Origin of the sequence: Pseudomonas frederiksbergensis (assembly GCF_003732705.1) — a bacterium.
Classification (GTDB): domain Bacteria; phylum Pseudomonadota; class Gammaproteobacteria; order Pseudomonadales; family Pseudomonadaceae; genus Aquipseudomonas; species Aquipseudomonas frederiksbergensis_F.
Genome location: NZ_MOBR01000008.1, coordinates 113,659 through 342,812 on the forward strand (window position 1 = coordinate 113,659; position 229,154 = coordinate 342,812).

At 59.4% G+C, this 229,154-nt stretch carries 207 protein-coding genes and 2 pseudogenes (2 of these 209 only partly in view); 83 read left to right on the plus strand and 126 right to left on the minus strand.

The window, feature by feature from the left end; all coding sequences use genetic code 11:
- A protein-coding gene (gene glpT / locus BK667_RS09620; protein ID WP_123509723.1) for a glycerol-3-phosphate transporter crosses the window boundary here: on the plus strand, window positions 1–884 show its 3' portion. It extends 469 nt beyond the left edge of the window; 884 of the gene's 1,353 nt are visible here — the last part of the coding sequence; its start codon lies beyond the left edge, outside the window; it ends in the stop codon at window positions 882–884.
- Here glpT and BK667_RS09625 read toward each other — a convergent pair.
- The 11 genes from BK667_RS09625 to BK667_RS09670 all read right to left on the minus strand — a co-directional run bounded on the left by BK667_RS09625 (window position 857) and on the right by BK667_RS09670 (window position 12,913).
- A complete protein-coding gene (locus tag BK667_RS09625; RefSeq protein WP_123509722.1) occupies window positions 857–1,528 on the minus strand; it encodes a gamma-glutamylcyclotransferase in 672 nt (223 codons plus the stop codon). The two genes, glpT and BK667_RS09625, sit on opposite strands and share 28 nt — an antisense overlap.
- 196 nt (window positions 1,529–1,724) lie before the next feature.
- Window positions 1,725–2,693 carry a CDP-6-deoxy-delta-3,4-glucoseen reductase gene (locus BK667_RS09630; protein WP_123509721.1) on the minus strand — a complete coding sequence of 323 codons (969 nt, stop codon included), beginning with the start codon at window positions 2,691–2,693 and terminating at the stop codon, window positions 1,725–1,727.
- A complete protein-coding gene (gene ubiD, locus BK667_RS09635) occupies window positions 2,693–4,159 on the minus strand; it encodes a 4-hydroxy-3-polyprenylbenzoate decarboxylase (protein WP_123403932.1) in 1,467 nt (488 codons plus the stop codon). The genes BK667_RS09630 and ubiD overlap by 1 nt, the downstream gene beginning before the upstream one ends.
- A gap of 69 nt (window positions 4,160–4,228) precedes the next feature.
- Window positions 4,229–6,232, minus strand: a complete 2,004-nt coding sequence (locus tag BK667_RS09640; protein ID WP_123597465.1) for an acyltransferase family protein — start codon at window positions 6,230–6,232, stop codon at window positions 4,229–4,231.
- 150 nt (window positions 6,233–6,382) lie between these two features.
- Window positions 6,383–6,526 (minus strand): hypothetical protein, encoded by a 144-nt coding sequence (locus tag BK667_RS33240; RefSeq protein WP_185058193.1) that lies wholly within the window; start codon window positions 6,524–6,526, stop codon window positions 6,383–6,385.
- Between the two features lie 28 nt (window positions 6,527–6,554).
- Window positions 6,555–7,076 (minus strand): Tli1a family immunity protein, encoded by a 522-nt coding sequence (tli1a, locus tag BK667_RS09645; RefSeq protein ID WP_185058194.1) that lies wholly within the window; start codon window positions 7,074–7,076, stop codon window positions 6,555–6,557.
- A 37-nt stretch (window positions 7,077–7,113) separates the two neighbouring features.
- A complete protein-coding gene (locus BK667_RS09650; protein ID WP_123597466.1) occupies window positions 7,114–9,432 on the minus strand; it encodes a Tle1 family T6SS lipase effector in 2,319 nt (772 codons plus the stop codon).
- Window positions 9,420–9,932: a Tli1a family immunity protein gene (gene tli1a, locus BK667_RS09655; protein ID WP_123597467.1), complete on the minus strand. Its 513-nt coding sequence runs from the start codon at window positions 9,930–9,932 to the stop codon at window positions 9,420–9,422. Before tli1a (BK667_RS09655) ends, BK667_RS09650 begins: the two co-directional genes overlap by 13 nt.
- A 320-nt stretch (window positions 9,933–10,252) precedes the next feature.
- Entirely contained in the window at window positions 10,253–11,512 is a 1,260-nt protein-coding gene (gene rho / locus BK667_RS09660; protein WP_007942421.1) for a transcription termination factor Rho, read from the minus strand.
- Window positions 11,513–11,755: 243 nt separating this feature from the next.
- Complete coding sequence (gene trxA, locus BK667_RS09665) at window positions 11,756–12,085, minus strand: thioredoxin TrxA (protein WP_003177349.1); 330 nt, start codon at window positions 12,083–12,085, stop codon at window positions 11,756–11,758.
- A 120-nt stretch (window positions 12,086–12,205) separates the two neighbouring features.
- Window positions 12,206–12,913, minus strand: a complete 708-nt coding sequence (locus BK667_RS09670) for a FadR/GntR family transcriptional regulator (RefSeq protein ID WP_123597468.1) — start codon at window positions 12,911–12,913, stop codon at window positions 12,206–12,208.
- Between the two features lie 255 nt (window positions 12,914–13,168).
- Here BK667_RS09670 and BK667_RS09680 point away from each other — a divergent pair, with 255 nt between their 5' ends.
- The 5 genes from BK667_RS09680 to ppx all read left to right on the plus strand — a co-directional run bounded on the left by BK667_RS09680 (window position 13,169) and on the right by ppx (window position 17,738).
- Window positions 13,169–13,954 carry a transporter substrate-binding domain-containing protein gene (locus BK667_RS09680; RefSeq protein ID WP_123597470.1) on the plus strand — a complete coding sequence of 262 codons (786 nt, stop codon included), beginning with the start codon at window positions 13,169–13,171 and terminating at the stop codon, window positions 13,952–13,954.
- A 22-nt stretch (window positions 13,955–13,976) separates the two neighbouring features.
- Window positions 13,977–14,645 carry an amino acid ABC transporter permease gene (locus BK667_RS09685; RefSeq protein ID WP_123597471.1) on the plus strand — a complete coding sequence of 223 codons (669 nt, stop codon included), beginning with the start codon at window positions 13,977–13,979 and terminating at the stop codon, window positions 14,643–14,645.
- Window positions 14,642–15,292, plus strand: a complete 651-nt coding sequence (locus tag BK667_RS09690; protein WP_123597472.1) for an amino acid ABC transporter permease — start codon at window positions 14,642–14,644, stop codon at window positions 15,290–15,292. The genes BK667_RS09685 and BK667_RS09690 overlap by 4 nt, the downstream gene beginning before the upstream one ends.
- Window positions 15,279–16,016 carry an amino acid ABC transporter ATP-binding protein gene (locus tag BK667_RS09695; RefSeq protein WP_123597473.1) on the plus strand — a complete coding sequence of 246 codons (738 nt, stop codon included), beginning with the start codon at window positions 15,279–15,281 and terminating at the stop codon, window positions 16,014–16,016. The genes BK667_RS09690 and BK667_RS09695 overlap by 14 nt, the downstream gene beginning before the upstream one ends.
- A 219-nt stretch (window positions 16,017–16,235) precedes the next feature.
- Complete coding sequence (gene ppx, locus BK667_RS09700; protein ID WP_123509714.1) at window positions 16,236–17,738, plus strand: exopolyphosphatase; 1,503 nt, start codon at window positions 16,236–16,238, stop codon at window positions 17,736–17,738.
- Between the two features lie 202 nt (window positions 17,739–17,940).
- On the opposite strand, the gene ppk1 is transcribed toward ppx, so the two are convergent.
- Window positions 17,941–20,163 (minus strand): polyphosphate kinase 1, encoded by a 2,223-nt coding sequence (ppk1, locus tag BK667_RS09705; protein WP_123509713.1) that lies wholly within the window; start codon window positions 20,161–20,163, stop codon window positions 17,941–17,943.
- An 18-nt stretch (window positions 20,164–20,181) separates the two neighbouring features.
- Window positions 20,182–21,195 (minus strand): porphobilinogen synthase, encoded by a 1,014-nt coding sequence (gene hemB, locus BK667_RS09710; RefSeq protein ID WP_123597474.1) that lies wholly within the window; start codon window positions 21,193–21,195, stop codon window positions 20,182–20,184.
- Window positions 21,196–21,402: 207 nt separating this feature from the next.
- On the opposite strand from hemB, the gene BK667_RS09715 reads away from it, so the two are divergent.
- Window positions 21,403–22,035 carry a DedA family protein gene (locus BK667_RS09715; protein WP_123509711.1) on the plus strand — a complete coding sequence of 211 codons (633 nt, stop codon included), beginning with the start codon at window positions 21,403–21,405 and terminating at the stop codon, window positions 22,033–22,035.
- On the opposite strand, the gene BK667_RS09720 is transcribed toward BK667_RS09715, so the two are convergent.
- The gene (locus tag BK667_RS09720) at window positions 22,016–23,251 is read right to left on the minus strand and encodes a sterol desaturase family protein (protein ID WP_123597475.1); all 1,236 of its coding nucleotides are present in this window, start codon (window positions 23,249–23,251) and stop codon (window positions 22,016–22,018) included. The genes BK667_RS09715 and BK667_RS09720 overlap by 20 nt on opposite strands.
- A 115-nt stretch (window positions 23,252–23,366) precedes the next feature.
- Between BK667_RS09720 and elbB the strand changes: the two genes are divergently transcribed.
- Window positions 23,367–24,035, plus strand: a complete 669-nt coding sequence (elbB, locus tag BK667_RS09725) for an isoprenoid biosynthesis glyoxalase ElbB (RefSeq protein WP_123597476.1) — start codon at window positions 23,367–23,369, stop codon at window positions 24,033–24,035.
- Between the two features lie 129 nt (window positions 24,036–24,164).
- On the opposite strand, the gene BK667_RS09730 is transcribed toward elbB, so the two are convergent.
- Together BK667_RS09730 and BK667_RS09735 are read right to left on the minus strand one after the other, a co-directional pair.
- Window positions 24,165–24,620 carry a YaiI/YqxD family protein gene (locus BK667_RS09730; protein WP_123509708.1) on the minus strand — a complete coding sequence of 152 codons (456 nt, stop codon included), beginning with the start codon at window positions 24,618–24,620 and terminating at the stop codon, window positions 24,165–24,167.
- Window positions 24,621–24,732: 112 nt separating this feature from the next.
- On the minus strand, window positions 24,733–26,631 hold the full coding sequence (locus tag BK667_RS09735) for an FTR1 family protein (protein WP_123509707.1): 1,899 nt from the start codon (window positions 26,629–26,631) through the stop codon (window positions 24,733–24,735).
- Between the two features lie 153 nt (window positions 26,632–26,784).
- Here BK667_RS09735 and BK667_RS09740 point away from each other — a divergent pair, with 153 nt between their 5' ends.
- The 5 genes from BK667_RS09740 to BK667_RS09760 all read left to right on the plus strand — a co-directional run bounded on the left by BK667_RS09740 (window position 26,785) and on the right by BK667_RS09760 (window position 31,539).
- Window positions 26,785–28,182, plus strand: coding sequence for a COG3014 family protein (locus BK667_RS09740; RefSeq protein ID WP_123597477.1), 1,398 nt, complete (start codon window positions 26,785–26,787; stop codon window positions 28,180–28,182).
- Between the two features lie 204 nt (window positions 28,183–28,386).
- Entirely contained in the window at window positions 28,387–29,781 is a 1,395-nt protein-coding gene (locus tag BK667_RS09745) for a COG3014 family protein (protein WP_123509705.1), read from the plus strand.
- 15 nt (window positions 29,782–29,796) lie between these two features.
- Window positions 29,797–30,168: a YcfL family putative periplasmic lipoprotein gene (locus BK667_RS09750; RefSeq protein WP_123403897.1), complete on the plus strand. Its 372-nt coding sequence runs from the start codon at window positions 29,797–29,799 to the stop codon at window positions 30,166–30,168.
- Window positions 30,169–30,204: 36 nt separating this feature from the next.
- Complete coding sequence (lpoB, locus tag BK667_RS09755) at window positions 30,205–30,792, plus strand: penicillin-binding protein activator LpoB (RefSeq protein WP_123403895.1); 588 nt, start codon at window positions 30,205–30,207, stop codon at window positions 30,790–30,792.
- A gap of 3 nt (window positions 30,793–30,795) precedes the next feature.
- Entirely contained in the window at window positions 30,796–31,539 is a 744-nt protein-coding gene (locus tag BK667_RS09760; RefSeq protein ID WP_123597478.1) for a penicillin-binding protein activator LpoB, read from the plus strand.
- 159 nt (window positions 31,540–31,698) lie between these two features.
- On the opposite strand, the gene BK667_RS09765 is transcribed toward BK667_RS09760, so the two are convergent.
- The 5 genes from BK667_RS09765 to BK667_RS09785 all read right to left on the minus strand — a co-directional run bounded on the left by BK667_RS09765 (window position 31,699) and on the right by BK667_RS09785 (window position 36,746).
- Window positions 31,699–32,331, minus strand: coding sequence for a LysE family transporter (locus BK667_RS09765; protein ID WP_123403890.1), 633 nt, complete (start codon window positions 32,329–32,331; stop codon window positions 31,699–31,701).
- Between the two features lie 70 nt (window positions 32,332–32,401).
- The gene (locus BK667_RS09770) at window positions 32,402–33,061 is read right to left on the minus strand and encodes a DUF4276 family protein (RefSeq protein WP_123597479.1); all 660 of its coding nucleotides are present in this window, start codon (window positions 33,059–33,061) and stop codon (window positions 32,402–32,404) included.
- A complete protein-coding gene (locus BK667_RS09775) occupies window positions 33,058–34,158 on the minus strand; it encodes an AAA family ATPase (protein ID WP_123597480.1) in 1,101 nt (366 codons plus the stop codon). The genes BK667_RS09770 and BK667_RS09775 overlap by 4 nt, the downstream gene beginning before the upstream one ends.
- A gap of 132 nt (window positions 34,159–34,290) precedes the next feature.
- On the minus strand, window positions 34,291–34,836 hold the full coding sequence (locus tag BK667_RS09780) for a mechanosensitive ion channel family protein (protein ID WP_123597481.1): 546 nt from the start codon (window positions 34,834–34,836) through the stop codon (window positions 34,291–34,293).
- Window positions 34,836–36,746 (minus strand): ATP-binding cassette domain-containing protein, encoded by a 1,911-nt coding sequence (locus BK667_RS09785; RefSeq protein ID WP_123597482.1) that lies wholly within the window; start codon window positions 36,744–36,746, stop codon window positions 34,836–34,838. The genes BK667_RS09780 and BK667_RS09785 overlap by 1 nt, the downstream gene beginning before the upstream one ends.
- Before the next feature lie 50 nt (window positions 36,747–36,796).
- Between BK667_RS09785 and BK667_RS09790 the strand changes: the two genes are divergently transcribed.
- On the plus strand, window positions 36,797–37,261 hold the full coding sequence (locus tag BK667_RS09790) for a TIGR02444 family protein (RefSeq protein ID WP_123597483.1): 465 nt from the start codon (window positions 36,797–36,799) through the stop codon (window positions 37,259–37,261).
- Here the strand turns inward: BK667_RS09790 and BK667_RS09795 are convergent.
- On the minus strand, window positions 37,258–38,445 hold the full coding sequence (locus tag BK667_RS09795; RefSeq protein WP_123597484.1) for an AlgP family protein: 1,188 nt from the start codon (window positions 38,443–38,445) through the stop codon (window positions 37,258–37,260). The genes BK667_RS09790 and BK667_RS09795 overlap by 4 nt on opposite strands.
- Before the next feature lie 192 nt (window positions 38,446–38,637).
- Here BK667_RS09795 and BK667_RS09800 point away from each other — a divergent pair, with 192 nt between their 5' ends.
- Window positions 38,638–39,303 carry an FKBP-type peptidyl-prolyl cis-trans isomerase gene (locus BK667_RS09800; RefSeq protein ID WP_123597485.1) on the plus strand — a complete coding sequence of 222 codons (666 nt, stop codon included), beginning with the start codon at window positions 38,638–38,640 and terminating at the stop codon, window positions 39,301–39,303.
- A gap of 62 nt (window positions 39,304–39,365) precedes the next feature.
- Here the strand turns inward: BK667_RS09800 and rsd are convergent, their stop codons facing one another.
- The 7 genes from rsd to BK667_RS09840 form a co-directional block, all read right to left on the minus strand.
- Complete coding sequence (gene rsd / locus BK667_RS09805) at window positions 39,366–39,824, minus strand: sigma D regulator (RefSeq protein WP_123509698.1); 459 nt, start codon at window positions 39,822–39,824, stop codon at window positions 39,366–39,368.
- A gap of 177 nt (window positions 39,825–40,001) precedes the next feature.
- Window positions 40,002–40,553: a disulfide bond formation protein B gene (locus BK667_RS09810; RefSeq protein WP_123509697.1), complete on the minus strand. Its 552-nt coding sequence runs from the start codon at window positions 40,551–40,553 to the stop codon at window positions 40,002–40,004.
- A gap of 347 nt (window positions 40,554–40,900) precedes the next feature.
- Complete coding sequence (locus BK667_RS09820) at window positions 40,901–42,139, minus strand: heme biosynthesis protein HemY (protein WP_123509696.1); 1,239 nt, start codon at window positions 42,137–42,139, stop codon at window positions 40,901–40,903.
- Entirely contained in the window at window positions 42,136–43,278 is a 1,143-nt protein-coding gene (locus BK667_RS09825) for a uroporphyrinogen-III C-methyltransferase (RefSeq protein WP_123597486.1), read from the minus strand. Before BK667_RS09825 ends, BK667_RS09820 begins: the two co-directional genes overlap by 4 nt.
- A gap of 16 nt (window positions 43,279–43,294) precedes the next feature.
- Window positions 43,295–44,062 (minus strand): uroporphyrinogen-III synthase, encoded by a 768-nt coding sequence (locus BK667_RS09830; protein WP_123597487.1) that lies wholly within the window; start codon window positions 44,060–44,062, stop codon window positions 43,295–43,297.
- On the minus strand, window positions 44,059–45,000 hold the full coding sequence (gene hemC / locus BK667_RS09835) for a hydroxymethylbilane synthase (RefSeq protein WP_123597488.1): 942 nt from the start codon (window positions 44,998–45,000) through the stop codon (window positions 44,059–44,061). Before hemC ends, BK667_RS09830 begins: the two co-directional genes overlap by 4 nt.
- A gap of 138 nt (window positions 45,001–45,138) precedes the next feature.
- The gene (locus BK667_RS09840) at window positions 45,139–45,885 is read right to left on the minus strand and encodes a LytR/AlgR family response regulator transcription factor (RefSeq protein WP_123509692.1); all 747 of its coding nucleotides are present in this window, start codon (window positions 45,883–45,885) and stop codon (window positions 45,139–45,141) included.
- 460 nt (window positions 45,886–46,345) lie between these two features.
- Between BK667_RS09840 and argH the strand changes: the two genes are divergently transcribed.
- The gene (gene argH / locus BK667_RS09845; RefSeq protein WP_123597670.1) at window positions 46,346–47,740 is read left to right on the plus strand and encodes an argininosuccinate lyase; all 1,395 of its coding nucleotides are present in this window, start codon (window positions 46,346–46,348) and stop codon (window positions 47,738–47,740) included.
- Between the two features lie 119 nt (window positions 47,741–47,859).
- Here the strand turns inward: argH and BK667_RS09850 are convergent, their stop codons facing one another.
- The gene (locus tag BK667_RS09850) at window positions 47,860–48,519 is read right to left on the minus strand and encodes a glutathione S-transferase family protein (protein ID WP_123509690.1); all 660 of its coding nucleotides are present in this window, start codon (window positions 48,517–48,519) and stop codon (window positions 47,860–47,862) included.
- Between the two features lie 124 nt (window positions 48,520–48,643).
- On the opposite strand from BK667_RS09850, the gene BK667_RS09855 reads away from it, so the two are divergent.
- From BK667_RS09855 to BK667_RS09865, 3 genes are all read left to right on the plus strand, one after another.
- The gene (locus BK667_RS09855) at window positions 48,644–48,928 is read left to right on the plus strand and encodes a hypothetical protein (protein ID WP_007894899.1); all 285 of its coding nucleotides are present in this window, start codon (window positions 48,644–48,646) and stop codon (window positions 48,926–48,928) included.
- A 226-nt stretch (window positions 48,929–49,154) separates the two neighbouring features.
- Window positions 49,155–49,400 carry a TIGR02647 family protein gene (locus BK667_RS09860; protein WP_094470036.1) on the plus strand — a complete coding sequence of 82 codons (246 nt, stop codon included), beginning with the start codon at window positions 49,155–49,157 and terminating at the stop codon, window positions 49,398–49,400.
- A 179-nt stretch (window positions 49,401–49,579) separates the two neighbouring features.
- Entirely contained in the window at window positions 49,580–52,426 is a 2,847-nt protein-coding gene (locus BK667_RS09865) for a class I adenylate cyclase (RefSeq protein ID WP_123597489.1), read from the plus strand.
- 6 nt (window positions 52,427–52,432) lie between these two features.
- On the opposite strand, the gene rnk is transcribed toward BK667_RS09865, so the two are convergent.
- The 3 genes from rnk to cyaY form a co-directional block, all read right to left on the minus strand.
- Window positions 52,433–52,843 carry a nucleoside diphosphate kinase regulator gene (gene rnk, locus BK667_RS09870; RefSeq protein WP_123509687.1) on the minus strand — a complete coding sequence of 137 codons (411 nt, stop codon included), beginning with the start codon at window positions 52,841–52,843 and terminating at the stop codon, window positions 52,433–52,435.
- Window positions 52,844–53,126: 283 nt separating this feature from the next.
- Window positions 53,127–53,345: a DUF1289 domain-containing protein gene (locus tag BK667_RS09880; protein ID WP_123597490.1), complete on the minus strand. Its 219-nt coding sequence runs from the start codon at window positions 53,343–53,345 to the stop codon at window positions 53,127–53,129.
- A gap of 4 nt (window positions 53,346–53,349) precedes the next feature.
- Window positions 53,350–53,682: an iron donor protein CyaY gene (cyaY, locus tag BK667_RS09885; RefSeq protein WP_123509684.1), complete on the minus strand. Its 333-nt coding sequence runs from the start codon at window positions 53,680–53,682 to the stop codon at window positions 53,350–53,352.
- Window positions 53,683–53,996: 314 nt separating this feature from the next.
- Here cyaY and lptM point away from each other — a divergent pair, with 314 nt between their 5' ends.
- From lptM to BK667_RS09920, 6 genes are read left to right on the plus strand one after another with little or no spacing between them, the layout of a single operon-like run.
- Window positions 53,997–54,173: an LPS translocon maturation chaperone LptM gene (gene lptM, locus BK667_RS09895; protein WP_123509683.1), complete on the plus strand. Its 177-nt coding sequence runs from the start codon at window positions 53,997–53,999 to the stop codon at window positions 54,171–54,173.
- Between the two features lie 12 nt (window positions 54,174–54,185).
- Window positions 54,186–55,433, plus strand: coding sequence for a diaminopimelate decarboxylase (lysA, locus tag BK667_RS09900; protein ID WP_123509682.1), 1,248 nt, complete (start codon window positions 54,186–54,188; stop codon window positions 55,431–55,433).
- 4 nt (window positions 55,434–55,437) lie between these two features.
- Window positions 55,438–56,268 carry a diaminopimelate epimerase gene (gene dapF / locus BK667_RS09905; protein WP_123509681.1) on the plus strand — a complete coding sequence of 277 codons (831 nt, stop codon included), beginning with the start codon at window positions 55,438–55,440 and terminating at the stop codon, window positions 56,266–56,268.
- A 13-nt stretch (window positions 56,269–56,281) separates the two neighbouring features.
- The gene (locus BK667_RS09910; RefSeq protein WP_123509680.1) at window positions 56,282–57,007 is read left to right on the plus strand and encodes a DUF484 family protein; all 726 of its coding nucleotides are present in this window, start codon (window positions 56,282–56,284) and stop codon (window positions 57,005–57,007) included.
- Between the two features lie 2 nt (window positions 57,008–57,009).
- On the plus strand, window positions 57,010–57,909 hold the full coding sequence (gene xerC, locus BK667_RS09915; RefSeq protein WP_123403846.1) for a tyrosine recombinase XerC: 900 nt from the start codon (window positions 57,010–57,012) through the stop codon (window positions 57,907–57,909).
- A complete protein-coding gene (locus tag BK667_RS09920; protein WP_123597491.1) occupies window positions 57,906–58,613 on the plus strand; it encodes an HAD family hydrolase in 708 nt (235 codons plus the stop codon). The genes xerC and BK667_RS09920 overlap by 4 nt, the downstream gene beginning before the upstream one ends.
- Window positions 58,614–58,928: 315 nt before the next feature.
- Here BK667_RS09920 and sutA read toward each other — a convergent pair whose 3' ends face one another.
- The 4 genes from sutA to glnK form a co-directional block, all read right to left on the minus strand.
- Window positions 58,929–59,252: a dormancy-specific transcriptional regulator SutA gene (gene sutA, locus BK667_RS09925; protein ID WP_054617023.1), complete on the minus strand. Its 324-nt coding sequence runs from the start codon at window positions 59,250–59,252 to the stop codon at window positions 58,929–58,931.
- Between the two features lie 102 nt (window positions 59,253–59,354).
- Window positions 59,355–59,780, minus strand: a complete 426-nt coding sequence (locus BK667_RS09930; protein ID WP_033060691.1) for a secondary thiamine-phosphate synthase enzyme YjbQ — start codon at window positions 59,778–59,780, stop codon at window positions 59,355–59,357.
- A 214-nt stretch (window positions 59,781–59,994) separates the two neighbouring features.
- The gene (locus BK667_RS09935; protein WP_123597492.1) at window positions 59,995–61,332 is read right to left on the minus strand and encodes an ammonium transporter; all 1,338 of its coding nucleotides are present in this window, start codon (window positions 61,330–61,332) and stop codon (window positions 59,995–59,997) included.
- 35 nt (window positions 61,333–61,367) lie between these two features.
- Window positions 61,368–61,706 (minus strand): P-II family nitrogen regulator, encoded by a 339-nt coding sequence (gene glnK / locus BK667_RS09940; protein ID WP_002555808.1) that lies wholly within the window; start codon window positions 61,704–61,706, stop codon window positions 61,368–61,370.
- Between the two features lie 415 nt (window positions 61,707–62,121).
- On the opposite strand from glnK, the gene BK667_RS09945 reads away from it, so the two are divergent.
- Both BK667_RS09945 and BK667_RS09950 read left to right on the plus strand, forming a co-directional pair.
- On the plus strand, window positions 62,122–62,388 hold the full coding sequence (locus BK667_RS09945; RefSeq protein WP_123597493.1) for an accessory factor UbiK family protein: 267 nt from the start codon (window positions 62,122–62,124) through the stop codon (window positions 62,386–62,388).
- Between the two features lie 417 nt (window positions 62,389–62,805).
- On the plus strand, window positions 62,806–63,327 hold the full coding sequence (locus tag BK667_RS09950; protein WP_123597494.1) for a BRO-N domain-containing protein: 522 nt from the start codon (window positions 62,806–62,808) through the stop codon (window positions 63,325–63,327).
- A gap of 55 nt (window positions 63,328–63,382) precedes the next feature.
- Here the strand turns inward: BK667_RS09950 and BK667_RS09955 are convergent, their stop codons facing one another.
- Entirely contained in the window at window positions 63,383–63,688 is a 306-nt protein-coding gene (locus BK667_RS09955) for a HigA family addiction module antitoxin (RefSeq protein ID WP_123597495.1), read from the minus strand.
- A 1,173-nt stretch (window positions 63,689–64,861) separates the two neighbouring features.
- On the opposite strand from BK667_RS09955, the gene BK667_RS09965 reads away from it, so the two are divergent.
- Entirely contained in the window at window positions 64,862–66,355 is a 1,494-nt protein-coding gene (locus BK667_RS09965) for a YifB family Mg chelatase-like AAA ATPase (RefSeq protein WP_123597497.1), read from the plus strand.
- 6 nt (window positions 66,356–66,361) lie between these two features.
- Here the strand turns inward: BK667_RS09965 and BK667_RS09970 are convergent, their stop codons facing one another.
- The 3 genes from BK667_RS09970 to BK667_RS09985 form a co-directional block, all read right to left on the minus strand.
- Entirely contained in the window at window positions 66,362–67,576 is a 1,215-nt protein-coding gene (locus tag BK667_RS09970; protein WP_123597498.1) for an aldose 1-epimerase family protein, read from the minus strand.
- 250 nt (window positions 67,577–67,826) lie between these two features.
- The gene (locus BK667_RS09975) at window positions 67,827–69,803 is read right to left on the minus strand and encodes a methyl-accepting chemotaxis protein (RefSeq protein ID WP_123509673.1); all 1,977 of its coding nucleotides are present in this window, start codon (window positions 69,801–69,803) and stop codon (window positions 67,827–67,829) included.
- 170 nt (window positions 69,804–69,973) lie between these two features.
- Window positions 69,974–70,894 carry a LysR substrate-binding domain-containing protein gene (locus BK667_RS09985; RefSeq protein ID WP_123509672.1) on the minus strand — a complete coding sequence of 307 codons (921 nt, stop codon included), beginning with the start codon at window positions 70,892–70,894 and terminating at the stop codon, window positions 69,974–69,976.
- 158 nt (window positions 70,895–71,052) lie between these two features.
- On the opposite strand from BK667_RS09985, the gene BK667_RS09990 reads away from it, so the two are divergent.
- Window positions 71,053–72,450: a NorM family multidrug efflux MATE transporter gene (locus tag BK667_RS09990; protein ID WP_123597671.1), complete on the plus strand. Its 1,398-nt coding sequence runs from the start codon at window positions 71,053–71,055 to the stop codon at window positions 72,448–72,450.
- A gap of 108 nt (window positions 72,451–72,558) precedes the next feature.
- Here BK667_RS09990 and BK667_RS09995 read toward each other — a convergent pair whose 3' ends face one another.
- Window positions 72,559–74,232 carry a putative bifunctional diguanylate cyclase/phosphodiesterase gene (locus BK667_RS09995; protein ID WP_123515814.1) on the minus strand — a complete coding sequence of 558 codons (1,674 nt, stop codon included), beginning with the start codon at window positions 74,230–74,232 and terminating at the stop codon, window positions 72,559–72,561.
- A gap of 263 nt (window positions 74,233–74,495) precedes the next feature.
- Here BK667_RS09995 and rep point away from each other — a divergent pair, with 263 nt between their 5' ends.
- Both rep and BK667_RS10005 read left to right on the plus strand, forming a co-directional pair.
- Entirely contained in the window at window positions 74,496–76,505 is a 2,010-nt protein-coding gene (rep, locus tag BK667_RS10000) for a DNA helicase Rep (protein ID WP_092276241.1), read from the plus strand.
- Between the two features lie 56 nt (window positions 76,506–76,561).
- Entirely contained in the window at window positions 76,562–77,134 is a 573-nt protein-coding gene (locus BK667_RS10005) for a xanthine phosphoribosyltransferase (protein ID WP_054048490.1), read from the plus strand.
- 123 nt (window positions 77,135–77,257) lie between these two features.
- Here BK667_RS10005 and BK667_RS10010 read toward each other — a convergent pair whose 3' ends face one another.
- From BK667_RS10010 to dadA, 6 genes are all read right to left on the minus strand, one after another.
- Window positions 77,258–79,183 (minus strand): acetyl-CoA hydrolase/transferase C-terminal domain-containing protein, encoded by a 1,926-nt coding sequence (locus BK667_RS10010; RefSeq protein WP_123597499.1) that lies wholly within the window; start codon window positions 79,181–79,183, stop codon window positions 77,258–77,260.
- A 275-nt stretch (window positions 79,184–79,458) separates the two neighbouring features.
- Window positions 79,459–79,875, minus strand: coding sequence for a c-type cytochrome (locus BK667_RS10015; RefSeq protein ID WP_123515808.1), 417 nt, complete (start codon window positions 79,873–79,875; stop codon window positions 79,459–79,461).
- Window positions 79,876–80,056: 181 nt separating this feature from the next.
- A complete protein-coding gene (locus tag BK667_RS10020; protein ID WP_047226150.1) occupies window positions 80,057–80,605 on the minus strand; it encodes a cupin domain-containing protein in 549 nt (182 codons plus the stop codon).
- A 128-nt stretch (window positions 80,606–80,733) separates the two neighbouring features.
- Window positions 80,734–81,810 carry an alanine racemase gene (alr, locus tag BK667_RS10025; protein ID WP_123597500.1) on the minus strand — a complete coding sequence of 359 codons (1,077 nt, stop codon included), beginning with the start codon at window positions 81,808–81,810 and terminating at the stop codon, window positions 80,734–80,736.
- A 96-nt stretch (window positions 81,811–81,906) separates the two neighbouring features.
- Entirely contained in the window at window positions 81,907–82,260 is a 354-nt protein-coding gene (locus tag BK667_RS10030; protein WP_123597501.1) for a RidA family protein, read from the minus strand.
- Complete coding sequence (gene dadA / locus BK667_RS10035; RefSeq protein WP_123515843.1) at window positions 82,232–83,536, minus strand: D-amino acid dehydrogenase; 1,305 nt, start codon at window positions 83,534–83,536, stop codon at window positions 82,232–82,234. The genes BK667_RS10030 and dadA overlap by 29 nt, the downstream gene beginning before the upstream one ends.
- Window positions 83,537–83,692: 156 nt before the next feature.
- Between dadA and BK667_RS10040 the strand changes: the two genes are divergently transcribed.
- A complete protein-coding gene (locus BK667_RS10040) occupies window positions 83,693–84,181 on the plus strand; it encodes an Lrp/AsnC ligand binding domain-containing protein (protein ID WP_123515802.1) in 489 nt (162 codons plus the stop codon).
- Window positions 84,182–84,310: 129 nt separating this feature from the next.
- On the opposite strand, the gene BK667_RS10050 is transcribed toward BK667_RS10040, so the two are convergent.
- On the minus strand, window positions 84,311–84,664 hold the full coding sequence (locus tag BK667_RS10050) for a YkgJ family cysteine cluster protein (protein WP_007947437.1): 354 nt from the start codon (window positions 84,662–84,664) through the stop codon (window positions 84,311–84,313).
- Window positions 84,665–84,810: 146 nt separating this feature from the next.
- Between BK667_RS10050 and BK667_RS10055 the strand changes: the two genes are divergently transcribed.
- The gene (locus BK667_RS10055; protein WP_123597503.1) at window positions 84,811–86,124 is read left to right on the plus strand and encodes an NAD(P)/FAD-dependent oxidoreductase; all 1,314 of its coding nucleotides are present in this window, start codon (window positions 84,811–84,813) and stop codon (window positions 86,122–86,124) included.
- A 126-nt stretch (window positions 86,125–86,250) separates the two neighbouring features.
- On the opposite strand, the gene BK667_RS10060 is transcribed toward BK667_RS10055, so the two are convergent.
- Window positions 86,251–86,496 carry a DUF1127 domain-containing protein gene (locus tag BK667_RS10060; protein ID WP_123515798.1) on the minus strand — a complete coding sequence of 82 codons (246 nt, stop codon included), beginning with the start codon at window positions 86,494–86,496 and terminating at the stop codon, window positions 86,251–86,253.
- Between the two features lie 179 nt (window positions 86,497–86,675).
- On the opposite strand from BK667_RS10060, the gene BK667_RS10065 reads away from it, so the two are divergent.
- Entirely contained in the window at window positions 86,676–88,097 is a 1,422-nt protein-coding gene (locus BK667_RS10065; RefSeq protein WP_123597504.1) for an aminotransferase-like domain-containing protein, read from the plus strand.
- Here the strand turns inward: BK667_RS10065 and BK667_RS10070 are convergent.
- From BK667_RS10070 to BK667_RS10085, 4 genes are all read right to left on the minus strand, one after another.
- Window positions 88,094–88,597 (minus strand): DUF1120 domain-containing protein, encoded by a 504-nt coding sequence (locus BK667_RS10070; protein ID WP_148060130.1) that lies wholly within the window; start codon window positions 88,595–88,597, stop codon window positions 88,094–88,096. The two genes, BK667_RS10065 and BK667_RS10070, sit on opposite strands and share 4 nt — an antisense overlap.
- 37 nt (window positions 88,598–88,634) lie before the next feature.
- Window positions 88,635–91,070, minus strand: coding sequence for a fimbria/pilus outer membrane usher protein (locus BK667_RS10075; RefSeq protein WP_259697984.1), 2,436 nt, complete (start codon window positions 91,068–91,070; stop codon window positions 88,635–88,637).
- Window positions 91,067–91,783, minus strand: a complete 717-nt coding sequence (locus BK667_RS10080; protein ID WP_259697985.1) for a fimbria/pilus chaperone family protein — start codon at window positions 91,781–91,783, stop codon at window positions 91,067–91,069. Before BK667_RS10080 ends, BK667_RS10075 begins: the two co-directional genes overlap by 4 nt.
- A gap of 106 nt (window positions 91,784–91,889) precedes the next feature.
- Complete coding sequence (locus BK667_RS10085) at window positions 91,890–92,540, minus strand: DUF1120 domain-containing protein (protein WP_123515793.1); 651 nt, start codon at window positions 92,538–92,540, stop codon at window positions 91,890–91,892.
- A gap of 307 nt (window positions 92,541–92,847) precedes the next feature.
- Between BK667_RS10085 and BK667_RS10090 the strand changes: the two genes are divergently transcribed.
- Window positions 92,848–94,398 carry a phospholipase D family protein gene (locus BK667_RS10090; protein WP_375539168.1) on the plus strand — a complete coding sequence of 517 codons (1,551 nt, stop codon included), beginning with the start codon at window positions 92,848–92,850 and terminating at the stop codon, window positions 94,396–94,398.
- 134 nt (window positions 94,399–94,532) lie between these two features.
- On the opposite strand, the gene BK667_RS10095 is transcribed toward BK667_RS10090, so the two are convergent.
- Together BK667_RS10095 and BK667_RS10105 are read right to left on the minus strand one after the other, a co-directional pair.
- Window positions 94,533–95,678, minus strand: coding sequence for an MFS transporter (locus tag BK667_RS10095; protein ID WP_123597507.1), 1,146 nt, complete (start codon window positions 95,676–95,678; stop codon window positions 94,533–94,535).
- Window positions 95,679–95,864: 186 nt separating this feature from the next.
- Window positions 95,865–97,358: an aldehyde dehydrogenase gene (locus tag BK667_RS10105; RefSeq protein WP_123515787.1), complete on the minus strand. Its 1,494-nt coding sequence runs from the start codon at window positions 97,356–97,358 to the stop codon at window positions 95,865–95,867.
- Window positions 97,359–97,594: 236 nt separating this feature from the next.
- Between BK667_RS10105 and BK667_RS10110 the strand changes: the two genes are divergently transcribed.
- Entirely contained in the window at window positions 97,595–97,957 is a 363-nt protein-coding gene (locus tag BK667_RS10110; RefSeq protein WP_123597508.1) for a cupin domain-containing protein, read from the plus strand.
- 181 nt (window positions 97,958–98,138) lie between these two features.
- Here the strand turns inward: BK667_RS10110 and rpmG are convergent, their stop codons facing one another.
- On the minus strand, window positions 98,139–98,294 hold the full coding sequence (gene rpmG / locus BK667_RS10115; RefSeq protein WP_045059185.1) for a 50S ribosomal protein L33: 156 nt from the start codon (window positions 98,292–98,294) through the stop codon (window positions 98,139–98,141).
- 12 nt (window positions 98,295–98,306) lie between these two features.
- Window positions 98,307–98,540 carry a 50S ribosomal protein L28 gene (rpmB, locus tag BK667_RS10120; RefSeq protein WP_007894701.1) on the minus strand — a complete coding sequence of 78 codons (234 nt, stop codon included), beginning with the start codon at window positions 98,538–98,540 and terminating at the stop codon, window positions 98,307–98,309.
- Between the two features lie 445 nt (window positions 98,541–98,985).
- Between rpmB and BK667_RS10125 the strand changes: the two genes are divergently transcribed.
- Window positions 98,986–100,572, plus strand: coding sequence for an ABC transporter substrate-binding protein (locus BK667_RS10125; RefSeq protein WP_123597509.1), 1,587 nt, complete (start codon window positions 98,986–98,988; stop codon window positions 100,570–100,572).
- A 133-nt stretch (window positions 100,573–100,705) separates the two neighbouring features.
- On the opposite strand, the gene radC is transcribed toward BK667_RS10125, so the two are convergent.
- The gene (gene radC, locus BK667_RS10130) at window positions 100,706–101,380 is read right to left on the minus strand and encodes a RadC family protein (protein ID WP_123597510.1); all 675 of its coding nucleotides are present in this window, start codon (window positions 101,378–101,380) and stop codon (window positions 100,706–100,708) included.
- Between the two features lie 135 nt (window positions 101,381–101,515).
- Here radC and coaBC point away from each other — a divergent pair, with 135 nt between their 5' ends.
- The 4 genes and pseudogenes from coaBC (at window position 101,516) to argB (ending at window position 105,833) form a co-directional block, all read left to right on the plus strand.
- Window positions 101,516–102,724, plus strand: coding sequence for a bifunctional phosphopantothenoylcysteine decarboxylase/phosphopantothenate--cysteine ligase CoaBC (gene coaBC, locus BK667_RS10135; protein WP_123515779.1), 1,209 nt, complete (start codon window positions 101,516–101,518; stop codon window positions 102,722–102,724).
- Between the two features lie 5 nt (window positions 102,725–102,729).
- Entirely contained in the window at window positions 102,730–103,185 is a 456-nt protein-coding gene (dut, locus tag BK667_RS10140; RefSeq protein WP_123403789.1) for a dUTP diphosphatase, read from the plus strand.
- Between the two features lie 340 nt (window positions 103,186–103,525).
- Window positions 103,526–104,902 (plus strand): annotated as a pseudogene (locus tag BK667_RS10155) (phosphomannomutase/phosphoglucomutase); the annotation flags it as partial.
- Between the two features lie 25 nt (window positions 104,903–104,927).
- Window positions 104,928–105,833, plus strand: coding sequence for an acetylglutamate kinase (gene argB / locus BK667_RS10160; RefSeq protein ID WP_123403785.1), 906 nt, complete (start codon window positions 104,928–104,930; stop codon window positions 105,831–105,833).
- A 161-nt stretch (window positions 105,834–105,994) separates the two neighbouring features.
- Here the strand turns inward: argB and pyrE are convergent, their stop codons facing one another.
- Window positions 105,995–106,639: an orotate phosphoribosyltransferase gene (pyrE, locus tag BK667_RS10165; RefSeq protein ID WP_123597513.1), complete on the minus strand. Its 645-nt coding sequence runs from the start codon at window positions 106,637–106,639 to the stop codon at window positions 105,995–105,997.
- 82 nt (window positions 106,640–106,721) lie between these two features.
- Between pyrE and crc the strand changes: the two genes are divergently transcribed.
- Window positions 106,722–107,501 carry a catabolite repression control protein Crc gene (gene crc, locus BK667_RS10170; protein ID WP_007934608.1) on the plus strand — a complete coding sequence of 260 codons (780 nt, stop codon included), beginning with the start codon at window positions 106,722–106,724 and terminating at the stop codon, window positions 107,499–107,501.
- Window positions 107,502–107,580: 79 nt separating this feature from the next.
- Here crc and gltS read toward each other — a convergent pair whose 3' ends face one another.
- The 3 genes from gltS to rph form a co-directional block, all read right to left on the minus strand.
- Window positions 107,581–108,786, minus strand: a complete 1,206-nt coding sequence (gene gltS / locus BK667_RS10175; RefSeq protein WP_123597514.1) for a sodium/glutamate symporter — start codon at window positions 108,784–108,786, stop codon at window positions 107,581–107,583.
- A 371-nt stretch (window positions 108,787–109,157) separates the two neighbouring features.
- On the minus strand, window positions 109,158–109,526 hold the full coding sequence (locus BK667_RS10180) for a DUF4870 domain-containing protein (protein WP_123515769.1): 369 nt from the start codon (window positions 109,524–109,526) through the stop codon (window positions 109,158–109,160).
- Between the two features lie 29 nt (window positions 109,527–109,555).
- Window positions 109,556–110,278 (minus strand): ribonuclease PH, encoded by a 723-nt coding sequence (gene rph, locus BK667_RS10185; protein ID WP_046030686.1) that lies wholly within the window; start codon window positions 110,276–110,278, stop codon window positions 109,556–109,558.
- Between the two features lie 270 nt (window positions 110,279–110,548).
- Between rph and BK667_RS10190 the strand changes: the two genes are divergently transcribed.
- From BK667_RS10190 to BK667_RS10215, 6 genes are all read left to right on the plus strand, one after another.
- Window positions 110,549–111,412 carry a YicC/YloC family endoribonuclease gene (locus BK667_RS10190; RefSeq protein ID WP_123597515.1) on the plus strand — a complete coding sequence of 288 codons (864 nt, stop codon included), beginning with the start codon at window positions 110,549–110,551 and terminating at the stop codon, window positions 111,410–111,412.
- Window positions 111,413–111,424: 12 nt separating this feature from the next.
- Window positions 111,425–112,045, plus strand: coding sequence for a guanylate kinase (gene gmk / locus BK667_RS10195; protein ID WP_123403775.1), 621 nt, complete (start codon window positions 111,425–111,427; stop codon window positions 112,043–112,045).
- A 167-nt stretch (window positions 112,046–112,212) separates the two neighbouring features.
- On the plus strand, window positions 112,213–112,476 hold the full coding sequence (rpoZ, locus tag BK667_RS10200) for a DNA-directed RNA polymerase subunit omega (RefSeq protein ID WP_007894670.1): 264 nt from the start codon (window positions 112,213–112,215) through the stop codon (window positions 112,474–112,476).
- Between the two features lie 57 nt (window positions 112,477–112,533).
- Window positions 112,534–114,639, plus strand: a complete 2,106-nt coding sequence (gene spoT, locus BK667_RS10205) for a bifunctional GTP diphosphokinase/guanosine-3',5'-bis pyrophosphate 3'-pyrophosphohydrolase (protein ID WP_123403773.1) — start codon at window positions 112,534–112,536, stop codon at window positions 114,637–114,639.
- 24 nt (window positions 114,640–114,663) lie between these two features.
- A complete protein-coding gene (gene ridA / locus BK667_RS10210; protein WP_003229509.1) occupies window positions 114,664–115,044 on the plus strand; it encodes a deaminase RidA in 381 nt (126 codons plus the stop codon).
- A gap of 55 nt (window positions 115,045–115,099) precedes the next feature.
- Window positions 115,100–115,840, plus strand: coding sequence for a putative periplasmic lipoprotein (locus tag BK667_RS10215; protein WP_123597516.1), 741 nt, complete (start codon window positions 115,100–115,102; stop codon window positions 115,838–115,840).
- Between the two features lie 143 nt (window positions 115,841–115,983).
- On the opposite strand, the gene BK667_RS10220 is transcribed toward BK667_RS10215, so the two are convergent.
- Window positions 115,984–116,841, minus strand: a complete 858-nt coding sequence (locus BK667_RS10220; RefSeq protein ID WP_123515763.1) for an SDR family oxidoreductase — start codon at window positions 116,839–116,841, stop codon at window positions 115,984–115,986.
- A 189-nt stretch (window positions 116,842–117,030) separates the two neighbouring features.
- On the opposite strand from BK667_RS10220, the gene exbB reads away from it, so the two are divergent.
- The 6 genes from exbB to BK667_RS10250 all read left to right on the plus strand — a co-directional run bounded on the left by exbB (window position 117,031) and on the right by BK667_RS10250 (window position 123,945).
- Window positions 117,031–118,005 carry a tonB-system energizer ExbB gene (gene exbB / locus BK667_RS10225; protein WP_123597517.1) on the plus strand — a complete coding sequence of 325 codons (975 nt, stop codon included), beginning with the start codon at window positions 117,031–117,033 and terminating at the stop codon, window positions 118,003–118,005.
- A gap of 6 nt (window positions 118,006–118,011) precedes the next feature.
- A complete protein-coding gene (gene exbD / locus BK667_RS10230) occupies window positions 118,012–118,440 on the plus strand; it encodes a TonB system transport protein ExbD (RefSeq protein ID WP_008150131.1) in 429 nt (142 codons plus the stop codon).
- A complete protein-coding gene (locus BK667_RS10235) occupies window positions 118,437–119,183 on the plus strand; it encodes an energy transducer TonB family protein (protein ID WP_123515759.1) in 747 nt (248 codons plus the stop codon). The genes exbD and BK667_RS10235 overlap by 4 nt, the downstream gene beginning before the upstream one ends.
- A 267-nt stretch (window positions 119,184–119,450) precedes the next feature.
- The gene (locus tag BK667_RS10240) at window positions 119,451–120,380 is read left to right on the plus strand and encodes a hydrogen peroxide-inducible genes activator (RefSeq protein WP_123408680.1); all 930 of its coding nucleotides are present in this window, start codon (window positions 119,451–119,453) and stop codon (window positions 120,378–120,380) included.
- A 9-nt stretch (window positions 120,381–120,389) separates the two neighbouring features.
- Window positions 120,390–122,465, plus strand: coding sequence for an ATP-dependent DNA helicase RecG (gene recG, locus BK667_RS10245; RefSeq protein WP_123597518.1), 2,076 nt, complete (start codon window positions 120,390–120,392; stop codon window positions 122,463–122,465).
- 79 nt (window positions 122,466–122,544) lie between these two features.
- Complete coding sequence (locus BK667_RS10250; protein WP_123515756.1) at window positions 122,545–123,945, plus strand: aminoacyl-tRNA deacylase and HDOD domain-containing protein; 1,401 nt, start codon at window positions 122,545–122,547, stop codon at window positions 123,943–123,945.
- A gap of 146 nt (window positions 123,946–124,091) precedes the next feature.
- On the opposite strand, the gene BK667_RS10255 is transcribed toward BK667_RS10250, so the two are convergent.
- The 3 genes from BK667_RS10255 to BK667_RS10265 form a co-directional block, all read right to left on the minus strand.
- The gene (locus tag BK667_RS10255; protein ID WP_123408677.1) at window positions 124,092–124,475 is read right to left on the minus strand and encodes a helicase; all 384 of its coding nucleotides are present in this window, start codon (window positions 124,473–124,475) and stop codon (window positions 124,092–124,094) included.
- A 194-nt stretch (window positions 124,476–124,669) separates the two neighbouring features.
- Window positions 124,670–125,425 carry a lysozyme inhibitor LprI family protein gene (locus BK667_RS33520; protein ID WP_259697987.1) on the minus strand — a complete coding sequence of 252 codons (756 nt, stop codon included), beginning with the start codon at window positions 125,423–125,425 and terminating at the stop codon, window positions 124,670–124,672.
- Window positions 125,426–125,448: 23 nt separating this feature from the next.
- Complete coding sequence (locus BK667_RS10265) at window positions 125,449–125,916, minus strand: cell division protein (protein WP_123597519.1); 468 nt, start codon at window positions 125,914–125,916, stop codon at window positions 125,449–125,451.
- Window positions 125,917–126,386: 470 nt separating this feature from the next.
- Here BK667_RS10265 and BK667_RS10270 point away from each other — a divergent pair, with 470 nt between their 5' ends.
- Window positions 126,387–126,770: a DUF6124 family protein gene (locus tag BK667_RS10270; protein WP_123597520.1), complete on the plus strand. Its 384-nt coding sequence runs from the start codon at window positions 126,387–126,389 to the stop codon at window positions 126,768–126,770.
- A gap of 424 nt (window positions 126,771–127,194) precedes the next feature.
- Here BK667_RS10270 and BK667_RS10275 read toward each other — a convergent pair whose 3' ends face one another.
- The 33 genes and pseudogenes from BK667_RS10275 to BK667_RS10425 form a co-directional block, all read right to left on the minus strand.
- Window positions 127,195–127,695, minus strand: a complete 501-nt coding sequence (locus tag BK667_RS10275; protein WP_123597521.1) for a hypothetical protein — start codon at window positions 127,693–127,695, stop codon at window positions 127,195–127,197.
- A 52-nt stretch (window positions 127,696–127,747) separates the two neighbouring features.
- Window positions 127,748–128,281, minus strand: a complete 534-nt coding sequence (locus BK667_RS10280; protein WP_123597522.1) for a glycoside hydrolase family 19 protein — start codon at window positions 128,279–128,281, stop codon at window positions 127,748–127,750.
- A gap of 53 nt (window positions 128,282–128,334) precedes the next feature.
- Entirely contained in the window at window positions 128,335–129,039 is a 705-nt protein-coding gene (locus BK667_RS10285) for an EF-hand domain-containing protein (protein WP_259697988.1), read from the minus strand.
- Window positions 129,040–129,069: 30 nt separating this feature from the next.
- Entirely contained in the window at window positions 129,070–129,801 is a 732-nt protein-coding gene (locus BK667_RS33035) for a hypothetical protein (protein WP_148060131.1), read from the minus strand.
- Complete coding sequence (locus BK667_RS10290; RefSeq protein WP_123597523.1) at window positions 129,801–130,256, minus strand: N-acetylmuramidase domain-containing protein; 456 nt, start codon at window positions 130,254–130,256, stop codon at window positions 129,801–129,803. The genes BK667_RS33035 and BK667_RS10290 overlap by 1 nt, the downstream gene beginning before the upstream one ends.
- Window positions 130,257–130,262: 6 nt before the next feature.
- Complete coding sequence (locus BK667_RS10295; protein WP_123597524.1) at window positions 130,263–131,114, minus strand: tetratricopeptide repeat protein; 852 nt, start codon at window positions 131,112–131,114, stop codon at window positions 130,263–130,265.
- Between the two features lie 197 nt (window positions 131,115–131,311).
- Window positions 131,312–131,818, minus strand: coding sequence for a hypothetical protein (locus BK667_RS10300; RefSeq protein ID WP_259697989.1), 507 nt, complete (start codon window positions 131,816–131,818; stop codon window positions 131,312–131,314).
- Between the two features lie 2 nt (window positions 131,819–131,820).
- Window positions 131,821–133,542 (minus strand): peptidoglycan-binding domain-containing protein, encoded by a 1,722-nt coding sequence (locus BK667_RS10305; protein WP_123597525.1) that lies wholly within the window; start codon window positions 133,540–133,542, stop codon window positions 131,821–131,823.
- 11 nt (window positions 133,543–133,553) lie between these two features.
- Window positions 133,554–133,952: a peptidoglycan-binding domain-containing protein gene (locus BK667_RS33940; RefSeq protein WP_375539169.1), complete on the minus strand. Its 399-nt coding sequence runs from the start codon at window positions 133,950–133,952 to the stop codon at window positions 133,554–133,556.
- 30 nt (window positions 133,953–133,982) lie between these two features.
- Window positions 133,983–135,989 (minus strand): annotated as a pseudogene (locus BK667_RS10310) (type VI secretion system Vgr family protein); the annotation flags it as partial.
- Window positions 135,990–136,017: 28 nt separating this feature from the next.
- The gene (locus tag BK667_RS10315; protein ID WP_185058195.1) at window positions 136,018–137,019 is read right to left on the minus strand and encodes a serine/threonine-protein kinase; all 1,002 of its coding nucleotides are present in this window, start codon (window positions 137,017–137,019) and stop codon (window positions 136,018–136,020) included.
- Window positions 137,016–137,744 carry a PP2C family protein-serine/threonine phosphatase gene (locus tag BK667_RS10320; protein WP_123597527.1) on the minus strand — a complete coding sequence of 243 codons (729 nt, stop codon included), beginning with the start codon at window positions 137,742–137,744 and terminating at the stop codon, window positions 137,016–137,018. The genes BK667_RS10315 and BK667_RS10320 overlap by 4 nt, the downstream gene beginning before the upstream one ends.
- Window positions 137,744–141,283, minus strand: a complete 3,540-nt coding sequence (gene tssM / locus BK667_RS10325; RefSeq protein WP_123597528.1) for a type VI secretion system membrane subunit TssM — start codon at window positions 141,281–141,283, stop codon at window positions 137,744–137,746. Before tssM ends, BK667_RS10320 begins: the two co-directional genes overlap by 1 nt.
- A gap of 13 nt (window positions 141,284–141,296) precedes the next feature.
- Window positions 141,297–142,172 carry a type IVB secretion system protein IcmH/DotU gene (icmH, locus tag BK667_RS10330; protein WP_123515720.1) on the minus strand — a complete coding sequence of 292 codons (876 nt, stop codon included), beginning with the start codon at window positions 142,170–142,172 and terminating at the stop codon, window positions 141,297–141,299.
- Window positions 142,173–142,177: 5 nt separating this feature from the next.
- Window positions 142,178–143,509 carry a type VI secretion system baseplate subunit TssK gene (gene tssK, locus BK667_RS10335; RefSeq protein ID WP_123515718.1) on the minus strand — a complete coding sequence of 444 codons (1,332 nt, stop codon included), beginning with the start codon at window positions 143,507–143,509 and terminating at the stop codon, window positions 142,178–142,180.
- 2 nt (window positions 143,510–143,511) lie between these two features.
- On the minus strand, window positions 143,512–144,012 hold the full coding sequence (tssJ, locus tag BK667_RS10340) for a type VI secretion system lipoprotein TssJ (RefSeq protein ID WP_054048380.1): 501 nt from the start codon (window positions 144,010–144,012) through the stop codon (window positions 143,512–143,514).
- Between the two features lie 5 nt (window positions 144,013–144,017).
- Entirely contained in the window at window positions 144,018–145,214 is a 1,197-nt protein-coding gene (gene tagH / locus BK667_RS10345) for a type VI secretion system-associated FHA domain protein TagH (protein WP_123597529.1), read from the minus strand.
- A 17-nt stretch (window positions 145,215–145,231) separates the two neighbouring features.
- Entirely contained in the window at window positions 145,232–145,372 is a 141-nt protein-coding gene (locus BK667_RS10350; RefSeq protein ID WP_008030659.1) for a hypothetical protein, read from the minus strand.
- 93 nt (window positions 145,373–145,465) lie between these two features.
- Window positions 145,466–146,986 (minus strand): sigma-54 interaction domain-containing protein, encoded by a 1,521-nt coding sequence (locus BK667_RS10355; RefSeq protein ID WP_123597530.1) that lies wholly within the window; start codon window positions 146,984–146,986, stop codon window positions 145,466–145,468.
- A 10-nt stretch (window positions 146,987–146,996) separates the two neighbouring features.
- Window positions 146,997–149,651: a type VI secretion system ATPase TssH gene (gene tssH / locus BK667_RS10360; RefSeq protein WP_123597531.1), complete on the minus strand. Its 2,655-nt coding sequence runs from the start codon at window positions 149,649–149,651 to the stop codon at window positions 146,997–146,999.
- Window positions 149,652–149,665: 14 nt separating this feature from the next.
- Entirely contained in the window at window positions 149,666–150,673 is a 1,008-nt protein-coding gene (tssG, locus tag BK667_RS10365) for a type VI secretion system baseplate subunit TssG (protein ID WP_123515710.1), read from the minus strand.
- Entirely contained in the window at window positions 150,637–152,424 is a 1,788-nt protein-coding gene (gene tssF / locus BK667_RS10370) for a type VI secretion system baseplate subunit TssF (protein ID WP_123515708.1), read from the minus strand. The genes tssG and tssF overlap by 37 nt, the downstream gene beginning before the upstream one ends.
- Window positions 152,425–152,533: 109 nt before the next feature.
- Window positions 152,534–153,058: a hypothetical protein gene (locus BK667_RS10375; RefSeq protein WP_148060132.1), complete on the minus strand. Its 525-nt coding sequence runs from the start codon at window positions 153,056–153,058 to the stop codon at window positions 152,534–152,536.
- Window positions 153,055–153,387: a hypothetical protein gene (locus tag BK667_RS10380; protein WP_259697990.1), complete on the minus strand. Its 333-nt coding sequence runs from the start codon at window positions 153,385–153,387 to the stop codon at window positions 153,055–153,057. The genes BK667_RS10375 and BK667_RS10380 overlap by 4 nt, the downstream gene beginning before the upstream one ends.
- Before the next feature lies 1 nt (window position 153,388).
- Window positions 153,389–154,213, minus strand: coding sequence for a hypothetical protein (locus BK667_RS10385; protein WP_259697991.1), 825 nt, complete (start codon window positions 154,211–154,213; stop codon window positions 153,389–153,391).
- A 14-nt stretch (window positions 154,214–154,227) separates the two neighbouring features.
- A complete protein-coding gene (locus tag BK667_RS10390) occupies window positions 154,228–154,728 on the minus strand; it encodes a PAAR domain-containing protein (protein ID WP_123597534.1) in 501 nt (166 codons plus the stop codon).
- An 11-nt stretch (window positions 154,729–154,739) separates the two neighbouring features.
- On the minus strand, window positions 154,740–155,147 hold the full coding sequence (tssE, locus tag BK667_RS10395; RefSeq protein WP_123515700.1) for a type VI secretion system baseplate subunit TssE: 408 nt from the start codon (window positions 155,145–155,147) through the stop codon (window positions 154,740–154,742).
- Window positions 155,148–155,160: 13 nt separating this feature from the next.
- Window positions 155,161–156,636, minus strand: a complete 1,476-nt coding sequence (tssC, locus tag BK667_RS10400; protein ID WP_123515698.1) for a type VI secretion system contractile sheath large subunit — start codon at window positions 156,634–156,636, stop codon at window positions 155,161–155,163.
- Between the two features lie 28 nt (window positions 156,637–156,664).
- Window positions 156,665–157,168, minus strand: a complete 504-nt coding sequence (tssB, locus tag BK667_RS10405; RefSeq protein WP_123515696.1) for a type VI secretion system contractile sheath small subunit — start codon at window positions 157,166–157,168, stop codon at window positions 156,665–156,667.
- Window positions 157,169–157,200: 32 nt separating this feature from the next.
- Entirely contained in the window at window positions 157,201–158,757 is a 1,557-nt protein-coding gene (tssA, locus tag BK667_RS10410) for a type VI secretion system protein TssA (RefSeq protein ID WP_123597535.1), read from the minus strand.
- A gap of 653 nt (window positions 158,758–159,410) precedes the next feature.
- Window positions 159,411–159,686, minus strand: a complete 276-nt coding sequence (locus BK667_RS10415) for an HU family DNA-binding protein (RefSeq protein ID WP_003213368.1) — start codon at window positions 159,684–159,686, stop codon at window positions 159,411–159,413.
- Window positions 159,687–159,878: 192 nt separating this feature from the next.
- A complete protein-coding gene (locus BK667_RS10420; protein WP_123515692.1) occupies window positions 159,879–161,027 on the minus strand; it encodes an NAD(P)/FAD-dependent oxidoreductase in 1,149 nt (382 codons plus the stop codon).
- Between the two features lie 22 nt (window positions 161,028–161,049).
- Window positions 161,050–161,220, minus strand: coding sequence for a rubredoxin (locus BK667_RS10425; RefSeq protein WP_123408650.1), 171 nt, complete (start codon window positions 161,218–161,220; stop codon window positions 161,050–161,052).
- Between the two features lie 199 nt (window positions 161,221–161,419).
- Between BK667_RS10425 and BK667_RS10430 the strand changes: the two genes are divergently transcribed.
- Window positions 161,420–161,971: a chorismate--pyruvate lyase family protein gene (locus tag BK667_RS10430; protein ID WP_123597536.1), complete on the plus strand. Its 552-nt coding sequence runs from the start codon at window positions 161,420–161,422 to the stop codon at window positions 161,969–161,971.
- Entirely contained in the window at window positions 161,971–162,861 is an 891-nt protein-coding gene (ubiA, locus tag BK667_RS10435; protein ID WP_123515688.1) for a 4-hydroxybenzoate octaprenyltransferase, read from the plus strand. The genes BK667_RS10430 and ubiA overlap by 1 nt, the downstream gene beginning before the upstream one ends.
- Before the next feature lie 98 nt (window positions 162,862–162,959).
- Here the strand turns inward: ubiA and BK667_RS10440 are convergent, their stop codons facing one another.
- Window positions 162,960–163,337 (minus strand): COG4315 family predicted lipoprotein, encoded by a 378-nt coding sequence (locus BK667_RS10440; protein WP_123515686.1) that lies wholly within the window; start codon window positions 163,335–163,337, stop codon window positions 162,960–162,962.
- 152 nt (window positions 163,338–163,489) lie between these two features.
- On the opposite strand from BK667_RS10440, the gene phoB reads away from it, so the two are divergent.
- The 3 genes from phoB to BK667_RS10455 all read left to right on the plus strand — a co-directional run bounded on the left by phoB (window position 163,490) and on the right by BK667_RS10455 (window position 167,065).
- Window positions 163,490–164,179 carry a phosphate regulon transcriptional regulator PhoB gene (gene phoB, locus BK667_RS10445; RefSeq protein WP_008150066.1) on the plus strand — a complete coding sequence of 230 codons (690 nt, stop codon included), beginning with the start codon at window positions 163,490–163,492 and terminating at the stop codon, window positions 164,177–164,179.
- Window positions 164,180–164,314: 135 nt separating this feature from the next.
- Entirely contained in the window at window positions 164,315–165,601 is a 1,287-nt protein-coding gene (gene phoR, locus BK667_RS10450; RefSeq protein WP_259698005.1) for a phosphate regulon sensor histidine kinase PhoR, read from the plus strand.
- A 123-nt stretch (window positions 165,602–165,724) separates the two neighbouring features.
- Window positions 165,725–167,065: a hemolysin family protein gene (locus BK667_RS10455; RefSeq protein WP_054048336.1), complete on the plus strand. Its 1,341-nt coding sequence runs from the start codon at window positions 165,725–165,727 to the stop codon at window positions 167,063–167,065.
- A 117-nt stretch (window positions 167,066–167,182) separates the two neighbouring features.
- On the opposite strand, the gene BK667_RS10460 is transcribed toward BK667_RS10455, so the two are convergent.
- From BK667_RS10460 to BK667_RS10495, 8 genes are all read right to left on the minus strand, one after another.
- Window positions 167,183–168,079, minus strand: coding sequence for a peptidoglycan DD-metalloendopeptidase family protein (locus tag BK667_RS10460; RefSeq protein ID WP_123515682.1), 897 nt, complete (start codon window positions 168,077–168,079; stop codon window positions 167,183–167,185).
- 315 nt (window positions 168,080–168,394) lie between these two features.
- Window positions 168,395–169,342, minus strand: coding sequence for a response regulator (locus tag BK667_RS10465; RefSeq protein WP_123597537.1), 948 nt, complete (start codon window positions 169,340–169,342; stop codon window positions 168,395–168,397).
- 167 nt (window positions 169,343–169,509) lie between these two features.
- Window positions 169,510–170,271, minus strand: a complete 762-nt coding sequence (phoU, locus tag BK667_RS10470) for a phosphate signaling complex protein PhoU (RefSeq protein WP_008150055.1) — start codon at window positions 170,269–170,271, stop codon at window positions 169,510–169,512.
- A gap of 120 nt (window positions 170,272–170,391) precedes the next feature.
- Window positions 170,392–171,225: a phosphate ABC transporter ATP-binding protein PstB gene (gene pstB / locus BK667_RS10475; protein WP_027926300.1), complete on the minus strand. Its 834-nt coding sequence runs from the start codon at window positions 171,223–171,225 to the stop codon at window positions 170,392–170,394.
- 146 nt (window positions 171,226–171,371) lie between these two features.
- A complete protein-coding gene (gene pstA, locus BK667_RS10480; protein WP_123515674.1) occupies window positions 171,372–173,042 on the minus strand; it encodes a phosphate ABC transporter permease PstA in 1,671 nt (556 codons plus the stop codon).
- Window positions 173,043–173,057: 15 nt separating this feature from the next.
- On the minus strand, window positions 173,058–175,091 hold the full coding sequence (locus tag BK667_RS10485; protein WP_185058203.1) for an ABC transporter permease family protein: 2,034 nt from the start codon (window positions 175,089–175,091) through the stop codon (window positions 173,058–173,060).
- A gap of 502 nt (window positions 175,092–175,593) precedes the next feature.
- A complete protein-coding gene (locus BK667_RS10490) occupies window positions 175,594–176,595 on the minus strand; it encodes a phosphate ABC transporter substrate-binding protein PstS (protein WP_123515670.1) in 1,002 nt (333 codons plus the stop codon).
- A 234-nt stretch (window positions 176,596–176,829) separates the two neighbouring features.
- Entirely contained in the window at window positions 176,830–178,128 is a 1,299-nt protein-coding gene (locus BK667_RS10495; protein WP_123597539.1) for an MFS transporter, read from the minus strand.
- 365 nt (window positions 178,129–178,493) lie between these two features.
- Between BK667_RS10495 and BK667_RS10500 the strand changes: the two genes are divergently transcribed.
- Complete coding sequence (locus tag BK667_RS10500; protein WP_007896491.1) at window positions 178,494–178,898, plus strand: acyl-CoA thioesterase; 405 nt, start codon at window positions 178,494–178,496, stop codon at window positions 178,896–178,898.
- A 58-nt stretch (window positions 178,899–178,956) separates the two neighbouring features.
- Window positions 178,957–179,856 (plus strand): D-hexose-6-phosphate mutarotase, encoded by a 900-nt coding sequence (locus BK667_RS10505; protein ID WP_123597540.1) that lies wholly within the window; start codon window positions 178,957–178,959, stop codon window positions 179,854–179,856.
- 128 nt (window positions 179,857–179,984) lie between these two features.
- Here the strand turns inward: BK667_RS10505 and BK667_RS10510 are convergent, their stop codons facing one another.
- From BK667_RS10510 to BK667_RS10530, 5 genes are all read right to left on the minus strand, one after another.
- On the minus strand, window positions 179,985–180,521 hold the full coding sequence (locus BK667_RS10510; protein WP_123597676.1) for a DUF3299 domain-containing protein: 537 nt from the start codon (window positions 180,519–180,521) through the stop codon (window positions 179,985–179,987).
- 88 nt (window positions 180,522–180,609) lie between these two features.
- Complete coding sequence (locus BK667_RS10515; RefSeq protein WP_123515664.1) at window positions 180,610–180,855, minus strand: GlsB/YeaQ/YmgE family stress response membrane protein; 246 nt, start codon at window positions 180,853–180,855, stop codon at window positions 180,610–180,612.
- A 149-nt stretch (window positions 180,856–181,004) separates the two neighbouring features.
- Window positions 181,005–182,087, minus strand: coding sequence for a 5-(carboxyamino)imidazole ribonucleotide synthase (locus tag BK667_RS10520; RefSeq protein WP_123515662.1), 1,083 nt, complete (start codon window positions 182,085–182,087; stop codon window positions 181,005–181,007).
- An 11-nt stretch (window positions 182,088–182,098) separates the two neighbouring features.
- Window positions 182,099–182,590 (minus strand): 5-(carboxyamino)imidazole ribonucleotide mutase, encoded by a 492-nt coding sequence (gene purE, locus BK667_RS10525; RefSeq protein WP_019694319.1) that lies wholly within the window; start codon window positions 182,588–182,590, stop codon window positions 182,099–182,101.
- Window positions 182,591–182,931: 341 nt separating this feature from the next.
- Window positions 182,932–183,840, minus strand: coding sequence for a LysR substrate-binding domain-containing protein (locus BK667_RS10530; protein WP_123515660.1), 909 nt, complete (start codon window positions 183,838–183,840; stop codon window positions 182,932–182,934).
- A 180-nt stretch (window positions 183,841–184,020) separates the two neighbouring features.
- On the opposite strand from BK667_RS10530, the gene aspA reads away from it, so the two are divergent.
- The 7 genes from aspA (at window position 184,021) to BK667_RS10570 (ending at window position 196,799) form a co-directional block, all read left to right on the plus strand.
- The gene (gene aspA / locus BK667_RS10535; RefSeq protein ID WP_123515658.1) at window positions 184,021–185,445 is read left to right on the plus strand and encodes an aspartate ammonia-lyase; all 1,425 of its coding nucleotides are present in this window, start codon (window positions 184,021–184,023) and stop codon (window positions 185,443–185,445) included.
- A gap of 466 nt (window positions 185,446–185,911) precedes the next feature.
- Entirely contained in the window at window positions 185,912–187,363 is a 1,452-nt protein-coding gene (locus tag BK667_RS10540; RefSeq protein ID WP_123597541.1) for an alanine/glycine:cation symporter family protein, read from the plus strand.
- A gap of 143 nt (window positions 187,364–187,506) precedes the next feature.
- On the plus strand, window positions 187,507–188,511 hold the full coding sequence (locus BK667_RS10545; protein WP_123597542.1) for an asparaginase: 1,005 nt from the start codon (window positions 187,507–187,509) through the stop codon (window positions 188,509–188,511).
- Window positions 188,512–188,693: 182 nt separating this feature from the next.
- The gene (locus tag BK667_RS10550; RefSeq protein WP_123597543.1) at window positions 188,694–189,686 is read left to right on the plus strand and encodes an AraC family transcriptional regulator; all 993 of its coding nucleotides are present in this window, start codon (window positions 188,694–188,696) and stop codon (window positions 189,684–189,686) included.
- A gap of 274 nt (window positions 189,687–189,960) precedes the next feature.
- Window positions 189,961–190,992, plus strand: a complete 1,032-nt coding sequence (locus tag BK667_RS10560) for a histone deacetylase family protein (protein WP_123597544.1) — start codon at window positions 189,961–189,963, stop codon at window positions 190,990–190,992.
- 12 nt (window positions 190,993–191,004) lie between these two features.
- On the plus strand, window positions 191,005–192,105 hold the full coding sequence (locus tag BK667_RS10565) for a polyamine ABC transporter substrate-binding protein (protein ID WP_123515646.1): 1,101 nt from the start codon (window positions 191,005–191,007) through the stop codon (window positions 192,103–192,105).
- Between the two features lie 125 nt (window positions 192,106–192,230).
- Complete coding sequence (locus BK667_RS10570; RefSeq protein WP_123597545.1) at window positions 192,231–196,799, plus strand: dermonecrotic toxin domain-containing protein; 4,569 nt, start codon at window positions 192,231–192,233, stop codon at window positions 196,797–196,799.
- On the opposite strand, the gene pdxR is transcribed toward BK667_RS10570, so the two are convergent.
- Window positions 196,796–198,346, minus strand: a complete 1,551-nt coding sequence (pdxR, locus tag BK667_RS10575) for a MocR-like pyridoxine biosynthesis transcription factor PdxR (protein WP_123597546.1) — start codon at window positions 198,344–198,346, stop codon at window positions 196,796–196,798. The two genes, BK667_RS10570 and pdxR, sit on opposite strands and share 4 nt — an antisense overlap.
- A 104-nt stretch (window positions 198,347–198,450) precedes the next feature.
- Here pdxR and BK667_RS10580 point away from each other — a divergent pair, with 104 nt between their 5' ends.
- The 3 genes from BK667_RS10580 to BK667_RS10590 are packed head-to-tail and all read left to right on the plus strand — an operon-like array spanning window position 198,451 to window position 200,219.
- Window positions 198,451–199,074, plus strand: coding sequence for an FMN-binding negative transcriptional regulator (locus tag BK667_RS10580; protein WP_123597547.1), 624 nt, complete (start codon window positions 198,451–198,453; stop codon window positions 199,072–199,074).
- A 9-nt stretch (window positions 199,075–199,083) separates the two neighbouring features.
- Complete coding sequence (locus BK667_RS10585) at window positions 199,084–199,530, plus strand: GNAT family N-acetyltransferase (RefSeq protein ID WP_123597548.1); 447 nt, start codon at window positions 199,084–199,086, stop codon at window positions 199,528–199,530.
- Between the two features lie 17 nt (window positions 199,531–199,547).
- Window positions 199,548–200,219 (plus strand): GNAT family N-acetyltransferase, encoded by a 672-nt coding sequence (locus tag BK667_RS10590; RefSeq protein WP_123597549.1) that lies wholly within the window; start codon window positions 199,548–199,550, stop codon window positions 200,217–200,219.
- 162 nt (window positions 200,220–200,381) lie between these two features.
- On the opposite strand, the gene BK667_RS10595 is transcribed toward BK667_RS10590, so the two are convergent.
- Window positions 200,382–201,281, minus strand: coding sequence for a homocysteine S-methyltransferase family protein (locus BK667_RS10595; protein ID WP_123597550.1), 900 nt, complete (start codon window positions 201,279–201,281; stop codon window positions 200,382–200,384).
- A 111-nt stretch (window positions 201,282–201,392) separates the two neighbouring features.
- Here BK667_RS10595 and BK667_RS10600 point away from each other — a divergent pair, with 111 nt between their 5' ends.
- Both BK667_RS10600 and BK667_RS10605 read left to right on the plus strand, forming a co-directional pair.
- Complete coding sequence (locus tag BK667_RS10600) at window positions 201,393–202,214, plus strand: ABC transporter substrate-binding protein (protein ID WP_123515633.1); 822 nt, start codon at window positions 201,393–201,395, stop codon at window positions 202,212–202,214.
- Window positions 202,211–203,047 carry an amino acid ABC transporter permease gene (locus BK667_RS10605; protein ID WP_123597551.1) on the plus strand — a complete coding sequence of 279 codons (837 nt, stop codon included), beginning with the start codon at window positions 202,211–202,213 and terminating at the stop codon, window positions 203,045–203,047. Before BK667_RS10600 ends, BK667_RS10605 begins: the two co-directional genes overlap by 4 nt.
- A 117-nt stretch (window positions 203,048–203,164) precedes the next feature.
- On the opposite strand, the gene BK667_RS10610 is transcribed toward BK667_RS10605, so the two are convergent.
- Together BK667_RS10610 and BK667_RS10615 are read right to left on the minus strand one after the other, a co-directional pair.
- Window positions 203,165–203,443, minus strand: coding sequence for a helix-turn-helix domain-containing protein (locus BK667_RS10610; RefSeq protein ID WP_123597552.1), 279 nt, complete (start codon window positions 203,441–203,443; stop codon window positions 203,165–203,167).
- The gene (locus BK667_RS10615; RefSeq protein WP_123597553.1) at window positions 203,440–204,765 is read right to left on the minus strand and encodes a HipA domain-containing protein; all 1,326 of its coding nucleotides are present in this window, start codon (window positions 204,763–204,765) and stop codon (window positions 203,440–203,442) included. The genes BK667_RS10610 and BK667_RS10615 overlap by 4 nt, the downstream gene beginning before the upstream one ends.
- A 233-nt stretch (window positions 204,766–204,998) precedes the next feature.
- Between BK667_RS10615 and BK667_RS10620 the strand changes: the two genes are divergently transcribed.
- Window positions 204,999–207,956 carry an autotransporter outer membrane beta-barrel domain-containing protein gene (locus BK667_RS10620; RefSeq protein ID WP_123597554.1) on the plus strand — a complete coding sequence of 986 codons (2,958 nt, stop codon included), beginning with the start codon at window positions 204,999–205,001 and terminating at the stop codon, window positions 207,954–207,956.
- 200 nt (window positions 207,957–208,156) lie between these two features.
- Entirely contained in the window at window positions 208,157–210,925 is a 2,769-nt protein-coding gene (locus BK667_RS10625; protein ID WP_259697996.1) for an autotransporter outer membrane beta-barrel domain-containing protein, read from the plus strand.
- Window positions 210,926–211,116: 191 nt separating this feature from the next.
- Here the strand turns inward: BK667_RS10625 and oadA are convergent, their stop codons facing one another.
- Together oadA and BK667_RS10635 are read right to left on the minus strand one after the other, a co-directional pair.
- Complete coding sequence (gene oadA / locus BK667_RS10630) at window positions 211,117–212,925, minus strand: sodium-extruding oxaloacetate decarboxylase subunit alpha (protein WP_123597555.1); 1,809 nt, start codon at window positions 212,923–212,925, stop codon at window positions 211,117–211,119.
- A gap of 102 nt (window positions 212,926–213,027) precedes the next feature.
- A complete protein-coding gene (locus tag BK667_RS10635; protein WP_123515623.1) occupies window positions 213,028–214,443 on the minus strand; it encodes an acetyl-CoA carboxylase biotin carboxylase subunit in 1,416 nt (471 codons plus the stop codon).
- A 206-nt stretch (window positions 214,444–214,649) separates the two neighbouring features.
- Between BK667_RS10635 and BK667_RS10640 the strand changes: the two genes are divergently transcribed.
- Entirely contained in the window at window positions 214,650–215,597 is a 948-nt protein-coding gene (locus BK667_RS10640; RefSeq protein WP_185058196.1) for a LysR family transcriptional regulator, read from the plus strand.
- Here the strand turns inward: BK667_RS10640 and BK667_RS10645 are convergent.
- The 3 genes from BK667_RS10645 to BK667_RS10655 form a co-directional block, all read right to left on the minus strand.
- The gene (locus tag BK667_RS10645; RefSeq protein ID WP_123515619.1) at window positions 215,539–215,751 is read right to left on the minus strand and encodes a PA3496 family putative envelope integrity protein; all 213 of its coding nucleotides are present in this window, start codon (window positions 215,749–215,751) and stop codon (window positions 215,539–215,541) included. The genes BK667_RS10640 and BK667_RS10645 overlap by 59 nt on opposite strands.
- A 207-nt stretch (window positions 215,752–215,958) precedes the next feature.
- Window positions 215,959–216,825, minus strand: a complete 867-nt coding sequence (gene hexR, locus BK667_RS10650) for a transcriptional regulator HexR (RefSeq protein WP_008027445.1) — start codon at window positions 216,823–216,825, stop codon at window positions 215,959–215,961.
- 135 nt (window positions 216,826–216,960) lie between these two features.
- Window positions 216,961–219,834 (minus strand): EAL domain-containing protein, encoded by a 2,874-nt coding sequence (locus tag BK667_RS10655; RefSeq protein WP_123597556.1) that lies wholly within the window; start codon window positions 219,832–219,834, stop codon window positions 216,961–216,963.
- 257 nt (window positions 219,835–220,091) lie between these two features.
- Here BK667_RS10655 and uvrD point away from each other — a divergent pair, with 257 nt between their 5' ends.
- The 4 genes from uvrD to BK667_RS10675 all read left to right on the plus strand — a co-directional run bounded on the left by uvrD (window position 220,092) and on the right by BK667_RS10675 (window position 224,475).
- The gene (gene uvrD, locus BK667_RS10660) at window positions 220,092–222,275 is read left to right on the plus strand and encodes a DNA helicase II (RefSeq protein WP_054048276.1); all 2,184 of its coding nucleotides are present in this window, start codon (window positions 220,092–220,094) and stop codon (window positions 222,273–222,275) included.
- A gap of 154 nt (window positions 222,276–222,429) precedes the next feature.
- Window positions 222,430–222,870 carry an EamA family transporter gene (locus tag BK667_RS10665; RefSeq protein ID WP_123515615.1) on the plus strand — a complete coding sequence of 147 codons (441 nt, stop codon included), beginning with the start codon at window positions 222,430–222,432 and terminating at the stop codon, window positions 222,868–222,870.
- Between the two features lie 179 nt (window positions 222,871–223,049).
- Entirely contained in the window at window positions 223,050–223,919 is an 870-nt protein-coding gene (locus BK667_RS10670) for a Tim44 domain-containing protein (RefSeq protein WP_123597557.1), read from the plus strand.
- A 148-nt stretch (window positions 223,920–224,067) separates the two neighbouring features.
- A complete protein-coding gene (locus tag BK667_RS10675) occupies window positions 224,068–224,475 on the plus strand; it encodes an SMI1/KNR4 family protein (RefSeq protein WP_007943369.1) in 408 nt (135 codons plus the stop codon).
- A gap of 23 nt (window positions 224,476–224,498) precedes the next feature.
- Here BK667_RS10675 and BK667_RS10680 read toward each other — a convergent pair whose 3' ends face one another.
- Window positions 224,499–226,262, minus strand: a complete 1,764-nt coding sequence (locus tag BK667_RS10680; protein ID WP_123597558.1) for a cation:proton antiporter — start codon at window positions 226,260–226,262, stop codon at window positions 224,499–224,501.
- Window positions 226,263–226,463: 201 nt separating this feature from the next.
- Here BK667_RS10680 and BK667_RS10685 point away from each other — a divergent pair, with 201 nt between their 5' ends.
- Window positions 226,464–226,946: an acyl-CoA thioesterase gene (locus BK667_RS10685; protein WP_094469908.1), complete on the plus strand. Its 483-nt coding sequence runs from the start codon at window positions 226,464–226,466 to the stop codon at window positions 226,944–226,946.
- A gap of 115 nt (window positions 226,947–227,061) precedes the next feature.
- On the opposite strand, the gene pdxY is transcribed toward BK667_RS10685, so the two are convergent.
- Entirely contained in the window at window positions 227,062–227,934 is an 873-nt protein-coding gene (gene pdxY / locus BK667_RS10690) for a pyridoxal kinase PdxY (RefSeq protein ID WP_123515609.1), read from the minus strand.
- 120 nt (window positions 227,935–228,054) lie between these two features.
- Between pdxY and BK667_RS10695 the strand changes: the two genes are divergently transcribed.
- On the plus strand, window positions 228,055–228,468 hold the full coding sequence (locus BK667_RS10695) for a DUF3301 domain-containing protein (RefSeq protein WP_123515607.1): 414 nt from the start codon (window positions 228,055–228,057) through the stop codon (window positions 228,466–228,468).
- A 125-nt stretch (window positions 228,469–228,593) separates the two neighbouring features.
- Here the strand turns inward: BK667_RS10695 and BK667_RS10700 are convergent, their stop codons facing one another.
- On the minus strand, window positions 228,594–229,154 hold the 3' portion of the coding sequence (locus BK667_RS10700) for a CobW family GTP-binding protein (protein ID WP_123597559.1). 414 nt of this gene lie beyond the right edge of the window; 561 of the gene's 975 nt are visible here — the last part of the coding sequence; the start codon falls outside the window, past its right edge — the gene reads right to left on this strand; its stop codon occupies window positions 228,594–228,596.

The following is a 229,154-nucleotide window of genomic DNA, read 5'->3' on the forward strand; positions in this document are numbered from 1 at the left end:
TGGTCTCGGTCTGGAACACCGCGCATAACGTCGGCGGCGGCTTGATTGGTCCGCTGGCGATCCTCGGCATGGGCTGGTTCAACGATTGGCACAGCAAGTTCTACGTCCCGGCCGCCGTGGCGCTGCTGGTCGCCGTATTTGCTTTCATTGTGATGCGCGATACGCCGCAATCGACCGGCCTGCCGCCGATCGAGAAGTACAAGAACGATTACCCGGAAGGCTACGACGCCAGCCACGAAGAAGAATTCAGCGCCAAGGACATCTTCGTCAAATACGTGCTGCGCAACAAAATGCTCTGGTTCATCGCCCTGGCCAACGTTTTCGTCTACTTGCTGCGCTACGGCATCCTGGACTGGGCGCCGACTTATCTCAAAGAGGTCAAGCACTTCGACTTCGACAAGACGTCGTGGGCGTATTTCCTCTACGAGTGGGCGGGCATTCCGGGCACGCTGCTGTGCGGCTGGATGTCGGACAAGGTCTTCCGTGGCAATCGTGGCCTGACCGGCATGGTGTTCATGGCATTGGTGACCGTGGCGACGATCGTGTATTGGCTGAACCCGCCGGGCAACCCGATGATCGACATGATCTCGCTGTTCGCGATCGGCTTCCTGATCTACGGTCCGGTGATGCTGGTGGGTTTGCAAGCGCTGGAACTTGTGCCGAAAAAAGCCGCCGGTACCGCCGCTGGTTTTACCGGCCTGTTCGGTTACTTGGGTGGGTCAGTCGCGGCCAGTGCGCTGATGGGCTACACCGTGGACTATTTCGGCTGGGATGGCGGCTTCATCCTGCTGGTAGCCGCCTGCTTGCTGGCGATGGCCTTCCTGGCTCCCACGCTGGGGCACAAACAAAGCGCCAGTCAGACCCGCGAAGAAGCGATCGCCTGATCAGACTTTGATTTGCAGCGCTTGAGCCGCGCCTCCAGATTCCGGTCTGGCATGGCGTGGCTACGCAGGGCGTTGGCGGTCTGCTCGACATAATCGCGAGTGGTGCCGTAACGCCCGCAAGCGCTTTCGAATACCTGGCTCAGCACGTGATCCGGCAAGTTGCCGGCATAGCTGGGCAGGTGCCGCTCCAACACGAATCCCAATGCCTGAACCTGGCTTCCGTCTTCAAGACGGCAGTTGAGCCAGTGCGGGCGATAGGACGGAAACGGCATTTCACGCTGCCACAAGGCATAGAGCGAGGCTTCAAGTTGTTCTTCGGGAAGGCGATAGGCAAAGCCGCTGCAAGAACCACCGCGATCCAGACCAAACACCAGGCCCGGCACTTCCGGCGTGCCGCGATGTTCGTGGGACCACAGGTACAAGCCGCGATGGTAGCCGTGGACTCGGCCGCGCACGCGTTCCACCGCCGCGCATTCCGGGCGCCAGATCAGCGAACCGTACGCAAACAGCCAGACCGGCCCACCCTTGTGGCGCGCCATGGTTGCCTGCATCGAGCTGAGCAATTGTTCGTGCGTAAGCTGCGGCCCAAGATCGAGCCGCGGAGGGTAAGCCAGGTTCAAAAATGCAGATTCAATGGCGCTCATGGCGAATAGCGTTCCGCTCCCCGCGAATAAAGAATTACTTAATAGAACGCACCGCTGTAACAATAAGGCACATATGTTTTAAGGCAATTTAAGTGCCATGGCACAGTTCTTAAATAATTGCCCATATGGCATATAACCTACCGGCATTTATATAAATCTATAAATACCGATCGGCTATATAGGGAGTTATAACGATTTAAGACCGCGGAGCATAAGCAAATACATCAGCACGCATCTGATGAGCATCCATCCCCGCTTCAACCAAGGCATCCAGCGTGCCGTAGACCATCGCCGGAGAGCCGCTGGCGTAGACATGCAGCGCCTTCAGATCCGGGAAATCCTCGCACACCGCCTCATGCAACATGCCGCAGCGCCCTTCCCAGCCGCACTGATCGCTGACAACTTTATGCAGGAACAGATTGGGCAGTTTCAGCCATTCGTCCCAATGTTCGATCTCATAAAAATCTTCAGGACGACGCACGCCCCAGTACAGGTGCACTGGATGCTTGAACCCGGTGGCGCGGCAATGTTCGATCAGGCTGTGGATCTGGCCCATGCCGGTGCCGGCGGCAATCAGCACCAATGGCCCGTCGGGCAATTCAGCCAGATGGGTATCGCCGAAGGGCATTTCGATGCGCACCATGGCGTTGCGTTGCAGCTGTTCGATCAGGCTCAGCGCACTGGATTCGCGCGCCAGCACATGGATTTCCAGGTCACGCCCGGCATGCGGTGCGGAAGCCAGGGAGAATGCGGATTTTTCACCGTTCTCGCGCTCGATCATCAAATACTGGCCGGCGTGATAGCGCGGTGGCTTACCGGCCGGCGCCCGCAGGTGAACCCGAAAGGTATCCCCGCCGACATCCCTGCATTCAATGACCTGACACGACAAGCTGCGCACCGGCAGTTCTCCCAGCGCGAGCACGCCATCCCACAGCACGATGCAGTCTTCCAGCGGCTCAGCTATGCAAGTGTAGAACTCGCCGTGATCACGCACATTGCCGGCCTGTTCAACCCGGCCTTCCACCAGCAACGCCGCGCAGACGTGGCAATTGCCGTTGCGGCAGCTTTGCGGGCATTCATAGCCCAAGCGCCGCGCGCCATCGAGAATCCGCTCGCCGGGCAATATCTCAAGCACTGCTCCGGAGGGCTGCAAGGTTACACGCATCAATCTATTCCTAACTGATTCCAGATGGCATCGATCCGTTTTGTCACGGCTTCATCCTTGACGATTACCCGGCCCCACTCGCGAGTGGTTTCGCCCGGCCATTTATGCGTGGCATCGAGCCCCATCTTCGACCCCAGGCCGGACACCGGCGAGGCGAAGTCGAGGTAGTCGATCGGCGTGTTATCGATCATCACCGTGTCGCGCTTGGGGTCCATGCGCGTGGTGATGGCCCAGACCACGTCGTTCCAGTCTCGCGCGTTGATATCGTCGTCAGTGACGATAACGAACTTGGTGTACATGAACTGTCGCAAAAACGACCAGACACCGAGCATTACCCGCTTGGCATGACCGGGATACGACTTCTTCATGGTCACGATGGCCATGCGGTACGAGCAGCCTTCGGGCGGCAGGTAGAAGTCGGTGATTTCCGGGAACTGCTTCTGCAGGATCGGCACGAACACTTCGTTTAGCGCCACACCGAGAATCGCCGGCTCATCCGGTGGACGGCCGGTGTAGGTGCTGTGGTAGATCGGTTTGATCCGGTGGGTAATGCGTTCGACGGTGAACACCGGGAAGCTGTCGACTTCGTTGTAGTAACCAGTGTGGTCGCCGTACGGACCTTCATCGGCCATTTCGCCCGGATGGATCACGCCTTCGAGGATGATTTCAGCGGTGGCCGGTACTTGCAGGTCATTGCCACGGCACTTCACCAACTCGGTGCGATTGCCACGCAGCAGACCGGCGAAGGCGTATTCGGAGAGGCTGTCCGGCACCGGCGTCACGGCACCAAGGATGGTCGCCGGGTCAGCGCCCAGGGCTACGGACACCGGGAACGGCTGGCCGGGATGCTTCTCGCACCACTCGCGGTAATCCAGCGCACCGCCACGGTGGCTCAACCAACGCATGATGACCTTGTTGCGGCCAATCACTTGCTGGCGGTAGATGCCGAGGTTCTGCCGGTCCTTGTTCGGACCTTTGGTGACGGTCAGGCCCCAAGTGATCAGCGGGCCGACGTCGCCGGGCCAGCAGGTCTGCACCGGCAGCATCGCCAGGTCGACGTCGTCGCCTTCGATGACCACTTCCTGGCACACCGCGTCTTTGACGACTTTCGGCGCCATGGCGATGATCTTGCGGAAGATCGGCAGCTTGGACCAGGCATCCTTCAAGCCCTTCGGCGGCTCGGGTTCCTTGAGGAACGCCAGCAACTTGCCGATTTCACGCAGCTCGCTGACCGCCTCGGCGCCCATGCCCATGGCCACCCGCTCGGGGGTACCGAACAGGTTGCCGAGTACCGGGATGTCGTAGCCGGTTGGGTTCTCGAACAGCAGCGCCGGGCCTTTGGCCCGTAGCGTGCGATCACAGACTTCGGTCATCTCCAGCACAGGAGAGACCGGAATCTGAATGCGTTTCAACTCTCCGCGCTGCTCAAGCTGCTGCACGAAATCCCGAAGGTCCTTGAATTTCATTGATGATGGCACCCGTAAAATAGGCGTACATCCTACCTGCTCTGCCGGCCGCTGGCAGCTTATCGCTGCTTACTTGGCCGCATTCACGTTGCCATTGCCGAGTGCGGCTTGGGCCTGCATGCGCTTGAACAGCGGCTCAAGCACCGGCGCCACGAAGCGTGCACCAATCTCCGACAGGTGATTGTCGTCGGTATACAGCGAATGACCGTTGAGCTCGACACGGCACAGGCCCGATGAATCACACAGCCGAGGTGCAGGGTCCACCACCGCCACCCCGGAGTCGCTGGCAGCGATTTGCGCGAACAACTGGCTGATAAACGCCTGGCGCTTGAGGTGGACAGCCACGTCCATGCCCACATCCGCCGTCGGACGGTGCAACATCGCCAATCGACTGAGGCGGTACGGCGGACTGAACGGTTGCAATGGCACCTCCTTGATCAGCCAGACGCGATGCCCGCCAGCGCGCAACTGCTGGACCCTGGCGCGTAATCCATCCGCCAGTTGTTGTTCGGCAACCGTGCGGTCATAGCGGCCGCCGGGCTTTTTCAAGGCATGGCCCAGATCACCTTTCACATCGCCGTAGAGGTACAGACTCCAGCGCGCGACCAGCACCACATCGCCCACCGACTGCGGTTTCAAGGCTTGCTCGACCCGCCGATTAAAACGCGCGCAGGTCTGGTCATACTCCAGGCCCGCAACCGGCAGGCAACCGGGAGAACTCGCCAACATCACACTGACGCCATGCTTTCGCGCTCCATCGTCAAAGATTGGAATCAGCGCGGTGGCGTGACTGTCGCCCCAGACCAGCGTCTTGCTGGACGCAATCGCGGGGTCGCCATAGCGGCAAAAGAGTTTGTCATCAGGCGTTTTGTCGTCCACCAGGCACTTCATCAGTTCCGGGCGCCATTCCTTGCCTTTTGCATACTGCAAAGCCTCATCAGACAAGCGTGAGGGCAAGCCATCGGTCCAGCGCAATGCCTGACCGGCAAGGCCGAGCACCAGCACACCGAAGCCGGCCGCAACCAGGATCTGCCGACGTCCCGCCAGCAGCCGACGCTCGCGGAACGGCGTCTCGACGAAGCGCCACGACAGGTAACCGAGCATCAGTGTGAGCAGGATCAATCCCGCGACTTCAACCGGCCCGGACTCTTCGACACTGGCATAGCTGGCGAAGACAAACACCGGCCAATGCCACAGGTACCAGGAATAGGAAATCAACCCGAGCCCCACCAACATGCGACTGGCCAGCAGACCGCCGACCAACGTCTGCCGATGCCCGTTGGCCCAGATCAGCGCGATCACGCCGAAGGTCGGCAACAGCGCCGCGACGCCGGGGAATGGCGTGCTTTTGTCGTAGGCAAACACCGCCAGCAGAATAAGACCGAAGCCGAACAGGCTGACGGCTTGAGCGCCGGTCGTGGTGAGGCGCCAGTGACCGCGTGGCGCGACCGCCAGCATCGCGCCAGCCAATAGCTCCCAGGCACGCATCGGCAACAGGAAAAAGGCTTTCTCGGGATGATGCGCCACGGCCCAGACGCTGAGCCCGAACGACAGCAGCAACACACCGAACAACGCCAGCCGCCAATGCTTAAGGCGACTCGACAGCAGCGTCAGCAATAACGGGAAGACAATGTAGAACTGCTCTTCAACCGCCAGCGACCAGGTGTGCAGCATCGGTTTGAGATCGGAAGCCACATCAAAATAGCCGTCCTGGCGCATGAACAGAATGTTGGAGACGAACATCACCTGGTAGCGCACCGAGCGCCCCAGTTCCTCGTAGTCCTTGGGCGCCAGCAGGAACCAGCCCACCGCCAGCACCGCGAGAATCATCACAAACAGCGCCGGCAGGATCCGCCGGGCACGACGGGCCCAGAAATCGACAAAGCTGAAACGCCCGGCCTGACGCTGGTTCCAGATGATCGAAGTGATCAGGTAACCGGAAATCACGAAGAAGATGTCAACACCGACAAAGCCGCCGGTAAATCCAGGAACGCCAAAATGGAACAACACGACCGCGATCACGGCGATTGCCCGCAAGCCGTCGATATCCCTTCGATAAGCCAGTGTGCTCATAAACAGAAAATGCCAGTCAGATTAAAGTTCTGGGTTCGTCGACCCACTTCGTTTCTGTACTGACCAACCCTAGTCGTAAACCTTCCTTTTTTTTTTGCAAAAAAAAATGGCGCCCCGAAGGACGCCATTCTTAGCGGTTGGAAAACCGTCTTACTTACGCTTCATCGACAAGAAGAACTCGTCGTTGGTCTTGGTCGTTTTCAGCTTGATCAACATCTTGGTTTGCGCAGCCCTACGGGGCACCTTGCCGACGCCATCATTTGGCGTGTTGCTTTGGTGTACCAGCGGTTTCATCGATTCATCGCCCACCCTACTGCGTCGCTTATTTCGGACATGACTGAGGTTCCGGCAGGTGCAGCGGGGTTTTGATCGGGTATTCAGGGCTGCCGTAGGCGTAGCAGGAGGTGGTGACCTGGAGCTCATCGCAGGGCAGGAAATGCACGGTGAGGCCACAGATTTTTTGGCCGGTGTAGTCGGGGACGGGGATGACTTTGCTCAGTTGGCGTTTTTGCGCATTTACCTTTCCTTTCCAAGCCAAATATCTTGGCCAATCCCCAAAACCCGGAAAGTCATCGGAGTAAGCCACTCCTGTTTCCCAATCTACACGCACCGTCATCCCCGGCTGCCAATGCGACGAAACAACATAACAGCAGCCTCCTCCGCCACCCCGATACGGACCAATGATGTCGACTCCCGAACGCCCATCGACACTGAAACGATTGATCGCCCAATGGGTGTGATTAATGGCTTCAAGGGTGCTCGCCTGAGCACTTTGCATAAGCACGGCCCCAACCACGCCGCAGAGCGCCGCCACTAACACACGGCGCGCAATGGGGGTGACCATGGTTTTTCTTCCTGCAACTGGGCGACGAAAAACAGGATCAGGTCGACGCATCGTTCACCTCGCCAACCTGGGCGTAAAACGCGTCCCAATGTGCCTCGATGGCCTGCTGGGCCTCGGCCATCCGTTGCGCATCCATGACCGGCGGTTGAGCCGCAACGACCGATTCAGAAACTGGCAACTGGATGCCCGCCGCGAGCAGCGCCGCTTTGGTTTCATGATTCAGTGCCAGCTCCCGTCGGCTGGCTTCGCCGAAGAACACCATGCGTTCACGGAAATAGCTGCCCATGGGCTCACGCCCGAATTTGTAGAGGAACCAGGCGCGGGAATCGTGGACCTGGTCATCGAACAGCGCGCGCAACAGTCCCGCCGGCTGCGTGGCGTTGACGGTTTCGTCGACGGGGCCACGGGTCTTGTCGTCGGGATGATTGGTGTAACCAGGCGGCGGCGGGAACAGTTGGCGGACCCTGGCCCGCCCCGCCGCTTTCATCTGTCGGCACTCGACGCGAGCGTCGGCGGTGATGATGCGCAGAACTACCACTGTTCCCGCGTTCGCCGGTAACACCCGGCTCAGGCTGGAGGCCAAGTGGTCAGGGTCGCGGTACGCCGCAGCGAATTCTTCGGCGGTTTCGCGCAGCTGGGTTTGCGCCATGTCCGCGTCGAAATCCTTGACGCCGGGTTGCAGCGGATTTTTAGGTAGGCGGCTATTGCGTTCGTGGGCCAGCTGCTCTCGACGACTTTTTTCGACCGCTTTCTGTGCTTTGTCGCGTGTGTCTTTGGCTTCTTCGCGCACAGTCGCGTCGGCCTGGGTATCGGTTGCCTGATGGTAGAACGCGGTCTGCTTTAGGCTGGCGAAAGCGTAACGGTCGATGCGCCAGGCAGTGATCCAACCCAACTGCGCGCGAACTGCGTGTTCCAGCGTTGTGGTGGATGTGAGGGGTTGGTAGCGCTCTATCTTTTCAGCAGGTAATGGCTGTAAGACAGGAGGAAGGCCCAACGTCATCTGCCGCCAAGCATTGAAGCGGTTGACTAAAGTTGGTGCAGCTTCAAACCCTTGTGCGACATCATCTTCCATCGCTCGCCACATCTCATGCCGCAATCCTATTGGTAAAGAATCTTTCGGAACCTTGAGGGGCGCGCCGTGAGCGAAGGCATCAGCGTACAGGTCGTTCAGGGCAATCTGTGATAGCAGAAGTGCGTCCCCTACCCGAACATCTTTACTTAATGCCTTCCCCTGATCCCCCGGCAGATACCCGCCACCCAAATCCGAATGCACTCCCGGGTAGATCACTTCCACACTATTCACCGGATAACCGCCACTCTCGCGACGAATCGACTCCAGCGGAAAACACAGACGCTGCTCAAAACTCGCCGCCAGGTGCAGGCAACGCTTGACCAGCCCGCCACCGGGCAATTCCTGGTTGCCGTCGGCCCAGGCCATATGACCGTCCGCCCCCGGAAGGATGTCGGCGATGCCTACCGAGGCCACGGTGTCCAGCAACCCCAGGTACTCCACGCTCAGGGGAAGTTCCAGATCGCCCAGCTTCAGGAACGAGCGGTAACGCATCAGCTCATTCAACCAGCTCACAAAGGCTCTCGCCGCTGCCGCGCCACGGGAAAATCCATAGACATACAGCTTAATGCCCAAGAGTTTCGAGGTACCGGGATTGGGTTGTGCCAGCGCGAGGCTCAACGGTTTTTCGATGGCCTTGAGTTGCTTGCGAAACTCAACGCTACGGTTCGACCGCCCCATGGCCCACTCCGTCCCCACCACTGTGCCCATGGCCCCAACCGCCGCCTTCAGGCTCGCGTTGTCCAGCCTCGGCAGACCCAACGTACGCCGCAGGGCGTCAATGAGCATCAACAGGCCCCAGTTGATCCGCTCCTCTCCGAACCAGGCGCCAGCCAGCCCGCTGATGGTGTAATCCAGGTCGCCGACTTCCGCAAACGGCGTGCCGACGCCGGGCATGTAGTACTTGAAGTACTGGCCATTGCCGGTGCCTGCTGCATCAGTCAAACGCGAGGCTCCTTCGCTGTGCGTGGTTCCACCGGCATGCCCGTCACCGACCGTGGCACGAAACAACCGGGCGATATTGGTCGGGTGCGGCGTATCGGATTTATACAAATCGTCGTTCAGGTTATTGCCGGTGCCGTCGAAGAACAGGCTGATGTGCAAGGTCTTGCAACACGGTGGCGTAACCCGGTAACCAGCCGCCAGGCACAAAGCATCCTGATAACCCCGCTCTTGTTCGCACTGGCGCAGGATGTTCTGTTGAACCTGCTCGACGCGACGAGGCAATCGGCCTTGCAATGGAAACGGCGGGGGAAGCCAGACACTGGAGTGTTTCATTGCAGACATGACTGAGGCTCCGGCAGGTGCAGCGGGGATTTGATCGGGTACTCGGGGCTGCCGTAGGCGTAGCAGGAGGTGGTGACCTGGAGATCATCGCAGGGCAGGAAATGCACGGTGAGGCCGCAGACTTTTTGGCCGGTGTAGTCGGGGACGGAGACTACTTTGCTGTGCCTTCGCTTTTGAGAATCAATTTTTTCAATCCAGGCATAGTATTTTTCCCGGTCTGCAAAACCGGGAAAGCCCGCTGAACTACCCGTTCCTGTTTCCCAATCCACACGCACCGTCATCCCCCGCTGCCAGCGCGACGGCACGACGTAACAGCAACCTCCCCCACCCCCCTGGTACGGGCCAATGATGTCGATTCCCGAACGCCCATCGACACTGAAGCGGTTGATCGCCCAGTGGGTGTGATTGATCGCTTCCAGAGTGCTCGCCTGGGCGCCTTGAGTTAACAAGGCCCCCATGAGCGTTGCGACAAAGCGCCTGGCCGTCGAAAACGTGGGCATGAAGTCAATTTCCTTTTCATTGAAGTCCTGTCATTTAAAAACCAGACAATTCGCCGAGCGCGGGGGCCTCGCGCTCGAGAAACGGCAACGTCTGGAAGACAAATGATGCAGTGGACGGTCAACTACTGCCGCCTCAATGACAGGGTCATCGGGACGAATAGGAAATTTCCATCAAGGGGGATATTCGTTTTCCTACGCTTTGTGGGTGTCGGTTCAGGTAGGAGAAGTCAGATGGTGTAAACCCTTATTCAGGACGGAACACGCGCACAAAAAAAGGGCGCCCTGTCAGGGGCGCCCTTTTTTGTGAAGCGTACTTCGTCTTACTTACGCTTCATCGACAAGAAGAACTCGTCGTTGGTCTTGGTCGTTTTCAGCTTGTCGACCAGGAACTCGATGGCAGCGATTTCGTCCATCGGGTGCAGCAGCTTGCGCAGGATCCACATACGCTGCAACTCGTCGTCGGCGGTCAGCAACTCTTCGCGGCGGGTGCCGGAACGGTTGATGTTGATAGCCGGGAACACGCGTTTTTCAGCGATGCGGCGATCCAGAGGCAGTTCCATGTTGCCAGTGCCTTTGAATTCCTCGTAGATCACTTCGTCCATTTTCGAGCCGGTTTCAACCAGCGCGGTGGCGATGATGGTCAGCGAGCCGCCTTCTTCGATGTTCCGCGCGGCGCCGAAGAAACGTTTCGGTTTCTCCAGGGCGTGGGCATCGACACCACCGGTGAGCACTTTGCCGGAGCTCGGGATCACGGTGTTGTAGGCGCGAGCCAGACGGGTGATGGAGTCGAGCAGGATCACCACGTCTTTCTTGTGTTCGACCAGGCGCTTGGCCTTCTCGATCACCATTTCGGCAACCTGCACGTGGCGGGTTGGCGGCTCATCGAACGTCGAGGCAACCACTTCGCCGCGCACGGTGCGCTGCATTTCGGTGACTTCTTCCGGACGCTCATCGATCAGCAACACGATCAGGTGAACTTCAGGATTATTACGTGCGATGTTCGCTGCGATGTTCTGCAACATGATCGTTTTACCGGCTTTCGGCGGTGCAACGATCAGACCGCGCTGGCCTTTGCCGATCGGGGCGCACAGGTCGATGACACGACCGGTCAAATCTTCGGTGGAACCGTTGCCGGCTTCCATCTTCATGCGCACGGTCGGGAACAGCGGGGTCAGGTTCTCGAAGAGAATCTTGTTTTTCGCGTTCTCGGGACGATCGTAGTTGATCGTATCGACCTTGAGCAGAGCGAAATAACGCTCGCCTTCCTTTGGAGGGCGGATCTTGCCAACGATGGTGTCACCGGTGCGCAAGTTGAAGCGACGGATCTGGCTCGGCGAGACGTAGATATCGTCTGGGCCGGCGAGATAGGAAGCGTCAGCGGAGCGGAGGAAGCCGAAGCCGTCCTGGAGAATCTCCAGCACGCCATCACCGGAGATTTCCTCGCCGCTTTTCGCGTGCTTTTTGAGCAGGGAGAAAATCACGTCCTGCTTGCGCGAACGGGCCATATTTTCTATGCCCATCTGTTCGGCCAATTCGAGCAGTTCGGTAATCGGCTTTTGCTTGAGTTCAGTCAGATTCATATAGGAATGACGTAATCATTTATGGAGGGGGGGAAATTAAGCTTTTGGCTTAATGAGGCCGCGCCGCAGAGAAGGCGACAGGATCGCGTACTTATTCGAAAAGGAGTGCGTCGGCGACGGCTAGCAGGGGGCAGTGGAGAAACCAGTGCGGGGCCGAATGTACCACCTGAGTTTCAGAGCGTCTAGCCCTGAATACGCAAAAAGCCCCGCAATATGCGGGGCTTTTTTTACAACGTCGCCGACTTAGATGTTGGCGTCGAGGAATGCAGCCAGTTGCGACTTGGACAGCGCGCCAACCTTGGTCGCTTCCACGTTGCCGTTCTTGAACAGCATCAGGGTAGGGATACCACGCACGCCGTGCTTGGCCGGGGTTTCCTGGTTTTCGTCGATGTTCAGTTTGGCGATGGTCAGCTTGCCTTTGTAAGTCTCAGCAATTTCGTCCAGAACAGGAGCGATCATTTTGCAAGGGCCGCACCATTCAGCCCAGTAGTCGACCAGTACAGCGCCTTCGGCCTTGAGTACGTCGGCCTCGAAGCTAGCGTCGCTAACGTGTTTGATAAGATCGCTGCTCATGGAAGTCTCCAGGTTGTAAGCAAAAAAACGTGGCCCATCATAGCCGCCCTTCCCTCGTTCAGGAAGGTGCAGATGATTGAGTCTCGCTATGGTGGTCCATGAGTTTGGGTATAGCTCAAGTCAAGACGTGGCGGGAGCGACGAAGGCAATTCCGGTGCGCAGTGCCGCATTGCGCACATGCTCCTGCATCGCTTTCTGCGCCGCGACAGACCCCCGGCGCGCCAGTGCGCGGAGGATTTTGCGGTGTTCCTGCCAGGTTTCCATGGCGCGCTCGGCCCGGATGAACGGTAGCTTCTGGCTCTCCAGAAAGATGTCGGCGCTGGCGGTCAGGATGCTCAGCATCGCCTGATTACCGCTGGCCAGCAGGATGCGCCGGTGAAATTCAAAGTCCAGCCGCGCCGCGGCATCGAAGTCGCCGGCCTTCAGTTCGTTGCGCATGGCGGCGACGTTGTCTTCCAGGGCATCGAGTTCAAAAGTACTCAACGTCACGGCCGCCAACCCCGCCGCAAAGCCTTCCAGGGCATAGCGCAACTGAAAGATATCCAGTGGCGACGCCTGGGCCGCAAACGGCCAGCTCGCCGCTGCATCACCTCGGGGCACATCCACCGCAGACTGCACAAAAACACCTTTGCCCGGCTGGATAGTGATCACGCCCAGCGCGCTCAGGGACGACAACGCCTCACGCAATGACGCCCGACTGACCCCCAATTGCACCGCCAAGTCCCGTTGCGAAGGCAACGCATCCCCCGGCCCGAAGCCCTGTTCGGTAATCAGTTTGCGGATGGCTTGCAGCGCCACTTCGGGTACGGCGCGAGAGATCGAATTCATGGTTTTTCAGACGAACCAGGCCAATGAGCGGCTAGTTGTAAAGCTATTCGAGGCGCCCGGCAAGTCGTGCCCCACCGGGGTTCGATGCGCCAGAGCGATGCGCTATCGGGGTGCGAAATGCGCCCTGACTGTTCAGACCAGTAAGACCGAAAAAACCCAGTAAAACCGCGGCCTGCCACCCGCAATTCCCGATGTTGGCATGCCCCGTGCTCTGTCGAATCGCAGAAATCACTTCCGCCGATTCGGAGATTTGCCATGACCCAGCGTTACAGCGCCCTCCTCGCCGCCCTGTTTGCCAGCCTGATGCTGAGCCAGGCGCCCGCCCACGCCGACGGTCTGGAGGATGTGGTCAAGCGCGGCACCCTCAAGGTCGCCGTGCCCCAGGACTTCCCGCCGTTCGGCTCGGTCGGCCCGGACATGAAACCCCGTGGCCTGGACATCGACACCGCCAAACTGCTGGCCGACCAGCTCAAGGTCAAACTCGAACTGACCCCGGTCAACAGCACCAACCGCATTCCGTTCCTGACCACCGGCAAGGTCGATCTTGTGATTTCCAGCCTCGGCAAGAACCCTGAGCGCGAGAAAGTCATCGATTTCTCCCACGCCTACGCGCCGTTCTACCTCGCCGTGTTCGGTCCGCCAGACGCCGCCATCAAAAGCCTGGATGACCTCAAGGGCAAAACCATCAGCGTTACCCGTGGCGCCATCGAAGACATCGAGTTGACCAAAGTCGCCCCTGAAGGCGTGACCATCAAACGCTTCGAAGACAACAACTCGACCATCGCCGCCTACATCGCCGGCCAGGTTGACCTGATCGCCAGCGGCAACGTGGTGATGGTGGCGATCAGCGAGAAAAACCCGAAACGCATTCCAGCGTTGAAAGTGAAGCTCAAGGATTCGCCGGTCTACGTCGGGGTGAACAAGAACGAAACGGCGCTGCTGGACAAGGTCAATCAGATCCTCGCCACCGCCAAGACCGACGGTTCGCTGGAGAAAAACTCCCAGACCTGGCTGAAAGAGCCACTGCCGGCTGATCTCTGATCGCCGCAGGGGGGGACTGTCCATGGCTTACCAGTTCGATTTTCTACCGGTGGTGCAAAACACCGACCTGTTACTGCGCGGTGCGCTGTTCACCCTGGAACTGACGGCCGTCGGCGCGGTGTTCGGCGTGGGTCTGGGCATCGTCGGGGCGCTGGTGCGGGCGTGGAACATCCGTCCGTTCTCGGCGATTTTCGGCGTCTACGTCGAGTTGATCCGCAACACACCATTTCTGGTGCAGTTGTTTTTCATCTTCTTCGGCCTGCCGTCCCTGGGTGTACAGATTTCCGAATGGCAGGCGGCGGTGCTGGCGATGGTGATCAACCTCGGGGCGTATTCGACCGAGATCATTCGCGCCGGCATTCAAGCGATCCCTCGCGGCCAACTGGAAGCCGCCGCCGCGTTGGCGATGAGCCGCTTCGAAGCCTTTCGCCACGTGGTGTTGCTGCCGGCGCTGGGCAAGGTCTGGCCGGCACTGAGCAGCCAGATCATCATCGTCATGCTCGGTTCGGCGGTGTGTTCGCAGATCGCTACCGAAGAGCTGAGCTTCGCCGCCAACTTCATTCAGTCTCGCAACTTCCGCGCCTTTGAAACCTACGCCCTGACCACGCTGATCTACCTGTGCATGGCGTTGCTGATCCGCCAACTGCTGAACTGGATCGGCCGCCGCTACATATCGCGGAGCAGCCAATGAGCGATTTCACCTTCTGGGACATCGTGCGCAACCTGCTCACCGGCCTGCAATGGACGTTGGCACTGTCGCTGGTGGCGTTTATCGGCGGCGGTTTGATCGGTTTACTGATCATGGTCATGCGCATTTCGAAAAAGACCTTCCCCCGCAGCTTCGCCCGCACCTACATCGAACTGTTCCAGGGCACGCCGCTGCTGATGCAGTTGTTTCTGGTGTTCTTCGGCGTGGCATTGGCCGGAGTGGAGATTTCACCGTGGATGGCCGCTGCGGTGGCGCTGACGCTGTTCACCAGCGCTTACCTGGCGGAGATCTGGCGCGGCTGCGTCGATTCGATTCCCAACGGCCAGTGGGAAGCTTCGTCGAGCCTGGCGCTGAATCCGCTGGAGCAATTGCGCTACGTGATCCTGCCCCAGGCCCTGCGCATCGCCGTGGCGCCGACCGTGGGTTTCTCGGTGCAAGTGGTCAAAGGCACCGCCGTCACCTCGATCATCGGCTTTACCGAACTGACCAAGACCGGCGGCATGCTCGCCAACGCCACGTTCGAACCGTTCATGGTCTACGGCCTGGTCGCCCTTGGTTACTTTTTGCTCTGCTACCCCTTGTCCCTCAGTGCGCGCTACCTGGAAAGGAGACTGCATGCCTCTGCTTAGAATTTCGGCCCTGCATAAATATTACGGCGACCACCATGTGCTCAAAGGCATCGACCTGAGCGTCGAGGAAGGCCAGGTGGTGGCGATCATCGGCCGCAGCGGCTCGGGCAAATCCACTTTGCTCCGGACCTTGAACGGTTTGGAGTCGATCAACGACGGCGTGATCGAAGTCGATGGCGAATACCTCGACGCCGCTCGCGCTGACCTGCGCAGTTTGCGGCAGAAGGTCGGGATGGTGTTCCAGCAGTTCAACCTGTTTCCGCACCTGACCGTGGGCGAGAACGTGATGCTGGCGCCGCAAGTGGTGCAGAAAGTACCCAAGGCGAAAGCTGCGGAACTGGCGCGACAGATGCTGGAGCGGGTCGGGCTCGGGGAGAAATTTGATGCGTTCCCTGATCGCTTGTCCGGCGGCCAACAGCAACGCGTGGCGATTGCCCGGGCTTTGGCGATGTCGCCCAAGGTATTGCTGTGCGACGAGATCACCTCGGCGCTGGACCCGGAACTGGTCAATGAAGTGCTAAGCGTGGTCCGGCAACTGGCCAAGGAAGGCATGACCCTGATCATGGTCACCCACGAAATGCGCTTTGCCCGGGAGGTTGGGGATAAGTTGGTGTTCATGCACCAGGGCAAGGTGCATGAGGTGGGGGATCCGAAGGTGTTGTTTGCCAATCCGCAGACGGCGGAGTTGGCGAATTTCATCGGCACCGTTGAGGCGGCGGGCTGAAAGATTTGCGGTTGATGATCGTTCCCACGCTCCGCGTGGGAATGCCTCAAAGGACGCTCTGCGTTCCAATGGGACGCGGAGCGTCCCGGGCTGCATTCCTTTGCTGCGCGTGGGAACGATCGGGCTGAGTGCTCTAGATCAAGGCTTTGCGCCGTACGCGTTGGCGCCAGCGTTTGATCGTGGCACGATGTCGGGGTTATCGACCGAGACCCCCTGACCATGCCGCAATCCCAAGCCAAGAATCTGTCCCTGATCGCCGCAATCGACCTGGGCTCCAACAGCTTTCACATGGTCGTGGCCAAGGCCCAGAACGGCGAGATCCGTATTCTTGAGCGCCTCGGCGAAAAGGTCCAACTGGCCGCCGGCATCGACGATGAGCGCCAGCTCAACGAAGAATCCATGCAGCGCGGGCTCGATTGCCTGAAGCGCTTTGCCCAACTGATCAACGGTATGCCCCCCGGCGCCGTGCGGATCGTTGGCACCAACGCCCTGCGCGAAGCCCGCAACCGTGCCGAATTCATCCGCCGCGCCGAAGAAATCCTCGGCCACCCGGTGGAAGTCATCTCCGGCCGTGAAGAGGCGCGCCTGATCTACCTCGGCGTCTCCCACACCCTCGCCGACACTCCGGGCAAACGCCTGGTGGCCGACATCGGCGGCGGCAGTACTGAATTCATCATCGGCCAGCGCTTCGAGCCGCTGTTGCGCGAAAGCCTGCAAATGGGCTGCGTCAGCTACACCCAGCGTTATTTCAAGGACGGCAAGGTCACCCCGGCCCGTTACGCCCAGGCGTATACAGCGGCACGGCTGGAGATCATGAGCATCGAGCACGCCCTGCATCGCCTGACCTGGGATGAAGCCATCGGCTCCTCGGGCACCATCCGCGCCATCGGCCTGGCGCTGAAGGCTGGCGGGCATGGCACCGGCGAGGTGAATGCTGAAGGCTTGGCGTGGCTCAAGCGCAAACTGTTCAAACTCGGCGATGTCGAGAAGATCGACTTCGAAGGCATCAAACCTGATCGCCGCGCGATTTTCCCCGCCGGCCTGGCGATTCTCGAAGCGATCTTCGACGCCCTCGAACTGCAACGCATGGACCACTGTGAAGGCGCCCTGCGTGAAGGCGTGCTCTACGATCTATTGGGTCGTCATCATCACGAAGACGTCCGTGAGCGCACCCTCAGTTCGCTGATGGAGCGTTACCACGTCGATCTGGAACAAGCGGCACGGGTTGAACGCAAAGCCCTGCATGCCTTCGATCAAGTGGCCGAGGACTGGGACCTGGACGACGGTGTCTGGCGCGAACTGCTGGGCTGGGCCGCCAAGGTCCATGAAGTGGGCCTGGACATCGCCCACTATCACTACCACAAGCACGGCGCCTACCTGATCGAGCACTCGGACCTGGCCGGGTTCTCCCGGGAAGACCAGCAAATGCTCGCGCTACTGGTGCGCGGTCACCGCCGCAACATTCCCCGGGACAAGTTTGCCGAATTCGGCAGTGATGGCAGCAAGCTGATTCGCCTGTGCGTGCTGTTGCGCTTTGCGATCCTGTTCCACCACATCCGCGGCACCCAGGAAATGCCCCAGGTCGTACTGCGCGCCAACGGCGACAGCCTGGATGTGTTGTTCCCGACCAACTGGCTGGACGAAAACCAACTGACCCAGGCCGACTTCGCCCTGGAGGCGGAATGGCTGACGCGGGTGGGGTTCACCCTGAACGTTCGCTGAGACCCGCCGAACACGGTCCTGTAGGAGCAAGGCTTGCCCGCGATGGCGATCTTGTGGGCGCTATCGCCGTAGGAGCAAAGCTTGCTCGCGATGGCGATCTTGCAGGCGCTATCGCGAGCAAGCTTTGCTCCTACAGGGCGGAAGCGGAAACAAAAATGGCGATCCGCAGGGATCGCCATTTTTTATTGCCCGACGTTCGCTTTTAGCGAACGGCCAGAATCGGACTACCCAACCGCTCCAGCAAGGTCGCCTGGGCGCTGCGTGGGTTCTGGTTGCCGGTCGGGGTGTTGCGGATGTAACGACCATCCGACTGCAGGCTCCAGCTGTGGGTGTTATCGGTCAGATACAGCTCCAGCTCTTTCTTGACCCGCATGATCAGCTTCTTGCCTTCCACCGGGAAGCAAGTCTCGACGCGCTTGTCGAGGTTGCGCTCCATCCAGTCGGCGCTGGAGAGGAACATCTGCTCTTCGCCGCCATTGAGGAAGTAGAAAACCCGGGTGTGTTCCAGGAAGCGACCGATGATCGAGCGCACGTGGATGTTGTGCGAGACCCCGGCGATGCCCGGACGCAAGCAGCACATGCCGCGCACTACCAGATCGATACGTACCCCGGACTGACTGGCCTTGTACAACGCGCGGATGATCTTCGGATCAGTCAGCGAGTTGAACTTGGCGATGATGTGCGCCGGTTTGCCGTCGAGGGCGAACTGCGTCTCCCGGGCAATCATGTCGAGCATGCCCTTCTTCAGCGTAAACGGCGCGTGCAGCAGCTTCTTCATGCGCAAGGTCTTGCCCATGCCGATCAACTGACTGAACAGTTTGCCGACGTCTTCACACAACGCGTCATCCGAGGTCAGCAGGCTGTAGTCGGTGTACAGACGGGCGTTGGCCGCGTGATAGTTGCCGGTGCCCAAGTGCGCGTAACGCACGATTTCACCGGCCTCGCGGCGCAGGATCAGCATCATCTTGGCGTGGGTCTTGAAGCCGACCACGCCATAAATCACCACCGCACCGGCCGCTTGCAGACGGCTGGCCAGTTGCAGGTTGGATTCTTCGTCGAAGCGCGCGCGCAATTCGATCACCGCGGTGACTTCCTTGCCGTTACGCGCCGCGTCTACCAGCGCATCAACGATTTCCGAGTTGGCGCCGGAGCGGTACAACGTCTGGCGGACCGCCAATACATGCGGGTCCTTGGCGGCCTGACGCAGCAGATCGACCACAGGGGTGAACGATTCGAACGGGTGCAGCAGCAGGATGTCCTGCTTGCTGATCACGCTGAAAATGTTCTCGCTGTTCTGCAGCAGTTTCGGGATCTGCGGCGTGAACGGCAGGTATTGCAGCGCACGCTGGCTGTCCAGGCCGGTGATGCTGAACAGGCGAGTCAGGTTGACCGGACCGTTGACCTGATACAACTCGGTCTCGTGCAGGTTGAACTGCTTGAGCAAGTAGTCGGACAGGTGTTTCGGGCAGGTGTCGGCGACTTCCAGACGCACCGCATCGCCGTAGCGACGGGAGAACAACTCGCCGCGCAGGGCGCGAGCCAGGTCTTCCACGTCTTCGGTATCGACTGCCAGGTCGGCGTTTCGGGTCAGGCGGAACTGGTAGCAGCCCTTGACCTTCATGCCCTGGAACAGGTCATCGGCGTGGGCGTGGATCATCGACGACAGGAACACGTAGTTGTCGCCAGGACCGCCAACTTCTTCCGGAACCTTGATCACCCGTGGCAGCAAACGCGGCGCCGGGATGATCGCCAGGCCGGAGTCGCGACCGAAGGCGTCGATGCCTTCGAGTTCGACGATGAAGTTCAGGCTCTTGTTCACCAGCAACGGGAACGGGTGCGTCGGGTCAAGGCCGATCGGTGTGATGATCGGCGCGATCTCGTCGCGGAAATAGCGGCGCACCCAGGTTTTGATCTTGGTCGTCCAGTGACGACGACGGATGAAGCGGACCTGATGTTTCTCCAGTTCCGGCAACAGAATGTCGTTGAGGATCGCGTACTGGCGGTCAACATAACCGTGCACCAGCTCACTGATTCGGGCCAGGGCCTGGTGCGGTTGCAGGCCATCGGCGCCAGCCTGTTCACGGGCGAAGGTGATCTGCTTCTTCAGACCGGCCACGCGAATCTCGAAGAACTCGTCCAGGTTGCTGGAGAAAATCAGCAGGAACTTCAGCCGTTCCAACAACGGATAGGACTCATCCAGCGCCTGTTCCAGCACGCGGATGTTGAACTGCAGTTGCGAGAGCTCGCGATGGATGTAAAGGCTACTGTCATCCAGGCCGGGAATGGCAATCGCCGGGGCTGCGGGCGCAACCTCGACCACCACCGCGGGTGGAGTAGGCTCCAGCTCCGGCGGGGTTTCGGCGATTTGCTCTACCACGGCTTGAGCTTCCTTTACTGCAACTTCAGAGAGTCCTTCGGTATTCATCGAATGTTCCTGGGAGGGCTATTTTTGCTCTCGTAACAATTGGGCAGCGCGCACGGCAAAATAAGTCAGGATGCCATCTGCGCCTGCACGTTTAAAAGCGGTCAGGGATTCGAGGATAACCCCTTCGCTCAACCAGCCATTCTGGATCGCCGCCATGTGCATGGCGTATTCGCCGCTGACTTGGTAAACAAACGTCGGCACTTTGAATTCTTCTTTAACCCGGTAAAGGATGTCCAGATACGGCATGCCTGGCTTGACCATGACCATGTCTGCGCCTTCTGACAAGTCCGCCGCCACTTCGTGCAGGGCTTCGTTGCCGTTGGCCGGGTCCATCTGATAGGAGGCCTTGTTGGCCTTGCCCAGGTTCAGCGCCGAACCCACCGCATCGCGGAACGGGCCGTAATAGGCGCTGGCGTATTTGGCCGAGTAAGCCATGATCCGCACATTCACGTGATCGGCCAGCTCAAGGGCTTCGCGGATCGCCTGGATGCGACCGTCCATCATGTCCGACGGGGCCACCACCTGAGCGCCGGCGGCGGCGTGAGACAGGGCCTGCTTGACCAGTGCATCGACGGTAATGTCGTTCTGCACGTAGCCTTCTTCGTCGAGGATACCGTCCTGGCCGTGGGTGGTGAACGGGTCCAGGGCGACGTCGGTGATCACACCCAACTCAGGGAATCGATCACGCAACGCACGGGTGGCGCGCTGGGCAATGCCGTCCGGGTTCCAGGCTTCAGCGGCATCCAGCGACTTGAGTTCCGGCGGCGTCACCGGGAACAGCGCGACTGCCGGAATCCCCAGCTCGACCCACTTGGCCGCCTCGATCAGCAACAGATCGATGGTCAGGCGTTCCACGCCCGGCATCGACGCCACCGCTTCGCGACGGTTTTCACCGTCCAGCACAAACACCGGCAAGATCAGGTCATCGACGGTCAGAACGTTTTCACGGACCAGTCGACGCGAGAATTCATCACGGCGGTTGCGACGCAGGCGGGTTGCAGGAAACAAACGGTTGGCGGGGGTAAAGCTCACGGCAGACTCCTGAGCCCGCGCTGGCGGGCGAGCGTGACAGTTATAAGCGGCCATTATGACGAACACATGACACTTATGTGCGACCTGCGTCACGTAGCCGCATTCCATTGTCCTTGTAGGAATTGTTCACGTCGAGACACATTTGGACACTTTCATGAATGTGCACGAAGGGTTAGGCTGCGCGTTCATTTCGCCAGCACCCAGACAATGCTCCAACAATTTCTGCATGACTTCGGCTACTTTGCCCTTTTTCTCGGCACGTTCTTCGAAGGCGAAACCATCCTGGTGCTCGCGGGCTTCCTCGCGTTTCGCGGATACATGGACATCAACCTGGTCGTCGTCGTGGCGTTCTTCGGCAGTTACGCCGGTGATCAGCTGTGGTACTTCCTGGGGCGCAAGCACGGCCGCAAATTACTGGCGCGCAAACCGCGCTGGCAGATGATGGGCGACCGCGCGCTGGAACATATCCGCAAGCACCCGGACATCTGGGTCCTGAGCTTCCGCTTTGTCTATGGTTTGCGCACGGTGATGCCGGTAGCGATCGGCCTGTCGGGTTATCCGCCGGGACGCTACCTGCTGCTGAACGGGATTGGCGCCGCGATCTGGGCCAGCGCCCTGGCAGCGGCGGCCTATCACTTCGGTGCGGTGCTTGAGGGCTTGCTGGGCAGCGTCAAGAAGTACGAGCTATGGGTGCTCGGCGCCCTGCTGGTATTGGGCCTGATACTGTGGCTGCGCCGGCGCTTCAAGAATGCTCGCCTGGCGAAGAAGATCTACGCCGACGAGCAGGCCCTGAAGGCCGAACAAGCGCGGATCAGCGAACCTAAGACGCCAGTCGAGTAAAACGGTCTCTGCAGCAGTAGAGACCGATCCCGCTGAGCAGGCTGTAACTGAACAGCCCGACCCAGCCCGCCGCGCTGGCCGGCCACAGCCCGACCATTGGCGCCAGCCACACCAGCGGCAGGTTCGACGCCAGCCGCAAAAGCTCCAGCTTCAACGTCCACGGACGATTCTCCAGGGCCACGCCCAACGTAAACAAACCCAGCGCCACCGCACTCCAGCCGAGCACCAGCGCGGCGGTCGGCAGACTCGGCTCCAGGTTCATCAAGTAGCTGCCCAAGGCGATGTAGACGCAAAACTGCAACGCCACATACAACTGCTGACGTCCGTCCAATGGCACTTCGAATTTGCGGAACTGGCTCAGATCGGGCTTGCTCATCGGGTAGTTGGCCGCCACGTCCGCCGGGCGCCAACCGGTGCGCATGAACCAGATGCGCAGCTTGTCCCACTTGCTCTGCGCCCGCTTCGCGTCATCCCACAATTGCGCATAGAACTGCACGTTGGCCCACAGCGGATTCCAGCTCGCCAGCGGCGTGGTCACGCCGAATATCACCGGTTCGTTGTCATCCTCTTCCTGGAACGAGCCAAATAGACGGTCCCAAATAATGAACACCCCACCGTAGTTGCGATCCATGTAGAGAGCGTTCTGCGCATGGTGGGCCCGATGATTGGATGGCGTGACGAAGAACCACTCGAACCAGCCGAGCTTGGGAATGTGTTTGGTGTGCACCCAGAATTGATACAGCAGGTTCAACGCCGCCACGCTGACAAACACCAGCAGCGGCACGCCGAGCACCGCCATGGGCAGGTAGAAAATCCAGCTCAACAGAAACCCGGTGCTGGTCTGACGCAGGGCCGTGGAGAGGTTGTAGTCCTCGCTCTGGTGATGCACCGAATGCGCGGCCCAGAGGATGTTGCGCTCGTGGCCCATGCGGTGCAGCCAGTAGTAGCAGAAGTCGTAGAGCACGAAGGCAAACACCCAGACCCAGACGCTGTCGCCCGAGAGCTTGAACAACGCCAGATGCTCGAGGGCAAACGCATACGTCAGCAGCCCCACACCCTTGGTCAACAGGCCCGTGGTGGTGGACAACACGCCGGTACTGATGCTGTTGATCGCGTCGGCCAGCCGATAATTGCGCACCCCGCGCCAACGATCGGCCAGCAGTTCGACAGCAATCAGCACGAAGAAAAACGGCACCGCATACAGAATGAAATTCATGACGCGACCTGATGGCAATGGTGATGACTAATCCTAGGCCTCGCCGCGAATTAACCCTATGGCAACCCGCGACAAATTAGTGGACATTTAGCGCCATGAACCTGGAGAAAAGCCCATGAGCAAAAAAATTGCAGTGATCCTTTCCGGCTGTGGCGTGTACGACGGCGCCGAGATCCACGAAAGCGTGATTACCTTGCTGCGCCTGGACCAGCGCGGTGCCCAGGTGCAGTGCTTTGCACCGAACATTGCGCAGTTGCATGTGATCAACCACCTGACCGGCGAAGAAATGCCCGAGTCACGCAACGTTCTGGTGGAATCGGCGCGCATCGCCCGGGGCAACATCAAGGATCTGCGCGAGGCCAGCGTCGAAGACTTCGATGCGCTGATCGTGCCGGGCGGTTTTGGCGCAGCCAAGAACCTTTCCAACTTCGCGGTCGAAGGCGCCGGCTGCACGGTGCAACCGGAAGTCCTGGCGTTGGCCGAGGCCTTTGCCGAAGCGGGGAAACCGGTGGGGCTGATCTGCATCTCGCCGGCACTGGCGGCGAAAATCTACGGCCCGGGCGTGACCTGCACCATCGGTAACGATGCCGAGACGGCGGCAGCCATGAACAAAATGGGCGCCACCCATGCCGATTGCGCGGTGGGGGATATTGTTGAGGACAAGGCGCGCAAGTTGGTGAGTACACCGGCGTATATGCTGGCCCAGACGATCAGCGAGGCGGCTTCGGGGATTAATAAGCTGGTGGATCGCGTTCTCGAACTGACCCACGAAAACGACGCCTGACCTGGCTCACTGAAAGGCTTGATCGTTCCCACGCTCTGCGTGGGAATGCCTCAACGGACGCTCCGCGTTCGGCTCTAGATGGGACGCGGAGCGTCCCGGGCTGCATTCCCACGCGGAGCGTGGGAACGATCATTGTGCCCGGGTCAGCCGAGTGAGGATCCGGTCCAGCGCATTGGCAAACGCCTGCTTCTCCCGCTCGCCAAATGGCGCGGGCCCGCCGCTCATCTGACCTTGCTCGCGTAAATCGGTAAACAGGTTCCGCACCGCCAACCGATCCCCCATGTTCTGCGCATCAAATTCTTTGCCCCGCGGGTCGAGCGCCGAAACGCCCTTCTTCACCAAACGATCCGCCAGGGGCACATCGCTGCAAATCACCAGCTCGCCGGGCACTGCGTGTTCCACCAGGTAATCGTCGGCCGCATCCGGGCCGCTGGGCACCACGATCAGCTTCACCAAGGCCAGGCCTGGTTTGATCTGTGGCTGACCGGCCACCAGCACCACTTCGAACTGGCGCTTGAGTGCAAACTTCACCACCAGATCCTTGGCCGCCCGTGGGCAGGCGTCGGCGTCGATCCAGACACGCATTGTGTTTCCTCTTAAAAGCATCGCGGGCAAGCCTTGCTCCTACAGGTTATACGCAACCGGCGCATGAATCCCGTAGGAGCGAGGCTTGCCCGCGAATGGGGGCGACGCGGACTTAAGACGTTTGCACCCGCCGCTTCTCGACCATGCGACTGCGGCTATACAGCACGACAATCGCAATGATCGCCACCGCCTGCGCACTCAGCGAATACGCATCGGCATGGATCCCCAGCCAGTCGAAGTCAAAGAACGGCACCGGCCGGGTGCCGAAGATCCCGGCTTCCTGCAACGCCTTCACGCCATGCCCGGCGAACACCACCGACAACGCGCACAGCAACCCGGCGTTGATCCCGAAGAACAGCGCCAGCGGCAATTTCGCCGAACCGCGCAGGATCACCCAGGCCAGCCCCACCAACAGCACCAGCGCCGTGGCGCCACCCGCCAATACCGCGTTATGCCCGGCGGGACCGGCCTGCAACCACAGGGTTTCGTAGAACAGGATCACTTCGAACAGTTCGCGGTACACCGAGAAGAACGCCAGGATCGCAAAACCGAATCGCCCGCCGCCGCCCACCAGGCTGCTCTTGATGTAATCCTGCCAGGCCGCCGCATGGCGACGGTCGTGCATCCACACGCCAAGCCATAGCACCATGACGCTGGCAAACAGCGCGGTGCAGCCTTCCAGCAATTCACGCTGGGCACCGCTGACATCAATCACATACGCCGCCAGCGCCCAGGTCGCCAAACCGGCCACCAGCGCCAAACCCCAACCGACGTTGACGCTGCGCACCGCCGATTGCTGGCCGGTGTTGCGCAGGAACGCGAGGATCGCCGCCAGCACCAGAATCGCTTCCAGACCTTCGCGCAGCAGAATCAACAGGCCGGAGATGTAGCTCAGGGACCAGCTCAAACCATCGCTGCCCAACAGGCCGGCGGATTCCTTCAGCTTGGACTTGGCGGCGTCCAGGCGCTGCTCAACCTGGGCCACCGGCAAGCCGTCCTGCAATGACTGACGGTAGGCCATCAGGGATTTTTCGGTGTCTTTGCGCACGTTGGCGTCGACGTTATCCAGGGAGCTTTCGACCAGTTCGAAGCCTTCCAGGTACGCCGCCACCGACAGGTCGTAGGCCTGATCGTGTTCGCCGGCACGGTAAGCGGCGATGCTCTTGTCCAGAGTGGCTGCGGTGTAGTCCAGCAATTGCCCCGGGCCGCGCTTGACCTGCGGCGGCTGCGCCCGTTGTGCGCGGAACGTCGCCACAGCTTGCGGGCCTTCAGCGGCCAGTACTTCGGCTGGCGTCTGACGGGCCAGGTCGGCAATGTTGTAGGTCTTTTCGGATTTCGCTGCAGCCGGATCGGCGCTGAAGCCCGCGATATAGGTCGCCAGGTCCCAGCGCTGACGATCATCCAGTTGATCGGCGAAGGACGGCATGTCGGTGCCTTCGACGCCTTGGCCCAGGGTGTTGTAGATCCCGTAGAGGCTCAGGCGATCCAGTCGCGCCGCATCGCGCAGATTGGCCGGTGGCGGCGTCATGCCCACGCCGGCCGGGCCATCGCCGGCGCCCGCATCACCGTGGCACACCGAGCATTGCTGGGCATACAGCGGCGCACCGCGAGTCGGGTCTGGAGTAATGACCGGAGCCTGGCTGACTTCATAGGCCACCGCCAGTTTCGCACCGAGTTGGCGGGCCTGACGGACGACATCAGCGCCATCCTTGCGTGCCGCGATTGCCGCGCCCAGGCTGCTGACACCCTGCTCCAGTTCGGCCTGCTCAGGCTTGGCCGGCAATTCAGCGATCAAACCTTTCAGAACACCGAGGAATTCCTGCTGTTCACGGTATTCAGACTCATCAATAACCTTGCCGCCCTCGACCGTCGCCGGGTAATCCGCGCCAATGTAGTCAAGCAAATGCAGCGCTTTAGGCGCGCCTTCGGCGGTGTCAGCCAGCGCATTGAGGCTGCAGAACGCAATCACCGGCAGCACTAGCCACGCCAGAAAACGGGAAGAGGCAGTCATGAATGAATCTCAAAGGGAAATACGAAGTAACACATTGTTCACTTCCAATGACTTTCACTCAAGCTTTGTTGGTATTTCCTGCATGGCTGCGTATAAATTCAGCGGCGAATCGCCCTCTCTTCGCGATATCCGTTCAGGGAAGAATCATCGTCCATGCGCCCACCCCTGTTTTTCTCGCTGCTGCTCAGCCTTATCCTGCAGATGAGTGGATGTGCCGCGTACCGCAATTACGATCAGGAAATGCAACAGACTAACGACCAGCTCTTGGTGGGCAACCTCCAAGGGGCGCTGGACCTGGTGGAATTGCACAATCCCTGGGATGACAAGGATCTGCTCTATTACTTCGAGAAGGGCGCCATCCTCAGTGTCGCCAGCATGCTGCCGCAGAGCCAGAAGGCTTGGCGCAGCGCCGACCAGATGGTGTTCCAGCGCGAAGAAGCGGTGCCCTCCGGCGCCATGAAACTGCTCACCCGTTTCGGCAGCGAAATGGGCACGATGCTGGTGAACGACAAACTGCGTCGCTACGAAGGCTACGACTACGAAAAAGTCATGTTGACCACGCAAATGGCCCTCAACCAATTGGCGGCGAATGACTTCGATGGCGCCCGCGCCGACATCAAGAAAACCCACGAACGCGAAGCGCTGATTGCCCGCCAACGCGAGAAACAGTACGAAGAACTCGAGGAGCAGGCCAAGGCCCAGGGCATTTCGGTGCACTACAAGGATCTGCAGGGTTATCCGGTGACCACCCTCGATGCGCCCGCCGTCATCGAACTGAAGAACGGCTACCAGAGCGCCTTCAGTCATTACCTGGCAGGCTTCACCTACGAAGCCCTCGGCGAACGGGATCTCGCCGCGCCGGGTTATCGCCAGGCCATCGAACTGCGCCCGAACCTGGCGTTTCTCGAGCAGGCGCTGCGCAATCTCGACAAACCGCTGGCAAAAGCCGATGAGAGTGATGTGCTGATCATCGTCCAAAGCGGTCTGGCGCCGGCACGCAGTTCGGTGCGCGTGCCGATTCCGGTGCAGCTCAACGAAAATCTGGTGATCGTTGCGCCGATTTCTTTCCCGGTAATGATTCCGGACACCATCACGCCCACGTTCGACCACATCATCGTCGATGGTCGCAAACGGCCGCTGACCGCACTTAACAGCGTCACCGACATGGCTTTGCGCACCTTGCGTGACGACATGCCTGCCATCATTTCGCGAGCGATGTTCCGCGCCAACATGGCGGCGATCATCCAAGCCCAGGAAAACCAACGCAACCCGGCCAAGGCCTCGTTGGTGGTCACCGCCGAAGACCCGTTCGAGGAGGCTGATACCCGCGTATGGCGCACCCTGCCGGACAAAACCCTGGTCGCGCGTCTGCGGCTGAAAAAAGGTGATCACCTGTTTACCGCCCCGAACGCGCCCGGCACCGCGCCGGTGACCATCCGTATCGACCACGACTTTCAAGTGATCAACCTGCGCACCCTGAACACCGTGGCCTTCGTCGTCGGCAAGACGTCCGTGCAGTCCTGGCCGGCGCCGGTATCAAGCCAGAAATAAGTAGTGGCACGTTGTGAAAAAATGTAATTAAAAAGCCATTACATAGCCAGCATCCGAGCTTATAATGCCGCGCCCCTGCCTAGGCGGTACGGCATTTAAGCTCCTCTTTATGAGGAATTGGCAGGACGCCAGTCTCCTGCCGATAGGTCCCAACAGCCCGACCAGCAAGCGCGGCTGCTTCTACTCAGGGAAGAAGTACCCCCTATGGCCTCTCGCGCCCTTACCTCGATCGCACTCAGCGCGGTCACTTTACTCTCCGGCTGTTCCGCCTTTCGCAACTACGACTCCGAACTCGCGCAAACCAACCAGCAACTGGCCGCCGGCAACGTCGATGCCGCGTTGACCCTGCTGGAAAAGAACAACACCGGCCCGGACAAAGACCTGCTTTATTACTTCGAGAAGGGTGAACTGCTGCGCGCCAAGGGCGACCTGTCCGGCAGCCAGAACGCCTGGACCAGCGCCGATCAGGTGGTGGGCAAGTGGGAAGACTCGGTCAAGCTCGATACCGACAAGTACCTGGCACAGTTCGGCAGCTTCCTGGTCAACGACAAAGTCCGTCGCTACGAAGGTTATGACTATGAAAAAGTCATGCTGACCACGCAGATGGCGCTGAACCTGTTGGCAGTGAACGACTTCGACGGCGCGCGCATGTCGATCAAGAAGACCCACGAGCGTGAGGCGGTAATCGCCGATCTGCGGGACAAGGAATACCTCAAGAGCGAAGACGAGGCCGAGAAAGAAGGCATCAAGACCCAGTACAAAGACCTGCAGGGTTACCCGGTCGCCAGCCTCGACGCACCGGACGTGGTCAGCCTGAAAAACAGCTACCAGAGTGCGTTCAGCCATTACCTGGCCGGTTTCGTCTACGAAGCCCTGGGTGAAAAAGACCTCGCTGCGCCGGGTTATCGCAAGGCCGCCGAACTGCGCCCGAACACGCCGCTGCTGGAACAGGCACTGGTCAACCTCGACAAACCGGCCAAGACTGACGACAGCGACATTCTGATTGTGGTGCAAAGCGGCCTGGCGCCGTCCCGGGATTCGATCCGCATTCCGTTGCCTTTGCCGATCAGCAACCAGCTCGTAATCACCCCGCTGTCGTTCCCGATCATCAAGCCCGACACCTCCACCGCCCCCTTCGCCCAGATCGGCGTGGACGGTCAGCAGTTGAACCTGACCCAGCTCAACAGCACCACCGCCATGTCCCGCCGCGCGCTGCGTGACGACATGCCGGGCATCATCCTGCGCACCACCGTGCGCGCCGTGACCAAAGGCGTGGCCCAGAAGAAGATCAACGAAACCAACCCGCTGGCCGGTCTGGCGGTGGGTATTTCTTCAGCTGTGCTCGAAGGTGCCGATACCCGTACATGGCGCACCCTGCCGGACAACACCCAAGTGGTGCGTCTGCGCTTGAAGAAAGGCGAACACCAAGTCACCCTGCCGAGCGCCGTGGGCGGTTCGGTGGTCAAGGTGACGGTGGATCAGCGTTATCAGGTCATCACCTTGCGCGCCGTGGGTAGTCAGGTATTCGCCAGCGGCCTGGCCGCACACGTGATCACCAGTGCCAACCCGACCGCCGTGGCCAGCTTCAAACAACCTTAAGAACGGAGTCTTTGCATGCGCTTCAAACTCATCGCTGTTGTCGCCCTGGCCTTGCTGGCCGGGTGCGCCACCCCGCCACCACCGGAGCCGGGCAGCGCCGCCAGTAAAGTCGTGGCCATGGGCAAGCTCAAGAACATCGTGGTCGGCGCCATGCGCGTCGCCCGGGAAAACGGCTTCCAGACGGTCAATGTGCAGTTGAGCAATACCAGCTTCAACAACAAGACCTTCTACTACCGTTTTGCCTGGCTCGGCCCTGAGGGCTTCCCGGTCGCGGAAGAGGAAACCTGGAAAAGCCAAATGATGTACGGCGAACAGACCAGTTTCATCCAGGCCATCGCGCCGACCGCCAAAGCCGTGGATTTCCGTCTCGAAATCAAGACACCTTAAGCCCGACACCCTATTTCAGTTCTAGAGAGCATTCCCATGTTTGCACGCTTTTCGTTTATCGCCGTCATCGCCCTCCTGGCCAGCGGTTGCGCCAACACTTCGCCGACCCTGGGCAGCAAGAACATCAGCTACGGTGACACCAAGGCTGTGGAAACCGTGACCAACGAGTTCGGTTCCACCGACCTGCAGATGATCGCCGAGTCCATGACCCGCTCCTTGGCCCAGTCCGGCATCCTGCAGAATCGCCCGGTGGTTCAGGTCTACGACGTGAAGAACAAGACCAGCGAGTACATCGATACCCGCGAAATCACCACCAGCATCAAGACCCAGCTGATGAAGACCGGCACCGCCCGCTTCGCCAGCGACAACACCGCGATGCAGAGCCAGGTTGACCAGCTCAAGCTGCAAAACCAGAGCGGCCTGTACAAGAAAGCCACGGTGGCCAAGACCGGCAACATGATCGCCGCCAAGTATCGTCTTGAAGGTTCGATCAGCTCGATCGTCAAACGCAGCAGCGACTACAAGGACGTCTTCTACAAATTCAGCCTGCAACTGATCGACGTCGAAAGCGGTCTGGCCGAGTGGATGGACGAAAAAGAGATTCGCAAAACCACGGAGCGTTAATCGATGCGCACATGGATTGGCATGATGGCCCTGGCTTGCGCGTTCAGCGTGCAAGCGGCCCCGAAAGTTGCAGTCACGGATCTGGCGTATCAGGAGCGGGTGGAGCAATACATCCACACCATTTCGGCCCAGAGCAATCACCGTGAGGGTTACTACAGCGCCAGCGGTTCTTCGAGCTACAACGAGTACGAAGCCACGACCAGCTACATCGAACAGACCGAACTGCGCAAATTCACCGGCGACATCAAGGGTGAAATCCTGCGCACCGGCATGTTCCAACTGGTCCAGGGCACGCCTTACACGGCTGCGTCCAAGGGTGACATCTACGATGTGATCAAGCGGATCAAGGCCGGTAACTTCAAGGGCGCGGACTATGTGCTGTTCGGCACCGTGTCGGACATCGACTTCACCCAGGACATCAACGAGCTGGCCAACACCGACAGTTATTCAGCGGTGCTGGCGTTGACCCTGGTGGCGGATTTCAGTCTGATCAACACCAAGACCTACGAAATCACCTCGGCCTTCACGGCGATGGGTGAAGGCCAGGACACCAAATTGGTGAACAACCGGGACATCAAAATCTCGCTGAACCGCCCACGGGTGGTGCGCGATGTGTCCAAGGCCTTGGGCGAGGACGTGGCCGGGCAACTGAGCCAACAACTGGGTGGGCCTAGCTATGAACAGCCTCGCGAGCCGGCTCAACGCAACAATCTGCCGCGCGATACTGCACCGGTAATTTTGCGCTGAGTCTGACGCTGATCGTTCCCACGCTCTGCGTGGGAATGCAGCCCGGGACGCTCCGCGTCCCAAAATGCCGAACGCGGAGCGTCCGTTGAGGCATTCCCACGCGGAGCGTGGGAACGATAAGGCGACCTGAAAAGGTCGCCTTTTTTGTGCCCGGCAGTTTTACACCACCGCTTTGCGCAACGTCGCCATGAACGCCGCAGCGCCAATGAACAACCCGGCAAACGTGCGGTTCATGCGTTTTTGCTGTTGGGGCGTACGCAACATCCGCAACACTTTGGCCGCCAGCCCGGTGTAACCGGCCATGACGATCAGATCGACGCAGACCATGGTGACGCCGATGATCAGGTATTGAGCCAGCAGCGGCGCGTGGGGATCAATGAACTGCGGCAGCACCGCCAGCATGAACACCAGTGCCTTCGGGTTGCTGATGTTCACCAGGAAACCCCGGAACATCAGGGCCAGCGGCTTGCCAATCTGCCGCACTGCCGTGTCGTCGCTCATGTCGCTGGGCAGTGCACGCCACTGCTTGACCGCGAGGTAAACCAGGTATGCCACGCCGAACCATTTGATCGCATAAAAAGCCGTCGCCGATGCCGTGAGAATCGCGCCAACCCCCGCGCCGACAATCGCAATCTGCACCGCCAGGCCCAGTTGCAGGCCCAGGGCGTTCCAGTAGCCACGCCAGAAACCGTAACGCAGACCGCTGGACATCGACGCAATCGCGCCGGCACCGGGAGACAAACTGATCACCCAGCAGGCGGCAAAAAACGCCAGCCATGTTTGAAGCACCATCGCACACCTCGACTCAGACTCGTGACAGACGTCTAAGCTAATGCGGCTTTGGGACAAACGCCATGATTTTCTAGACCAACACCAGTGCTTCCAGCTTCTGCAACCACTGATTGAAATGGGGACATTTTTCACGCATGGCATCTAGCCCTATCTCACAAGCAATCAGTGGCCCATGAAAGGTTTTCTGATAGCCAGGCATCGCAGCTTCTATGCGTTTAGACGGCGCGGTGCGAGGACTATTATTAATATCTTCAGGAGTCGCATATGGAGCCGCAGCCGCCTTCAGCCTTACGAGTGTTGCAGGATCGTCGGTCCACTCCCCGAACCTATCCACCCCTGCAAAAAGGAGAGCCTCAAATTCATGCACCATCAAATTGGGTATGAAATTGCGCTCAGCAATATCAATCGCCAATTGTGCCTCCAGGAAGTCAGCCTTTTCGTGCCCTGTACCAGCGATGGGGAAAGCTGGCAAATCGATGCCCGGAAAATCATTGGGCAGCGCATAAAGATCAAACATCGTAGTCACGTGAGCGGCGTGATGCTCCCGACATAATCGGGTTAACTGGGATTTGACCTTGCCGTAGCTCACTACGCCACCTTTGTATCCTGGCCGGGTACTTACAATAATGGGCGTGAGAAACACACCCTGGCTTGCATAGTGGGGTGTCAGTAGCTCACCGACGAAAGCTTCTTCAGTTTGGCCCTCAACGAGCAGAACGATTCGGCTCATCGGCTAGGCCTCCCGCCTAATACATTCTTCTTCCAAAGTTCTCCTAAACTGAACTCGCCCAGCCACTTGGCCAGAGGCGTGGAATCCAAACGTTTAAATGTGGAGGTGCCACCCACCTTATCCACCACAATAAGATCTTCGGCATCAAACTGATCAACAAGCTCAACTGACTGTGTTGAAAGGATCAGTTGATGCTTCTGCGAAACCGACTTCATCAATCCGCCAAGCGCGACGATAGCAAAGGGATGCAACCCCAGTTCTGGCTCATCGATAAGAATTGCCGAAGGCATAAACTCTTCGGGTTGAAGCAAGACCGTAGCAAGGCAAATAAACCGCAGAGTACCGTCTGATAAGGCTGCGGCAGTAAAAGGAACATCGTGTCCCGCCTCAGTCCACTCAAGCTGGATTTTTTCCTTGTTATCGACCGTTGCACGCAGATGGAAGTCGCCAAAAAATGGGGCCACCATCTGAATCGCCTTTACGATGCGTTTGTAGTGAGTTTCATGATGATTTTTCAAACGATACAAAAACGCTGCCAGATTACGAGCGTCGTCGCGCAGGTATTCATTGTCGTTGATGCCATGGATTTGTTTGACCAATGCACTGGCACCCGTATCGTGGAAATGATAGATGCGCCAACTGCGAATGGCAGGTACAACATGTTTGTAAATTAGCGTTTTAGTCTTCTGCTCTGCAGCGTACGACTCAAAATGACCTGACTTGGCGCGCCAATCACCGCTTTGGTTCCACCAGAGCGCCTCATGAGCAAACATCATTCGATTGTCTAAAGTGGGCTTAAGCTTGAATTTGTAGCCGTTATTACCGAAGTAGAGTTCAGCACAAAGTTCTTCAGTTTTCTTACGACCAAAATGAAGCAAGGCGTCAGGGCCTCCAGCGGCTCCGACTGAGAGCTGTAATTGCTCGTCCAATATGCGATTGATCAGGCGGAAAAAGCCGATGAAATTTGACTTGCCTGCACCGTTTGCGCCGATAAGGACATTGAGCTTCCCCAACTCGATGTCACATTCGGCAATCGATTTGTAGCCGCGCAGGGTCAGCCTCGATAGCTGATCCGAATCGTCAACTTTCTTAACCATCTGAGTCTCCCGATAGCGGTTCATTTCGACTGACGAAACGTACCAGTTCAAATTCAACAAACAGTAGCAAATGTCCGGTGCCTGCCCTGCACTCTATGCAGCAACGGGCCTAGCGATGCCAACTAGAACACATCACTGCCACCGTCGAACCGAGCGCTGGAAGAACAGGCTGTTCGGCACTTGCACCATGGCGCTGCCAGTCCCCGCCTCTTCGGCTTCGATCAACGTGGTAAACAGCAGATTGATCGCCACCACCCGGCCTTTGACGCCAGGCTTGTCGAGGGTGTCCACCAACTCGACTACGTCACCGATGCGGAACGGGCCGACGGTGAAGATCAGGATCGCGCACAGCAGGTTGGAGAGTACGCTCCACATGGCGAAGAACGCCACCGCGGCCACCGCCACGAACCCGGACAACGCGGTCCAGAGCACCGTGGCCGAAACGCCAAGGCGTTCCAGCACGAAGATCAATGCGCTGCCCATGATCAGCCAACGCAGACCACCGCGCAGCGGCATCAGCAGTTGCGGCGGGAACGGGTAGCGCTCGCCCAGGCGCGTCAGGCCTTTGGCGACGAAGCGCTGGGCGAAGTAACCGGCCAGCAGGATCAGCAGGATTTGCACAACAAGCCAGATCGGCTCGACCCACACTGCCGGCAGCGACAATTTGAAGGCGTCCATCAGGACAGCGCCTCCAACTCCGCCTGCATGCTTTCCAGCAGTTCCAGGGCTTCCATCCAGGACTCTTCCAGTTCGGCTTCACGGACCTTCAGCTTGGCCTGTTCGGCCAGCAGATCACGCAATTCGTTCTTGCGCATCGGTTCGTAGATATCGCTGTCGCCGAGGCTGGCGTCGATCTTTGCCAGTTTCTCGTGCAGCTTGCCCAGCTCGGTTTCGAGCTTGTCGGCTTCACGCTTGTGCGGTGCCAGTTGCTGACGCAACGCAGAAGCGGCCTGACGCTGGGCCTTTTTGTCGGTCTTGTCCGGGTTCACCGGGGTGTTGCTGACCGGCGCATTGCGCTGGCGATAGTCCACCAGCCAGCGGGTGTAGTCTTCCAGGTCGCCGTCGAACTCTTCGACCTTGCCATCCGCCACCAGGTAGAAATTGTCGGTGGTGCTTTTGAGCAAATGGCGATCGTGGGAGACCACCAGGACCGCACCGCTGAACTCCTGCAAGGCCATGGTCAGCGCCAGGCGCATTTCCAGGTCCAGGTGGTTGGTCGGTTCGTCGAGCAACAGCAGGTTCGGCCGGCCCCAGGCAATCAACGCCAGCGCCAGCCGAGCTTTTTCACCACCGGAGAAATTCAGCACCGGCTCATCGATGCGCGCACCGCGGAAGTCGAAACCGCCGAGGAAGTCGCGCAAGGTCTGTTCGCGCTCGGTTGGCGCCAGGCGCTGCATGTGCAGCAATGGGCTGGCCTTGGAGTCGAGGGAATCCAGCTGATGCTGGGCGAAGTAGCCGACCACGGTGTTCTCGCCACGGGTCAGGCGACCGGACAACGGCGAAAGTTCACCGGCAAGGTTTTTGATCAGGGTCGATTTACCCGCGCCGTTGGGGCCAAGCAAACCGATGCGCGCGCCAGGTGTCAGTTGCAGCTTGACCTTCTCCAGCACGGCGCGCTCGCCGTAACCCAGGCGAGCGTCGGAGATATCAATCAACGGGCTGGAGATTTTGTGCGATTCGCGGAACACGAAGTCGAACGGCGAATCGACGTGGGCGGCGGACAGCTCTTCCATCCGCTCCAGCGCCTTGATCCGGCTCTGGGCCTGACGGGCCTTGGTGGCCTGGGCCTTGAAGCGGGCGATGTAGCTTTCCATGTGCGCACGTTGCGCCTGCTGCTTCTCGTAGGCTTGCTGTTGCTGGGCCAGACGTTCGGCACGGGCGCGTTCGAAGGCGCTGTAGCCGCCGCGATACAGGGTGATCTTGCGCTGATCGACGTGGGCGACGTGATCGACCACGGCATCGAGGAAGTCCCGGTCGTGGGAAATCAGCATCAACGTGCCGGGATAGCTCTTGAGCCATTCTTCCAGCCAGATGATGGCGTCGAGGTCCAAGTGGTTGGTCGGTTCGTCGAGCAGCAGCAGGTCCGAAGGACACATCAATGCCTGCGCCAGGTTCAGACGCATCCGCCAGCCACCGGAGAAATCTCCGACCTGACGATCCATCTGATCGTTGGTGAACCCAAGGCCGGCCAGCAGCTTGCGCGCCCGGGCGTCGGCGGTGTAGCCGTCGGCGCTGTCGAGTTCGGCGTGCAGGCGGGCCTGAGCAGCACCGTCATGCGCCGCTTCGGCTGCGGCGAGGTCACGTTGCACCTCTCGCAGGCGCAGGTCGCCATCGAGCACGTAGTCGACCGCGATGCGATCGAGGGTGTCGATCTCCTGGCGCATGTGGGCGATGCGCCAGTCCGCCGGCAAGAAGCAATCACCCGAGTCCGGGTGCAGATCGCCCAGGAGCAAGGCGAACAGGCTCGATTTGCCGGCGCCGTTGGCACCGATGAGGCCAGCTTTGTGGCCGGCGTGCAGGGTCAGCTCGGCGTCTTCTAGCAGACGTTGCGGGCCACGCTGTAAAGTCAGGTTCTGAATTCGGATCATAATGGCGGCGGAGTCTATCAGCTTCGCTCGCAACTGGCGCGAGTAGCACTATGTCTGCTGACCTGTGGAGCTTTTCCCTGAACACGTACGCCCGTCCCGGCGTTGAAGGCCTGTGCCTGCAATTGCAGTCGGCGGGGGCGAATGTCTGCCTTTTGCTGTGTGGGCTGTGGCTGGAACGACGGGGCGTGGACTGCACCGAACAACGGTTGCAGGCGCTTTTTGAAGTGGCCGGGCCTTGGGAGGTGAATGTCGTGCAGCCTTTGCGAGCATTGCGTACGCAATGGAAAGCCGCTGCTGCGCTCGACGTCGAACTCAAGGCATTACGCGAGCAAGTCAAAAACCTGGAGCTGGAATCGGAACGGCATCTGCTGTTGCAACTGGAGCGCACGGCCCAGAGTTGGCCGCAAGGAGAGACGACCGAGCGATTGGCCTGGCTGGAAGGTGTGGCGGCAGGCGCCGCCAACCTGGACCGCGACGCGCTGCATCAGCTGCGCGTCGCGGTAACCGGCACTTAGGAAGCGCTGGTTGGGGTGGTGGCAGTGCTCGACGCGGCAGCCGGGGTTGGCGCAGCGGTCGCTGTCGAGGTGGTAGCGGCTGGAGCAGGCGATGCTGCCGGAGCCGGGGTGGCTGGCTTGGCGACTGGCGCGGTAGCCGGTTTAGCGGCAACTGGTTTTTTCACCGCTGGTTTTGCAGCAGGTTTGGCCGCAGCAGGTTTAGCGACTGGCTTGGCAGCCGGTTTGGCGGCAACTGGTTTTGCAGCAGCTGGCTTGGCGGCCGGTTTAGCGGCAGCTGGTTTTGCAGCGGCCGGTTTGGCAGCAGCGGGTTTGGCAGCTGGTTTAGCGGCTGCGGTTTTAGCAGCAGGTTTTGCTGCTGGTTTTGCTGCTGGCTTGGCTGCTGGTTTCGCAGCGGCTTTTGCAGCTACTGGCTTCGCGGCTGGCTTGGTAGCCGGTTTCGCTGCTGCAGTTCTGGCAGCTGGTTTAGCAGCCGGTTTTGCGGCTGGTTTTGCGGCCGCTTTTGCTGCAGGTTTAGCGGCTGCGGTTTTAGCTGCAGTCGGTTTGGCAGCAGCCGTTTTTGCAGCAGCAGTTTTTGCAGGAACTGGCTTGGCGGCGGCTGGCTTGGCAGCCGTCGTTCTGGCAGCTGGTTTCGCAGCGCTGGCAGCCACTGGTTTTTTCGCTGCAGGTTTTGCTGCGGCTTTTGCCGGCGCTTTAGCGGCCGGTTTGGCAGCAGGCTTGGCGGCTGCTTTTGCAGCAACCGGTTTGGCAGCGGCTTTCTTGGCAGGTGCCGCAGCAGGCTTGGCCGAACGCAGGGACAACGCCTTGCTGACAGCCTCTTGTACGCGACCGACGCCCTGGGCCAATTTCAGGCTTTCTTGAGCATCGCGCTTGAGTTGCAGAATGTAGCTGCGAGTCTCGGACTGACGATCCTTGAGGGCATCGAGCAAGTCTTCGAGTTGCTTCACTCCGTCCTTCGCCTTGGCTTGTGCCTTGGCTTTGCCGGCCGCCGCAGCGTCCTGCAATTTGGTACGGGATTTGTGCAGTTTTTCTTGCGCTTTTCCGCGCTGCTTTTCCAGTTTGGCGAGCAGTTTTTCAGCATCAGCCAAGGCTTGGGAACAAGCGGTTTCCAAATGCTCGAGCAGGCTGCCCGAGAGTTGTTGGAGTAAGTGCAACGGAGTATTTACAGGCTTCTTGGTGGCCGACATGGTTTACCTCCTGGCTGACGTGAATGCGGCTCATACTAGACCTCTGCTGACACCGCCGCTAGGCCATGTTGACAGTATCCAAAGCGTTGCGTTGCAACGAATTGAAAATGTTCTGCACCAAGGCAAAAGCAGTTCTGCGTTTTATCCATTCTCGCTGGCATAATCCACCGCATCTCAGGTCGGAGAGTGCCCATGTCGCGTTACCTTTTTTTATCCCTGCTGCTGTGTTTTTCCGCCGCTCAAGCGGTCGAAAAAACCGCTGCCGATGATGCTCACGATCTTGCTTACAGCCTGGGCGCAAGCCTCGGCGAACGCTTGCGCCAAGAGGTCCCGGACTTGCAACTTCAGGCGCTGGTCGAAGGTTTGCAGCAAGCGTATCAAGGCAAACCGCTGGCGTTGAAAGACGCGCAGATCGAACAGATCCTTGCCGACCACGAAGCCCAGGTCGCCTTGCAAACGCCACCGCCGCAAACCGAAGAAGCGCTGGAAAAAGAACAGCGATTTCTTACCCAGGAAAAAGCCCGACCCGGCGTTCGCGAATTGGATGATGGAATTTTGCTGACGGAGCTGGCCCCTGGCAACGGTGCCAAGGCAGGACCGAATGGCAAGGTTCAGGTGTTGTACATCGGTCGCCTGCCCGACGGCACGGTGTTCGATCAGAACAGCCAACCGCAGTGGTTCAGTCTCGACAGTGTGATCACTGGCTGGCGCACCGCGCTGCAAAACATGCCAGTGGGTGCGAAGTGGCGTCTGGTGATTCCATCGGCCCAAGCCTATGGTGCCGACGGTGCCGGCGACTTGATCGCGCCGTTCACGCCGCTGGTGTTCGAAGTGGAATTGCGTGGCGCCACCAGCTGAATCGCGGAAACGAAAAACGGCGCGCATAGCGCACCGTTTCGTAGGTCTTGCAGAGGAGAGGTTCAGGCCTGAACCGAATCCTCTTCCTTGTGAGCCGTGTGCAGCACTTCGATCAGGCAATCTTCCAGCTCGAAGCGTTCATGCAACAGACCACCCAGCTCCTTGAATTTTTCTGCCACGCACTTGCCTTCATCGCACAAGTCGTTGAACGCGAGCAGCTTCTCGGTGATGACGTCGATGCGCGGATAGATTGTCTCGGCCAGCTCCAGGCCGCGGGTATCACCGAAGGCCTTGGCTTCGCCCGTGAGCTGTTCGTAGATCTCGAAATGCCCCGCCGATACGTAGTCGACCAGCACGCCGCAGAATTCCTGCAACGGCTTTCGGTTCTCGCCGAGAGCCTCAGGCTCTGCGCCGAGAGCATCATAGGCCCGAACCAGTTCGTGACGCTCCTGCAACCAGCGGTCGATCAGCAGATGCACTCCACCCCAGCGTTCCTGAGCATTCTGACAACTTTCGAGCATGGTGATCTCTCTTCCCTTGTGGGTCATGCTGCTCTACACCTGCCGCACTCTTGGAGGTCAAGAATCGGCCAGGCAGAGCGTCATCGAGCAACATAATTCCAATGACACGTGCGGGCCAGATTATGCCCGCACGACAATGGCTTCAAGGTACGCAGGAGATAAAGTTCATACAAGTGTTTAATCGCCTGCCATAGCCCGGTGCGACGACTCGCCGCTGGGCGGTCCCTGACAGGCGATCCAGACATGGCGCAGCAACTGATAAATCCCCAGGATCAGCATCGCGACGAAGAACAGCAGACTCCATTCCGGAATGCTCAGGTCAAACAGCGTCCATGAGATCTCGGCGCAGTCGGCGGTGCCTTTGAACAGCCTTGTCACGGCGCAGGCCCAAGGCATGTTGCCGAACAGGCCATCCAGATTGGGCGAACAGCCCGACAGAGGCAGTTGCGGGTCGCTCTGCAACAGCACCTGTCGCCACGCTGCGACTGTCCCGCCCAGGCTGGCGGACAAACCCAGCAGCCAATAGACGAAAGAACCGAACCGCCGCGGGCCATGCACCGAAGCCGCCAGGCAAACAACCATGAGCAGCGCCAGGCACGCGCGCTGCAACAAACACAACCCGCAAGGTTTGAGCCCGACCACATATTCCAGGTAATAGGAAACGCCCAAGACCAGGGCACCTGCGGTGAAAGCCATGAAAAACAAGGAACGTGAGCAGGCCAAAGACATGGCAAATCCGTAACAGTAGAGACAGGCGGTTACGGTAGAGGAAAGCGCGCCAGCCTTTCAAGGCAGGCCACCACGGACACTTCACCAGAGGTGTAGGGAATTCCCGACAGAAGCGAGAGGATTCGATGTAGTCCCTTGTAGGACTATGCCGACGGCGAACTACCTGAGGTAAACGCGAGGGGCAGTGATACGAATTTTGTGGCCAGGGAACTTGCCCTAAAACCAATTAGATACGGCGCCAAACCTGTGGGAGCGAGCTTGCTCGCGATAGCGGATCAACAGACGACACACATGTTGAATGTAAGATTGCTATCGCGAGCAAGTTCGCTCCCACAAGGTTGCGGGGATCAGGCCCGAACCGGCACTGGCAAGGGTGCCGCTAACAGACGCTCGTCCAGCAGACCAAGTCCTTCCTGGAACAACTGGTTACTGCGTTCGGTATCGCCCAGTTGCGCCAATAACCTGGCCAGCTCCGCACAAGCTTCCGGGTTGCGCTGCAAGCGCAGGCTGCTTTCCAGATAATCCCGGGCCTTGCCCCACAGGCTGCTTTGCAGGCAGAGGCGACCCAGGGTCAGCAACAGACTCGGATCAGCCGGGTGATCCTTGAGCCAACCCTCGGCGGTCTGCAACTGCCGCGCCGGATCGCTGCCGCGCACCAACCCGTAGAGACGCGCCAGATGACTGTCGTACTTGCGCTTGAGCGCTGCACGCAGAATCTCTTCGGCTTCGACCTGCGCCCCCAGTTGCCGCAGTTGCTCGGCGTAGGCCAGCACCAATTGCGGTTCCTGACGCTGAGCATTGCTGAGCTGTTGCCAGGCGCCGGTGAGCGATTGCAACCCGACCGTCCCGTCTTCTTCGCGGTGCGCCGCCAGGCTGAGATTTTCGCCCCAGGCGCGACGCTCCAGTTCAAGCAACTCCGCCGGGGGCAGAACCTTGTCCTTGCGCAGTTCCGGCAGCAGGCGAATCACCGCCGACCAGTCGCCCCGCTGCTGATGCAGGCGCTGCAACTGACGCAAGGTCTGCACGTTATGCGGATGACGCTCGTGCATGGCTTCCAGGGTCGCCAGGGCGCCGTCAGTATCGCCGCGATCGGTTTGCAACTGCGCATGACTCAAGGCAATCGCCAACTCGGCCTGGGGCTGACGATCAAGGGCGCGCTCCAGCAGCTTGTCGCACTCCTCGTAGTGACCTTGTTCGTTGGCAGCGCGGGCCGCGCCGAGGTAGTACAGCAGCGGCTGGCGCTCGGCCTCAGCGGCCCGATGCAGATGGCGCTGGGCGCTGGCCCAGCGGCCCTCGGCCAAATCCAGCTGACCATGCTCGATCGCCACTTGCACCCGGCGACTGCGATTGCGCCGGGACCATGGATTGACCACGCCGCCGGAGGTCGTCACCAATTCGATCAACGCCTTGATGCCCCAGAACACCAGCCACAGCACCGCCACCAACGCCAAGGTCGCCCACAGGCTCGACTCGTAGCGGAAGCTTTTGTAGGCGATCAGCACGTAGCCGGAATGCTCGGCAATCGCCAGCCCCAGCACCCCGGCGGCAGCGATGACCAGGAACAGGATCACATAGAGGCGTTTCATGGTGTGGCCTCCTGCGCGGTGTTCGCGGCAGGTTTGGCCAATGGCTTGATCGAGTCCTCGGCACTGACATTGCGCCGTTCCAGATACGCCTGCACTGCACTCAACGTGCCGGTCAGGTCCGGTGTGATGACGGTGACCGGTTGCGTAGTCAGATCGGCAACCTGTTCAAGCATCACTTTGCTCTGCGGATTGTCCGGGTTGAAGTTGCCCTTGAGCACATCCCGCGCTTCGGTCAGCGCCTGGGTATACACCGAGGCCTGACCATTGAGCGCGGCCCACTGCGCCTGCTCCAGCGCCAGGCTCAGGGCCAGGCGCACCTGACTCAGGCTTTGCCCGGCCAACAATGGGCGGACATTCTTGTCGGCATTGAAGTCGATGCGGATGTAGCGCGAGACTTGATCCCACCATTGCGCCCAACGACTGGCGCCATCGCCATCGGCGGTCAGGCCCAGCAGGGATTCGCCACGGTCCTTGTACTCCGGCGCCAGCTCGGTGAGGTTGATCACCTGATCGCGCAAAGCGCCGAGCTTCAGGAACAAACCTGTGCGGTCCGGCTGCTCGGTGCTGCGCAAGGCCAGCAGGGTCTTGGCCACTTGCTCGCGGGCGGCGAAGGCGCCGGGGTCGTTCTGTTCGCGCAGAATCTCGTCGGCGCCCTGCACCAGGGCCTGGGCGCTGCTGATGTCTTGCAACGCGGAAAGACGCAGGCTGGCCAGACGCAACAGATGCTCGGCCTCGGCCAGACGCCAGTCCTTGCGGCTGGCGCCGAGGACGGTTTCCAGTTTCTGATTCAAGCGTTGCTGATCGCCCTGCAACTGCGTCACCAGACGACGGCGGTCTTCCAGCTCATCGGCGGCGGGCAATTGCTCGAGGCGCGCGGTCAGGCGTTGATCATTGAGCTTGAGGCTCTGGGCCTGATCGTTCAGCGCCTGGACTTCGCTCAACTGCTGCTGGGTGTTGGCTTGCAGGTGGCGCACTTGCCACACTCCCCAGCCGCCGACGGCAACCCCGGCGGCGCCCAGCAACAGGGCGACGATTGCGAGTCCATTGCCTCTGCGCTGCACCGCGGCAGGTGGTGGAGTTTCAACAGGTGCATCGAGCACCGGCTGCACGTCATCTTTAGGCAAGACTGTTTCGCTCACGTATCCATCCTTTGCATTAGAGAACGGGTACGGGTTGCTCCCGTAACGCCGTCAGCAAAGCCGTGGCACTCGCGCCACGACAATCCACAACTGTTTGAGCCCCGGCGGCACGTGCCAGCTCGGCGACCCTTGGGCTTGGAACAAACAACGGCAACTGCGCCAACCGTGGCCAGGCATCGCCGGCCAACTGGTGCAGGTGCTCGAAACCCTGTCCACTGCTGACCACCAGCCCGTTCAAGCGTTCCGCCTGGATCCGGTCCGGCAGCTCAGCCGTCGCATAATGTGGCAAGCCGCGACGGTATAACTCCAGATACTCGACACTAGCACCAAGCTCACGCAAACGCTCAGCCAGCAACTCGCGGCCACCCTCCCCGCGCATGATCAACACCCGAGGATCGGGCCGGGCGATAGCCTCGCGCAGTACGGGAAGATCAAGCAAGGCTTCGCTGTCATCGCCATCGACCGGGAAGCTCACATCGAGCCCCGCCTCTTCAAGGACTTGCGCGGTGGCGGCGCCGACGCTGAACCACTTCAGGCGCGGTGGCTGCGACCACTGCTGGCTGAGCAGTTCGATGCCCAACCGGGCCGCCGGTTTGCTCACCACAATCACCGCACAAAACCGATCCAGATCCCGGATCACTTTGCGCATTGTGTCAGAGGCAGCAATCGGCTCTATCTCCAAAAGCGGCAGACAACTGCTGAAAATCCCGCTCTCGGCCAACACGCTGCTCAGCGCCGCCGACTCATCCGCGGGGCGCGTCAGCAGCAGTCGCCAGCCAGTCACTCGTGACCTGCCTCGCCGTAAACCGCTTTCAGGATGTCGCCGGCGCCCTGGTTCAGCAGGTCTTCGGCGACCTGCACGCCCAGGGATTCGGCCTCACTGCGCGGCGCCCGGGCCTCGGCGTTGAGTAACAGGCCACCGCTCGGATCGCCCACCAAACCACGCAACCAGATCTGCTCGCCCTCAAGCACGGCGTAGCAGGCGATCGGCACTTGGCAGCCGCCATTCAGATGTTTGTTGAGAGCACGTTCAGCGGAGACACGGGTGGCGGTGTCCTGGTGATGCAGCGGCGCCAGCAAGGCATGGATTTCGCTGTCGACACTGCGGCATTCGATCCCGACCGCGCCTTGGCCACCGGCCGGCAGGCTGTCGTCGACGCTGATGGCCGAGGTGATGCGGTCTTCGAAGCCCAGGCGAATCAAACCCGCTGCGGCGAGGATGATGGCGTCGTATTCGCCGGCATCGAGCTTGGCCAGGCGCGTGTTGACGTTGCCGCGCAGGAAACGGATTTCCAGGTCCGGGCGACGGGTCAGCAACTGGGCCTGACGGCGCAGGCTGGACGTGCCGACGATGCTGCCTTGAGGCAACTCATCCAGGCTGGCGTAGGTATTGGAAACGAAGGCGTCGCGCGGATCTTCGCGCTCGCAGATGCAGAACAGACCGAGGCCTTCAGGGAAGTCCATCGGCACGTCTTTCATCGAGTGCACGGCGATGTCGGCTTGGTTTTCCAGCAGCGCGGTTTCCAGTTCCTTGACGAACAGGCCCTTGCCGCCGATTTTCGACAGCGGCGAGTCGAGCAGCTTGTCGCCGCGACTGACCATGGGCACCAGCGTTACCAGCAAGCCCGGATGGGCTTCTTCCAGGCGAGTTTTGACGTATTCGGCCTGCCAGAGGGCCAACGCACTTTTACGGGTGGCGATGCGGATTTCGCGAGAGGACATGGATCAATCCGTACTGAATAGATACGGCGGATAATAACAGCTCAGCCAAATCCACTTTGACTTGTATCAGGAACTGCTCGGCCTCCCTGGCCTTCAACGTCCGGCAATCGGGTGTGGGATCCGCCTGTGAACGGCGGATTAAAGCTGTTGCATCATTTTGCGCACACCCGCCACGTGGCGGCGACTGACTATCAGTGCATCGCCATTGAGGCCTTTGAGGAACAGCTGGAAGTGCCCCAAGGGCGTGCGTTGCAAGCGTTCGATGCGTTCGCGGGCGACCAGGGCGTTGCGGTGGATCCGCACGAAACGGTCGCCGAATTCGTCTTCAAGGGCCTTAAGCGGTTCGTCCAGCAGCACTTCGCCGCCTTCATGGCGCAAGGTCACGTATTTGTGGTCGGCAATGAAATAGACCACCTGACCCAACGGGATCAGCTCAATGCCTTTGCGGGTACGGGCACTGATGTGGCTGCGTGGGCCGCTACCGGTTTCGGCAGCCGGGCGAGTCAGGGCGGCGAGTTGGACCCGATTGGGCCGCTCGGCCTTCTTCAAGGCTTCGAGCAACAGCTCGGTTCGCACCGGTTTGACCAGATAACCCACACCGCTGGCCTGCAAGGCTTCCACGGCGAATTCATCGGGGCCGGCGCAAAACACCACGGCGGGCGGAGTTTCGCGCTCGCACAATCGTGCAGCCACTTGCAGGCCATCGAGGCCCGGCATGCGGATATCGAGCAACACGATATCCGGCTTGTGGCTGTCGATCAGCGCCAGCGCCTCTTCGCCGTTCGTGGCGCCGGGCTCCATGACACTGTATCCCTCGAGTTCGCCGACCATTCGGCTCAGGCGCTCGCGGGCTAGGGGTTCGTCATCAACGATCAGGACATTCATATTGCGCTGGATTCCTGCGTGAGTCTCGCACAAGGATAGCGTAGACAGGTGAAGTGACATCCGTCACCGCGATCCACGCTAAGACTGGCGCGAGGGCCAAAAAGTGCCGCGAGACCGGCGGCTAAATTTTCAACTGCCGGGCGATTGGCGGCCCGGGCCCGCGTTGGCGAGGCATCGCCGTAGGGTTTGCTGATACACAATACGAACACCCCCTCTTCTTATAGTCAGCCGCAGCGTAGAGAAGTGCGCTGTTCCTACTGTCCAACTGTAGACGGTTGCCGGCGCGATATTGCTCAAATGAAAAATATCGTTGCGCAATTCCTTCTGGCGTTGCCCCGAGTATGGGCCTGCACATGAGAAAAAAACGTATCGACCAGTGTCAGCGACAGGATTGGCAACCCTGTTATTATCCGCCACAGCGTTCAACGCCAACTTTCTTCAAGCCGATACGAGCGAATTCATGAGCACTGACAAGACCAATCAGTCCTGGGGCGGCCGCTTCAGTGAACCCGTCGACGCCTTCGTCGCCCGCTTCACCGCCTCCGTCACTTTCGACCAGCGCCTGTATCGCCACGACATCATGGGCTCGATCGCCCACGCCACCATGCTGGCCAAGGTCGGCGTGCTGACCGATGCCGAGCGCGACAGCATCACCGATGGCCTGAAGACCATCCAGGGTGAAATCGAGGCCGGGCAGTTCGACTGGCGCATCGACCTCGAAGACGTGCACATGAACATCGAGGCGCGCCTGACCGACCGCATCGGCGTGACCGGTAAAAAGCTGCACACCGGTCGCAGCCGTAACGACCAGGTCGCCACCGACATCCGCCTGTGGCTGCGTGACGAGATCGACCTGATCCTGGCCGAAATCACCCGCCTGCAAAAAGGCTTGCTGGAGCAGGCCGAACGCGAAGCCGGCAGCATCATGCCGGGCTTCACCCACCTGCAAACCGCGCAGCCGGTGACCTTCGGGCACCACATGCTGGCCTGGTTCGAAATGCTCAGCCGCGACTACGAGCGCCTGGTGGACTGCCGCAAGCGCACCAACCGCATGCCATTGGGCAGCGCCGCACTGGCCGGCACCACGTACCCGATCGACCGTGAGTTCACCGCTCAACTGCTGGGCTTCGATGCCGTCGGTGGCAACTCGCTGGACAACGTGTCGGATCGTGACTTCGCGATCGAGTTCTGCTCGGCCGCGAGCATCGCGATGATGCACTTGTCGCGTTTCTCCGAAGAGCTGGTGCTGTGGACCAGCGCCCAGTTCCAGTTCATCGATCTGCCGGACCGTTTCTGCACTGGCAGTTCGATCATGCCGCAAAAGAAAAACCCGGACGTGCCTGAGCTGGTTCGTGGCAAGACCGGTCGCGTATTCGGCGCACTGATGGGCTTGCTGACCTTGATGAAAGGCCAGCCATTGGCCTACAACAAGGACAACCAGGAAGACAAAGAGCCGCTGTTCGATGCCGCCGATACTCTGCGCGACTCGCTGCGGGCTTTTGCCGACATGATCCCCGCGATCAAACCCAAGCACGCGATGATGCGCGAAGCGGCACTGCGCGGTTTCTCCACCGCCACCGACCTGGCGGACTATCTGGTGCGCCGTGGCCTGCCGTTCCGTGACTGCCACGAAATCGTTGGCCATGCAGTGAAGTACGGTGTGGAAAGCAGCAAGGACCTGGCGGAAATGAGCCTGGAAGAACTGCGCAAGTTCAGCGACCAGATCGATCAGGACGTGTTCGCCGTGCTGACCCTGGAAGGCTCGGTGAATGCCCGTGACCACATCGGCGGGACTGCGCCGGCGCAGGTCAAGAAAGCCGTGGTGCGCGGTCAGGCGTTGCTCGCCAGTCGTTAAATCGCCAAAAGCTTCGCGGGCAAGCCTCGCTCCTACAGGTTCACGTCGATTTCCAAATCAACGCAGAACCTGTAGGAGCGAGGCTTGCCCGCGAAGGCATTCTTGAAAACGCTAAAAACCTACTTCTTGGACGCGACCATCGCCAAAAACCCTGGCATCGCCGCTTCCTTGTCCGCTGCTATCCGCTGCACATGCGGGTTCTGTTCCAGACGCTCCAGCAGCGCCTTGGCCGCCGGCATCTCGGCCAACAGATCAATCCCGAACAGCTTCTGCCCGACCGCGCAGGCCAGCGGCACGCTGTAGAGGAAGTACAAATCCGCAATGCTCAGGCTGTCGCCCGCCACGTAAGGGGCGAACTTGGCGTGCCGGCCCAGCGACGCAAAGCCCAGCAACAACTCGGCCTTGGTCTTGTCCTTGATCGCATCCGGTACAGGCGAGCCGAAAAACGCTTCGCCATAACAGGCGCGGCCCGGCAGTTCGATGTACAGCTCGATTTCCTTGGCCAGCGCCAGGGCCTGCGATCGCTCGAAAGGATCGCTCGGCAGCAGTGGCTTGCCTTTCTGGCTTTGCTCGATGTACTCAAGAATGATGGCGGTTTCGTTGACGAAACCCTGCTCGACGCCCAGCACCGGCACTTTGCCGCGCGGGCTGATGGCTAATGCCTCCGGGGTCGGGGCCGGATAAAACAGCACTTCTTCGAATGGCAGTCCTTTCTCGAGCAGCGCCAGTTTCACCATGTTGTAGTAGTTGCTGACGGAAAATCCATAAAGCTTGAGCATCACAAAGCCTCCAGGCCGTGCGGGGTGGGCAGTGCCTGTTTATAGAACGCCCGGGCGTTTCTTGCCAGCAGCATCACAGCGCTGAATGCAGGTAAACTGCCCGCCTTAACTTGAGGAGCCTGCCATGAGCGAGCCAACAGACATCGAGATCGACGAAGAAGAGTTCGCCGAGAACACCCTGATCGAAGCGATTGAAAACCAGATCGAAAGCGACAACCCGCCGGCCGCCAAGGCAACCTTCAACAAGTTGACCCTGGTGGGTTACGAGCGTGAAGAAATCCTCAATCTGATGGCCCATGTGCTGGCGGTGGAAATCGACGCAATCCTCGAAGAAGACCGCGCGTTCAATACCGAATGGTACGAAACCGCCCTGCGCGCACTGCCAGAGCTGCCGCCAGAAAAGAAGTAATCACACGCCTTCTGTAGGAGCAAGGCTTGCCCGCGATGAACGATTACACGGTTCATCTGACAGATCGCGGCGCGGCAATCGCGGGCAAGCCTTGCTCCTACAGCACCCCATTATCGGGGAATGCCTCCCAAGGCGAAAAAACCCTGCTGCCAGCACTGGACATGCCGCACGAGTGGGCTCACCTTAGGGGCGCTGTCGTCCAATTCCTAGAAAGTCTGGAGTCCTTATGTCGCTTACCCCTGAGTTGGTTGCCGAACTGGAAATCCTCGCCCTCTTCAACCTGGACAGTTCCCAGGAAGGTTTGAAAATCCATCAGACCGCTGCCCCGAAAGCCATTGCCGCCGCCCAACGCCTGTACGAAAAAGAACTGATCGACCAGCCCGATGGCGGTTACCTGACCAGTCTGGGTCGTGACGCCGCGCAAAATGTCCAAACCGTCCTGACCATTCTGAGCGTCCAGGAAACAGCCTAAGCCTCATCGCATCGCCCACGGAAACCCCTGTCACGGGATTTCCGCGGGCAGCTTGTCGCCTGGCGATAGAAATTTGGCGCCAAAAAACAAATTCAGCTTAAAAGTCCCGGGGCCGAGGCGCTAAACTGCCCCTCATCCGCAGACCCCACGTCCGAGCTCACGAGCCGGTTTGAGCTGACATGACCCGCACCCATGAAATCCGCCCCGATCTGGACGAGGGAATCGACCGCAAGGTTCTCAGTCAGCTGCGCGCACGCTTTCTAAAACTCAATGAAGGTCGCATGGCCCGGGCCATGGAAGGATTGTCGACGCGCCAGCAAGGGGTGTTGACCCTGCTGCCGCTGTTTTTCCACGTCAATCATCCGCTGTTGCCAGGTTACGTGTCCGGCAGCACGCCGGCCGGGCTGTCGAATTACGAGCCCGACGCCAACACCCTCACCGAAGCCCAGCGCCTGACCCGTTCGTTTTCCTACAAGCCACGCCACGGTAGCAATCCACCGCGGCCGATCCATGGCCTGTTTCTGATGGGCAGCCTCGGCACCCTGGCCCAGGCCGATCAGAGCGACATGGACGTGTGGGTGTGCCACGGCCCGGACTTGAGCGAAAGCGAACTCACCGAGCTGCGCAAAAAATGCCAACTGCTGGAAGCCTGGGCCGCCAGCCAGGGCGCCGAGGCGCATTTCTTCCTGATTGATCCGACTCGTTTCATGCACGGCGAGCGCGATACGCAACTGAGTTCGGAAGACTGCGGCACCACTCAGCATTACCTGCTGCTGGACGAGTTCTACCGCACCGCAATCTGGCTGGCCGGACGCACGCCAATCTGGTGGCTGGTGCCGGTCTACGAAGAGACGGGATATCACCAGTACACCCACACGCTGATTTCCAAGCGTTTCATCCGCGCCGATGAAACCCTGGACCTGGGGCACCTGGCGCACATTCCGCCGGGAGAATTCATCGGTGCCGGGCTCTGGCAGTTGTTCAAGGGCATCGAGTCGCCCTACAAATCGGTGCTCAAACTGCTGCTGATCGAGGTCTACGCGAGCGAGCACCCCAAGGTCCACTGCCTGAGCCTGCGTTTCAAACAGGCCGTATTCGCCAATCGGCTGGACCTTGATGAGCTGGACCCGTACATCGTGGTTTACCGCCGCATCGAGGAATACCTGACCGCCCGTGGCGAGCCCGAACGCCTGGAACTGGTGCGCCGTGCGCTGTACCTGAAGGTCAATCGCAAGCTCACCGGCAGCAACAGTCGCACCGCGAGTTGGCAGCGCTCGCTGCTGGAGCGCCTGGCCAGCGAATGGCACTGGGACCAACGGCAACTGGCGCTGCTCGACAGCCGCAGCCAGTGGAAAGTCCGCCAGGTCAGCGCCGAACGCCGGGCGCTGGTCAACGAACTGAATTACAGCTATCGCTTCCTGACCCAATTCGCCCGCACCGAGCAAACCGTCAGCCTGATCAACAAACGCGATCTCAATGTGCTCGGCCGACGGCTGTACGCAGCGTTCGAGCGCAAGGCCGACAAAGTCGAATTCATCAACCCGGGCATCGCCCCGGACCTGGCCGAAGACACCCTGACCCTGGTGCAGGCGCCAAACAAGAAAGAACCGGGGCAAACCCAATGGGGTTTGTACAACGGCAGCCTGAACGCCCATGAGTGGGAGCATTTCGCGCCGATCAAACGCAGCCGCCAATTGCTCGAACTGCTGACCTGGAGCCACCGCAACGGCGTGATCGACAGCAGCACCCGCCTGGCCTTGCACCCCGGCACCAGCGATTTGAGCGAGTTCGAACTGTTCAACCTGCTCGGCAGCCTGCAACAAAGCGTCGCCCTGCCCCTGACCACCGTTGCCGAGGAGCCATTACTGCGCGCTGCCGTACCCAGCGAAGTGCTGATCCTGGTGAACGTCGGGGTCGATCCGCTCAAGCACCATCGCGACCTGAATATCCTGATGACCACCGAGCGCACCGATTCCCTGAGTTACGCCGGGGTTCGGGAAAACCTGGTGCTGACCCTGGATCAGGTCACGCTCAACAGCTGGAACGAAGTGCTGGTCAGCCGCTACGACGGGCCGCACGCCCTGCTCGACTGCTTGCGCGACTACCTCAACAACCTGCCCAAAGGCCTGGATCAGCCGCGTTTGCGGGTCCGTTGCTTCTGCCACAACCGTGCGCAATTCATCGCCCGACGGGTCGAAGAAATCCTCGATACCGCGCAGAACCTGCTGTTGAGCAAGCTCAATCATCGCTATCTGATTCAGGTCCAGCAGCATTACCACGTGTTGGAACTGGTGCCCGGCCAGGTCAACCACATCGCCCTCGCCACCCTGCCGGCGCTGTTCGACTATCTGGGCGAAGAGCAGGCCAGCTACAGCCCGCTGCATCTGGACCCGATGGCCCTCGAAGAGCAAGACCTCGCGTTGCTGTTGCCGATGGGCCAGCCCGAATGCATTCAGGTGTTCTACCGGATCACCGAGCAACAGGCCGATCTGTATGTGCTGGATGAATTCAACGCGCTATGGCAGCAGCGCCTGCCGTATCACGACGAGCAAAGCCTGCTGGTGCCGCTGCAACGTTTCCTGCAGTCGATCCTGTATCGCCGGGACGCGTTGCTGCCGATGGAAGCCGCTCAGCCTTTGAGCCTCGACACGTTGTATTACCAACTGTTGCCGTCCGGCCCCGGTCGCGCCCGTCGTGTTGAAGCGCGACCGGCGCCGCAAACGCCGGTCAACAAACCGTTCTACGACGTGCAGGCGATCATCGGCAAAGCCGCACCGGGCCAGGTGCAGGTCACGTTGTATTGCAATCAGCGGGAATTTTCGGAACTGGAGTTTGGCGATCAGCTGTTTAGCGTCGTCGCCCGGGAGATCATCGATCAGCGCCGCGAGACTGAGCGCTACCGCTGCTACATCACCGACCTGGACCTCTCGGGCCTGCTCGGTGATGGGCAGAGTTCCAGCAATTTGTATCTGCGTTACAAGGCCGACCTGGAGCGCGCATTGAACGAAGCGCTCGAGCAGGTCTGAGGGGTTTTATTCCGGAAAGGCGCCGCCATTGGCCGGCTGCGATTCAACTTCCAGCAGGGTCAGTTTCAGGGTCTTGCCACCCGGTGCCGGCCAGTCGATGTGTTGACCGACTTTCAGGCCGAGCAAGGCACTGCCCACCGGCGCGAGGATGGAAATCTTGCCTTCGTCGGCATTGGCATCCTTGGGATAAACCAACGTCAGGTGATAGTCCTTGCCGCTGCTTTCTTCACGGCAATGCACTTTGGAGTTCATGGTCACGACATCGGCGGGTACATCTTCGTGACTAACCAGAGTATCGGCGCGGTCCAGTTCGGTTTGCAGCGCGATAACGCCCGGCAGCGTGTCATCCAGGCTGTCGATCAGGCGCTCCAGACGTTGCACGTCCAGACGGGTAAGGGTGATGGAAGGTACGGTCATGATCCGGGCAGACTCCTTTCTTCTGCACAAAAAAAGCAAAACCCCGCCAGAAAAAGGCGGGGTTTTCACGAGCCTCGATGGGTTGAGGCGTTTCTGGACACTATCACAGCTCAATAAATATACAAGTGAGGCCGCGACGGACCCGATAGGGGGGATTTTGAACGGGCTTATGCAGAAGACCCTGTGGGAGCGGGCTTGCTCGCGAATGCGGTATGACAGTCACTGTAGATGTCGACTGATATACCGCATTCGCGAGCAAGCCCGCTCCCACATGGGTTTTGGGTCAGGCAGAGGTTTTGCGTTGAGCGGCCTGGGCACAGATGACCCGACGGCGATCATCGTCGGCCGAGCGCCATTCGCGGATGTCTTCGACATGGCGAAAACACCCCAGGCAGACCTTCTGTTCATCCAGCCGACACACGCCGCTGCACGGCGAAGGCACCGCCGGGCTGATGTTGCTGTAAAGCGGCTTGGGCGGACGAACAGGTGCAGGCTCGGTCACGATCTCACAGGCCTTCGAAATCGAAGTCGGCGCCGGCTTGCTGCTTGACGATGCGCTCGAGCATTTCACCCAGTTGCTCTTCGCTCTTGTCGCACATCCAGCGCTCGCTCTCTTCGTCATAGTCGAAGTGGAACCCGCCGGACACTGCGGCCAGCCACAGCTGACGCAACGGTTCCTGGCGGCTGAAGATCAACTGGCTGCCGTTTTCGAACTTGACGGTGAGCACACCGGCCGAGCTCTCCAGATCGATATCCAGGTCACTCTCATCGAAAATGTCTTCCAGCGATTGCTGGGTGGCATCGACCAGGTCGTGGAAACGGGCTTCGGTCAAACTCATTGCAGGAACCTCAAAAAGTGTCTGATCACGCTCAAGCGCCGCAAGATACGGGCGAGCCCCGGTGATTGCAAAGGATAACGACCAAGGGCGATCACGAAACCTGTGGGAGCGGGCTTGCTCGCGAAGAGGCCATCATATTCAACATCAATGTTGACTGACACTACGCCTTCGCGAGCAAGCCCGCTCCCACAATGGATTGCCCATAACTGCCGGCATCGGCACAAGGCCCGCCGGACGGGAGCCGCGTTACATAGGCAAGCTGCCGGGTGGCCGGTATACTCCGGCGCAATTAACGCATTTTCAAGGATTTCGCCATGAAGCGCCTGATCTCTTCCCTTGCCGCGCTCCTCGCGGTCGCCTGCCTTGTGTCGGCCTGTGGTCAAAAAGGCCCGCTGTACCTGCCTGACGAAAACCAGGACCCTGCCGAGCAGGCCCAGTCTTCGCAAAAGCAGCCTGCCTCCAAAGCACACAAGCACGACGTCTACCAATAATAAGGGAACGCCATGGACGCTTTTAATTACCGTGACGGTGAGCTGTTCGCGGAAGGCGTGGCCCTGTCCGCCATCGCCGAACGCTTCGGCACGCCGACCTACGTCTACTCCCGTGCCCACATCGAAGCCCAGTACCTGGCGTATGCCGATGCCCTGGCCGGTGTGCCGCACCTGGTATGTTTTGCGGTCAAGGCCAACTCCAACCTCGGTGTACTGAATGTCCTGGCCCGTCTCGGCGCCGGTTTCGACATCGTCTCCCGTGGTGAACTGGAACGGGTACTGGCCGCTGGCGGCAGCCCGGACAAGATCGTGTTCTCCGGCGTCGGCAAGACCCGTGAAGACATGCGTCGCGCCCTGGAAGTCGGCGTGCATTGCTTCAACGTCGAGTCCACCGATGAGCTGGAACGCCTGCAAGTGGTCGCCGCCGAGCTGGGCGTCCGTGCGCCGATCTCCCTGCGTGTGAACCCGGACGTCGATGCAGGCACCCACCCGTACATTTCCACCGGTCTCAAAGAGAACAAGTTCGGCATCGCCATCGCCGACGCCGAAGACGTGTACATCCGCGCCGCGCAACTGCCTAACCTGGAAGTGCTGGGCGTCGATTGCCACATCGGCTCGCAACTGACCAGCCTGCCTCCCTTCCTTGATGCGCTCGATCGCCTGCTGGGCTTGATCGATCGTCTCGGTGAGTGCGGCATTTACCTGCGTCACATCGACCTCGGTGGCGGCGTCGGCGTGCGTTATCGCGATGAAGAGCCGCCGCTGGTGGCCGACTACATCAAAGCCGTGCGCGAGCGCTGCGAAGGTCGCGAGCTGGCGCTGGTGTTCGAACCGGGCCGCTACATCGTCGCCAATGGCGGCGTGCTGCTGACCCAGGTCGAGTACCTCAAGCACACCGAACACAAAGACTTCGCCATCGTCGATGCGGCCATGAACGACCTGATCCGCCCGGCGCTGTACCAGGCCTGGATGGACGTCACCGCCGTGCGCCCCCGTGATACCGCCGCTCGCGCCTACGACATCGTCGGGCCGATCTGCGAAACCGGCGACTTCCTGGCCAAGGAACGTGAGCTGGCCCTGGAAGAAGGCGACCTGCTGGCCGTGCATTCGGCCGGTGCCTACGGGTTTGTCATGAGTTCCAACTACAACACTCGCGGGCGTACCGCCGAAGTGTTGGTGGACGGTGATCAGGCATTTGAAGTGCGTCGCCGTGAGACGGTAGCCGAGTTGTTTGCTGGCGAAAGCCTGCTGCCGGAGTAAAACCATGCTGCTGCGTTTTACCAAGATGCACGGCCTGGGCAATGACTTCATGGTCCTCGACCTGGTCAGCCAGCACGCGCACATTCTGCCCAAGCACGCCAAGCAATGGGGCGATCGGCACACCGGCATCGGTTTCGACCAGTTGCTGATTGTCGAAGCGCCGAGCAACCCGGACGTGGATTTCCGTTACCGGATCTTCAACTCCGACGGCTCCGAAGTGGAACAGTGTGGCAACGGTGCGCGCTGCTTCGCCCGCTTCGTGCTCGACAAACGCCTGACCGCCAAGCGGCAGATTCGCGTCGAGACCAAAAGCGGCATCATCGAACTGGATATCCGCAGCGACGGCCAGATCAGTGTCGACATGGGCGCACCGCGCCTGGTGCCGGCCGACATCCCGTTCGAAGCCGAAGGCCAGGCCTTGAGCTATCAGCTCGAAGTCGACGGCAACACGGTGGAACTGGCAGCGGTATCGATGGGCAACCCCCATGCCGTGCTGCGGGTCAGCGACATCAATAACGCACCGGTGCATGAGCTGGGCCCGAAAATCGAACACCATCCGCGCTTCCCGTCGCGGGTCAATGTCGGTTTTCTCCAGGTCATCGACCGGAACCGTGCGCAGCTGCGCGTCTGGGAACGCGGGGCCGGGGAAACCCAGGCTTGCGGTACCGGCGCCTGTGCTGCCGCGGTGGCTGCGATCAGCCAGGGGTGGATGGATTCGCCGCTATTGATCGACCTGCCCGGCGGGCGCCTGTCCATTGAATGGGCAGGCCCTGGCGAACCGGTCTTGATGACGGGTCCGGCAGTTCGCGTATATGAAGGACAAGTGCGTCTTTGAGAGAGCCAAATCCATGAAAGATAAGCCCCAGGTCCCCGCCCTACAGCCCGACGAATCCCCTTCCGAAAGCCTTGAGGCGGCGGCGATTGCCGCGTACCTGGAGGCTCATCCGGATTTCTTCGTCGAGCACGAAGAACTGCTCCCGGCCTTGCGCATTCCCCACCAGCGCGGCGATACCGTGTCGCTGGTGGAACGCCAGATGACCATCCTGCGCGACCGTAACATCGAGTTGCGCCATCGCCTGTCGCACCTGATGGACGTCGCTCGCGACAACGATCGCCTGTTCGACAAGACCCGTCGCCTGATTCTCGCGTTGATGGATGCCACCAGCCTGGAAGACGTGGTGATCAGCGTCGAAGACAGCCTGCGCCAGGACTTCCAGGTGCCTTTCGTCAGCCTCATCCTGCTGGGCGACAACGCCATGCCGGTCGGTCGCTGGGCCACGCACGCCGAAGCGCAAACCGCTATCGGCGGCCTGCTCTCGGAAGATAAAAGCGTCAGCGGCAGCCTGCGTGAGCACGAACTGGACTTCCTGTTCGGCGAAGAACAACGCAAGCAGATCGGCTCCACCGCCGTCGTCGCCATCAGCCATCAAGGCATCCACGGCGTCCTGGCCATCGCCAGCCGCGATCCGCAGCACTATAAGAGTTCGGTCGGTACGCTGTTTTTGAGCTACATCGCTGAAGTCATGGGCCGCGTGCTGCCACGGGTCAACAACTCCCTGCGCTCGGTACGCTGATCGTGGAACGACAACTGGACGCTTACTGCGAACACCTGCGCAGTGAGCGGCAGGTGTCGCCCCACACCTTGTACGCCTACCGCCGCGACCTCGACAAAGTGCTGGGCTGGTGCGTCAAACAGAACATCGACAGCTGGGCCGGGCTGGATATCCAGCGCCTGCGCAGCCTGATCGCGCGCCTGCATTCACAAGGCCAATCGTCCCGCAGTCTGGCGCGATTGCTGTCGGCGGTACGCGGGCTTTATCACTACCTGAATCGCGAAGGCCTGTGCGATCACGACCCGGCCAATGGCCTGGCGCCGCCCAAGGGCGAACGTCGCTTGCCGAAAACCCTCGACACTGACCGCGCGTTGCAACTGCTGGAAGGTGCGGTCGAGGATGACTTTCTAGCGCGTCGGGATCAGGCGATTCTGGAGTTGTTCTACTCCTCAGGCTTGCGGCTTTCGGAGCTGACCGGGCTCAATCTGGATCAACTCGATCTGGCCGACGGCATGGTTCAGGTACTCGGCAAGGGCAGCAAGACCCGACTGCTGCCGGTGGGCAAAAAGGCGCGCGAAGCGCTGGAGCTGTGGCTACCGCTGCGGGCCATGACCAACCCGGCGGACGACGCGGTATTTGTCAGCCAACAAGGCCGACGCCTCGGCCCACGGGCGATTCAGGTACGGGTCAAAGCCGCCGGCGAACGTGAACTTGGGCAAAACCTGCACCCGCACATGCTGCGGCACTCCTTCGCCAGCCACTTGCTCGAATCCTCCCAAGACCTGCGTGCGGTGCAGGAATTGCTCGGGCACTCGGACATCAAGACCACCCAGATCTACACCCACCTGGACTTCCAGCACCTGGCAACGGTTTACGACAGCGCCCATCCACGGGCCAAACGCATCAAAGGCGATGAGTCATGAGAATCCAGTTGATCACCTTCGACCTCGACGACACTTTGTGGGACACCGCCCCGGTGATCGTCAGCGCCGAAGCCATGTTGCGTGAATGGTTGACCGAACATGCGCCGAAACTGGGCGCGGTGCCGGTGGAGCATTTGTGGGCGATTCGTGAGCGAGTGCTGAGCAACGAACCGGGCCTCAAGCATCGCATCAGCGCCCTGCGTCGGCGGGTGCTGTTCCATGCGCTGGAAGAGGCCGGTTACGACCACGGCCAGGCATCAGACCTGGCGGATCAGAGTTTTGAAGTGTTTTTGCATGCCCGGCATCAATTGCAAATCTTCCCTGAAGTGCAGCCGACCCTGGAAACCCTGGCCAACCATTACGCCCTCGGCGTGGTCACCAATGGCAACGCCGACGTGCGTCGGCTGGGGCTGGCGGATTACTTCAAGTTTGCGCTGTGTGCCGAAGACATCGGCATCGCCAAGCCCGATGCGCGGTTGTTTCACGAGGCCTTGCAGCGTGGCGGTGCGACGGCCGAGACGGCGGTGCACATTGGTGATCATCCCGGCGACGACATTGCTGGCGCCCAACAGGCAGGTTTACGTGCAATCTGGTTTAACCCGACGGGCAAGGCTTGGGAAGCAGATCGCTTGCCGGATGCGGAGATTCGCAGCCTGACGGATTTGCCGGCGTTGCTGGCGCGCTGGAACGCAGCTTCCGCCTGACACAAAACCCGTAGGAGCATAGCTTGCTCGCGATAGCGGTAAGTCAGCCAACATCAATGCCGGCTGACATGGCCCCTTCGCGGGCAAGCCTCGCTCCTACGGAATTGGTGTCGTACGCCGATCATGTGAACGACACAAAACCTGTAGGAGCGAGGCTTGCCCGCGAAGAGGCCTTAACATTCAATGTTGATGTTGGCTGACCTACCGCTATCGCGAGCAAGCTTTGCTCCTACAGGGGGGGGGCCACGCCTTTGTAGCGCCCATGAAAAAGCCCGCAGCGACGGCGGGCTTTTTCAGCAAGCCAGTAGCAGGCGCTTAGATAGGCCGGCTGCCGTACTTGTTGTCAGGTTTCTTGGGCGGATCGGCGACCACATTGGCCTCCACTTCCTGCACCTTGCCACCTTTGGCCAGGAACTCTTCCATGGCCTTGGCCAGGGCGTCGCGCTCCTTGTTTTTGGCTTCGACGCTTGGCAGCTCATCGACTGACACAGCAGCCTTGGCCTTGCCTTTAGCGGTCGGAACCGGCGTTTCACCGCCGTCGTCGTCAGCAACGTCTTCCGCTGCTGCTTCCAAGCCTTCTTCGGCCTCGTCTTCGTCGCCTACTTCGAGGTCGTCGTTTTCCAGATCATCGTCGCTCATGTTCTACCTCATGACTTGCGAAAAGCAGATTAGTTATAGCCCAGCTTCGCCATCTGTCGAAGGCCGCTGGAAAAAAATCAACAGCCACTGGCAATCAGCGGCTTATGCCCCTTCACCGTGCACGGTGGCGAGGACTTTACGGGCACCGCCAAAATCACGGTGCTCGCCCAGATAAACGCCTTGCCAGGTTCCCAACGCCAGTCGGCCTGCCGAGATCGGCAAACTGAGCTGACAGCCAAGCACACTGGCCTTGAAGTGCGCCGGGAGGTCGTCCAGGCCTTCGTCGTTATGCTCATAGCCGTCTGTTCCTTGTGGGATCAGACGATTGAAAAATCGTTCGAAGTCGCGACGTACCGCCGGATCGGCGTTCTCGTTGATGGTCAACGACGCCGAGGTATGCTGCAGCCACAAATGCAACAGACCGACCCGGCACGCCTTGAGTTCAGGCAGGCCGGCGAGTAACTCGTCCGTTACCAGATGAAAGCCCCGGGGCCTTGCCCGCAGGGTAATCAGAGTCTGTTGCCACATACAGTTCTCCGCACGTTCGGGGCGCATTCTAGCGCGCTCTGGGAAAAAACAAAGGCCCTAATATTCCTGCATTGCTGTAAGTTTTTCGCCCAAGAAAAACGCTCGTCGTAAACACGACTTAAGCCGTAGGAAAAAACCTTTCAGCTACCTCTTTAATGACAAATCCCGGACAAAAAAATGCCCGGCAAGCCGGGCAAGTTTTTTTCTGCGCGTCTTACAAGTTGTAGCCGCGTTCGTTGTGTTGTGCCAGATCGAGGCCGACCGCTTCTTCTTCGTCGGTCACACGCAGACCCATGACAGCGTCCAGGACCTTGAGGATGATGAAGGTGACGATCGCGGTGTAGATCACCGTGAAGCCCACGCCTTTGGTTTGAATCCAGACTTGTGCGGCGATGTCGGTGACGGTGCCGAAGCCACCCAGGGACGGTGCAGCGAACACACCGGTCAGGATCGCGCCGAGGATACCGCCAATACCGTGCACGCCGAAGGCGTCCAGGGAGTCGTCATAGCCGAGTTTGCGTTTCAGGGTGGTGGCGCAGAAGAAGCACACCACGCCAGCCGCCAGGCCGATGATCAGCGAGCCCATCGGGCCCACGGTACCCGCAGCCGGGGTAATGGCGACCAGACCGGCAACCACACCCGAAGCGATACCCAGTGCACTTGGTTTGCCGTGGGTGATCCACTCGGCGAACATCCAGCCCAGTGCAGCGGCAGCAGTTGCGATCTGGGTGACCAGCATCGCCATACCGGCCGTGCCGTTGGCCGCAGCGGCAGAACCGGCGTTGAAGCCGAACCAGCCGACCCACAGCATGGCGGCGCCCATCAGGGTGTAACCGAGGTTGTGCGGGGCCATCGGGGTGGTCGGGAAGCCTTTACGCTTGCCCAACACCAGGCAGGCAATCAGGCCTGCCACACCGGCGTTGATGTGAACCACGGTGCCGCCCGCGAAGTCGAGCACGCCCCAGTCGCCCAACAGCGAACCCGGACCGCTCCAGACCATGTGCGCGATTGGCGCATAAACCAGGGTGAACCAGACGCCCATGAAGATCAGCATCGCGGAGAACTTCATCCGCTCGGCGAACGCACCGACGATCAGCGCCGGGGTGATGATCGCAAAGGTCATCTGATAAGTAACGAACACTGCCTCAGGGAACAGCGCCGCCGGGCCAGTAATGCTGGCAGGCGTGATGCCTGCGAGGAAGGCCTTGGCAAAGCTGCCGACAAAGGAGTTGAGGTTGACGACGTTGGCTTCCATCCCCGTGGTATCGAACGCCATGCTGTAGCCATAAATGAACCACAAGATGGTGATCAGACCGGTAATGGCAAAGCACTGCATCATCACGGAAAGAATGTTTTTGGAGCGAACCATGCCGCCGTAGAACAGCGCAAGGCCCGGAATGGTCATGAACAGCACAAGGGCAGTCGAGGTCAACATCCAGGCGGTATCGCCGGAATTGAGGACTGGAGGCGCCACCGGATCTGCCGCCAAAGCCAGGCCGGGCATTACGATGGACAACAGGGCTCCTAGCCCTGCGAATTTACGCAGAGTCATATTGTTTTCTCCTGGGGCGTTGGGTTTGTGGCGGCTTAGATTGCGTCGGTATCGGTTTCGCCGGTACGGATGCGAATCGCCTGTTCCAGATTGACCACGAAGATCTTGCCGTCACCGATCTTGCCGGTGTTGGCTGCCTTGGTTATCGCCTCGATAACCCGGTCAAGATCCTTGTCGTCAATGGCGACATCAATCTTCACCTTGGGCAGAAAATCGACCACGTACTCCGCGCCGCGATACAGCTCGGTGTGACCCTTCTGCCGACCGAAGCCTTTGACCTCAGTAACGGTAATGCCCTGCACGCCGATCTCGGACAACGACTCGCGTACATCGTCCAGTTTGAACGGCTTGATGATGGCAGTGACTAGCTTCATGAAAACTCTCTCCCGAATTGGTGGACTTGCCCCAGGAAAACAAACCCGTCTCAAGTCTAAGCGCAGTGCCTGGCTTTGTAACGCATCGTCGGCCCAACCTGCCCGTCCGACGCCAGCTAACCACTCCGTGCGAAACTTCCCCGTTTCACGTGGCGCACTGCATTCGTCACAGCGACTGCATCAGTGCATGGGTCACTAGCGACTAAGCAGAAAGCTTGCCATCTCGCCAAAACCCACTGAATTCAATCCCTTGGTCGCTGCTGCAAGCTGCTTTCCACAAATGCCAATGGCATTACGCACAACAACAGTGCGCTGCCGTCCGTCCGCCTGCGCGAAAAGCGTGCATCCCTGCCTGCGGGATTGACTATAGACACTGCGTGATACACTGCCCGCCATTGTTTCCAGGACCTTTCCCATGCTCGCGCCCAAAGACTTCCTCGACGCCCTGAGCGGCACCGCCTCCCGCCTCTTCAGCGGCGATACCCCGCTGCCGAAAAGCGAAATCGAAAGCCAGTTCAAAGCCTTGCTGCAGAGCGGCTTCAGCAAACTGGATCTGGTGAGCCGGGAAGAGTTTGATAGTCAGATGGTTGTACTCGCACGCACTCGGGCACGACTGGAAAGCCTTGAAGCGAAGGTTGCGGAGCTTGAAGCGAAGCTCAACCCGCCTGCCAACGCGGAGTAACTGATCGTTCCCACGTTCTGCGTGGGAATGCCGCCAGGGACGCTCCGCGTTCCGCTCTATGTCCTGTAGGAGCTGCCGAAGGCTGCGATCTTTTGATCTTCCGCCTCGCAACAATCTCGGCAACGTCCTACAAAGATCACTACCGCCGTCCGATAGCGTCGTGAAGCTTCGGCTCCTAAGCTCATTCTCAGCTGACTTATTCAGCACTGGGTTTGGCGACCTGGAACCAAGCTATGCACGCAACCACATCCGATTATGGGTATCTCTCCCAATTCGAAATATGGCGGCTGCGTGTGGGAGACCTTCGGGTCTGCCGGTATTCGCTTGGCCGGCTCGCCAACCCGCACGCAGCTGCCACCCTTATTGTTTGGCGACGATAAGTGGCGGTGATCTATCAAGCGAATTTGAGAACTGTTTATGGACGACAACTATCTAGTCCCCCACGTCTTCACCCGCCACAAACTCCACCTCCACGCCCTCCTCCTCCAAAACCAACCCTGGTTCAGCGCCCGCGACCTCGGCCGACTCCTGCGCCTCTACCTCGACGAACGCGCCGTGTGCAAACTCGACTCAGACCAACACCAAACTCTGAAAATGCTCTGCCACGGCACCGTCGAAAACACCCTACTCATCAGCGAATCCGGCGTCTACGCACTACTGATCTACCACTACTGCCCCGAATACCGAGGCCTGCGCGAATGGCTGACCCACGACGTAGTCCCAGCCCTCAGAGACGCCCAGCAACCCACCACAACCGAACGCCCGATTTTGAGCCTGCTGAACTGGCCAGAAATGTCATTGAGTTTGCTGCACTGGAATAACCAGCCATGGATTCGGTTACAGGATGTTCCGCACATGCTGCCGGAGGGTGAACAGCCGCAGCGCGCGGGAAATGCGCCGTGGTGGAAGCGTGCTTCCCGAATGCTCCAGGCATTCTGAACGACAAAGAAAAACCCCACGTTTATAGCGTGGGGTTTCGTCTGAGAGCAGAGGATCAGGCGCAGTGCGGAAGACGCTCAACCTGTTCCCGAATCGCAGCCCCTCCCTCAATCTCGGCTTTACGCAAATCGTAAGTCAATTGCAGGTTCAGCCAAAACTCAGGGGTCGTGTCCAGGCAGATAGAAAGCCTAATAGCCATATCAGCACTGACACCACGACGCTGAAGCACGATGTCATTCACCGTAGGCGTCGAAACGCTCAATGCCCTGGCCAAAGCCGCCGCTGTAAGGCTCAGAGGCTCAAGGTATTCCTCTTTGAGGATCTCGCCGGGGTGGACCGGACGCATACCGTTTTTAGTCATTACTCACCATTGCCTCCGGCCACCGATTACGCATATTCCGCGTTAAGCAACAACAACTGGCAGAAACATCAAACGCCTGCTTTTCGTACAGATCGAAAAACCGCCCCAGCCGAAGCCAGGGCGGTTTCCACCGGGTCAATCCTTACTGCGGATCATCCCAGCGGTCCCGCAGAAACTCGTACAGGCGAAAAGCCCATAACGCGTTTCTAACGAGGCTCCACATATGTTTAAGAAACTTAGACATACTTTGGCCCTCCTTGCGTGAGGCCAAACCTCCAGTGCGCTTTCCGGCGTACGCACACCTTTGGGCATACATGTGGGTGTATGTGTTGAGGCGGCCGGGTGTGAGCTCCTCAAAACCAACACCGGCACGATTCTCACACCGTGTTGAGGAACATGAAAATCTTTACGCCCCCGGCCACACTTCGCGAATCACCCACTCATCGAGCCTCATCGCGGCGAATGCTATCCCAGTTCATTCAGTACTTACCTTTCAAATTTTCTAACGAGTTGTATCAATTCATGAAATGGAAAACGCACTTTCCAGCTCTCGCTGTTGTTAGCGCCTACCCTTAGTAGATTCGTTATTGACGCTTGCCGGGATGATCAAATTTGAATAGGCTTCCCGTCGTGGGTGTATGCGTTGAGGAAGCACAGGCCTCGGCCTCACCGAAGCCTGCAAATAAAAAACCGTCTTCTCAAGGCGGTTTTTTTTCGCCTTCGATTCAGCATTCTCCGACGTCCTTCATCGATCCAGGCAACGTCCTACAACAACCTCATCCCGCGACTGATTACGCCGGTACCCCTCGCTCGCTTACGCTTCATCACCAGATCACAGAGCATCTGGCCATGAGGTGTCCATGAAAGACAAAAAACGAAGGGCGAAGGCGCTATTGGTCGTCGAATATCATGTTCAGGCACGCCAGTTAGCCGGCCAAGTGTCAGCCAATCAGCGTCGATTTCTGGAAGTCGGCGCAACGCGTGGAAAGGAACGGGAACCTCCCGGTCTACTAGCGGGCGCACGCCTGATTTGCCCTTCAAAAGAAACGGTCAGCCCATAGCTGCAACGGACTCGCAACATCCTGCGAAAATTTGGCACCTGCGCCGCCACACGACCCGACTACCCTTCAAAAACCGCAGGAAGCGGATCCCGTAAAAGCTCAAGGAACGACCATGTCCCTCTCCATCGTCCACAGCCGCGCCCAGATTGGTGTCGATGCGCCCGCCGTTACCGTAGAAGTCCACTTGGCCAACGGCTTGCCGTCGCTGACGATGGTCGGTTTGCCCGAAGCAGCGGTGAAGGAAAGCAAGGACCGGGTGCGCAGCGCGATCATCAATTCCGGCCTGCAATTTCCGGCGCGGCGCATCACGTTGAATCTCGCCCCGGCGGATTTGCCGAAGGACGGCGGGCGGTTTGATCTGGCGATTGCGCTGGGGATTCTGTCGGCCAGTGTGCAGGTGCCGACGTTGACCCTGGATGACGTGGAATGCCTGGGTGAATTGGCGCTGTCAGGGGCGGTGCGGGCGGTTCGCGGTGTGTTGCCGGCCGCGTTGGCAGCGCGCAAGGCCGGGCGGACGCTGGTGGTGCCGCGGGCGAATGCCGAAGAGGCGTGCCTGGCATCGGGGTTGAAGGTGATTGCCGTGGATCATTTGCTTCAGGCAGTGGCGCACTTCAATGGCCATACGCCCGTGGAACCCTACGTTTCCGACGGTTTGTTGTACGCCAGCAAACCCTACCCCGACCTGAATGAAGTGCAGGGCCAACTGTCGGCCAAACGTGCGCTGCTGATTGCGGCGGCAGGCGCGCATAACCTGCTGTTCAGTGGGCCGCCGGGCACGGGAAAAACCTTGCTGGCGAGCCGCTTGCCAGGGCTATTGCCGCCCTTGGCCGAAAACGAAGCGCTGGAAGTCGCGGCGATTCAGTCCGTCGTCAGTTGCATGCCCTTGAGTCATTGGCCACAGCGACCGTTTCGCCAACCACACCACTCTGCATCGGGCCCGGCGTTGGTCGGTGGCGGCTCAAAACCGCAACCCGGCGAAATCACCCTCGCCCACCATGGCGTGCTGTTCCTCGACGAACTCCCGGAGTTTGATCGTAAGGTCCTGGAGGTTTTGCGCGAGCCATTGGAATCCGGCCATATCGTAATCTCCCGCGCCAAGGACCGCGTCCGCTTCCCGGCGCGCTTCCAACTGGTGGCCGCAATGAACCCCTGCCCCTGTGGATATCTTGGCGAACCCAGCGGCAAATGCAGTTGCACTCCGGACATGGTCCAGCGCTACCGCAACAAACTCTCCGGCCCGCTGCTGGATCGCATCGACCTCCACCTGACCGTCGCCCGAGAAGCCACGGCGTTGAATCCTTTACCCAAACCCGGTGATGACACCGCCACCGCCGCCAAACGGGTCGCCGACGCAAGGGAGCGGCAACACAAACGCCAAGGCTGCGCCAATGCCTTCCTCGATCTGCCGGGCTTGCGCAAGCACTGCAAGTTATCCACAGCTGATGAGAACTGGCTGGAATCCGCCTGCGAACGACTGACGTTGTCACTGCGGGCAGCGCACCGACTGCTCAAGGTAGCCCGAACCCTGGCGGACCTTGAGCAAGCCGATGGCATTACCCGCGAGCATCTGGCCGAAGCGCTGCAATATCGACCAACAGCGAGCTAACCGTGATCACTCCTTCGTCAAATCCACCAACGGCGCCTGCCTTACCTCAGTCGCCCGCCCACCCTGAATTTCATTCACCCGCGTCAACGCCTTATCCACAGCCCCTTTATCCGCCAGCAAGCTGTAATGAATCTGGAACTGTTTCTGCTCTTTCACCCCAATCGTCGGCACCAAACCCAGTGGTCGTTGATACCGGCGGTTGTAGGAAAAACTCGTCCCCGGCTCAAGCCCGGTGACATACCCCTGGCCCTGGGTATCGGTGTTTTTCCACAACGAGAACACCGGCAACTGCTGAGTATTGAACCCAACCGAAACTCCGAGGCTACCAGCCTTGTTATGCAGCACGGTCAGCGTGTCGCCCTTGGCATCGCCGTACGGCACGACGTTGTAAACGGTTTCGTCGTAATCCTTGGTCGGTGCGCGGTAGGTCTGCCAGTCCGGCAAATCGCCCTTGGCCTTGTCGTTGAACGGCGAAACCTGCTTCACCGGCGCGGCAAACCGGGCGCCTTGCTCCAGGAACGGAGTGCTGAAGTTACTGTGGTACAGCGCCTGGTATTCCTTTGGATAGTCGCCGTTGTTGGTCAGTGTGTCGTTGAGGGAAAACGCCACACTGCCGGGCTCGGTGACCAGTTCTGTCTGCACCGAGAAATCGACTTTCTTGAACGCCTGCTCCTTCAATTCGCCGCGCAGGCTGATGGCGTACGGTGGTTTTTCGTCGATGTGCAGCGTGACTTTGCTGGCCGGGATGTTGGCGGCGCGGCCGTGCAGGGTCAGCAGTTCGCCGTTGTCCATGCCGGGGTGGCCGACCCATTCGTAGCCGCAGCGAGCGACGAGTTCGTTGAAGCCCTCGAGCCAGCCCAGACCACCGCGACCGTTGAGTTCAATGAAGGATGGATTGACCACGTCCTTGACCGGCGAATCCCAGCCCATGCGCACATTGCCTACAGACGCTTGTAGGACGTTCATCCCGCGAGTCGGCACCACCGAGAGTTTCAACGTGCCGTTATCGATGTCGACGAGGCTGACGCCCTCCTGCCGACCGCCGTGCAGGGTGCGCAGGGTCACGGAGAAAGGTTTGTCGGTTTTCACGCCGAGTTGTTGACTGGTGATCTGCCAGTTCTGGGCGGCTTTGTCGGTGTCGAGCAGGACGTAATCCCAGGCCATGGCGTGGGAGGCAGCGGACAGCGCGCTGAGGGCAACGAGGAGTTTGAGCGGGGTCATGGGAGGAGCCTTTCTTGGAGTTGTGCCATTTTTATAGACTTGCTGAAACGATTCATCAAGCTTAAAAAGCACTATACCGTAGGCAAATTGATGGTGATGCGGGTTTGGGGGGTTAAACCTTGGGAATTGAGTCGATACCTTCGCGAGCAAGCCCGCTCCCACATTGGATCTTCAGTGTTCACAAATTCTGTGTTCACCACTGGTCCAATGTGGGAGCGGGCTTGCTCGCGAAGGCTATCTCAGCAGCGCCTCAGCGAAAACGATCAACCTCATGCCGCAAATCCGCCGCCAGCGATTCCAGCTCCTTGGCAGTGATAGCCAGATTGGAAACAACTTCCCGCTGCTCACTGTTGGCCAGCGCAATGCTCTGCAAATTGCTGCTGAGCAACGTCGCGGTGCTGCTCTGCTCCTGGGTCGCGGTGGTGATCGCCGCAAACTGCTGACCCGCCGAACGACTTTGCTCATCAATCCGCGCCAGTGCCGAGGCGACGTTGGCATTACGGGACAGGCCTTCCTGCATCAGCAGGTTGCCCTGCTCCATGGTGCTGATGGCGTTGCCAGTTTCCTGCTGGATGCTTTGGATCATCCCGGAGATTTCATCGGTCGCTTCACGGGTGCGTGAAGCCAGGTTGCGCACTTCATCGGCCACCACCGCAAAACCACGGCCCTGCTCGCCCGCACGGGCGGCTTCGATGGCGGCGTTCAGTGCCAGCAGGTTGGTCTGGTCGGCAATCGCGGTAATCACCCCGACGATGCCGCCAATTTCCTGGGAGCGTTGGCCGAGGGTGTTGATGACGGTCGCGGTGCTGTTCAACGCGCCAGCGATTTGCTCCAGCGAGGAAGAAGCTTCCTGCATCGACGTACGACCAATCTGTGTTTGCTGTGCGTTTTCCTGAGCCATGCGCTGGGTGTTGCTCATGTTGTCGGCGATGTTCAGGGAGGTGGCGCTGAACTCTTCGACGGCGCCGGCCATGCTGGTGATTTCGCCGGACTGCTGCTCCATCCCTTCATAAGCACCACCGGACAAACCGGACAGGGCCTGGGCGCGGCTGTTGACCTCTTCCGACGCCTTGCGGATGTGCTCGACCATGGTCGACAGGGCCTGGCTCATCTGGTTGAAGGCCCGGGCCAACTGGCCGATTTCGTCGTTGCTCGACACGTTCAAACGCACGCTCAAATCACCGGCGCCCAAGGCTTCGGCCTGCCGCACCAGATCCCCTAGCGGCGCCAGTTTGCTGCGCAGCAACCAGACCGCCGAACCCACCGCGATCAACATCGCCAGCAGACTGCCGACAGCCAATTGAATGCCGACGCTCCAGGTCACAGCGCTGATTTCGGCTTTCGGCATGCTCGCCACCACTGACCACGGCCCGCCTTCGAATGGCACCGCAAGGCTGTAGAAATCTTCCGACGTGTCGCTCCAGAACTCGCCTTTACCCGGCGTCTTCGCCAAAGCAGTCATGGTAGGGACCGCTTTATCCAACGCTTGCACGCCAGCAATCGGCACCAGCCACTTGCCCTGCTCATCCAGCAACGCCAGGGAGCCGGTCTTGCCGATGCGGAAGCGTTTCAAGTTCTCGAACTGCGCGTTCTGCGCGTCGGTGTAATCGAATCCTACGAACAGCACGGCAATCACCTTACCCCCCGAGTCCCGCACGGGGGTGTACTGAGTCATGTAGGAGCGTTCGAACAACAAGGCGCGACCGACGTAGCTCTGCCCGGCGATCAAGCGTGCGTAGGCCGGGTGAGCGTGGTCCAGCAAGGTGCCGATGGCCCGAGTGCCGTCCTGTTTGCTCAGGGAAGTGCTGACCCGAACGAAGTCTTCACCGCTACGCACAAACAACGTGGCAACGCCGGCGGTCATTTGCTTGAACTCGTCAACTTCCTTGAAGTTGTTGTTCAACACTTCGCTGCCCAGGTGCAGGCCCGGGGTCTGCACGCCAGCCACGGTCACTGGCTCATCCGGGTGCACGCTGAGGCCGGCGCTGAAGCGCTTCTCGAACAACCCGCTCAGGCGCTGGGTGCTTTCCCGCAGCGTGCCGTGAAAGGTGCTGAGCTGATCGGCGAGCAAGCGGGCCTCACTGGCCAGGTGTTCCTCACGGGTGGCGAGGTTAGCGGTGTCCAGCGAGCGCAGGGCGAACACGGTGCTGCCGCTGATGACAATCGCCAGGATCACGGCAAGCGCGAGACCAAGCTGTGAGGCGATCCGGGCACGGGGATGAGACATGACAGCTCCTGGCCGAGCAACCGGATCCTCCTTGATCCGATCACTCAGCAAAATTTCTAATAAGGGGACAAACGCGGAACCTGCACGAAGGTCCCACCTGCAGATTTTCGGCAGCAAACCTGAATACTTGAGTCATGGGCCAGGTTATAGCGCAGGGCCACTATATCGATTCAGCTCAGGCGTTCAACGTCCGGCAATTCCATGGCCCGCACTTCGCCCTGTAGGAAATCACTGAGCCGGCGCATGCGCTCACCGCCGGGGCGGGTTTTCGGCCAGACCAGGTAATATTTCTCACCGCTGGCGACGGCGGTCGGCCACGGCAAACTCAGACGCCCCTGAGCCACGTCTTCGGCCACCATCAGCAGATCCCCCATCGACACGCCATAACCCCGTGCAGCGGCGATCATGCCCAGCTCCAGGGTGTCGAACACCTGCCCGCCCTTGAGCGACACCTGATCGGCCAGGCCCATGCGCTCCAGCCAATTGCGCCAATCACGACGGTCCGGTGCCGGGTGCAGCAGTTCGGTGGTGGCCAGCCGTGCAACGTCCCAAGGCTGATCGTCCAGCAAGTTGGGGGCACCCACCGGGATCAGCTCTTCGGGGAACAGCATGGTCGTCTCCCAATCCGGTGGGAAATTGCCTCGGCTGAGGATCACCGCGCAGTCGAAGGGTTCGTGGTTGAAGTCCACGGTGTCGATGTCCATCCAGGCGCTGGTCAGTTGCACCTCGTTGCCCGGTTGCAGATGGCGGAAGCGACTGAGCCGCGCCAGCAGCCAGCGCATGGTCAGGGTGGAAGGGGCTTTCATGCGCAGGATGTCGTCTTCGGCGCGCAACGTATTGCAGGCGCGTTCCAGCGCGGTGAAGCCTTCGCGGATGCCCGGCAGGATCAGCCGCGCCGACTCGGTCAATTGCAGGTTGCGACCGCTGCGGTGAAACAGCCGACAGGCGAAATGCTCTTCGAGCGTACGAATATGCCGACTGACCGCACTTTGGGTAATCGACAGTTCTTCAGCGGCACGGGTGAACGAACTGTGCCGCGCCGCCGCTTCGAATGCGCGCAGGGCATACAAGGGAGGAAGACGACGAGACATGCAGAAAGCTCCTATAGCGGGATTTGGCAAACTTATCAGAAACCCTGCTGGATGAGTTTTAATCATGCCACCCATCCTTTTTATCCCTTTGTGCAAACCCCGCAGAGCGCCGAGAATCGAGCCTTCCCCGTTCACTCTGCCAATGGAGCGTGATGACCATGCAGCATCCAGCACGTACCGAACTCTGGGCCATCCTGCGGCTGGCGGGGCCGTTGATTGCCTCGCAGTTGGCGCACATGTTGATGGTCCTCACCGACACCTTGATGATGGCGCGCCTGAGCCCCGAGGCGCTGGCCGGCGGTGGCCTGGGCGCGGCGACTTACTCGTTCGTGTCGATTTTCTGCATCGGCGTGATTGCGGCGGTCGGCACGCTGGTGGCGATTCGAAAAGGCGCCAACGATATCGTCGGCGCGGCACGGCTGACTCAAGCCGGGTTGTGGCTGGCGTGGTTGATGGCGCTGGTGGCCGGTTTGCTGCTGTGGAACCTCAAACCGGTGTTGCTGATGTTTGGCCAGACCGAAACCAACGTGCACTCCGCCGGGCTGTTCCTGACGTTCCTGCCGTTCGCCCTGCCCGGCTACCTGAGCTTCATGGCCCTGCGCGGTTTCACCAGCGCCATCGGCCGGGCAACGCCCGTGATGGTGATCAGCCTGTGCGGCACCGTGGCCAACTTCGCCCTGAACTATGCGTTCATCACCGGCATGTTCGGCTTGCCGAAAATGGGTCTGGTGGGGATTGGCCTGGTGACCGCGATTGTTGCCAACCTGATGGCTGTAGCCCTGGCGCTGCACATTCGGCGGCATCCGGCTTACGACGCTTATCCATTGCGCCAGGGCCTGTCGCGGCCGAACCGCCAGTACCTGAAAGAACTGTGGCGCCTGGGCCTGCCGATTGGCGGCACCTACGCGGTGGAAGTCGGATTGTTCGCCTTCGCGGCACTGTGCATGGGCACCATGGGCAGCACGCAACTGGCGGCGCATCAGATTGCCCTGCAGATTGTCTCGGTGGCGTTCATGGTGCCGGCGGGGTTGTCGTATGCGATCACCATGCGCATCGGCCAGCATTACGGCGCCGGGCAATTGCTCGATGCGCGGCTGTCCGGGCGGGTCGGGATCGCGTTTGGCGGTGCCTCGATGGTCGCTTTCGCCATGGTCTTCTGGCTGTTGCCCAATCAGTTAATCGGCTTGTTCCTCGATCACAACGACCCGGCCTTCCGCCCGGTCATCGACCTGGCCGTGAGCCTGTTGGCGGTGGCGGCGTGGTTCGAGCTGTTCGACGGCACGCAAACCATCGCCATGGGCTGCATCCGTGGTCTCAAGGATGCCAAGACCACGTTCCTGGTCGGGCTGGGTTGCTACTGGCTGATCGGCGCGCCGGCGGCGTGGGTGATGGCGTTCAACTTGAACTGGGGGCCGACGGGGGTCTGGTGGGGTCTGGCGCTGGGACTGGCGTGTGCGGCGGTGAGTCTGACGCTGGCGTTTGAGTGGAAGATGAAGCGGATGATTCGGCGTGAGCCGGCGGTGCAGGCCAGTTTCAGGGTGATTCAGCCGGATTAGGATCCCTGTAGGAGCGAGGCTTGCCCGCGAAGGCGTCATGTCAGTTAACAAAGATGTCGACTGATACGACGCCTTCGCGGGCAAGCCTCGCTCCTACAAGGGTCGGCGCTAGCTCACGATGTCGAGGACGGGCTGCTGGCTGCTGCCGAAGGTCAGGTATTCAACCAATTCCGCCAACGGCAACGGCTTGCTGATCAGATAACCCTGCACCTGATCACACCCAAACCCACGCAACAAATCCAGCTGCTCCGGGGTTTCCACGCCTTCGGCCACCACTTCCAGATTGAGGTTGTGCGCCAGGTTGATCATCGCGTGCACCAGTTTGCGATTTTCTTCCCGTTGCTCCATGCCGCCGACAAAGCTCTTGTCGATCTTCAGCAAGGTAATCGGCAGGCTGTTGAGGTGCACAAACGACGAGAATCCGGTGCCGAAGTCGTCGAGGGAGAAACGCACACCGAGGCGCCCGAGCGCGTCCATGGTCTGCTTGACCAGATCGCTGCGGCGCATCACTGCGGTTTCGGTCAGTTCGAATTCCAGCCATTGCGCTTCAACGCCGCGTTCGGCGATCAAACGGCTGAGAGTCGAGAGTAACTGGCTGTCCTGGAACTGCCGGAACGACAGGTTGATCGCCATGTGCAACGCCGGCAAACCCCGTTCGCGCAACGCCTGCATGTCGCGTAGAGCCCGGGAAATCACCCAGTAACCCAGCGGCACGATCAACCCACTTTGTTCGGCCAGCGGCACGAACTCGCTTGGCGGCAGCAACCCCCGTTCGGCATGGCGCCAGCGCACCAGGGCTTCGAGGCCGACGATCTGGCCGTCCTCCAGATTCAGGCGTGGCTGGTAATGCAGTTCCAGCTCATCGCGACGCAAGGCTCGGCGCAGTTCGCTTTCCAGGTCGGCGACGCTGCGGGCATTGCGGTTGATGCGTTCGTTGAAAATATGAAAGGTGCAGCCCTGGGTGCTTTTAGCCTGCTGCATGGCGATGTGCGCGTGCCACATCAACGGGTCAGCGCCGGCCTGGGCCCGGGCGTGGGCAATCCCGAGGCTGGAGCCGATCAACAGGCTTTCGCCATCGATCCAATAAGGTTCGGCCAGCGCTTCGGTGATGCGTTCAGCCATCCACTCGGCCCGTTGCGGCGCGCGGCGGGTGTCGATCAGCAGGGCAAATTCATCGCTGCCGAGGCGCGCCAGTTGATCGCCAGCCTCAAGCTGGCTTTTGAGCCGCGCGACCACTTGCAGGATCAACCGGTCGCCAGCCTGATGGCCGAGGGCATCGTTGGCATAACGGAAGTTATCGAGGTCGAGGTGACCGAGGGCCAGGCCGCGACCGTCGTTTTCCGCCAGGCGCGCCGCCAGCAGGGTCTGGAAACCCTGGCGGTTGGCGATGCCGGTCAGCGGGTCTTGCTCGGCCAGGCGTTGCAGGGTGTTTTCCAGCACGCCGCGCTCGCGTACATGGCGCAGGCACCGGCGCAACATGCCAGGGTCGAGCAGATCGCGCACCAGCCAATCACTCACGCCGTCGGGCGGGGTCAACGGCTCATGTTCGAGCAGCAACACCGTCGGCAGGCTGCAACGGCCGGGCGCGGGCTGGAGCGTCGGGATCGTCAACAACACCGCGCTGCGGTTGTCTTCGAACAAACTACTGACCGACTCCCAACTCGGCGCGCTGATCAGCACTGCCGAGCTCCCCATTGGAGCCAGACACTCGCGCAACAACGCTGCCCACGCCGGCTCTTCGGCCAGTAGCAGCAAACGCAAGGGTTCGACAGGCGTAGACAAGCTAGCTCCCTAGACTCTGCAATAGATGTAGGCGGCGGGCATTATGCCGCGCCAATAACCAATGACCAACTGGCCCGGGTTATCAAACGCGGTTTTGTATCCGGAATACGAACATTAGCCGCAAATTCTTCGCGCATCCTGCGTGAAAGTAACAAAACCGGCAATTAGAGATCGCGCGCTGCGTCACAAGTCGGAGAGAGCAGCACAATTCGCTGAGCCTGTTAAAATGCCGGCCCATTTCGCAAATGACTCCCTGATCCTGTATGTCCCGACTCAATCCCCGGCAGCAAGAAGCCGTGAACTACGTCGGCGGCCCTCTATTGGTGCTCGCCGGTGCAGGCTCCGGCAAGACCAGCGTGATCACGCGCAAGATTGCGCACTTGATCCAGAACTGCGGCATCCGTGCCCAGTACATCGTCGCCATGACCTTTACCAACAAGGCCGCGCGCGAGATGAAGGAACGGGTCGGCACCCTGCTCAAGGGCGGCGAAGGCCGCGGCCTGACGGTGTGCACCTTCCACAACCTGGGCCTGAACATCATCCGCAAGGAACACGTGCGGCTGGGCTACAAGCCAGGCTTCTCGATCTTTGACGAGACTGACGTCAAAGCCTTGATGACCGACATCATGCAGAAGGAATACGCGGGCGACGACGGCGTCGATGAGATCAAGAACATGATCGGCTCGTGGAAAAACGACCTGATCCTGCCGCCCGAAGCCCTGGAAAATGCGCGCAACCCCAAGGAGCAGACCGCCGCCATCGTCTACACCCACTACCAGCGCACGCTCAAGGCGTTCAACGCGGTGGACTTCGACGACCTGATCCTGCTGCCGGTAAAACTCTTCCAGGAACACGCCGACATCCTCGAAAAGTGGCAGAACAAAGTCCGCTACCTGTTGGTGGACGAATACCAGGACACCAACGCCAGCCAGTATTTGCTGGTGAAGTTGCTGATCGGCACGCGCAACCAGTTCACCGTGGTCGGCGACGATGACCAGTCAATCTACGCCTGGCGCGGTGCCCGCCCGGAAAACCTGATGTTGCTCAAGGACGATTACCCGTCCTTGAAAGTCGTCATGCTGGAACAAAACTACCGCTCCACCAGCCGCATCCTGCGTTGCGCCAACGTGCTGATCTCGAACAACCCCCACGAGTTTGAAAAACAACTGTGGAGTGAGATGGGTCACGGCGATGAAATCCGCGTGATCCGCTGCCGCAACGAAGACGCCGAAGCCGAGCGCGTGGCCGTCGAGTTGCTGACTTTGCACCTGCGCACCGACCGGCCGTACAGCGATTTCGCGATCCTCTATCGCGGTAACTACCAGGCCAAGCTGATTGAGCTGAAGCTGCAACACCATCAGATTCCTTACCGACTCTCCGGCGGCAACAGCTTTTTCGGACGCCAGGAAGTGAAAGACCTGATGGCCTACTTCCGCCTGATCGTGAACCCGGACGACGACAACGCCTTTCTGCGGGTGATCAACGTGCCGCGCCGGGAAATCGGTTCGACGACGTTGGAAAAACTCGGCAACTACGCCACTGAACGCAAGATCTCGATGTACGCCGCCACCGACGAAATCGGCCTGGGCGAGCATCTGGACACGCGGTTCACCGATCGCCTGTCGCGCTTCAAACGCTTCATGGACAAGGTCCGCGAGCAGTGTGCCGGCGAAGACCCGATCTCGGCGCTGCGCAGCATGGTCATGGACATCGACTACGAGAACTGGCTGCGCACCAACAGCTCCAGCGACAAGGCCGCCGACTACCGCATGGGTAACGTCTGGTTCCTGATCGAGGCGTTGAAAAACACCCTGGAGAAAGACGAAGAAGGCGAGATGACCGTCGAAGACGCCATCGGCAAACTGGTCTTGCGCGACATGCTCGAACGTCAGCAGGAAGAGGAAGACGGCGCCGAAGGTGTGCAGATGATGACCTTGCACGCCTCCAAGGGTCTGGAATTTCCCTACGTGTTCATCATGGGCATGGAAGAGGAAATCCTCCCGCACCGCTCCAGCATCGAAGCCGACACCATCGAAGAAGAACGCCGACTGGCCTACGTCGGGATTACCCGCGCGCGTCAGACACTGGCCTTCACCTTTGCCGCCAAGCGCAAGCAATACGGCGAGATCATCGACTGCGCGCCCAGCCGCTTCCTCGATGAACTGCCGCCGGACGACCTGGCTTGGGAAGGCAACGACGACACCCCCGTTGAAGTCAAAGCCGTTCGCGGCAATACCGCATTGGCGGATATACGCGCGATGTTAAAGCGCTAGAATCGACTACTTTTTAACCAGCCCTGGACGCACAGGCGTCCTTAGAGGAAAGCTTCATGGAAGCACTGCACAAGAAAATTCGCGAAGAAGGCATCGTGCTTTCCGATCAGGTCCTGAAAGTCGACGCCTTTCTGAACCATCAGATCGACCCGGCCCTGATGAAGCTGATCGGCGACGAATTCGCCACGCTGTTCAAGGACTCGGGCATCACCAAGATCGTCACCATCGAAGCCTCGGGCATTGCTCCGGCGATCATGACTGGCCTGAACCTCGGCGTGCCGGTGATCTTCGCCCGCAAGCAGCAGTCCCTGACCCTGACTGAAAACCTGCTGTCGGCGACCGTTTACTCGTTCACCAAGAAGACCGAAAGCACCGTGGCCATCTCCCCGCGCCACCTGACCAGCAGCGACCGCGTGCTGATCATCGATGACTTCCTGGCCAACGGTAAGGCGTCGCAAGCGCTGATTTCGATCATCAAGCAGGCTGGCGCCACCGTGGCGGGTTTGGGGATTGTGATCGAGAAGTCGTTCCAGGGTGGGCGTGCGGAACTGGATGCACAGGGTTATCGGGTTGAATCGTTGGCTCGGGTGCAATCCCTGGCTGGCGGCGTCGTGACCTTCATCGAATAACCCCACACCGTCCATGATCGTTCCCACGCTCCGCGTGGGAATGCAGCCCGGGACGCTCCGCGTCCCATCCAAGCCGAACGCAGAGCGTCCGAAGAGGCATTCCCACGCAGAGCGTGGGAACGATCAGGCTTGGGCGGTGGCCTTGAGGCCGGTAAGCAACAACCGCTGAAACAAATCCTCTTTCAGCCCTTCCGGGTTGCTCAGCTGCATCCGCTCCAGATGTTCCGGGTATTGCGCTGCCTCCGGCGCATCCAGCGCAGCCTTGCCCAACTCCAGAATCTCGCTCAGCTTGAACTTGCTCTTCAACCAGTTCAGCGCCCGCAACACATCCCGCTCCACCTCGGTGAAATCGCAGCCCAGCGGATACTCCGGAAACAGGTTCGGGTGCCGCGCCTTGATGTCCTGCAAACGCTGAGGGCTGTTGTCCGCGAAGCGTGGATCGATGCGGAAGTTCTTCGGCAATTTGCCAACGGCTTGAGCCTGTTCGATCAGCCCCGGTTGGAAGCGCGAATCGCTGATATTCAGCAATGCCTCGATCACCGCCGCGTCGGTCTTGCCCCGCAGATCGGCGATGCCGTATTCGGTGACCACGATGTCCCGCAAGTGCCGAGGAATCGTGCAATGTCCATATTCCCAGACGATGTTGGAGCTGACCTCACCGCCCGACTCGCGCCAACTGCGCAGGATCAGCACCGAACGCGCACCTTCCAGGGCATGGCCCTGAGCGACGAAGTTGTACTGCCCGCCGACACCGCTGAGCACCCGCCCGTCTTCCAACTGATCTGCCACGCCGGCGCCCATCAGGGTCATGGTGAACACGGTGTTGATGAACCGCGCATCCAGACGCTGCAAACGCTTGAGTTCTTCCTGGCCGTAGAGCTCGTTGATGTAGCTGATGCGGGTCATGTTGAATTCGAGCCGCTTGCTCTGGGGAAACTCGCGCAGGCGCTCGTAGAAACTGCGCGGTCCGAGGAAAAACCCGCCATGCACCGAGATGCCGTCGGTTTGCGCCGTCTCATCGAGGGTGCCGTGGTTGGCCTGTTGTTGGGTCGGCACGTCCGGGTAGACCTTGCGCCGCACGATCCCGGCGTCGGCCAGCACCAGCAAACCGTTGACGAACATTTCGCTGCAACCGTACAGGCCCTTGGCGAACGGTTCGACGCCGCCCTCTCGATCAATGAGTTGCGCCCATTGGCTGAGATTCAAATCCGCCAGCAACGCCTTGTAACCGGCGTTATCGGCCTGGCGCGCCAGCAACGCCGCCGTCAACGCATCGCCCATGGAGCCGATGCCGATCTGCAACGTACCGCCATCGCGCACCAGGGTGCTGGCGTGCAGGCCGATGAAGTGATCCTGGAACCCTACCGGCATGTTTGGCGTGGAGAACAGCGTGGTGTTGTCCTTCTCGTCGATCAGCAGGTCGAACGCGTCCATGCCGACTTCCGCATCGCCGGGCATGTAGGGCAAATCGTTGTGTACCTGGCCGACGATCAGAATCGTCTCCCCTGCTGCCCGGCGTTTGGCGATCATCGGGAACAGATCGAGGGTGATGTCCGGGTTGCAACTCAGACTCAGGCGATCCGGGTGTTCGGCGTGGCTGGCCACCAGTTGCGCAACCAGGTTCAGGCCTGCGGCGTTGATGTCCCGGGCGGCGTGGCTGTAATTGCTGCTGACGTAGTCTTGTTGAGCCTGGGCGCTGTGCAGCAGGCTCCCGGGCTGCATGAAAAATTGCTGGATCTGGATGTTGGGCGGCAGGTTGTCTTTTTGTAACTCGGCAAGAAAATCCAGTTCCGGGTAATCGCCGAAGACCCGCTCGATGAAGGGTTCAAGGAAGCGCTTTTGCAAGCCATCGCCCAATGAAGGACGGCCCAGGCACAGGGCGGTGTAGATCGTCAGCCGCCGCTCGGGCAGTTGCGCAATGCGTTGGAACAGCGCGTTGACGAAGTGGTTGGGTTTGCCCAACCCCAGGGGCAAGCCCATGTGAATATGCGCCGGCAACCGCGCCAGCACGTCATCGACCGCTTGTTCGATAGAACACAACTGCACCATCTGATCCTCCCGCACGTTCCGTGAATTGGGGTTGGACCGAGCTTGCCGGGTCTTTGCTGCAAAGAATAGTCACTGACGGCAAATCATGTGTTCACTGATGACCCCTGTGGGAGCGAGCCTGCTCGCGAAAGCGGTGTGTCAGGCGCCGTCAATGTTGACTGACACACCGCTTTCGCGAGCAGGCACGCTCCCACAAAGGGATTTCATAGGCATCAGGACGGAATCGCAGGCACAAAAAAGCCGCTCGTAAGCGGCTTTTCGCTGAAGATGCAGACTTATTTCAGGCCGGACATTTTCTGGATGGCGCCTTCAAGGTCTTTCACTTCGCAGTCACTGCACGTGCCTTTTGGCGGCATGGCATTCAGACCGGCCAACGCGACCTTCGCCAAGCCGGCAGCGGTGCCGCCTTCTTTATCGGCGCGTTTTTTCCAGTCTGCGGCATCACCGATTTTCGGCGCGCCCAACAGGCCAGTGCCGTGGCAAGCATTGCAGTGTTTGGCAATGATTTCATCAGGGGTTTTCGCAGCACCGCCGCCAGTCGAAGCAGCGACTTCCATCCCTTTGCACTCTTGACCCGTTACACAGACCTGGCCGACGGGCTCAAGGCGCTTTGCAATGTCGTCGGTAGTAGAAGCTTGTGCGCTCACAGCCCAAAGGGCCAATACAGTTGCTGGTGCAGCCAGCATTTTCATAATTAGGTTCACGCGTTCACCCTCAATGGTGGCTATTCACGCCCACGGCCACGGTTCGCAGGCGGGCGCAAGTATAACGGCAAGCCCGCCACACTGAAACAACCCCAAAGTCGAAGGGGTCTTGTTGTGCGGTGGAAAACAGCTCGGGCGCCTCGGCAATGCTGGCAGGACGCCTCTTTTCTTAGAAATTCGCCGGCGTGGCTGCGCTGATTAGTCGCGCCGGTGCGTCGAACGGATTCCGGAAACGGTGCGGCTTGGTACTTTCAAAGTAGTAGCTGTCGCCGGCTTCGAGCACAAAAGTTTCAGCCCCGACCACCAACTCTAGCCGCCCCTCCACCAAAATTCCGGTTTCCTCGCCCTCATGGGTGAGCATCTCGTCACCGGTGTCGGCGCCAGGCGGGTAGATTTCATTGAGAAACGCGATGGCCCGGCTCGGGTGCGCCCGACCGACCAGTTTCATGGTCACGGCGCCATCGGAAATATCGATCAGCTCGTTGGCCTTGTAGACGATCTGGGTCGGTTTTTCCTGCAGGATTTCTTCGGAAAAGAACTCGACCATGGACATGGGAATCCCGCCCAGAACTTTGCGCAGCGAACTGATCGAGGGGCTGACGCTGTTTTTCTCGATCATCGAAATGGTGCTGTTGGTGACGCCCGCGCGTTTGGCGAGCTCACGCTGCGAAAGACCTTTGAGCTTACGGATGGATTGCAGTCGTTCACCGACGTCCAATGCTGGAGCCTCCAGGGATTCAGGTTGTAAGGATATTGAGCGTTATCATGGCGACAGCGTTCAGTATTTACAACACTTTGGCCTGAATCCCGTTCGGCGAGGCGACTTCCGACGCGCGGCGTTTGCGGTCAAGCCCCGGAATAGAGCAGCGGCACCCGGCGCAGGTTGCAGAAGATCTGGTAAGGAATCGTGTCGGCGGCCATCGCCACTTCGCTGGCCAGGACGTTTTTGCCCCACAACTCGACAGTCGAACCGAGCCCGGCCTGCGGTACATCGGTCAGGTCGATGCAGAGCATGTCCATCGACACCCGGCCAAGCAATTGGCTGCGCTGCCCGGCCACCAACACCGGCGTACCGGTCGGCGCGTGGCGCGGGTAACCATCGGCGTAGCCCATCGCCACAACGCCGATGCGCATCGGCTTCTGGGTGATGAACTTGGCGCCATAGCCGACGGGCTCTCCGGCCGGCAATTCGCGCACGCAAATCACTTTCGATTCGAGGGTCATCACCGGTTGCAGGCGCGAGGCCACGGCGTTGGCTTCTTCGAAAGGCGTGGCGCCGTAGAGCATGATCCCCGGACGAACCCAATCGCTCGGAATCTGCGGCCAACCCAGCACCGCCGGCGAGTTGCGCAAACTGACCTCGGCGGACAAGCCCTGACGCGCCGCTTCAAACACCGCGACCTGTTCGGCACTGGCCTGCTCGTGCAACTCATCGGCCCGGGCGAAGTGACTCATCAGGACGATTTTCGCCACTTTGCCGCTGGCCAGCAGCCGTTGATAGGCCGATTGGTAATCCTTCGGATGCAGACCAACGCGGTGCATGCCCGAATCGAGCTTGAGCCAGACCGTAATCGGCTTGCTCAGCGCGGCCTTCTCGATCGCTTCGAGCTGCCACAGCGAATGCACCACACACCAGAAGTCATGCTCGACGATCAGCGACAGTTCATCGGCTTCGAAAAAGCCTTCCAGCAACAACACCGGCGCCCGAATTCCCGCGACGCGCAGCTCCAATGCTTCTTCAATACACGCCACCGCAAACCCGTCCGCCTCGGCTTCCAGCGCCTGGGCACAACGCACCGCGCCATGGCCGTAGGCATCGGCCTTGATCACCGCGAGGGCCTTGGCCCCCGGCGTGACTTCGCGGGCGATCTGGTAGTTGTGACGCAGGGCTTGAAGGTCGATCAGGGCACGGGCAGGACGCATGGCGGCAGACTTCTAGGCGGTCATGGAAATAAAAAACCGGCGCTGGCTGGCGGCGTGAACCGCCAACAGCACCGGGAGAGGGATCGTTACAACCGGTTAAGGCAGTGCGGCAACCACCGACAGCTCAACCAGGATTTCCGGTTCGCACAGCTTCGACTCAACGGTGGCACGGGCCGGCGCGACGCCTTTTGGCAGCCACTTGTCCCACACCGAGTTCATGCCGGCGAAATCCGCATCGATGTCTTTCAGGTAAATCGTCACCGACAGCAAATGACTCTTGTCGGTGCCGGCCAGGTCGAGCAAACGCTCGATGTTGGCCAGAGTTTCACGGGTCTGCTGTTCAATCCCGGCGCTCATGTCATCGCCGACCTGCCCTGCCAGGTACACCGTACCGTTGTGGGCAACGATCTGACTCATGCGTTCATTGGTGAGCTGGCGCTGGATTGCCATGTTTTGCGGACTCCTTGATTTTGCTGCCATAACGGGAAATATCGAGGCCTTCGGCGCTGATTTGCGGCGTTTTCTTCGCCATCAGGTCCGCCAGCAAGCGACCGGAACCACAGGCCATAGTCCAACCGAGTGTGCCGTGGCCAGTGTTCAAGAACAGGTTGCTGAATTTGGTTCCGCCAACGATCGGCGTGCCGTCGGGGGTGGTCGGACGCAGACCGGTCCAGAAACTCGCCTGGGCCAGATCGCCGCCCTGAGGATAAAGGTCGTTGACGATCATCTCCAGGGTTTCGCGCCGGCGCGGGTTCAGCGACAGGTCAAAACCGGCTATTTCAGCCATGCCACCGACGCGGATACGGTTGTCGAAACGGGTGATCGCGACCTTGTAGGTCTCGTCGAGAATGGTCGAGGTCGGGGCCATCGCCGGGTTGGTGATCGGCACGGTCAGGGAGTAACCCTTGAGCGGATACACCGGAGCCTTGATGCCCAGCGGCTTGAGCAGTTGCGGCGAGTAGCTGCCGAGTGCCAGGACGTAACGGTCAGCGGTTTCCAGCTTGCCGTCGATCCACACGCCGTTGATGCGATCACCGGCGAAGTCGAGCTGCTGAATATCCTGGCCGTAACGGAATTCCACACCCAGCTTCACGGCCATTTCGGCCAGGCGGGTGGTGAAGATCTGGCAGTCGCCGGTTTGGTCGTTCGGCAGGCGCAGGGCACCGGCGAGGATGTCGGTGACGGCGGCCAAGGCCGGCTCAACCCGGGCAATGCCGGCGCGGTCGAGCAGTTCGAACGGCACACCGGACTCTTTCAGTACGGCGATGTCTTTCGCGGCGCCATCGAGTTGAGCCTGGGTGCGGAACAACTGTGTAGTCCCCAGGCTACGGCCTTCGTAGGCAATGCCGGTTTCGGCGCGCAATTCGTCGAGGCAGTCACGGCTGTACTCGGACAGACGAACCATGCGCTCTTTGTTCACCGCATAACGGTTGGCGGTGCAGTTGCGCAGCATCTGCGCCATCCACAAGTATTGGTCGATGTCGGCGGTGGCCTTGATCGCCAACGGCGCATGGCGCTGCAACAGCCACTTGATGGCTTTGAGCGGCACGCCCGGTGCGGCCCACGGCGAGGCATAACCTGGCGATACCTGCCCGGCGTTGGCGAAACTGGTCTCCATGGCCGCAGCCGGCTGACGGTCCACGACCACCACTTCAAACCCGGCACGGGCCAGATAGTAAGCACTGGCGGTACCGATGACGCCGCTACCCAAGACCATAACGCGCATTTTCATATCCCTCATCGCGGTTAACCGCTGACGTGTGTTGTGCAGACCGAAGATGTGGGCAGTTTAAAAAAGATTAGCCAGTGCTTTTCACTATATAAGTGCCTATATTTGGCGACAATTCTCGGCAAAAACCCTTTTCACGGAGGCGCATCCCCTATGCGTACCAACACTCAGACCAAACGTGAGCTGGACAAGATCGATCGCAGCATCCTGCGGATCCTGCAAGCGGACGGACGAATCTCCTTCACCGAGCTGGGGGAAAAGGTCGGTCTGTCGACCACGCCCTGCACCGAACGGGTCCGGCGCCTGGAGCGCGAAGGGATCATCATGAGCTACAACGCCCGGCTCAACCCGCAGCACCTCAAGGGTAGTCTCCTGGTGTTTGTAGAGATCAGCCTCGACTACAAATCCGGCGATACTTTCGAAGAGTTCCGACGCGCGGTACTGAAACTGCCCCACGTGCTGGAGTGCCATTTGGTGTCAGGGGATTTCGACTATCTGGTGAAGGCGCGGATTTCCGAGATGGCCTCGTACCGCAAATTGCTGGGCGATATTTTGCTCAAACTGCCCCATGTGCGCGAATCCAAGAGCTATATCGTGATGGAAGAAGTGAAAGAGAGTTTGTGTTTGCCGATTCCGGATTGATGGTTCGACCATGATCGTTCCCACGCTCTGCGTGGGAATGCAGCCCGGGACGCTCTGCGTCCCCTCGAAGCCGAACGCAGAGCGTCCGTTGAGGCATTCCCACGCAGAGCGTGGGAACGATCATCACCGCTAGACGAGGACCTGCCGGGTAGACGCCATGTACTCATGAATCTGCTTCTCCACCCGCGGATGAATCAGCTCCACCGGCCCGCGCCCGTTGGGGCATGGCAAGGTCTTGGTGGTGCCGAACAGCCGGCAAATCAGCGGCCGCTCGTCATACACGGTGCAGCCGTTGGGCCCCAGGTGCACGCAGTTGAGTTCATCCATCGCTGCATCCTGCTCGGCGCGGGTCTTGCGCGGCAGGCGGGACATTTCTTCCGGCGAGGTCGTCACCGGCCCACAGCAGTCATGGCAGCCCGGCACGCACTCGAACGAGGGTATCTGCTGGCGCAGGGTGCGAATTTTCTGACTGTTGCAGCTCATCGAAGCGGTGACCAAAAGCGGAATAGAGCGGGATTCTGACGCATCCGGCCCGTTCCATACAGCAGCAACCGACCAATGTTGCCCGCGCCGGAAGGTCCGGCTTATGCTCCGTCAACTTTTTCAAACACCGCATCTGGATGACGCACATGAACGCCCGTGTTCAGCAACCTGCCCCGAATCACCGGCACGCTGCCTCTTATTACGCCGCCAGCAGCCTGCCACAGCCCGATCATCCGGTGCTCCAGGGCGAGTTGACGGCGGACGTGTGCGTGGTCGGCGGCGGGTTTTCCGGGTTGAACACCGCGTTGGAACTGGCCGAACGCGGTCTCAGCGTGGTGCTGCTGGAAGCGCACAAGATTGGCTGGGGCGCCAGCGGGCGCAATGGCGGGCAATTGATTCGCGGCGTCGGCCATGGCCTCGATCAGTTCGCCAATGTCATCGGTGCCGACGGCGTGCGTCAGATGAAACTCATGGGCCTGGAAGCGGTGGAAATCGTCCGACAGCGGGTCGAGCGTTTTCAGATTGCCTGCGACCTGACCTGGGGCTATTGCGACCTCGCCAACAAACCCCGGGACCTGGAAGGCTTCGCCGAAGATGCCGCAGAACTGCGCAGCCTTGGTTACCGCTACGAAACCCGACTGCTGCAAGCCAACGAAATGCACTCGGTGGTCGGCTCCGACCGTTACGTCGGCGGCTTGATCGACATGGGCTCCGGGCACTTGCATCCGCTGAACCTGGCACTGGGCGAAGCGGCGGCCGCACAGCAATTGGGCGCAAGACTGTTCGAACAGTCGGCAGTCACTCGCATTGATTACGGCACCGAAGTGAAAGTGCACACCGCCCAGGGCTTGGTCCGCGCCAAGACCCTGGTGCTGGGCTGCAACGCTTATCTCAATGACCTCAATCCCGAACTCAGCGGCAAAGTGCTGCCCGCCGGCAGTTACATCATCGCCACCGAACCGTTGAGCGAAGAACAGGCGCACGCCTTGCTGCCGCAGAACATGGCGGTCTGCGACCAGCGTGTGGCGCTGGATTACTACCGGCTCTCGGCGGATCGACGCTTGCTGTTCGGCGGTGCCTGCCATTACTCAGGTCGGGACCCGAAAGACATCGCTGCGTATATGCGGCCGAAGATGCTGGACGTATTCCCGCAATTGGCCGGAGTGAAGATCGATTATCAATGGGGCGGCATGATCGGCATCGGCGCCAACCGCCTGCCGCAGATCGGCCGGCTCAAGGATCAGCCGAATGTGTATTACGCCCAGGCGTATTCCGGTCACGGGGTGAATGCCACGCACCTGGCGGGCAAGTTGTTGGCTGAAGCCATCAGTGGTCAGCACAGTGGCGGGTTCGATCTGTTTGCCCAAGTGCCGCACATTACCTTTCCGGGCGGCCGGCATTTGCGTTCGCCGCTGCTCGCGTTAGGGATGTTGTGGCATCGGATGAAAGAGTTGGTTTGAGGGACATTGAGATCGTTCCCACGCTCCTGCGTGGGAATGCATCCCGGGACGCTCTGCGTCCCATTCAGAGCCGAACGCAGAGCGTCCGTTGAGGCGTTCCCACGCGGAGCGTGGGAACGATCCTGCCTACATCCGCCAAAACGGCTTAAGTCCCTCCGCCAACGCCTCTTCCCGACTCAACCCCACATCCCGCAGCTGCTCCGGAGTCAGGTTCAGCAACGCCTTGCGCGTGTGCAGACGGTGCCAGAACAGATCCCAGCGACTCAGGCAGGACGGCGCATTGCGCATCAGCGCCTCACGGGTGCCGTGGTTCTGCCCTGCCGCCAGTTCCTGACTGCGTAACGTCAGCCGCACATCGCTCAAGCCGTTCATGTTGATCGCTCCTGTTTACTTGGGTAGCCAGAGGTTTCATCATGCTCGAGCGGCGAAAAGCATTACAGATTCAAAGCAGCTGTATTATTTCCATACAGATTTGCCGATTTAGGCTCTGAATCCTGTATTTTTGCCCCATCTGTACCGGTTAACCGAATCACCTGCACCGAGGCACTGCCATGACCCTTTACGTCAATCTCGCCGAATTGCTCGGCACGCGCATCGAACAGGGCTTCTATCGCCCCGGCGACCGGCTGCCGTCGGTGCGGGCGTTGAGTGTCGAACACGGGGTCAGCCTGAGCACGGTGCAGCAGGCTTATCGGGTGCTGGAAGACAGCGGGCTGGCGACGCCGAAGCCAAAATCCGGGTACTTCGTGCCGGTCAGTCGCGAGTTGCCGGAATTGCCCGCCGTCGGCCGTCCGGCCCAGCGCCCGGTGGATATTTCCCAGTGGGATCAGGTGCTGGAATTGATCCGCGCCGTGCCACGCAAAGACGTGGTGCAACTGGGTCGCGGCATGCCGGACATTACCTCACCAACCATGAAACCGCTGTTGCGCGGGCTGGCGCAGATCAGTCGGCGCCAGGACATGCCCGGCCTGTATTACGACAACATCCACGGCAACCTCGAACTGCGCGAACAGATCGCCCGCCTGATGCTCGATTCCGGCTGCCAGTTGAGCGCCGCTGACCTGGTGGTCACCACCGGTTGCCACGAAGCGCTGTCCACCAGCATCCGCTCCATCTGCGAACCCGGTGACATCGTCGCCGTGGATTCACCGAGCTTTCACGGCGCTATGCAGACCCTCAAGGGCCTGGGCTTGAAAGCCTTGGAAATCCCCACTGACCCGATCACCGGCATCAGCCTCGACGCATTGGAACTGGCCTTGGAGCAATGGCCGATCAAGGCCATACAGTTGACCCCCAACTGCAACAACCCCTTGGGCTACATCATGCCGGAGACACGTAAACGGGCGTTGTTGAACCTGGCACAGCGTTTCGACGTGGCGATCATCGAGGACGATGTGTATGGCGAATTGGCCTACACCTACCCGCGTCCACGCACGATCAAATCCTTCGACGAAGACGGCCGCGTGCTGCTGTGCAGTTCGTTTTCCAAGACGTTGGCGCCGGGGCTGCGCATCGGTTGGGTAGCACCGGGACGTTATCTGGAACGGGTGCTGCACATGAAATACATCAGCACCGGCTCCACCGCGCCACAAGCGCAGATCGCCATCGCCGACTTTCTCAAGGGCGGTCACTTCGAGCCGCATTTGCGGCGGATGCGCAGCCAATACCAGCGCAATCGCGACATGATGATCGATTGGGTCACGCGCTACTTCCCCGCCGGCACACGGGCCAGCCGGCCACAGGGCAGTTTCATGCTGTGGGTCGAACTGCCGGAAGGCTTCGATACGTTGAAACTGAATCGTGCACTGCACGACCAAGGCGTACAGATTGCCGTGGGCAGCATTTTTTCGGCTTCGGGCAAGTACCGCAATTGTCTGCGGATGAACTACGCGGCCAAGCCGACGCCGCAGGTCGAAGATGCGGTGCGCAAGGTAGGCGCAGCGGCGATCAAACTGTTGGCGGAATCCGTTTAATCGAGCTGAAAACGCCCGCCGCCTTCAAATCGGGTCAGGTCAATGACGCGACTCGCCCCGTCGCTTACCTGGGCCTCCACTTCCAGTTCGATCTCAAGCTGAGCGCCCGAGGCGATGGCACCCGCGCGCCATGGGACCATTCGGTCACCCGGCCGCAGAAGATCCGTCGCCAAAGGCTCACCGTTGTCAGCAGCCCACTGCACGGCCGCACCATCCAATCGCGCCGCGACGATTTTCAACTGCAAGGTGCCGGCGCCCCAGCGATAGCGCTGGGAGTCCGCTGCGGGGGCGATAAATTGCCACCTCATTGGCTGCGGCTCGGGGCACTGAATCCGCAGCTGCACCGTGCGTGAACCGAAGCTTGAGTCGGTTTCACCCGGTGCCGTCTGCGCCAACAACGCCCCGCGTGTCGATGATCCAAAAGCCACGTGCCCCGGGCTCAGGCTCAACGTACAGCCGTCGCGGGCCGCTGCCGAATAGGACGCAAGGCACGTCAACATCGCCGCAAACACCACACACTTCATCGCAGGTTCTCGCTCATGACAAATTTGGATCGAGGCACGTCGCATCGACCGTCTCGATGCGCAGGCTGTCGTGGGGCACTTCGTTCAAGGGGTATTCGAGCCAGCAGCGTTGGTTATCGGACAAGCGCACATGCAGTGTTTGATCAGGTTTGGCGTCTGACAGAAAAATCGTCCCGGCATCCAGCACCGTCGTTACGTATTGGCCCTGCTCGTCATGCACCGTTACCCCCTTGGGCAACCACTGACGATCGACGGTCCTGGCCTTCAACAGCAAGCGTCGTACGCTCATCACCGAAAAATCCAGGTGCTGTACCGACCCACGCCCCGCCTCCACTTCCTGATAGCCGTTAAGCACTTCGACGTTGCGCGGCAGGCTGCCATTGTCGACCTCCAGCCGGGCCAGGGTGTAGGCCGGCAAACTGGCCGCCACCGCCCGCCCAAACCCATCCGTCCAGACGGGGCCGCGGGGCGTTTGCAGTTTCAAACCCGCGTGCTCACCAGCCTTGAGCACACCAAAGGTGTCGCGCACCGGATAAGGTGAAAGCGTCACACCGTCCCGGTGAAAGACCATGCCGCCGCGGGCGCCGACATCGAAATTCGTCGCGTCGGGTCGCTGGCTGTATCCGAGGTCAATGCTGGTGTAATGCGCCAGCGTGTTTAGACGCGCGCCAAACGTTGTCGGCCCGCCGTCGCGTTGTTCGGCACTGACGCTGTAGTCCTGGATTTCGTTTATGGCGTCGCTGAAAACCACGCCACTGCGCGCACCTGAGCGATCGTCCTTGCGCAAATAACTGCGGACCGAGCGCTGGCCACCCAGCGGCACGCCCAGCGTCAGATAAGCTGCGCTGCCCTGGCGACTCGCCGCCGCACCGCCCATGTCTCGTTCCAGGCTCACGGACAGGCTGACCCTCTCGGGAAGCATCTGCGACCAAGAAAGGCCCAACCGCGATTGCGGCGGTTCATCCCGGCTGGAATAACGCGACCAGGTAGCGCCAAACGTCCCCCAGTGCGCGGTCGAACCATTGAGGGAAAACGCCCATTGATCGCGGCTTCGGGATTCGGCCTGGTGGCGTTCCTGATTCCAGCCGGTATCCGACAACGTGCGAAAGTCCTCGCTCTGGCGGACGTTGATCAGACTCGTCGACAGGTTTGACGATAACTGCGCACTGAACGTCATTTGTAATTGGTTGCCGGCAAGACCTTGGGAGCGATCGCTGGACAGCACCTGGCGGGCCCCCAGAAAAATCCCGTTTGACCATTGTTGCTGAAGCCCCCAGCCCGCCGACACGTACTCGGTCGCGCCCATCAAACCCGCCGTGACCCGCCGCTCCCGTCCCCAGTTCCAGTCCCTGCTGAAGGCTGCGAAGGAAGGGGCCTGGCGCTCATCGCTGCCCAATCGCCGCACGCGCCCCAAGGCGACATTGAAACCGGGCGGGCTGCCGAACTGCGCATCGTAGAGACTGGCAGCCGGCACTCGAAACCGCCGCTGTTGCCCATCCTGTTCATGCACCGTCACTTCCAGATCCAGCGAATGGCTCAACAAAGGCAATTCCCGCAACGTGAAAGGACCGCTGGGGACCATCGTGGTGTAGATCATCACGCCGTTCTGCCGGACTTCGATGCGCGCCGCAGAATAAGCAATGCCTTCAACCCGGCTCCCGGCCCCGCGCTCAGCGGCGCGCAGTTGGGCAAATGCACCTTCGGGCTGTATCTGCAGGCCGAGAAATGACTCGCCACTGAATAACGGCGAGGCCATGTTCAGCTGCCCCACCTGCACGTTGACCTCGTAGTCTTCAAGTGTGCGCATACCGTAGGCATACAGATGTTCGAAACGTGCGTCATCGGACTGCGCCGTGTAGGACTGCCGACTACGCAGCACCCAATTCCCGGCATTGAAACCGACCTCCGAAGTGAAACTGCGGTAGTCACTGCGCTGCCCCTGGAACTGGCTGTCCGTCATCAGCGCGTCGTAGTTCAGAACGCCCGCCATGCCACCCTTGGCAAAGACTCGGGACGCTTGATCCGGCGGCAACAACGTAGCGGTCGGGACCAGCAGGTCAACCTGCTCCCTGCCTGGCTGAAGTTGCACAACGGCGGCTGGAAACCCTTCAGCGAACGTCATGCAGGTGCCCGCCTCCTGCCGTCGCAAAACCAGCGCACGTACACCCGCGGCTTTCAACAGAGCGGGGGCGAGACACACCTCGCCATGCTGATTGAAGGTCATCTGCACACGGCCCTTGGGCTGCCCGTTGACCTGGAGTGACACCGGGCGCGTGCCCTGGACAAAGCGCGGAGACTCCCGAAAGTATTCAGCCAGCGCCGGATCGATGCCTCGATCCTTGAGCACCTGGGGATCGAACAGGACGGATTCATTTGCCGCGATCTCAGTCGATCCACAGGCCAGCAGACACAAACGGCCCAGCCAAATGCGCGTTGCCCGAAACCTCACTCGTTAATTACCGCAGCGTCGTACTGCTCGACCGCGAACCCATAGGTGGTCGCCGGGAATATCCGCACGCCCGTCACAGATGACGCCGCTCCCGGAACCCCCTCAAGCCGCAGGCGTTCACCCGGCAAAATGTAGGTTCGCGGCAGGTCAACCGAGCGCACGCCAGGCAACGGGACGATGGCCTTGGCCAGGCGAACCACATAAGGGCTGGAGTTGAAGACCTGCAAATCGCCGCCGACAGACGACCACTTCAAGCGTTTCCAGGGTTCGCGCTCCACCGGCAAATCGGCGGGCCGCAAAATCACCGGTAAATTCTGCCGCACCCCCAGATTGACCCGGGCGCCGCTGGTTCCTTCGACGGGACTGATGCCCTCGAATATCACGCGCTTCAACCGCTCGGTCCGCAGCGGCTGAGTGTTTTGCAGGATAAAACGCACCTGCTGGACCTCTCCGGGTTCGACGCGGGCCATCGGTGGCGTGAATACCAGCAGCCACTCATCGTCCTGCTCGATGTTCTCAACCGTGGTGTGCAGCAGCGCGGGCCGGGTATCGGTGTTGCGCACATTCATGGTCGCCTCGCCAAGGCTCTCTTCCACAACAAGCACAGGCGTCTGCGGCACCATGCCGGCCGAATACGCCTGCGTTGCGACCAACAATGAAAACAACAAGGGCAACGGCGTAGTGAAACCTGCCCTGCTCATAAAAAAAGGCATAGGGGGAATTCCGGGCTTACCAGGCGACGAGCCGGGCGTTGGCCCGGTGGCGCATACAGGGGCGGCAAGAACCCGGCGACCCGAACGGCCGCCGGGACTCAAGCAATCAGAGGTAGAACATGTCGAAGGTCACGGAGCCGTCGAGAGGAATCTCGTCGGAAATGGGCAATGCGTTGCTCGGGCCAATCACCGGCAGCAGACTCATCGGGAAGCCGTGGTGACGGGAGGCCGCCGGGCCGCTCGCAACGTCGGGTCCCCAGGAATAGAGCGCTGGCGCATTGCTCACCAGGCTGGAACTCGGTAACTGCCAGGCAGGATTTGCGAGTGTGCGGGTCAATAATGTTTGAGGCGAATTATCCACCTCCGGAATGCCATGACGCAGAGCAAACCCACCAATGCGTGTACCGTTGATTTCGCCAATGCCAAAGAATAACGCCGGATCATTCTGGCCGGTGTCATCGTGAATGCCTGGCAACTTTGTCGAACCACGATTATCCCTGACGGACACTTCCACCGGAGCGGGCGCATCGCAATTTATATGCAGGGAAACATCATGGACGGGCAGCAATGTTTGTTTGGCTTTGTTCAGTACCCCCGAGGATATCTTGCGCAAATCCACGGTGCTGCCGCCCGCAAACGCGGGAATACAGGAAGTGGGGATGATGGTTCCAATAACATTCAGGTCCACACTTTCGGCCATTGCAACGGAGGGCAACAGCACACTTGCAAAAACAGCAATCAAACTTTTATTTCTCATCTTTACCACCTCTTTATCTATATTTAGCAACAGCGCAGAACCACAACTTAAAGTTACAATTCTGAAAACTGCTACTGCAACTAAGCGAGGTGATCATTCCGCTTTTTGTAAGATTAATCTGTAGGAAAACGCTTCACGGAAATAGCGACATTTCAACTGGAACACTATTCCGAATGGATTAGACAGAACATTCCTACGTCCATTTTCTGCTCTGGGTAAGTTAACCGCGAAGTCATCAGTGCCGGGCGCGTGCCATACTCCGGCTCCTGCCGCGATTTGAGACTGCGACGTGCGACCCGGAAAAAAATTGCTTGCTGTATGGCTGTTGGCCTTGTTGATCAGTGGCTGCGCAACGCTCGACGTGCCGCGCGAGCCCAGCCAGGCGCTGCCGGCGGCGGGCTCAAGCTTCGGACGTTCAATCCAGGCCCAGGCAGCGCCCCATCAGGGGCAATCCGGTTTCCGCCTGCTCTCAAACAGCACCGAAGCCTTCATGGCCCGGGCCGAGCTGATCCGCAATGCGCAAACCAGCCTCGACTTGCAGTACTACATCGTCCACGACGGCATCAGCACGCGCATGCTGGTGGAGGAACTGCTCAAGGCTGCCGATCGCGGCGTGCGGGTGCGGATTCTGCTCGATGACACCACCAGCGATGGCCTGGATCAGATTATCGCGACCCTGGCGGCCCATCCGCAGATCCAGATTCGCCTGTTCAATCCGCTGCACCTGGGCCGCAGTACCGGCGTGACGCGGACCATGGGCCGCTTGTTCGACCTGTCGCTGCAACATCGGCGCATGCACAACAAGCTGTGGCTGGCGGACAACAGCGCGGCCATCGTCGGTGGACGCAACCTCGGGGACGAGTATTTCGATGCCGAACCCAACCTGAATTTCACCGACATCGACATGCTCAGCGTCGGGCCGGTGGCCGAGCAGCTCGGGCACAGTTTCGACCAGTACTGGAACAGCGCCCTGAGCAAGCCGATCGACGAATTTCTCTCGAGCAGACCGACGGCCAAGGACCTGCAAAACACCCGCACGCGCCTGGAAGAATCCCTGCAGGAAACCCGCAAACAGAACCACGCGCTGTATCAACAGCTGATGATCTACGACAAGCACCCGCGCCTGGACATCTGGCGCCGAGAGCTGATCTGGGCCTGGAACCAGGCGTTGTGGGACGCGCCGAGCAAGGTGCTGTCCAAGGGTGAACCCGACCCGCAATTGTTGCTGACCACACAGTTGGCGCCAGAACTGAACGGGGTCAGCAAAGAGCTGATCATGATTTCGGCCTACTTTGTGCCCGGCCAACCGGGGCTGGTGTACCTGACCGGGCGCGCCGATGCCGGGGTTTCGGTAAGCCTGCTGACCAACGCCCTGGAAGCCACCGATGTGCCGGCGGTGCACGGCGGTTACGCGCCGTATCGCAAGGCGTTGCTGGAGCATGGGGTGAAGCTGTTCGAACTGCGGCGCCAGCCCGGCGCGGGGAGTGGCAGCGGTCCGCATCTGTTCAGGCGCTCGGCCTATCAGGGCTCGGATTCGAGCCTGCACAGCAAAGCGATGATCTTCGATCAGCAGAAATCGTTTATCGGCTCATTCAACTTCGACCCGCGCTCGGTGCTGTGGAACACCGAAGTCGGCGTGTTGGTGGACAGCCCGGAACTCGCCGCCCATGTGCGTGAATTGGCGCTGCAAGGCATGGCGCCGCCGCTGAGTTATGAGGCGAAACTGGAGAATGGGCAGATTGTCTGGGTGACAGAGGACAACGGCAAGTTGCATACCCTAACCAAAGAGCCGGGGAGCATGTGGCGCCGGTTTAATGCGTGGTTCAGCACCACCGTAGGTCTGGAGCGGATGTTGTAACAGGCGACAAACACCTCTGTGGGAGCGAGCCTGCTCGCGAAGGCGTCATGCCAGCAAACACAGATGCTGAATGACACTCCGCTTTCGCGAGCAGGCTCGCTCCCACAAGGGATGTGCAATCTGGCAGATGGCAGTCAGGCGGGCTCGGCCACTGTGCCAAATGCCCCTTGGCGCATCAGCAAAATCACCAGTCCCAACGCACCTACCGCCATCAGCAACGGCAACGCATGCCCGCTGATCCACTGGCTCCCCGCCCCGGCCGCCAGCGGCCCGACCAGGCACCCAATCCCCCACAGCTGTGCGATATGGGCATTGGCCCGCACCAGCGCATCGTCGCGGTAGCGCTCGCCTATCAGGATCAGCGACAAGGTGAACAAACCACCGGCACTGGCGCCGAATAGCACCCACAATGGCCAAATCAACAAGGTATCGATCAGCAGCGGAATCGCCAGGCTCGACATCATAAGGACCACGGCACACCCGGTGAACAAACTGCGCCGGGACAGTCGATCCGCCAAGGCACCGATGGGCAGTTGCAGCAACGCATCACCGACCACCACGGTACTGACCATCGCCAAGGCAATTTCTGCGCTGAAGCCCTGGCGCAGGCAGTACACCGGCAACAGGGTCAGGATCATCGCTTCGAACGCAGCGAACAGCGACACCGCCCAGGCAATCGCCGGCAGCCCACGACAGAAGGTCCACAAATCGCCGAAGGTCACGCTGCTCGCTTCACTGCTCGGTGCACCGCTGCGGCCCAGCAACAGCAATGGCGCCGTCAGCAGCAAGCCGACGCCGACCCAGAAGCCATAATCATGCTCGGTGCCCAGCGCGCCTAACAGCAATGGCCCGCCCAGCTGACTCAAGGCATAGCTGCTGCCATACAACGCCACCAAGCGCCCGCGCCACTGCTCGACCACCAATTGGTTGATCCAGCTTTCACCGAGGATGAACACCAGGGTCAGGATCACGCCGATCATCAGACGCAGCACCAGCCAGATCGGATAGCTCGGCAACAGCGCCAGCAAACCGATGGACACCGCCCCGCCCCACAGGCACAGACGCATCAGATTGGCCGTGCCGAAACGCGCCGCCAGGTGACTGGAAATCTTCGCCCCCAGCAGCACACCAATGGCCGGCATCGCCGCCATCACGCCGATCGCAAACGAGCCGTAGCCCCAGCTTTCCAGGCGAAACGACACCAGCGGCATGCTGACGCCCAGGGCCAGGCCGACACTCAAGACAGACGCCAACACGGCGAAATAAGTCGCCCAACGCATGTTCCACGCTCCTGTGGATATTTTTATGTACAACCCAAAACAATGTGGGAGCGAGCTTGCTCGCGATAGCGGTGCAACATTCAACACTGATGTCGACTGTTATACCGCTATCGCGAGCAAGCTCGCTCCCACAGGAGATCTGCGTCGTTTGGGAGGCCTGTTTTACAACAGACCTCCTTTAGCGACTTACAACTTGATCCAGGTCGCCTTCAGTTCGGTGTATTTGTCGAACGCATGCAGCGACTTGTCGCGACCGTTGCCCGACTGTTTGAAACCACCGAATGGCGCAGTCATGTCGCCACCGTCGTACTGGTTGACCCACACGCTACCGGCACGCAGGGCCTTGGCGGTCAGGTGTGCCTTGGAAATGTCCTTGGTCCACACCGCTGCGGCCAGGCCGTATGGCGTGTCGTTGGCGATCGCAATGGCTTCTTCGGCGGTATCAAAGGCGATGACCGACAACACCGGGCCAAAGATCTCTTCCTGGGCGATTTTCATCGCGTTGTTCACACCGTCGAAAATCGTCGGCTCAACGTAGGTGCCACCGGTTTCCTGAAGAATGCGCTTGCCGCCCGCCACCAGTTTGGCGCCGTCGGTGTGGCCGGATTCGATGTAGGACAGCACGGTGTTCATCTGCTGGGTGTCCACCAGCGCGCCAACGTTCGTCGCCGGGTCCAGCGGGTTGCCCGGCTTCCAGCTTTTCAGTGCTTCGATCACCAGCGGCAGGAAGGTGTCCTTGATCGAACGCTCGACCAGCAGACGCGAACCGGCGGTGCAGACTTCGCCCTGGTTGAAGGCGATGGCGCTGGCGGCGGATTCGGCAGCGGCTTGCAGGTCCGGGGCATCGGCGAACACGATGTTCGGGCTCTTGCCGCCAGCTTCGAGCCAGACGCGTTTCATGTTCGATTCGCCGGAGTAGATCAGCAGTTGCTTGGCGATCTTGGTCGAACCAGTGAACACCAGGGTGTCCACGTCGTTGTGCAGGGCCAAGGCCTTGCCGACGGTGTGGCCGTAGCCTGGCAGCACGTTGAGCACGCCTTTCGGAATGCCGGCTTCAACAGCCAGCGCGGCGATGCGGATGGCGGTCAGCGGCGATTTTTCCGACGGTTTGAGGATCACCGAGTTACCGGTGGACAGCGCCGGGCCGAGTTTCCAGCAGGCCATCATCAATGGAAAGTTCCACGGCACGATGGCGCCGACTACGCCGACCGGCTCGCGGGTCACCAGACCCAGCTGATCGTGCGGGGTCGCGGCGACTTCGTCGTAGATCTTGTCGATGGCTTCGCCGCTCCAGCTCAGGGCTTGCGCCGCGCCGGGAACGTCGATGTACAGGGAATCGCTGATCGGCTTGCCCATGTCCAGGGTTTCAAGCAGGGCCAGCTCTTCGGCGTGCTGTTTGAGCAGGCCGGCGAAACGAATCATGGTGGCTTTGCGTTTGGTCGGCGCCAGGCGCGACCACACGCCGGAATTGAAGGTGGCGCGGGCGTTTTCCACGGCGCGCTGGGCGTCGGCGGCGTCACAGCTGGCAATCTTGCCCAGCAGACGGCCATCGACCGGGCTGATGCATTCGAAGGTCTCGGCGGAGACGGCATCGGTGTATTCGCCATTGATGTAGGCGCGGCCTTCGATCTTCAGATCGCGAGCCCGTTGTTCCCAATCGGCACGAGTCAGGGTGGTCATACGAGTGTCCTCCTCTTGTTGAATACGAATGCCCCGCGTTCTTCGCGGGTGCTTTCAGGAATTCTGCCCGGCCAGCCTGCTTTCGGCCCAAGGCACCTGCCACCCTAAACCAGTGTCCGGGGTTGTTTCAATATATTTGACACAAGGTCGGCAAACAGCCTTGCAGTGTTCATTTTAATAAACATAGACTTTGGGTCTTTTCAGCCATTGCGCCGCAATCACGGGGGATTACAACAATGAATATCCAGGATGTTGTCGACTTCAGCCAAGCCACCACCCAGCCCGATCGCTATCGGCCGGCCCCGGCAAAAGTCCTCAAGGGCGACCCTGAGCAAGCGGTGTACAACCACTACAACAGCCCGTGCGGACAGATGAGCGCTGGCGTGTGGGAAGGCGAAATCGGCCAGTGGCTGGTGAACTACACCGAGCATGAATACTGCGAGATCGTTCAGGGCGTGTCGGTGCTGCGGGACAACGATGGCAACAGCAAGACGTTGCGGGTGGGTGATCGTTTTGTGATTCCGGCTGGGTTCCGGGGCACTTGGGAAGTGCTGGAGTCGTGCCGCAAGATTTATGTGGTGTTTGAACAGAAGGCTTGAGGATTTGTGCTGTCCGGGGCGGCCTCTTCGCGGGCAAGCCTCGCTCCTACAGGTCATCGCGATCCCCTGTAGGAGCGAGGCTTGCCCGCGAAGGCGTCCTGACAGAAAACACAAAACCACAGGCAACAAAAAAGGCCCGTATCTCGCGATACGGGCCTTTTTCGTAAGTCGGAAAAATCAATTACTTGATTTTGCCTTCTTTAAACATAACGTGCTTGCGAACGCGCGGATCGAACATCATCAGCTCGAGCTTGTCCGGAGTAGTACGTTTGTTTTTGTCGGTAGTTTTGAAGTAACCAGTACCGGCGCTGGAAATCATTCGAATTTTTTCACGCATGATTTAGCTCCCTTAGATCTTGCCAGCTTTGCGGATTTCGGCCAGCACGACAGTAATGCCACGCTTGTCGATGATACGCATGCCTTTGGCAGATACGCGCAGACGCACGAAACGTTTCTCTTCTTCAACCCAGAAGCGGTGATGCTGCAGGTTCGGCAGGAAACGACGACGGGTTTTGTTGTTTGCGTGGGAAATGTTATTCCCAGTTACCGGACCCTTACCGGTAACTTGACATACTCTCGACATGCCTCAGCCCTCTAAAACCACATGCCCAACCCGGCATGGGTTGGCCGCTTAATCTCTCAGTCATTTGGCGCCAGGCGCCGCGTTTCTTTAGAGGTCTTACCGGCTACACCTACAGTGAAGGAACCGGGCCCCTAGAAAAGAGCGCTGCTTTATACCAGAAAGACCTCAGAGCAACAACATTCAGTGTGCGATGAATTCACAAAAAGCCCATTTTCAGGGCTACGAGCGCCTTGGATAAAGGCTGTCGTCGATGGCGACCGCTCGTCGCAGAGCATCGACCAACACGCCAATTTCAGGGTTTTCAAACCGTCGCACACCCGAAACAGGCGCCTATAGTCGCCGCAAAATGAAAAAGGGGATAGTCATTTGCAAAAGAGCCCACTAGGGTAAGCCTTTTCCAGACTGCACTTGCAGATGGGCCTTCGATCTGTAAAGGAATCCGACCATGCGCCTCGCTGCCCTACCGCTGTTGTTTGCCCCTCTGCTGCTGAGCCCGCTGGCCCACGCCGCCGCCCTCACCGTCTGCACCGAGGCCAGCCCTGAAGGGTTCGACGTGGTGCAGTACAACTCGCTGACCACCACCAACGCCTCGGCCGATGTGCTGATGAATCGCCTGGTGGACTTCGATACCGCCAGCGGCAAAGTGGTCGCCAGCCTCGCGGACAGCTGGGAAGTAACGCCCGACGGCCTGACCTACGTCTTCAAGTTGCACCCGCAAGTGAAATTTCACAAAACCGAGTACTTCAGCCCGACTCGCGATTTGAGCGCCGAAGACGTCAAATTCAGCTTCGACCGCATGCTCGACCCGGCCCACCCGTGGCACAAAGTCGCCCAGAGCGGCTTCCCCCATGCCCAATCGATGCAACTGCCAGCGCTGATCAAGAAGATCGACGCCCTCGATCCGCTGACCGTGCGCTTCACCCTCGATCACCCGGACTCGACGTTCCTCGCGACCTTGAGCATGGGTTTCGCCTCAATTTATTCGGCTGAATACGCAGACAAACTGTTGAAGGCCGACACGCCCGAGAAGCTCAACAGCCAGCCGATCGGCAGCGGCCCGTTCGTCTTTACTCGATTCCAGAAAGACGCGTCGATTCGCTACAAGGCCAACCCGGACTACTTCGGCGGCAAGCCGTCAGTGGACCCGCTGATCTTCGCCATCACCCCGGACGCTAATGTGCGTTTGCAGAAGCTGCGCCGCAACGAGTGCCAAATCGCCCTGTCGCCCAAACCGCTGGATGTGGTGGCCGCCAAGCAGGAGCCTACGCTGAAAGTGGAAAAGACTGACGCGTTCATGACCGCTTTCGTCGGCATCAACAGCCAGCATCCACCACTGGACAAGCCGGAAGTGCGCCAGGCGATCAACCTGGCGCTCGACAAGGCTAACTACCTCAAGGCCGTGTTCGAAGACACCGCCGAAGCCGCCAACGGCCCTTATCCACCGAACACCTGGAGCTATGCCAAAGGCTTGCCGGGCTATCCGCACGACGTGGCGAAGGCCAAGGCGTTGATGGCCAAGGCCGGGCTCAAGGACGGTTTCCAAACCACCATCTGGACCCGCCCTTCCGGCAGCTTGCTGAACCCTAATCCGAGCCTCGGTGCGCAACTGCTGCAATCGGATCTGGCGGAAATCGGCATTCAGGCTGAAATCCGGGTAATCGAATGGGGCGAGCTGATCCGTCGTGCCAAGGCCGGCGAGCATGACCTGCTGTTCATGGGCTGGGCCGGCGACAACGGCGACCCGGACAACTTCCTCACGCCGCAGTTTTCCTGCGCTGCGGTCAAGTCCGGCACCAACTTCGCCCGTTACTGCAATCAAGACCTGGACAAGCTGATCAGCGCTGGCAAAACCACCAGCGAACAAGGCGTGCGCACCAAGCTGTATGAACAGGCCCAGGCGCAGATTCAGCAGCAGGCGTTGTGGCTGCCGTTGGCGCATCCGACTGCTTTTGCCCTCACACGCAAGGATGTCGAGGGTTATCAGGTCAGCCCGTTTGGTCGCCAGGACTATTCCAAAGTCACCCTCAAATAACTTGCCCCGCCACAAAATCTGTGGGAGCGAGCCTGCTCGCGAAGGCGTAGTGTCAGTCAGCATCAATATTTACTGACAGACCGCTTTCGCGAGCAGGCTCGCTCCCACAGGGGTTTTATGTAGGCTGCCCGCGCTACATCCAGCCGTACTCCGCCATGGACAACGGATCCCCATCCCCAACGATGAAGTGATCCAGCACCCGCACATCAACCAGCTCCAACGCCTCCTGGAGGCGCTTGGTCAGCATTCGGTCAGCCTGGCTGGGGTCGGTGTTGCCCGAGGGGTGGTTGTGGCACAGGATCAGCGCTGCAGCGTTGTGAGCCAGGGCTCGCTTAACCACTTGCCGTGGATACACGCTGGTGCTGTCGATGGAGCCGCGAAACAGTGTTTCAAACGTCAGCACCCGGTGCTTGGAATCCAGAAACAGACAACCGAACACCTCGTGGGGCTCGTGGCGCAGCATCGCCTTGAGGTAGTCGCGCACCGCGATTGGACTCTCCAGTACCGAATCCCGGCGCAAGCGCTCGGCCAGATGCCGCCGGGCCATCTCCAGTACCGCTTGCAACTGCGCGAATTTCGCCGGGCCCAGGCCCAGTTGCTCGCTGAAGGTCCGCAGATCGGCCTCCAGCAAAGTGCGCAGGCTGCCGAATTGATTTAACAGGTGTCTTGCCAGATCCACCGCGCTTTTGCCGGACACGCCGGTCCGTAGAAAGATTGCCAGCAACTCGGCGTCGGAAAGACTCGCCGAACCCTGCTCAAGAAGCTTCTCCCGCGGCCGTTCCGCCGCTGGCCAATCGCGAATACTCATAACACCTCCATGGTCTGTGGGCGCCGCTGTTCCGTAGCGGTCGCTGTGATATCGTAGCCCATCTTTTTTGCGGGCGATTTCACTCCTGGGGAGGGGGTTTCGTCCTGCAGTCATCAACGAATGAAAGGCAGACCTATGCAGCGGCTGTATCGGAAACGCATCGTTCTGGGCGTCGGCGGCGGCATTGCTGCCTACAAGAGCGCCGACCTGGTTCGCCGCCTGATCGATCAGGGCGCCGAAGTGCGCGTGGTCATGACCCGTGGCGGCAGCGAGTTCATCACCCCGCTGACCATGCAGGCCTTGTCCGGCCACCCGGTCCACCTCGACCTGCTGGACCCTGCGGCCGAAGCCGCCATGGGCCACATCGAGCTGGCCAAATGGGCCGACCTGGTGCTGATCGCCCCGGCCACGGCGGACCTGATCGCCCGCCTGGCCCAAGGCATTGCCAATGACCTGCTGACGACGCTGGTGCTGGCCACCGACGCGGTGGTCGCCGTGGCCCCGGCGATGAACCAGGCCATGTGGCGCGACCCGGCGACCCAGGCCAACCTGCAAATCCTCGAAAGCCGCAACATCAAATCCTTCGGCCCGGCCTCCGGCAGCCAGGCCTGCGGCGACGTCGGCATGGGCCGCATGCTCGAAGCCACCGACCTCGCCCAGTGCGCGGCGGACTGCTTCCAGCGTCAGGCGCTGACCGGCAAACACGTGCTGATCACCGCCGGCCCGACCCAGGAAAACATCGACCCGGTGCGCTACATCACCAACCACAGCTCCGGGAAAATGGGCTTTGCCCTGGCCGAAGCTGCCGTGGAGGCTGGCGCCCGTGTGACGCTGATCACAGGCCCGGTGCACTTGCCCACGCCGGATCGCGTCACCCGTATCGATGTGGTCAGCGCCCGGGACATGCTCGCCGCCTGTGAAGCCGCTATTCCCTGCGACCTGTTTATCGCCTCGGCAGCGGTCGCGGACTACCGCCCTGAAGTCGTCGCCCCACAGAAACTAAAGAAAGATCCTACGAACGGCGACGGCTTGTTACTACAAATGGTGCGTAACCCAGACATCCTGGCCACCATCGCGACCCGTCCCGACCGTCCGTTCAGTGTCGGTTTCGCCGCCGAAACCGAACACCTGCTCGATTACGCTGCGCGCAAGTTGAAAGACAAAAACCTCGATTTGATCGTCGCCAACGACGTCGCCAACCCGAGTATTGGCTTCAACAGCGAAGAAAACGCCTGCAGCGTGATCGACCGTGAGCTACACGCCACACTTTTCGCCCAGACCAGCAAGAGCAAGATTGCTCGCCAGCTGATCACTTTTATCGCCGACCGTCTGAACCAGGTTTAATTTACATGCACGCTTTGCAAGCCAAGATCCTCGACCCCCGCATCGGCACCGACTTCCCGTTGCCGCAATACGCCACCCCTGGCTCCGCCGGCCTCGACCTGCGCGCCATGCTGGAAAAAGACACCGTGATCAAGCCGGGCGAAACCCTGCTGATCCCGACCGGCCTGTCGGTCTACATCGGTGATCCGGGCCTGGCGGCGCTGATCCTGCCGCGCTCCGGCCTGGGCCATAAGCACGGCATCGTGCTGGGTAACCTGGTTGGCCTGATCGACTCCGATTACCAGGGCCCGCTAATGGTTTCGTGCTGGAACCGCAGCGACAAGGAATTCACCCTGGAAGTGGGCGAACGCCTGGCTCAACTGGTTTTGGTGCCGGTGGTGCAGGCGCATTTCGAGATGGTCGAAGAGTTCGTCGAAACCGAACGTGGTGCAGGTGGTTTTGGGCATTCGGGTAGCCATTGATCGGACGAAAACCACTGTGGGAGCGAGCTTGCTCGCGATGACGGTCGCCCATTCGACAAAGGTGTCGCCTGCCAGTCCGCTATCGCGAGCAAGCTCGCTCCCACAGGTTTTCGAACCGGAAATTGCACAGCCGTCATCTGAAAGGTTTACCACTGGAAATCAAGGGATTGGCCAGCCAAATGCTCGCTGATGCTGGAGTCATGGCCTTTGCACACCACGAACTCTCTGTGGAAAACGCCGTCATACCCTTCAGTTTGAGCCTGCCCACGAGCACTTCGCAGGTCGGTCCAGTCACTTTCGAAATGGAGCAATCCCACAGATGAACAGCCCAGCCCAAGTCGCACCCAAGTTCCCCGACAGCATTTTCCGCGCCTATGACATTCGCGGCACCGTCCCGGAATTCTTGAACGGTGAAACCGCTTACTGGCTCGGCCGTGCCATCGGCGCCCAGAGCCTGGCTCAGGACGAACCCAACGTATCCGTAGGCCGCGACGGTCGCCTGTCCGGCCCGGAACTGGTCGAACGCCTGATTCAAGGCCTGGCCGACAGCGGTTGCCACGTCAGCGACGTCGGCCTGGTGCCAACGCCCGCGCTGTACTACGCCGCCAACGTACTGGCCGGTAAATCCGGTGTGATGCTGACCGGCAGCCACAACCCGTCGAACTACAACGGTTTCAAGATCGTCATCGCCGGCGACACCTTGGCCAACGAACAGATCCAGGCCCTGCACGAACGCCTCAAGACCAACAACCTGACCAGCGGCAAGGGCAGCATCACCAAGGTCGAAATCCTCGATCGCTACAACACCGAAATCGTCCAGGACATCAAACTGGCCCGTCGCCTCAAAGTCGTGGTCGATTGCGGTAACGGCGCGGCTGGCGTGATCGCCCCGCAGCTGATCGAAGCGCTGAACTGCGAAGTCATCCCGCTGTTCTGCGACGTCGACGGTAACTTCCCGAACCATCACCCGGATCCAGGCAAGCCTGAAAACCTCGTGGACCTGATCGCCAAGGTCAAGGAAACCAACGCCGACCTGGGTCTGGCTTTCGACGGTGACGGCGACCGTGTTGGCGTGGTGACCAACACCGGCAGCATCGTCTACCCGGACCGCCTGCTGATGCTGTTTGCCCGCGACGTACTGGCGCGCAACGCCGACGCGGAGATCATCTTCGACGTCAAATGCACCCGTCGCCTGACGCCGCTGATCAAGGAATACGGCGGTCGTCCGCTCATGTGGAAGACCGGTCACTCGTTGATCAAAAAGAAAATGAAACAAACCGGCGCCCTGTTGGCCGGCGAAATGAGCGGGCACATCTTCTTCAAGGAGCGCTGGTTCGGTTTCGACGACGGTATTTACAGCGCTGCGCGGCTGCTGGAGATCCTCAGCAAGGAAAAATCCACCGCCGAAGAGCTGTTTGCGACCTTCCCGAACGATATTTCTACGCCGGAAATCAATATCCATGTGACCGAAGAGAGCAAATTCAGCATCATTGATGCTCTGCACGACGCGAAGTGGGGTGAAGGCGCCGACCTGACCACCATCGACGGCGTGCGAGTCGACTACGCCAAAGGCTGGGGCCTGGTGCGCGCCTCCAACACCACACCGGTGCTGGTGCTGCGTTTCGAGGCCGATGACGAGGCTGAATTGCAGCGCATCAAGGACGTTTTCAAAGTCCAGTTGAAGCGTGTTGCGCCTGATCTCCAACTACCGTTTTGATCTTCTGATTCACCCGGAGCCCTGAATGACCCTCGAACGCGAAGCCGCCGCCAACACCGCCAAGGTCCTGTCCGAAGCGCTGCCTTACATCCGCCGCTATGTCGGCAAGACGCTGGTGATCAAATACGGCGGCAACGCGATGGAAAGCGAGGAGCTGAAAACCGGCTTCGCCCGCGACATCGTGCTGATGAAAGCCGTGGGCATCAACCCGGTGGTGGTTCACGGCGGCGGCCCGCAAATCGGCGATTTGCTCAAGCGTCTGTCGATCGAGAGCCACTTCATCGACGGTATGCGCGTGACTGACGCACAAACCATGGACGTGGTGGAAATGGTCCTCGGCGGCCAGGTCAACAAGGACATCGTCAACCTGATCAACCGTCATGGCGGCAGCGCCATCGGCCTGACCGGGAAAGACGCCGAGCTGATCCGTGCGAAAAAGCTCACCGTGACCCGCCAGACGCCGGAGATGACCCAACCGGAAATCATCGACATCGGTCAGGTAGGCGAAGTGGTCGGGATCAACACCGACTTGCTGAACCTGCTGGTCAAAGGCGATTTCATCCCGGTGATCGCGCCAATCGGCGTGGGTGCCAACGGCGAGTCGTACAACATCAACGCTGACCTGGTGGCCGGTAAAGTGGCCGAAGCGCTGAAAGCTGAAAAGCTAATGCTGCTGACCAACATCGCCGGGCTGATGGACAAGCAAGGCACGGTGCTCACTGGCCTGACCACCCAGCAAGTCGACGACTTGATCGCCGACGGCACAATCTACGGCGGCATGTTGCCGAAGATCCGTTGCGCGCTGGAAGCGGTACAGGGCGGCGTGGGCAGCTCGTTGATCATCGACGGCCGGGTGCCGAATGCGATTCTGCTGGAAATCTTCACCGATACCGGTGTGGGTACTCTGATCAGCAATCGCAAGCGTCCGTAAGCGACACCTACAAAAAGACCCCGCTCGGCCTGGCTGAGCGGGGTCTTTTTTTGCCTGCGATCCTGTAGGAGCGAGGCTTGCCCGCGAAGGCAATCCAGTCACCTCATCGCTGAATGTGACGACGTCTTCGCGGGCAAGCCTCGCTCCTACACAGTTCGGCGTTAAACGCCGAACTGGGCGCGGTAGGCTTCTACCGCTGGCAAATGCTGCTTGAGCTGCGGATCATCGGCCAGGAATTGCAGGACCTGGGTCAGCGACACAATGCTGATCACCGGGATCTTGAAGTCGCGCTCCACTTCCTGGATCGCCGACAACTCACCGTTGCCACGCTCTTGACGGTTCAGGGCGATCAGCACGCCGGCGGCTTTGGCGCCGTCCTGGCTGTCAATGATCTGCATCACTTCACGGATGGCCGTGCCAGCGGTGATCACGTCGTCGATGATCAGCACGTCACCGGTCAACGGTGCGCCGACCAGGCTGCCGCCTTCGCCGTGGGCCTTGGCTTCCTTGCGGTTGAAGCACCATGGCAGGTCGCGGCCGTGGTGTTCGGCCAACGCCACCGCAGTGGTTGCCGCCAACGGGATGCCTTTGTACGCCGGGCCAAACAGCACGTCGAACGCAATGCCGCTCTCGACGATGGCTGCCGCGTAAAAACGACCCAGTTGCGCCAGGGCCGAACCGCTGTTGAAAAGGCCGGCATTGAAGAAGTAAGGACTGGTACGCCCGGACTTCAGGGTGAACTCACCGAAGCGCAAAACGCCGCGATCGATGGCAAAACGAATGAAATCGCGCTGATACGTTTGCATGAAAAAAACCCCAAATACCACGGATTTAGCTAATTAGGTTGACGCCGTGTATCATACACGCACGCGATTTTTGGGGCCATTTATGCGGATCATCAGTGTGAACGTCAATGGTATTCAGGCTGCAGTGGAGCGAGGTTTGCTCAGTTGGCTGCAAGCACAGAATGCCGACGTCATCTGCCTGCAGGACACCCGCGCCTCCGCCTTTGAACTGGACGATCCAGCCTTCCAACTGGATGGCTACTTCCTTTATGCCTGCGAAGCTGAAGTTCCCGCCCAGGGTGGCGTGGCTTTGTACTCGCGGTTGCAACCGAAGGCAGTCATCAGCGGTCTCGGCTTCGAGACGGCCGACCGCTACGGGCGCTACCTGCAAGCCGATTTCGATAAGGTCAGCATCGCGACCTTGCTGCTCCCTTCGGGGCAGAATGGCGATGAAGACTTGAACCAGAAGTTCAAGCTAATGGACGATTTCGCCCGTTATCTGGATAAACAGCGACGCAAACGTCGCGAGTACATTTACTGTGGCTCGCTGTACGTGGCGCAACAAAAGCTGGATATCAAGAACTGGCGCGACAGCCAGCAATCCCCGGGCTTCCTGGCACCTGAACGTGCCTGGATGGACGAGATTGTCGGCAACATGGGTTATGTCGATGCCCTGCGCGAAGTCAGCCGTGAAGGCGATCAGTACAGTTGGTGGCCGGATAACGAACAGGCTGAGATGCTCAACCTGGGCTGGCGTTTCGACTACCAGTTGCTGACCCCGGGCCTGCGCCGCTTTGTACGCAGCGCACGCCTGCCACGTCAGCCACGGTTCTCGCAACACGCACCGCTGATCGTGGACTACGACTGGACGTTGACTATCTAAGCATCGTTTCGCAGTACAAAAAATGCCCGTATCGCAAGATACGGGCATTTTTTATGCGCCAGTCGGCATGACACAAACCTCAGGCAACGGCAAAAAACGGTAGCGCAAGGTACAACTTGATCACGATGACATTGATGATGTCGATGAAAAACGCCCCCACCATAGGCACCACCAAAAACGCAATCTGCGAAGGTCCGTAGCGCTGCGTCACCGCTTGCATGTTTGCGATGGCCGTTGGCGTAGCGCCTAGCCCAAAACCGCAGTGCCCTGCCGCCAGTACCGCCGCATCATAGTTACTGCCCATCATCCTGAACGTCACGAAAATCGCAAACAGCGCCATGACCAACGTTTGCGCTGCCAGGATAATAAAGAACGGCAAAGCCAGCGCTGCCAGGTCCCACAGCTTGAGCGACATCAGAGCGATCGCGAGAAACAGGGACAAGCTGACGTTTCCCAGCACTGAGACTTCACGCTCAAACACCTGATAAAGGCCAAGTGCTGAAAGTCCGTTGCGTAAAACCACCCCCACGAACAAGACGCAAACGAACGTCGGCAACTCAAATGCGGTGTCGTGCAACAGGCCATTGAGCAGGGTGCCTGCCAATAAGCTGACGGCGATCAGGGCAAGTGTTTCGATAAACGAAAATGGCGTGATCGAGCGCTCTTTGTTCGGCTGCTCAAAACCCTTTGGCAGCCGTGGCTTTTCTTGCTCGCAGCCGGGTGTTTGGACACGCTTGATGAGCAGGCGAGCAACCGGACCACCAATCAAACCGCCCAGCACCAAGCCAAACGTCGCAGAAGCCATCGCAAGTTCAGAGGCGGAAGCCAGACCGAACTTCTCACTGAACGTGGCTCCCCACGCAGCGCCTGTACCGTGCCCACCTGCCAACGTAATCGAACCTGTCAGCAGGCCCATCAACGGATCGAGCCCCAACGCCGTTGCGAGTCCGATGCCCATGGCATTCTGGACCACCAAAAGCCCGGTGACCGCCAGTACAAAAATCCCCACTACGCGCCCGCCTTTCTTCAGGCTGGCGAAGTCTGCACTCAAGCCAATGGTGGCAAAAAACGCCAACATCAAGGGCGTCTGTAGAGAAGTATCAAAACGGATTTCAATATCAAGGACTCGCAAACCCAAGAGAACCAGGGCAACTACCAGGCCACCCGCTACCGGTTCAGGAATATTGTAAGTGCGTAGAAAACCGACATGCGTGACAAGTCCTCGCCCCAGCAAAAGTACTAAAGAGGCGGCCACAAGTGTTCCATAGAAATCGAGCTGAAGCATTTGGATATTCTTAGATATACATTCAGAGGCGAACTTTTTACCCGGGCACGCCTATTGAATACGTTGATTGTCTCAACACTGATTGGATATAGATTCAGAGACCGTCAATGGTCTGAACGTATCGAAATATTTCTTGATAGATATTACTTGGCGCAACTTTAACAATCGCCAAGTCTGATTGCCAAACATATGGGCGATATCTACGCTTTGCAGTTGTGACTAAAAGTGTAATGAAGATTACTAAACTTTAAATGGACGCTAGCATTCAACTCAGTTGCCGATTGAAGTACACAGTTGGAGACATTTATCTAATTGCAAAAAAACAAAAGCCCCGACCAGTCAGGGCATTTGCTTTATACCGCGATCGCGACCTATTTGATCAACCGCCAAGTGAACGGATACCGATATGGCACCCCTTCATTGGCTTTCACGCCTGCGATGATCGTCAGCACCAACGCACCTATGGCGATCAGACCAAACAGGAAGAACCCGATGATCACAAGCATCAGAAAAAAGCTGATGGTCGAGGCAATAGCGACGGTGAGCTGAAAGTTCAGCGCTTCCTTGCCCTGCGCATCGATGAACGGGTCCATCTCGCGCTTCATCTGCCAAAGAATCAGTGGACCGATCAGCGTGCCGAACGGAATCCAGATCCCCAGCAAGGCGGACAAGTGACAAAACATCGCCCACTGGCGAACCTCTTGGCTCGGCGTGGGAAGCGGCAGTTGCTCGTCACTCATGGCGCCCTCCTGGGTGCGGAACGGTTCGATCAGTCAGCCAGTGCAGCCTTTTGCAGTTCGAAAATTTCGTTCATGCCTTTCTTGGCCAGCTCCAGCATGGCGTTCAGCTCTTCCGGCTGGAACGGCGCGCCTTCGGCAGTGCCCTGGACTTCGATGAAGCCGCCAGTGCTGGTCATCACGACGTTCAGGTCGGTCTCGGCAGCCGAGTCTTCCAGGTAGTCGAGGTCAAGCACAGGCTCGCCCTGGTACATGCCGACCGAAACGGCGGCGATCATTTGCTTGAGCGGGTCGCCGCCTTTCAGGCCGCCGCGCTTCTTGATCACTTTCAAGGCATCGACCAGTGCAACCATGGCGCCAGTGATGGACGCGGTACGGGTGCCACCGTCAGCCTGGATCACGTCGCAATCGACGTACAGGGTGACGTCGCCCAGCTTCGACATGTCCAGCGCAGCGCGCAGGGAGCGGCCGATCAGACGCTGGATTTCCAGGGTGCGCCCGCCTTGCTTGCCACGGCTCGCTTCACGCTGGTTACGCTCGCCGGTGGCGCGCGGCAGCATGCCGTATTCAGCGGTCAACCAGCCTTGGCCCTGACCTTTAAGGAAACGTGGCACGCCGTTCTCGACGCTGACGGTGCAGATGACTTTGGTATCACCGAACTCAACCAGCACAGAACCCTCGGCGTGTTTGGTGTAGTTGCGGGTAATGCGGATCGAGCGGAGCTGATCGGCAACGCGACCACTTGGACGTTTCATAGGGAATACCTGTACTGGGGACGGAAAACTGCGGAGCATTATAGAGCCGCCAGCCACGACTGGGCACTTCTAAAAAATCCGGCCGACGGCTGAAGCCAGCGAAAAGTGCCTAACCGACGGCCTGCAGCCCTTTGTCACAGGGTGTGTTTGGGCGCATCCGCCCCACTGCGCTACAATCCTGCGCCTTTGCTGCCAGTCGGCTTACATTCATTGATATCGGGTCCGCGAAGCCCAAGGGTTTCGCGCCGGCCTGCATTGCGAGGTACCTCCATGGTGCACAGCATGACCGCCTTCGCCCGCGTCGAAAACGCCGGTGCCCAAGGCACCCTGAGCTGGGAATTGCGCTCGGTCAACAGCCGCTACCTGGAGCCGCATCTGCGCCTGCCGGAATCCTTTCGCGACCTCGAAGGCGCCGTCCGCGAAGCGCTACGCCAGGGCATTTCCCGAGGCAAGCTGGAATGCACCCTGCGTTTCACTGAAGAAAGCACCGGCAAAACCCTGCAAATAGATCGTGAGCGTGCGGCGCAACTGGTCGCAGCCGCCGAAACGATTGCCGGCCTGATCAAGAACCCGGCGGCGCTGAATCCACTGGAAGTGCTGGCCTGGCCCGGCGTATTGGTGGGCGACGCGACTGACCCGCAAGCCTTGAACGCTGAAGCCTTGGCGCTGTTCAACCAAGGCCTCAAAGAACTAAAGGCTGGCCGCGAGCGCGAAGGCGCGGAGCTGGCACGCTTGATCAATGAACGTCTGACATCCATAGAAGAAGACGTCGTGACCCTGCGCGAGCTGGTTCCGCAGATGCTCGCCACCCAGCGCCAGAAAGTCCTCGACCGCTTTGCCGACATGAAAGCCGAGATGGACCCGCAGCGTCTGGAGCAGGAAATGGTCATGCTCGCGCAAAAGAGCGACGTCGCCGAGGAACTCGATCGCCTGAGCACTCACATCATTGAGGTTCGCCGGGTGCTCAAATCCGGCGGCGCGGCCGGTCGGCGCCTGGACTTCCTGATGCAGGAACTCAACCGCGAAGCCAATACACTGGGCTCCAAAGCCTTCGATCCGCGCAGCACGACGGCTGCGGTCAACCTCAAAGTGTTGATCGAGCAGATGCGCGAACAAGTACAGAACATTGAGTAAGGCCACCCCGACATGACCCACAGCACCGGCACCCTTTACATCATTTCCGCCCCTTCGGGCGCGGGCAAGAGCAGCCTGGTCAAGGCCCTGACCGACTCCGATCAGGAGATTCGCGTCTCGGTTTCTCACACCACCCGCGCCATGCGCCCCGGCGAAGTGGACGGCGTGAACTACCACTTCGTCTCGCGGGAGGCGTTTGTGAAGATGGGCGAACACGGTGACTTCCTGGAACGCGCCGAAGTATTCGGCAATCTCTACGGCACCTCGCAAAGCCATCTGCAGCAGACCCTGGACGCAGGCCACGACCTGATTCTGGAAATCGACTGGCAAGGTGCCGAGCAAGTGCGCAAGTTGATGCCGCAAGCCCGCTCGATCTTCATTCTGCCGCCGTCCCTGGAAGCCTTGCACCAGCGCCTGACCAATCGCGGCCAGGACAGCGACGAGATTATTGACGGCCGCATGCGTGAAGCCGTCAGCGAGATGAGCCACTACGTCGACTACGACTACCTGATCATCAACGACAATTTCGCCCACGCTTTGGACGATCTGAAGGCGATTTTCCGCGCCAATCAGCTGCATCAGAAACGCCAGCAGCAACGTAACGGAAAACTTTTGGCTGAATTACTCGGCTAAACAGCTCTTCCCAAAACCGCTGCGGGGGCTTTACATTGGCACTTGCAGCGCGTTGAAGGGCTTGGTCAAAAAATCAGCGCTTCCCTAATCGCTGGTGATTTTTTAAACTGTTGAGTCCGCTCGCCCAACCGGGCAGCGCGCATATTGCATTCGCTCCGAGGAATACCATGGCCCGCGTAACCGTTGAAGACTGCCTGAACCACGTGGAAAACCGTTTTGAGCTGGTCATGCTGTCCACCAAACGTGCCCGTCAACTGGCCACCGGCGGCAAAGAGCCACTGGTTCAGTGGGAAAACGACAAGCCTACCGTTGTAGCGCTGCGTGAAATCGCTGAAGGCCTGATGAGCTATGAGTTCATCGCCAATGCTGAAATCGTCGAAGACGAACCGCTGTTCGCAGCGTTCGAGGACGAGTCCAACGAGGCCGTCTAAGCCTATGCCTGGTCGACGTAGCACGGCGCGGGGTCACAGCGAACGGCAGGAGTTATCATGCCGAGCATAGACGCCCTCGCCGATCGCTTATCGACCTACCTCGGCAAGGACCAGGTGAACCTGGTCCGCCGAGCGTATTTCTACGCCGAACAAGCCCACGACGGCCAACGCCGCCGCAGCGGCGAGGCGTACGTCACGCATCCTCTTGCGGTGGCGAATATTCTTGCCGACATGCACATGGACCATCAGAGCCTGATGGCAGCCATGCTGCATGACGTGATCGAAGACACCGGGATTGCCAAAGAGGCGCTGCAAGCGCAGTTCGGCGAAACCGTGGCCGAACTGGTCGACGGGGTCAGCAAACTGACCCAGATGAACTTCGAGACCAAAGCTGAAGCCCAGGCCGAAAACTTCCAGAAAATGGCCATGGCCATGGCCCGCGATATTCGCGTGATCCTGGTCAAGCTCGCCGACCGCCTGCACAACATGCGCACGCTGGAAGTGCTGTCCGGCGAAAAACGCCGGCGCATCGCCAAGGAAACCCTGGAAATCTATGCGCCCATCGCCAATCGGCTGGGCATGCACGCCATCCGCATAGAATTCGAAGACCTCGGCTTCAAGGCCATGCACCCGATGCGCTCCGCGCGGATCAACCAGGCCGTCAAACGCGCCCGGGGCAACCGCAAGGAAATCGTCAACAAGATCGAAGAGTCCCTCAGCCACTGCCTGGCGATTGATGAAATCCAGGGCGAAGTCAGCGGGCGCCAGAAGCACCTCTACGGCATCTACAAGAAAATGCGCGGCAAGCGTCGGGCCTTCAACGAGATCATGGACGTCTACGCGTTCCGGATCATCGTCGACAAGGTCGATACCTGCTACCGCGTGCTGGGCGCTGTGCATAATTTGTACAAACCGTTGCCGGGTCGCTTCAAGGATTACATCGCGATCCCCAAGGCCAACGGCTATCAGTCGCTGCACACCACGTTGTTCGGCATGCACGGCGTACCGATCGAGATCCAGATCCGCACCCGTGAAATGGAAGAGATGGCCAACAACGGCATCGCCGCCCATTGGCTGTACAAATCCAGCGGCGACGAGCAGCCCAAGGGCACTCACGCCCGCGCCCGCCAGTGGGTCAAAGGCGTGCTGGAAATGCAGCAAAGGGCCGGCAACTCGCTGGAATTCATCGAAAGCGTGAAGATCGACCTGTTCCCGGACGAGGTCTACGTGTTCACGCCAAAAGGCCGGATCATGGAGTTGCCCAAAGGCTCCACGGCGGTGGACTTCGCTTACGCGGTGCACACCGACGTTGGCAACAGCTGCATCGCGTGCCGGATCAATCGTCGTCTCGCGCCGCTGTCCGAACCGCTGCAAAGCGGCTCCACGGTCGAGATTGTCAGCGCCCCCGGCGCACGGCCGAACCCGGCGTGGCTCAATTTCGTGGTCACCGGCAAGGCGCGGACCCACATCCGCCATGCACTGAAACTGCAGCGCCGCTCCGAATCCATCAGCCTCGGCGAGCGTTTGCTGAACAAGGTATTGAACGGTTTCGACAGCTCCCTGGACAAAGTCCCGGCCGAGCGCGTCAAGGCGATGCTCACCGAGTACCGCCTGGAACTGATCGAAGACCTGCTCGAAGACATTGGCCTGGGCAACCGCATGGCCTATGTGGTCGCCCGCCGCCTGCTGGGCGAAGGCGAGCAACTGCCAAGCGCGGAAGGTCCGCTGGCGATTCGCGGCACCGAGGGCCTGGTCCTCAGCTACGCCAAGTGCTGCACGCCGATCCCGGGCGACCCGATTGTCGGGCACCTGTCGGCGGGCAAAGGCATGGTCGTGCACCTGGACAACTGCCGCAACATCAGTGAAATCCGCCACAACCCGGAAAAATGCATCCAGCTCTCGTGGGCCAAGGATGTCACCGGAGAATTCAATGTCGAGCTGCGCGTCGAACTGGAACACCAGCGTGGCCTGATCGCCCTGCTGGCCAGCAGCGTCAACGCGGCCGATGGCAATATCGAAAAAATCAGCATGGACGAGCGCGATGGTCGCATCAGCGTGGTCCAACTGGTGGTCAGCGTGCACGACCGTGTGCACCTGGCCCGCGTGATCAAGAAACTGCGCGCCTTGACCGGGGTGATTCGCATCACCCGCATGCGTGCGTAGCCCATCCATTACAAGGAGTCATTCATGACCAAGACTGTTATCACCAGCGACAAAGCCCCGGCCGCCATCGGCACTTATTCCCAGGCGATCAAGGCTGGCAATACCGTCTACATGTCGGGTCAGATTCCCCTGGACCCAAAAACCATGGAACTGGTCGAAGGCTTCGAAGCCCAGACCGTCCAGGTGTTCGAGAACCTCAAGGCCGTGGCTGAAGCCGCTGGCGGTTCGTTCAAGGACATCGTCAAACTGAACATCTTCCTCACCGACCTGAGCCACTTCGCCAAGGTCAACGAGATCATGGGCAAATACTTTGACCAACCCTACCCTGCCCGCGCCGCCATCGGCGTTGCTGCCCTGCCAAAGGGTTCGCAGGTAGAAATGGACGCCATTCTGGTCATCGAGTAACACATCCGGCGCAGCCTCCCAGGTTGCGCCGTTTTCGTTTTGAAAGGATTCCACCATGCGCAAAGCGCTTGCCTTCTCCTTGCTCGCCGTTTTCCTCGGCGGCTGCGCCAGCAATCCTGCCGACCGTGATATCAGCGGCACCTGGATCAACCAGGTGGCCATCGACGCTGCCTCCAAGGGCGGCCCCCTGCGCGAAGCGCTCCAGGCTTACGGTCCGAACCTGGAATGGGACGTCAACACCAAGGCCAGCCAGGCCCGCTACACCAACGGTTTTGAAAACGTCGAAGGCAAGCTGCTGGCCGATGAGTCCGGCGCCTGGAAAGTCGATTTCTACGGCAGTTCCGCCAGCGAGTTGCGTCGTGACGGCAAGCAATTGAGCCAGGTCGCGAACGACAACGAACCGGCCCAAGTCTTCGATCGTGCCTTGATTCCAGTTCCGGAAGGCGCGCCGATTGGCGCCAGCTTCGAACGCGCGCTGTACTCGGCTTATATGGGCGGCAGCTGGAAAATCGTCAACGGTCAGGGTGAAGGCAGCACGGTGCAATTCCAGGCGGATGGCCAAGTGGCCGGCCTGCCGGGTGCGGATCGTTATGCCTTATGCCTGGCGGGTGATTGCGCATCGATGAGCGGCGGCAACGACAGCATGTGGCTGCAACAGAACGGTCAGGGCAATACCTGGATCTTTGCGCGCAAGGGCAAGGAACTGGAAATCTTCCAGACCGTGAACACGGCGCAGGCGGATGAGATGCCGCAGTTCACGCCGGGTGATCGGCATTGGTTGCTGGAAAAGCAGTAATCCGGATTTAAAGCCTGCACAAAACCAATTGTAGGAGCGAGGCTTGCCCGCGAAGGCGCCATAACATTCAACATCAATGTTGTTTGTTACATCGCTTTCGCGGGCAAGCCTCGCTCCTACAGTTGGTTTGTGGTGGCTGGAAGTTAGCGGCTGGACTCGAGAATCGCGGCGTAGCCTTCGCGATAACTCGGATATTTCGGCGCCCAACCCAACGCCTTGGCCCGGGCATTACTGCAACGCTTGCTGCCGGTGCGGCGCACGCTCTCGTCCTCGGCCCATTCGGTCACGCCCAGATACTCCCGCAACCAACCCACCACTTCTGCCAGCGGCGCGGGTGCGTCATCGACACCGATATAGATATCATCCAGCGCCACACCCCGCTGATCCGCCTCCAGCAGATACGCCATCAACCCCGCCGCATCGTCGGAATGAATGCGATTGCCATATAACGGCGGATCAATCGCCACGCGATAGCCGCGACGAACCTGGGTCAGCAGAAACTCGCGTCCCGGACCGTAAATCCCGGTCAGGCGCACGATGCTCGCCGGGATACCGCTATTGAGGGCAACCTGCTCCGCCTCCAGCATCACCCGCCCGGAATAACCAGCCGCCACGGTAGGCGAAGTCTCGTCGACCCACTCACCATCCTGCTGGCCATAAACGCTGCTGCTGGAAACGAACAGCAACCGGTTGGGCACTTGCCCGTAGTCGTCCAGCCACTCCAGCACGTGCTGCAGGCCCTGAATGTAAGCAGCGCGATAACCCGCTTCGTCGTGATCGGTGGCCGCCGCGCAATACACCAGGTAATCCACCGCACCGATGGGCCAGGTTTGCGGACAATCCTTATTGAACAAGTCGCCGGCAACACCAATTACCCCTTCGGGCAGACGCGAGATGTCACGCCGCAAGCCGTGAACCTCCCACCCAGCAGCCAACAATTGCGTGGCCAAACGGCTGCCGACATCACCGCAGCCGGCGATCAAAACAGATGGCGCGGACATCAGAAAACTCCCACTGGAAAGGTACAGACTAGCGCCCGTAAAGGACGAGCGGCTAGCAATGGAGGAAAAAAAGAGACGCTATTACTTTTGTTAACAAGAATTAATTGCAATAATGCCGGCCACTTTTGTTCTCGGCCCTACGAGGTCTGGAAGAACAATTACCCTATTTTTCTCTCAGGTCCGGCCAGCATGACACGCAATCAATTCCCCGCTTCGCCAACCAAACGACCTCGCGCCTGGAGCGCTGTGGCCGCCCTGCTGCTCAGCCTGATGCTGGCGCCCGTCGCCGCTTTCGCTGATGCACAAGCGCCCGCCACTCCGGCCACCGCGACTGCTCCGGCCCCTGCTGATCACGCTGCTCCGGTCGTAGCACCTACCGCAACCGACCCGGCTCAAGCCGTGGACGCCACTGCTGACGACGCGCCTGAAGTTCTGGAACCGGACAACTCCCTGGGCATGGCCCACGACCTGTCGCCATGGGGCATGTACCAGAACGCCGATATTATCGTGAAAATCGTGATGATCGGCCTGGCCATCGCTTCGATCATCACCTGGACCATCTGGATCGCCAAAGGCTTCGAGCTGATGGGCGCCAAGCGTCGTCTGCGTAACGAAATCGTCCACCTGAAGAAAGCCACCACCCTTAAAGAAGCCAGCGCCACCGCGACCAAGCAGGGCACCCTCGCCCATCTGCTGGTCCACGACGCCCTGGAAGAAATGCGCCTGTCGGCCAACAGCCGCGAGAAAGAAGGCATCAAGGAGCGTGTCGCTTTCCGTCTTGAGCGTCTGGTCGCCGCCTGCGGTCGCAACATGAGCAGCGGCACCGGCGTGCTCGCCACCATCGGTTCCACCGCGCCATTCGTAGGTTTGTTCGGCACCGTGTGGGGCATCATGAACAGCTTCATCGGCATCGCCAAAACCCAGACCACCAACCTTGCCGTTGTCGCTCCCGGTATCGCCGAAGCCCTGCTGGCCACCGCGCTGGGCCTGGTTGCGGCGATTCCTGCCGTGGTCATCTACAACGTCTTCGCCCGCTCCATCGCCGGTTACAAGGCGCAGGTGTCGGACGCCTCTGCTGAAGTCCTGTTGCTGGTCAGCCGTGATCTGGATCACTTGCCGACCGCTGAGCGCTCCACGCAACCCCACGTGGTCAAAGTAGGGTAATCAGCCATGGGCTTGCATTTGAAAGAAGGCGCGGACGACGATCTGGCCGAGAACCACGAAATCAACGTCACGCCGTTTATCGACGTGATGCTGGTGCTGTTGATCATCTTCATGGTGGCCGCGCCGTTGGCCACTGTGGACATCAAGGTCGACCTGCCCGCCTCCAGCGCCAAACCGGCGCCACGGCCGGAGAAACCGGTGTTCCTCAGTGTAAAAGCTGACCAGCGCCTGTTCCTCGGCGAAGACGAAGTGAAGGCCGAAGCGCTCGGCGCCACGCTCGACGCCCGGACCAAGGGCAAGAAAGACACGACGATCTTCTTCCAGGCCGATAAAGGCGTGGACTACGGCGACCTGATGAGCGTGATGGATAACCTGCGCTCCGCCGGTTACCTGAAAGTCGGTCTGGTCGGGCTTGAGACGGCAGTCAAGAAATGATCACGACGCGCCATAAGCTGACGCGTTACAGCGGGAGCCTGGCCGTGGTGCTGGGCGTTCATGCGCTGGCCATTGCGCTGGCGGTGAACTGGACGGCGCGCCCACCGATCGAGTTGCCTCCCCAGGCGATGATGGTCGAGTTGGCACCGGTTCCAGCCCCGCCACCGCCGGCGCCGCCGAAGGTGATCACGCCGCCGCAACCACCGGCGCCGGTGGAAGAGCTGCCGATCCCGAAACTGGCGGAAGCGCCGAAGGCAGAAATTGCCGTGCCGAAACCGGTCAAACCCAAGCCCAAGCCGCAACCGCCCAAGCCTGTGGAGAAAAAGCCGGAGCCGCCGAAGGAGAAGCCGTCCGAGGAAAAACCGAGCGACGCGCAACCGACCCAGGCCCCGACCGAGAAATCCGCACAGCCCGCGCCAGGCCCGTCGCCCGCTCAGCAGGCCGCGAAGGCCAGTTGGCAAGGCACCCTGCTCGCGCATTTGGCCAAGTACAAAAAGTACCCGGCCAGTGCGCAATCACGGGGCAAGGAAGGTCTGAACCGCCTGCGCTTCGTGGTCGATGGTGAAGGCAATGTGTTGTCGTTCGAACTGGTAGGCCGCTCCGGCAACGCCGACCTGGACCGGGCCACCCTGGAAATGATCAAGCGTGCCCAGCCACTGCCCAAGCCACCGGCGGACATGCTGAACAACGGCTCCATCGAAATTGTTGCACCGTTCGTTTACTCGCTGGAACGCCGACGGTAAGCAACACACATATCCTGTAGGAGCGAAGCTTGCTCGCGAAGAGGCCATCACATCCAACATCCATGTTGGTTGATACACCGCTTTCGCGAGCAAGCTCTGCTCCTACAGGATCATGCAGCAACCATAAAGGCACCCGAAAGGTGCCTTTTGCATATCCGCCAGCGGCAAACCCGCATTGCCCTGTGTCACTCAACACACTCTCTCTGATAACGTGCGTCTATCGATTGCAGCCGGTATGCTTGGCCCGCAACTTCATGGACGCTCGCTATGACTCTTACAGAATTACGCTACATCGTTACCCTCGCCCAAGAGCAGCACTTCGGCCACGCGGCCGAGCGTTGCCACGTCAGCCAGCCGACCCTGTCGGTGGGCGTGAAAAAGCTTGAAGACGAACTCGGTGTGCTGATTTTCGAGCGCAGCAAGAGCGCGGTGCGCCTGACTCCGGTTGGCGAAGGCATCGTGGCCCAGGCGCAAAAAGTCCTGGAACAGGCCCAAGGCATCCGCGAACTGGCCCAGGCCGGCAAGAACCAACTGACCGCCCCGCTGAAAGTCGGCGCGATCTATACCGTCGGCCCGTACCTGTTTCCGCATCTGATTCCGCAACTGCACCGGGTCGCCCCGCAGATGCCGTTGTACATCGAAGAAAACTTCACCCACGTGCTGCGCGACAAACTGCGCAACGGCGAGCTCGACGCGATCATCATCGCCCTGCCGTTCAACGAAGCCGACGTGCTGACCCTGCCGCTCTACGACGAGCCGTTCTACGTCCTGATGCCGGCCCAGCACCCGTGGACCCAGAAAGAAACCATCGACGCCGCCCTGCTCAACGACAAGAGCCTGCTGCTGCTCGGCGAAGGCCACTGCTTCCGCGATCAAGTGCTCGAAGCCTGCCCGACCCTCGGCAAAGGCAATGACGGCGCCAAGCACACCACCGTGGAATCCAGCTCCCTGGAAACCATCCGCCACATGGTCGCCTCCGGCCTCGGCATCTCGATCCTGCCGCTGTCGGCGGTGGACAGCCACCACTACGCCCCTGGCGTGATCGCCGTACGCCCACTGTCGCCGCCGGTGCCGTTCCGCACCGTGGCCATCGCCTGGCGCGCGAGTTTCCCGCGGCCGAAAGCGATTGAAATCCTCGCTGACTCCATTCGCCTGTGCTCGGTGGCCAAGCCACAAGCGCCGGTGGTGGCCGGTTAAGTCGCTGCCATGACCGAGTTGTCGCAAGTGTCGGTGACGGCACTCAAGGGTGTCGGGGAAGCCATGGCCGAGAAGTTGGCCAAGGTCGGCCTGGAGAATCTCCAGGACGTGCTCTTCCACTTGCCGTTGCGTTATCAGGACCGCACTCGCGTGGTCCCGATCGGCCATTTACGACCGGGTCAGGACGCCGTGATCGAAGGCACCGTCAGTGGCGCCGACGTGGTCATGGGCCGTCGTCGCAGCCTCGTGGTGCGGATTCAGGACGGCACCGGCGGACTGAGCCTGCGCTTCTACCATTTCAGCAACGCCCAGAAAGAAGGCCTGAAGCGCGGCACGCGGATTCGCTGCTACGGCGAAGCGCGGCCCGGTGCCTCGGGGCTGGAGATCTACCACCCGGAATACCGCGCCATCACCGGTGACGAACCGCCGCCAGTGGATGAAACCCTGACCCCGGTTTACCCGCTGACCGAAGGCCTGACCCAACAACGCCTGCGCCAACTGTGCATGCAAACCCTGACCCTGCTCGGCCCCAGCAGCCTGCCCGACTGGCTGCCCACCGAACTGGCCCGGGACTATCAACTGGCGCCGCTGGCCGATGCGATCCGCTATCTGCATCACCCGCCCGCCGATGCCGACGTCGACGAACTCGCCCTCGGCCATCACTGGGCCCAACATCGCCTGGCCTTCGAAGAACTGCTGACCCATCAACTGTCCCAGCAACGCCTGCGCGAAAGCATGCGTTCCCTGCGCGCGCCGGCGATGCCGAAAGCCACCAAGCTGCCAGCCAAATACCTGGCCAATCTAGGCTTCACGCCGACCGGCGCCCAGCAACGGGTTGGCAACGAAATCGCTTACGACCTCAGTCAGCACGAACCGATGCTTCGCCTGATCCAGGGCGACGTCGGCGCCGGCAAAACCGTGGTCGCGGCCCTTGCCGCGTTGCAAGCGCTGGAGGCCGGTTATCAGGTCGCCCTGATGGCGCCCACCGAGATTCTCGCCGAACAGCACTTCATCACCTTCAAGCGCTGGCTCGAACCGCTGGGCATCGAAGTCGCGTGGCTGGCCGGCAAGCTCAAGGGCAAGAACCGTGCGGCCGCGCTGGAACAGATCGCCAACGGCGCGCCCATGGTGGTTGGCACCCACGCGTTGTTCCAGGAAGAAGTGCAGTTCAAGAACCTCGCACTGGCGATCATCGACGAACAACACCGCTTCGGCGTCCAGCAGCGCCTCGCCCTGCGGCAGAAAGGCGTCGGCGGACGGATGTGCCCGCACCAACTGATCATGACCGCCACGCCGATTCCACGGACCCTGGCCATGAGTGCCTACGCCGACCTCGACACTTCGATCCTCGACGAACTGCCCCCCGGCCGAACCCCGGTCAACACCGTGCTGGTCACCGATACACGGCGCGTTGAAGTCATCGAACGGGTGCGCGGCGCCTGTGCCGAAGGGCGCCAGGCCTATTGGGTGTGCACGCTGATCGAAGAGTCGGAAGAGCTGACCTGCCAAGCCGCAGAAACCACCTACGAAGACCTGACCGCCGCCCTCGGCGAGTTGAAGGTCGGGCTGATCCACGGGCGCATGAAGCCTGTCGAGAAAGCCGCAGTGATGGCCGAATTCAAGGCCGGCAACCTGCAATTGCTGGTCGCCACGACGGTGATTGAAGTCGGTGTGGACGTGCCCAACGCCAGCCTGATGATCATCGAAAACCCTGAACGCCTGGGTCTGGCGCAACTGCACCAATTGCGCGGCCGCGTCGGTCGGGGCAGCGCCGCCAGCCATTGCGTGCTGCTCTACCATCCGCCGCTGTCACAGATCGGCCGTCAGCGCCTGGGCATCATGCGCGAAACCAACGACGGTTTTGTCATCGCCGAAAAAGACCTCGAACTGCGCGGCCCCGGCGAAATGCTCGGCACGCGCCAAACCGGCCTGCTGCAATTCAAGGTCGCAGACCTGATGCGCGACGCCGATTTGCTGCCAGCCGTGCGCGATGCCGCCCAAGCCTTGCTGGAACGCTGGCCGGATCATGTCAGCCCGTTGCTTGATCGCTGGCTGCGCCATGGGCAGCAATACGGCCAAGTGTGAGCACCGTCGCAGTTTCTGGACCATGGCTTTAAACAAGCTGGTTATACTCCAGCAATTGTTTCAAAAACGGATACACACCATGACCGAAGCTGCCCTCATCCCCGAAACCCCGCACGCTCCGTCTGTTATTCGGCTACTGCTCGGCAAACTGGGCATCGCCTACGAAGAAGTCCTCGACCATCACGGCCTCAACGCCGCACGTAAAGTGCAGGCGGTTTTGCTCGATGACGCCGTCGGCGCGCTCATGGTGCTGTTCCCGCAGAGTCAGTTGCTGGACCTCAATCGCCTCGCCGAACTGACGGGCCGCCGACTGACTGCCGTCTCCACCGAACGCCTGGAGAAGATGCTCGGCAAACACAGCCTGAGCCTGCTGCCCGGCCTGCCGGCGCTCACCAGCTCGCCATGCCTGTACGAAGAAAGCCTGCTGCGCGAACCGAAGTTGCTGATCAACTCCGGCGAGCCGAATGTGTTGCTGGAAATCTCCAGCGACGACTTCAAGTCCATGCTCACCAAGGCCAGCGCCGCCAACTTCGGCGAAGCCCTGACCAGCATCCGCCCGAACCTCGACCGCCCCGACGATGATCGCGAGGAAATCACCCAGGCTGTGCAGGCATTCACCGCGCGGCGCATCCAGCAACGCCTGGAAGCCACCATCGAAATCCCACCGCTGGCCGAAACCGCGCAGAAAATCATCAAATTGCGCGTGGACCCCAACGCCACCATCGACGACATCACCGGCGTCGTCGAAACCGACCCGGCCCTGGCCGCGCAAGTCGTGAGCTGGGCCGCGTCGCCGTACTACGCCTCGCCGGGCAAGATTCGTTCGGTGGAAGACGCGATCGTCCGCGTGCTCGGCTTCGACCTGGTGATCAACCTGGCCCTCGGCCTGGCCCTCGGCAAAACCCTGAGCCTGCCCAAAGACCACCCGCAACACACCACGCCGTACTGGCAGCAATCGATCTACACCGCCGCCGTCATCGAAGGCCTGACCCGCGCCATGCCCCGCGCCCAGCGCCCGGAAGCCGGCCTGACCTACCTCGCCGGCCTGCTGCACAACTTCGGCTACCTGCTACTGGCCCACGTCTTCCCGCCACACTTCTCGCTGATCTGCCGCCACCTGGAGGTCAACCCGCACCTGTGTCACAGCTACGTCGAGCAACACCTGCTCGGCATCAGCCGCGAACAGATCGGCTCGTGGCTGATGCGCTACTGGGACATGCCGGACGAGTTGGCCACCGCGCTGCGCTTCCAGCACGATCCGGGTTATGACGGCCCGTATGCCGAATACCCGAACCTCGTGTGCCTGGCGGTGCGTTTACTGCGTAGCCGCGGGATTGGCTCCGGGCCGGACGAAGACATCCCCGACGCACTCCTGGAACGCGTGGGCTTGACTCGCGACAAAGCCAATGACGTCGTCAGCAAAGTGCTTGAGGCTGAAGTGCTGCTGCGTGAACTGGCGTCGCAGTTCACCCAGGCCTAAAAGCATTCGCGGGCAAGCCTCGCTCCTACAGGAGCAAGGCTTGCCCGCGATGAACCCAACTCGGTCTGCCTGCCTACCTGATCGTTCCCACGCTCCGCGTGGTAACGCATCCCGTGACGCTCCGCGTCACCGCCCCAACGCCGAACTCAAGCCTTAGGCTTAGCCTTGCGCGGCTTCAAATACTTGGTCAACCCCTGGAACCAGATCACTAGCGCCGGGTTGCCCTTGATCTGAATCGACTTGTCCTGAATCCCCGTCATAAACGCCAACTGCTTGTTCTTCGCCTGCATCGTGGCAAAGCCATACGCCGCGTCTTTGAACGCAATCGCAAACGCCGGCTCGGCATACACGCCGGACTTACTGGTGATGCGCTGATCTTTCACAAAGAAATGCCGCGCCACTTTCCCGTCCAGGGTCTGTAGTTGAAACACCAACTCCTTGTCACCCAACTGCTGTTGAAACGCAGGATTAGTCCGACTGGCCTTACCCATCAACAAACCCAGCATCCACAGAAGAAAACGAAATTTCATGCGTGCAGCCTCAAAAGGAAAATGAACGGCTGGCGGAGTGTAGCGAGTTTGGGGGATAACGACACTATCGGGTTCTGTTAGAAGAAGATGTAGCGCTTTTTGACGCCAATGACCGCCAAGTCACGCTAATTGTCGGACAAACCAAATCCGTCCAGGAACTGACGAAGGCTGCGATTTTTTGATCTTTATGTTCTCTAAATCGCAAAGTCCGAAACCTCACTGAGCATCCAACATTTCCCAAGCACAAATCGATACTCCACCAAGTAGTCGGTGTCCGGTTTATTCAAAATGGCTGTGGCTCTATTCCGGCTCTGCCCCTTGACGCTTAACGTCAGGCCTTCAGCCTCTCGGTAAGCTCGATGAGGCATGAGCGGGTATTTGATCTGCTTATCTTCCAGCGCTCGCTTCTCTATTCGCGGCTCGGGCTCAGCATCCACCGTCGTTACAAACTGAAGAGGCCGCTGAACAAACGCCCTCTGGACGGCAGCGCTTTCCGCAAACGCGGTGAGGAATGCATTGAAATCAGTGGATGGACAGGAAACCCCGAATTCATCAGGCGCTATCCCATCCAAATAAGTCGAGCGCTCCAGACTCATCCTGGCAATGCAGGTATTGATCACGACGACAGATACCCCTACGCCGGGTTCAATATCCGTGGCTTCGAGCGGGCAATTGGTGTCCCGCAATTTGATCCAGGCACGCTGTGAGTCTCGGGCCATGGTCTTGAATAACTCCCCTTGCTGGGGGTCACGCCTTTGCTGAGACTCAAACCGCTCCATCAGTTTCTTGTAGCTGGCATTCAGCTTCAAATCAGCAGACTTGCGAGCAATCTCCACACATTGGTTAACCTGCATGCTTGTGGTGATTTCTTTGCAATCGTCTTCAGCCGATGCGATGGAAATCGAAAGAAGCCCAATGCAAAGTGCTACGCAACGACTAATAGTTTTCAATTGGCCCCTCCTTAATTTAGAGATCAATTGGATGCATATTGCGCAGTGCGCCGGTCGTGGCAATAGAGCCAGAACAGCGGCGGCAGCAATGTCAGCATCGCGAATGCATCGATCCATAGGTTTAACCAGAGCTGCGTTGTCAGGGAAAACCACATGTCCTGCGGCGCCCAAAGCACGATCCCTGCGATCAACCAGCCCCACGCCATCGGAGTTTTGAGCCGACTGCCGATGCGCACGAGGGCGAGCATGTAGAGGGAATAGCTTTGCAAGGTCGCGCCAAAAACGGCGAGCCACCAGAGTTGTTGTTCACGGGCGGCGCTGGGTACGGCGTCGGCGGCCCAAAAGGCTTGCTCGATGATTTGCAGATAGCCGCCGATCAGGCCCGAATGGCCGGCCCAGGTGAGGACGATGCTGACGAACAGATGCACCAGCGCTGCGGCATAGAGCCACGCGATCAGGGCTTTGCGAAAGGTGTTCCGGGGGACTGGCATTCCGTGTCCTGGGGGCTTCCTTGAGTGGAGGCAAGTCTAAAGGGTTTGTGGGCGAATGGCCGTTGGCGAGTTGAAATAAATCCGCGATTTATCTGAAGGAAAACGTCGACTTGTAGGAGCCGCCGCAGGCTGCGATCTTTTGACCTTAATGCCCGCAAACCTCTCGGACATTTCCTTCAAGACGTCGGGCTGTTCGTGAACTAGGCGAGGTTTGCGTTCACCGATAACCTCTTCTCGTCATCGCACAAAACGGTGACGCGGACGTGCAAGTCCGGCCCAGGTACACAATCGATTATGGCAATTCATCGAGCGTTTTCTTATGCTCGCGAATCGTTATGGCGGCTGTGCGTCGGAGATCTTCGGGTCTGCCGGGTTCCTGGACCGGTCTTGCACACCAACGCACAGCTGCCACCTCTTTCGAAGTGCAAAGCGAAACGGTGTCAGTCTCTTAAATTCCAGGAGATGCATCTATGATCAAGCACACACCGAATCCACCCGACGACTTATCCACATCCCCCTACGAATCCCTCGATTCGAAAAAACTCCACGAAGCCGCCGAACGCGCCCTCGACTACCACCTCGGCCCGAAACCCGACGCGAAACCCAAATCCAAGCCTCGCAAAGGCGCCCTATTCACCGCATCACACGACCTCCATGCCGAAACCCTCCTGGCCAATGCGTCCGAAGACTTGCTGTCCATCAGCGCCATTGCTGCGGACCTGGCAGACGACGTGGAAGGCACCCGTCGCTCAGTAGCCTTGGGGCTGAGTCGACTGGCGGATGGGGTGCATTTGTTGGTAGAGCGAGCGCTGGATCAAATTGATTCTCCTGATCCGGGAGCGCATCGGGCTTAGGCGTAGAAAAAACGAAGGGGACTTAATGTCCCCTTCTTCGATGTTTATATGCACAGCAAATTTACAGGCAGTGACTGGGCTTTAGGGAAAATGTGACGGATTTATTAATCGATATATACGGGATAACCTATCTCACAAATAAATCCGCCCCTTTTTGCCTAATAAACCATCAGACTGTTGAGACATCAATCCTTGATACGCAATAACTTGGAGGAAACCCACCCTGCAGTTTTAGTTTTCCCTGAATAAATTATTTTGTAATAAAGGCCATCGTCACCGTGGGAAAAGTCGCTCAACGTTACTTCGTCGCCATCTACTAAATAGGCCTTGCGCTGGACAAATTTCGAGTCATCATTTTTGTTGGACAGATAGGCTTTTGCGGAAACTATCACTGCTCTCACTGGCTCGGAAGTGTTTTCCTTGACTATTGAGAGTCGGAGCAAGACAACTCATTGCATTCCTGTTTCCTTTCTAATTTTTCGGCAAACTGCTCACGTTTTTCGCAGGCATAATAGTCTTTTGCCTTTCGGGAAAAGCACAACTTATCGTTATGAGTAACGGGGCCATCATTATAATTACTACTTATTTCATCACCGACGAACTCGGGATTGGTTATCATGTGGACAGCTGAAGCTTTATATTTACCAGCCCCCTCATTAAAAACAAAAAGAGAGAAGCTTTCATTCACGTCATTTTCGGCATATTTAATAGCCATAACACAGACATCAGAACTGACATTCGAACCAAAAAATATCGGTAGTTCTTCCGATTGCTCATCCAAACCGAGACTGTAGGTTTCGCCGGATTCTTTAACGATACTGACGCGATCGTCTTTTAGCCGGACTTTATTATTTGAGCCAACGCAGCTAGTCGGCAAAGCAAGTTCGCTTTCCGGTTTGATAACGATATTTTTAAATATCTGCATGTGCCGCGTTAGAAAAAAAAGCCACACCTACAAAAAAAAGCTAAAAACGCTTTCATTTCAGTTCTCCTTTGATTTTTTTGAAGAGCCTTTGCCTTTCTGCAAGATGGTTATCACCACCGTTCACAACCTTTGTTATTTTCTTAACAACTTCATCGTCTATTTGCTCAACCGTCATACCACCCTGCGCATTTAGTTCCTGATAGTATCGATCAATTTTCTTATTCAGGTTTTCACCTTTAAAAATTGTCCAGAACCAAAAAGACACATTGACAGTATGCTCAATGCTTTGAGAAATGATTTCTGGATTTGCGACACAATCGATACCGGTGTGCTCCTTATATTTCTCGTAAGCGCTTTTCCAAGTAATTTGAATCAAGCCTTTACCTTTATATTTAGGCCCATCTCCTATCGTGGTGTTGCCTGACTCCATGATTTGGTGATGCCGTTTACAAGTTCGGCTGGTCGCCCCTTGAGTGACGCAAACGCTTGCCGGATGCACACTCAGGTCGTAATCATTACCGCTTGAATATTCCTTTGTGGTTCTGAAGCTGTCACTTTCATGATAACACTGCGTCAAAAAGTGCATTTTATAGATACATTTATCGAATCTATTAACGGTAAACGCGGCATTCAGCAGACTTATAAATTTTGCGGATCGACGTTATAAGCGTCGCAATTTGCTGGCATATTCTGCCCCGTAAACAACGATGCGCTACCAAAAATACTTTTAAAATTAGTTGTATTCAGTTCACAACATCCCGCCCCCGACAAATTATCGACAAAAGCGATGGGATGAAAATGCCAAATCAAACTGGAACTGATTGCTGCTTTCCCCGTAAGCTCATCCCAAAAAACATAGCTGCTAATACGCTCCTTTTCATGCTTCAACGTTTTCGGAGACGTTTCCAATAACTGATCTAATTTGCTCCACTTCGCAGAGTCCGCTTTGTCCTTCCACTCGGTTGGATGATGAGCGATCAGCTTCGACCAACGTGATCGTGTTTCAGCGTTTTTTAACGCCAACGCGAGTTCAGCAGAATCGACATTTCCGTCGTGGTTGGTATCAATTTTCGCGAACAAATCTTTGAAAAACTGCGGCATATCTTCGGGATCAAGGAAACCGTCCGCCGTAGCGTTTGTTTCTTCAACAATCTGGAACCCGAGTTTTTCCCAGTCGTGCTGGGTAATGATTTTTGCGCCTACTTTTTTCACCAGCCCACTGACCGGTTGACCGTCGTCAGTGACGCTGACGTTGTACCAGTCTTCAGTACCAACCTTAATTACCGGAGCCTTAGAAAAGGGGACAGATTTATCTATGGGATAGTCGAATCTTCTATAGATCAATAAATCTGCCCCTACTCTCTCTTTTTTATTCTAGATAACAGAAGATAACCCGACCCATCTAACCAAGCTTTTACCATTGCTCATTTTATACAAAACTTTCAAAAAACCAGACTTATATTCTTCAACCTTGACCACATCACCTTTAATCAAATAGCTTTTGGTTTTTGAATTTTCTGTGGAATCAGAATATAAGAACGCTTTCTCTACGTTTATTTTTAAGTCCGCCGTGCTCCCCTTAAGCGTTAAAGAATTCTTATCAAAAATCTCAGAAATGTTGATGTTCGAAAAATTTAAAGATCCTGGAGCCCATGACTCATTAATCAAAGTAAGAATATTCACTTCACCATCACTTCCAAAAGAGCGAAGCCGCAACTCCTTCGTTGCATTATCGAAATATAGCACTCCTGTAGCAAGCACCAAATTAACTACATCTACACCATTAGGGTAGTCCCATAAAAGTTGATACGTACCGCTTTTCAGCTTAGAAACATCGGGTAAATTTATACCATTACGAGCGTCATCAAGATTTAATAACTTTTCATTCGATGATATCAATTTACTACCCGAGCCATCTATTGAATAAAAACTTAATACTGCCGCATCATTTACCGATGGAGATTCATAAACGCAAGCAAACTCTGACCCCAGACTAAACTGATGAAACAGCACGGAACTAGGAGGAATTGCTTTTTTGCAATCGTCAGAAGCCTGAACATCAAAACAGAACAGAAAAAAAGCCAAAAAAACACTAAAATACTTCATCACCAATTCGCCTTCAGCTGGTCATATGCATTGGAAATATTAATATCATAACCAATTTGGTTTTCACCATTGTATTTTTTAGCAATAGTTAGCCAATTTTTCTGCCTCATAGGTTCCAGCATATTTTTTTCTTTCGTCAGGAATATTTTAAAGTATTGCAGATGCTGTAATGCGCAATAATTTTGCGCTTCCACCAACTCATCTGAGCTTTTATAGAGACGAGCAAAATACTCACCCATCACTTGGAATTTCCCCCAAGAACATGACTTGATTGCTACTTCTTTATCTATTTCACTAGCACGGACTAATCTTTCATATTGGGCCTGCTCAGAACCATATGAATATCCAGATTGATATCTATGAACTATTTTTCGGAAAAAGGTGACAGATTTATTTATCGACTTTAATCTACGCTGCGCCCCTTCCACACCGGACCTATTAAGAAAAGCTGTCATTCAAGTTCAATTCAACCGCTCCTGAATTCGTGTTGGAACCTTTCCTCCAGCCCCTTTTTTTAACATCGCATTCCGATAGGCACTATAAAATGACTTAGCTTCATCATGTTTACCCAAAGCCCAAAGAGAGTCTGCTACGTTTAGTTTCAATGGCACTCTATCAGGAGCCAAGTTCAATAATTTATTATAAACCTGCATTGCCAATAGATGCTCACCGCCTTCGGCAAAATAAAATCCGAAATCATTGAACTCAGAAATATTTTTCTCGGGCGGATAGCATGCCATATAAGAGGGAATCCCCATGAACATCCAGTTCTTTAGCGAGCTAGAGCGGGAGTCACCCGCAGGCAAGCGCGAAACATTTTTGATTAACTGGTTCGGCGGCACGTCTTTTTGAGATGAATCAAGAATCCCACCAGTTGCAACTTTCCATTTTTGCCCCTGCCAAGTTCCGTCACATTGGAACGCCGAGCCAACGTCCGTCACACAACCATTCTCCAACGAGACAGCATCACAATGTGCTTGCTCGGAGTTAATTTTGTTACCTTGTTCGTCAACTACTTCCCCAGAGTCCACACGCAACATCATCACATATTTTTTATCAGGCGATAATTTACCTGTATCTGCAGCAACGGTACTTATACCTGATGGTGGCATAGTGCTTGGAAGATTATATAGTTTAAATGTCGTACTTGAACCTTTATATTCTATATCAGACCAACCCGCATGTGTTTCGTCCCAATTCCTGAACTGCAACGTCGTGCCGTTGTAGCCATGTACATCAACAGGACCTTCATCTGCATGACAGGGTAGAGTTAGCATACAAACAACCAATGGAACCAAAAAATATTTAAACATTTAGAGACGCCGTAGGGATCCGGTGACGAATTTATCGTAAAAATAAATTCGCCCCTTTACACCAGAGACAGCATCAACAACAGAAGAAGATAACAGAAACACAAAAAGAAATTTCATATAAAACTCCAATAAAAAAGAGGGCGACTCTATTACCCTCGAGCACATAGAACTTCAGTCCCCCTCTTTCCCGCAGATGATTACTCTGATTCTCCTTCGTATTTTTGAGTTTCAGAATTGAATTTCCAAACATGAGGAGTCATCAACGCCTCTTTACCTTTCTGTTGAATGCTCCCGTTCGAATTTCGTTTATAGGAGTAAATTTTTATGTCCTTAAATTTATTACCACTGCTGCCTGAATCTAGAACTTCCACCTTTGCAAAGTAGTCACTACCTACCAGTTTAAGATAGCCATGACACTGAAGCAAAAAGCTATAAACTTTGTCTCCGCTCGATCCGACACCAGTAGATGCTTCGTAAATAAAATCGTCATTATTGTCACCATTCAGATCTCCGGCATAAACAATTCGACCATGATCTGTAATAAATTCTGTAGTACTTACTGTCGCAAGAACTTTCGTTTTACTACTGCCTGACTTCCAGTCTGTTATAAAACTTTTGGAATCCGTGTCAGAATTACAAACCTCACCTTCAGCTGACCACACCAAAGTTGAAAACAAGCTAAATAAAAGCAGAAAATATTTCATATTTATACATCCATAATAAAGGTATTTCGCCCGGATCTTGCCGCGCCCTGCGGAAGGTTAGACCCATAGACAATCGCGTTAGTGATAGTATCATTTAATGCAGCTAGTTTATTTAGAATGCCAGTTGTCAGAGCAATTTCATGTGCATCCCCCCAACTAGCCACAGGTAGCGACCAGTTTATTTGAGATGACGAGTCAATCACAGCTTGAATAACTGGAACTACACGGGATGCTCCGCTAACAACATGGGCAGGACGATAAACATGCCAACGAAGTAAAATTGCCATTGCTTTTTCAGATGTAAACACTGCACCCAAAGTGCTGCTAACCTCATGACCGGCAACTCTAAATTTTACTTCCTTCTCTTTAATTTTGATCACCCGGAGTTTCGCCATTTCCCACATGGCCGTCCTATATCCTTCTATAGTTCGTCCAGCCATGCTAAATCTATAGTGCCAGTGCCAAGTTTTCAAATAATGCGCACCTTCCTTTGTCTTAGGTAGGTCTTCAAAATCAGTTTCAGTGCTGAGTTTTACCCATGAGTTAAACGTACGTACACCGGCTGAGTACATTTTACTGTCGCCCCATTGGAGCACTGTATCCAAACCAAACTGTCCGAACGCTTTAATGAAAGCTTCTGAATTAGTACTTTTCACATAAGCGATAAATCCAGGGAGCTCCCCATCGTCGTACTCAGTGCTATAGACACCCATCGTCCAATGACACGGTCCGGCCGATATAAGTGCGTTATCCCATGCGTTTAATACGTCAAATCGACCATAGCATTCAGCCTCAGCGACCACTCGCACCGTACGATATGTTGAAAGTTTTGCACTATTAGCTTCGGATGGGTTATAAGGCGCCCCAAGTACGTTGACAACCGACATTTCAGCTTCCGGTGACCAACTATGCTTCAATGCAGTATTAGGCCCCCCAAACGCACCTGATTGGTAGTATCCAAGCGTTTGATATTCAGACTGAATTCGGGAAACTGGATATGTATAGTAGCTTGTAAAGTCTCTAACAAAAATTCTAGGAGCACCACTTGTAAAGCTATCGTGCGCCCATAAATTGCACCCCAAATTAGCCAAGGTGGTTCGAACCCCAGCCGGAGTATTATTCCAAGCCTCAATTACCACTGGACATCTATAATCATTATCCAACCAGTACTCAATGGCAGCTCTTGTCTGTTCATTCACGACGCCGCTGATTGGACCAGCATAGATGGCCGAATTGGCCACAGATTGAAGGCTATCGACATAATAACTAACCGGCCCCGCACTAGTTCCGGTTACGGCTGGAGCCTTGCCTGACTTTGCGACAATTGATGCTGAACTATCATAATAAACATCAATATTATTCACCTTTACTGGCGAACCGCTCGCATCTAATAACAGCTGCCCTTTTTTATCTTCTCTGACTCGTGCGACCTGAGCCATGGAGGCATAAATCTGAAACTCTCTGACTGCCCACGCCGTACGACCTCCAAACCCACCATCAGGCTTGCCTACAATAGAAAAACCAAGCGTAATCAAATCCTCCTGAAGTTTTCTCACATGTTCAGGTACAGCAAGTACAGCACTACTACCCAGAAATGCGGCTGCAGTTTCGGCATTAATTACCGTTAACACTGGATTATTGTTGCCGGCCCATCGTGGCGGTGTGTTCTGCGCAGCTTTTCCATCGTGGTCGCCACGAAGGAGGTCAAAATTTCCATAAATCATCACTTACTCCCTCACGCAATGTGCTGCTCTTGCAGGCGCTTAATATCAGTAGCTGCTAGATAATCTTTGTCTGTCACGTCGCAGGATCGATGGAAGCACCTGGCAGCGTACTTGGTTTTCGGGCCATTCTCGCCATCGATTTTTCCGTTGTAGAACCCAAGGTTTTTCAATCGGGATTGAAGCCCCTTAACATCCGACGCCTCCGATTGCGTACTTAAATCGAGCTCCCATACCCAGGGCTGAGACCCTGATCCAAATGGGTAAAACGTAAGCTTTCCTTTTTTCGCACTCGGTGGGACTGGCTGATCTATGTAGCCCTCGGCAGATGTCGTGCCCTTATAAGTAACTCCATCTACTTCCAGTAAGTAGGGCTGGCCCGAAATCCCTTTTTTCTCGTACGGGCGCGTCATTTGAATCCGGAAACTCTTTTGAGAAGTCTCTTTTAGCTGGTTACTAGGCGCATTCCCCAACGCCTGATCCATCAAACTCCCCGCCTTATCCTGATCCGCAGCCCCCGGCAGCACCGGCGGTTTAATCCCAATCCCCGTCCCACTCCCAGCCGACCCACCCGCATTAATTTTGATCACCGGCCCAACAACGGTAATCCCACCAGCATCCAGCTTGATAAAACTCCCACCCGCCTTAACGGTGAGCTCCATCCCAGCCTCAATAACAATCTTGTCCCCAGCCTTCAGATGTATCTCCTGCCCCACACTCGTCAACTGCGCAGTCCCCAGCTTCACATGCTGGTTCTGCCCAATCGTCAGGTGGTCGTCCATCCGCACTTCACTCTTGCGATCGGCAATCGTGGTGCGATGTTCTTCGGCTTTCAGCTCGGTGTAAGTGTTCTTCTCCACGGTGTCGTGGCGTTCATTCCCGACGCGAATCTTCTGGTCGTGCTCAATGTTTTCATCCCAATCCCGCTGGGCGTGGATGAAGATTTGTTCCGCGCCTTTCTTGTCTTCAATCCGCAGTTCATTGAACCCGCCGCCCCCCGGTGAGCTGAGGGTTTTGAACACGGTGCGGGTTTTGTTGGCCGGCAGTTCGTAGGGAACCTGGTTTTCCTTGTGGTACAGGCAACCGGTGACCAGTGGCTGATCGGGGTCGCCTTCGAGGAAGGTGACGAGGACTTCCATGCCGATGCGTGGGATGGCGATGGCGCCGTAGCGGTCGCCGGCCCAGCTGCTGGAGACGCGCATCCAGCAGCTGGTTTTGTCGTCGGCCAGGCCTTCGCGGTCCCAGTGGAATTGGACTTTGATGCGGCCGTATTGGTCGCAGTGGATTTCTTCGCCCTTGGGGCCGGTGACCATGGCGGTCTGGCTGCCGAGGACGCGGGGTTTTGGGTGTTCCAGGGCTGGGCGGTAGAACACGGCCCATGGCGTGGCGAGGAAGCGGTTGCGGTAGCCCTGGTGGAAGTCGTCTTTTTTGTTGGTGGTGTCGCTGGGCACCGATTCTTCCAGCACTTGCGGCTGTTTGCCTTCGTGGAAGATTTCGGTGAGCAGCCAGAGGTCGTTCCACTCGGTGCGTGGGTGGTCGGAGATTTCGAGGAAATGGCCACTCACCAAACGCGTCTGATCGCCCCGGCCTTCGGCTTGCTGGTAGTCGGCGCGGTGGCGTTCGAGCGCACGCTGGCTGAGGAATTTGCCGCGCGCGCGGTCGATGAAGCGGCCTGGGTAGTCGTAGTCTTCGAGGTCCGGCTCGGTGCTTTCACCGTCGGGTTTGTACGCTGCTTCGAGTTGCAGGCGTGGCTTCTCAAAATCGTAGTCGCGACGGGTGACGCGGCCGGTGCGGGTTTCCAGGCGCAGCTTGAAGCCTTTGATCACTGGCTCGTCGGCGACCAGGCCGCTGCCTTGCACGTACGCGGTGGGTTGGCCGAGTTTCGGGAAGACTGTTTGGTCGTCGCCGAATACCAACAGGTGAGCTTTTTCGCTGTGCTGGAAGTGGTAGTGAATGCCTTCTTCTTCGCACAGGCGCTGGACGAAGTGCAGGTCGGTTTCGTCGTATTGCACGCAGTAGTCGCGGTCCGGACAGGTTTCGCTGAGCTGGAAGCTGTAGGCGTTGCCCTTGATGCCGTGTTCGTCGAGGATCAGCGCGATGATTTTCGGCGCCGACATCTGTTGGTAGATGCGCTGGTTGGTGCGGTGCTGCAGGTATTGCAGTTGCGGCACCAGGGAGATTTTGTAGCGGGTCAGGCGTTTGCCGGCATCGCCCTGGGCCACGCGGTAGATCTGGCCGTGGATGCCGGAGCCTTGCGGGTCGAGGGCGAGGAACGCCTGTTTGTGCAGGAGTTTTTCCAGGTCCAGGTCCGGGTTTTCGCTGACCAGTTCAATGTCGAAGCGATACGGCTGGCTGATGCCTTCGGTGCCGGTGAACGACAGCACTTGCAGGTCGCCGACGTAGTCTTCAACGGTCAGGCTGAAGTGGGTTTCGTTAGCTGGGTTGAACATGGCTAGCTCCCTGTTCGGTAGTCATCCGTTACGCCCGCAATCGCAGGCGTTGCAGCAAAGACGAAGTGGCGCCCATGGCGTCACGCAGTTGTGCCGCGGTGACCGTTCGATCAGCCGCGTTAAAGGTCAGCGCATTTCGCAGGGCTGGCCAACAGTGTTTCGGTAGGTTCTTCGGTGCGTGCAACTCGCGCTCCAGGCGTTCATCGCGGGCCTGGGTCGAGGGCAAGCGGCGGAACGGATGTTTGCCGCCGGCCAGTTCGTAGAGCACGCAGGCGACGCCGTAGACGTCGGCGCTGGCAGTCAGCGGCTGGCCTTCGAGCAGTTCCGGGGCGGCGTAGCCGGGGGTCCAGGCGTTGAAGCGGCTGCGGCTCAGGTGCGGCAGGCCGGGCAGGATGCCCTCTTCGGCCTGGCCGAGGCCGAAGTCGAACAGGCGCACGCCTTCTTCGCTGAGCATCACGTTGCTCGGTTTCATGTCACCGTGCAGCACGCCGCGAGCGTGGGCGTAGGCCAGCGCGTCGAGCAGCGGCAGCGCGATGTCGCGCAGTTCTTTCCACGGCATGCCCAGGGGCCGCTCGCAGAGTAATTTGTCCAGGGTCAGCCCACGCATGAGTTCCATGGTGATGAAGGCGCGCTGGCAGTCGGTGTCGACTTCAAAGGTGTGCAAGCGCAGCACGTTGTCGTGGCGCAGGCGTCGGGTCAGGGCGAACTCGCTGTAGAGCAAGGCACTGGCGTCCGGCGATTCGGCAAATTCTTCGCTGAGGATTTTCAGCGCGATGTAAGGGTCGGGATCGCCGAACTGTTCGCTCAGCAAGTCCCGTGCGCGGTAAACCGCGCCCATGCCACCGGCACCGAGCAGGCGCTCGATGCGGTAACGGCCTGCCAGCACATCCGGTAATTCACCGACGCTGGCCCGGGTTGGCGCCAGCGCGGGTGAAGCCTGATTGGGCTTGGCGAACGCAAAGTAGGTCAGGTTGTTGTCCTGCTCTTCGTTCACCAGCAGGTCGTCGATCGGTCGCATGAGTTCAGTCATTGGCGGATCACCACGGCAGTCAGATTGTCCCGGGCCGAGCCACGTAAAGCGCCGTCGAACAGACGCTCCAGCGCGACGTGCGGCACGGTCAGGCTCAGGGCATTGCCCAAGGCATCGCTGCTGAGCCCTTGGTACAAACCGTCGCTGCACAACAGGAACGTATCGCCGGGGTAAACCTCGAGTTCGAGCACGTCCAGCGTCAACACATCAGCCGCCCCGACCGCACGGGTCAGGGCATGCGCCGACGGATGCGCACGGGCGTCTTCGATGCTCATGTTTTGCTCGTCGATCAGTTGCTGTTGCAGCGAATGGTCCTTGGACAGCTGATACAAGCGCTGGCCACGCCACAGGTAGCAACGGCTGTCGCCGGCCCAGATGCAGGCCGCGCGACTGCCTTCTACCAGCAGCGCCACCACGGTGCTGCCCATAATGCTGTCGTGGCGCCCGGCGGTGACGGTCAACTCCTGACCCAAGCGGCGGTTGATCCAGTGCAAGCACTGGCGAATGCCCTTGAGTCGTTCGTCGAAGTCCTCCTGCACCGGCAGTTCCGCCAGGCTGGCGACGATCAACTGGCTGGCAATATCGCCAGCCTGATGACCGCCCATGCCGTCCGCGACCACCCACAGCCCCTGCTGTGGACAGTCGAGAAAAGCATCTTCGTTGCGCGCCCGAACCTTGCCCGGATCGGTACGCGCAGCGCTGCGCCAGGGACTGGCAACCAGCATCAGAGTTGCACCGGCATACGGAAGGTACGCAGTACGCCCATGTCGAACGGGTTCGGCGTGCGTTGGCTCGACAGCAGGTAGTTGGCGCGCAGGCCACCCACGTCCGCTTTGAGCACCAGCACGTCGCGACCGTTCAGGTACTCGGTCTGCATCAGGTCGAACAGACGGAACAGCGACCATGGGCCGGTGTTTTTCTCGATTCCAATCGGGCGACCGACCATTTTGTCGAGGACCAGGCTGGTGCGACCGTCTTCAGCATCGGTCGGCCATTTGAACGACACCGGCACGATTGGACCGTGACGGTATTCGATGGTCTTGTCGCCAAACTTGAACTCGGAACGGCTGACGGCCGGGTCGAGGGTGTACGGCTCCAGTTTGAATTGCACTTGCGGCTCGGCCGGGTTTTCGGCGAAGAAGCTTTGGCGAATGGTTTGTGCCGCGGCCATCTGGTCGAGGTAAACCTTGGAGATCGGCAGGCTGTGACCATCGACGCTGCGCATGCGGTAGTTGCCCGGATCGCCGCTGACGAAAGGACGCATGTAGGTGTCGAAGAACCGGTCATTGATGCCCTGAGCCTTGAAGAACTCGCGGAAGTCGCTGATCGCCACATCGCTGGTGCTGTGGGCGCTGAACGGATAACGCTTGTTGATCGCCTTGCCGTAGAAGCTGTACAGCTCGCTCTGGTAGCGCTGGTTCAGGTACTGGTAGGAATCGTTGAGCACCAGACGCCAGGTGTCTTCGGCCAATACGTTGAACCAGACACTGACCGGACGCGGCAAACGGTTGGACGCATTGCGCAGGTTGCTCAGCGCATCACGCTGGCCGCCCATGCGGGTCTTGGCCATTTCAAACGCAGCCTGCTCCGGCGAACTGGCGCGGGCCAGGCTGGCGACTTGCAGTTGCAGGTCGTTGAGCGCTTGCAAGGCAGGGGTCAAATCAGCAGCCGGGCCGTTGTTGTCATCCAGCAGACGGTGCAGCGGTTCGAAGCGCCGTTGCAGGGATTTCTTCGCGGTGTCCGGCAGGTTCTTGGCAGCGGCCATGTCGGAAGCCTTGTCCGCTGCGGCAGAGGCCAATTTGCCGATTTTGCCCAATTTGCCTTTCTGGTCCGCCAGTGCGCCAGCGGCATCGGCCGCTTGATCAACCGGCTCGGCATCCGCCGGGAACCGGGTGTTCTCGCGCACTTCCACCAGCAGTTGCAACACTGGGGAGTTGGCCGAGGTCAGGCCGGCCAGTTGCTCGGCACCTTCACTGAAATCGCTGATCGCCGGCAGGGCAACCTGGCCCACGGCTTCGCTCCAGAAGTTGGCGTAGTCGCGGAAATACAGTTGCTCCAGTTCGACCATCAGGCGACGCAAGTCCATGCCGCTGATGCCCGAACCTTCGCCCAGCACCCAGTTGTCACGCAGGATATCGCTGACCAGGGTCGCGCCCTGAACCGAGAAGTACTGCTGATAACCCTGTTGGGTGTAGAACCCCGGGATCACGTAGTCAGTGCCGACAAACAACGAAGCCTGCGGGCCCATGTGTTGGCTCAAACGGTATTCCGGCAGGTTGCGGGCCTGCTCGCGCAGCATCCGGTAAACCACGTTGGCCAAGGACTCGCTGCGCAAGACCTGACGGGCCTGGGCCACCAGTTGATCGTTGAGCGGGTAGATAAACGGCTGCTTGAGCAAGCGCTCGAAGTGCGTGTTCAGACCGTTCTGCACCGCCGTGTTGCCGGCGTAGCGCGTGGACCAGTCAGTGGCGACCCAATCCTTGAGCCAGCCTGCATCGCGGCGATCCTTCATGTTCAGCATCAGGTACGCACGCAGGCTGTTGAGCAAGCGCTCGCGGTCCTGCATGTTGGCGCGGATCTGCCCTTCCAGCAGGGTCGCGACCCGTGGCAACAGTTGCGCTTCGAGCTCACGCTCGTAGGCCGCTTTTACCACCGGGTTGGACTCTTCGCCCTGGTACAAACCGCCGCGCTCGTGGTAACTCACGTCACCCTTGTTCGGGAACACTTGGGTCGCCGCGTAGCTGGAGTCGAGGGTCTTGAGCACGGCCATGGAATCATCACGCGGGGTCAGTGCCGAGCGGGATTGCGTCCAGTTTTGTGCCAAAGAACGCAGGTTTTCCAGGCGCTCGTAGTTGGCGGAGAAACCGCCAGCCCACAAGATGCCGAACAGCGCCAATGCCGCCAGCGCCCCCACGTACAGAGCACGCTGGCCCCAATGGATGCGGCTGCGTTCGCGCTTGTCCAGGCCAGCCAGATCGGCTTCCGGGAAGATCACGCGGCTGAGCAAATGGTGAATGAATCGCGAACGGCCGCTGCGCAGGGTCGGCAGCACGCCGGCGTTAATCCCCAGATTGGCGCCGATGCCGGCGGTGGTCTGGTCCATCTCTTGCGTCAGGTGCGGTGCGCTGGTCAGGTAGAAACCGCGCAACTGGCTGACACGCTGGTAACGGTTGCCGGTGAACGCCATGTCGACGAACAGGCACAGGCGTTCGCCGATCTGCCCCAGTTGATGCGGGAAGTCGAGGATGCGGCCACGGCGCTGGGTGTCGCGCTCCTGGTGCATGCGCATGATCACTTGGCTGTTCAGGCGACGCAGCAGCTCTTCGAACTCGGCGCGCAGCACAGCGACGTCGGTGCCGCTTTGCTCTTTGCGGAAGCTGGTGCCAAGCACCTGATCGCTTTCTTCGCGGCTCAGTTGATCGAAGAACTCGTCGAAACCAAGCAGGCGATCAGCCTTGCTGAGTACCAGATAAATCGGCACATCGACGTGCAGCTTCTGATGCACGTCCTGCAGACGAGCACGCACCTGACGCGCCAGGGTGTCGAGGTCTTGCTCGCTGCCACCCAGCAGGGTTTCCACCGGAATGGTGACCAGCACGCCGTTCAACGGACGGTTGCGACGACGCTTGCGCAGCAGGTCGAGCAAGGTGTTCCAGGCGCTGCCATCGACTTCGGCATCCGGCTGGGTCAGGTAACGGCCAGCGGTGTCGATCAGCACGCCGTGGTCGGCAAAGTACCAATCGCAATGACGGGTGCCGAGGGTGTCGCGGGTCAGTTTGCGGTCGATCTTGTTGATCGGAAACTCAAGGCCCGAGAAGTCCAGCAAACTGGTCTTGCCGCTGCCCTGTGGACCGATCAGCAAGTACCAGGGCAAATCACTGCGCCAGCGCTCACTGCGACCGCGATACAGGCTCGACGTCTTCAGGGTTTTCAGCGCGTCCTTGAAACGCACCTTCAACTCTTTCTGCTCTTCGTCGATCAGCTCTTCACGGCGGATACGATCCTGGCCGTCTTCGGTGTCTTCGATGGCTTTCTTGCGCACACCGGCGCGCCAGCTGACGAAGACCATGGTCAGGCCCCAGATCAGGAACAGCACACTGATGGTCAGCAGGCGGGAGGTCGAACCTTCCCAGAACTTGTAATCATCAACTGCCAGCAGCGGCCCGACGAACCACACCAGCAGCGCGAGGAACAGCACCACCAGCAAGGTCCAGACCCAGGTCTTGCGCAAGAATGCGCCGACTTTCTTGAAAAACTTTTTCATCACACGTCCCTGTTTACGGCTGCGACTGCGGCTGGACCGCGGCCGGATCTAGCTGCTGATAAGGTTGCAGAACGGTTTCGCGTTGCTCGCCCAGTACCCAGGCAAAACCTGAATACATCACCACCAGGCAGACCACGGTGAACAGCACCACCATCCACGCCGGCACGATGCGCACCAGGCTGCGGCGCTGATCGTTCAAGCCTTCCCAATGGGGCGACAGCTCGCGAGGCACGTCGCCGCGCAGTTGACGAATCTGGCGATACAAAGCGTCGCGGATGCCTTCGAGTTCGAGCATGCCGCGAGCTTGCACCCGGTACTTGCCTTCGAAGCCCAGGGACAGGCACAGGTACATCAGCTCCAGCATCGGCAGGTGCTTGACCGGGTTTTTCGACAGGCGATCCAGCAACTGGAAGAACTTCTCGCCGCCGAAGGTTTCGTTGTGGAAGCTGCTGAGCAGGCTCATCTGCGACCACTCGCTTTCGTTGCCCCACGGCGTGGTGACGACGGCTTCGTCGACCACGGTGCAGAGCACGTAACGGGCGGCCATCACTTGGCTGCTTTCGGCGCCGTTGTGCAGGGCGCGCACTTCAAACAGCTTCAGCGCAGAGGTCAGTCGCTCGTTGAGCGCGTACATGTCTTCGCGGGTGTCGCTGTGCTTGAGGCGCACCACTTCCGACAACAGATCGGACGCCGCGGCCACCAGCGAATTGAGGCTGATGTTGAACGCTTCCGCCGGGCGCAACCGCGCGGCGTAGATCATGCGTTCTTCGAGCTGTTCGAAGCGCGGTGGTGCAGCGAAATCTGTCAGTGGGCTCGAAGCAGGGCCGTGGCCCTGGCGGTCGAGCAGGACGGTTTTGTCGTCCTGGTTGTATTCCGTGTCCTTGATCATGTCGGTCAGTTCCTGATGGCCCAGAATTTCAGTTCAAGCTCGGCGAATTCGCCGGACACGTGGAACGCGAAACCGCCGGAGCGCTCGAGTTGTGCCAGGTCTTCGGAACTGAGTTCGAGGATGAAATAGGTTTTGTTGGAGTGGAACGCGATCTGCCGCGGGGCCACCGGCAACGGTTTGACCTTGATGCCTGGCAGATGCAGGTTGACCAGTTGGCGGATGCGTTCCACCGGGCCGACCTTGAGGTGCGCCGGCAAGCGGTGGCGCAGTTCTTCGGAATCGCAGTTGGCACTGGCCGCGAGCACGAACGACGCCGAGCCCAGCAGTTTGTGGTCGTGCAACGGCGAGACGATGATCCCGTACTGACGCGCTTGCAGCACCAGTTCGATGGCGTGCTGTTCGAGCACCATCGACAGCACCTGACGAATCGCTTCCATCAGTTTGCGGAAGCTCGCGCCCTGGTCGCTGTGCTGGTAACGGCTGTCCAGGCGCGGGCGTTTGCTGTCACTGGAGAACGTCGCCAGATCGCCGAGCATGGTCAGCAGCGTGCGGTACAACTCTTCCGGGTGAACCTGCTCCAGGCCGAGGTAGTGGCGCAGCAGCAGTTCGGTGCGGTTGATCAGTTGCAGCATCATGAAGTCGCCGACTTCCGCGCCACCGACCTTGCCGTTGGAACGGATGCGGTCGGCGATGGTGTCGCCCCGGTGGCCGAGCATGCTGATGACTTCTTTCAAGCACGACAGCAAGTAGCTGGAGGAATGCGCCTGGATGTAAGTCGGCACGAAGTCCGGGTCGAGGCTGATCACGCCATCGGGCGTGGTGTCGAGCACTTCACAGACCTTCAGCTTCACGTAAGCCTGGTCGCTCTGCTGCTCGCCGAGCAACAGTTTGAAGTCCGGGCGGGCGCAGCTGACCTGGCTGGCGGAATCGTCGCCAGCGTTGGAGTCAGCGACTTCCGATTCGTACGCGGTGTAGCGCGCGAGCACGTCGGATTGCTCCGGACGACGAGCCTCGATGTGGTTGCCGGTGACCAGCGGCAGCGCCAGATAGATCGGCGTGTTGCCGGTGTTCGGCGGCACGTCCAGGGCCAACGGTTCAGTGTTGCCGCCCAGTTCGAACAGGCTGCCATCCGGCAAAATCCCCGAGGCCTGGCTGATCACCAGTTTGCCCATGTTGAGGAACTGCAAGTCGATGTCCAGGTTCAGGAAGCCCCAGGTGTAGCTGCCCAGCAACTGAGTGCGGGTCTTCATCTGGTGGTCGTAGTAGCGATCGTTGTGCTGGAAGTGCTGCGGACGCAGCAGCATGCCTTCCTGCCAAATGACTTTATGGGAGTTCATGATCAGTCAACCGCCTTGGCGAGCGTTTCATTGGTGTTGCGGATGCCGGACTGGTCGAGGGTCAGGTCCGCCTCGGTGACTTCCACCGGGGTGACTTGCACCGTGTAGCGCCACTTGGTTTCCGGCAGGTCGCGGTAGGCAGCAAGGACGCCGACGTATCGGCTACCCTCCTCCACGCTGAGCTTGAGCTCGACGGTTTCGCCCGGGCGCAGTTCCAGCTCTTCGGTGGCGACCATGTCCGGGGCCAGGGATTCCTTGGCGCGCTCGTACAGGCTGAAGAAGTCAGCATTCTCGAACGCCACCGGATGCTTGAGTTCGAACAGGCGCACGACGATCGGCGACGGACGACCGTTGAGATCCGGGTTCAGCTGATCGCTGGCGGTCAGCTTCAGGTTGAGTTTGGTGACGTGGGAGTACGGCGACAGCGACGAGCAGCCAGCCAGCAGCACCAGGGCCGTGAGCGCTGTCAGCGTCTTGAAAAAAGCGGTCGAGCAGCGAGACATGCGCATCATCCTTGGTGGTCGTTGTGAAGGGAGGAAATCAGGCGGATCTGTTCTTCGTAAGCCTGGGCGAAGTCGCGGGCCAACAGGCGTTCGCTCCAGTCATCGTCCTGGCGCAGGGCCTGGTGATAACGCCCATAAGCTCTCCAGCGACTGCCGGAGGTGGCCAGGATCGGCTTGTTGTCGCGTTCGAAACGCAAGGTCAACTGCTCGGGCGAGAAGTGTTCCAGCGTGCCGCGAACCGCTGCGCGGCTGGCAGTCAGCAACGCCACCTGGTGCGCCTGCAAATCACGGAACGAACGGGCGATGGCCTGCTCGGCCGGCAACTGACCCGGTTTGTTCGGCTGCAGCAAAATGCCTAGCGCTTCACCGGCATCCACGGCGAATCGCAGCGGGTTTTTGTTGGTGCCCTGAACGATGGTCTGAGCCAGGCGCAGTTCGTTTTTCAGCTCGCTGCGGGTGCGCAGGCTCTGTTGCAAACCACCGACGCTTTGCTTGAGCAGACGCGCAGCGTTGAGGGCCAGGGCTTCGCGGGCGTCGTGGTCGACGCCTTTGAGGTCCACGCCCAAAGCGGCACCGAAGTGCTCCCAGAACCCTTCGCTTTGACGCTCGACGGCTTTCGGCGCCGGAGCGGGAGCAGGTTCGGCCGGGGCTTCGATCAGCTCCGGCACCATCAGGCTTTCCATGTCGATGCGCGCGTAGTCGGCCCGTTGACGGGTGTCCTCTGGCGCATTGCGCGGGGAGATCAGTTCGTCGATTTCCGAGTACACGCGCTCTTGCTGGTCGAGGGCGTTCAGCGGGTCGAGGTCGAGGAACGCGTCGTCAGGAATGATGCTGCCTGCGGCTTGCGGACGGCCGACTTCGACGTCGAAGGTCGCCGGGTCGCGGACCAGGCGCGCACGGATCTCGAAATCACCCAGCACGTAGGTGCTGCCGTGTTCGATACGCACCGCTTCGCCCTTGCGCAGGCGCGCGCCGCTCTGACCATCCTGGACACCGTTGCTGCTGGTGTCGGTCAGGAAGAAAGTGCCTTCGCGGTAGCTGATGTCCACATGGTGGTTGGACAGGTGACGCTTGCGGTCCGGAATGATCCAGTCGCAATCCTCGCCCCGGCCAATCACGCCACCGGCCTGTTTGAAGGTCTTCTGGCACAAATCCGTGGGCACGAACTGCTTGGTGTTCAGCATTTCGAAAACCAGTTCCATGATGATGCTCCTTGCGGTCACTTGCCGCGATTGACCGCCTGCGGATCACCCAATGGGCGATAGGTGTTGTCGTTGAATTTGTAATTGCCGCTGCAGCCGCCGAGGCCGCATAGAACGACGAGGGTCAGCAGGACGGCTTGCCAGTGACGAACAGACATCAGAGGGTCTCCATGGGTAGACAAAGCACAAAGCGCCGACCCTTTCGGGCGGCGCTGTTAGAAGCGAATAAGGTGAATCCAAGGGGGTTTTGCCTAGCCATCGAAATCACCCAGATTGATATTCAGGCGCCCGAGGCGATACAGCAGGGTGCGGCGTGGCAGCCCGAGTTCGCGGGCGGCCAGAGTTTGGTTGCCGTCGTTTTTGCGCAGGCAATCGAGCAGCAGACTGCGTTCGACCTGTTCCAGACGCTCGCGCAGGTTCAGGCCGCTGGTGTCTTCCGGCATGGTTTCCATGCGCAGGGAGAAATGCTCGGCCAGTAACTCGCCGCCCTCGCACAGCAACACCGCCCGTTCGACCAGGCCTTTGAGTTCCCGTACGTTGCCGGGGAAGTTGTAGCCGGCCAGGTGATCCAGCGCCGCATCGGACCAACGCACCGCGTCACGCTGCAAGAAGGCGCAGGCCTTTTCCGCGAAGTGCCGGGCCAGATCGAGAATGTCGCCTTCGCGTTGACGCAGGGCCGGCAACTCAATCGGGAATTGCGCGAGGCGGTAGTACAAGTCCTCGCGGAATTTGCCTTCGCTGACCAGCACCGCCAAATCCCGGTGCGTCGCGGCAATGATGCGCACGTCGATTTTGTGGGTGTCGTTGGAACCCAGCGGACGAATCTCGCCTTCCTGCAAAACCCGCAGCAATTTGGCTTGCAGCGATAACGGCATGTCACCGATTTCATCGAGCAACAAGGTGCCGCCATTCGCCGCATCGAACAGCCCGGCGCGGTCGCGATCAGCGCCGGTGAAGGCGCCTTTGCGGTAGCCGAACAGTTCACTTTCCAGCAGGTTCTCGGGGAACGCCGCGCAGTTCTGCACGATGAACGCCTGGGACCGGCGCGGGCCACAATCGTGAATCGCCCGGGCCACGACTTCCTTGCCGGTGCCGGTTTCGCCGCGCAACAGCACGGTGTACGGGCTGTGCAAGACTTTGCTGATCAACGAATACGTCTGGCGCATGGCCGAACTCTTGCCGATCAGCCCATAACCGCTGGCGCTCGGGACGCTGACCGGTGTCGGCAATGACTCGCCCACGGGTCGACGCAAACGCTGCAACAGATGCAATTGCCCGAGCACGAACGACCCCAGTTGCCCGAGGGAATCGGCAAAGCCTTGCAAGTCGATATGCCGGTGGCTGGCGCACAGCAACAAGCCTTCAACGGCTTTGCGCTGATTGACCAGCGGCACACACAGCAGCGACTGCCAGGGCCTGACCTGGGGTGGCAGGAAACTGGTTTCGTGCAGGCTGCCGCTCAATTCACCCAGGCACACCACACGGTTCTGGCACAGCGCAAATTGCAGCAGTTGTTCACCGTTGAAATCCGCCGGCAGGCTCGCCGCTTCCCGGGGTTGCAGGATGCCGTTGAGGCACTCGGCGTTCATTCCCAGGCACGTGTGAGTCGCGTCCAGCAGGTAGAGCTGGGTCAACTCACAACCACTGAGCTCGGCCAGACCGCGCACGAAGTCACCCAGCAGCGCAGCACCGTCCGCCGCCCGCGACAGGCTGGCGAACTGCGCCAGCAAGGCTTCGGCATAGACCAAGGGTTGCGGCACTTGAGTGAACATCACACCCACCTCAGGCGAACTCGCAGATCACGCTGGCGTTGCCATCGAGCGTGGCGTGAACGCGCTTAAGGCTTTCACCGGTGGCCATCGCATCGAGCAAACGGTCGGCCACCAGCGGCAACACGTGCAGGTCCAGTAAGTGGTCGATCAGGCGCGCGCCGCTGTCGCTTTGGGTGCAGCGTTCGGACAAGTGATCGACGAGGTTCTGGCACCAGGTGAACTCCAGCTGACGACGGTTCAGGCGCTCGCCCAAACGACCGAGTTTGATTTCGATCAGCTCGCGCAATACCGGGCCGCCGACCGGGAAGTAAGGGATCACGCGCATCCGCGCCAACAGCGCCGGTTTGAAGTGCTTGCTCAGCACCGGGCGAATGGTTTCTTCGAGCACTTCGGCGCTTGGCCGTTCGCCGTTTTCGCAGAGGTCGGCGATCAGGTCGCTGCCAAGGTTCGAGGTCATCAGGATCAACGTGTTGCGGAAGTCGATCTCGCGCCCTTCCCCGTCGTTGGCCACGCCTTTGTCGAAGATTTGGTAGAACAGGTTAAGCACGTCCGGATCGGCTTTCTCGACTTCATCAAGCAACACGACGGAGTACGGTTTCTGCCGCACGGCTTCAGTGAGCATGCCGCCCTCGCCGTAGCCGACGTAGCCTGGCGGCGCGCCGATCAGGCGCGACACGGTGTGCTTTTCCTGGAACTCGGACATGTTGATGGTGGTGATAAAACGATCACCGCCGTACAGCAGATCCGCGAGGGCCAGGGCGGTTTCGGTCTTGCCGACGCCGCTCGGGCCGACCAGCAGGAACACGCCCACCGGGGCATCGGGTTTGTTCAGGCCGGCGGCGGTGGCGCGCATCGAGCGATCCAGTGCGTGTACCGCTTGTTCCTGACCACGGATGCGCACGCGCAGGTCGGTGGCAAAACTGGCAACCTTGGCGTTGTGCTCGCGGGCCAGTTGCGCCAACGGCACGCCAGTCCAGGCGCTGATCACTTCAGCCACCAGGCGCGGGCAGACTTCGAAGCTCACCAGACGTTCTTTGACTTGCAGTGCCGTCAGGGTTTTGTGGGTTTCGTTGAGTGCGGCTTCCAGGGCTTCGACGGTTTGAGTTTCGTCTACCGGCGCTTCAAGGGTTTCGATCACGGTGCCTTCGGCGTCTTCCTCAACCGTCACGGTTGGCTCGACGGCTACGGCGACCCGGGCCTTGGCCAGTTGCTGACGCAGGTCCAGCAGGCGCTCGGCCAGTTCTTTCTGTTCAGTCCACAGGGCTTCCAGCGCGACGCTTTCGTCTTCCGCTTCTTCCAGACGCGCTTCCAAAGCGTCCAGCGCTTCGTGATCGATCAACAGACCGGCCTCGGCATCGCGGCGAAGGGCCTGGCGTTGGCGGCCACCTTCGGCCAGTTCACCCCGCAGACGCTCAAGGCTTTCCGGGGCAGCGGCGAGGCTGATGCGCACGCGGGCGCAGGCAGTGTCGAGTACGTCGACGGCCTTGTCCGGCAGCTGACGGCCGGCGAGGTAACGCGCCGACAATTCGGCAGCGGCGACAACAGCGTCATCGCGCAGGTAGATGCCGTGGCTCTTCTCGTAGACCTGGGCCAGGCCACGCAGGATGGTCACCGCTTCGCTGACGGTCGGTTCGTGCAGTTGCACCGGTTGGAAACGACGGGCCAGGGCCGGGTCTTTTTCGAAGTATTTCTTGTACTCCGCCCACGTGGTCGCAGCGATGGTGCGCAACTCGCCACGGGCCAGGGCTGGTTTGAGCAGGTTGGCCGCGTCGGAACCGCCGGCATTGCCGCCCGCGCCGATCAATGTGTGGGCTTCGTCGATAAACAGGATGATCGGTTTTGGCGAGGCTTTGACTTCGTCGATCACGCCTTTGAGGCGACGTTCGAACTCACCTTTGACACTGGCACCGGCCTGCAACAGGCCCATGTCCAGCGACAACAACTCAACGCCTTTCAGGACTTGCGGCACTTCACCGGCAGCGATACGCGAAGCCAGGCCTTCAACGATGGCGGTTTTACCGACGCCGGCTTCACCGACCACAATCGGGTTGTTTTTGCGGCGACGGGCGAGGATGTCGATCATCTGGCGGATCGCGCCATCACGGCACAGCACCGGATCGAGTTTGCCGTCGCGGGCCTGTTGGGTCAGGTTGTGGGTGAAGCGCTCCAGCAGCGACTCGCCCGGCACGGCGGATTTGCCGGTGGCCGGTTGTTCTTTCTGGGACAAGGCAAATTCTTTCAGGCGCTCGATGTTCAGCTTGGCCAGTAATGCCTGGTAGCGACTGCCGGCGTAGCGCATCGGGTTGCGCAACAGCGCGAGGATCAGCGCCGCTTGCTCGACCTGGGTCTGGCCCAGTTCAAGGTTGGCCACCAGCAAAGCGTCTTGCAGCCATTGCACCAGTTCCGGGGCGAACACCGGGTTGCGCGAAGCGCTGTGCTCGACCCGCGATTGCAACGCGGCGCTCAGTTCACCGGCATCCACTTCAGCATCCTGCAATGCGCGTGCGAGCAGGCCATTCGGACGCTCCAGCAAGCCCAGCAGCAGGTCTTCGACGAGGATCTTGCTGCCGCCACGGGCGACGCAGCGTTCGGCCGAACTTTCCAGGTCGCGACGGGTTTCGGCGTCCAGCGCCTGAATCAGTTGTTGCAGGTCTACGTTGCTCATTTAGTCATCTGTCCTTAATGAATTTTGCTGCCCAGGGTGACCACGCCGTCCGCTTTTTCGCGGCCGAGCCAACTGGTCCATCCCAGGCGACAGGCGTTCTGCTCACCGATTCGCAGTTCGCGGATTTCTTCCTGGCGCAGCACCAGGCGAATGTCGTAATCAAGCGGGTCACGCAGGGTGAACCGCACCAGCGCACACAGCGGCTGGTAGCCGAAACCGATCGGCAGGAATTCGTGAAAGCGCAACCAGTCGAGTTCGCGGATGTGAATCCGGAATTTGCCGCTGCGGTCGCGCACGTGTTCGCCCAGCACCAGGTCTTCGCCGAGCGCGCTGTTGGCGCGGCCGAGACGATTGCGCTGCTCGTCGAGGATTTCCACGCGGCGTTCGATGCACTGCTCGATGGTCAGTTCGGCGTGCTTGAAGTAGTACCGCAGCACCGCTTCGATCAGCGCCGCCGAGTGCGCCCGCAAGCTGAGCAGGCCGAGGTACGGCAGCAGGCGCTTCCAGTTCAGCTCCTGGGCCTTGCGGATCTCTTCGCCGCCCAGGCCAATCAGCGCGAACAGCTGCGCGGAGAAAGGGTCAAGCGCGCCACTCTCGAAACTGGCGCGGTAGCGGTACTTGCGCCAGATCGGCAGCATCAGCCGTTGCAGGCGATGGTGGAACAGGTCAAGGAAGTTGCGCGTCGGGTTGCCGTCTTCGCTGTCGCCCAGGGCTTGTTCGCCATAAAACGCCGGCAGCGGCGAACCGGAACCGACCAGGCCGATCAGGTTGAAACGCATGCGCGCGCGCAGGTGCCCGTGCTCGGTGAAAAACTCCACGCGATCGACGTCACTGCCAGGGAAACCCAGGCTCGGGTTGGCCTGGAATTCCAGCTGATCGTACAAATCGTCCTGGCTCAGGTGCGGGTGGGCCTCGCGCAGCCGGTCAACCACCAGCAGCACGGCCTGAAACAGCGAGTACTCGCGTATTCCTCGGGTCAGTCCGCTTAAAGAAGCGGCTGAAGGCCCATACGTGGTGTCCATTGGTACACCTCTCCCTGTGTGCTTTTTACCCGCAGCTCGTGGTACGAATTGAGACTGGCGTAAAGCGCGAAAAACTCGTTAAGAACCGAAGCGAAAACGAACAGGTCGCCCTCGCCGATATACCCTTCCGGGTCGATGGTCAGCTCGGTGCGCAACCCGCGTACCGGCAACCCTCGGTGCAATCTGTCGACGTGTTGGTGCTTGATCGACTTGAGCCCGCCCAGCAGGCGTTTGCTGACCTTTTCCGCGTGTTGGTCGTAGTAACGCGGCAGGTCGTAGGTTTCGAGAATCACCTTCAACGCGTTGACGTCGGCCAGGGACAAATAGTTGAGCGACATGTTGCTGATCAGCTTCCACAGGAAGTCGCGGTTCAGCGGCGGCGCATAACTCGGCGTGGCCGGGGTGATGTTGCGGAAACTCAGGAACTCCGGCGTTTCTTCGCAGGCCTGGCTGATGTCGCCGAGCTTGAGCTTGCGCGGCAGGTTCTGGTTGGTGCACATCAGCTCGATCGACAGGGTTTCGTGGGCTTCGGTGTGGCGGATGCCGAAGCTCAGGTAAGTGTCGAGGCCGTTGTGCAGCGAGGACGAACGCTGGCGGATGCTGTAGTGCGGACGGCTGTTGGGCACGTCGAAACTCGGGTCGTGCTCGAAGGATTCGAACGGCACATATTCCTGATAACCGAGACCGCCCGGCTTCCAACCGGTGACGGTTTCCACGGAAAACACACCGCAGTTTTCCAGGTCGTATTCCGCTGGCAGCAGCAGGTATTCATCCTGTTTGCCGTCGAGGCGGATCGGCAATGCGTCGTGCTTGAACAGGTTGACGATGGGCGTGCAGTAGAGCTTCACGTTGTCCAGGGTCGGCCGCAGGCGCTGGATGCCGCTCTTGCGAATGTCGAAGCGCAACTCCAGACCGCGCACTTGCTTGAGGGTGTCTTCCGGCAGTGCCTTGAGCAGGTCCAGACCGTTGATATCGACGAACAGGAATTTGTCCTGGAAGGCGAAATACTCTTGCAGGTAGCGGTAGCCACGGAAGGTGTTCAGCGGATAAGGAATCAACGCTTCTTCTTCGGCAAAACCCACCGGTTGCACGCGGTCGCCAGGCATCTTGAACGCCATCGGTGTGCCGTTGACGCCGTTGATAGGCTTGCCGGCGCCGTCCAGCGGGATCAATTCGATGCCTTCCAAATTGCGCAACAGGCTCAAGTAAAGCATCTGACTGATGTAACGCTCGCCGGCGAAATGCAGACGCAAGCGGCTCAGCTCCAGCTCACCGAGGTGACCGTCGGCGCTCATCTCCAGGCGCAGGCTCAACAGCGAACCGTCACCCTTCACCGAGTAATTCAGCGCGGCCAAGTCCAGCGGCAAGACTTCGGTCGGGTAGCAAGTGCGGAAGCGGCAACGCACGTCATCAATCGGCACGCTTTCCACTGGCGTGTCGCGCTCGACCATCAACGCAGGACCCGAACGTTTCAGCGGATCAAACTGCAAAATGCTGAACGCCGGCAGCGGCCGCATGTAGTTGGGCCACAGCAGATGCATCAGCGAATGGCTGAGCTCCGGCAACTCGTCATCAAGCTTCTGACGCAGGCGCCCGGTCAGGAAAGCAAAGCCCTCCAGCAACCGCTCCACGTCCGGATCCCGCCCAGCCTGACCCAGGAAAGGCGCCAACGCCGGGCTACGCTCGGCGAATCGACGACCCAACTGGCGAAGTGCGGTGAGTTCGCTTTGGTAGTAGTGGTTAAAGGACACGGGTTACCTGCCTGGTATTGAATCTCATGAAAAAACTGTCCTATAGAGCGCGACGGCTACAGCGAGTCTTTTGCTCAGCGGATGAATGACGAGGCAAGCACCGAACATATCAGTCGTTTTCCAAATTCGTATAAGGCGTATTACTGATAAATACATTCAGCCAACTTTCTTTCCACTGCGGCATCGAAATCGTGAAGGTTTTAGCCTGCTGATCGAAATCGATCCAGGAGATACCGACCTTTTGTTCGTTTTCAAACGGACGCATATCAAGGGACTGCATATCATATAAGGGCGTTCGGTAAACTTTCTGTGGATTTTGTTTGTCCGTGACTCGCAGATATGCCATTCCACCTAACATAAAAATTTTCTCAACTGGCACGTTCTGCATAACATAACGTCCCGAGGGGCTTTCCACAGAAACATCCGAGGGATAGTCCAACATTGCTTTTACACAATAGATCAGCATGGCAGCGAATACCGCCACAACAATCACGCCCCGTACAATCCATTTTTTTTGAGCGATGACTGTCATTATTTTTTCTCCCACAGATGTATGACCACCGCCTATTCGTGACAGTCCCCTTTTTCCTGAAAAACTGAGATAGGAAATGGTAGAGGCTAAAATCACGATCACTTCTCACCACCACGTTTTGCACTACACCAAGTCTTGAAGTTCAATCGATCAAAATCCTGACACCCATTAACCTTTGAAATAAATATATATGGAGAGGCTGACTCATAAGAAAAATAATAATAGTTTTCTGGATCCTGACCATAGACCCAATAGGATGTAGAACCTTGATTAATTTCGTAGGGCTCAAAAGAAAAAATTGAAGATTCAGCAGGAATGAAATTGACACGATCCATAGCCAACATCATCACGTTAGAAAAGAAGGTCGTCCACATGATGATCCCCGTTAATAAAATGCCGGTTGCCAACACCAAGACGGTAGAAATCGACATTTTATTTTTCATAGAAATACAACCACGCAGTACCTGACTTGGCGCCATCTAACAATTTCATTGCGTCACTTGAATACTTTTCGGCAAGCGGGCCGGATCCGTTGTACGACGCGATAACCTTTTTCAGCAGTTCTGGCGTCAATGTCCCAGAGTGACAGCGGGTTCCTGTCGCTCGGTCGATAAGCTCACGCAGATGACCTGCGGCATAGTAGAGATCCGCTTTCCAGTCATCACCGGGAATCCGTGTGTCCTGGTTCCAGCCAAAAATCCGATATTGTACGTCCTCGGGCAATGGCTTTTTGCAGTAGTAATTCTCCGTATATTTCACGGAGTTCTGCAATGTAGCCCTACTCATATTGGCGAAACCGCTGGATCCGCCAGCCAACTTATCTGGAACGACATCAAAAGCAATATTATCGACAATTGCCAGAAGCGTAGTGACTGATCGCTCACCAAACTGCATAGTCTGAAGGAACTTACTTCCTTTCGGTCCGTTTTCCTGTTGCAAAATAACTGCTAGCAAAACATGAGGAATACCATAATACTCGGCAGCTTGCTTTATCCAGACACGTATCTCGGAATCAGAAAAACTTGCCTTAAGCAACTCCTTTGTTTTAGGCACGTACCACATTATTTGCAAAGGAGACGGCAACTCGCCAGAGTAACTTGGAATGCTGTCATATCCGACCAGCGTCGTAACTTCTTTCCCATTACAACGACAAATTTTTAACTCTACAGGCGCAACCTCAGAGGTCTTAGTGCTGGAAGCACCGCCAGCAGGTACATATTCCTGTCCATCTTTATTGATCTTTTCAGGCTCAGCCATGAACTACTACTCCCTTAGCTCTCAATAAAGACTTCGATTTTTTCGGAGCTTTTATGCGCTGCGACTCGATGCGTCAGCCCCAACTCATTAGTGATTCCACTTTCGAGCGAACCATCCTGGCGTCGAATCAGATATCTGGTATCCGCCAACGGATTACCCAACCCATTCTTCAATTGGAATTGAGCATCGAATCCCGGTATCACCAACGGAATGGGCGCCACAAACGGCACCGCCGAATGCGAATTCCCGATAATCACCGTCCCGGACCCGGCAACAACCTTGTTGCCGTGCGTCCCCACGGAATCCACAGTCGCCGCCGCTTTTCCATTAATCAAAACCGTCGTCGCCAACCCGCCGACCATCGCGCCACCACACGCCGAGGCATCGCCTTGGCGGGCGGCCGGGAGGCCGTCGAAGAATACGTCGCCGGAACCGGCGGCGATCGGGTTGGTGGCGTGGCCGGGGAGCGGGCAAGCGGTGGGGTCGGTGACGCGTGCTGCGGGTTTGCCGGACATACGAATCTCCTTTAAGTGACCTTCACTTGACCGCTGCCATCCAGGCGCGCGGCGAAACTGACCTGACGCTTGAAACCATCAACTTCCAGCAGGCCTTCGATGCTGAAGGACAGGCGAAGCTGATCGTTGTCACGCGGCAGGGAAATGACATGCACGTTGCTCAGGCGCGGCTCGTAGGCTTCGATGAAATTTTCGATGGCCAGACGGGCCTGACTCAGGGAGTCGTGCAGGCTCAGACGCATGTCATTGAGATCGGGTAGCCCGTAATCGGACAGCGTTTGCACGCTGCCCGCACGGGTGCTGAGCATCTTGGCCAGATGGGCAGCCACGGACGCCATGGCGGAGACCTCGCGGCTCCAGCCGACGCGTTTGTCCGCGTCGCCACCCAGGCGTTCGAAAAGGCTGCCGTATCCAGTCATGAGTTAGCTCCGCTTACTCTTTGTCCAGCTTGCCAACCAGCGACAGGGTGAAATCGGCACCCATGTACTTGAAGTGCGGACGCACGTTCAGGCTGACGCGGTACCAGCCAGGCTCGCCTTCAACATCGCTGACGATGATCTGGGCAGCGCGCAGTGGACGACGGCCACGAACTTCGGCGCTTGGGTTTTCCTGGTCGGCCACGTACTGGCGGATCCACTTGTTGAGTTCCAGCTCGAGGTCGGTACGTTCTTTCCACGAACCGAGTTGCTCGCGCTGCAGCACTTTCAAGTAGTGAGCCAGGCGGTTGACGATCATCATGTACGGCAGTTGGGTGCCGAGCTTGTAGTTCAGTTCTGCAGCCTTGCCTTCTGCGCTGATGCCGAAGAACTTCGGCTTCTGCACCGAGCTGGCGGAGAAGAACGCCGCGTTGTCGGAGCCTTTGCGCATGGTCAGGGAAATGAAGCCTTCCTCGGCCAATTCGTATTCACGACGGTCGCTAACCAATACTTCCGTAGGAATCTTGGTTTCGATTTCGCCCATGCTTTCGAAGTGGTGCAACGGCAGGTCTTCAACCGCGCCACCGCTCTGCGGGCCGATGATGTTCGGGCACCAGCGGAACTTGGCGAAACTGTCGGTCAGCTTGGTGCCGAACGCGTAGGCGGTGTTGCCCCACAGGTAGTGCTCGTGGCTGTTGGCGACGGTTTCTTTGTACACGAACGATTTGACCGGGTTTTCTTCCGGGTCGTACGGGTTGCGCAGCAGGAAACGCGGCACGGTCAGGCCAACGTAACGGGAGTCTTCCGACTCACGGAAGCTCTGCCATTTGGCGAATTGCGGGCCTTCGAAGTGATCTTTCAGATCCTTGAGGTCCGGCAGGCCGGTGAAGCTTTCCAGGCCGAAGAATTTCGGGCCGGCGGCAGCGATGAACGGCGCGTGGGACATGCAGGCTACGCTGGACACGTACTGCATCAACTTCACGTCCGGCGAGCTTGGGGACATGTAGTAGTTAGCGATGATCGCGCCGACTGGCTGACCACCGAACTGACCGTATTCAGCGGTGTAGATGTGCTTGTACAGGCCCGACTGCATCACTTCTGGCGAATCTTCGAAATCGTCCAGCAGGTCGTCTTTGGAGACGTTGAGGATTTCAATCTTGATGTTTTCGCGGAAGTTGGTGCGATCGACCAGCAACTGCAGGCCACGCCACGAGGATTCCAGAGACTGGAAGTCCGGGTGGTGCAGGATTTCGTCCATCTGGCGGCTGAGCTTGGCATCGATCTCGGCGATCATGCGGTCGACCATGGCCTTCTTGACTGGCTCACCGTTGTTCTGCGGCTTGAGCAGCTCTTCGATGAACGCCGACACGCCGCGCTTGGCGATGTCGTAGGCTTCGTCGTCCGGCGTCAGGCGGGTTTCGGCGATGATGCTGTCGAGAATGCTGTACTCGCCATTCTCTTTGCTCTTTTGCTGTGCTGCGCTAGTGCTCATTGTGTTGGCTTCCTTGGCTGATAGAGACTCAGGCGTCCTGGGCTGCGGCGTTCAAGCCCAGCTCACCCAGTACGCGACCGCGGGATTCGTCGTCGGCGAGAACGCCTTCGATGGCTTTGCGGAACGCAGGCGCGTTACCCAGCGGACCTTTGAGGGCCACCAGCGCGTCGCGCAGTTCCATCAGTTTCTTCAGCTCAGGCACTTGCTCAACCAGCGAGGCCGGGTTGAAGTCCTTCATCGAGTTGACGCGCAGTTGCACGCCCAGCTCTTCAGTGCTGCCTTCTTCCTGAAGACGGTTCGGCACGTTCAACGTCAGGCTCAGCTCTTGCTTGGCCAACACTTCGTCGAACGTCATTTTGTCGATGCTGATCGGCTTGCGATCTTCGACTTTGCGCTCGTCCTTGCGGTGGGTGTAGTCACCGATTGCCAGTAGTTTCAGCGGCAGTTCGATCTCTTCATTAGCACCGCCGGTGGCGGGTTTGAAGGTGACGTTAATGCGTTCCTTGGGGGCTACCGAGCCTTCTTTGGCCATGGCTTTTCTCCTTGCGGTTGTGGCCCTGGGGCCTATTCGAGTACCACTTCGAGATCGAGGTGGCACAGCCTGCGATAAATCTCTTCCTTGCGTTCACGCACTGCATGGTTCTGCGGTAACAACTCGCAGCAGCTATGCAGCAAATGCAGCACTTCCAGCGCAAGATCGGGCTCCCAGGCGTTCAGGCCTGAGTCCTGTAATGTTTGGTCAAGGGTTTCGAGTTGGGTCCTGGCCAGTTCGTACTTTTTGGCCATGAAGCACAGCCGTGCCAGGGCGAACTGCCAGAAAAACCGCGCCCGCCCGCCTTGGGCGGCTTGCAGGCCCTGCTTGAGTATTTGCACGGCGGCCTTGAGGCCGTCCTTGCGCAAAATCGGCAGGACTTCTTCCAGGGCCACTTCCCAGGCCGGCTGGTTGTCAGCGACTTCGACCTTGCGCGGCGCACTGGCGCTTTGCAGGTGCGGCATGACGTGGGCACTGACCCAGGCGCGAGTGGCCGGATCAGCAAATGGCGCGCCGTCATGGAAGCGTAATTCGATGATGCCGGGCAGGCGCTGAATCAAAAGCGCGAAGTGGATTTCCACTTCGCGCATTGCCATCTCGGCGTTCAGCCCCTGAAGGCATTCCCAGACCATTCGTTGGCCATCGAACCAGAACGGCGCCTTCGCCAGGCTCGCCTCCAGTTCCACCAGCAGGTCGGCGTATTTGGCCTGGTCGTAACGATCCTGATAGGCCTTGAGCTTGTCCGCCGGCAGGCCACGCAACATGGTGATCTGCTCGGCGTTACGCTCGGGCACCGCGTCGATGGGCAACCACAGCAGCGTGCGATTGAGGCGCAGGGCGCGCAGGTCGGTGGCTTTCTGCTTGAGCCACCAGGCGCACAGCGGACGAGCGTTTTCCTGCTGAGCGCGCAGGGCCTTGTGGGCTTCTTTTTCGTTGTCGATCGGTGCGCCGGGGGTGAACAGCTGGGTCGCGGCCTGCTTGACCTGGGCGACGGCGGCGCCCACCACGCCAGGTTCTGGCTGGTTGTCGGCGGCGCGCTGCACCATGTTTTTCAGGCGTCGGGAGATCGGCAGCAGCAATGGCGCGTCGTCGCCCAAGTGCTCGGTGCACGCGGCATCGAGACCTTCAAGGTGCTCCACCATCCGGCGGAACATCGGCAACTGCTCTTTGATTGCGACTTTTTCGGTCAGCACTTGCTCAAGACGCGGCACCAACCAGCTGATGGCAGCGGCGCGGGTACGCGCCTTGTTCGGGTGAACTTCTGCCCAGTGGTTTTCCGACAAATGGTGCAGCAAACCGAGGCCCGCCAGCAGCCCCTGGAAGGATTCACGCTGGTACAAAGCCCAGGTGAGCCAGGCGCCGACCCGCAAATCCTTGGACTGGGTACGTAGCAGGTTTTCGCTGTTTTCGCGGATTTTCAGCCAGTCGATCTGCCCGGCTTCGTGCATCGACTGGGCTTTGGCCAGCTCGCTTTCCAGCGCCTCATATTCGCTCGAAAAGCGAACATCCTCGCCCGCGAAATTCTCTTTGGAAACAGAGGCTTTTGCGAGTTCAAGGTAATGGGCGGAAAGTTTGCTTGAGTAGGACATCCATGGCCTTTATTTAGGATTACGGTCACACGCCAATTGGAGTTTCAACGGCGGCGGACAGTATCAAAGAGCTGCGATGGTTCTCATCCAATTGAGTTCGTGCTCTTGCAAGTGGGCGCATCGTAATCACTATGATGGCCACTAGCAAGCATCTGATTAAACAACAAGACGAAGTGTTCTCTGTTTCACGTAGGAGATATCCCTATATCTCTCGGGGACTCCCCTGATGTCAGTTTAATATTTCAACTGCCAGGCCACCGTCCCGCAACCGTTGATCCAGAGCTATTTCTTCAATCCCCAGCAACCATTGACGATTCGGTCTGTGGGGTGGGCGCAAAGCATGACAAGAATAAAAAATGATAAATGTAGGAAATGTCTGAAAGGTTGCACACATCTATGAACAAAACGACGAGAGACAACAGCCAACTTAAAAAGTGCCATCGCAATGATGGCACTTTTATATAGCGGTGAATTCCGCAACGACGCCGAGGACAACTCCGGCAGTTCACTCTGTTTCCAGAGTGTATTAATCAGTCCACCACACGCACTTCATATAAACAGAAGGCAATGCCCAAAAAAAATGGGCCTGCGACTTAATCGGCAGGCCCATTTTTCAATACGGTTCTCCCCGTTATTCAGGGAGTTCGCCGCAATTATGGATTAACGCTGTCTTTCAACGACTTGCCTGGCTTGAAGGCGACGGTGTTGCTGGCCTTGATTTTCACAGGCTCACCGGTTTGCGGGTTTTTGCCGGTGCGGGCACCGCGGTGACGTTGCAGGAAGGTACCGAAGCCCACCAGCGTGACGCTGTCCTTGCGGTGCAGAGCGCCGGTGATTTCTTCGAGAACCGCGTTGAGAACGCGGTTGGCCTGCTCTTTGGTGAGGTCTGCTTTTTCAGCAATTGCAGCGGCGAGTTCTGGTTTACGCATTAGTGAAGCCCCTTTGACGGTTTTTTGTTGTTATGTCCGTGCTGTTCTCGTTGGAACAGCGCCCAAGGCGCCGCAGGTGCTCTACTCTGCGGCAGACGGGAGTGAGAATGGCACGCACGGAAGAGCCGCGCCAGTCTCGGCGCGACGTTTGTAGGGGCAAAAGCGGGGTGATTCCGACAGAACGACCGGTATTTACGCCAGCAGGGCCGGAAGCTCTTTGTTCAAAGCGAGTTTTTCCATCACGGCCGCGCCTGTCAGGGCATAACCGAGCAATTTGCCCGAGCCATCGCGGCACAGCGCCTTGATGTCGGCGCCCTGCCCTTCGACCGTCCAGACGCCTTCGGCGCCCCGTGGCGGCGGTGAAACCACCAATGGGCAGACCGGAGTTTTCACGGTGATCGGCATCGGGCCGTAACTCACCGCTGTAGGATTTCCCGCCAGGGTTTGTGCCAGCGCTCTCGCACAACTCATCAGGGGCATCACGTACAACAAATTCAGCCCATCGACCTCGGCGCAGTCACCCAGGGCGTAGATATTGGCGTGGGAAGTCTTCAGGTGACGATCAACCACGACGCCGCGATTGACTTGAACCCCCGCAGCCGCCGCCAAATCGATGCGCGGGCGCAGGCCAATGGCCGAGACCACCACATCGCACGGGATGACTTGGCCGTCGGACAGGTGCGCTTCCAGCCCATCTGCCACCCGTTGCAGGCGATTGAGCACCGGCCCGAGGTGAAAGCGTGCACCGAGGCTTTCCAGCCCGGCCTGGACCGCAGCGGCCGCCGCCGGGTGCAGCAAGGTCGGCATGACTTGTTCGCACGGCGCCACCAGTTGCACTTCGTAACCGCCGAGGATCAAGTCGTTGGCGAATTCGCAGCCAATCAGGCCCGCACCCAGCAGCAGCACCCGGCGCTTGCCGGCCGCCGCCGCGCGAAAGCGTGCGTAATCTTCCAGATCATTGATCGGGAACACCGCGTCAGCGCCGTCGCCTTCGATCGGCACCCGCACGGTTTCCGCGCCCCAGGCCAGGATCAGGTCGCGATAGATCACCGCTTCCTCGCCGATCCACAGGCGTTTGTGGCCCGGGTCGATGCCGCTGATGCGAGTGTGAGTACGCACTTCGGCCTTCAACTGCTCGGCCATGGCGCCGGGCTCGGCCATGCTCAGGCCGTCGGCGTCCTTGTTTTTGCCGAAACCGGTGGAGAGCATCGGCTTGGAGTAAGAACGCCCGTCATCGGCGGTAATCAGCAGCAGCGGGGTTTCGCCATCGAGCTTGCGAAACTCCCGGGCCAGGTTGTAGCCAGCCAGGCCGGTGCCGACGATCACGACAGGTGCGTTCATGCCTTACTCCTCTGAAAGTTGTTTATGCAGCGATTTCAATCATTTCGAAATCTGCCTTGCCTACGCCGCAGTCCGGGCACAGCCAGTCTTCCGGCACGTCCTGCCACAGGGTGCCTGCTGCAATGCCGTCATCCGGCCAGCCTTCGGCTTCGTTATAAATCAGGCCGCAGACCACACATTGCCACTTTTTCATCGGGTTACTTCCTCAGTATTCAGGTGTTTGCCGGCGCGAACGGTCGATGGGTGAAGCGTTGCCGTCCGGCTCAGGGCGTTTTGTACTGATCGAACCCGGCAGATGCAAGCCTGTTCGATGCGCGGGAGGCTCGCTCAATCAAAATCGCTGAGCGCCATGGTAAGCTCGCCGCCTCATTTGCTGCCAATAATGACTCACTGTGCCGCACTCAAAATCCCCGTTCTGGCTCTCCCAAAGTCAACTCGCCCCCCTCCCCGACGCCTCTACCCTCGACTGGCTGTTCGACGAAGGCTCCCTGACTCGCCGCCTGATCCGTTTGTCGAATGACCGCTTCAGCGTCACGCCGTTGTTCGAAGGCTGGCAAGCGTTGCGCGCCGATGAATGTGCAGCGCTGGGCCTGACCGAAGGCAGCGAAGGCTGGGTGCGCGAGGTGTATCTGCGCGGCAATGGCCAAGCCTGGGTGTTCGCTCGCAGCGTTGCGGCGCGCAGCGCGTTGCAAGGTGATGGCCTGCACATGGACGAACTGGGCAGCCGCTCGTTGGGCGAGCTACTGTTTTGCGACCGGGCATTTCAGCGCCAGGCTATCGAGGTTTGCCACTACCCTCAGGAATGGTTGCCGCTGGAGTCGCGAACACCTGAACTGTGGGGTCGTCGCTCGCGTTTCGACCGTGGCGCCTTGAGCGTGCTGGTGGCTGAGATTTTCCTGCCGACCTTATGGCTCGCCACCCGCGCCCACCCGGAGAACTGCTGATGTACACCAGCCTGCTCAAGTCCCTGAATCGCTTGAATCCCCGAGCCTGGGATTTCATTCAGCTGACCCGCATGGACAAGCCGATCGGCATTTACCTGCTGCTGTGGCCGACCCTTTGGGCGCTGTGGATTGCCGGCAAGGGTTCGCCTTCATTGGCCAATGTCGTGATTTTCGTCCTCGGCGTGGTGCTGACCCGCGCCGGTGGGTGCGTGATCAATGACTGGGCGGACCGCAAGGTCGACGGCCATGTGAAACGCACCGAGCAGCGGCCTCTGGTGAGCGGCAAGATCAGTTCCAAGGAAGCGCTGGTGTTCTTCGCGGTGCTGATGGGCGTGAGTTTTCTGCTGGTGCTGTGTACGAACGCGCCGACCGTCTGGCTATCGCTGGGTGGTTTGGCGCTGGCACTCAGTTATCCGTTCATGAAGCGCTACACCTATTACCCGCAGGTGGTGCTGGGCGCGGCGTTTTCCTGGGGGATGCCGATGGCGTTCACCGCCGAGACCGGTTCGTTACCGGCCGAGGCCTGGTTGTTGTGGATTGCCAACTTACTGTGGACGGTGGGTTACGACACGTATTACGCGATGACCGACCGCGACGATGACTTGAAGATCGGGGTCAAATCCACGGCGATTCTGTTTGGCGACGCCGACCGGGTGATCATCCTGACCCTGCAAGGGTTGGCCCTGGGTTGCCTGTTGCTGGCCGGGTCGAAATTCCAGCTCGGCGGCTGGTTCCACCTTGGGCTGCTGGCGGCGGCGGGCTGCTTTGCCTGGGAGTTCTGGTACACCCGCGGCAAGGACCGGATGCGTTGTTTCAAGGCGTTCCTGCACAACCACTGGGCCGGGTTGGCGATTTTTGTCGGGATTGTGTTGGATTACGCACTGCGTTAAGCCACAAAACCTGTGGGAGCGGGCTTGCTCGCGAAGGCGAAGTGTCAGTCGACATCATTTTGACTGACACCCCGCCGGTTCAAATCAATGCATAGGGATCAATGCTTCGGCATGTGCCACATATCTTTGAAGCCTTCGCCCTTCATGTCTCCAGGCTTTTCATCCTTCATGAAGGTGTACAGCGGCTTACCGTCGTAGGCCCACTGCATCATGCCGTCATCGCGCTTGATGGGCGTGAACTTACCCTCGGCCTTGGCACCTGCCGGAGCCATCATTGGCGGCCAGTTCTTGGCACAGTCAGCGTTACACATGGACTTGCCGCCCGTGTCCTTGTCGAAGGTGTAAACCGTCATGCCCTTATGGTCGGTCATCACCCCATCTTTCATCATCACCGGATCTGCGGCGAACGCCATCGACGGCAAAGCCAGGGCAGCGGCCAACATCAGAGCCTTAAAGGAGAACGTGTATTGAGTCATGGAAACCTTCTCTTGTGGTTGTCAGGATTCGGAATTAGAGCTTAGCCCAGGTTCATGACAATCGCCGCTCGACTAAAATACTGTCACACGACTGCAATAATTCCGTTATCTAATGCGGCGCAAGACAGTTAAATGACAAGAGGATTAAAGGCATGGTTGGCAGGAGCATTCTGATCGTCGACGACGAAGCGCCCATTCGCGAAATGATCGCCGTTGCGTTGGAAATGGCCGGCTATGACTGCCTGGAGGCGGAGAACTCCCAGCAGGCCCATGCCATCATCGTCGACCGCAAGCCGGACCTGATCCTGCTGGACTGGATGCTGCCCGGCACTTCGGGCATCGAGTTGGCCCGGCGCCTGAAGCGCGATGAGCTGACCGGGGATATCCCGATTATCATGCTCACCGCCAAGGGCGAAGAGGACAACAAGATCCAGGGCCTGGAAGTCGGCGCCGACGACTACATCACCAAACCGTTCTCGCCGCGCGAGCTGGTCGCGCGCCTCAAAGCCGTGCTGCGCCGCGCCGGCCCGACCGATGGCGAAACCCCGATCGAAGTCGGCGGCTTGCTGCTGGACCCGATCAGCCACCGCGTGACCATCGACGGCAAGCCTGCCGAAATGGGCCCGACTGAATACCGTCTGCTGCAATTTTTCATGACCCACCAGGAACGCGCCTACACCCGTGGCCAGTTGCTGGATCAGGTCTGGGGCGGCAACGTGTATGTCGAAGAACGCACCGTCGACGTGCACATCCGGCGCCTGCGCAAAGCCCTCGGCGATGCCTACGAAAACCTGGTACAAACCGTGCGCGGCACTGGCTATCGCTTTTCGACCAAAGCATAAAACAGCTGCAAGTGTTGAGCTACAAGCGGCAAGGAACAGCCGAGCCGCTCTGACTTGAAGCTTGCAGCTTGAAACTTGAAGCTGCGTTAAGGACGCCCCGTGAATCAAAACTGGCATGGCACCCTGATTCGCCACATGCTGTTGCTGGTCACCGCCTGCCTGGTGATCGGTCTGATTTCCGGCTACTACGGCTGGAGCCTCGCCGCCGGCCTGGGTCTTTACCTGGCCTGGACCCTCAAGCAGCTTCTGCGCCTGCACGAATGGTTGCGCCTGCACAAACCCGATGAAGCACCACCCGATGGCTATGGCCTGTGGGGCGAGGTGTTCGACAGCATCTACCACCTGCAACGCCGCGACCAACGGGTACGCGGACGCCTGCAAGCGGTGATCGACCGGGTCCAGGAATCCACCGCCGCGCTCAAAGACGCGGTGATCATGCTCGACAGCGACGGCAACCTGGAATGGTGGAACCGCGCTGCCGAAACCCTGCTCGGCCTCAAGACCCCGCAAGACAGCGGCCAACCGGTGACCAACCTGGTGCGCCATCCGCGCTTCAAGGAGTACTTCGAGCAGGACAGTTACGCCGAACCGCTGGAAATCCCTTCGCCGATCAATGATCGCCTGCGCATCCAGCTGTACATCACCCGTTACGGCAACAACGAACACTTGATGCTGGTGCGCGATGTGACGCGTATCCATCAGTTGGAGCAGATGCGCAAAGACTTCATCGCCAACGTCTCCCATGAACTGCGCACACCGCTGACCGTGATCTGCGGTTACCTGGAAACCCTGCTCGACAACGTCGAGGACGTGAACCCGCGCTGGACCCGTGCCTTGCAGCAGATGCAGCAACAAGGCGGACGCATGCAGACCCTGCTCAACGACTTGCTGCTGTTGGCCAAACTGGAAGCCACCGATTACCCGTCGGACAACCAGCCGGTGGTGATCGATGGCTTGCTGAAATCGATCAAGAGCGATGCTCAGCAATTGTCCGCGCAAAAGAATCAGAAGATCACCCTGGAGGCCGACTCGACGATTCTGCTCAAGGGCAGCGAAGCCGAATTGCGCAGCGCGTTTTCCAATCTGGTGTTCAACGCCGTGAAATACACCCCGGCCGAAGGCAATATCCGCATTCGCTGGTGGGGTGATGATCAAGGCGCGCACTTGAGCGTGCAGGACTCCGGGATCGGCATCGACAGCAAACACCTGCCGCGCCTGACCGAACGTTTCTACCGCGTCGATTCCAGCCGCAACTCCAACACTGGCGGCACCGGACTGGGCCTGGCGATCGTCAAACACGTGCTGCTGCGCCACCGCGCGCGGATGGAAATCAGCAGTGTGCCGGGGCATGGCAGCACCTTCACCTGCCATTTCGCGCCGGCCCAAGTGAGCAAAACCCGCGCGATCAGTGCCGCCGACTGATACCGGCCAGCACTCGCCACTAGGCAATCGAACAGTCAGCCGCTACATTGGCTGACTTGTGCCTGCCCTTCAGGCACTGCATTTCCCCCTTTTTTGAATACACGGAATCCGCAAAACTCCATCATGGACCCATCCCCTGGCTTGACCCTCGCGACACTCTTCGCCGATTTCGGCATGATTCTTTTTGCTCTGATCCTGGTTTTGCTCAACGGATTTTTCGTTGCGGCCGAATTTGCCATGGTCAAGCTGCGCTCGACCCGGGTCGAGGCCATCGCTGAAAAAAACGGCTGGCGCGGACACATCCTGCGCACCGTGCACAGTCAGCTAGATGCTTATCTCTCGGCGTGTCAGTTGGGTATCACCCTCGCCTCCCTCGGTTTGGGCTGGGTCGGTGAACCGGCGTTCGCGCACATCCTCGAACCGATTCTTGAAGCCGTCGGCGTGCAGTCGGCCGAAGTGATCAAAGGCGTGTCGTTCTTCGCCGCGTTCTTCGTCATTTCGTACCTGCACATCGTGGTCGGTGAACTGGCGCCCAAGTCGTGGGCCATTCGCAAACCCGAATTGCTGTCGCTCTGGACCGCCGTGCCGCTGTACCTGTTCTATTGGGCGATGTACCCGGCGATTTACTTGCTCAACGCCAGCGCCAACACGATCCTGCGCATCGCCGGCCAGGGCGAACCCGGCCCGCATCACGAGCACCATTACAGCCGTGAAGAACTGAAACTGATCCTGCACTCCAGCCGTGGCCAGGATCCGAGCGACCAAGGCATGCGTGTGTTGGCTTCGGCAGTGGAAATGGGCGAGCTGGAAGTGGTGGACTGGGCCAACTCCCGGGAAGACTTGGTGACACTGGAGTTCAACGCGCCGCTCAAGGAAATCCTTGCACTGTTCCGTCGTCACAAGTTCAGCCGTTACCCGGTGTACGACAGCGAACGCCAGGAGTTCGTCGGCCTGCTGCACATCAAGGACCTGCTGCTGGAGCTGGCGGCTCTGGACCACATTCCCGAGTCGTTCAACCTGGCCGAGTTGACCCGCCCGCTGGAGCGCATCTCGCGGCACATGCCGCTGTCGCAACTGCTGGAACAATTCCGCAAGGGCGGCTCGCACTTCGCCGTGGTCGAAGAAGCCGACGGCAACATCATCGGCTACCTGACCATGGAAGACGTGCTGGAAGTACTGGTAGGCGACATTCAGGACGAACACCGCAAGGCCGAGCGCGGGATCCTCGCGTATCAGCCGGGCAAGTTGCTGGTGCGCGGCGACACGCCGCTGTTCAAGGTTGAACGCCTGCTGGGCATCGACCTGGACCACATCGAAGCCGAAACCCTCGCCGGGCTGGTCTACGAAACCCTGAAACGGGTGCCGGAAGAGGAAGAAGTGCTGGAAGTCGAAGGCTTGCGGATCATCATCAAGAAGATGAAAGGGCCGAAGATCATATTGGCCAAGGTGTTGATGCTCGACTAAAGCCACACCCCTGTGGGAGCAAAGCTTGCTCGCGATGACGGCGGCACATACAACATCATCGCAACTGACATACCGCTATCGCGAGCAAGCTATGCTCCTACAGGGATTGCGCACCGTTCACTGTTTGCCCAACGCAAAATTGGGCAACGCGCCCACCGGTTGATTGAACTGGTACGGAATCGACACCAGCCCCAACCCGGTATTGCGCTGCACCACAAAGTGCAAATGCGGCCCGCTGCTGTTGCCGGTGTTGCCCGACAGCGCCAACGCACTGCCCACCCCCACCCGCTGCCCTTCGCGCACGCTCACCGAGCCTTGCTTGAGGTGCAGGTACACGCCCATGGTCCCGTCATCGTGCAATACCCGCACGAAATTGCCGGACGGATCATTGCCACGGCCGCTCTGGCCATTCTCAGTCTTCACCACCATCCCGGCCCGCGCCGCGATGATCGGCGTGCCTTCGGGCATGGCGATGTCCATGGCGTAGCGGTTCTTGGCGCCGAAGTGGCTGTATTGGCCATTGGCGCCCTGACTCAAGCGAAACGGACCACCGCGCCACGGGAAGGGATATCGATAGCTCTGCGCGGCCCCTGAAGGGTCGCCCATGGAGTATTGGAAGCTCGGGGTATACACCAGCGGCTTTCCGCCGGTAATCGCCGTGAGCAGCGCCAGGCGCGAGTTGCTGCGTGCCGGCAAGACCCGGCGGATCGGCTGGCTCGGCGCGCCCTTCACATTACTCAACCCGGCAAAACTCAACTCCACCTCCACCGGCGCATACAGGTCGTTGCGCACAAACACCACGTCCACGCCCTTCTGCTTCTTGATGTCCAGATACACCTGCCGCTCCAGGTGCTCGACCATCCGGTCCCGGAAAACGAACACCTTTGAGCCTTTCGTGGGTTGGTCGCTGTAGGAGACCACGCCATTGGCATCGGTAGATTTGTAAATGGTCATGGCCACAGCCGAGGTGGAGGCCATGAAAAGACCACAGAAAAACAGCAGGCGCGCGAGCATGGGCAAAGAGTCTGTCGAGTAAGGCCTGGGGAAGAGCCTAGCAGGTGCAATGGACCTGGGTAGTCGGCAGATGTTTCAAATGATCGTCCCCACGCTCCGCGTGGGAATGCAGCCCGGGACGCTCCGCGTTCCCTACGAAGCGGACGCGGAGCGTCCGGTGAGGCATTCCCACGCGGAGCGTGGGAACGATCTGATGTGCGGCGAATTTGATGGCCCCTTCGCGGGCAAGCCTCGCTTCTACGGGTTTAGTGTCGTGAACACCTATCCCGTAGGAGCGAGGCTTGCCCGCGAAGGCGGACTGTCAGGCGACGAAGATCACGCGCCCGGTACGAAATGCTTCTGCGCCGTACCACGAGCAATCAGGCGGGAGATGTAGTCGAGCTTCTGTGCGTCTTTATCGACGAAGCGGAAGGTCAGTTGCAGCCAGTCGCTGTCCGGTTTTTGCTCGTGGGCGACGATGGCGTGCAGGTAGCCGTTTAGGCGCGCGGTTTCGGCGTTGTCGCCCTGCTCCAGGTCGAGTACCGCGCTTTCGAGCACTTGCGGCAGGATGTCGGTGCGTTTCACCACCAGCAGCGCTTCCTTGAGGCTCAGGGCCTTGATCACGCAGGGTTGGGTGCCGCTCGACAGGCGCAATTGGCCCTGGCCGCGACCGCCAGTAGGCGCGGCCGAAGCAGCAGGCGCCTTGACTGGCGGGCTGTTGAGCAAGCCACGGGATGGCGCGGCCGCCGGCGCTGGCGCAACGGCGGCAGGTTTGGCAAATGGATTGACGGCGGGAGCTGCACCGACCACCTCAGCCTTGCCACCGGTCAGGGCGCTCAAGGAATCATTGCCGAACGCCGAGTTCATCTTGGTCGGCGCGCTGTTCATCAAGGTGTCGAGCTTGCCGACCTTGTTCAGCGCCTGCTTGACCTTGGTCAGCAGTTGCTCGTTGGTGAACGGCTTGCTGACGTAGCCGGAAACGCCAGCCTGGATCGCCTGGACGACGTTCTCTTTGTCGCCACGGCTGGTCACCATCACGAACGGCATGGTCTTGAGGTTGTCCTGCTCGCGGCACCAGGTCAGCAGTTCCAGGCCGGACATTTCCGGCATCTCCCAGTCACACAGCACCAGGTCGAACGCTTCACGCGCCAGAATCGACTGAGCCTTCTTGCCGTTGACCGCGTCTTCAATCCGGATACCCGGGAAGTAGTTGCGCAGGCACTTCTTCACCAGGTCACGAATGAACGACGCATCGTCCACGACCAACACACTGACCTTACTCATCCACAACCCCTTTAAAAAATCCTGGCAAGCATACCGCTTTGCTGATAGCACATTGCCAAAAACCTTCAGTCACGCCGGGACTTTTCGTTCGCGGGTGCTGCTTTCGAATTCAAAAACCACAAACAAAAACGCCCGGCCAAAAGGCCGGGCGCTTTTCTCAGGCAATCTTACTTATCGTCAGCTTTGCCCGGAACATTAGCGGTTTCGCCACTTGTGCCTTCAACTTCTTCTTTCATCCGCTTGAGGCCAAGGTGGCGCACATCGGTGCCGCGCACCAGGTAAATCACCAATTCTGAGATGTTGCGCGCGTGGTCGCCGATCCGTTCCAGGGAACGCAGCACCCAAATGATGCTCAAGACCCGCGAGATAGAGCGCGGGTCTTCCATCATGTAGGTCGCCAATTCACGCAAGGCCGTCTTGTACTCGCGGTCGATGATCTTGTCGTACTGCGCCACCGACAACGCCAGATCGGCGTCGAAACGGGCAAACGCGTCCAGAGCATCGCGAACCATGTTGCGCACCTGGTCACCGATGTGGCGCACCTCAACGTAACCGCGCGGCGCCTCGCCTTCTTCGCACAATTGGATGGCACGACGGGCAATCTTGGTCGCTTCATCGCCGATGCGTTCCAGGTCGATCACCGATTTGGAAATGCTGATGATCAACCGCAAGTCGGACGCCGCCGGCTGTCGACGGGCCAGAATGCGCAGGCATTCTTCGTCGATGTTGCGTTCCATCTGGTTGATCTGGTCGTCGATCTCGCGAACCTGCTGGGCCAGGCCGGAGTCGGCCTCGATCAGCGCGGTCACTGCGTCGTTGACCTGCTTCTCCACCAGCCCGCCCATGGCCAGGAGGTGGCTGCGCACTTCCTCAAGCTCGGCGTTGAACTGAGCGGAAATGTGGTGGGTAAGGCCTTCTTTAGAAATCATCTTGTTCGCTCCGCGAAAGTTGCAAGCTTCAAGCTGCAAGCTTCAAGCAGTTATGTATAAGTCCTGATATCGCACCGCTTCATTCTTGCCGCTTGCAGCTTGATGCTCGCGGCTGCCCTGCTAGCCATAGCGCCCCGTAATGTAATCTTCGGTCTGCTTCTTCGCCGGATTGGTGAACAGGGTGTCGGTGTCGCCGAATTCCACCAGTTTGCCCATGTACATGAACGCCGTGTAGTCGGAAACCCGCGCGGCCTGTTGCATGTTGTGGGTCACGATCACGATGGTGAATTTCGATTTCAGTTCGTAGATCAGCTCTTCGACTTTCAGCGTGGAAATCGGGTCGAGGGCCGAGCACGGTTCGTCGAGCAGCAGCACTTCCGGCTCCACGGCGATGGTGCGGGCGATCACCAGACGTTGCTGCTGGCCACCGGACAAGCCGAGTGCCGATTCATGCAGACGATCCTTGACCTCATCCCACAGCGCCGCGCCTTTCAACGCCCACTCGACGGCTTCGTCGAGGATGCGCTTCTTGTTGATGCCCTGGATGCGCAGGCCGTAAACCACGTTTTCATAGATGGTTTTCGGGAACGGGTTCGGCTTCTGGAACACCATGCCCACGCGACGACGCAGTTCGGCCACGTCTTCGCCCTTGCGGTAGATGTTGTTGCCGTAAAGGTTGATCGCGCCTTCAACGCGGCAACCGTCCACCAGGTCGTTCATGCGGTTGAAGGTACGCAGCAGCGTGGACTTGCCGCAGCCGGACGGGCCGATGAACGCGGTCACGCGCTGTTTCGGGATGTTCATGCTGACGTCGTACAGCGCTTGTTTTTCGCCGTAGAACAGGCTCAGGCCCGGCACTTCAATGGCCACGGTTTCCTGTTCGAGACTCAGGCTCTGTTTGTCGCGGCCCAGGGCTGACATGTTGATGCCGTGGGTATGTGTTTCGTGCTGCATGGGAGGCTCCCTGTGCTAACAAATTCGGTTCAGTGAGCCGCAGGCCGAGCCTGCGGTTACGCAATTCTTTGTAGGAGCATGGCTTGCCCGCGATGGCGTCCTTGAAATCGCCATCGCGAGCAAGCTGTGCTCCTACAGGGTCAGCATCAACTATCCAATGCCTTGTATTTTTCGCGCAGGTGGTTACGGATGTAGACCGCCGACAAGTTCAACGTGGCGATCACCAGCACCAGCAACAGCGCCGTGGCGTACACCAGCGGTCGGGCCGCTTCGACGTTCGGGCTCTGGAAGCCGACGTCATAAATATGGAAGCCCAAGTGCATGATCTTCTGGTCAAGGTGCAAGTAAGGGTAGTTGCCGTCCACCGGCAGCGACGGCGCCAGTTTCACCACACCTACCAGCATCAGCGGCGCCACTTCACCGGCGGCGCGGGCCACGGCGAGGATCATCCCGGTCATCATCGCCGGGCTGGCCATTGGCAGCACGATCTTCCACAGCGTTTCCGCCTTGGTCGCGCCGAGGGCCAACGAGCCTTCACGCACGGTGCGCGGAATCCGCGCCAGGCCTTCTTCGGTGGCCACGATCACCACCGGCACCGCCAGCAATGCCAGGGTCAACGAGGCCCAGAGCAGGCCCGGCGTACCGAAGGTCGGCGCCGGCAAGGCTTCGGGGAAGAAGATCCGGTCCAGAGAACCGCCGAGCACGTAGACGAAGAAGCCCAGGCCGAACACGCCGTAAACGATGGCCGGAACGCCCGCCAGGTTGTTCACGGCGATGCGGATAATCCGCGTCAGCGCGTTCTGCTTGGCGTATTCACGCAAGTACACCGCCGCCAGCACGCCAAACGGGGTCACGATCATCGCCATGATCAACGTCATCATCACGGTGCCGAAAATCGCCGGGAAGATCCCGCCTTCGGTGTTCGCTTCACGCGGGTCGTCGGACAGGAATTCCCAGACCTTGCCAAAGTAGAAGCCGATCTTGGTGAAGGTGCCCATGGCGTTCGGCTGGTAGGCATGAACCACTTTGCCGATTCCGATTTCGAGCTCTTTGCCGTTGGCGTCGCGAGCCGTCAGGCTGTCGCGGTTGAACTGGGCGTGCAGATCGCTCAGGCGTGCTTCGATGTCCTGATAACGGGCGTTCAACTCGGCCTTTTCTGCGTCCATGTCGGCTTGGGCGGTAGCGTCGAGTTTGCCGGCCAGTTCCAGCTTGCGACCGTGCAGGCGGATGCGTTCCAGACCGGCGTTGATCGCGCCGATATCGGATTTCTCCAGGGTCTTGAGCTGTGCCGCGAGTTTGTTGACGCGATCGACACGAGCCTGCAACTCCGGCCACGCGGCCTCGCCCTCGGCGATCACCTTGCCGTCCTGTTTGACGTTGACCAGGTAACCGTAGAAGTTGCCCCACTCACGACGCTCGATGGTCATCAGTTCTGGCGGGGTCTTCTGGTTAGTCAGCCACTCGCCGACGATCCAGGTGAAGTCGTTGCCGTTCAAGTCACGGTTGCCGACCTTGATCAGCTCGCGGGTCATGAACTCCGGGCCTTGATCAGGCACCGGCAGGCCAGCGCTTTTCAGGCGCTCGCGGGGCACTTCTTCTTTCTGTACCACTTCGCCGATCACCAGGTGATTGGCCTGGCCCGGTACGTCGTAGCTGGCGTGGATCAGGTCCGCCGGCCAAAAATGACCCAGACCGCGCACGGCAATCACTGCCAGCAAGCCAATGGTCATGATGACCGCGATGGACACCGCGCCACCGCTGATCCAGACGCCGGGGGCGCCGCTCTTGAACCATCCATTCAGGGAGTTCTGTTTCACAGACTTCTACCTTTCTTAAAGCGACGAGTATTTCTTGCGCAGACGCTGACGAATCAGCTCCGCGAGGGTGTTCATGACGAAGGTGAACAACAGCAGCACCAGCGCCGAGAGGAACAGCACGCGGTAGTGGCTGCCGCCGACTTCCGACTCCGGCATTTCCACCGCGACGTTGGCGGCCAGAGTGCGCAGGCCTTCGAACAGGTTCATTTCCATGACCGGGGTGTTACCGGTGGCCATCAGCACGATCATCGTTTCACCGACCGCGCGGCCCATGCCGATCATCAGCGCCGAGAAGATGCCCGGGCTGGCAGTGAGGATCACCACGCGGGTCATGGTCTGCCACGGCGTGGCACCGAGGGCCAGGGAACCGAGGGTCAGGCCGCGAGGCACGCTGAACACGGCGTCTTCGGCGATGGAGTAAATGTTCGGGATCACCGCGAAACCCATGGCCAGACCGACTACCAGGGCGTTGCGCTGGTCGTAGGTGATGCCCAGGTCGTGGGAGATCCACATGCGCATGTCGCCGCCGAAGAACCAGGTTTCCATGTACGGGCTCATGTACAGCGACAACCAACCCACGAACAGAATCACCGGGATCAGGATCGCGGCTTCCCAGCCGTCCGGTACTTTCAGGCGGATCGACTCAGGCAGACGGCTGAAGATGAAACCAGCCACCAGGATGCCAATCGGCAACAGCATCAGCAGGCTGAAGATGCCCGGCAAATGCCCTTCCACATACGGTGCGAGGAACAGGCCGGCGAAGAAACCGAGGATCACCGTCGGCATCGCTTCCATCAGCTCGATCACCGGTTTGACCTTGCGGCGCATGCCTGGGGCCATAAAGTACGCGGTGTAAATCGCTGCAGCGACCGCCAGTGGCGCGGCCAGCAGCATGGCGTAGAACGCGGCTTTCAGCGTACCGAAGGTCAGCGGCGACAGGCTCAGCTTGGGTTCGAAGTCGGTGTTGGCGGCGGTCGATTGCCAGACGTATTTAGGCTCGTCGTAGTTCTCGTACCAGACCTTGCTCCACAACGCGCTCCAGGACACTTCCGGGTGCGGGTTGTCGAGCAGCAACGGTTGAATCTTGCCGCCGGCTTCCACGATCACGCGGTTTGCCCGTGGCGACAGACCGAACAGGCCTTGGCCTTCGACCACTTGATCCACCAGCAAAGTGCGGTGAGCGGTGCTGTGGAACACGCCGAGCTTGCCGGAGGCGTCGAGGGCGATGAAGCCTTTGCGACGTTCTTCGGCAGTGATTTCAACGATTGGCGTGGTGCCCATCTGGAAGGTGCGGATCTGCTTCAGGCGCAGTTCGCCATCCGGGTCGCGAGCCATGAACCACTGGGCCAGGCCACCCTTGGAATCGCCGAGGATCAGCGAGATACCGCCCACCAGTTGAGTACTGGCGGTGATTTGCGCTTCGCCGTCTTCAAGCAGTTTGTAGCGCCCGTTGAGGCTCTTGTCGCGCAGGCTGAACACATCGGCCTGGGCACGCCCATTGATCACGTACAACCATTGCTGGCGCGGGTCGACGAAGATGTTCTTCACCGGCTCGGTCATTTGCGGCAGATCGATACGTTTCTGCTCATTGGTGACTTCGCCGGTCATCATGTTTTCTTCGCTGGTCAGCGAAAGCACATTGAGTTGCGAACCGGTGGAGCCGACCAGCATCAGCGTGGTGTCGGAAGCATTGAGGCTGACGTGCTCCAGGGCACCGCCCGCCTCGTTCAGCGCTATCGGGGCTTCGCCGTACGGGTAATCGATGGCAGGCGAAATGGTCTTCTTGTTGTCCGGGTAGCTGACTTTATAGGTGTGACGGAACACCAGCGCCTGGCCGTTGGACAGGCCCACGGCGACCAGCGGATGACCTGGCTGGTCTTCGCCGATGGAGGTCACGGTGGTGCCAGCCGGAATCGGCAAATCGACGCGCCGCAGTTCGGCGCCACTGTCGATGTCGAAGAACAGCGCCTGCCCCTTGTCGGAAACCCGCATGGCGACCTGGTTCTGTTCTTCCAGGGAAATCATCAGCGGCTTGCCGGCGTCCTGTATCCAGGCCGGGGTGATGGCGTCCTTGGCGGTCAGACTGGCACCCTGGAACAGCGGCGCGACGACGTAGGCAAGGAAGAAAAAGATCAGCGTGATCGCACCGAGGACGGCAAGGCCGCCGACGAGGACGTACCAGCGGGTCAGGCGATCTTTGAGCGCACGGATGCGGCGCTTGCGTTGCAGCTCAGGCGTATTGAAGTCAATTCGCTTGGGGGGATTGTTAGTCATGGTGGAATTGGCCAGATCATTCATGCGCACACCCTAGCGATCCTGTATGACAGAAAGATGACAATGCAGTGACGCAACAAATCCGCCGCCAGTAGGAACTGGCAGAGGACCGGAAATTTGGGGAGGCCCGGGGCACCTGTGTGGCGACCCTGGCCGTCGTAGGAGCAAAGCTTGCTCGCGATTGCGATCTGTCAGTCACATCCTTGTTGAGTGTGCCGACACCATCGCGGGCAAGCCTTGCTCCTACAGGTCCGGGGCGAGCCCCGGGCCTAGGGTGTTACTTTTTTGCGACTTCAGCGCCGCCTTCCGCCAGACCCAGGTCAGCCAGTGCTTTTGCAGCAACCTTGGCCGGCAGTGGGATGTAGCCGTCTTTCACTACAACTTCCTGGCCCTGTTTGGACAGAACCAGTTTCACGAACTCGGCTTCCAGCGGGGCCAGAGGCTTGTTCGGGGCTTTGTTGACGTAAACGTAGAGGAAACGCGACAGCGGGTATTTGCCGTTCAGTGCGTTTTCTTCGCTGTCTTCGATGAACTCGGTGCTGCCTTTCTTCGACAGAGCAACGGTTTTCACGCTAGCGGTTTTGTAGCCGATGCCCGAGTAACCGATGCCGTTCAGCGAGGAGCTGATCGACTGCACGACCGAAGCCGAGCCTGGTTGTTCGTTGACGTTTGGCTTGTAGTCGCCTTTGCACAGGGCTTCTTCTTTGAAGTAGCCGTAGGTGCCGGAAACCGAGTTACGGCCGAACAGTTGAACCGGCTTGTTGGCCAGGTCGCCGGTCACACCCAGGTCGCCCCAGGTTTTAACGTCGGTTTTAGCGCCGCACAGACGAGTCGAGGAGAAGATCGCGTCGACTTGTTCCATGGTCAGGTGCTGGATCGGGTTGTCTTTGTGCACGAAGACAGCCAGGGCGTCCACGGCAACCGGGATTGCGGTTGGCTTGTAGCCGTACTTCTGCTCGAAGGCAGCCAGTTCGGTGTCCTTCATTTTGCGGCTCATCGGGCCCAGGTTAGAGGTGCCTTCAGTCAACGCAGGTGGCGCAGTGGCGGAGCCAGCGGCCTGAATCTGGATGTTTACGTTCGGGTATTCTTTTTTGTAGTTCTCAGCCCACAGGGTCATGAGGTTGGCCAGGGTATCGGAGCCGACGCTGGACAGGTTGCCCGACACACCAGTGGTCTTGGTGTAGCTCGGGATCGACGGGTCAACAGCGGCGAACGCGTTGGCAGTCGCAACGCCAGCAGCGACAAAAGTCATTGCCGCCATCAAACGCTTCAGTTTCATGCCTTACTCCTAGCAGATAGGGTGTGTTAAGTCGGGGCCAAGTATCAGTAGGCCGTGTGAACACTCTATGGCTGAAATATGACAATTGGATGAAAGGCCACCATGTGGCGATAGATCGTTCCCACGCTCTGCGTGGGAATGCATCCAGGGACGCTCTGCGTCCCAATCAGAAGCGGACGCGGAGCGTCCATGGCGGCATTCCCACGCGGAGCGTGGGAACGATCGGTTGCTGGCTTAGCGTCCCTTCTTCCAAAGATAAGCACCCACCAATATTCCGACCCCACAAATAATCGCCACATAGTAGGCCGGCCCCATCGGGCTTTCCTTGAGCAGCAACGTCACGATCATCGGGGTCAAGCCGCCGAAGATCGCGTAGGCCAGGTTGTAGGAGAATGACAGGCCGCTAAAGCGCACCACCGCCGGGAAGGCTTTGACCATCACGTACGGCACGGCGCCGATGGTGCCGACCAGCAGGCCGGTCACGGCGTACATCGGGAACAGCCAGTCCGGGTGGTTGAACAGGCTGTGGTAGAAAGTCCAGGAACTGAGCAGCAGCAACGCGCTGCCGAACACGAACACCCGGCCGGCGCCGAAGCGGTCAGCCAGCGCACCGGACGCCACGCAACCCAGGCTCAGGAACACGATCGCCAGGCTGTTGGCCTGCAACGCGGTGGTCGGCGAGAAGTGGTAGACGGTTTGCAGAACGGTCGGGGTCATCAGGATGACGACGATGATGCCGGCGGACAGCAGCCAGGTCAGCAGCATGGAAATCAGGATCGCCCCGCGATGGTCACGCAACACCGCGCGCAGCGGCACTTCTTCGGCCAGGGCCTTGCGCAGTTGCAGCTCGGCAAACACCGGGGTTTCGTGCAGCCAGCGGCGCAGGTAGACCGAGAACAGGCCGAACACACCGCCGAGCAGGAACGGAATCCGCCAGGCGTAATCCGCCACTTCCACCGGGCTATAAATGCTGTTAATTGCCGTGGCCACCAACGAGCCCAGCAGGATACCCGCCGTCAGACCGCTGGTCAGGGTGCCGCAGGCGTAGCCGATGTGCCGCTGCGGTACGTGTTCGGAAACGAAGACCCAAGCGCCGGGCACTTCACCGCCAATCGCCGCGCCCTGGATCACCCGCATCAGCAGCAACAGGATCGGCGCCCACATGCCGATCTGCGCATACGTTGGCAGCAGGCCCATGATCAGGGTCGGCACGGCCATCATGAAAATGCTCAAGGTGAACATTTTCTTGCGCCCCAGCAGGTCACCGAAGTGCGCCATGACGATGCCGCCCAGGGGCCGCGCCAGGTAACCGGCGGCGAAAATGCCGAAGGTCTGCATCAGGCGCAGCCACTCGGGCATGTCCGCCGGGAAGAACAGCTTGCCGACCACCGTGGCGAAGAACACGAAGATGATGAAGTCGTAAAACTCCAGTGCGCCGCCCAAAGCGGACAGCGACAAGGTCTTGTAGTCATTGCGGGTCAATGGACGTGCGGATTGCGTCGGCTGCGCAGTGCTCGAGGGCGCTGTGGTCATGGCAAGGGCTTCTCTTATAGTCGGATCTGCAACCCCAACAACGCTGGCGGAGGCTTGGGCAGGTCCGGCACGATAACAAATTGTTCGAAAAAGCACATAGAGGTGCGTATTTGACGGTCGAAATGAGAACCGGACGGTCGTCTCGGAGTCTACCGACCGATATACTCGCGATCTTGCAACAGTTTGAAAGGGTTGCTGTGCGAAAACGCCTGCCGGGGTTCACAGGCGATTTCGCAGAGTTTCCCTTTAGGCGCCTTACGAAAAACGTGACGAACGTAGTATGTTCGGGGCTGAATCGTTTTTCTTGAAAGCGGCTATTCACCTGAAGTACCAATGAAGAGTCACGGGTCAGAGGCACCCCCGGCATGATAGAGCTCGAACAAGAAGATCCAATCCCGCAAGGCGACCTGGCCCTGCAAATCACCGCACTCCCGCGCGAAACCAACGGCTTTGGCGATATATTCGGCGGCTGGCTGGTGGCGCAGATGGATTTGGCTGGCACCGCAATGGCCAGCAAAGTCGCCGGTGGCCGCGTGGCGACCGTTGCGATCGACCGCATGGCGTTCCTGGTTCCGGTAGCGGTGGGCGCGCAGCTCTCCTTCTATACCCAGGCGCTGGAAATCGGCCGCAGCTCGATCCAGATGATGGTCGAAGTCTGGAGCGACGATCCGCTGTCCAGTGAGTGGCGTAAAGTGACTGAAGCGGTCTTTGTTTTCGTCGCCATCGACGGCAGCGGCCGCACCCGTTCGGTTCCGCCACGCGCGCGTTAAACACTGCGCGGGTTTTGCGGTCCATTGCAGTCATTGATCCTGATTGAGAGTTGTCCCCATGAGCACGCCCAACGTTGAAGCCGTGAAACTGGATGAACTGAACTGCTGGCGTATCCGCCACGGTCAGGCCGAATTGCTGGTAGCCCAGCAAGGCGCGCACATCCTCAGTTATCAATTGGCAGGGCAACCGCCGCTGATCTGGCTCAACGACGAGGCCGTATTCAAGACCGGCAAGAGCATCCGCGCCGGTGTGCCGGTGTGCTGGCCGTGGTTCGGCAACTTTGCGCGCAACCCGCAGAGCGTGCAGGCCATGCGCGTCAGCAACGAACCGCCCGCCGCCCACGGTTTTGTCCGGGCGACGGATTGGGAGCTGGGGGGCATCGAAGCCGAGGGTGAAAGCCTGAAGGTGGAGTTCGTCCTGCCCTACCCCGAAGGCGGTTTTCCGGGCTGGCCGCATCAGGTGGACCTGAAACTGAGCATCCGCCTGGATGAACAACTGCATATCAGCCTGACCAGCCACAACCGCGGCGCTGAAACCGTGTCCATCAGCCAGGCGTTGCACAGCTATTTCGCCGTCAGCGACGTGCGCAACGTGCAGGTCGAAGGGCTGGATGGGTTGAGCTACATCGATACGACCAAGGACTGGAGCACCGTCACTCAGGCCGGCGATCTGGCTTTTACGGGCGAGACTGACCGTATCTACCTCAATACCCCGGCGAAGCTGAGCATTGTCGATCCGGCCTGGGAGCGGCGCATCGAGCTGACCAGCAGCGGTTCGCGCACGGCAGTGATCTGGAACCCGTGGATTGAACGCGCAGCAGCATTCAGCGACATGGCCGACGATGGTTGGCAGCGCATGCTATGCATCGAGACGGCGAATGTGATGGATGACGTGGTGAACCTGGTGGCGGGTGCGAGCCATACCCTCGGCGTCAGCATCGGCAGCACACCGCTGTAAGCCACGCACCAAAACAACTGTGGGAGCGAGCCTGCTCGCGAAGGCGGCGTATCAGCCAACATTGATTTCGGCTGACACACCCTCTTCGCGAGCAGGCTCGCTCCTACATTTAGATCTTTGCCAGCCTGTTATAAATCCGACTCTTTAACCACCCGCACTTTCGCCGCATCCAACGCATACGCCGCGTCAGCCAGGTCGTTGTTGACCTTCTCGATCTTCAGCGTACCGGTCACCCACAGCGGTGTGTAGATATCATCCAGCTTCAAACCCTTCGGATAGCGCACCAGCACCAACTGGTTGGGCGGCGGTGGCGGCACGTGGATGCAGGCGCCCGGGTACGGCACCAGGAAAAACAGCGTGCTGCGGCCCTTGGCGTCGGACTCCAGCGGCACCGGATAACCACCGATGCGGATGTTCTTGTCGTTCATCGACGGCACGGTTTTGGTCGAATACATGACCGCCGGCAAGCCCTTGCTCTGCTTCATGCCACCCTTTGAGGTGAAGGTGCCATCGCCTTCCGGGGTGTTGTGATCGATTTCGGGCATGGCTTCGAGGGCTTTCTGGTCTGACTTGGGCATCAGTTCCAGCCAGTCGGTTTCCGGCAGCTCGCCGGCGTGGGCAAGACCCGAGCCCAATAAAAGGAAAGTCAGTAAAAGACGGCGCATGGAGGTGCTCGACAAAAGGAAGGACAGTGCAATGGCGAGCATTCTAGCCCTCTCCGCTTGCGCAGCAGAGAGGGCTTTGTCGCTTGGATCAGTTCTTTTTGATCAGGCCGTAGAGCACCAGCAACACAACGGCGCCAACGAGCGCACCAATGAAGCCTGCGCCTTGGCCAGCCTGGTAAATGCCCAGAGCCTGGCCGCCATAGGTGGCCGCCAGCGAACCGCCGATACCGAGCAGGATGGTCATGATCCAGCCCATGCTGTCATCACCCGGTTTGAGGAACCGCGCCAGCAGGCCGACGATCAAGCCGATAAAGATGGTTCCGATGATTCCCATGGCATTTTTCTCTCTGATTAAAAGTGGAGCGTCCTGTCTCACCAATAACGTTGGAGAGACGGGACAACTAGCCCAAAGCCTAGTCAGACTTTGACATCCTGCCATCAGAGAACGCGGAACACTTAAGGTTCCGCGGCTGCCACATGAAACTATTCGGCGATCAGCGCTTCGACCTTGAGGATCTGCGCCGCCAGCGTCTCGCGATCTGCACAACGCAGATTGGCGTGACCGACCTTGCGTCCAGCCTTGAACGCCTTGCCGTAGTGGTGCAAATGGCAATCGTCGATGGCGATGACTTTCTCTACCGGCGGAACAACGCCGATGAAGTTGAGCATCGCACTCTCACCGATCTTGGCCGTCGAACCCAACGGCAGACCGGCAACGGCCCGCAAGTGGTTTTCGAACTGGCTGCACTCGGCGCCTTCGGTGGTCCAGTGCCCGGAGTTGTGCACGCGCGGGGCGATTTCGTTGGCCTTGAGGCCACCGTCGACTTCGAAGAACTCGAACGCCATCACGCCGACGTACTCCAGTTGCTTGAGCACGCGGCTGGAATAGTCTTCAGCCAAGGCTTGCAACGGATGGTCAGTGCTGGCCACGGACAACTTGAGAATGCCGCTGTCATGGGTGTTGTGAACCAGTGGATAAAACTTCGTTTCACCATCGCGAGCACGCACGGCGATCAGCGAAACTTCGCCGGTGAACGGAACAAAACCTTCCAGCAGGCAGGCCACGCTGCCAAGTTCGGCGAAAGTGCCGACCACGTCTTCCGGTTTACGCAGGACTTTCTGGCCCTTGCCGTCGTAACCCAAAGTGCGGGTTTTCAACACGGCCGGCAGACCGATGGACGCCACGGCAGCGTCCAGATCAGCTTGCGACTGGATGTCGGCGAACGCCGGGGTGGGAATCCCCAGGTCCTTGAACATGCTTTTCTCGAACCAGCGGTCGCGAGCGATGCGCAGGGCTTCGGCGCTCGGGTAGACCGGGACGAATTGCGAAAGGAAGGCCACGGTTTCGGCCGGGACGCTTTCGAACTCGAAGGTCACCAGATCGACTTCATCGGCCAGTTGGCGCAGATGATCCTGATCGCCGTAATCGGCCCGCAGATGCTCACCCAACGCGGCGGCACAGGCATCCGGCGCCGGGTCCAGGAAAGCGAAGTTCATGCCCAGCGGGGTGCCCGCCAGCGCCAACATGCGGCCCAACTGGCCGCCACCGATTACACCGATCTTCATCGTCAACAACCTCAGGCGATGCGTGGGTCTGGATTGTCCAGGACGCTGTCTGTCTGCTCAGCACGGAAAGTTTTCAGCACCGCGTGGAACTGCGGGTGCTTGGCACCCAGGATACTCGCCGACAGTAAGGCTGCGTTGATCGCGCCAGCCTTGCCGATGGCCAGGGTGGCAACCGGAATGCCCGCGGGCATCTGCACGATCGAGAGCAGCGAATCGACGCCCGAGAGCATCGACGACTGCACCGGAACGCCCAGTACCGGCAGGTGGGTCTTGGCCGCACACATGCCTGGCAGGTGGGCCGCGCCACCGGCACCGGCGATGATCACCTCGATGCCACGCGCCTCGGCCTCTTCGGCGTACTGGAACAGCAGGTCCGGGGTGCGGTGGGCAGAGACCACTTTCACCTCGTAAGGGATGCCGAGCTTTTCCAGCATATCGGCGGTGTGGCTAAGGGTGGACCAATCGGACTTGGAGCCCATGATCACGCCAACCAGTGCACTCATCGTCGTGCCTCTTCTCTCTGGGCGCCCGCAGGCGCGTCAAAAAACAACAAGCCACGCAATATGCGTGGCTTGATTGTACGAAAAATGGCCGGACGAACCGGCCGAAGGCCGCGCAGTATACCTCAATGAAGCAGATAAACAGCCCCCGAGACGACCATCTGTCATACGACGCAAAGTCCCGGTTTTATTGACTCAGAGGTCAGCGAAAACCTGTCGCGGAAGTTGATCGTTCCCACGCTCTGCGTGGGAATGCAGCCCGGGACGCTCCGCGTCCCAAAAAGCGTGACGCAGAGCGTCACAGGAGGCGTTACCACGCAGAGCGTGGGAACGATCAATGGGTCTCAAGAACCCTGCGCGGCACCACCTTCGAGCTTGCGCCACAACAACCGCACATTCGCCTTGCGCACCAGCGCGCAACGATACAAACGAATCTCCAGCGGCACATGCCACTGCGGGCCGCCGCACACCACCAGTTCACCGCGAGCCAGCTCCGCACGCACACTAAGTTGCGGCACCCAGGCAATCCCCAATCCTTCCAGTGCCATGCTTTTCAGGCTGTCGGCCATCGCGGTCTCATAGATAGTCGTAAAACGCAGGGCGCGCTGGCGCAGCAGCATGTTCACCGAACGCCCGAGAAACGCACCGGCGCTGTAGGCCAATAGCGGCACGCTGGCCTCGCCTTCCAGATCGAACAGCGGCTTGCCCTCGGCGTCTGCCGCGCAGACCGGCAGCATTTCAGTCTGGCCAAGGTGCAGGGACGGGAAGATTTCCGGGTCCATTTGCATCGCCGCATCCGGGTCGTAGAACGCCAGCATCAAGTCGCAGCCGCCTTCGCGCAGAGCATGCACGGCATCGCCGACATTCGTGGCCACCAGCCGCGTGGCGATGTTCAAGCCTTCGTTGCGCAACTGCGCGATCCAGCGCGGAAAGAAACCCAGCGCCAACGAGTGAGCGGCCGCGACCTGCATCACTTCGCCCTGCCCGCCTTCCAGGTGATGCAGATGGCGCAGCACTTCGCCCAACTGTTCGACCACCGTGCGCGCGGTCACCAGGAACAACTGCCCCGCCGCTGTCAGCTCCACCGGCGTGCGCGAGCGGTTGACCAGTTGCAACCCCAGCGCAGCCTCAAGGCTGCGGATCCGCCGGCTAAATGCGGGCTGGGTCACGAAGCGGCGTTCCGCAGCCTGGGAGAAGCTGCGGGTGGCGGCCAGGGCACTAAAGTCCTCCAGCCATTTGCTTTCCAGATTCATCACGTCCTCCCGGACACGCACCAATTTAGGTCACACGCTCGCCGCACACGCGGCGTCACATGGGCATTATGCCGAATGTGCATAGGCCAGCGCTTAACAGCATTGGCCCAAAATTGTTCACAAGCCTAGCATTTGCAGCGTTCCGGCACAGACCGGGTCCATATCGAGATGATTTCTATCATGTCCTCCGCTGCATCTTTCCGCACAGAAAAAGACCTGCTTGGCGTACTCGAAGTACCTGCTGAAGCGTATTACGGCATCCAGACCCTGCGAGCGGTGAATAACTTCCGTCTCTCCGGCGTCCCGATTTCGCATTACCCGAAGCTGGTTGTCGGCCTGGCGATGGTTAAACAAGCCGCCGCTGACGCCAACCGCGAGCTGGGACATCTGAGCGAAGCCAAGCACGCTGCCATCAGCGAAGCCTGTGCACGACTGATCCGCGGCGATTTCCACGAAGAGTTCGTGGTGGACATGATTCAGGGCGGCGCTGGCACTTCGACCAACATGAATGCCAACGAAGTCATCGCCAACATCGCGTTGGAGGCCATGGGTCACCAGAAGGGCGAATACCAATACCTGCACCCGAACAACGACGTGAACATGGCGCAGTCGACCAACGACGCCTACCCGACCGCGATCCGTCTGGGTCTGCTGCTGGGTCACGACGCACTGCTGGCCAGTCTCGACAGCCTGATCCAGGCGTTCGCAGCCAAAGGTGTTGAATTCAGCCACGTATTGAAGATGGGCCGTACCCAGCTGCAAGACGCCGTGCCGATGACCCTGGGCCAGGAATTCCGCGCTTTCGCCACCACGTTGAGCGAAGACCTGGCACGCCTGAAGACCCTGGCACCCGAGCTGCTGACCGAAGTGAACCTGGGCGGCACCGCGATCGGCACCGGCATCAACGCCGACCCGCGTTACCAGCACCTGGCCGTGCAGCGTCTGGCCCTGATCAGCGGTCAACCGCTGGTTCCGGCAGCCGACTTGATCGAAGCCACCTCCGACATGGGCGCTTTCGTGCTGTTCTCCGGCATGCTCAAGCGCACCGCGGTCAAGCTGTCGAAGATCTGCAACGACCTGCGCCTGCTGTCCAGCGGCCCACGTACCGGCATCAACGAAATCAACCTGCCGGCGCGTCAGCCAGGCAGCTCGATCATGCCTGGCAAGGTCAACCCGGTTATCCCGGAAGCAGTTAACCAGGTGGCGTTCCAGATCATCGGCAACGACCTGGCCCTGACCATCGCGGCCGAAGGCGGCCAATTGCAACTGAACGTGATGGAGCCGCTGATCGCGTTCAAGATCTTCGACTCGATCCGCCTGCTGCAACGCGCCATGGACATGCTGCGCGAACACTGCATCGTCGGCATCACCGCCAACGAAGAGCGCTGCCGCGAACTGGTCGAGCACTCGATCGGCCTGGTCACTGCACTGAACCCGTACATCGGCTATGAAAACGCCACCCGCATCGCCCGTATCGCCCTTGAAAGCGGCCGCGGCGTGCTGGAACTGGTGCGCGAAGAAGGCTTGCTCGACGACGAAATGCTCGCCGACATCCTGCGCCCGGAAAACATGATTGCTCCGCGTCTGGTCCCGCTGAAGGCTTGATCAAGCGCTGCACACGCTCACCAGGTCGAGGGACTAGACACCTCTCACCTTTTGAGGGCTTGGGGATTTATTCCCCAAGCCCTTTTTTTTAACTATTTACAGGCCCGACCGTATCGATCGTGCCTGGATCGACTTCTGTAGGAGCAAGGCTTGCCCGCGATGGCGCCCGCAAAATCGCCATCGCGGGCAAGCCATGCTCCTACAAGAGAAAGGACCTCGTTTCATCGCTTGCACCACAATCGTGCAGACGGGCAACGCACTGATAGGTATAGTGCCGCCCCTCTTCGCGTGAGCGGTCGTCGGTAACGAGGCCCAAACCCATGCGAAACCCGACCTAATAACAAACCCGCGATATGGAACCGGGACGAACCTTCGCCTCACCTGTCATGCCACGCGCAAACCGGTGTAACGCGATGTTTCTACCCCTCCAGCATTTGCTTAAACAAAAAACAGCGAGGAATAATCCATGCTCGAAGTCATCAACGACTTCCTCTCAGGGAAAGTACTGATCGTGCTCATTGTCGGGCTCGGTAGCTACTTCACGATCCGCTCGCGTTTCGTTCAATTGCGCCACTTCTTCCACATGTTCGCGGTGTTCCGCGACAGCCTCAAAAGCAGCGCCGGGCAACTCAGCTCGTTCCAGGCCCTGATGCTCAGCCTCGCCGGCCGCGTCGGTGCAGGCAACATCGCCGGTGTCGGCATCGCCGTGACCCTCGGTGGGCCAGGTGCAGTGTTCTGGATGTGGGTGACCGCGCTGGTCGGTATGTCCAGCAGCTTCTTCGAATGTTCCCTCGGCCAGCTCTACAAGCGCTGCGACTCCGACGGCACCTACCGTGGCGGCCCGTCCTATTACATCCAGCACGGCCTGCAGAAACGCTGGCTGGGGATGATCATGGCGTTCCTGCTGCTGATCACCTTCGGCTTCGCCTTCAACGGCCTGCAATCCCACGCCGTGACCCACTCGCTGAAAAACGCCTTCGACCTTGACCCGACATACACCGGCGCCGCTCTGGCCGTGTTGCTGGGCCTGGTGTTCATCGGTGGCATCAAGCGCATCGCCAAGGTCGCTGACCTGCTGGTGCCAGTGAAAACCCTGGTGTACATCGGCGTGACCCTCTACGTGATCGTGCTGCAATTCGACCACGTTCCAGCCATGTTGATGACCATCGTCAAAAGCGCCTTCGGTCTGGACCAGGCCTTCGGCGGCCTGATCGGCAGCGCCATCGTCATGGGCGTGAAGCGTGGCGTGTTCGCCAACGAAGCAGGCCTGGGCAGTGCGCCAAACGTGGCCGCCGTGGCTTCGGTCGAGCACCCGGTGGCACAAGGCGTGGTTCAGGCGTTCAGCGTGTTCCTCGACACCTTCGTGATCTGCACCTGCACCGCATTGCTGATCCTGCTCTCGGGCTTCTACACCCCGGGCTTCGAAGGTGACGGCATTGCCCTGACCCAAAACTCCCTGGCCGCTGTGGTCGGTGACTGGGGTCGCAGCTTCATCTCCGTGGCCCTGTCGTTGTTCGTGTTCACCTCGATCCTCTACAACTACTACCTGGGCGAGAGCAACCTGCGCTTCCTGATCGGTGAAAACCGCGCGGCGTTGATCGGCTATCGCGCACTGGTACTGGTGTTGATCTTCTGGGGCGCCATCGAAAACCTCGGCACGGTGTTCGCCTTCGCGGACATCACCATGACGATGTTGGCGTTCGTGAACCTGATCGCGCTGTTCCTGCTTTTCAAAGTCGGCATGCGCATCCTGCGTGACTACGATGACCAGCGTTCTGCCGGTATCAAGACTCCGGTGTTCGATTCGAGCAAGTTCCCGGATCTGGACCTGGACCTGAAAGCCTGGCCCGCCAACCCGCCAGCAGCCGCCACCAAGGCCGAAGCTGAGCCGCAAGGCGTACCCGCAGCGCAACGCTGATCGGTTAAAGTGCGAAGTACCCTGTGGGAGCGGGCTTGCTCGCGAAAGCGGTGTATCAGTTGACATTGATTTGACTGACACACCGCCTTCGCGAGCAAGCCCGCTCCCACATTAGGAATGTCATCGTTCTTCGGAGAGTCCCCATGAATTCCTCGACCTACCCTGCCGCCCAGCACGTCATGGTGCTCTACACCGGCGGCACTATCGGCATGCAAGCCAGCGCCCATGGCCTGGCCCCGGCGTCCGGTTTCGAAGCGCGGATGCGCGACTACCTGCACAGCCAGCCTGAACTCGTCGTACCGCAGTGGCGTTTTCGCGAGATGAGCCCGCTGATCGACAGCGCCAACATGACCCCGGCCTACTGGCAGCAACTGCGTGAAGCGGTGGTCGATGCCGTGGACGTGCAAGGCTGCGACAGCGTGCTGATCCTGCACGGCACCGACACCCTGGCCTACAGCGCCGCGGCCATGAGTTTTCAATTGCTCGGCCTGCATGCCCGCGTGTGCTTTACCGGCTCGATGCTGCCGGCCGGCGTCACCGACAGCGATGCCTGGGAAAACCTCAGCGGCGCGCTGGTTGCCCTGGGCCATGGCCTGGCGCCGGGCGTGCATCTGTATTTCCACGGCGAACTGCTTGACCCGACTCGTTGCGCGAAAGTGCGCAGTTTTGGTCGTCATCCGTTCAAGCGTCTTGAGCGTCAGGGCGGCGGTGTGAAGGCAGCTTCCCTGCCCGCACCGCTGACCTATAACCAGCCCAAGCAACTGGCGAACGTTGCGGTGCTGCCGCTGTTCCCTGGGATCAGTGCCGCCGTGTTGAATGGTCTGCTCGACAGCGGCATTCAGGGTCTGGTGCTCGAATGCTACGGCAGCGGCACTGGGCCGAGCGACAACCCCGAGTTTCTCGCCGCTCTGGAACGGGCGCGGGGTAACGGTGTTGTGGTTGTCGCCGTTACCCAATGTCATGAAGGTGGCGTTGAGCTGGATGTTTACGAGGCTGGCAGTCGGTTGCGCGGTGTTGGTGTGTTGTCCGGTGGCGGCATGACCCGTGAAGCGGCGTTCGGCAAGTTGCATGCGCTGCTGGGCTCAGGACTGGATAACGCTGAAGTGCGTCGCCTCGTAGAACTCGACCTTTGCGGCGAACTGAGCTGACACCACACACTTGGCGCTGATCGCTGATCGTTCCCACGCTCTGCGTGGGAATGCCTCAAGGGACGCTCCGCGTCCAGTGACGCGGAGCGTCACGGGCTGCATTCCCACGCAGAGCGTGGGAACGATCGTGCTAGCGGGCATATAACTTGCTCCATTCCAGCATCCAATGGCTGGAAGCCCCCATGCTCCACTCCCACCTCACCACCCTCAACGCCGTCTCCCTGGTGCTCAATGCCTTCAAGGCTGACGGCCCGGCCCAAGACGAATTGCTGGCCGGCAGCGGCATCAGTGCGGCGGATCTGAGCCGGGCGGACACGCGCATCACCACCAATCAGGAGATGCAGGTCTGCGCTAACGCGGTCGCGCTCAAGCGTGACATTGGCCTGGAACTGGGTCGGCGGATGCACGTTTCGTCCTACGGCATGCTCGGTTATGCGCTGCTCACCAGTGCCACCTTCGGTGACGCTTTGCGCTTGGCGATTCGTTATCCGGCGCTGTTGGGAACACTTTTCGAGCTGAGCCTGGACGACGATGGCGAACGCATCTGGTTCGTCGCTGCTGATTACCGGGAGAACCCGGCAATGGCGGTGTTCAACGCCGAGTTTTGCCTGGTGTCATTGAAAGTCATCTGCGACGACCTGCTGGGCCACCCGCTGCCACTGCTGGCTGCGCGCTTCGAACACGCGGCGCCTGACTATCAGGCGACCTACGCCGAGCACTTCCATTGCCCACTGAACTTCGAGGCGCGGGACAACGCGTTTGCCTTCGACCGAAGTTGGCTCGACCAACCGTTGCCCCTGGCCGACGTCATCACCCATCAAGCCATGGCCGAACGCTGCCGCAAGCAGAACACCGAATTCACCGGGCGTCAGGCATGGCTGGGGCGCATCCGCCAGCTATTGAAAGCGCAACTGAATGCCGCGCCCGGGCTCGACGGTTTGGCCGAGCAGATGAATTGCTCGGCGCGCACCCTGCGCCGGCATCTCAAGGACCTGGGCTGCAGCTATCAGGAATTGCTCGATGAGCTGCGGTTTGAGCAGGCCAAGCAGATGCTCTGCGAGGATCAGTTGCCGATCTACCGCATCGCCGAAGCGCTGGGGTTCAGCGAGACCGCGAGCTTCCGCCATGCGTTTGTGCGCTGGAGTGGCGTGGCGCCGAGCCAGTTCCGCCCTTAGCGCTGATCGTTCCCACGCTCCCGCGTGGGAATGCAGCCCGTGACGCTCCGCGTCACTGGACGCGGAGCGTCCCTAGAGGCATTCCCACGCGGAGCGTGGGAACGATCAGCCACGGGTTCTGCGTCATTCGAGGGCACTGTCGCGCCAATAAGGGGCGAATTTCGGTCAGATCTTTTGGCCACATTAATCCCCTTTTGGCCTTTCCTGCCGTTCTCCGAAACGCCGCGCACCGCAAGACTGTGTTCAACCGAATCAGCCTGCGGAGAACAAGAAAATGCTGACGATCTACTCGGACGATCACCACCTGCACCACGGTCGTTGTGAATTGATGGACGGGCAGCTAATGCCCTGCTTCGAAATGCCTTCCCGTGCCGATCACGTTCTACAGCGCGTGCAAGACCGCGACCTCGGCCCGGTGGAAGTGCCAAAGGATTTCGGCCTCGAGCCGATCGCGCGCATCCACGACCGCGACTACCTGGATTTCTTCAAAGGTGCCTGGGCGCGCTGGACCGAGTTCAACACCGACGGCGACTTGCTGCCCTACACCTGGCCGGCCCGCACCCTGCGCCGGATCAAACCCACCAGCCTGCACGGCCAGCTCGGCTATTACAGCTTCGACGGCGGCGCGCCGATCACCGCCGGCACCTGGCAAGCGGCGTACAGCGCAGCGCAAGTGGCGTTGACCGCCCAAGCCGCGATCCAGCGTGGCGCCCGCAGTGCCTTCGCCTTGTGCCGTCCACCGGGACACCATGCCGCCAGCGACTTGATGGGGGGTTATTGCTACCTCAACAACGCCGCCATCGCCGCCCAGGCCTTCCTCGATCAGGGTCATAAAAAGGTCGCGATCCTCGACGTCGATTACCACCACGGCAACGGCACCCAATCGATTTTCTACGCACGCAGCGACGTGCTGTTCACCTCGATCCACGGCCACCCGGAAGCCGAATTCCCATTCTTCCTCGGCTATGAAGACGAGCTCGGTGAAGGCCCCGGCGAAGGCTTCAACTTCAACTACCCGTTGCCCGCAGGTTCCGGCTGGGACACCTGGAGCGCCGCGCTGGACCAGGCTTGCCAGGAAATCGAAAAGTACGGCGCCAACATCATCGTCGTGTCCCTGGGCGTGGACACATTCAAGGACGATCCAATCTCCCAATTCAAGCTCGACAGCCCGGATTACCTGGCCATGGGCGCGCGCATCGCGAGGCTCGGCAAGCCGACGCTGTTCGTGATGGAAGGCGGTTACGCGGTAGAAGAAATCGGCATCAACGCCGTGAACGTTCTCGAAGGTTTTGAAAGCGCCCAATGAGGAATTAGAACAATGAACAGACTCAAGCGTTTTATCGCTCCAGCCCTGTGCGCCACGCTGCTCAGCGGCGCCGTGCACGCCGAAGAACGAACGTTGCGCGTCTACAACTGGTTCGACTACATCACCCCCAAAGCCCTGGACGATTTCAAGGCGCAGAACACCCAGACCAAACTGGTCTACGACATCTTCGACACCAACGAAGCCCTGGAGGCCAAGCTGCTGACCGGCAACTCCGGCTACGACGTAGTGGTGCCGTCCAACGTGTTCCTCGCCAAGCAGATCGAAGCCGGGGTGTTCCAGCCGCTGGACCGCAGCAAGTTGCCGAACTGGAACCACCTCGATCCGAAGCTGATGAAGCTGATCGAGGCCAACGATCCGGGCAACAAATTCGCCGTGCCCTACATGTACGGCACCATCCTGATCGGCTTCAACCCGGACAAGGTCAAGGCTGCCCTGGGCGCCGACGCGCCGGTGGACAGTTGGGACCTGATCTTCAAGGAAGAGAACATCAGCAAGCTCAAGCAGTGCGGCGTCGCCCTGCTCGACTCGCCATCGGAGATCCTGCCGCTGGCCCTGCAACACCTCGGCCTGGACCCCAACAGCAAAAAGCCTGCGGACTACGACAAGGCCGAAGCGCTGTTGATGAAGATTCGTCCGTACGTCACCTACTTCCATTCCTCCAAATACATGGCCGACATCGCCAACGGTGACATCTGCGTCGCGGTCGGTTATTCCGGCAGCTTCTCCCAGGCCGCCAACCGCGCCAAGGAAGCGAAGAATGGCGTGGTCGTCGATATGCGCCTGCCGAAAGAAGGCGCGCCGATCTGGTTCGACATGCTCGCGATTCCCAAAGGCGCGAAGAACACGGAAGACGCCTACACCTTTATCAATTACCTGCTGCAACCCCAGGTGATTGCGCCGGTCAGCGATTTCGTTGGCTACCCGAACCCGAATAAAGACGCCACAGAACTGGTCGACCCGGCGATCCGCAACAACCCGAATCTGTACCCGACCGAGTCGGCAATGGGCACGCTCTATACCCTGCAACCGCTGCCGCGCGATGCTGAACGCGCGCGGACCCGGGCCTGGACCAAGATCAAATCCGGGACCTGATAGTCGCCACATAGAAGACCCGCCCTCGCGCGGGTCTTTTTTTTGCCTGCGATAAATAATTACCACCTGAACCTGCGTCACGTTTCTTACCGTCGGTGCCCGCCCCCGGTCACAAGGAAACGACCATGACGCCGACGCCCACGCCTCAAAGCGCCACCACCTTGCTTCAGGAAAAGAGCGCGCTGATCTCTCAGACCAACCAAGGTCCCGGCCTCAAGGAAGTCGGCGCAAAACTGTTGCGCGATGCCTTGAGCCAGCAGTACCCGGAACTGGCGATTAATCCGGATCGCACCTTGATCGTCACGCCCCGATGGCAGGCATCAGGCGACTCACTGATCAGCCTTGCGCCCCACGTCGAGACGCTGACCGTGGCGCTGATCCGCCAGAGCAAGTCCTCGACAGTCGCCAATTTCATCGAGGGCGAGCACTTCCTGACCCTGACGCCCCTGAGCCAATCCCCCGTGCAATTGGCCGTCAGCATCGAAGACATCGCCAACCTGTTGAATACCTTCGCACCGCTGCTGTACATCGAATTCCAGCGACAGCAACTCGATTACTGGAATGAGCCGGTCAACGAAAAGCCCCGCTGGCATGAGCTGAGCGACACCTTGAGAAAGGCCCTGAACCTGCAGCAAGTCAAAGGCTGGACGGCTGATCAGTGCGAAGTCGCCCGCGCTGTTTCCACACACCCGGACAAGGCTGAGCGGGCTCAAGCAAATACCACGATCCCGGGCATTCAAGCCTGCCTGATCGATATCGACTACAACGCGCCGGACAATTCGCGCCACCTGCTGCTGGGCGGGGCGATCGTCCTGAAAGCCACGCACGCATCCCGTGACATGCTGTTGCTGTACTCCATCGAAGGCGGCTACGAAGCGTTCGAGTCCCTGCAGACCTTGAGCGATTCATTGCCGGCACGAATCGGCATGGAAAATACCGGGCAGTCCTTGCAATGGCGGCTGTTCGAACCAGACGGCAGCATCTTCGACTACATGGCCTGGGCGCTGATTGCCGGTCAGATTGAGGCTATCGCGGCGCTCAAATCGGACCCCGACTCGCCACATGCTCTTTTGGCTCCCGGCACCCGTGGTGTCGGCCATATCAGCGACGAGGAAAAAAGACACCTCGACCAACTGCAGGCAGCGATTCCCGATTGGCTCGCGAACGCCTCGGCCGCCGACTTACAAGCGTACGGACATTACTTGTCGAACCAGGGCCTGCTGCGCAACGCCTCCGGCCTCAATGACATCAAGCTGATCGCCGATTACGCCCAGGAGCAGATGCGCAACGCCATCGTCACAGACCGACTGGCGCTTCACGGCAACGATGCCGCCAATCTGCCGCTCGATGAATTGCAGATCACCGTCACCAACAGCTTTACCGTCGGCGTCTTCACCCTGCCCAACCCACACGATGTCCAGGTTGAAACCCTCGGCGAGTTCGCCCTGCAGAACACCGCGCCTTACCAGGCCGAATTGACCTTCAAGGACAACCAGCCCTGCCCCGAATGGCTCACCGTTGCCTACCTCGTGGACATGGCGCAGCAGGTCAACGTCGGCAAACGTTATCCGGCAATGCTCAAAACCAGACTGATCGACGACCCCGCCGAGGCCGCGCGCCAGCAACAACGCTACGTCAGCCTGCTGCCTGATCTGCTGCGGCTCAAAGCCCTGGAATGCAAACTGCAAAATGAGTGCGGCGTGGACGACACCGGTTATCGCTACGTCTGCGAGCTGATGGAGACCGCCCAGGGCCGCCCGCCCAAACACCCGCTCAACATCGTCGTCCGCCCGCTGAGCTTTGTTCCCCGGCATCGCTTGCTGTCCACAGGCGACACCGTGGCGAACATGTTCATCATCGGCCCGCGCCATCCACACAGAGGGCCGAGCCTGCTCTATCGACCTGCGCTGGAGCAGCCGTTGCTGCAATTCACCTCGCTGCAAAACATGATTTACGCTTTCCACCAACCGGGTGAATTACGAGACTCGGTGTTGGCCTGGCTGCCGACACCTGCCCTCGGCTTTGAGTATTCACAGTATGTGTTTCCGGTCGGCCTGCCTTCACCGTGGCTGGCGACGGAAACGGGCGTCGAACAGTTGCTGAATCTCGACTTGAGCGGCCCGATCAGCCTGGGCACAGAGGCAATCACCGACGATCTGCTCCCGACATTGTTCGCCAGTAACGCCAACACGCTGGTCGAACAAGCGGACCGTCAGTCCCTGTCCAACGGCGAGCGCCGCTGGGCGCTGCTGCGGGACGGCGGCTGGGCGATTTTCAATGTGGCGTCGACTTTTTTGACCGGTCCGGTGGGCACCGCCGCGTGGGTCTGGCAAAGCATCGGCCAATTGCAGCAGGGACTGGAGGCGCGTGAGCGTGGGGACAGCCTGGTGGAATGGACGTCCCTGGGGGATGTGCTGATGACATTGGGCATGCTCCTGATTCATCGGGCCAGCCTGCGCCGTACCACCGAAGGCATCGGCTATTCACGCAGCAAACGGAAAAACGCCCCGGCCCAGCCTCCAACATCGCGTCCGCTGCCCGCGCCAACCGTCATCACACTGGACGCTACCGTGCTGTCCGGTGAGCTGCCCGCCGGTCATGACACCGAGCTGGAAGCGGGAGCATCGATCCCACGACGCACGCCCTCGGCGCTGGGGGTTTACCTGGACACCCTGAAAGTCAGTGCGCCGGACATGAGCGATGAAGACCTGGCCATTATCAACATCACACCGCCGCACCTGTACCAACTCAAGGACAAGCAATACGCCAGGGCTGGTCATCGCTGGTTTCAGGTACTGGTCAATGACGATGAGCAAGTGGTGATCTTCAACCCGAAAGACCCCTCGCGGGGCGGCCCGTTGTTGACCCATGACCGACAGGGCAACTGGTACGTGGACACGCGATTGCGCCTGCGCGGTGGGGGCCTGAAGAGTCGTCTGAAAAACATTCAGCTGGAAAAGGGCCAGCGCAAGGATGCGTTGCAGGCCAAGCTGCATGCGTTCAAAAGGCGCGAAGGCGCGATCCTGGCAGAAGTCAGAACACTGCAGGAAAAACTCATGCGCGCCAACGGCGATCAGTTCGACAGCGAGGCCAAAGTGCTGGGCGACCGGCTCGAAGTGTTGATCGACGATCATCGAGAAGCCCTGGAGCAATTGCACGAGTGGCGCGAACTCGGTGGCACATTCGGTTATGCCTATGACCTGCTACGCCTTACGACCCTGCTGGAAAAGCACCTGGCGTTGTGGTTCTCACTCAAAAGCAACGACTACTCGCAAACCATCGCTCCGTTCACAGGCGAAGGCGTACTCAACCCGGAGCTACCGGTCGGCAGCAATCTGGTGGCGGTGAAAAAAGCGATCGAATTGAGCCACGGGATCATCGAGCGGCTCGCGCTGGCCCACAAAGCCCTGGATGACCTCAAGGTCTTGGGCAGAGCCGCGCTCGAATCGTCCCAGGCCATTCGCAAACTGCTGCCTCAGTACAGTGCCCTGGATTACAAAGCCAATGAAATCGGCCTGGCGTACGAACTGTGCGTAAAAGAACAGACCAGCGCGCAAATGCCACAGGCACGGGGCGCCGTGGCGAACATCGTTGTTGAAGCCGCCGAGGCCAGTCAAAAACTGGCCGATATCGACAACGCCCCGCCGCTGGAGCAAACCGCCGAACAACGCATCGAGGCGCTGACGCCTTTGCTGGACGCTTTTGCCGACACACTCCAGCGTATCGACGACCTGCCGGCGCAATTCCCCGACATGACGCACCCCGAGGCATTGCTTCGTTTGCAGACACTGATCAAGGAGTTCCAGACCCTGGCACAAGCCCGGCTGTATGCGTCACTGCCCGAGAACGAACTGCTTTTTGAAGCGGAACCCAACACCCCGGTCGCAGGCCCGTCCTATCAACCCGGCAAGGTCACGAAAACCCGCCCGCGAGATGCCCTGCCCGCCAGTGAGCCGGTGCCTGAAGCGGCAACCTTCAAGAAGCTCGTGCCGAAAAGTGAAGCGCCGCGCAAACCGGTAAGGGCCGACATTGATGTCATCGCCGACGGGCTGGAACTGAATCTCGACCTGGACAGTTTCATCGCCCGCACCCGCGAGGATGCGCAACGGGCCAACCGGATTCCGGCCGACATGCAGCACCTGTTCGATTCCCAGGCACTCAAATACGAAGCGGAATCCGCCGCCGTCGAAACCGCCTCGGCGAACATTCGCGCGGCCACCGGCGTGCCACCGCCCGTCGTCGCGTTGAGCCGGGAATTACGCGACGCCGCCGCCCGACTGCGCAGCACCGGCATCAGTGTGCGTGCCGCCATGCTGAAGCAACGCAAACCACGCCTGGCGTATTTCCAGTGGTTGCATGAGAACGGCCAGATCGGGCTGGTGCGTAACCCACAAGGGCGCATCAAGACCAAGTCCAGGGGCGACTACTTCCAGGAGTACCGGATACTCGACACCACGCACAACGATCAGCCGCTGTGGGTCGCGCATTTTCACTACGACGCGCTTAACAGCCCTGCCGCCCACCCCACCGCGGCGCATCTGAAAATCGCCGACAGTTACCTGGCAACACTCGACCCCGCGCTGCGCCAACGACTGACGTCGGTTGAACCGGTTGACTACGTGTTTCGCCGGATCAGCGACCCGGCCCGCGCCCTGTTTATCGCCCTGGAGCCTGCGGCGCCGCCCGTTGCCTAGCAGCACCACGCGGATCGCAATCGCCGCAGCGCCGATTCGATATCGGCCTCCGGCACGGCGGCGAAGCCCAGCACCAGCCCGGCCCGTTGATCCACGGGCCGGGTCGAATCGGGCAGCCAATAACTGCTCAAGGGGTTGATTTCGACTTCAACGCTGGCGGCTTTTTCGACCAGTTCCTGTTCCCGGGCCAGGCTGTCGACCGGCACAGTCATATGCAGCCCGGCCGCAACGGTCGGCAGGCTACCCACGCCGGGAATGTCTTTCGGCCAACCAGCCAGCAGCGCATTACGACGGCTCAGGGCCGCACGGCGCATGCGGCGAATGTGCCGCTGGAAATGCCCGGCGGCGATGAACTCGGCCATCACGGCCTGGGTGCTGACTTCCGAATGCCGCACATCCACGGCGCGGCGACGGGAGAACGCATCCACCAAGCCGGGCGGCAATACCAGGTAACCCAAGCGCAACGCAGGGAACGCGACTTTGCCGAAGGTCCCGACGTAGAGCACTCGTCCCTGGCGATCCAGTGCCGCCAACGGTGCCAACGGCGCGCCGCTGTAGCGGTACTCGCCGTCGTAGTCGTCCTCGACGATCCAGCCCTGGGTGCGCTCGGCCCACGCCAACAATTCCAGGCGCCGGGCCAGGCTCATGATCACCCCGGTCGGGTACTGATGAGACGGCGTGACGTAGGCCAGTCGGCAATCCCTCAAACCTTCCAGTTCGGCGCAATTGATCCCCTCGCTGTCCACCGATACCCCGTGCAATCGACCCCCGGCCACGGCGAACGCATGACCCGCCGCGCGATACCCCGGATTCTCGATCGCCACCCCATCGCCCGGCTCCACCAGCAGCTGTGCACAAAGGCTAATCCCCTGCTGTGCGCCACTGGTGATCACAATTTGCTCAGCCGTGCACTGCATGCCCCGGGAACTGCGCAAATACGCGGCAATCATCCCGCGCAATCGCGCATCGCCCGCCGGGTCGCCGTAACACAGCTGCTGCAAATCCGGTTTGCGCCAGAAAGCCGCGTTCAGCTTGGCCCACACCTCGAACGGGAACAGATCGAAGGCCGGCACGCCCACCCGAAAAGCCTTCGGCGGACCACTCGGTGGCAGGGCCAAATGGTTGTTTTCGACCCGCTGCAACGCACCGCTGTGGATAACTTTACTGGATGGAACCACAGGTAAATCCAGGCAATTTGTGGATAAGGCTGTGGATAACCCTGTTGACAACCCTGTGGATACTTTTGTGGATAGTTTTTTTGCCGGGAGCGCAGTTTGCGGCAATTGCGCAACGTAAGTGCCGTCGCCCACCCGCCCTTCGATAAAGCCTTCGGCGTAGAGTTGATCGTAGGCGCGGACCACGCTGTTACGGGAAATCGACAACGCCGCCGCAAGGTCGCGACTGGCCGGCAAACGCGTGCCGCTGGCCAGTCGTCCGTCGAGCACGCGCACGCGCAATGCCTGGTAGAGCTGACGGCTCAAGCCCTGGCGGGGATCGAGTTCGATGCCGGCGGGGTTGAAGGACAGGGACAGCGGCGTATCGGTCATGGCCTGTACCTAAAAAGAATGGACCTATGAAATTGCTCTGTAATGGCTCTTACAACGGACCAATAGCCTGCCTAGGATGAAGCCATTCGCCAAGGGATATTTCCATGTACAACCCCAGCTCGTTTGCCATCAAAGATTTGCCGGACATGCAGCAGCAGATACTCGCCACTCGTCTCGCCATCCTGGTGACCCACGGCGAGCAAGGCCTGCAAGCCAGTCATATTCCGGTGCTGCTGGACGCCGAACAAGGCCCCAATGGCACCCTCTACGGGCACTTCGCCAAGGCCAATCCGCAGTGGCAGGAACTGCAGAACGGTGCCGAGGCGATGGTGATTTTTGCCGGGGCCGACGCCTACGTCAGCCCAGGGTTTTACCCGAGCAAAGCCGAGCACGGCAAAGTCGTGCCGACCTGGAACTACGTGGCCGTACACGCCTACGGTGTGGCAGAAGTGTTCACCGACGCCGATCGCTTGCTGAACCTGGTCAGCGCTCTCACCGATCGACACGAAGCGGGTCGCGCTCAACCATGGAAAGTCGCTGATGCTCCCGTCGACTACATCGACGGTATGCTCAAGGCCATCGTCGGTTTCGCCCTGCCGATCGAGCGCCTGGAAGGCAAACGCAAGTTGAGTCAGAACCGCAGTGCCGCAGACATCGCCGGTGTGCGCGAAGGGTTGGCCGCCAGCCCCGACGCGCAGGACCAGGCCCTCGCCCACTTGATGCGTTAAGGAATGAACATGAGTCAGATCGAGATTCGCCAGGTCACCGCCGACGACCACGCCGCGTGGTTGCTGTTGTGGCAGGCCTACCTGCGCTTCTACAACACCGAACTGCCGGACGCCGTGAGCCAAAGCACCTGGCAGCGCATGCTAGACCCGACCGAACCGACCCACTCCGCCCTCGCCTGGGCCGATGGCAAAGCCGTGGGCATGGTGAACTTCATCTACCACCGCTCGAACTGGAGCGTCGAAAACTCCTGCTATCTGCAAGACTTGATCGTAGCGCCAGAAACCCGTGGCACCGGCGTCGGGCGCAAGCTGATCGAATTCGTCTACGCCACCGCCAAGGCCGACGGTTGCTGCAAGGTTCATTGGCTGACCCACGAAACCAACGCCACCGCGATCCAGCTCTACGAGCGCATCGCCGAACGCCCCGGTTACATCCAGTTTCGCAAAAATATTTAAGGTTCAAGGAGAGCAGCATGACGACTTCACTCGCGGACTGGAAAGGCGCCCCGGCCCCCACGGTTCAACTGATCGAAGGGCGCTTCATTCGCCTGGAAAAACTCGACCCGGCGCGCCACGCCGACGGTTTGTTCAAAGCCCTGCAAGGCCCCGGTGCCGATCCGAAACTCTGGGATTACTTGCCTTACGGTCCGTTCCCGGAGCGCAGCGCCTTTAACGATTGGCTGAACAACCACGCGGCCAATAGCGACCCGTATTTCTTCACCGTGATCGACCGTGCCAGCGGCGATGTGCAGGGCATCCTCAGCCTGATGTCGATCGTTCCGGCCCAAGGTCGTATCGAAATCGGCCACGTGACCTTCGGCGCTGCGATGCAACGCTCACCAAAAAGTACCGAGGCGGTTTACCTGCTGGCCAAAGAGTCGTTCGACCTGGGTTATCGGCGCCTTGAGTGGAAGTGCAACAACGGCAACGCCCGCTCCAAGTATGCGGCCGAGCGGTTGGGGTTCAGTTTTGAGGGCGTGTTCCGCCAGCACATGGTCGTGAAGGGACAGAACCGCGATACGGCGTGGTATTCGATTCTGGATTCGGAATGGCCAGCGGTTGGGGCGGGGTTTGAGCAGTGGCTTTCAGATGAAAACCAGACGGATTCGGGGCAAGTGAAAACCCTGGCCGAGTGCCGCGGGTAATTCTTTAGCGCCTGGACGGGCGCCTTCGCGGGCAAGCCTCGCTCCCACAGGATGATCGTTCCCACGCTCTGCGTGGGAATGCAGCCCGGGACGCTCTGCGTCCCAAAGCGGACGCAGAGCGCCCATTGAGGCGTTCCCACGCAGAGCGTGGGAACGATCTTCTCAGACGAGTTTCTGGGCCAGCACGGCAATATGCTCCGGCCCGATCCCGCAGCACCCGCCCAAATGACTGGCCCCACGCTTCTGCCAATCCGCCGCCCAGTGCAGGTAACCTGGCGGGTCCAGATCCTCGCGCAAAGGGTCCAATCCGTCGTTGGCCGTGGCCTCTTTCGGTTGTGGCGGGAAAGCGTTGGCGTATGCGCCGATGTGAATATTCACACCCAACCGCTCGAAGGTTTCCCGCGCCGCATCAATGGCTGCGCCGATGACTTCCGGCTGGCTGCAGTTGAACAGCAATGTCTCGACACCCAGCTCAGCGGCCACGGCGGCCGCTTCGGCCACCGGCTCGCCGGAACGCAAGCGCGGCACGTCGTCGGTGTCTTCATCCTTCAAGGTAAACGACAACCAGAACGGCTTGCCATCCTTCGGCAGCCCGGCGTGGATCGCCCGCGCCTCGACGATCGAGCTCTGGGTTTCCGCCAGCCACAAGTCAACGTGGGGCGCGAGGCCCTTCACTAACGGTGTCAACAATTCAGTCACGCGATTAGCGTCGAACAGATCCGGACGGTAGGAACCAAACAGCGGTGGCAACGAGCCGGCCACGCGTACCGGTTTGCCTGCCGCGTCCACCGCGCGCCGCGCCAGTTCACCCGCCAACGCAGCCAACGCTTGCCCTTCAGCGGCAAAACGCGCCTCGCCAATATGAAACGGCACCACCGCATAGCTGTTGCTGGTGATGACGTTTGCACCGCTTTCGATATAAGCCGCGTGCACCGCTTCGACCGCTTGCGGTGCTTCGCTCAAGGCCAGCGCCGACCACTCGGGCTGTCTGAACGGCGCCCCACGGCGCTGCAGCTCACGGCCCATGCCGCCATCCAGAATCACTGTGCTTCCTGCGCTCATATGCCATTCACTCATATGCTTATGAAAATAACTCACTACCAGAGTCGTTCTTATAACTATTTAATACGTAACATCTGATTAATAACAACCTCTTTTTTTCAGGGATCGACTGTGAAATTTCAACCGCTATTGGCCTTGGGCCTGACGATTCTGGCTGCCTCCACTCAAGCCTTTGGCGGCGCCACCCTGGATCGCGTCGAGCAAAAGAAAGAATTGGTGGGCGTGTTGATGGAAAGTTATCCACCGTTCTCGTTCCTCAACGACCAGAACCAACTCGACGGCTTCGACGTGGATGTGGCCAAAGCCGTGGCCGAGAAACTCGGCGTGAAACTGCGCCTCGAAACCCCGTCCTGGGACGTGATTGCCGCCGGCCGCTGGAGCGGTCGCTACGACATCTGCATCTGCTCCATGACCCCGAGCAAGGCCCGCGCCGAAGTCTTCGATTTCCCGGTCGAGTACTACGCCTCGCCAGCCGTGATCGTGGTCAACGCCAAGGATGATCGAATCCACAACGCCAAGGACCTGAGCGGCAAGAAAGTCGGCCTGACCAGCGCCTCCAGCTACGAAAGCTACCTGAACAAAAACCTGGTGATCGAAGGCGCCGAGGACACGCAGTTGCAGTACCCGTTCGAGGACGTGCAGATCGCTCCGTATGACACCGACAACGTGGCCTTCCAGGATTTGGGCCTGGGCGCCGGTGTTCGACTGGACGCGATTCTCACCAATCTGGTGACCGCGCAACCGCGCCTGACCCAAGACCAACGCTTCAAACTCGCTGGCGAGGCGCTGTACTCCGAGCCGAATTCGGTGGCCATTGAAAAAGGTGACGCGCAGTGGGACGGCAAAGTGCGTGAAGTCTTCGCGCAGCTGAAACAGGACGGCACGTTGAGCAAGCTCTCGCAAAAATGGATCGGCGCCGATATCAGCAAATGACTTCTTTCCCGACACCTCCTCAGCCGCCGCAGCCGGTGGCTGAGTCGCGACTGCAACGGATCTTCGGTTTCCGCACGCGGCTGTACCTGACCTGGGCGGCGATGCTCGGCTTGTTCGCCAGTTTCTTCTTGAGCTTCGACCTGAAGTTCTCAATCATCCTCGACAAACTGCCGAACCTGGTTGGCCTGCACCTGGCGCCTAACGGCTTCCTGCAAGGTGCGGCGCTGACATTGTTTCTCTGCGCCTGCTCAATCGTCGCCTCATCAATGCTGGGCTTCATCACAGCCCTGGGGCGGCTATCGAAAAGCGCCGTGGCGTTCGGCATTGCGAGTTTCTACGCGTCGTTCTTTCGCGGCACACCGCTGCTGATCCAGATCCTGCTCATTTACCTCGGCCTGCCGCAACTGGGCATCGTGCCCGGCGCCATCGCCGCCGGCATCATCGCCCTGTCGCTGAACTACGGCGCCTACCTCAGCGAAATCTTCCGCGCCGGCATCCTCGGCGTCCCCCACGGCCAACGGGAAGCCTCCCTGGCTCTGGGCATGCGCGAAACCGTGATCTTCTGGCGCGTCACCCTGCCCCAGGCCATGCGCACCATCATCCCGCCAACCACCAACCAATTCATCTCCATGCTCAAGGACTCGTCGTTGATTTCGGTGATGGGAGTGTGGGAGGTGATGTTTTTGGCGCAGTCGTATGGGCGGTCGAGTTATCGCTACATCGAAATGCTGACGACCGCGGCGGTGATTTATTGGGTGATGTCGATTGGGCTGGAGCTGATACAGGCGCGGATGGAGCGGCACTACGGCAAAGCCTATGTGAGCCGTAGTTAACAAAACCGTAGCCTTCAAATACACGCAAATCCTGTGGCGAGGGCGCTTGCTCCCGTTGGGGGCGAAGCGGCCCCAGAATCAAAAGTTCGCAGCCTTCGGCAACGACTTGTTGCCGACTTAGCTGAAATCACGCCGAATCCGCACCACGCCCATCTTCAAGCCAAACGGTTTGAACACAGAATTGAGCGATTTCAACGTTTGATTCCCTTCTCCATGCTCGATATGCACGAGTGTGCGCACAGAAATTTTGCACATCTTCGCGAACTGGGTTTGGTGCAGGCCAGTGACCTCAACCCGTAATCGACGGACTGCTTCGCCTATTTCTAGAGTGCCTTGGGCAAGCCCATCTTGAATGCCTTCGATCAACAGAGCACGGGCATCAATGGTAATGGTCATCTCAGCCCCCATACCTTCAAGCGTTGCTCAAGATTCCTCAACGCAACCCCAGGGTGATTCATAGTGGCCTCAGGAAGACCGCTGGCGGTGAGAATGTCCGGCAAAGCCAACAAGCGATCAGCATCCGCTCGCAGATCTTCAAATAGCGATTCAGGATCTCCGATATCCCCCAATGCATTGCATACCTCGCGCCATTTCACCTCGCCCGCCACCTCCAAGTCTTTGGGCCATTTAGTGGTGCGCGTGACACCCTCATCGTCCATTACCATTGGAGCCAAATCGTAGATCGGAGCCAGACGAAAAGACTCTGTGCCGCGAATAATAGAAGTGTTGCGGCCATGGTTATCGGAGTTGCCCAGAATTTTGTTGAGCAAATCACGACGCAGATAATCCGACACCAGAGCAGACACCTGATCGACCTGCCCGGCTTGTTTCCACAACCGGGCGAGCAGCCGGATCACCTCAAGGTGGTTCATGTAACTGCCTGGGACTGTCACACCAGCCAGCGAATAAATTGATTCAACCGCTAATCTCTCAACACCTTGTTCTGTTACTTCTCGGTCGAAGCGCTTCATCCAAAGACTGGGTTTGGTTGCCTCCTCAAGCGCAAGCCCATCCTTCGCAATCGTCTCGATCCCCAGAACGTGCAACGCCTTGTAGTAGTGAAATTCGCTTTTGAGAATGATCTGATCAGTCTGGGCGGCTCTGTTCCGAGCAAATTTCACAAACCAATGCTGCGCCACTTGATCGTCGCTCAGTACAGCATCCGGATACAGCAGACCGTCCCGCCCTTGCGACATCAAAAGTTTAGGGGCTTCACCACCTGCCCCTGTGGCACCACCAATCGCTGCGCCCTGCTCATAGGCGTACTCCAAAAAAGTATTGTCTCGAGCGATGACTTCTTTTCGGAGAAAACCGATGGCGGGCCTGTCGTCTGCAACTTCAGCCGACTCCTTGATACGCATGTGGCCGATAGGTGCGGGCGTGCTCCGCCCCAGCAAAAATAAATCAGCGCTGATGCCATCAGGCTTTTCCAGGCCAACGCGCGCCATAAGAAAGCGTTTAGCAGCGCCGGCTGGGGCGATGTCGAGTAAAAAAGCCGGCGCTTTTTTCAGCGACGTGTTATCCCAATCCAAAGGCAATCTGGCGCTGACAGCTTTGGAAAATGGCGATTCGATGTACTCAAGGTTGTTAGCCACATAGTCTTTTTTGTAACCAAATCGACAGGGCCCTTCGAAGCCTTTTTCGGGCTCGGTAAAAACCAGAGTCATCGCATCTAACCAGTTACCAGATGTGTAGACCTGCAGCGTCAATGTGTACATAGCTCACCTGCAATTTGATGCGTGCCATCGTAAGAAAACGATCCGACTCATGCAATATAGTGCATCTACTAGCCAATCATTGGCCTAATTTACGCATTAAAATGCATTCGAAAACCGAATCGGACGAAATTTACGCATTAAATTGCAGAAATCCATAATCCTCCAGACATCATTCTGTAAAAACCCTCCGCTATACAAGACGGCTCGCTTATAACAAAAAGGCTGTCTACCCCATGCCCTTCTCGCCCCAGCGTCTCGCCCTGACCATCGCCCTGCTGATCAGCGCCACCACCACCCAAGCTAAAAACGTGCAGATCGACACCGCCACTACCGCTGCGCAAACCCTCGGTGGCAATGACACGCTGACGATTTCCGCGCCCGGCAGCATCACCAACAGCGGCAAGGCCGTGACCCTGAAAGACAAGACCAGTGGCGTCGGCGTGGTGGTCGATAACGCGGGCAAGATCGTGTCTACCGGTGGCCGGGCGATCGACAGCAGTGGCGACCTGACCCAGGCGCGCAACTACAGCATTTATAACCGCAGCGGCGGGCAGATTCTGGGGTTCAACGACGCGTTGCGCATCGACAGCAACTTCGCGAGCGGCAGTCTGTTGATCGATAACAGCGGGATCATTCGCTCAACGACCGGCCAGGGGCTGGACCTGGATGCGTTGCGCAGCGACAACGTCAAAACCACGATCATCAACCGCGCGGGCGGGCTGATTCGTAGGGACGCCAGCGACGGGATGAAGACCGGGGCCAACGCGACGATCACCAACTATGGCGAGATCTCCACGGGCGACTCGCACAACGTCGACGAGAAGTTCGACGGCATCGACATCGATACAGCGACCGGCGTGACGGTGACCAACTACGGGACCATTTCCGGCGGCCGCCACGGCATCACCACCGACCTCGGCGCCACGCTGGTCAACTACGGGCAGATCACCGGGCGCAACGGTTCGGGTTTCGGTTCCGACGGCGACGGCACGGTGATCAACCACGGCACGATTACCGGCGCCTACTCAGGGCTGCAACCCAACGGCGACGGCGATGGCGTGGACATCGACAACATCGCCCACATCGAAAACTACGGCACCATCCAGGGCGTCGGCGCGGGCGGCGTGGACAAGGGCGGTTTCGCCAACGGCAGTGAAGGCATCGCACTGGGCGGCGGGTATGTGTTGAACGCCAAAGGTGCGCTGATCAGCGGCGCCAACAGCGCGATCCTGGTGGACGATGGCAGCGGCGGTTCGGGGGCGGCGGCAACCACGCTGGAAAACTTCGGCACCATTCAGGGTCTCGACGGTTTTGGCGTGAAGTTCGTCGGCGAGTTTGCCGACAGCGTGATCAACGGCGGCACCATCAGCGGCAGCAACGGCCTGGCACTGGACCTGGGCGGTGGCAACGACAGCCTGACGTTGCGTAATGGCAGCCGCTTCGTCGGTGTGGTCGATGGCGGCAGCGGTTATGACCGGGTGGTGATGGACGACGTGACGGGCGGCAGTTTCGGCGCCAGTCGTAATTTCGAATGGCTGGAGGTCAAGCAAGGGGCCTGGACCCTGACCGGCAACGGTGATTTCAGCGACGGCGGCGCCGTGCGCAATGGTGCGACGCTGATCAACCAGGGCGGGATTGCCGGTTTGCTGACCGTGGATCAGGGCGGCGTGTATGCCGGTGGTGGTTCGGTGGGCAATTTGCTGGTCAACGGTACATTGCAGACCAACACCCAACTCGGTACCGCGACTGTCGTTCACGATTTGACCTTTGGCAGCGGCGGCACCCTGGCCTATGGCGTGAATGCCGACGGCACCAGCGCCCCGGTGAAGATCGGCGGCACCGCCAATCTGAACGGCGCAACTCTGGCGGTGAACCCCGGCAGCGGCACCTATCCGTGGCAAAGCCATTACACCGTGTTGCAAGCTGCGAGCGTCAACGGCACGTTTGGCAAGGTCACCAGCGATTACGCGTTTCTCACGCCGACCCTTGCGTACACCCCGACTCAGGTCGATCTGACCTACACCCGCAACGACATCGCCTTCAACCAATTCGCGGCCACCGCCAACGGCAACAACGCCGCCAACAGCCTGGCCTCGATAGGTAAAAACAACACGCTCTACAACGCGCTGCTCAACACCACCAACGCCACGGCTGGCGCAGCCATCGAGCAATTGGCCGGCGCGAGCAACGCCAACCTGACCAGCGCCACCCTCGGCGCCAGCAGCCAGATTGGCGCCAGCATGCTCTCGGCGATGCAGCAAATGGGCGGCGGTTCAGGCTTGCTGGTGGGCCTCGATTCCCGGGACACACCGGTGCTCGCCTCCACCGGCGTTCCATCCGAAGCCCGCAACCTGAACGACCCGAATGCCCAAGGCCGACTCTGGCTGCAAGCCATCGGCGGCTACGGCAAGCTCGACGGCGAACACGGCAACAGCGGTCTGGAACAACGCACCAAGGGCAGCGTGCTCGGCGCCGATTGGGCGCTCAATTCGCAATGGCGACTGGGCGTGCTCGGTGGTTATTCGAAAACTGATCTGGATGCCACCGGCGTCGATGGCAATGTCGAGAGTTGGCACACCGGGGTCTATGCCCTGCGCCAAAGCGGCCCGTTTGCGCTACGTCTCGGCGCGGCCTACAGCGGCCACCAAGGGGAAAGCAAACGCACCGTCGCGTTCAACGGTTTCAGCGATCGACCAAAAGGCGATTACGACGCCGACAGCCAACAAGCCTTCGTTGAACTGGGTTACGCGATGGGTCGCGGCCGCCTCAGCGTTGAACCCTTCGCCAACCTTGGCTACCAGCGCTATCACCGCGACAGCTACAAAGAGAAAGGTGGCGCCGCCGCGTTACAGGTCGAGGAGCAAACCCAGGACAACTTCAGCAGCACCTTCGGCGTACGCCTGGCGCACCTGAGCACCCTGGACAACGGCATGAGCCTGACGCCACGCATGACGGCTGGCTGGAAGCATACCTATGGCGATGTCAGTAGCTCGACTCGCCAGGCCTTCGTGGTCGGCGGCACGGCGTTCAATGTCGATGGCAGTTCGCTGGATCGTGACAGCCTGGTGCTTGAGGCCGGGTTGGATCTGGGGATTTCGGCGCGGCATTCCGTGGGCGTTGGCTATAGCGGCGAGATCGGGAGCAGCAGCCGTAATCATGGGTTGATTGGGCAGTGGCAGATGAGTTTTTGATATTTTGCCAATGGAAGCTTCCGGGATTGTTGTAGGGAAATACGCCTTGTAATCGGATGAAATCGCTCGCGGTCGACGCTCGATGTTGATTCGGCTACAAGCGATGTCTCTGTACCCTTCACAACGCCCGGAAATGCCCGGCATCCTGAAACCGCATCGAATTTTACAGTTTGGCCTCACCCCCACTGAGGCTGAACCCCATGCCCGATCAACACAAATTCCGCCCACAGCACCTCGCGCTGGCCATCGCACTGGCGTTGGGATGTGGCGAGTTTTCAAACGCTCAAGAGCTGTCTATTCCTACCGAATCATCTGCCCCCGTCGATGCGAAGGTAGTACCGAGGGTCGAGTCAAAACGCGATCCGCTGGCTGTTCTCCAAGCCTTCACTAACGCTGCCAGCACTGTCAGAAAAGAGATCAACTCACCTGAGAGTGTTGTAAAAGGAACAGACGTCAACGACCTGATCATCTTGAAGAACGGCGGCAGCTTCAAAGGTCGGGCTGATGGCGGCGGTGGTATGAATGTCCTGCAACTTGATGCCTCTGACGGTGGCGAGCTGGGCGACACACGAAACTTCACTGGCCTGTTCAGCTCTCAGGGCTCGTGGACGTTGAACAGCAAGAGTGATTTCAAGGACGGCGTGGCAGTGCTCAATGACGGCGTCCTGACCAACAACGGGAAGATCCTGGGTCGCGCGATTGCAGCCGGACAGCTTTTCAACAAAGGCGACATCAAGGGGCAAGTGGACGTCGAAGAAAGCGGTACTTTCGCAGGTAATGGCACCGTCGGCAGCCTGAGAGTACATGGTCTGGTCAACGTCAACAGAATGCACGGCGCCCCAAGGGTCAAAGGGGATTTGAGTCTTTCCAAGACCGGTATATTGGCCTACGAGGTCAATCCCGAAGGCGGTGGGGAAACGATCAAAGTCGACGGCACTGCCAGGCTGGGTGACTCCACCCTGAAAATTGTCTCGATGCCGGGTGAATATCCGCTGAGCAGTCGCTACACCATCATCGAGGCGAAAGAAAAAGTCGAAGGCAAATTCGACAAAGTCCTCAATGACCTCGCGTTTATGGCGCCGAGCCTTAGGTACAACACTAAAAGCGTCGGCATGACTTACGCTCGTAACGAAGTACCTATCGAGAGTCTTGCTACTTCCGACAACGGACGGGAGTTCGCCAAAAATATCACCGAGCCACAACACATCACCGAAGCTCCATTACTCTCCGACAGCACTGCCGTCGCGGAAGTGACGCTACCCTTTATCGCGGACACTCCAGCTCCAACTCCAGCTCCGGAACCATTCGCCGTCGCTGAATCTTCTGGCGCGGCGCAACAAGCATCCGTTGTCACCGACTCTTCCGGCGCCGCGCAACAAGCACTCGTCCTCACTGAGTCTTCCGGCGCTGCGCAACCAGCAGTCGCTATCACCGATTCTTCCGGCGCCGCGCAACAAGCACTCGTCCTCACTGAGTCTTCCGGCGCTGCGCAACCAGCAGTCGCTATCACCGATTCTTCCGGTGCTGCGCAACAGCCATTCACCCTCTCTGGCTCTTCCGGCGTTGTGCAACAAGTCGCTGTCACTGACTCTTCCGGCGCTACGCAACAAATATCCACTGTCACCGAGTCTTCCGGCGCAGCGCAACAAACAGCCGCTGCCACCGATTCTTCCGGCGCAGCGCAACAAACAGCCGCTGTCACCGACTCTTCTGGTGCTGCGCAACAACCTGCCACCGTCGCCGACTCTTCCAGCACGGCGCAACAACCTGCCGCCATCGCCGACTCTTCCAGCACGGCGCAACAACCTGCCACCGTCGCCGACTCTTCCAGCACGGCGCAACAACCTGCCACCGTCGCCGACTCTTCCAGCACGGCGCAACAACCTGCCACCGTCGCCGACTCTTCCAGCACGGCGCAACAACCTGCCGCCACGACGAATGCCGCCGTTGCAGCCCTGCTCGCCGCTGATAAAGAAACAGCCTCCTACGCCCTCGAACAACTCGCCGGTTCCGGCAACGCAAATCTCGCCAAAGCAACCTTGAGCAGTGTCGATCCGGTCAACGGCAGCATGCTGTCGGCCATGCGTCAGTTGGGCACCAACAACTTACGCGAGCGAAACAATGCACCACGTCTGGCGGCGGGCAGCGAAGACAATGGCAGGGTCTGGCTGCAAGCACTTGGCCACGGCGGAAAACTCGATCGCGATATTGAGCCCCTGCAACACTCGACCAAAGGCCTGTTACTGGGAGCGGATTGGAGCGTCGATGAGGATTGGCGCCTGGGGGTGATGGGCGGTAGATCTCGAACTGAGCTGGATAGCCGCGCGCTCGATGGCAATATTGACAGTTGGCACCTGGGCGCTTACGCGTTGCGTCAAAACGGTCCAATGTCACTTCGTCTGGGTGCGTCCTACAGCAACCACGACGGCAGCACCGCACGCCGGGTAGCGTTCACAGGTTTCAGCGATCGCCCCAAAGGCAGTTACGACGCCAGCACTCAACAAGCCTTCGCCGAAGTGGGTTACAACCTGGGCCGCGCCAATGTCAGCATTGAGCCGTTCGCCAGCCTCGGTTACCAACGCTATCAACGCGACGGCTACACCGAAAAAGGTGGGGCCGCGTCGCTGAAGGTTCATGAGCAAACTCAAAGCAACATGAACAGCACGGTTGGCCTACGCCTGGCGAAGACCGACACCCTGGATAACGGCATGCGCCTGACACCGCGATTCAGTGCAGGCTGGAAACACACGTACGGCGATACCTACACCTCAACGCGCCAACGACTGGTCACGGGTGGCAGCAACTACACCGTTTACGGTGTGGAGCTGGATCGCAATAGCCTGCTGGTGGATGCCGGCCTGGATCTTGGGGTTTCGGCTAACCACAGCGTGGGCGTGGGCCTGACCGGTGAGGTCGGCAGTGACAGCCGCAATCACGGCGTGATGGGCCAGTGGCGCATGGCGTTCTGATCAACGACTGACACACCTCGGAACCTGTGGGAGCGGGCTTGCTCGCGAAAGCAGTTTGTCAGCCAACATGGATGTCAACTGACACGGCCCCTTCGCGAGCAAGCCCGCACATTTGGCCTGTGGAATCTCAGACAAAAAAAGGGGAGCACATGCCCCCCCGAGGTTTAAAGCGGTGTATCGAGGCTGTTAATTCAGCCTTCGATCTCGATCAGGATTTCGCCCGGATTCACCCGGTCGCCCTTGGCCACGTGGATGGCGGTGACTTTGCCGGCGATGGCGGCCTGGACTTCGGTTTCCATCTTCATCGCTTCGGTGATCAGCACGGACTGGCCTGCCTTTACGGTGTCACCTTCCTTGACCAGCACATCGACGATGTTGCCGGGCATGGTGGTGCTGACGTGGCCCGGGGCCGTGGCTTGCTTGCGTTTGCTGCTGCCGCCGCTGACGAATTCGTTGAGCGGTTCGAACACCACTTCTTCCGGCATGCCATCGATGGACAGGTAGAAGTGACGCTTGCCTTCGGCTTTCACGCCAACACCGGTGATGTCGACGCGATAAGTTTCACCGTGGACATCGATGACGAACTCGGTCGGCACGCCTTCGCCACTGGCCGAGGTCACGCCGCCGGCTTCAGGAATCGGCAGCAGCACTTCAGGCGTCAAGGTGCCGGCATTGCGTTCTTCGAGGAACTTGCGGCCGATGTCCGGGAACATGGCGTAGGTCAGCACGTCTTCTTCAGATTTGGCCACGGCGCCGATTTCGCCACGCAGCTTGGTCATTTCCGGCTTCAGCAAATCGGCCGGACGATGGTCGATCACCTCTTCGCTGCCGATGGCCTGGCGACGCAGCTTTTCGTTCACCGTGCCCGGCGCCTTGCCGTAGCCGCCTTGCAGGTAGAGCTTCACTTCGTTGGTGATGGTCTTGTAACGCTCGCCAGCCAGCACGTTGAAGAACGCCTGGGTGCCGACGATTTGTGAGGTCGGGGTCACCAGCGGCGGGAAGCCGAGGTCTTCACGAACACGCGGGATTTCGGCCAGCACTTCGCTCATGCGGTTGAGTGCGCCCTGCTCTTTCAACTGGTTGGCCAGGTTGGAGATCATCCCGCCCGGCACCTGGTTGACTTGCACGCGGGTGTCGACGGCGGTGAACTCGCTTTCGAACTGGTGGTACTTCTTGCGCACGGCGTAGAAGTACAGGCCGATCTCTTGCAGCAGTTCCAGATTCAGACCGGTGTCGAACTCGCTGCCTTTCAGGGCGGCGACCATCGATTCAGTGCCCGGATGGCTGGTGCCCCAAGCGAAGCTGGAGATCGCGGTGTCGATGTGGTCGGCGCCGTTTTCGATGGCCTTGAGTTGGCACATCGCAGCCAGGCCAGCGGTATCGTGGGAATGGATGAACACCGGCAGCGATTGCTCGGATTTCAATGCCTTGACCAGCTCGCCGGTGGCGTACGGGGTCAGCAGGCCTGCCATGTCCTTGATCGCCACCGAGTCGCAACCCATGGCTTCCATTTGCTTGGCTTGCGCCACAAACGCCTCGATGGTGTGCACCGGGCTGGTGGTGTAGGCGATGGTGCCCTGGGCGTGTTTTCCCGCCGCTTTCACGGCTTCGATGGCCACACGCAGGTTACGCACATCGTTCATGGCGTCGAAGATGCGGAACACGTCGATGCCGTTGACCGCAGCCTTGGCGACGAAGGCTTTGACCACGTCGTCGCTGTAATGGCGGTAGCCCAACAGGTTCTGGCCACGCAGGAGCATTTGCAGACGCGTGTTAGGCAACGCCGCGCGCAGTTGGCGCAGACGCTCCCACGGGTCTTCTTTCAGAAAACGGACGCAGGCGTCGAAGGTCGCGCCGCCCCAGACTTCCAGCGACCAGTAGCCGACTTTGTCGAGCTTGTCGCAGATCGGCAGCATGTCTTCGGTGCGCATGCGGGTGGCGAGCAGCGATTGGTGGGCGTCGCGCAGGATGGTGTCGGTGACGAAGATTTTCTTGGACATATTAGGATCTCCTCATAGCGGCGAGCTTCAAGCTACAAGCGGCAAGAAAAAGCCAATCTGCTCTTTCTTGCCACTTGCCGCTGACAGCTTGCGGCTGTTTATTCATAAACCCGCATGTGCGGCGATGGCGGCGGCGATGGCCAGGGCCAGCTCTTCGGGTTTGCGCTTGATCGAGTAGTTGGTCAGTTCAGGGTGGGCTTCAACGAAGCTGGTGTTGAACTGGCCGCTACGGAATTCCGGGTTACGCAGGATTTCCTGGTAGTACGCGGCGGTGGTCTTGACCCCTTGCAGACGCATGTCGTCGAGGGCGCGCAAGCCACGGTCCATCGCCTCTTCCCAGGTCAGCGCCCACACCACCAGTTTCAGGCACATGGAGTCGTAGAACGGCGGAATGGTGTAGCCGGTGTAGATCGCCGTGTCGGTACGTACGCCGGGGCCACCGGGTGCGTAATAACGGGTGATCTTGCCGAAGCTCGGCAGGAAATTGTTTTTCGGGTCTTCGGCGTTGATCCGGAATTGCAGCGCGAAACCGCGGTGCTGGATGTCTTCCTGTTTCACCGAAAGCGGCAAGCCGGAGGCGATGCGGATTTGCTCACGCACGATGTCGATGCCGGTGATTTCTTCGGTGATGGTGTGTTCCACCTGCACCCGAGTGTTCATCTCCATGAAGTACACCTCGCCCTCGGCGAGCAGGAACTCCACGGTGCCGGCGTTCTCGTAACCCACGGCTTTAGCTGCACGCACCGACAGGTCGCCGATGTAGGCGCGCTGTTCCGGGGTCAGTTGCGGGCTCGGGGCAATTTCGATGAGTTTCTGGTTACGGCGCTGAATCGAGCAGTCGCGCTCGAACAGGTGCACCACATTGCCAAAGCTGTCGCCGAGAATCTGCGCTTCGATGTGTTTCGGATTGACGATGCATTTTTCCAGGAACACTTCCGCGGAACCAAAAGCCTTGGTCGCTTCGGAAATCACCCGTGGGAACGCTTGTTCGAGTTCTTCGCGGCTGTCGCAGCGACGGATACCACGACCACCACCACCGGAGGTTGCCTTGAGCATGACCGGATAACCGATACGGTCGCCTTCGACCAAGGCTTCGGCGATGTCCGCGACGTTGCCTTCGGTGCCCGGTGTGACCGGCACGCCGGCCTTGATCATGCTGCGGCGGGCTTCAGTCTTATCGCCCATGCGGCGAATGACTTCAGCCGATGGACCAATGAATTTGATGCCACGTTCTGCGCAGATATCGGCCAGTTCAGCGTTTTCCGAGAGGAAGCCGTAGCCGGGATGCAATGCATCACAACCGGTTTCCACGGCCAGATTCACCAGTTTGCGCGCATTCAGGTAACCCGCCAGTGGCTCAGCACCGATGCTGTGGGCCTCGTCCGCGCGCTTCACATGCAAGGCATGGCGGTCGGCGTCGGAATAGATCGCGACCGAGCGAATGCCCATCTCGGCGCAGGCACGCACGATTCGTACGGCAATCTCACCACGGTTGGCGATCAGGATCTTTTTTATCACTTGGAGGTTCCCTTGAGCCGGTGGTACCCACGACCTGTTTAGAGCAGGTCGACGCGTGACCAAATGTTTCTATTTAGTCGCAGCCCCACACTAGCCCCCATGAGGGATTAACAAAAATGATTAATAATTGGGTCAGGCATAAGTAAAGACTTATAGTTGAATCACCAGTCTGCGCCGAGATCACTATAAAAATGCGTAAGTCCTTGATGCGTATGACATTACGTCAATTGCAGATCTTCAATGAAGTCTGCGATCTGAGGTCCTACAGCCGCGCAGCTGAGGAAATGTCTCTCACACAACCTGCCGTGAGCCTACAGATTCGTCAACTCGAGGAGCTGATTGGTCAACCTTTGTTCGATTACGTCGGCAAAAAACTCTACATGACCGAGGCGGCGGAAGCGCTTCAGCGCGCCAGCCGGGACATTTTCGGGCGCCTGGAAAACCTCGACATGCAGTTGTCGGACATGCAGGGATCGTTGCAAGGCCAATTGAAACTGGCGGTGGAATCCAGCGCCAAGTATTTCGTGCCGCATTTGTTTGCCGCGTTCAAGCGCCAGCACCCGGAAGTGAACCTGCACCTGACGGTCGTCAACCGTGGCCAGGTCATCCGGCGCCTGTCGGATAATCGCGATGACTTGGTGATCATGTCGATGGTGCCGCAGGACATGGGCCTGGAATTCCTGCCGTTCCTCAATAACCCGATTGTGGCCGTGGCGCCACCGGATCATCCGCTGTGCCACATGGGGCCGCTGCGCTTGCAGGATCTGGAGCCGTACACGCTGCTGATGCGCGAACCGGGTTCCGGGACGCGAATGGCGTGCGAAGAATATTTCAAAGAGAAGCGCGTGCACTTCACCCAGACCCAAGAGGTCGCGTCGGCAGAAGCCCAGCGTGAGTGTGTGTTGGCAGGTCTGGGCGTGGCGCTGTTGACGCGCCACGCCCTGAACCTTGAGTTGGCGACCGGCGGATTGATCGAGTTGCCGGTCGAGGAGCTGCCGCTGTATCGCAGTTGGTGCCTGGTGCAGGCCAAGGCCAAGCGCCTGTCACCGGTGGCTCACGCATTCCTTGCGTTTATCCGCAGCGAACGGGCGCAGATCAGCGCCCTGGTTGAGCGTTTCGACGGGAAGTTGCGGGAGCCGCCTGCCAGTAATTGAGTTCCAGATCCTCAGGAAAATCACCGATCTCGGCCAGAAGCTGACGGCGTTCGCAGCGATCTTCGATAGCGCGGCGAAATTCCATGCGGCGCTGGTCTTCTTGCTGACGACGGGTTCTGAGGGCGCTGTTGCGTTCTTCGTAGGGCTGGGCCATTGCGAGTCTCCCAAGGCGATTACGGGAGTTACACGATGAACGCGGGGGATGACGGTTTGGCGGCGGGCGGGTTACAGGGATGTGAATCTTGTAGAGGGATGTGGCGTTTATGAAGACGCCTTCGCGGGCAAGCCTCGCTCCTACCTGTATGCGCTATCTGTAGGAGCGAGGCTTGCCCGCGAAGAGGCCCTCAAGACAAACGAGGAATCAATCATCCAGCGCTTTCACCGATTTAGGCGACAGCCGCAAGCTACGCAGGCTGCGCTTGACGCTTTTGAGGTGGTTGACCAGGCTCGGCCCGCGGGCCATGGCCACGCCCATCGCCAACACGTCGATCACCACCAGGTGGGCGATCCGCGAAGTCAGCGGCGTATAGATTTCGGTGTCTTCGTGCACATCGATCGCCAGATTGACGGTCGACAGCTCGGCCAATGGCGTCTGGCTCGGGCACAAGGTAATCAGCGAAGCGCCGCTTTCGCGCACCAGATTCGCGGTGATCAACAAATCCTTGGAACGCCCCGACTGGGAAATGCAGATCGCCACATCAGTCGGCTTCAGGGTCACCGCCGACATCGCCTGCATGTGCGGATCGGAATACGCTGCCGCCGTCAGCAGCAAACGGAAGAATTTGTGCTGGGCATCCGCCGCCACCGCACCCGACGCGCCAAAGCCATAGAACTCGACCCGCTGGGCCTGCGACATCAGCGACACCGCCCGCTGCAACTCCACCGGATCGAGCTTCTCGCGAACCTCCATCAACGTGTGCAGGGTGGTGTCGAAGATTTTCAGGCTGTAGTCAGCGACCGAATCGTCTTCATGAATTGCGAACTGCCCGAAGCTCGCACCGGCCGCCAGGCTCTGCGCCAGCTTCAGCTTCAAATCCTGGAAACCCGAGCAACCGATGGCGCGGCAAAAGCGCACGATGGTCGGCTCGCTGATGCCCACGCTGTGGGCCAGGTCGGCCATGGAACTGTGCATCACCGCCGCAGGGTCAAGCAGCACATGGTCGGCGACCTTGAGCTCCGACTTGCGTAACAGGTGGCGTGACTGGGCGATGTGTTGCAGCAGATTCAAAGGGGTCGACTCTTTGTTATTGGCAGGTGCCGGGGATGTAGCACGCTTGTAGTTATACTACATGGATTGGCTTTTTGCCTGCTCAATGCGTAACTCAATGTCCCCATTCCACGCGTCGTACGCTCCATGTAGCACCTACAGGGGGTTTGCGTCCGCGCGCAGCAGCTCAGCCAGATCAACGGCTTCCACCGGACGACTGATCAGATAGCCCTGCACTTCATCGCAGCGTTCGGCTTGCAAAAACTCCAGTTGCTCGACGCGCTCCACGCCTTCGGCCACGACTTTGAGCGACAAGCCATGGGCCATGGCAATAATCGCCCGGGTGATCGCCGCATCCTCGCCGCCCTCCCCCAAGCCACGGATAAACGCCTGGTCGATCTTCACGTAATCCACCGGGATGCGCTTGAGATAGCTCAGCGACGAATACCCGGTGCCAAAATCATCAATTGCCAGTTTCACCCCCAAATCACGCAACTGCTGGAAGGTCGCGATGATGTGTTCGACGCTGTCCAGCAACTGGCTTTCGGTGAGTTCCAGTTCCAGGTAATGCGGGGCCAGACCGGTTTCTTCCAGTACCTGACGCACCAGGCTGACCAGCTTGCCCTGGCGCAATTGATGCACCGACAAATTGACCGACACCCGGATCGGCGCCAGCCCCTGGCGCTGCCATTCGCAAGCTTGCCAGCAAGCCTGGCGCAATACGAATTCGCCAATCGGGCCGATCAGCCCGGTTTCCTCGGCCAGACCAATGAAATCGCTGGGCGGCACCCGGCCCATGGTCGGGTGATCCCAGCGCACCAGAGCTTCGGCAGCGTTCAAACGGCCGGTGGCGAGACACAGTTTCGGTTGGTAAAACACCTTCAGCTGCTTTTCTTCGATGGCTTTGCGCAGTTGATTTTCGAGCTGCAAACGCTCAAGGGTACTGGCCTGCAGACTGTCGGTGTAGAACTGGAAGTTATTGCCGCCCAAATGCTTGGCGTGCTGCATGGCTATGTTCGACTGGCTGACCAGTGCGGAAATTTCTCGGGCGTTGTCCGGCAACATGCTGATGCCCATCGACGCGCTGACCACCAATTCATGCCCATCGACCGTCACCGGCAGACGCAGCTTGGTCGACAACCGAGTCGCCACCCGCGCCAGGCTCGACAGGTTTCCGTAAGCATCGAACAACACTGCGAACTCATCGCCGGAAAGCCGTGCGATGGTGTCCGCCTCAGGCAGCGCATTGACCAGTCGCCGGGCCATTTTCTGCAATAGCTGGTCAGCGATTTCATGGCCGAGACTGTCATTGAGTAGCTTGAAACGATCCAGATTGATGTGCAGCAGCGCCAAACTGCGCCGACCGCCCTGACGCACCCGTTGATGGGCCTCGCGCAGCCGTTCACGGAACAGCGAGCGGTTGGCCAGGCCGGTGAGTTCATCGTAGTGAGTCAAGTAACGCATGCGCTCTTCGGATTCGCGCCGGGCCGAAAGATCGGCGAAGAAGCCGACAATATGGCTGACCTTTCCGCGACTATCGCGCACCGCGTTCAGTTGCAGCCATTGCGGGTAAAGTTCGCCGTTCTTGCGGGTTTCCACCAGTTCGCCCTGCCAACTGCCGTGCTGCTCAAGGGCCTGATGGATGCTGGTGTAGTGGCGGCGGGCATCGCGGCTGCACGGCAACTCGACGACGTTGCGCCCGAGCATGTCCTCGACGTCGTAACCGGTCACACGGCTGAAGGCCTGATTGACCGCGATCAGCGCGTAATTCGGGTCGAAGATCACAATGCCTTCGCTGGCCGCTTCAAACACCGTCGCCGCCAGTTGCCGCTGCTCTTCCTGGCCTTTGCTCGCGCTGATGTCGCGGCGGGTGCCGACCATGCGAATCACCCGGCCACTGTCACTGCGCTCTACGGCACGGCCCCGGTCTTCGATCCAGACCCAATGGCCATCGCCATGGCGCACGCGGTATTCGATCTGGTAATCCTCGCTGCGCCCCTTCAAATGCTCGATCAGGGCGCGCTTGAGGGGCGGTACGTCGTCGGGATGCAGGCGCGGCCGCAGGTGACTGAGCATGGCGGTCACGTATTCCGGTGCCAGGCCGAACAATTCTTGAATCTGCGTGTGATGGACCTCATCGGTTTGCAGGTTCCAGTCCCACAGCCCCAGTTCGCTGGCCTTCAACGCCAGGGCCAGGCGCGCTTCGCTCTTGCCCAAGGCTTGGGTCGCGGTGATCAGTTCCTGGCTACGCTCGGCCACGCGGTTTTCCAGTTCGACCTGGGCCTCGCGCAATTCCTCTTCGGCACTGCGGCGCTGATCTATTTCCTTGGCCAGTTCGTGATTGAGCTGGTCGCCCTGGGTTTGCGCGTGCTGCAAATGCTCGATCAATGCCTGATTCTGGAAGCGCCGCAACAAGCCGCGATCAATCAGCCGATTGACCTGCCAGGCCACCACGCTCAACGCGCCGAGCAGAATCAGGCCAAACCAGCCCCAGCCCTGTTGCTGTTCATCGCCGCCCCAGAACATATAGGCGATGGCCGGCAGCAGACAGGGCAAGGTAAAGGAGAGAAACGCCGGAAGGCTGACCGCGTAGGCCACGCTGGCCGAGAGGGCCGCGGCGCCGATCAGGCCGAAGACCCAGGCTTGCTGAATAAAGGTGTCAGCGGGCACCAGGGCGATGCCGGCGCCGGCGAGAGTCAGGCCGGTCATGGCCGAGCCCAGCAAGAACATGCGGATCCAGATCGGATGGGCCTGGCGGTTGGGGATCGCCGAATCGAAGGCTGCGACCTGAATCACCCGTAGCGCCACCAGCGACAGCAACCACACCAGCCAGACGCTGACCAGGAAGTAGCGCTGCGGGCTCCAAAGCAAACCGGCGCAGACCAGACCGTTGATCAGCATGAACAGCGTCGGCAACAGCGAGCCCTGGTAAAGCAGGCGCGTGCGTTCGACCGCCATTTCCATGGCGTACTGTTTGCGGATAACCCGGGGCTCCACAGAGGGGCCCGACAGGTCGGAGCTGAGGGTCATAGGCAATTTTCTTGTTCTTATAATGAGCGTGGTGAGCCCGAATTCTGCACGGAGCATACACAAGCAATGGCGATGACCAAACTGCTCCAGATCACAAAGTAGACCAAAGTATCGAGCGCCGGCATCGATATAAAAGCCCTCAAGCGAGCCCCGCCGCCGCTTGCAGCCAGTGACCGACCGGTCGTCCTCCGCTCATCTTCATCGGCTAAATCAAAGCGGGGTTTGCCCGGTGTGGCGCCGCCCCCTAGAATGCCCCGATGCGCGATGATCTCTCCCTTCTGCTGAACTCCCTCAACGATGCCCAACGCCAGGCCGTAGCTGCCTCCGTGGGTCGTCAGTTGGTCCTGGCCGGTGCTGGTTCCGGTAAAACCCGAGTGCTGGTGCACCGTATCGCCTGGTTGATCCAGGTCGAGAACGCTTCGCCCCACTCCATCCTGTCGGTGACGTTCACCAACAAGGCCGCTGCCGAGATGCGTCATCGCATCGAGCAGTTGATGGGCCTGAACCCTGCCGGCATGTGGGTCGGCACCTTCCACGGCCTGGCGCACCGCTTGCTGCGAGCGCACTGGCAAGAAGCCGGGCTGAGCCAGACCTTCCAGATTCTCGACAGCGACGACCAGCAACGACTGGTCAAGCGGGTGATCCGCGAGCTGGGCCTGGACGAGCAACGCTGGCCGGCCCGTCAGGCCCAGTGGTTCATCAACGGGCAGAAAGACGAAGGTCTGCGCCCGCAACATATTCAAGCCAGCGGCGACCTGTTCCTGGCGACCATGCGCAGCATTTATGAAGCCTATGAGGCCGCCTGCCTGCGTGCTGGCGTCATCGACTTCTCCGAACTGCTGCTGCGCGCCCTCGACCTGTGGCGCGATCACCCGGGTTTGTTGGCGCATTATCAGAAGCGTTTCCGGCACATTCTGGTGGACGAGTTCCAGGACACCAACGCCGTGCAGTACGCCTGGTTGCGCCTATTGGCGAAGGGCGGCGACAGCCTGATGGTGGTCGGCGACGACGACCAATCGATCTATGGCTGGCGCGGGGCGAAAATCGAGAACATCTATCAGTATTCCGACGACTTCCCGGATGCCGAGACCATTCGCCTGGAGCAGAACTACCGCTCCACCGCCGGGATTCTCAAGGCTGCCAACGCCCTGATCGCCAACAACACCGGACGCATGGGCAAAGAGCTGTGGACCGATGGCGGTGAAGGCGAAGCGATCAATCTGTACGCCGCATTCAACGAACACGATGAAGCGCGTTATGTGGTGGAAACCATCGAAAGCGCGCTGAAAACTGGCTTGGCCCGCAGCGATATCGCGATTTTGTACCGCTCCAACGCCCAATCCCGCGTTTTGGAAGAAGCCTTGCTGCGCGAGCGTATTCCGTATCGCATTTACGGCGGTCAGCGCTTCTTCGAGCGGGCGGAAATCAAGAACGCCATGGCTTACCTGCGGTTGCTGGAAGGTCGTGGCAACGATGCTGCACTGGAACGGGTGATCAACGTTCCGGCCCGTGGCATCGGCGAGAAGACTGTCGAAGCGATTCGCGATCACGCCCGTCACAGCGATGTGTCGATGTGGGAAGCCATGCGCCTGCTGGTCGCCAATAAAGGCCTCACCGGTCGCGCTGCCGGTGCCCTCGGGGCGTTTATCGAGCTGATCGAGAACCTCGCTGCCAAGTGCATGGACATGCCGCTGCACTTGATGACCCAGACCGTCATCGAACAGTCGGGGCTGATTGCCTATCACGAAGCGGAAAAAGGCGAGAAAGGCCAGGCCCGGGTAGAAAACCTTGAGGAACTGGTCAGCGCTGCGCGCAACTTCGAAAACGCTGAAGAAGACGAAGACCTGACGCCACTGTCAGCGTTCCTCGGCCACGCATCGCTGGAAGCTGGCGACACCCAGGCCGACGAGCATGAAGACAGTATTCAACTGATGACCCTGCACAGCGCCAAAGGCCTGGAATTCCCTTACGTGTTCCTGGTGGGCATGGAAGAAGGCCTGTTCCCGCACAAGATGAGCCTGGAAGAGCCCGGCCGTCTTGAAGAAGAACGGCGCCTGGCCTACGTCGGCATCACCCGGGCCATGCAAAACCTGGTGATGACCTATGCTGAAACCCGACGCCTGTACGGCAGCGAGACTTACAACAAGGTGTCGCGCTTCGTACGTGAAGTGCCGAAAGGCCTGATCCAGGAAGTGCGGTTGTCCAACAGCGTCAGCCGTCCATTCGGCGGCGGCCAGCAGCAGAGCTCCAGCAGCCTGTTCGGCGGCAGCGAAATCCCGGACACCGGTTTCAGCCTGGGCCAGGCCGTGCGGCATTCGGTGTTTGGTGACGGCGTGATCCTGAACTTCGAAGGCGCCGGGGCTCAGGCACGGGTGCAGGTGAACTTCGGTGAAGGCAGTAAGTGGCTGATGCTTGGCTACGCCAAACTCGAAGCGATCTAAAGCCCAGCGCCGGGCTCTTCTGTGGGAGCGAGCTTGCTCGCGATGAACGATAACGCGGTGTTTCAGATGCACTGCTGCGCGTCCAATCGCGAGCAAGCTCGCTCCCACAGGGGTTCAGTGTTGCGCTGGGGTTGATTTTATAAAGGTGCAAACCATGGGCTCAGGCTTCTTTTCTTCCTGGACATTCTGGGCTCTCTTATCGGCGGCATTCGCCGCCATGACCGCGATCTTCGCCAAGATCGGCATCGAAAACGTCAACTCCGACTTCGCCACCCTGTTGCGCACGATGGTGGTGCTGGTCAGCCTGGCCTTGATTTTGTACGCAACGGGCCAATATCAGTCATTAGGATCGATATCGGCCAAGAGTTACCTGTTTCTGCTGCTATCGGGATTGGCGACTGGCGCGTCATGGATTTGCTACTTTCGTGCGCTGAAACTCGGCCCGGCCTCTCTGGTCGCTCCGGTAGACAAGCTCAGCGTGGTGCTGGTGGCGGTGCTCGGCGTGGTTCTGCTGGGCGAGAGGCTCGACCTGCGCCAATGGGGTGGCATCGGTCTGATAACGGCCGGGGTGGTCATGCTGGCGCTACGACGCTGAGTAAAACTTCCCACCGAGCCTGTCCAGTCTTCCTACAGACCAAAAGTAAAAGGTCTTATTGCCCCCGACTAGCTGAACGCAACCTGTCAGGCAAAAGCCCGAAACACTCTACCGCTAGCCAGTGGCACTTCAGCTGTGCAACATGGCCCGCGTGCAATCCACAAATGGGAATTCCCCTTATGAAACGTTTTCTTAGCATCGCCATGGCGTTGTGCATCGGCCTGACGATGAGCCTCGATGCCAACGCCAAGCGCTTTGGTGGCGGCAAAAGCGCCGGCGCTGCGCCGACCCACCAGACCAGCCAAATGGCGCCTTCTTCTGCCGCGGGCGGCGCTGCTGCCACTGCGGGTGCGGCCGGTGCCGCTGGCGCTGCGGCCAAGGCCGGCGGTGCTTCACGCTGGCTCGGCCCTCTGGCCGGTATCGCAGCCGGCGGCCTGCTCGCCTCCATGTTCATGGGCGGCGGCTTCCAGGGCATGCAGATCTTCGACATCCTGATCATGGCGGTCATCGCCTTCCTGATCTTCCGCTTCATCGCCGCCCGTCGTCGCAAGCAACAGGAGCACCTGGCTCCGGCTGGCGCGCCGATGCAGCGTGAAGTGTTCGAGAACAAGCCTGCCGGCGGTTCGATCTTCGGTGGTTCGGCAGCCCCTGCGGCCGCTCGTCCGGTGATCAACACTCCAGCCTGGTTCAATGAACAGAACTTCATCGAAGCGGCGCGCAACCACTTCCAGTCCCTGCAGCAACACTGGGACGCCAACGAAATGGACAAGATCTCCGAGTTCGTAACCCCACAGATGCTGGAGTTCCTCAAGCGCGAACGTGCCGACCTGGGCGAAGGCTTCCAGTCCACTTACATTGACAACCTCAATGTACAACTGGACGGCGTGGATGATCGCGCGGACAAGACCATCGCCACCCTGACCTTCAGCGGTGTGTCGAAAACCTCGCGTTTCGACCAGGGCGAAGTGTTCAGCGAAAGCTGGAACATGGAACGTCCGCAGGGCGAGAACCAGCCTTGGCTGGTCGCGGGTATCCGCCAGAACGGCTGAACCGACGTGCGTTAAACCTGTCGCAATGCTATCCCTATAAAAAGCCCCGGCCTTGGCCGGGGTTTTCTATTTCGCGGTTGCATCTATAGCGAGCTACTGTATAAACCGCCCCATATAAACCGCGCCATCAAGCAAGAGGATCCCGGACGTGGAAGAAATCATCGAACAACTGCGTGAAGCCAACGAACCGGTACCGGTCCCCTTGGAGTTGCCCGACGAAGATCAGATCGTGGAAATCGAAGAACAACTGTTCATCGACATCCCGTTTGTCTTCAGAGAATTTTTGCTGACCGTCAGCGATGTGGTCTACGGTAGCCTGGAGCCGGTGACCGTCACCGACCCGCAATCCCACACCTACCTGCCGGACGTTGCCGCCAACGCCTGGGACGCAGGGGTTGATCGCAGCATGATCCCGATCTGCCAGGACGGCGACGACTACTACCTGGTCGAAGAAGACGGCACCGTGGTGCTGTGGCAAGCCGAAGAAGAGCTGATTGCCGAAGAAACCTGGGAATCGGTCTGGCACTGGGCGCGGGACGTCTGGCTGGAAAGCTGATTCGCCCGGAGCCCCCCCGCCGGTCAATGCCCTGACGACTCCTTATGGTTGTCCAGGGTTTCCAGCAGCGCCACCTGCATCCGCGTGTGCACGCGGATGAACCAGCGCCAGAGCAGCGCTGCCACGGCGGCGGTGACCACAGCGATCAGCACCAGCAACTTGTTGGTCGGCAGAATACTGGCCGACAAGGCTGCCAACAGCAGGAAGATCACCAACAGCGAGAGAATCGGGATCACTTCGGCGATCACCCGACGTACTCGCTGCGTGTGACGGCCGGCCATCTCCGGCTTCACGCCCATCTCCGCCAACAGCATCGACAGAGCCTTGAGCTTGCGATAAGCGGCGATCAGGAATGGCAACGACAACAGCAACGCCCCACCCCAGATCAACGCTTTCTGCCAACTCGGCTCGTTGATCCAGGCTTGCAGATAAGTGGACATGCGCTCGGCGAAAAACGCGCCCGAGAAGAAAATCGCGATCACCAGCGCCAGATTGACCCCGACCTGCAACAGAATCCGCCGGATCATCGACGCCAGCAGCGCACCCTCGCCCTGGGGCTGAATGCTGCGCAGCCATTCTCCGTACATCCCCAGCACACGGCTCAGACGCTGCGGCATAACTGCCGCGAGCTTGATCGACAGTGGATCAGCGGCGCGGATCAGGTACGGCGTCAGCAGCGTGGTAATCACCGACACCGCCACCGCCACCGGATAGAGAAAGTTGCTGGTGACCTGCAAGGTCATGCCCAGCGCGGCGATGATGAAGGAGAATTCGCCAATCTGCGAAAGGCCCATCCCGACCCGCAGTGAGGTGCGTCCATCATTACCAGCGATAAAAGCGCCGAGGCCGCAGGACAACATCTTGCCGAGCACCACCGCCACGGTAATCACCGCGATCGGCCAGGCGTATTGCAGCAGGATCATCGGATCGAGCATCAGGCCGATGGCCACAAAGAAAATGGCGCTAAACAAGTCGCGAACGGGCTCGATCAGGCGCTCGATCTTCAGCAACTGCCGGGATTCGGCCATGATCGCGCCAATCAGGAAGGCGCCAAGGACCATGCTGTATTCGAGCTTGACCACCAGCAGACAGAAGCCGAAACACAGGCCCAGCACGGTGATCAACAGCATCTCGTTGCTTTCGAATTTAGCCACGTATGCCAGCAACCGTGGCACCAGCAGGATGCCGATGACCAGCGCGACGATCATGAACAGCGAAAGCTTGCCGACTGTGGAGAACACTTCGCCGGAACTGACCGTGCCGCTGACCGCGATGCTCGACAGCAAGGCGATGATGCCGATGCCGAGAATGTCTTCGACGATCAGCACACCGAAGATCAACTGGGCGAAGCGCTCGTTCTTCATCTTCAGGTCGTTGAGGGCCTTGACGATAATGGTGGTCGAGGAAATCGCCAGGATCGCCCCGAGGAACAACGAATCCATGGTGTTCCAGTCGAACCAGCGGCCGATTTCGTAGCCGATCCAGATCATCAGCACGATTTCCAGGAACGCCGCGATAAACGCCGTGGCCCCGACCTTGAACAGCTTGCGCAGGCTGAACTCCAGGCCCAGGCAAAACATCAGGAAAATTACCCCCAGTTCAGCCAGGGTTTTGATCGTTTCTTCATCGTGGATCAGGCCGAACGGCGGCGTGTGTGGGCCGATAATGAAACCGGCGACGATATAGCCGAGGACCACCGGTTGCTTGAAGCGATGGAAGAGCACGGTCACCACGCCCGCAACCAACATGATCACTGCCAAATCCTGGATGAAACTGATGGCATGCATGGTATGGGGCTCCTTGAAATCGACTTCCCGGAGCGTAACACCGCGACTTCCGGCAGAAAGGCGGTGCAATATATGGAAACAGATCGATCCGGCGTGACGACAGCCAGTTGCCCGGCGTCCCGATAACGTTGGTTTTGAAAAGCCGACCACGCACCCGCAGAGGTGCGCTCCCGAAATCCTGCCTTGACCCGTGAGAACGCTATGGAACCCGGAAACGCCCAACTGTCGATGACGGTATTGATGACTCCCGACATGGCCAACTTCTCTGGCAATGTCCACGGCGGCACCCTGCTCAAATACCTCGACGAAGTGGCTTACGCCTGCGCCAGCCGTTATGCCGGCCGCTACGTGGTGACCTTGTCAGTGGATCAGGTGATTTTCCGCGAGCCGATTCATGTCGGTGAACTGGTGACCTTCCTGGCGTCGGTCAACTACACCGGCAACACCTCGATGGAGGTGGGCATCAAGGTAGTGACCGAGAACATCCGCGAGCGCTCGGTGCGCCACACCAACAGTTGTTTCTTCACCATGGTCGCGGTGGATGACCAGCGCAAACCGGCCGCCGTGCCGCCGCTGCAACCGCAGAACAGTGAAGACAAACGCCGTTTCATCCAGGCCCAGCAGCGCCGGCAGATTCGTCAGGAATTGGAAAAGCGCTATCAGGAGATCAAGGGCGACGCCTGAGCTGTTTGATCTTTAGATCGCTTTCGCGGGCAAGCCTTGCTCCTACGGATTTGAGTCGTACACGCACTATGCGTACGACTCGGACCTGTAGGAGCGAGGCTTGCCCGCGAAGCTTTTAAAGACTGATCGGAGTCGCTTCAAACCGCACCCGAGGATGCGCAATCCGGTCCTGCGCCCGCACCAGTTCCAGCTCATAGCTTGCGCAAGCCTGGGTTTCCAGCAGCACTTCATGCACGGCGGCTGCGGTGAATTCAAACGCCGCCACCAGGCTGTCACCCAGCAGCACACGGGCCAGAAACAACCCGGACGTCAGGTCGCCAACGCCCACCGGCTGACGCGGAAACGCCAACAATGGCCGACGCAGGTGCCAGCTCTCGTTAGCGGTCACCAACAACATCTCGAACACCTCTTCAGGTTTGCCGGGATAGTCCAGGTGCTTGACCAAAACCGCTTTCGGCCCACGTGCCAACAGCGCTCGCGCCATGGCCAGGCAATCGAACAGCGACTGCGGCTTGCGTCCCGAGAAACTGTCCAGCTCCAGTTGGTTCGGGCACATGAAGTCCGCCACGGCGGCGGCTTCCTCCAGCAGGAAGTCGCTGACCTCGGCGGGCACGCTGCAACCCTTCTCCGGGTGGCCCATTACCGGGTCGCACAGGTACAGCGCCTTGGGGTTGACCGATTTGATCCGCGCCACACCCGTAAGAATTGCCCGGCCCTGGGCCGCACTGCCGAGGTAGCCGGACAGCACCGCATCGCAGTTGCCCAATTCACCAATCGCGGCGATCCCTTCCACCAGCTCGGGAATCTGATGCGGCGGCAATATTTCACCCGCCCACTGCCCGTATTGCGTGTGGTTGGAGAATTGCACCGTGTTGAGCGGCCAGACATTCACCCCGACCCGCTGCATCGGGAAAACCGCGGCGCTGTTGCCAGCGTGGCCGAACACCACGTGGGACTGGATGGCGAGCAGATGGGGCGTACGTTTCATGCGGTGAGTTTTCCGTAAAACGATTGAAATTCAAGCCGCGCAGTATGCGACTAAACGCAGCCTGTACGACAGGCCGGCGACGCAGTTAAGCTGGCACTATCTTGTTGGAGCACTTTGTTGATGCTGACCCTTGGAAATATCTTCGTGCTAATGCTGCTGGCCACCGGCGGCGCATGGCTGTGGCATAACCACGGCTTGCGCGAGCGTGCGCTGGAACGGGTCAAGCAGCATTGCGCCAAACTCGAAATCGAGTTGCTCGACGGCAACGTGGCGCTGAAAAAAATCGGTTTTATCAAAGATGCCAACGGCCGTCGACGGTTGGCGCGTGTGTATAACTTCGAATTCACCGTGACTGGCGAAACCCGCCACACCGGGACCATCACTCAATTCGGTGCGCATAGTGCACAGATTGAGCTGGCGCCCTACCCGATGCCGTTTGACGACACGCCGCCGGTGGTTGAGGTGGCGAAGCCCCGTGGTGAAGTGATTGAGATGAGCCAGTGGCGGCAGGAACACACCAAGTGGCGACCTTGAAGGGTGATGCCGTCCGTTAGAACCATTCGCGAGCAAGCCCGCTCCCACAGTTGATCTTCAGCGCACGCGCATTTCGTGTACTACGTAGATTCCCTGTGGGAGCGGGCTTGCTCGCGAAGACGGCCTCAAACACCGCGCAAATATCGGCACCTGGCTAAACCATTCTGCAGCTCATCGACATCCTGCGGCTCACTGAAGATCAGCTCAATCCGCGAATCTTGCCGCCATTCGCTCGGCTGCCAATTCAGCACCGAGTTATCCACAGCATTCGCTGAAACCCAACCCTCGCTACTGTGGATAACCAACTTCGCACGGCGCCAGGCAAGGCTTTCCAGCCATCGGCCAACGAGCACCGCATCGAATGTCTGGCTCGGGTGCCAGCGCCAGCCAATGCTCCAGCCGCCCTCCTGTTCCTGACTCAAGCAAATCGGAAACGCCGGATCAGTCCAAATGGCCGGCATCTGCGCCAACCCCTTGGGCGCGACGAAGTTATCCACACCAGCGACTGCCTGATTCGCAAGCCCCGGTAATTCGTTCAGGGGCAAAACCGCTTGCTGCGTCCAATACAAAGGACGTGTCGGCAACTGTTCGATGATTCGCTGACGATCAGCGTCATTTAGGTCTTCCGACTTGTTCATCAGCAACAAACCCGCGCTATTCAACGCTTCCTGTTGCGCCGCCGGCAG

What these genes read in the sequence shown, in the direction of transcription:
- oadA (WP_123597555.1), bottom strand. Translation starts at nt 212,925, where the DNA reads ATGTCCAAGAAAATCTTCGTCACCGACACCATCCTGCGCGACGCCCAC.
- BK667_RS09730 (WP_123509708.1), bottom strand. Translation starts at nt 24,620, where the DNA reads ATGCGTGTCTGGATCGACGCCGACGCCTGCCCACGGGCGGCCAAGGAT.
- BK667_RS10590 (WP_123597549.1), top strand. Translation starts at nt 199,548, where the DNA reads ATGACGACTTCACTCGCGGACTGGAAAGGCGCCCCGGCCCCCACGGTT.
- BK667_RS10380 (WP_259697990.1), bottom strand. Translation starts at nt 153,387, where the DNA reads ATGTCGATTTCTACCGTCTTGGTGTTGGCAACCGGCATTTTATTAACG.
- BK667_RS09625 (WP_123509722.1), bottom strand. Translation starts at nt 1,528, where the DNA reads ATGAGCGCCATTGAATCTGCATTTTTGAACCTGGCTTACCCTCCGCGG.
- lysA (WP_123509682.1), top strand. Translation starts at nt 54,186, where the DNA reads ATGGACGCTTTTAATTACCGTGACGGTGAGCTGTTCGCGGAAGGCGTG.
- BK667_RS10220 (WP_123515763.1), bottom strand. Translation starts at nt 116,841, where the DNA reads ATGTCCGCGCCATCTGTTTTGATCGCCGGCTGCGGTGATGTCGGCAGC.
- spoT (WP_123403773.1), top strand. Translation starts at nt 112,534, where the DNA reads ATGCCGAGCATAGACGCCCTCGCCGATCGCTTATCGACCTACCTCGGC.
- BK667_RS09855 (WP_007894899.1), top strand. Translation starts at nt 48,644, where the DNA reads ATGAGCGAGCCAACAGACATCGAGATCGACGAAGAAGAGTTCGCCGAG.
- crc (WP_007934608.1), top strand. Translation starts at nt 106,722, where the DNA reads ATGCGGATCATCAGTGTGAACGTCAATGGTATTCAGGCTGCAGTGGAG.
- rep (WP_092276241.1), top strand. Translation starts at nt 74,496, where the DNA reads ATGTCCCGACTCAATCCCCGGCAGCAAGAAGCCGTGAACTACGTCGGC.
- pdxY (WP_123515609.1), bottom strand. Translation starts at nt 227,934, where the DNA reads ATGAAACGTACGCCCCATCTGCTCGCCATCCAGTCCCACGTGGTGTTC.
- BK667_RS09780 (WP_123597481.1), bottom strand. Translation starts at nt 34,836, where the DNA reads ATGGACGCCTTCAAATTGTCGCTGCCGGCAGTGTGGGTCGAGCCGATC.
- ridA (WP_003229509.1), top strand. Translation starts at nt 114,664, where the DNA reads ATGACCAAGACTGTTATCACCAGCGACAAAGCCCCGGCCGCCATCGGC.
- rpoZ (WP_007894670.1), top strand. Translation starts at nt 112,213, where the DNA reads ATGGCCCGCGTAACCGTTGAAGACTGCCTGAACCACGTGGAAAACCGT.
- tli1a (WP_123597467.1), bottom strand. Translation starts at nt 9,932, where the DNA reads ATGCCCACGTTTTCGACGGCCAGGCGCTTTGTCGCAACGCTCATGGGG.
- exbB (WP_123597517.1), top strand. Translation starts at nt 117,031, where the DNA reads ATGACACGCAATCAATTCCCCGCTTCGCCAACCAAACGACCTCGCGCC.
- BK667_RS09945 (WP_123597493.1), top strand. Translation starts at nt 62,122, where the DNA reads ATGCTCGCGCCCAAAGACTTCCTCGACGCCCTGAGCGGCACCGCCTCC.
- BK667_RS10415 (WP_003213368.1), bottom strand. Translation starts at nt 159,686, where the DNA reads ATGCGTAAACCAGAACTCGCCGCTGCAATTGCTGAAAAAGCAGACCTC.
- BK667_RS10420 (WP_123515692.1), bottom strand. Translation starts at nt 161,027, where the DNA reads ATGAACGCACCTGTCGTGATCGTCGGCACCGGCCTGGCTGGCTACAAC.
- lptM (WP_123509683.1), top strand. Translation starts at nt 53,997, where the DNA reads ATGAAGCGCCTGATCTCTTCCCTTGCCGCGCTCCTCGCGGTCGCCTGC.
- tssK (WP_123515718.1), bottom strand. Translation starts at nt 143,509, where the DNA reads ATGAACTCCCATAAAGTCATTTGGCAGGAAGGCATGCTGCTGCGTCCG.
- purE (WP_019694319.1), bottom strand. Translation starts at nt 182,590, where the DNA reads ATGAGTGCACTGGTTGGCGTGATCATGGGCTCCAAGTCCGATTGGTCC.
- rnk (WP_123509687.1), bottom strand. Translation starts at nt 52,843, where the DNA reads ATGACCGTACCTTCCATCACCCTTACCCGTCTGGACGTGCAACGTCTG.
- rho (WP_007942421.1), bottom strand. Translation starts at nt 11,512, where the DNA reads ATGAATCTGACTGAACTCAAGCAAAAGCCGATTACCGAACTGCTCGAA.
- BK667_RS10655 (WP_123597556.1), bottom strand. Translation starts at nt 219,834, where the DNA reads ATGACCCTCAGCTCCGACCTGTCGGGCCCCTCTGTGGAGCCCCGGGTT.
- BK667_RS09985 (WP_123509672.1), bottom strand. Translation starts at nt 70,894, where the DNA reads ATGTCTCGTCGTCTTCCTCCCTTGTATGCCCTGCGCGCATTCGAAGCG.
- BK667_RS09685 (WP_123597471.1), top strand. Translation starts at nt 13,977, where the DNA reads ATGGCTTACCAGTTCGATTTTCTACCGGTGGTGCAAAACACCGACCTG.
- BK667_RS10685 (WP_094469908.1), top strand. Translation starts at nt 226,464, where the DNA reads ATGGAACCCGGAAACGCCCAACTGTCGATGACGGTATTGATGACTCCC.
- BK667_RS10465 (WP_123597537.1), bottom strand. Translation starts at nt 169,342, where the DNA reads ATGAGTAAGGTCAGTGTGTTGGTCGTGGACGATGCGTCGTTCATTCGT.
- BK667_RS10255 (WP_123408677.1), bottom strand. Translation starts at nt 124,475, where the DNA reads ATGAAATTTCGTTTTCTTCTGTGGATGCTGGGTTTGTTGATGGGTAAG.
- BK667_RS10645 (WP_123515619.1), bottom strand. Translation starts at nt 215,751, where the DNA reads ATGGCCCAGCCCTACGAAGAACGCAACAGCGCCCTCAGAACCCGTCGT.
- BK667_RS10235 (WP_123515759.1), top strand. Translation starts at nt 118,437, where the DNA reads ATGATCACGACGCGCCATAAGCTGACGCGTTACAGCGGGAGCCTGGCC.
- BK667_RS10425 (WP_123408650.1), bottom strand. Translation starts at nt 161,220, where the DNA reads ATGAAAAAGTGGCAATGTGTGGTCTGCGGCCTGATTTATAACGAAGCC.
- BK667_RS10670 (WP_123597557.1), top strand. Translation starts at nt 223,050, where the DNA reads ATGAAACGTTTTCTTAGCATCGCCATGGCGTTGTGCATCGGCCTGACG.
- BK667_RS10665 (WP_123515615.1), top strand. Translation starts at nt 222,430, where the DNA reads ATGGGCTCAGGCTTCTTTTCTTCCTGGACATTCTGGGCTCTCTTATCG.
- BK667_RS09955 (WP_123597495.1), bottom strand. Translation starts at nt 63,688, where the DNA reads ATGACTAAAAACGGTATGCGTCCGGTCCACCCCGGCGAGATCCTCAAA.
- BK667_RS10040 (WP_123515802.1), top strand. Translation starts at nt 83,693, where the DNA reads ATGCGTACCAACACTCAGACCAAACGTGAGCTGGACAAGATCGATCGC.
- phoB (WP_008150066.1), top strand. Translation starts at nt 163,490, where the DNA reads ATGGTTGGCAGGAGCATTCTGATCGTCGACGACGAAGCGCCCATTCGC.
- BK667_RS09795 (WP_123597484.1), bottom strand. Translation starts at nt 38,445, where the DNA reads ATGTCGGCCACCAAGAAGCCTGTAAATACTCCGTTGCACTTACTCCAA.
- BK667_RS09640 (WP_123597465.1), bottom strand. Translation starts at nt 6,232, where the DNA reads ATGAGCACACTGGCTTATCGAAGGGATATCGACGGCTTGCGGGCAATC.
- tssJ (WP_054048380.1), bottom strand. Translation starts at nt 144,012, where the DNA reads ATGTCTCGCTGCTCGACCGCTTTTTTCAAGACGCTGACAGCGCTCACG.
- BK667_RS09695 (WP_123597473.1), top strand. Translation starts at nt 15,279, where the DNA reads ATGCCTCTGCTTAGAATTTCGGCCCTGCATAAATATTACGGCGACCAC.
- BK667_RS10570 (WP_123597545.1), top strand. Translation starts at nt 192,231, where the DNA reads ATGACGCCGACGCCCACGCCTCAAAGCGCCACCACCTTGCTTCAGGAA.
- tssC (WP_123515698.1), bottom strand. Translation starts at nt 156,636, where the DNA reads ATGAGCACTAGCGCAGCACAGCAAAAGAGCAAAGAGAATGGCGAGTAC.
- gmk (WP_123403775.1), top strand. Translation starts at nt 111,425, where the DNA reads ATGACCCACAGCACCGGCACCCTTTACATCATTTCCGCCCCTTCGGGC.
- BK667_RS09715 (WP_123509711.1), top strand. Translation starts at nt 21,403, where the DNA reads ATGCTCCAACAATTTCTGCATGACTTCGGCTACTTTGCCCTTTTTCTC.
- tssM (WP_123597528.1), bottom strand. Translation starts at nt 141,283, where the DNA reads ATGAAAAAGTTTTTCAAGAAAGTCGGCGCATTCTTGCGCAAGACCTGG.
- BK667_RS10315 (WP_185058195.1), bottom strand. Translation starts at nt 137,019, where the DNA reads ATGACTGAACTCATGCGACCGATCGACGACCTGCTGGTGAACGAAGAG.
- BK667_RS09630 (WP_123509721.1), bottom strand. Translation starts at nt 2,693, where the DNA reads ATGCGTGTAACCTTGCAGCCCTCCGGAGCAGTGCTTGAGATATTGCCC.
- BK667_RS10295 (WP_123597524.1), bottom strand. Translation starts at nt 131,114, where the DNA reads ATGTTTAAATATTTTTTGGTTCCATTGGTTGTTTGTATGCTAACTCTA.
- pdxR (WP_123597546.1), bottom strand. Translation starts at nt 198,346, where the DNA reads ATGACCGATACGCCGCTGTCCCTGTCCTTCAACCCCGCCGGCATCGAA.
- BK667_RS10500 (WP_007896491.1), top strand. Translation starts at nt 178,494, where the DNA reads ATGATAGAGCTCGAACAAGAAGATCCAATCCCGCAAGGCGACCTGGCC.
- BK667_RS10030 (WP_123597501.1), bottom strand. Translation starts at nt 82,260, where the DNA reads ATGGCAATCCAGCGCCAGCTCACCAATGAACGCATGAGTCAGATCGTT.
- BK667_RS09965 (WP_123597497.1), top strand. Translation starts at nt 64,862, where the DNA reads ATGTCCCTCTCCATCGTCCACAGCCGCGCCCAGATTGGTGTCGATGCG.
- BK667_RS09790 (WP_123597483.1), top strand. Translation starts at nt 36,797, where the DNA reads ATGTCTGCTGACCTGTGGAGCTTTTCCCTGAACACGTACGCCCGTCCC.
- BK667_RS10015 (WP_123515808.1), bottom strand. Translation starts at nt 79,875, where the DNA reads ATGAAAATGCTGGCTGCACCAGCAACTGTATTGGCCCTTTGGGCTGTG.
- BK667_RS09670 (WP_123597468.1), bottom strand. Translation starts at nt 12,913, where the DNA reads ATGAATTCGATCTCTCGCGCCGTACCCGAAGTGGCGCTGCAAGCCATC.
- BK667_RS09920 (WP_123597491.1), top strand. Translation starts at nt 57,906, where the DNA reads ATGAGAATCCAGTTGATCACCTTCGACCTCGACGACACTTTGTGGGAC.
- BK667_RS10005 (WP_054048490.1), top strand. Translation starts at nt 76,562, where the DNA reads ATGGAAGCACTGCACAAGAAAATTCGCGAAGAAGGCATCGTGCTTTCC.
- phoR (WP_259698005.1), top strand. Translation starts at nt 164,315, where the DNA reads ATGCTGTTGCTGGTCACCGCCTGCCTGGTGATCGGTCTGATTTCCGGC.
- elbB (WP_123597476.1), top strand. Translation starts at nt 23,367, where the DNA reads ATGAGCAAAAAAATTGCAGTGATCCTTTCCGGCTGTGGCGTGTACGAC.
- exbD (WP_008150131.1), top strand. Translation starts at nt 118,012, where the DNA reads ATGGGCTTGCATTTGAAAGAAGGCGCGGACGACGATCTGGCCGAGAAC.
- BK667_RS10390 (WP_123597534.1), bottom strand. Translation starts at nt 154,728, where the DNA reads ATGTCCGGCAAACCCGCAGCACGCGTCACCGACCCCACCGCTTGCCCG.
- BK667_RS09990 (WP_123597671.1), top strand. Translation starts at nt 71,053, where the DNA reads ATGCAGCATCCAGCACGTACCGAACTCTGGGCCATCCTGCGGCTGGCG.
- uvrD (WP_054048276.1), top strand. Translation starts at nt 220,092, where the DNA reads ATGCGCGATGATCTCTCCCTTCTGCTGAACTCCCTCAACGATGCCCAA.
- BK667_RS33940 (WP_375539169.1), bottom strand. Translation starts at nt 133,952, where the DNA reads ATGACGCGCCCGTACGAGAAAAAAGGGATTTCGGGCCAGCCCTACTTA.
- BK667_RS09760 (WP_123597478.1), top strand. Translation starts at nt 30,796, where the DNA reads ATGCGCACATGGATTGGCATGATGGCCCTGGCTTGCGCGTTCAGCGTG.
- BK667_RS09840 (WP_123509692.1), bottom strand. Translation starts at nt 45,885, where the DNA reads ATGAATGTCCTGATCGTTGATGACGAACCCCTAGCCCGCGAGCGCCTG.
- rsd (WP_123509698.1), bottom strand. Translation starts at nt 39,824, where the DNA reads ATGCTCGAAAGTTGTCAGAATGCTCAGGAACGCTGGGGTGGAGTGCAT.
- BK667_RS10270 (WP_123597520.1), top strand. Translation starts at nt 126,387, where the DNA reads ATGATCAAGCACACACCGAATCCACCCGACGACTTATCCACATCCCCC.
- ppk1 (WP_123509713.1), bottom strand. Translation starts at nt 20,163, where the DNA reads ATGAATACCGAAGGACTCTCTGAAGTTGCAGTAAAGGAAGCTCAAGCC.
- BK667_RS10065 (WP_123597504.1), top strand. Translation starts at nt 86,676, where the DNA reads ATGACCCTTTACGTCAATCTCGCCGAATTGCTCGGCACGCGCATCGAA.
- BK667_RS10440 (WP_123515686.1), bottom strand. Translation starts at nt 163,337, where the DNA reads ATGACTCAATACACGTTCTCCTTTAAGGCTCTGATGTTGGCCGCTGCC.
- BK667_RS10250 (WP_123515756.1), top strand. Translation starts at nt 122,545, where the DNA reads ATGACCGAAGCTGCCCTCATCCCCGAAACCCCGCACGCTCCGTCTGTT.
- BK667_RS09975 (WP_123509673.1), bottom strand. Translation starts at nt 69,803, where the DNA reads ATGTCTCATCCCCGTGCCCGGATCGCCTCACAGCTTGGTCTCGCGCTT.
- tli1a (WP_185058194.1), bottom strand. Translation starts at nt 7,076, where the DNA reads ATGGTCACCCCCATTGCGCGCCGTGTGTTAGTGGCGGCGCTCTGCGGC.
- BK667_RS10305 (WP_123597525.1), bottom strand. Translation starts at nt 133,542, where the DNA reads ATGATTTATGGAAATTTTGACCTCCTTCGTGGCGACCACGATGGAAAA.
- BK667_RS10275 (WP_123597521.1), bottom strand. Translation starts at nt 127,695, where the DNA reads ATGCAGATATTTAAAAATATCGTTATCAAACCGGAAAGCGAACTTGCT.
- glnK (WP_002555808.1), bottom strand. Translation starts at nt 61,706, where the DNA reads ATGAAGCTAGTCACTGCCATCATCAAGCCGTTCAAACTGGACGATGTA.
- BK667_RS10585 (WP_123597548.1), top strand. Translation starts at nt 199,084, where the DNA reads ATGAGTCAGATCGAGATTCGCCAGGTCACCGCCGACGACCACGCCGCG.
- trxA (WP_003177349.1), bottom strand. Translation starts at nt 12,085, where the DNA reads ATGAGCAGCGATCTTATCAAACACGTTAGCGACGCTAGCTTCGAGGCC.
- tssE (WP_123515700.1), bottom strand. Translation starts at nt 155,147, where the DNA reads ATGACTGGATACGGCAGCCTTTTCGAACGCCTGGGTGGCGACGCGGAC.
- BK667_RS10565 (WP_123515646.1), top strand. Translation starts at nt 191,005, where the DNA reads ATGAACAGACTCAAGCGTTTTATCGCTCCAGCCCTGTGCGCCACGCTG.
- radC (WP_123597510.1), bottom strand. Translation starts at nt 101,380, where the DNA reads ATGAGTATTCGCGATTGGCCAGCGGCGGAACGGCCGCGGGAGAAGCTT.
- BK667_RS09850 (WP_123509690.1), bottom strand. Translation starts at nt 48,519, where the DNA reads ATGCTCAAGCTTTATGGATTTTCCGTCAGCAACTACTACAACATGGTG.
- alr (WP_123597500.1), bottom strand. Translation starts at nt 81,810, where the DNA reads ATGCGTCCTGCCCGTGCCCTGATCGACCTTCAAGCCCTGCGTCACAAC.
- BK667_RS10595 (WP_123597550.1), bottom strand. Translation starts at nt 201,281, where the DNA reads ATGAGCGCAGGAAGCACAGTGATTCTGGATGGCGGCATGGGCCGTGAG.
- BK667_RS09865 (WP_123597489.1), top strand. Translation starts at nt 49,580, where the DNA reads ATGACCCGCACCCATGAAATCCGCCCCGATCTGGACGAGGGAATCGAC.
- tssB (WP_123515696.1), bottom strand. Translation starts at nt 157,168, where the DNA reads ATGGCCAAAGAAGGCTCGGTAGCCCCCAAGGAACGCATTAACGTCACC.
- BK667_RS10460 (WP_123515682.1), bottom strand. Translation starts at nt 168,079, where the DNA reads ATGCTCGCGCGCCTGCTGTTTTTCTGTGGTCTTTTCATGGCCTCCACC.
- BK667_RS10695 (WP_123515607.1), top strand. Translation starts at nt 228,055, where the DNA reads ATGCTGACCCTTGGAAATATCTTCGTGCTAATGCTGCTGGCCACCGGC.
- BK667_RS10010 (WP_123597499.1), bottom strand. Translation starts at nt 79,183, where the DNA reads ATGGTGCAGTTGTGTTCTATCGAACAAGCGGTCGATGACGTGCTGGCG.
- BK667_RS10640 (WP_185058196.1), top strand. Translation starts at nt 214,650, where the DNA reads ATGCGTATGACATTACGTCAATTGCAGATCTTCAATGAAGTCTGCGAT.
- BK667_RS10300 (WP_259697989.1), bottom strand. Translation starts at nt 131,818, where the DNA reads ATGAAATATTTTCTGCTTTTATTTAGCTTGTTTTCAACTTTGGTGTGG.
- BK667_RS10455 (WP_054048336.1), top strand. Translation starts at nt 165,725, where the DNA reads ATGGACCCATCCCCTGGCTTGACCCTCGCGACACTCTTCGCCGATTTC.
- BK667_RS10680 (WP_123597558.1), bottom strand. Translation starts at nt 226,262, where the DNA reads ATGCATGCCATCAGTTTCATCCAGGATTTGGCAGTGATCATGTTGGTT.
- BK667_RS10560 (WP_123597544.1), top strand. Translation starts at nt 189,961, where the DNA reads ATGCTGACGATCTACTCGGACGATCACCACCTGCACCACGGTCGTTGT.
- BK667_RS09820 (WP_123509696.1), bottom strand. Translation starts at nt 42,139, where the DNA reads ATGAAACGCCTCTATGTGATCCTGTTCCTGGTCATCGCTGCCGCCGGG.
- BK667_RS10280 (WP_123597522.1), bottom strand. Translation starts at nt 128,281, where the DNA reads ATGCACTTTTTGACGCAGTGTTATCATGAAAGTGACAGCTTCAGAACC.
- icmH (WP_123515720.1), bottom strand. Translation starts at nt 142,172, where the DNA reads ATGATCAAGGACACGGAATACAACCAGGACGACAAAACCGTCCTGCTC.
- dadA (WP_123515843.1), bottom strand. Translation starts at nt 83,536, where the DNA reads ATGCGCGTTATGGTCTTGGGTAGCGGCGTCATCGGTACCGCCAGTGCT.
- BK667_RS09930 (WP_033060691.1), bottom strand. Translation starts at nt 59,780, where the DNA reads ATGTGGCAACAGACTCTGATTACCCTGCGGGCAAGGCCCCGGGGCTTT.
- BK667_RS10610 (WP_123597552.1), bottom strand. Translation starts at nt 203,443, where the DNA reads ATGACCATTACCATTGATGCCCGTGCTCTGTTGATCGAAGGCATTCAA.
- BK667_RS10495 (WP_123597539.1), bottom strand. Translation starts at nt 178,128, where the DNA reads ATGACCACAGCGCCCTCGAGCACTGCGCAGCCGACGCAATCCGCACGT.
- BK667_RS10505 (WP_123597540.1), top strand. Translation starts at nt 178,957, where the DNA reads ATGAGCACGCCCAACGTTGAAGCCGTGAAACTGGATGAACTGAACTGC.
- ubiD (WP_123403932.1), bottom strand. Translation starts at nt 4,159, where the DNA reads ATGAAATTCAAGGACCTTCGGGATTTCGTGCAGCAGCTTGAGCAGCGC.
- BK667_RS10190 (WP_123597515.1), top strand. Translation starts at nt 110,549, where the DNA reads ATGGTGCACAGCATGACCGCCTTCGCCCGCGTCGAAAACGCCGGTGCC.
- BK667_RS10080 (WP_259697985.1), bottom strand. Translation starts at nt 91,783, where the DNA reads ATGCCTTTTTTTATGAGCAGGGCAGGTTTCACTACGCCGTTGCCCTTG.
- BK667_RS09740 (WP_123597477.1), top strand. Translation starts at nt 26,785, where the DNA reads ATGCGCCCACCCCTGTTTTTCTCGCTGCTGCTCAGCCTTATCCTGCAG.
- BK667_RS10490 (WP_123515670.1), bottom strand. Translation starts at nt 176,595, where the DNA reads ATGAAACTGAAGCGTTTGATGGCGGCAATGACTTTTGTCGCTGCTGGC.
- BK667_RS10290 (WP_123597523.1), bottom strand. Translation starts at nt 130,256, where the DNA reads ATGACAGCTTTTCTTAATAGGTCCGGTGTGGAAGGGGCGCAGCGTAGA.
- BK667_RS09765 (WP_123403890.1), bottom strand. Translation starts at nt 32,331, where the DNA reads ATGGTGCTTCAAACATGGCTGGCGTTTTTTGCCGCCTGCTGGGTGATC.
- BK667_RS10605 (WP_123597551.1), top strand. Translation starts at nt 202,211, where the DNA reads ATGACTTCTTTCCCGACACCTCCTCAGCCGCCGCAGCCGGTGGCTGAG.
- BK667_RS10580 (WP_123597547.1), top strand. Translation starts at nt 198,451, where the DNA reads ATGTACAACCCCAGCTCGTTTGCCATCAAAGATTTGCCGGACATGCAG.
- BK667_RS09650 (WP_123597466.1), bottom strand. Translation starts at nt 9,432, where the DNA reads ATGTCTGCAATGAAACACTCCAGTGTCTGGCTTCCCCCGCCGTTTCCA.
- recG (WP_123597518.1), top strand. Translation starts at nt 120,390, where the DNA reads ATGACCGAGTTGTCGCAAGTGTCGGTGACGGCACTCAAGGGTGTCGGG.
- BK667_RS10550 (WP_123597543.1), top strand. Translation starts at nt 188,694, where the DNA reads ATGCTCCACTCCCACCTCACCACCCTCAACGCCGTCTCCCTGGTGCTC.
- argB (WP_123403785.1), top strand. Translation starts at nt 104,928, where the DNA reads ATGACCCTCGAACGCGAAGCCGCCGCCAACACCGCCAAGGTCCTGTCC.
- BK667_RS09745 (WP_123509705.1), top strand. Translation starts at nt 28,387, where the DNA reads ATGGCCTCTCGCGCCCTTACCTCGATCGCACTCAGCGCGGTCACTTTA.
- BK667_RS33035 (WP_148060131.1), bottom strand. Translation starts at nt 129,801, where the DNA reads ATGAAGTATTTTAGTGTTTTTTTGGCTTTTTTTCTGTTCTGTTTTGAT.
- BK667_RS09935 (WP_123597492.1), bottom strand. Translation starts at nt 61,332, where the DNA reads ATGACTCTGCGTAAATTCGCAGGGCTAGGAGCCCTGTTGTCCATCGTA.
- BK667_RS10105 (WP_123515787.1), bottom strand. Translation starts at nt 97,358, where the DNA reads ATGACCACCCTGACTCGTGCCGATTGGGAACAACGGGCTCGCGATCTG.
- BK667_RS10240 (WP_123408680.1), top strand. Translation starts at nt 119,451, where the DNA reads ATGACTCTTACAGAATTACGCTACATCGTTACCCTCGCCCAAGAGCAG.
- BK667_RS10085 (WP_123515793.1), bottom strand. Translation starts at nt 92,540, where the DNA reads ATGAGAAATAAAAGTTTGATTGCTGTTTTTGCAAGTGTGCTGTTGCCC.
- BK667_RS10050 (WP_007947437.1), bottom strand. Translation starts at nt 84,664, where the DNA reads ATGAGCTGCAACAGTCAGAAAATTCGCACCCTGCGCCAGCAGATACCC.
- BK667_RS10180 (WP_123515769.1), bottom strand. Translation starts at nt 109,526, where the DNA reads ATGAGTGACGAGCAACTGCCGCTTCCCACGCCGAGCCAAGAGGTTCGC.
- BK667_RS09770 (WP_123597479.1), bottom strand. Translation starts at nt 33,061, where the DNA reads ATGAGCCGAATCGTTCTGCTCGTTGAGGGCCAAACTGAAGAAGCTTTC.
- BK667_RS10530 (WP_123515660.1), bottom strand. Translation starts at nt 183,840, where the DNA reads ATGAATCTGGAAAGCAAATGGCTGGAGGACTTTAGTGCCCTGGCCGCC.
- gltS (WP_123597514.1), bottom strand. Translation starts at nt 108,786, where the DNA reads ATGCTTCAGCTCGATTTCTATGGAACACTTGTGGCCGCCTCTTTAGTA.
- rpmB (WP_007894701.1), bottom strand. Translation starts at nt 98,540, where the DNA reads ATGTCGAGAGTATGTCAAGTTACCGGTAAGGGTCCGGTAACTGGGAAT.
- BK667_RS10070 (WP_148060130.1), bottom strand. Translation starts at nt 88,597, where the DNA reads ATGTTGACGTGCCTTGCGTCCTATTCGGCAGCGGCCCGCGACGGCTGT.
- BK667_RS09970 (WP_123597498.1), bottom strand. Translation starts at nt 67,576, where the DNA reads ATGACCCCGCTCAAACTCCTCGTTGCCCTCAGCGCGCTGTCCGCTGCC.
- BK667_RS09785 (WP_123597482.1), bottom strand. Translation starts at nt 36,746, where the DNA reads ATGATCCGAATTCAGAACCTGACTTTACAGCGTGGCCCGCAACGTCTG.
- BK667_RS10215 (WP_123597516.1), top strand. Translation starts at nt 115,100, where the DNA reads ATGCGCAAAGCGCTTGCCTTCTCCTTGCTCGCCGTTTTCCTCGGCGGC.
- phoU (WP_008150055.1), bottom strand. Translation starts at nt 170,271, where the DNA reads ATGATTTCTAAAGAAGGCCTTACCCACCACATTTCCGCTCAGTTCAAC.
- coaBC (WP_123515779.1), top strand. Translation starts at nt 101,516, where the DNA reads ATGCAGCGGCTGTATCGGAAACGCATCGTTCTGGGCGTCGGCGGCGGC.
- BK667_RS09750 (WP_123403897.1), top strand. Translation starts at nt 29,797, where the DNA reads ATGCGCTTCAAACTCATCGCTGTTGTCGCCCTGGCCTTGCTGGCCGGG.
- BK667_RS10385 (WP_259697991.1), bottom strand. Translation starts at nt 154,213, where the DNA reads ATGGCTGAGCCTGAAAAGATCAATAAAGATGGACAGGAATATGTACCT.
- BK667_RS10615 (WP_123597553.1), bottom strand. Translation starts at nt 204,765, where the DNA reads ATGTACACATTGACGCTGCAGGTCTACACATCTGGTAACTGGTTAGAT.
- sutA (WP_054617023.1), bottom strand. Translation starts at nt 59,252, where the DNA reads ATGAGCGACGATGATCTGGAAAACGACGACCTCGAAGTAGGCGACGAA.
- BK667_RS09720 (WP_123597475.1), bottom strand. Translation starts at nt 23,251, where the DNA reads ATGAATTTCATTCTGTATGCGGTGCCGTTTTTCTTCGTGCTGATTGCT.
- BK667_RS10545 (WP_123597542.1), top strand. Translation starts at nt 187,507, where the DNA reads ATGAATTCCTCGACCTACCCTGCCGCCCAGCACGTCATGGTGCTCTAC.
- BK667_RS10510 (WP_123597676.1), bottom strand. Translation starts at nt 180,521, where the DNA reads ATGCGCCGTCTTTTACTGACTTTCCTTTTATTGGGCTCGGGTCTTGCC.
- BK667_RS09860 (WP_094470036.1), top strand. Translation starts at nt 49,155, where the DNA reads ATGTCGCTTACCCCTGAGTTGGTTGCCGAACTGGAAATCCTCGCCCTC.
- tagH (WP_123597529.1), bottom strand. Translation starts at nt 145,214, where the DNA reads ATGGAACTGGTTTTCGAAATGCTGAACACCAAGCAGTTCGTGCCCACG.
- BK667_RS10355 (WP_123597530.1), bottom strand. Translation starts at nt 146,986, where the DNA reads ATGTTCACTCAAGTGCCGCAACCCTTGGTCTATGCCGAAGCCTTGCTG.
- BK667_RS10265 (WP_123597519.1), bottom strand. Translation starts at nt 125,916, where the DNA reads ATGCCAGTCCCCCGGAACACCTTTCGCAAAGCCCTGATCGCGTGGCTC.
- argH (WP_123597670.1), top strand. Translation starts at nt 46,346, where the DNA reads ATGAGCACTGACAAGACCAATCAGTCCTGGGGCGGCCGCTTCAGTGAA.
- dapF (WP_123509681.1), top strand. Translation starts at nt 55,438, where the DNA reads ATGCTGCTGCGTTTTACCAAGATGCACGGCCTGGGCAATGACTTCATG.
- ppx (WP_123509714.1), top strand. Translation starts at nt 16,236, where the DNA reads ATGCCGCAATCCCAAGCCAAGAATCTGTCCCTGATCGCCGCAATCGAC.
- BK667_RS10125 (WP_123597509.1), top strand. Translation starts at nt 98,986, where the DNA reads ATGCGCCTCGCTGCCCTACCGCTGTTGTTTGCCCCTCTGCTGCTGAGC.
- lpoB (WP_123403895.1), top strand. Translation starts at nt 30,205, where the DNA reads ATGTTTGCACGCTTTTCGTTTATCGCCGTCATCGCCCTCCTGGCCAGC.
- BK667_RS09680 (WP_123597470.1), top strand. Translation starts at nt 13,169, where the DNA reads ATGACCCAGCGTTACAGCGCCCTCCTCGCCGCCCTGTTTGCCAGCCTG.
- pyrE (WP_123597513.1), bottom strand. Translation starts at nt 106,639, where the DNA reads ATGCAAACGTATCAGCGCGATTTCATTCGTTTTGCCATCGATCGCGGC.
- hemC (WP_123597488.1), bottom strand. Translation starts at nt 45,000, where the DNA reads ATGTCCTCTCGCGAAATCCGCATCGCCACCCGTAAAAGTGCGTTGGCC.
- BK667_RS33240 (WP_185058193.1), bottom strand. Translation starts at nt 6,526, where the DNA reads ATGAAACCGCTGGTACACCAAAGCAACACGCCAAATGATGGCGTCGGC.
- cyaY (WP_123509684.1), bottom strand. Translation starts at nt 53,682, where the DNA reads ATGAGTTTGACCGAAGCCCGTTTCCACGACCTGGTCGATGCCACCCAG.
- tssG (WP_123515710.1), bottom strand. Translation starts at nt 150,673, where the DNA reads ATGGACACCACGTATGGGCCTTCAGCCGCTTCTTTAAGCGGACTGACC.
- tssA (WP_123597535.1), bottom strand. Translation starts at nt 158,757, where the DNA reads ATGTCCTACTCAAGCAAACTTTCCGCCCATTACCTTGAACTCGCAAAA.
- BK667_RS10350 (WP_008030659.1), bottom strand. Translation starts at nt 145,372, where the DNA reads ATGTCTGTTCGTCACTGGCAAGCCGTCCTGCTGACCCTCGTCGTTCTA.
- dut (WP_123403789.1), top strand. Translation starts at nt 102,730, where the DNA reads ATGCACGCTTTGCAAGCCAAGATCCTCGACCCCCGCATCGGCACCGAC.
- BK667_RS10620 (WP_123597554.1), top strand. Translation starts at nt 204,999, where the DNA reads ATGCCCTTCTCGCCCCAGCGTCTCGCCCTGACCATCGCCCTGCTGATC.
- BK667_RS09690 (WP_123597472.1), top strand. Translation starts at nt 14,642, where the DNA reads ATGAGCGATTTCACCTTCTGGGACATCGTGCGCAACCTGCTCACCGGC.
- BK667_RS10055 (WP_123597503.1), top strand. Translation starts at nt 84,811, where the DNA reads ATGAACGCCCGTGTTCAGCAACCTGCCCCGAATCACCGGCACGCTGCC.
- BK667_RS09775 (WP_123597480.1), bottom strand. Translation starts at nt 34,158, where the DNA reads ATGGTTAAGAAAGTTGACGATTCGGATCAGCTATCGAGGCTGACCCTG.
- BK667_RS09810 (WP_123509697.1), bottom strand. Translation starts at nt 40,553, where the DNA reads ATGTCTTTGGCCTGCTCACGTTCCTTGTTTTTCATGGCTTTCACCGCA.
- BK667_RS09800 (WP_123597485.1), top strand. Translation starts at nt 38,638, where the DNA reads ATGTCGCGTTACCTTTTTTTATCCCTGCTGCTGTGTTTTTCCGCCGCT.
- aspA (WP_123515658.1), top strand. Translation starts at nt 184,021, where the DNA reads ATGTCCTCCGCTGCATCTTTCCGCACAGAAAAAGACCTGCTTGGCGTA.
- BK667_RS09950 (WP_123597494.1), top strand. Translation starts at nt 62,806, where the DNA reads ATGGACGACAACTATCTAGTCCCCCACGTCTTCACCCGCCACAAACTC.
- ubiA (WP_123515688.1), top strand. Translation starts at nt 161,971, where the DNA reads ATGTACACCAGCCTGCTCAAGTCCCTGAATCGCTTGAATCCCCGAGCC.
- BK667_RS10515 (WP_123515664.1), bottom strand. Translation starts at nt 180,855, where the DNA reads ATGGGAATCATCGGAACCATCTTTATCGGCTTGATCGTCGGCCTGCTG.
- BK667_RS10110 (WP_123597508.1), top strand. Translation starts at nt 97,595, where the DNA reads ATGAATATCCAGGATGTTGTCGACTTCAGCCAAGCCACCACCCAGCCC.
- BK667_RS10625 (WP_259697996.1), top strand. Translation starts at nt 208,157, where the DNA reads ATGCCCGATCAACACAAATTCCGCCCACAGCACCTCGCGCTGGCCATC.
- BK667_RS09735 (WP_123509707.1), bottom strand. Translation starts at nt 26,631, where the DNA reads ATGACTGCCTCTTCCCGTTTTCTGGCGTGGCTAGTGCTGCCGGTGATT.
- rph (WP_046030686.1), bottom strand. Translation starts at nt 110,278, where the DNA reads ATGAAACGTCCAAGTGGTCGCGTTGCCGATCAGCTCCGCTCGATCCGC.
- BK667_RS10520 (WP_123515662.1), bottom strand. Translation starts at nt 182,087, where the DNA reads ATGAAGATCGGTGTAATCGGTGGCGGCCAGTTGGGCCGCATGTTGGCG.
- BK667_RS09910 (WP_123509680.1), top strand. Translation starts at nt 56,282, where the DNA reads ATGAAAGATAAGCCCCAGGTCCCCGCCCTACAGCCCGACGAATCCCCT.
- tssH (WP_123597531.1), bottom strand. Translation starts at nt 149,651, where the DNA reads ATGAGCAACGTAGACCTGCAACAACTGATTCAGGCGCTGGACGCCGAA.
- BK667_RS10320 (WP_123597527.1), bottom strand. Translation starts at nt 137,744, where the DNA reads ATGCTGGTTGCCAGTCCCTGGCGCAGCGCTGCGCGTACCGATCCGGGC.
- pstB (WP_027926300.1), bottom strand. Translation starts at nt 171,225, where the DNA reads ATGCAGCACGAAACACATACCCACGGCATCAACATGTCAGCCCTGGGC.
- BK667_RS10060 (WP_123515798.1), bottom strand. Translation starts at nt 86,496, where the DNA reads ATGAACGGCTTGAGCGATGTGCGGCTGACGTTACGCAGTCAGGAACTG.
- BK667_RS10095 (WP_123597507.1), bottom strand. Translation starts at nt 95,678, where the DNA reads ATGCGTTGGGCGACTTATTTCGCCGTGTTGGCGTCTGTCTTGAGTGTC.
- BK667_RS10540 (WP_123597541.1), top strand. Translation starts at nt 185,912, where the DNA reads ATGCTCGAAGTCATCAACGACTTCCTCTCAGGGAAAGTACTGATCGTG.
- rpmG (WP_045059185.1), bottom strand. Translation starts at nt 98,294, where the DNA reads ATGCGTGAAAAAATTCGAATGATTTCCAGCGCCGGTACTGGTTACTTC.